Annotated in this window: 243 protein-coding genes, 9 pseudogenes, 1 riboswitch and 2 other annotated features (1 of these 255 cut by a window edge); of the genes and pseudogenes, 192 read left to right on the top strand and 60 right to left on the bottom strand. The window is 34.5% G+C overall.

From position 1 onward, the window contains the following. Positions 1-28 precede the first annotated feature (28 nt). Both AC0L0O_RS13355 and AC0L0O_RS13350 read right to left on the bottom strand, forming a co-directional pair. Positions 29-661, bottom strand: a complete 633-nt coding sequence (locus AC0L0O_RS13355; protein WP_000572327.1) for a LysE family translocator — start codon at positions 659-661, stop codon at positions 29-31. A 183-nt stretch (positions 662-844) separates the two neighbouring features. Next, positions 845-1900 carry an enoyl-CoA hydratase/isomerase family protein gene (locus AC0L0O_RS13350; protein ID WP_428888759.1) on the bottom strand — a complete coding sequence of 352 codons (1056 nt, stop codon included), beginning with the start codon at positions 1898-1900 and terminating at the stop codon, positions 845-847. A gap of 316 nt (positions 1901-2216) precedes the next feature. Here AC0L0O_RS13350 and AC0L0O_RS13345 point away from each other — a divergent pair, with 316 nt between their 5' ends. The 4 genes from AC0L0O_RS13345 to AC0L0O_RS13330 all read left to right on the top strand — a co-directional run bounded on the left by AC0L0O_RS13345 (position 2217) and on the right by AC0L0O_RS13330 (position 7156). Further along, a complete protein-coding gene (locus tag AC0L0O_RS13345) occupies positions 2217-2474 on the top strand; it encodes a hypothetical protein (RefSeq protein WP_001119408.1) in 258 nt (85 codons plus the stop codon). A gap of 183 nt (positions 2475-2657) precedes the next feature. Next, positions 2658-2897 (top strand): DUF2584 domain-containing protein, encoded by a 240-nt coding sequence (locus AC0L0O_RS13340; RefSeq protein ID WP_000667348.1) that lies wholly within the window; start codon positions 2658-2660, stop codon positions 2895-2897. Between the two features lie 15 nt (positions 2898-2912). Further along, positions 2913-4070 (top strand): exonuclease SbcCD subunit D, encoded by a 1158-nt coding sequence (locus tag AC0L0O_RS13335; RefSeq protein ID WP_000765133.1) that lies wholly within the window; start codon positions 2913-2915, stop codon positions 4068-4070. Further along, positions 4067-7156, top strand: coding sequence for an AAA family ATPase (locus AC0L0O_RS13330; protein WP_001247442.1), 3090 nt, complete (start codon positions 4067-4069; stop codon positions 7154-7156). The genes AC0L0O_RS13335 and AC0L0O_RS13330 overlap by 4 nt, the downstream gene beginning before the upstream one ends. Positions 7157-7471: 315 nt before the next feature. Here AC0L0O_RS13330 and AC0L0O_RS13325 read toward each other — a convergent pair whose 3' ends face one another. Beyond that, positions 7472-7729 (bottom strand): hypothetical protein, encoded by a 258-nt coding sequence (locus AC0L0O_RS13325; protein ID WP_000537740.1) that lies wholly within the window; start codon positions 7727-7729, stop codon positions 7472-7474. Positions 7730-8631: 902 nt separating this feature from the next. Between AC0L0O_RS13325 and AC0L0O_RS13320 the strand changes: the two genes are divergently transcribed. Further along, a complete protein-coding gene (locus AC0L0O_RS13320) occupies positions 8632-8931 on the top strand; it encodes an ArsR/SmtB family transcription factor (RefSeq protein ID WP_000214797.1) in 300 nt (99 codons plus the stop codon). A gap of 210 nt (positions 8932-9141) precedes the next feature. Here AC0L0O_RS13320 and AC0L0O_RS13315 read toward each other — a convergent pair whose 3' ends face one another. After that, entirely contained in the window at positions 9142-9327 is a 186-nt protein-coding gene (locus AC0L0O_RS13315) for a YkvS family protein (protein ID WP_000646786.1), read from the bottom strand. Between the two features lie 566 nt (positions 9328-9893). Here AC0L0O_RS13315 and AC0L0O_RS13310 point away from each other — a divergent pair. The 10 genes from AC0L0O_RS13310 to AC0L0O_RS13265 all read left to right on the top strand — a co-directional run bounded on the left by AC0L0O_RS13310 (position 9894) and on the right by AC0L0O_RS13265 (position 26436). Continuing rightward, complete coding sequence (locus AC0L0O_RS13310; RefSeq protein ID WP_000747885.1) at positions 9894-11096, top strand: L-lactate MFS transporter; 1203 nt, start codon at positions 9894-9896, stop codon at positions 11094-11096. Positions 11097-11679: 583 nt separating this feature from the next. Then, positions 11680-12456 carry a 2,3-dihydro-2,3-dihydroxybenzoate dehydrogenase gene (dhbA, locus tag AC0L0O_RS13305; RefSeq protein ID WP_001100501.1) on the top strand — a complete coding sequence of 259 codons (777 nt, stop codon included), beginning with the start codon at positions 11680-11682 and terminating at the stop codon, positions 12454-12456. A gap of 26 nt (positions 12457-12482) precedes the next feature. Beyond that, complete coding sequence (gene dhbC / locus AC0L0O_RS13300; RefSeq protein WP_001001955.1) at positions 12483-13682, top strand: isochorismate synthase DhbC; 1200 nt, start codon at positions 12483-12485, stop codon at positions 13680-13682. Positions 13683-13694: 12 nt separating this feature from the next. Beyond that, positions 13695-15311 carry a (2,3-dihydroxybenzoyl)adenylate synthase gene (locus AC0L0O_RS13295; protein WP_000955346.1) on the top strand — a complete coding sequence of 539 codons (1617 nt, stop codon included), beginning with the start codon at positions 13695-13697 and terminating at the stop codon, positions 15309-15311. A gap of 24 nt (positions 15312-15335) precedes the next feature. After that, the gene (gene dhbB / locus AC0L0O_RS13290) at positions 15336-16223 is read left to right on the top strand and encodes an isochorismatase (protein ID WP_001007275.1); all 888 of its coding nucleotides are present in this window, start codon (positions 15336-15338) and stop codon (positions 16221-16223) included. Between the two features lie 31 nt (positions 16224-16254). Beyond that, positions 16255-23412, top strand: coding sequence for a non-ribosomal peptide synthetase DhbF (dhbF, locus tag AC0L0O_RS13285; RefSeq protein ID WP_473785812.1), 7158 nt, complete (start codon positions 16255-16257; stop codon positions 23410-23412). Then, positions 23409-23633, top strand: a complete 225-nt coding sequence (locus AC0L0O_RS13280) for an MbtH family protein (protein ID WP_000184067.1) — start codon at positions 23409-23411, stop codon at positions 23631-23633. The genes dhbF and AC0L0O_RS13280 overlap by 4 nt, the downstream gene beginning before the upstream one ends. After that, entirely contained in the window at positions 23633-25075 is a 1443-nt protein-coding gene (locus tag AC0L0O_RS13275) for an MDR family MFS transporter (protein ID WP_000644775.1), read from the top strand. Before AC0L0O_RS13280 ends, AC0L0O_RS13275 begins: the two co-directional genes overlap by 1 nt. Before the next feature lie 33 nt (positions 25076-25108). Next, the gene (gene sfp, locus AC0L0O_RS13270; protein WP_000573024.1) at positions 25109-25858 is read left to right on the top strand and encodes a 4'-phosphopantetheinyl transferase Sfp; all 750 of its coding nucleotides are present in this window, start codon (positions 25109-25111) and stop codon (positions 25856-25858) included. Positions 25859-25893: 35 nt separating this feature from the next. Beyond that, positions 25894-26436, top strand: coding sequence for a hypothetical protein (locus AC0L0O_RS13265; RefSeq protein WP_000959134.1), 543 nt, complete (start codon positions 25894-25896; stop codon positions 26434-26436). A gap of 37 nt (positions 26437-26473) precedes the next feature. On the opposite strand, the gene AC0L0O_RS13260 is transcribed toward AC0L0O_RS13265, so the two are convergent. Further along, a complete protein-coding gene (locus AC0L0O_RS13260) occupies positions 26474-26746 on the bottom strand; it encodes an HU family DNA-binding protein (RefSeq protein WP_001043907.1) in 273 nt (90 codons plus the stop codon). Between the two features lie 204 nt (positions 26747-26950). Here AC0L0O_RS13260 and AC0L0O_RS13255 point away from each other — a divergent pair, with 204 nt between their 5' ends. Together AC0L0O_RS13255 and AC0L0O_RS13250 are read left to right on the top strand one after the other, a co-directional pair. Further along, entirely contained in the window at positions 26951-27718 is a 768-nt protein-coding gene (locus AC0L0O_RS13255; RefSeq protein WP_000577271.1) for a DUF3891 family protein, read from the top strand. Positions 27719-27732: 14 nt separating this feature from the next. Further along, positions 27733-28257 (top strand): DinB family protein, encoded by a 525-nt coding sequence (locus tag AC0L0O_RS13250; RefSeq protein ID WP_000666434.1) that lies wholly within the window; start codon positions 27733-27735, stop codon positions 28255-28257. Positions 28258-28345: 88 nt separating this feature from the next. Here the strand turns inward: AC0L0O_RS13250 and AC0L0O_RS13245 are convergent, their stop codons facing one another. The 3 genes from AC0L0O_RS13245 to AC0L0O_RS13235 form a co-directional block, all read right to left on the bottom strand. Beyond that, a complete protein-coding gene (locus AC0L0O_RS13245) occupies positions 28346-29539 on the bottom strand; it encodes a S8 family peptidase (RefSeq protein WP_000790944.1) in 1194 nt (397 codons plus the stop codon). A 226-nt stretch (positions 29540-29765) separates the two neighbouring features. Further along, complete coding sequence (locus AC0L0O_RS13240) at positions 29766-31133, bottom strand: alanine/glycine:cation symporter family protein (protein WP_000451021.1); 1368 nt, start codon at positions 31131-31133, stop codon at positions 29766-29768. Positions 31134-31240: 107 nt separating this feature from the next. Further along, positions 31241-31360: riboswitch (glycine riboswitch) on the bottom strand. 217 nt (positions 31361-31577) lie between these two features. Further along, a complete protein-coding gene (locus AC0L0O_RS13235; protein ID WP_001170882.1) occupies positions 31578-32153 on the bottom strand; it encodes a hypothetical protein in 576 nt (191 codons plus the stop codon). A 132-nt stretch (positions 32154-32285) separates the two neighbouring features. Between AC0L0O_RS13235 and AC0L0O_RS13230 the strand changes: the two genes are divergently transcribed. The 9 genes and pseudogenes from AC0L0O_RS13230 to AC0L0O_RS13190 all read left to right on the top strand — a co-directional run. Beyond that, positions 32286-32648: a hypothetical protein gene (locus tag AC0L0O_RS13230; protein ID WP_473785811.1), complete on the top strand. Its 363-nt coding sequence runs from the start codon at positions 32286-32288 to the stop codon at positions 32646-32648. A 205-nt stretch (positions 32649-32853) separates the two neighbouring features. Then, on the top strand, positions 32854-33474 hold the full coding sequence (locus tag AC0L0O_RS13225) for a YdbC family protein (protein ID WP_075395650.1): 621 nt from the start codon (positions 32854-32856) through the stop codon (positions 33472-33474). Positions 33475-33659: 185 nt separating this feature from the next. Continuing rightward, on the top strand, positions 33660-34367 hold the full coding sequence (rluF, locus tag AC0L0O_RS13220; protein WP_473785810.1) for a 23S rRNA pseudouridine(2604) synthase RluF: 708 nt from the start codon (positions 33660-33662) through the stop codon (positions 34365-34367). Positions 34368-34492: 125 nt separating this feature from the next. Beyond that, positions 34493-34716 (top strand) — a binding site (T-box leader). A 35-nt stretch (positions 34717-34751) separates the two neighbouring features. Further along, positions 34752-34974: a binding site (T-box leader), on the top strand. Positions 34975-35018: 44 nt separating this feature from the next. Then, positions 35019-36938, top strand: coding sequence for a threonine--tRNA ligase (gene thrS / locus AC0L0O_RS13215; RefSeq protein ID WP_149283028.1), 1920 nt, complete (start codon positions 35019-35021; stop codon positions 36936-36938). A gap of 253 nt (positions 36939-37191) precedes the next feature. Then, positions 37192-37959 (top strand): ABC transporter ATP-binding protein, encoded by a 768-nt coding sequence (locus AC0L0O_RS13210; RefSeq protein WP_000106417.1) that lies wholly within the window; start codon positions 37192-37194, stop codon positions 37957-37959. 11 nt (positions 37960-37970) lie between these two features. Then, positions 37971-39851, top strand: a complete 1881-nt coding sequence (locus AC0L0O_RS13205) for an FtsX-like permease family protein (protein WP_375361092.1) — start codon at positions 37971-37973, stop codon at positions 39849-39851. 266 nt (positions 39852-40117) lie between these two features. Then, the gene (locus AC0L0O_RS13200; RefSeq protein WP_473785809.1) at positions 40118-41149 is read left to right on the top strand and encodes an alpha/beta hydrolase; all 1032 of its coding nucleotides are present in this window, start codon (positions 40118-40120) and stop codon (positions 41147-41149) included. A 75-nt stretch (positions 41150-41224) separates the two neighbouring features. Continuing rightward, a pseudogene (locus AC0L0O_RS13195) lies at positions 41225-41662 on the top strand (IS200/IS605 family accessory protein TnpB-related protein); the annotation flags it as partial. Positions 41663-41940: 278 nt separating this feature from the next. Next, positions 41941-42540, top strand: a pseudogene (locus tag AC0L0O_RS13190) (ABC transporter permease subunit); the annotation flags it as partial. A 50-nt stretch (positions 42541-42590) separates the two neighbouring features. Here the strand turns inward: AC0L0O_RS13190 and AC0L0O_RS13185 are convergent. Further along, entirely contained in the window at positions 42591-43328 is a 738-nt protein-coding gene (locus AC0L0O_RS13185) for a ZIP family metal transporter (protein WP_000440600.1), read from the bottom strand. Positions 43329-43463: 135 nt separating this feature from the next. On the opposite strand from AC0L0O_RS13185, the gene AC0L0O_RS13180 reads away from it, so the two are divergent. Both AC0L0O_RS13180 and AC0L0O_RS13175 read left to right on the top strand, forming a co-directional pair. Beyond that, complete coding sequence (locus tag AC0L0O_RS13180) at positions 43464-44249, top strand: class I SAM-dependent methyltransferase (RefSeq protein WP_075395643.1); 786 nt, start codon at positions 43464-43466, stop codon at positions 44247-44249. A gap of 104 nt (positions 44250-44353) precedes the next feature. Beyond that, positions 44354-45220 (top strand): MBL fold metallo-hydrolase, encoded by an 867-nt coding sequence (locus AC0L0O_RS13175; protein WP_473785808.1) that lies wholly within the window; start codon positions 44354-44356, stop codon positions 45218-45220. Between the two features lie 159 nt (positions 45221-45379). On the opposite strand, the gene AC0L0O_RS13170 is transcribed toward AC0L0O_RS13175, so the two are convergent. Together AC0L0O_RS13170 and AC0L0O_RS13165 are read right to left on the bottom strand one after the other, a co-directional pair. After that, the gene (locus tag AC0L0O_RS13170; RefSeq protein WP_473785807.1) at positions 45380-46321 is read right to left on the bottom strand and encodes a nucleoside hydrolase; all 942 of its coding nucleotides are present in this window, start codon (positions 46319-46321) and stop codon (positions 45380-45382) included. A gap of 33 nt (positions 46322-46354) precedes the next feature. Continuing rightward, positions 46355-46957 carry a DUF2441 domain-containing protein gene (locus tag AC0L0O_RS13165; protein ID WP_473785806.1) on the bottom strand — a complete coding sequence of 201 codons (603 nt, stop codon included), beginning with the start codon at positions 46955-46957 and terminating at the stop codon, positions 46355-46357. A gap of 210 nt (positions 46958-47167) precedes the next feature. Here AC0L0O_RS13165 and AC0L0O_RS13160 point away from each other — a divergent pair, with 210 nt between their 5' ends. From AC0L0O_RS13160 to AC0L0O_RS13135, 6 genes are all read left to right on the top strand, one after another. Further along, the gene (locus tag AC0L0O_RS13160) at positions 47168-47653 is read left to right on the top strand and encodes a DUF2798 domain-containing protein (RefSeq protein ID WP_001143414.1); all 486 of its coding nucleotides are present in this window, start codon (positions 47168-47170) and stop codon (positions 47651-47653) included. Positions 47654-47827: 174 nt separating this feature from the next. Continuing rightward, complete coding sequence (locus tag AC0L0O_RS13155; protein WP_000676025.1) at positions 47828-48253, top strand: DMT family transporter; 426 nt, start codon at positions 47828-47830, stop codon at positions 48251-48253. A 19-nt stretch (positions 48254-48272) separates the two neighbouring features. Next, positions 48273-48968 carry a Crp/Fnr family transcriptional regulator gene (locus AC0L0O_RS13150; protein ID WP_000431595.1) on the top strand — a complete coding sequence of 232 codons (696 nt, stop codon included), beginning with the start codon at positions 48273-48275 and terminating at the stop codon, positions 48966-48968. Positions 48969-48984: 16 nt separating this feature from the next. After that, the gene (locus tag AC0L0O_RS13145; protein ID WP_000012795.1) at positions 48985-49455 is read left to right on the top strand and encodes a DMT family transporter; all 471 of its coding nucleotides are present in this window, start codon (positions 48985-48987) and stop codon (positions 49453-49455) included. A 613-nt stretch (positions 49456-50068) separates the two neighbouring features. Then, positions 50069-50476, top strand: coding sequence for a GNAT family N-acetyltransferase (locus AC0L0O_RS13140; RefSeq protein ID WP_000431730.1), 408 nt, complete (start codon positions 50069-50071; stop codon positions 50474-50476). 66 nt (positions 50477-50542) lie between these two features. After that, positions 50543-51196, top strand: a complete 654-nt coding sequence (locus AC0L0O_RS13135; protein WP_000401494.1) for an MBL fold metallo-hydrolase — start codon at positions 50543-50545, stop codon at positions 51194-51196. 97 nt (positions 51197-51293) lie between these two features. On the opposite strand, the gene AC0L0O_RS13130 is transcribed toward AC0L0O_RS13135, so the two are convergent. Further along, entirely contained in the window at positions 51294-51917 is a 624-nt protein-coding gene (locus AC0L0O_RS13130) for a TetR/AcrR family transcriptional regulator (RefSeq protein ID WP_000436021.1), read from the bottom strand. 121 nt (positions 51918-52038) lie between these two features. Here AC0L0O_RS13130 and AC0L0O_RS13125 point away from each other — a divergent pair, with 121 nt between their 5' ends. Continuing rightward, the gene (locus AC0L0O_RS13125; protein ID WP_000716552.1) at positions 52039-54270 is read left to right on the top strand and encodes an MMPL family transporter; all 2232 of its coding nucleotides are present in this window, start codon (positions 52039-52041) and stop codon (positions 54268-54270) included. A gap of 47 nt (positions 54271-54317) precedes the next feature. Here AC0L0O_RS13125 and AC0L0O_RS13120 read toward each other — a convergent pair whose 3' ends face one another. Continuing rightward, positions 54318-54500, bottom strand: a complete 183-nt coding sequence (locus AC0L0O_RS13120; RefSeq protein WP_001060702.1) for a DUF4021 domain-containing protein — start codon at positions 54498-54500, stop codon at positions 54318-54320. Positions 54501-54700: 200 nt separating this feature from the next. Here AC0L0O_RS13120 and catA point away from each other — a divergent pair, with 200 nt between their 5' ends. The 4 genes from catA (at position 54701) to AC0L0O_RS13100 (ending at position 57726) form a co-directional block, all read left to right on the top strand. Continuing rightward, positions 54701-55351 carry a type A chloramphenicol O-acetyltransferase gene (gene catA / locus AC0L0O_RS13115; RefSeq protein WP_000668555.1) on the top strand — a complete coding sequence of 217 codons (651 nt, stop codon included), beginning with the start codon at positions 54701-54703 and terminating at the stop codon, positions 55349-55351. 207 nt (positions 55352-55558) lie between these two features. After that, on the top strand, positions 55559-56083 hold the full coding sequence (locus tag AC0L0O_RS13110) for a GNAT family N-acetyltransferase (protein WP_000673971.1): 525 nt from the start codon (positions 55559-55561) through the stop codon (positions 56081-56083). A gap of 55 nt (positions 56084-56138) precedes the next feature. Further along, complete coding sequence (locus tag AC0L0O_RS13105) at positions 56139-57065, top strand: GNAT family N-acetyltransferase (protein WP_000152632.1); 927 nt, start codon at positions 56139-56141, stop codon at positions 57063-57065. A 148-nt stretch (positions 57066-57213) separates the two neighbouring features. Beyond that, complete coding sequence (locus AC0L0O_RS13100; protein WP_000153568.1) at positions 57214-57726, top strand: GNAT family N-acetyltransferase; 513 nt, start codon at positions 57214-57216, stop codon at positions 57724-57726. Between the two features lie 35 nt (positions 57727-57761). Here the strand turns inward: AC0L0O_RS13100 and AC0L0O_RS13095 are convergent, their stop codons facing one another. After that, positions 57762-58646, bottom strand: coding sequence for a DMT family transporter (locus AC0L0O_RS13095; protein WP_473785805.1), 885 nt, complete (start codon positions 58644-58646; stop codon positions 57762-57764). Positions 58647-58816: 170 nt separating this feature from the next. Between AC0L0O_RS13095 and AC0L0O_RS13090 the strand changes: the two genes are divergently transcribed. The 5 genes from AC0L0O_RS13090 to AC0L0O_RS13070 all read left to right on the top strand — a co-directional run bounded on the left by AC0L0O_RS13090 (position 58817) and on the right by AC0L0O_RS13070 (position 62972). Next, the gene (locus AC0L0O_RS13090) at positions 58817-59377 is read left to right on the top strand and encodes a helix-turn-helix domain-containing protein (RefSeq protein WP_429656173.1); all 561 of its coding nucleotides are present in this window, start codon (positions 58817-58819) and stop codon (positions 59375-59377) included. A gap of 33 nt (positions 59378-59410) precedes the next feature. Beyond that, the gene (locus tag AC0L0O_RS13085) at positions 59411-60361 is read left to right on the top strand and encodes a hypothetical protein (RefSeq protein ID WP_000428935.1); all 951 of its coding nucleotides are present in this window, start codon (positions 59411-59413) and stop codon (positions 60359-60361) included. A gap of 157 nt (positions 60362-60518) precedes the next feature. Beyond that, positions 60519-60668 carry an aspartyl-phosphate phosphatase Spo0E family protein gene (locus AC0L0O_RS13080; protein WP_000424361.1) on the top strand — a complete coding sequence of 50 codons (150 nt, stop codon included), beginning with the start codon at positions 60519-60521 and terminating at the stop codon, positions 60666-60668. Positions 60669-60782: 114 nt separating this feature from the next. Beyond that, positions 60783-61511 (top strand): alpha/beta fold hydrolase, encoded by a 729-nt coding sequence (locus tag AC0L0O_RS13075; RefSeq protein WP_000600646.1) that lies wholly within the window; start codon positions 60783-60785, stop codon positions 61509-61511. A 60-nt stretch (positions 61512-61571) separates the two neighbouring features. After that, a complete protein-coding gene (locus AC0L0O_RS13070; protein ID WP_042631227.1) occupies positions 61572-62972 on the top strand; it encodes a protoporphyrinogen oxidase in 1401 nt (466 codons plus the stop codon). Between the two features lie 80 nt (positions 62973-63052). Here AC0L0O_RS13070 and AC0L0O_RS13065 read toward each other — a convergent pair whose 3' ends face one another. After that, positions 63053-63601 carry a hypothetical protein gene (locus AC0L0O_RS13065; protein WP_000275228.1) on the bottom strand — a complete coding sequence of 183 codons (549 nt, stop codon included), beginning with the start codon at positions 63599-63601 and terminating at the stop codon, positions 63053-63055. Positions 63602-63899: 298 nt separating this feature from the next. On the opposite strand from AC0L0O_RS13065, the gene AC0L0O_RS13060 reads away from it, so the two are divergent. Further along, complete coding sequence (locus tag AC0L0O_RS13060; RefSeq protein WP_000885377.1) at positions 63900-64451, top strand: GNAT family N-acetyltransferase; 552 nt, start codon at positions 63900-63902, stop codon at positions 64449-64451. A gap of 39 nt (positions 64452-64490) precedes the next feature. Here the strand turns inward: AC0L0O_RS13060 and AC0L0O_RS13055 are convergent, their stop codons facing one another. Together AC0L0O_RS13055 and cspD are read right to left on the bottom strand one after the other, a co-directional pair. Further along, entirely contained in the window at positions 64491-64676 is a 186-nt protein-coding gene (locus AC0L0O_RS13055) for a cold-shock protein (protein ID WP_000286198.1), read from the bottom strand. A gap of 86 nt (positions 64677-64762) precedes the next feature. Further along, positions 64763-64966 carry a cold-shock protein CspD gene (gene cspD, locus AC0L0O_RS13050; protein WP_000176368.1) on the bottom strand — a complete coding sequence of 68 codons (204 nt, stop codon included), beginning with the start codon at positions 64964-64966 and terminating at the stop codon, positions 64763-64765. 371 nt (positions 64967-65337) lie between these two features. Between cspD and AC0L0O_RS13045 the strand changes: the two genes are divergently transcribed. Together AC0L0O_RS13045 and AC0L0O_RS13040 are read left to right on the top strand one after the other, a co-directional pair. Next, positions 65338-66234: a CPBP family intramembrane glutamic endopeptidase gene (locus AC0L0O_RS13045; RefSeq protein WP_001192109.1), complete on the top strand. Its 897-nt coding sequence runs from the start codon at positions 65338-65340 to the stop codon at positions 66232-66234. Between the two features lie 17 nt (positions 66235-66251). After that, positions 66252-66893 (top strand): nucleoside/nucleotide kinase family protein, encoded by a 642-nt coding sequence (locus AC0L0O_RS13040; protein ID WP_033688495.1) that lies wholly within the window; start codon positions 66252-66254, stop codon positions 66891-66893. Between the two features lie 94 nt (positions 66894-66987). Here the strand turns inward: AC0L0O_RS13040 and AC0L0O_RS13035 are convergent, their stop codons facing one another. Continuing rightward, positions 66988-67770: an arginase family protein gene (locus AC0L0O_RS13035; protein ID WP_000054645.1), complete on the bottom strand. Its 783-nt coding sequence runs from the start codon at positions 67768-67770 to the stop codon at positions 66988-66990. Between the two features lie 317 nt (positions 67771-68087). Between AC0L0O_RS13035 and AC0L0O_RS13030 the strand changes: the two genes are divergently transcribed. Together AC0L0O_RS13030 and AC0L0O_RS13025 are read left to right on the top strand one after the other, a co-directional pair. Further along, positions 68088-68861, top strand: coding sequence for a Cof-type HAD-IIB family hydrolase (locus AC0L0O_RS13030; protein ID WP_000720256.1), 774 nt, complete (start codon positions 68088-68090; stop codon positions 68859-68861). 98 nt (positions 68862-68959) lie between these two features. Beyond that, positions 68960-69565: a PRK06770 family protein gene (locus AC0L0O_RS13025; RefSeq protein ID WP_000846585.1), complete on the top strand. Its 606-nt coding sequence runs from the start codon at positions 68960-68962 to the stop codon at positions 69563-69565. Here the strand turns inward: AC0L0O_RS13025 and AC0L0O_RS13020 are convergent. After that, positions 69562-69993 (bottom strand): annotated as a pseudogene (locus AC0L0O_RS13020) (glycosyltransferase family 2 protein); the annotation flags it as partial. The gene AC0L0O_RS13025 and the pseudogene AC0L0O_RS13020 overlap by 4 nt on opposite strands. Positions 69994-70227: 234 nt before the next feature. Here AC0L0O_RS13020 and AC0L0O_RS13015 point away from each other — a divergent pair. Continuing rightward, positions 70228-70395: a hypothetical protein gene (locus tag AC0L0O_RS13015; RefSeq protein ID WP_000337733.1), complete on the top strand. Its 168-nt coding sequence runs from the start codon at positions 70228-70230 to the stop codon at positions 70393-70395. Between the two features lie 79 nt (positions 70396-70474). Here AC0L0O_RS13015 and AC0L0O_RS13010 read toward each other — a convergent pair whose 3' ends face one another. Together AC0L0O_RS13010 and AC0L0O_RS13005 are read right to left on the bottom strand one after the other, a co-directional pair. Next, a complete protein-coding gene (locus AC0L0O_RS13010) occupies positions 70475-70942 on the bottom strand; it encodes a hypothetical protein (protein WP_000796382.1) in 468 nt (155 codons plus the stop codon). A 407-nt stretch (positions 70943-71349) separates the two neighbouring features. After that, positions 71350-71634, bottom strand: coding sequence for a DUF4183 domain-containing protein (locus AC0L0O_RS13005; RefSeq protein ID WP_001123247.1), 285 nt, complete (start codon positions 71632-71634; stop codon positions 71350-71352). A 144-nt stretch (positions 71635-71778) separates the two neighbouring features. Here AC0L0O_RS13005 and AC0L0O_RS13000 point away from each other — a divergent pair, with 144 nt between their 5' ends. Continuing rightward, complete coding sequence (locus AC0L0O_RS13000; RefSeq protein ID WP_000269749.1) at positions 71779-71994, top strand: hypothetical protein; 216 nt, start codon at positions 71779-71781, stop codon at positions 71992-71994. 108 nt (positions 71995-72102) lie between these two features. Here AC0L0O_RS13000 and AC0L0O_RS12995 read toward each other — a convergent pair whose 3' ends face one another. The 3 genes from AC0L0O_RS12995 to AC0L0O_RS12985 all read right to left on the bottom strand — a co-directional run bounded on the left by AC0L0O_RS12995 (position 72103) and on the right by AC0L0O_RS12985 (position 74441). Next, positions 72103-72240, bottom strand: a complete 138-nt coding sequence (locus AC0L0O_RS12995; protein ID WP_000376553.1) for a DUF3956 domain-containing protein — start codon at positions 72238-72240, stop codon at positions 72103-72105. Positions 72241-72834: 594 nt separating this feature from the next. Continuing rightward, positions 72835-73146, bottom strand: a complete 312-nt coding sequence (locus tag AC0L0O_RS12990) for a hypothetical protein (RefSeq protein ID WP_000560125.1) — start codon at positions 73144-73146, stop codon at positions 72835-72837. A gap of 422 nt (positions 73147-73568) precedes the next feature. Further along, the gene (locus tag AC0L0O_RS12985; RefSeq protein WP_000425924.1) at positions 73569-74441 is read right to left on the bottom strand and encodes a LysR family transcriptional regulator; all 873 of its coding nucleotides are present in this window, start codon (positions 74439-74441) and stop codon (positions 73569-73571) included. A 129-nt stretch (positions 74442-74570) separates the two neighbouring features. Here AC0L0O_RS12985 and AC0L0O_RS12980 point away from each other — a divergent pair, with 129 nt between their 5' ends. The 3 genes from AC0L0O_RS12980 to AC0L0O_RS12970 all read left to right on the top strand — a co-directional run bounded on the left by AC0L0O_RS12980 (position 74571) and on the right by AC0L0O_RS12970 (position 77221). Next, the gene (locus tag AC0L0O_RS12980) at positions 74571-75614 is read left to right on the top strand and encodes an aspartate-semialdehyde dehydrogenase (protein WP_001290620.1); all 1044 of its coding nucleotides are present in this window, start codon (positions 74571-74573) and stop codon (positions 75612-75614) included. A gap of 165 nt (positions 75615-75779) precedes the next feature. Beyond that, the gene (locus AC0L0O_RS12975; RefSeq protein ID WP_000285214.1) at positions 75780-76904 is read left to right on the top strand and encodes a C45 family autoproteolytic acyltransferase/hydolase; all 1125 of its coding nucleotides are present in this window, start codon (positions 75780-75782) and stop codon (positions 76902-76904) included. A gap of 53 nt (positions 76905-76957) precedes the next feature. Beyond that, positions 76958-77221 (top strand): hypothetical protein, encoded by a 264-nt coding sequence (locus AC0L0O_RS12970; protein WP_000932119.1) that lies wholly within the window; start codon positions 76958-76960, stop codon positions 77219-77221. A gap of 92 nt (positions 77222-77313) precedes the next feature. Here the strand turns inward: AC0L0O_RS12970 and AC0L0O_RS12965 are convergent, their stop codons facing one another. Further along, positions 77314-78216 carry a LysR family transcriptional regulator gene (locus AC0L0O_RS12965; RefSeq protein ID WP_000614453.1) on the bottom strand — a complete coding sequence of 301 codons (903 nt, stop codon included), beginning with the start codon at positions 78214-78216 and terminating at the stop codon, positions 77314-77316. A gap of 152 nt (positions 78217-78368) precedes the next feature. Here AC0L0O_RS12965 and AC0L0O_RS12960 point away from each other — a divergent pair, with 152 nt between their 5' ends. From AC0L0O_RS12960 to AC0L0O_RS12940, 5 genes are all read left to right on the top strand, one after another. Next, positions 78369-79055, top strand: a complete 687-nt coding sequence (locus AC0L0O_RS12960; protein ID WP_473785804.1) for an MOSC domain-containing protein — start codon at positions 78369-78371, stop codon at positions 79053-79055. Positions 79056-79316: 261 nt separating this feature from the next. Further along, positions 79317-80201, top strand: a complete 885-nt coding sequence (locus tag AC0L0O_RS12955) for a GNAT family N-acetyltransferase (protein WP_000528691.1) — start codon at positions 79317-79319, stop codon at positions 80199-80201. Between the two features lie 33 nt (positions 80202-80234). Beyond that, positions 80235-80831 (top strand): DUF1349 domain-containing protein, encoded by a 597-nt coding sequence (locus AC0L0O_RS12950; protein ID WP_000703156.1) that lies wholly within the window; start codon positions 80235-80237, stop codon positions 80829-80831. A gap of 221 nt (positions 80832-81052) precedes the next feature. Then, positions 81053-82807, top strand: coding sequence for an ABC transporter ATP-binding protein (locus AC0L0O_RS12945; RefSeq protein ID WP_000834766.1), 1755 nt, complete (start codon positions 81053-81055; stop codon positions 82805-82807). Beyond that, positions 82800-84596, top strand: coding sequence for an ABC transporter ATP-binding protein (locus tag AC0L0O_RS12940; protein WP_428888774.1), 1797 nt, complete (start codon positions 82800-82802; stop codon positions 84594-84596). The genes AC0L0O_RS12945 and AC0L0O_RS12940 overlap by 8 nt, the downstream gene beginning before the upstream one ends. 107 nt (positions 84597-84703) lie before the next feature. Here AC0L0O_RS12940 and AC0L0O_RS12935 read toward each other — a convergent pair whose 3' ends face one another. Further along, positions 84704-84964, bottom strand: coding sequence for a hypothetical protein (locus AC0L0O_RS12935; RefSeq protein ID WP_000774126.1), 261 nt, complete (start codon positions 84962-84964; stop codon positions 84704-84706). A 235-nt stretch (positions 84965-85199) separates the two neighbouring features. Between AC0L0O_RS12935 and AC0L0O_RS12930 the strand changes: the two genes are divergently transcribed. Next, a complete protein-coding gene (locus AC0L0O_RS12930) occupies positions 85200-85937 on the top strand; it encodes an N-acetylmuramoyl-L-alanine amidase (RefSeq protein ID WP_000135272.1) in 738 nt (245 codons plus the stop codon). Positions 85938-86034: 97 nt separating this feature from the next. Here AC0L0O_RS12930 and AC0L0O_RS12925 read toward each other — a convergent pair whose 3' ends face one another. Next, complete coding sequence (locus AC0L0O_RS12925; RefSeq protein ID WP_001121269.1) at positions 86035-86619, bottom strand: LysE family translocator; 585 nt, start codon at positions 86617-86619, stop codon at positions 86035-86037. A gap of 114 nt (positions 86620-86733) precedes the next feature. Between AC0L0O_RS12925 and AC0L0O_RS12920 the strand changes: the two genes are divergently transcribed. Beyond that, complete coding sequence (locus AC0L0O_RS12920) at positions 86734-87291, top strand: helix-turn-helix domain-containing protein (RefSeq protein ID WP_000391313.1); 558 nt, start codon at positions 86734-86736, stop codon at positions 87289-87291. Between the two features lie 404 nt (positions 87292-87695). Here AC0L0O_RS12920 and AC0L0O_RS12915 read toward each other — a convergent pair whose 3' ends face one another. Continuing rightward, entirely contained in the window at positions 87696-88364 is a 669-nt protein-coding gene (locus AC0L0O_RS12915) for a BclA C-terminal domain-containing protein (protein WP_473785803.1), read from the bottom strand. Positions 88365-88575: 211 nt separating this feature from the next. Here AC0L0O_RS12915 and AC0L0O_RS12910 point away from each other — a divergent pair, with 211 nt between their 5' ends. Beyond that, the gene (locus AC0L0O_RS12910) at positions 88576-89352 is read left to right on the top strand and encodes a DUF4183 domain-containing protein (RefSeq protein WP_473785802.1); all 777 of its coding nucleotides are present in this window, start codon (positions 88576-88578) and stop codon (positions 89350-89352) included. A 61-nt stretch (positions 89353-89413) separates the two neighbouring features. Here the strand turns inward: AC0L0O_RS12910 and AC0L0O_RS12905 are convergent, their stop codons facing one another. Then, a complete protein-coding gene (locus AC0L0O_RS12905; RefSeq protein ID WP_001121640.1) occupies positions 89414-89704 on the bottom strand; it encodes a DUF4183 domain-containing protein in 291 nt (96 codons plus the stop codon). A 446-nt stretch (positions 89705-90150) separates the two neighbouring features. Here AC0L0O_RS12905 and AC0L0O_RS12900 point away from each other — a divergent pair, with 446 nt between their 5' ends. Then, positions 90151-91455: an exosporium glycoprotein BclB-related protein gene (locus AC0L0O_RS12900; protein ID WP_000682183.1), complete on the top strand. Its 1305-nt coding sequence runs from the start codon at positions 90151-90153 to the stop codon at positions 91453-91455. 605 nt (positions 91456-92060) lie between these two features. Here the strand turns inward: AC0L0O_RS12900 and AC0L0O_RS12895 are convergent. Continuing rightward, complete coding sequence (locus tag AC0L0O_RS12895) at positions 92061-92693, bottom strand: cupin domain-containing protein (RefSeq protein ID WP_041185065.1); 633 nt, start codon at positions 92691-92693, stop codon at positions 92061-92063. Positions 92694-92872: 179 nt separating this feature from the next. Further along, a complete protein-coding gene (locus AC0L0O_RS12890) occupies positions 92873-94261 on the bottom strand; it encodes an HD domain-containing protein (protein ID WP_428888778.1) in 1389 nt (462 codons plus the stop codon). Between the two features lie 204 nt (positions 94262-94465). Between AC0L0O_RS12890 and AC0L0O_RS12885 the strand changes: the two genes are divergently transcribed. From AC0L0O_RS12885 to AC0L0O_RS12875, 3 genes are all read left to right on the top strand, one after another. After that, a complete protein-coding gene (locus AC0L0O_RS12885; protein ID WP_000010334.1) occupies positions 94466-94771 on the top strand; it encodes a luciferase domain-containing protein in 306 nt (101 codons plus the stop codon). A gap of 93 nt (positions 94772-94864) precedes the next feature. Further along, complete coding sequence (locus tag AC0L0O_RS12880; RefSeq protein ID WP_000712997.1) at positions 94865-96175, top strand: phytoene desaturase family protein; 1311 nt, start codon at positions 94865-94867, stop codon at positions 96173-96175. Further along, positions 96153-97022 (top strand): RNA polymerase sigma-70 factor, encoded by an 870-nt coding sequence (locus tag AC0L0O_RS12875; RefSeq protein WP_000447171.1) that lies wholly within the window; start codon positions 96153-96155, stop codon positions 97020-97022. The genes AC0L0O_RS12880 and AC0L0O_RS12875 overlap by 23 nt, the downstream gene beginning before the upstream one ends. Before the next feature lie 39 nt (positions 97023-97061). Here AC0L0O_RS12875 and AC0L0O_RS12870 read toward each other — a convergent pair whose 3' ends face one another. Then, positions 97062-97220 (bottom strand): hypothetical protein, encoded by a 159-nt coding sequence (locus AC0L0O_RS12870; protein ID WP_001100984.1) that lies wholly within the window; start codon positions 97218-97220, stop codon positions 97062-97064. A gap of 314 nt (positions 97221-97534) precedes the next feature. On the opposite strand from AC0L0O_RS12870, the gene AC0L0O_RS12865 reads away from it, so the two are divergent. The 4 genes from AC0L0O_RS12865 to AC0L0O_RS12850 all read left to right on the top strand — a co-directional run bounded on the left by AC0L0O_RS12865 (position 97535) and on the right by AC0L0O_RS12850 (position 101635). Next, on the top strand, positions 97535-98119 hold the full coding sequence (locus AC0L0O_RS12865; RefSeq protein WP_000380332.1) for an O-methyltransferase: 585 nt from the start codon (positions 97535-97537) through the stop codon (positions 98117-98119). 313 nt (positions 98120-98432) lie between these two features. Then, positions 98433-99545, top strand: a complete 1113-nt coding sequence (locus AC0L0O_RS12860; protein ID WP_000137402.1) for a toxic anion resistance protein — start codon at positions 98433-98435, stop codon at positions 99543-99545. A 24-nt stretch (positions 99546-99569) separates the two neighbouring features. Then, on the top strand, positions 99570-100403 hold the full coding sequence (locus AC0L0O_RS12855) for a DUF3974 domain-containing protein (RefSeq protein ID WP_000008368.1): 834 nt from the start codon (positions 99570-99572) through the stop codon (positions 100401-100403). A 278-nt stretch (positions 100404-100681) separates the two neighbouring features. Continuing rightward, entirely contained in the window at positions 100682-101635 is a 954-nt protein-coding gene (locus tag AC0L0O_RS12850; RefSeq protein ID WP_000380290.1) for a hypothetical protein, read from the top strand. Between the two features lie 67 nt (positions 101636-101702). Here AC0L0O_RS12850 and AC0L0O_RS12845 read toward each other — a convergent pair whose 3' ends face one another. Next, positions 101703-103262 carry a glycoside hydrolase family 10-like protein gene (locus tag AC0L0O_RS12845; protein ID WP_000635992.1) on the bottom strand — a complete coding sequence of 520 codons (1560 nt, stop codon included), beginning with the start codon at positions 103260-103262 and terminating at the stop codon, positions 101703-101705. Between the two features lie 227 nt (positions 103263-103489). Between AC0L0O_RS12845 and AC0L0O_RS12840 the strand changes: the two genes are divergently transcribed. The 8 genes from AC0L0O_RS12840 to tdcB all read left to right on the top strand — a co-directional run bounded on the left by AC0L0O_RS12840 (position 103490) and on the right by tdcB (position 110950). Further along, the gene (locus tag AC0L0O_RS12840) at positions 103490-103795 is read left to right on the top strand and encodes a PTS sugar transporter subunit IIB (RefSeq protein WP_000865898.1); all 306 of its coding nucleotides are present in this window, start codon (positions 103490-103492) and stop codon (positions 103793-103795) included. Between the two features lie 11 nt (positions 103796-103806). Further along, positions 103807-105090 carry a PTS sugar transporter subunit IIC gene (locus tag AC0L0O_RS12835; RefSeq protein WP_001032291.1) on the top strand — a complete coding sequence of 428 codons (1284 nt, stop codon included), beginning with the start codon at positions 103807-103809 and terminating at the stop codon, positions 105088-105090. 79 nt (positions 105091-105169) lie between these two features. After that, complete coding sequence (locus AC0L0O_RS12830; protein ID WP_001021956.1) at positions 105170-105436, top strand: hypothetical protein; 267 nt, start codon at positions 105170-105172, stop codon at positions 105434-105436. A 22-nt stretch (positions 105437-105458) separates the two neighbouring features. Then, positions 105459-106607 carry an anhydro-N-acetylmuramic acid kinase AnmK gene (anmK, locus tag AC0L0O_RS12825; RefSeq protein WP_000274998.1) on the top strand — a complete coding sequence of 383 codons (1149 nt, stop codon included), beginning with the start codon at positions 105459-105461 and terminating at the stop codon, positions 106605-106607. 20 nt (positions 106608-106627) lie between these two features. Continuing rightward, positions 106628-107527: a BadF/BadG/BcrA/BcrD ATPase family protein gene (locus AC0L0O_RS12820; protein ID WP_000876599.1), complete on the top strand. Its 900-nt coding sequence runs from the start codon at positions 106628-106630 to the stop codon at positions 107525-107527. Between the two features lie 132 nt (positions 107528-107659). Further along, positions 107660-108208 carry a glycerol-3-phosphate 1-O-acyltransferase PlsY gene (gene plsY / locus AC0L0O_RS12815; RefSeq protein WP_000610856.1) on the top strand — a complete coding sequence of 183 codons (549 nt, stop codon included), beginning with the start codon at positions 107660-107662 and terminating at the stop codon, positions 108206-108208. A gap of 70 nt (positions 108209-108278) precedes the next feature. Next, positions 108279-109862 (top strand): aminotransferase class V-fold PLP-dependent enzyme, encoded by a 1584-nt coding sequence (locus AC0L0O_RS12810; protein WP_428888781.1) that lies wholly within the window; start codon positions 108279-108281, stop codon positions 109860-109862. 86 nt (positions 109863-109948) lie between these two features. Then, entirely contained in the window at positions 109949-110950 is a 1002-nt protein-coding gene (gene tdcB, locus AC0L0O_RS12805) for a bifunctional threonine ammonia-lyase/L-serine ammonia-lyase TdcB (protein WP_000628920.1), read from the top strand. Between the two features lie 46 nt (positions 110951-110996). Here the strand turns inward: tdcB and AC0L0O_RS12800 are convergent, their stop codons facing one another. Continuing rightward, a complete protein-coding gene (locus AC0L0O_RS12800) occupies positions 110997-111326 on the bottom strand; it encodes a YkvA family protein (RefSeq protein WP_000415077.1) in 330 nt (109 codons plus the stop codon). 185 nt (positions 111327-111511) lie between these two features. Here AC0L0O_RS12800 and AC0L0O_RS12795 point away from each other — a divergent pair. Further along, a pseudogene (locus AC0L0O_RS12795) lies at positions 111512-111860 on the top strand (N-acetylmuramoyl-L-alanine amidase C-terminal domain-containing protein); the annotation flags it as partial. 46 nt (positions 111861-111906) lie between these two features. On the opposite strand, the gene AC0L0O_RS12790 reads toward AC0L0O_RS12795, so the two are convergent. Together AC0L0O_RS12790 and AC0L0O_RS12785 are read right to left on the bottom strand one after the other, a co-directional pair. Beyond that, entirely contained in the window at positions 111907-112335 is a 429-nt protein-coding gene (locus AC0L0O_RS12790) for an SMI1/KNR4 family protein (protein ID WP_001022913.1), read from the bottom strand. A gap of 207 nt (positions 112336-112542) precedes the next feature. After that, positions 112543-112948: pseudogene (locus AC0L0O_RS12785) on the bottom strand (WXG100 family type VII secretion target); the annotation flags it as partial. Positions 112949-113114: 166 nt separating this feature from the next. Here AC0L0O_RS12785 and AC0L0O_RS12780 point away from each other — a divergent pair. Continuing rightward, positions 113115-113375 (top strand): hypothetical protein, encoded by a 261-nt coding sequence (locus AC0L0O_RS12780; RefSeq protein WP_000513518.1) that lies wholly within the window; start codon positions 113115-113117, stop codon positions 113373-113375. A 129-nt stretch (positions 113376-113504) separates the two neighbouring features. Next, positions 113505-114191 (top strand): MBL fold metallo-hydrolase, encoded by a 687-nt coding sequence (locus AC0L0O_RS12775; RefSeq protein ID WP_428888784.1) that lies wholly within the window; start codon positions 113505-113507, stop codon positions 114189-114191. A gap of 43 nt (positions 114192-114234) precedes the next feature. Here the strand turns inward: AC0L0O_RS12775 and AC0L0O_RS12770 are convergent, their stop codons facing one another. Continuing rightward, positions 114235-115026: a hypothetical protein gene (locus AC0L0O_RS12770; RefSeq protein WP_078438556.1), complete on the bottom strand. Its 792-nt coding sequence runs from the start codon at positions 115024-115026 to the stop codon at positions 114235-114237. Between the two features lie 29 nt (positions 115027-115055). Between AC0L0O_RS12770 and AC0L0O_RS12765 the strand changes: the two genes are divergently transcribed. The 3 genes from AC0L0O_RS12765 (at position 115056) to AC0L0O_RS12755 (ending at position 117193) form a co-directional block, all read left to right on the top strand. Continuing rightward, positions 115056-115325: a hypothetical protein gene (locus AC0L0O_RS12765; RefSeq protein ID WP_000054536.1), complete on the top strand. Its 270-nt coding sequence runs from the start codon at positions 115056-115058 to the stop codon at positions 115323-115325. Positions 115326-115398: 73 nt separating this feature from the next. Then, the gene (locus AC0L0O_RS12760; RefSeq protein WP_015945606.1) at positions 115399-116751 is read left to right on the top strand and encodes a DEAD/DEAH box helicase; all 1353 of its coding nucleotides are present in this window, start codon (positions 115399-115401) and stop codon (positions 116749-116751) included. 181 nt (positions 116752-116932) lie between these two features. Beyond that, positions 116933-117193 (top strand): hypothetical protein, encoded by a 261-nt coding sequence (locus tag AC0L0O_RS12755; protein ID WP_001177687.1) that lies wholly within the window; start codon positions 116933-116935, stop codon positions 117191-117193. 883 nt (positions 117194-118076) lie between these two features. Here AC0L0O_RS12755 and exsF read toward each other — a convergent pair. Then, the gene (gene exsF / locus AC0L0O_RS12750) at positions 118077-118580 is read right to left on the bottom strand and encodes an exosporium protein ExsF (RefSeq protein ID WP_001257911.1); all 504 of its coding nucleotides are present in this window, start codon (positions 118578-118580) and stop codon (positions 118077-118079) included. Positions 118581-119349: 769 nt separating this feature from the next. On the opposite strand from exsF, the gene AC0L0O_RS12745 reads away from it, so the two are divergent. The 7 genes and pseudogenes from AC0L0O_RS12745 to AC0L0O_RS12715 form a co-directional block, all read left to right on the top strand. Then, a complete protein-coding gene (locus AC0L0O_RS12745; protein ID WP_473785801.1) occupies positions 119350-119985 on the top strand; it encodes a TetR/AcrR family transcriptional regulator in 636 nt (211 codons plus the stop codon). Positions 119986-120047: 62 nt separating this feature from the next. Then, complete coding sequence (locus AC0L0O_RS12740; protein ID WP_473785800.1) at positions 120048-121295, top strand: MFS transporter; 1248 nt, start codon at positions 120048-120050, stop codon at positions 121293-121295. Positions 121296-121301: 6 nt separating this feature from the next. Further along, the gene (locus AC0L0O_RS12735) at positions 121302-123641 is read left to right on the top strand and encodes an ABC transporter permease (RefSeq protein ID WP_473785799.1); all 2340 of its coding nucleotides are present in this window, start codon (positions 121302-121304) and stop codon (positions 123639-123641) included. Between the two features lie 11 nt (positions 123642-123652). Continuing rightward, positions 123653-124414, top strand: coding sequence for an ABC transporter ATP-binding protein (locus AC0L0O_RS12730; RefSeq protein ID WP_000721686.1), 762 nt, complete (start codon positions 123653-123655; stop codon positions 124412-124414). A 98-nt stretch (positions 124415-124512) separates the two neighbouring features. Beyond that, the gene (locus AC0L0O_RS12725; RefSeq protein ID WP_000787484.1) at positions 124513-125223 is read left to right on the top strand and encodes a class I SAM-dependent methyltransferase; all 711 of its coding nucleotides are present in this window, start codon (positions 124513-124515) and stop codon (positions 125221-125223) included. A 119-nt stretch (positions 125224-125342) separates the two neighbouring features. Next, positions 125343-125750 (top strand): VOC family protein, encoded by a 408-nt coding sequence (locus AC0L0O_RS12720; RefSeq protein WP_000072488.1) that lies wholly within the window; start codon positions 125343-125345, stop codon positions 125748-125750. A 294-nt stretch (positions 125751-126044) separates the two neighbouring features. Beyond that, positions 126045-126308: pseudogene (locus AC0L0O_RS12715) on the top strand (SAM-dependent methyltransferase); the annotation flags it as partial. Positions 126309-126429: 121 nt separating this feature from the next. On the opposite strand, the gene AC0L0O_RS12710 reads toward AC0L0O_RS12715, so the two are convergent. Further along, a complete protein-coding gene (locus AC0L0O_RS12710) occupies positions 126430-128115 on the bottom strand; it encodes an alpha-keto acid decarboxylase family protein (protein WP_098638961.1) in 1686 nt (561 codons plus the stop codon). A 106-nt stretch (positions 128116-128221) separates the two neighbouring features. Here AC0L0O_RS12710 and AC0L0O_RS12705 point away from each other — a divergent pair, with 106 nt between their 5' ends. The 5 genes from AC0L0O_RS12705 (at position 128222) to spoIISB (AC0L0O_RS12685) (ending at position 131025) form a co-directional block, all read left to right on the top strand. After that, positions 128222-128704 (top strand): MarR family winged helix-turn-helix transcriptional regulator, encoded by a 483-nt coding sequence (locus AC0L0O_RS12705; RefSeq protein ID WP_473785798.1) that lies wholly within the window; start codon positions 128222-128224, stop codon positions 128702-128704. A 167-nt stretch (positions 128705-128871) separates the two neighbouring features. Next, positions 128872-129609 carry a 2,3-diphosphoglycerate-dependent phosphoglycerate mutase gene (gene gpmA, locus AC0L0O_RS12700; protein WP_000594139.1) on the top strand — a complete coding sequence of 246 codons (738 nt, stop codon included), beginning with the start codon at positions 128872-128874 and terminating at the stop codon, positions 129607-129609. Between the two features lie 188 nt (positions 129610-129797). Next, positions 129798-130535: a type II toxin-antitoxin system SpoIISA family toxin gene (locus AC0L0O_RS12695; protein WP_002036394.1), complete on the top strand. Its 738-nt coding sequence runs from the start codon at positions 129798-129800 to the stop codon at positions 130533-130535. Between the two features lie 112 nt (positions 130536-130647). Beyond that, on the top strand, positions 130648-130773 hold the full coding sequence (locus AC0L0O_RS12690) for a hypothetical protein (RefSeq protein WP_000588712.1): 126 nt from the start codon (positions 130648-130650) through the stop codon (positions 130771-130773). Between the two features lie 75 nt (positions 130774-130848). Then, complete coding sequence (gene spoIISB / locus AC0L0O_RS12685; RefSeq protein ID WP_042511279.1) at positions 130849-131025, top strand: stage II sporulation protein SB; 177 nt, start codon at positions 130849-130851, stop codon at positions 131023-131025. 36 nt (positions 131026-131061) lie between these two features. On the opposite strand, the gene AC0L0O_RS12680 is transcribed toward spoIISB (AC0L0O_RS12685), so the two are convergent. Beyond that, complete coding sequence (locus tag AC0L0O_RS12680) at positions 131062-131343, bottom strand: hypothetical protein (protein WP_001041555.1); 282 nt, start codon at positions 131341-131343, stop codon at positions 131062-131064. A 276-nt stretch (positions 131344-131619) separates the two neighbouring features. Further along, positions 131620-131856: a hypothetical protein gene (locus tag AC0L0O_RS12675; RefSeq protein ID WP_001021688.1), complete on the bottom strand. Its 237-nt coding sequence runs from the start codon at positions 131854-131856 to the stop codon at positions 131620-131622. Positions 131857-131992: 136 nt separating this feature from the next. Here AC0L0O_RS12675 and AC0L0O_RS12670 point away from each other — a divergent pair, with 136 nt between their 5' ends. From AC0L0O_RS12670 to pepD, 3 genes are all read left to right on the top strand, one after another. Next, on the top strand, positions 131993-132118 hold the full coding sequence (locus AC0L0O_RS12670) for a hypothetical protein (RefSeq protein WP_000694311.1): 126 nt from the start codon (positions 131993-131995) through the stop codon (positions 132116-132118). A 76-nt stretch (positions 132119-132194) separates the two neighbouring features. Beyond that, positions 132195-132371 carry a stage II sporulation protein SB gene (gene spoIISB, locus AC0L0O_RS12665; RefSeq protein WP_000808045.1) on the top strand — a complete coding sequence of 59 codons (177 nt, stop codon included), beginning with the start codon at positions 132195-132197 and terminating at the stop codon, positions 132369-132371. A gap of 143 nt (positions 132372-132514) precedes the next feature. Beyond that, the gene (pepD, locus tag AC0L0O_RS12660; RefSeq protein WP_000287514.1) at positions 132515-133984 is read left to right on the top strand and encodes a beta-Ala-His dipeptidase; all 1470 of its coding nucleotides are present in this window, start codon (positions 132515-132517) and stop codon (positions 133982-133984) included. Between the two features lie 234 nt (positions 133985-134218). Here pepD and AC0L0O_RS12655 read toward each other — a convergent pair whose 3' ends face one another. Further along, positions 134219-134689 (bottom strand): DUF5065 family protein, encoded by a 471-nt coding sequence (locus AC0L0O_RS12655; protein WP_000670597.1) that lies wholly within the window; start codon positions 134687-134689, stop codon positions 134219-134221. 203 nt (positions 134690-134892) lie between these two features. Here AC0L0O_RS12655 and AC0L0O_RS12650 point away from each other — a divergent pair, with 203 nt between their 5' ends. The 3 genes from AC0L0O_RS12650 (at position 134893) to AC0L0O_RS12640 (ending at position 137058) form a co-directional block, all read left to right on the top strand. Continuing rightward, positions 134893-135486, top strand: a complete 594-nt coding sequence (locus tag AC0L0O_RS12650; RefSeq protein WP_000265894.1) for an SGNH/GDSL hydrolase family protein — start codon at positions 134893-134895, stop codon at positions 135484-135486. 221 nt (positions 135487-135707) lie between these two features. Beyond that, complete coding sequence (locus AC0L0O_RS12645; protein WP_000438338.1) at positions 135708-136241, top strand: RNA polymerase sigma factor; 534 nt, start codon at positions 135708-135710, stop codon at positions 136239-136241. Continuing rightward, on the top strand, positions 136231-137058 hold the full coding sequence (locus tag AC0L0O_RS12640; RefSeq protein WP_001060391.1) for a hypothetical protein: 828 nt from the start codon (positions 136231-136233) through the stop codon (positions 137056-137058). Before AC0L0O_RS12645 ends, AC0L0O_RS12640 begins: the two co-directional genes overlap by 11 nt. 11 nt (positions 137059-137069) lie before the next feature. Here AC0L0O_RS12640 and AC0L0O_RS12635 read toward each other — a convergent pair whose 3' ends face one another. Further along, positions 137070-138836: a peptidoglycan D,D-transpeptidase FtsI family protein gene (locus AC0L0O_RS12635; protein WP_473785797.1), complete on the bottom strand. Its 1767-nt coding sequence runs from the start codon at positions 138834-138836 to the stop codon at positions 137070-137072. Between the two features lie 364 nt (positions 138837-139200). On the opposite strand from AC0L0O_RS12635, the pseudogene AC0L0O_RS12630 reads away from it, so the two are divergent. Beyond that, positions 139201-140697, top strand: a pseudogene (locus AC0L0O_RS12630) (penicillin-binding transpeptidase domain-containing protein); the annotation flags it as partial. A 113-nt stretch (positions 140698-140810) separates the two neighbouring features. On the opposite strand, the gene AC0L0O_RS12625 reads toward AC0L0O_RS12630, so the two are convergent. Further along, the gene (locus AC0L0O_RS12625; protein ID WP_437403172.1) at positions 140811-141155 is read right to left on the bottom strand and encodes a helix-turn-helix domain-containing protein; all 345 of its coding nucleotides are present in this window, start codon (positions 141153-141155) and stop codon (positions 140811-140813) included. A 435-nt stretch (positions 141156-141590) separates the two neighbouring features. Between AC0L0O_RS12625 and AC0L0O_RS12620 the strand changes: the two genes are divergently transcribed. From AC0L0O_RS12620 to AC0L0O_RS12610, 3 genes are all read left to right on the top strand, one after another. Further along, a complete protein-coding gene (locus tag AC0L0O_RS12620) occupies positions 141591-142688 on the top strand; it encodes an AimR family lysis-lysogeny pheromone receptor (RefSeq protein ID WP_113760346.1) in 1098 nt (365 codons plus the stop codon). 13 nt (positions 142689-142701) lie between these two features. Then, a complete protein-coding gene (locus AC0L0O_RS12615) occupies positions 142702-142836 on the top strand; it encodes a hypothetical protein (protein ID WP_072193007.1) in 135 nt (44 codons plus the stop codon). Positions 142837-142959: 123 nt separating this feature from the next. Beyond that, the gene (locus tag AC0L0O_RS12610) at positions 142960-143133 is read left to right on the top strand and encodes a hypothetical protein (protein WP_437403171.1); all 174 of its coding nucleotides are present in this window, start codon (positions 142960-142962) and stop codon (positions 143131-143133) included. A gap of 18 nt (positions 143134-143151) precedes the next feature. On the opposite strand, the gene AC0L0O_RS12605 is transcribed toward AC0L0O_RS12610, so the two are convergent. Next, a complete protein-coding gene (locus AC0L0O_RS12605) occupies positions 143152-143493 on the bottom strand; it encodes a helix-turn-helix domain-containing protein (RefSeq protein WP_437403170.1) in 342 nt (113 codons plus the stop codon). 249 nt (positions 143494-143742) lie between these two features. On the opposite strand from AC0L0O_RS12605, the gene AC0L0O_RS12600 reads away from it, so the two are divergent. From AC0L0O_RS12600 to AC0L0O_RS12485, 24 genes are all read left to right on the top strand, one after another. Then, positions 143743-144048, top strand: coding sequence for a helix-turn-helix transcriptional regulator (locus tag AC0L0O_RS12600; RefSeq protein WP_473785796.1), 306 nt, complete (start codon positions 143743-143745; stop codon positions 144046-144048). 28 nt (positions 144049-144076) lie between these two features. Continuing rightward, a complete protein-coding gene (locus AC0L0O_RS12595) occupies positions 144077-144223 on the top strand; it encodes a hypothetical protein (protein WP_437403169.1) in 147 nt (48 codons plus the stop codon). A gap of 23 nt (positions 144224-144246) precedes the next feature. Then, entirely contained in the window at positions 144247-144405 is a 159-nt protein-coding gene (locus AC0L0O_RS12590) for a hypothetical protein (RefSeq protein WP_437403168.1), read from the top strand. Continuing rightward, positions 144392-145945 (top strand): AAA family ATPase, encoded by a 1554-nt coding sequence (locus AC0L0O_RS12585; RefSeq protein WP_473785795.1) that lies wholly within the window; start codon positions 144392-144394, stop codon positions 145943-145945. Before AC0L0O_RS12590 ends, AC0L0O_RS12585 begins: the two co-directional genes overlap by 14 nt. A 13-nt stretch (positions 145946-145958) precedes the next feature. Continuing rightward, complete coding sequence (locus AC0L0O_RS12580) at positions 145959-146261, top strand: hypothetical protein (protein WP_000567345.1); 303 nt, start codon at positions 145959-145961, stop codon at positions 146259-146261. Beyond that, on the top strand, positions 146261-146494 hold the full coding sequence (locus AC0L0O_RS12575; protein ID WP_042512777.1) for a hypothetical protein: 234 nt from the start codon (positions 146261-146263) through the stop codon (positions 146492-146494). The genes AC0L0O_RS12580 and AC0L0O_RS12575 overlap by 1 nt, the downstream gene beginning before the upstream one ends. A 13-nt stretch (positions 146495-146507) precedes the next feature. After that, positions 146508-147143 carry a chromosome partitioning protein ParA gene (locus AC0L0O_RS12570; RefSeq protein ID WP_042512776.1) on the top strand — a complete coding sequence of 212 codons (636 nt, stop codon included), beginning with the start codon at positions 146508-146510 and terminating at the stop codon, positions 147141-147143. A 16-nt stretch (positions 147144-147159) separates the two neighbouring features. Next, positions 147160-147537, top strand: a complete 378-nt coding sequence (locus AC0L0O_RS12565) for a hypothetical protein (protein WP_473785794.1) — start codon at positions 147160-147162, stop codon at positions 147535-147537. Further along, positions 147537-148595, top strand: a complete 1059-nt coding sequence (locus AC0L0O_RS12560) for a metallophosphoesterase family protein (RefSeq protein ID WP_473785793.1) — start codon at positions 147537-147539, stop codon at positions 148593-148595. The genes AC0L0O_RS12565 and AC0L0O_RS12560 overlap by 1 nt, the downstream gene beginning before the upstream one ends. Next, on the top strand, positions 148592-148882 hold the full coding sequence (locus tag AC0L0O_RS12555; RefSeq protein WP_473785792.1) for a hypothetical protein: 291 nt from the start codon (positions 148592-148594) through the stop codon (positions 148880-148882). The genes AC0L0O_RS12560 and AC0L0O_RS12555 overlap by 4 nt, the downstream gene beginning before the upstream one ends. Continuing rightward, positions 148875-149426, top strand: a complete 552-nt coding sequence (locus AC0L0O_RS12550) for a hypothetical protein (protein ID WP_473785791.1) — start codon at positions 148875-148877, stop codon at positions 149424-149426. The genes AC0L0O_RS12555 and AC0L0O_RS12550 overlap by 8 nt, the downstream gene beginning before the upstream one ends. A 9-nt stretch (positions 149427-149435) precedes the next feature. Next, a complete protein-coding gene (locus tag AC0L0O_RS12545; RefSeq protein ID WP_473785790.1) occupies positions 149436-149954 on the top strand; it encodes a hypothetical protein in 519 nt (172 codons plus the stop codon). An 83-nt stretch (positions 149955-150037) separates the two neighbouring features. Further along, entirely contained in the window at positions 150038-151630 is a 1593-nt protein-coding gene (locus tag AC0L0O_RS12540) for a DEAD/DEAH box helicase (protein WP_473785924.1), read from the top strand. An 89-nt stretch (positions 151631-151719) separates the two neighbouring features. Then, entirely contained in the window at positions 151720-151998 is a 279-nt protein-coding gene (locus AC0L0O_RS12535; RefSeq protein ID WP_473785789.1) for a hypothetical protein, read from the top strand. Further along, a complete protein-coding gene (locus tag AC0L0O_RS12530; protein ID WP_113760335.1) occupies positions 151998-152741 on the top strand; it encodes a hypothetical protein in 744 nt (247 codons plus the stop codon). The genes AC0L0O_RS12535 and AC0L0O_RS12530 overlap by 1 nt, the downstream gene beginning before the upstream one ends. Positions 152742-152760: 19 nt before the next feature. Then, positions 152761-155847 (top strand): DNA primase small subunit domain-containing protein, encoded by a 3087-nt coding sequence (locus AC0L0O_RS12525; RefSeq protein WP_473785788.1) that lies wholly within the window; start codon positions 152761-152763, stop codon positions 155845-155847. Positions 155848-155858: 11 nt separating this feature from the next. Further along, positions 155859-156530, top strand: a complete 672-nt coding sequence (locus tag AC0L0O_RS12520) for a hypothetical protein (RefSeq protein WP_473785787.1) — start codon at positions 155859-155861, stop codon at positions 156528-156530. Between the two features lie 25 nt (positions 156531-156555). Then, positions 156556-158982 (top strand): bifunctional 3'-5' exonuclease/DNA polymerase, encoded by a 2427-nt coding sequence (locus AC0L0O_RS12515; protein ID WP_473785786.1) that lies wholly within the window; start codon positions 156556-156558, stop codon positions 158980-158982. Positions 158983-158985: 3 nt separating this feature from the next. After that, the gene (locus AC0L0O_RS12510) at positions 158986-159258 is read left to right on the top strand and encodes a hypothetical protein (RefSeq protein WP_029438252.1); all 273 of its coding nucleotides are present in this window, start codon (positions 158986-158988) and stop codon (positions 159256-159258) included. Next, positions 159221-159478, top strand: a complete 258-nt coding sequence (locus AC0L0O_RS12505; RefSeq protein WP_080334518.1) for a hypothetical protein — start codon at positions 159221-159223, stop codon at positions 159476-159478. Before AC0L0O_RS12510 ends, AC0L0O_RS12505 begins: the two co-directional genes overlap by 38 nt. Before the next feature lie 25 nt (positions 159479-159503). After that, positions 159504-159869: a hypothetical protein gene (locus AC0L0O_RS12500; protein WP_113760329.1), complete on the top strand. Its 366-nt coding sequence runs from the start codon at positions 159504-159506 to the stop codon at positions 159867-159869. 16 nt (positions 159870-159885) lie between these two features. Beyond that, positions 159886-160188, top strand: a complete 303-nt coding sequence (locus AC0L0O_RS12495; RefSeq protein ID WP_113760328.1) for a hypothetical protein — start codon at positions 159886-159888, stop codon at positions 160186-160188. Continuing rightward, positions 160185-160724 (top strand): dUTP diphosphatase, encoded by a 540-nt coding sequence (locus AC0L0O_RS12490; protein ID WP_473785785.1) that lies wholly within the window; start codon positions 160185-160187, stop codon positions 160722-160724. Before AC0L0O_RS12495 ends, AC0L0O_RS12490 begins: the two co-directional genes overlap by 4 nt. A gap of 12 nt (positions 160725-160736) precedes the next feature. Beyond that, positions 160737-161522: a helix-turn-helix domain-containing protein gene (locus AC0L0O_RS12485; protein ID WP_113760326.1), complete on the top strand. Its 786-nt coding sequence runs from the start codon at positions 160737-160739 to the stop codon at positions 161520-161522. Positions 161523-161821: 299 nt separating this feature from the next. Here the strand turns inward: AC0L0O_RS12485 and AC0L0O_RS12480 are convergent, their stop codons facing one another. Beyond that, positions 161822-162607 (bottom strand): sulfotransferase family 2 domain-containing protein, encoded by a 786-nt coding sequence (locus tag AC0L0O_RS12480; protein ID WP_113760325.1) that lies wholly within the window; start codon positions 162605-162607, stop codon positions 161822-161824. A 430-nt stretch (positions 162608-163037) separates the two neighbouring features. On the opposite strand from AC0L0O_RS12480, the gene AC0L0O_RS12475 reads away from it, so the two are divergent. Further along, positions 163038-163337: a DUF8088 domain-containing protein gene (locus AC0L0O_RS12475; protein WP_473785784.1), complete on the top strand. Its 300-nt coding sequence runs from the start codon at positions 163038-163040 to the stop codon at positions 163335-163337. Between the two features lie 69 nt (positions 163338-163406). On the opposite strand, the gene AC0L0O_RS12470 is transcribed toward AC0L0O_RS12475, so the two are convergent. Next, positions 163407-163601: a hypothetical protein gene (locus AC0L0O_RS12470; protein ID WP_437403156.1), complete on the bottom strand. Its 195-nt coding sequence runs from the start codon at positions 163599-163601 to the stop codon at positions 163407-163409. A gap of 2864 nt (positions 163602-166465) precedes the next feature. Between AC0L0O_RS12470 and AC0L0O_RS12465 the strand changes: the two genes are divergently transcribed. The 31 genes and pseudogenes from AC0L0O_RS12465 (at position 166466) to AC0L0O_RS12315 (ending at position 193047) form a co-directional block, all read left to right on the top strand. Beyond that, positions 166466-166876 (top strand): hypothetical protein, encoded by a 411-nt coding sequence (locus AC0L0O_RS12465; RefSeq protein ID WP_473785783.1) that lies wholly within the window; start codon positions 166466-166468, stop codon positions 166874-166876. Further along, positions 166873-167382 (top strand): hypothetical protein, encoded by a 510-nt coding sequence (locus tag AC0L0O_RS12460; protein WP_473785782.1) that lies wholly within the window; start codon positions 166873-166875, stop codon positions 167380-167382. Before AC0L0O_RS12465 ends, AC0L0O_RS12460 begins: the two co-directional genes overlap by 4 nt. Before the next feature lie 71 nt (positions 167383-167453). Then, a complete protein-coding gene (locus tag AC0L0O_RS12455) occupies positions 167454-167948 on the top strand; it encodes a hypothetical protein (protein WP_042512757.1) in 495 nt (164 codons plus the stop codon). Beyond that, positions 167923-168240: a transglycosylase gene (locus AC0L0O_RS12450; RefSeq protein WP_473785781.1), complete on the top strand. Its 318-nt coding sequence runs from the start codon at positions 167923-167925 to the stop codon at positions 168238-168240. Before AC0L0O_RS12455 ends, AC0L0O_RS12450 begins: the two co-directional genes overlap by 26 nt. Before the next feature lie 16 nt (positions 168241-168256). Further along, complete coding sequence (locus AC0L0O_RS12445; RefSeq protein ID WP_473785927.1) at positions 168257-168421, top strand: hypothetical protein; 165 nt, start codon at positions 168257-168259, stop codon at positions 168419-168421. A gap of 158 nt (positions 168422-168579) precedes the next feature. After that, a protein-coding gene (locus AC0L0O_RS12440; protein WP_473785780.1) for an IS3 family transposase occupies positions 168580-169934 on the top strand; the annotation gives its coding sequence in 2 pieces (ribosomal slippage) (positions 168580-169033 and positions 169033-169934; 1356 coding nt in all). Between the two features lie 623 nt (positions 169935-170557). Then, a complete protein-coding gene (locus AC0L0O_RS12435; protein ID WP_473785779.1) occupies positions 170558-171868 on the top strand; it encodes an exosporium glycoprotein BclB-related protein in 1311 nt (436 codons plus the stop codon). A 90-nt stretch (positions 171869-171958) separates the two neighbouring features. Then, positions 171959-172255, top strand: a complete 297-nt coding sequence (locus tag AC0L0O_RS12430) for a hypothetical protein (protein WP_473785923.1) — start codon at positions 171959-171961, stop codon at positions 172253-172255. 258 nt (positions 172256-172513) lie between these two features. Continuing rightward, positions 172514-172894: a hypothetical protein gene (locus AC0L0O_RS12425; protein ID WP_473785778.1), complete on the top strand. Its 381-nt coding sequence runs from the start codon at positions 172514-172516 to the stop codon at positions 172892-172894. Between the two features lie 406 nt (positions 172895-173300). Further along, complete coding sequence (locus AC0L0O_RS12420; protein WP_025118128.1) at positions 173301-173864, top strand: recombinase family protein; 564 nt, start codon at positions 173301-173303, stop codon at positions 173862-173864. A 195-nt stretch (positions 173865-174059) separates the two neighbouring features. Continuing rightward, positions 174060-174488 carry a phBC6A51 family helix-turn-helix protein gene (locus AC0L0O_RS12415; protein ID WP_001086031.1) on the top strand — a complete coding sequence of 143 codons (429 nt, stop codon included), beginning with the start codon at positions 174060-174062 and terminating at the stop codon, positions 174486-174488. A gap of 16 nt (positions 174489-174504) precedes the next feature. Then, complete coding sequence (terL, locus tag AC0L0O_RS12410) at positions 174505-176220, top strand: phage terminase large subunit (protein ID WP_473785777.1); 1716 nt, start codon at positions 174505-174507, stop codon at positions 176218-176220. 16 nt (positions 176221-176236) lie between these two features. Beyond that, on the top strand, positions 176237-177754 hold the full coding sequence (locus tag AC0L0O_RS12405) for a phage portal protein (RefSeq protein ID WP_473785776.1): 1518 nt from the start codon (positions 176237-176239) through the stop codon (positions 177752-177754). A 73-nt stretch (positions 177755-177827) separates the two neighbouring features. Next, positions 177828-178595 carry a phage scaffolding protein gene (locus AC0L0O_RS12400; RefSeq protein WP_473785775.1) on the top strand — a complete coding sequence of 256 codons (768 nt, stop codon included), beginning with the start codon at positions 177828-177830 and terminating at the stop codon, positions 178593-178595. A 62-nt stretch (positions 178596-178657) separates the two neighbouring features. Then, positions 178658-179782, top strand: coding sequence for an SU10 major capsid protein (locus AC0L0O_RS12395; protein ID WP_473785774.1), 1125 nt, complete (start codon positions 178658-178660; stop codon positions 179780-179782). A 49-nt stretch (positions 179783-179831) separates the two neighbouring features. Further along, complete coding sequence (locus AC0L0O_RS12390) at positions 179832-180056, top strand: head fiber protein (RefSeq protein WP_473785773.1); 225 nt, start codon at positions 179832-179834, stop codon at positions 180054-180056. 29 nt (positions 180057-180085) lie between these two features. Beyond that, positions 180086-180427 (top strand): hypothetical protein, encoded by a 342-nt coding sequence (locus AC0L0O_RS12385; protein ID WP_473785772.1) that lies wholly within the window; start codon positions 180086-180088, stop codon positions 180425-180427. A gap of 4 nt (positions 180428-180431) precedes the next feature. Further along, positions 180432-181238, top strand: a complete 807-nt coding sequence (locus AC0L0O_RS12380) for a hypothetical protein (RefSeq protein WP_473785771.1) — start codon at positions 180432-180434, stop codon at positions 181236-181238. Positions 181239-181241: 3 nt separating this feature from the next. Next, on the top strand, positions 181242-181616 hold the full coding sequence (locus AC0L0O_RS12375; RefSeq protein WP_101166949.1) for a hypothetical protein: 375 nt from the start codon (positions 181242-181244) through the stop codon (positions 181614-181616). Beyond that, the gene (locus AC0L0O_RS12370; protein WP_473785770.1) at positions 181616-181975 is read left to right on the top strand and encodes a hypothetical protein; all 360 of its coding nucleotides are present in this window, start codon (positions 181616-181618) and stop codon (positions 181973-181975) included. Before AC0L0O_RS12375 ends, AC0L0O_RS12370 begins: the two co-directional genes overlap by 1 nt. Before the next feature lie 2 nt (positions 181976-181977). Next, entirely contained in the window at positions 181978-182385 is a 408-nt protein-coding gene (locus tag AC0L0O_RS12365; protein WP_327976187.1) for a hypothetical protein, read from the top strand. A 13-nt stretch (positions 182386-182398) separates the two neighbouring features. Beyond that, entirely contained in the window at positions 182399-182914 is a 516-nt protein-coding gene (locus AC0L0O_RS12360; RefSeq protein WP_113760299.1) for a phage major tail protein, TP901-1 family, read from the top strand. A 51-nt stretch (positions 182915-182965) separates the two neighbouring features. Next, complete coding sequence (locus tag AC0L0O_RS12355; protein WP_042512732.1) at positions 182966-183343, top strand: tail assembly chaperone; 378 nt, start codon at positions 182966-182968, stop codon at positions 183341-183343. Positions 183344-183432: 89 nt separating this feature from the next. Continuing rightward, on the top strand, positions 183433-183687 hold the full coding sequence (locus AC0L0O_RS12350; protein ID WP_029438288.1) for a hypothetical protein: 255 nt from the start codon (positions 183433-183435) through the stop codon (positions 183685-183687). A 36-nt stretch (positions 183688-183723) separates the two neighbouring features. Then, positions 183724-187512 carry a phage tail tape measure protein gene (locus tag AC0L0O_RS12345; protein WP_473785922.1) on the top strand — a complete coding sequence of 1263 codons (3789 nt, stop codon included), beginning with the start codon at positions 183724-183726 and terminating at the stop codon, positions 187510-187512. A gap of 12 nt (positions 187513-187524) precedes the next feature. Beyond that, positions 187525-189036, top strand: coding sequence for a distal tail protein Dit (locus tag AC0L0O_RS12340; protein ID WP_473785769.1), 1512 nt, complete (start codon positions 187525-187527; stop codon positions 189034-189036). Further along, positions 189033-190532, top strand: a pseudogene (locus AC0L0O_RS12335) (phage tail spike protein); the annotation flags it as partial. The gene AC0L0O_RS12340 and the pseudogene AC0L0O_RS12335, both read left to right, overlap by 4 nt. 897 nt (positions 190533-191429) lie before the next feature. Next, positions 191430-191705, top strand: coding sequence for an AbrB/MazE/SpoVT family DNA-binding domain-containing protein (locus AC0L0O_RS12330; protein ID WP_473785768.1), 276 nt, complete (start codon positions 191430-191432; stop codon positions 191703-191705). Positions 191706-191799: 94 nt separating this feature from the next. Continuing rightward, positions 191800-192084 carry a hypothetical protein gene (locus AC0L0O_RS12325; RefSeq protein WP_042512728.1) on the top strand — a complete coding sequence of 95 codons (285 nt, stop codon included), beginning with the start codon at positions 191800-191802 and terminating at the stop codon, positions 192082-192084. A 14-nt stretch (positions 192085-192098) separates the two neighbouring features. After that, entirely contained in the window at positions 192099-192329 is a 231-nt protein-coding gene (locus tag AC0L0O_RS12320; RefSeq protein ID WP_042515175.1) for a phage holin, read from the top strand. A gap of 16 nt (positions 192330-192345) precedes the next feature. Then, positions 192346-193047, top strand: coding sequence for an N-acetylmuramoyl-L-alanine amidase C-terminal domain-containing protein (locus AC0L0O_RS12315; RefSeq protein WP_437403132.1), 702 nt, complete (start codon positions 192346-192348; stop codon positions 193045-193047). A gap of 388 nt (positions 193048-193435) precedes the next feature. Here AC0L0O_RS12315 and AC0L0O_RS12310 read toward each other — a convergent pair whose 3' ends face one another. After that, positions 193436-193654, bottom strand: coding sequence for a hypothetical protein (locus AC0L0O_RS12310; protein ID WP_437403131.1), 219 nt, complete (start codon positions 193652-193654; stop codon positions 193436-193438). An 87-nt stretch (positions 193655-193741) separates the two neighbouring features. Continuing rightward, complete coding sequence (locus AC0L0O_RS12305; RefSeq protein WP_437403130.1) at positions 193742-194041, bottom strand: hypothetical protein; 300 nt, start codon at positions 194039-194041, stop codon at positions 193742-193744. 445 nt (positions 194042-194486) lie between these two features. Here AC0L0O_RS12305 and AC0L0O_RS12300 point away from each other — a divergent pair, with 445 nt between their 5' ends. The 3 genes from AC0L0O_RS12300 (at position 194487) to AC0L0O_RS12290 (ending at position 196451) form a co-directional block, all read left to right on the top strand. Then, positions 194487-195179 (top strand): CsxC family protein, encoded by a 693-nt coding sequence (locus tag AC0L0O_RS12300; RefSeq protein ID WP_113760292.1) that lies wholly within the window; start codon positions 194487-194489, stop codon positions 195177-195179. Positions 195180-195304: 125 nt separating this feature from the next. Further along, a complete protein-coding gene (locus AC0L0O_RS12295) occupies positions 195305-196141 on the top strand; it encodes a BC_2427 family protein (RefSeq protein ID WP_473785767.1) in 837 nt (278 codons plus the stop codon). Positions 196142-196256: 115 nt separating this feature from the next. Beyond that, positions 196257-196451, top strand: a complete 195-nt coding sequence (locus tag AC0L0O_RS12290) for a hypothetical protein (protein ID WP_473785766.1) — start codon at positions 196257-196259, stop codon at positions 196449-196451. 137 nt (positions 196452-196588) lie between these two features. Here the strand turns inward: AC0L0O_RS12290 and AC0L0O_RS12285 are convergent, their stop codons facing one another. From AC0L0O_RS12285 to AC0L0O_RS12275, 3 genes are all read right to left on the bottom strand, one after another. Continuing rightward, positions 196589-196732, bottom strand: coding sequence for a hypothetical protein (locus AC0L0O_RS12285; RefSeq protein WP_181465686.1), 144 nt, complete (start codon positions 196730-196732; stop codon positions 196589-196591). 26 nt (positions 196733-196758) lie between these two features. Beyond that, positions 196759-197382 (bottom strand): hypothetical protein, encoded by a 624-nt coding sequence (locus AC0L0O_RS12280; RefSeq protein WP_437403128.1) that lies wholly within the window; start codon positions 197380-197382, stop codon positions 196759-196761. 98 nt (positions 197383-197480) lie between these two features. Further along, positions 197481-197717, bottom strand: a complete 237-nt coding sequence (locus AC0L0O_RS12275; protein WP_113760289.1) for a helix-turn-helix domain-containing protein — start codon at positions 197715-197717, stop codon at positions 197481-197483. A gap of 156 nt (positions 197718-197873) precedes the next feature. Between AC0L0O_RS12275 and AC0L0O_RS12270 the strand changes: the two genes are divergently transcribed. Further along, on the top strand, positions 197874-197996 hold the full coding sequence (locus AC0L0O_RS12270; protein ID WP_437403126.1) for a DUF3961 domain-containing protein: 123 nt from the start codon (positions 197874-197876) through the stop codon (positions 197994-197996). Between the two features lie 662 nt (positions 197997-198658). Here the strand turns inward: AC0L0O_RS12270 and AC0L0O_RS12265 are convergent. Next, positions 198659-198850, bottom strand: coding sequence for a helix-turn-helix transcriptional regulator (locus AC0L0O_RS12265; RefSeq protein WP_113760287.1), 192 nt, complete (start codon positions 198848-198850; stop codon positions 198659-198661). 163 nt (positions 198851-199013) lie between these two features. Between AC0L0O_RS12265 and AC0L0O_RS12260 the strand changes: the two genes are divergently transcribed. From AC0L0O_RS12260 to bla, 10 genes and pseudogenes are all read left to right on the top strand, one after another. Then, complete coding sequence (locus AC0L0O_RS12260; protein ID WP_473785765.1) at positions 199014-199280, top strand: hypothetical protein; 267 nt, start codon at positions 199014-199016, stop codon at positions 199278-199280. Next, a complete protein-coding gene (locus tag AC0L0O_RS12255) occupies positions 199280-199582 on the top strand; it encodes a hypothetical protein (protein ID WP_042515166.1) in 303 nt (100 codons plus the stop codon). Before AC0L0O_RS12260 ends, AC0L0O_RS12255 begins: the two co-directional genes overlap by 1 nt. Further along, positions 199579-199761 (top strand): hypothetical protein, encoded by a 183-nt coding sequence (locus tag AC0L0O_RS12250; protein ID WP_029438305.1) that lies wholly within the window; start codon positions 199579-199581, stop codon positions 199759-199761. The genes AC0L0O_RS12255 and AC0L0O_RS12250 overlap by 4 nt, the downstream gene beginning before the upstream one ends. 115 nt (positions 199762-199876) lie before the next feature. Further along, a complete protein-coding gene (locus AC0L0O_RS12245; protein WP_473785764.1) occupies positions 199877-201067 on the top strand; it encodes an FtsK/SpoIIIE domain-containing protein in 1191 nt (396 codons plus the stop codon). Beyond that, entirely contained in the window at positions 201009-201632 is a 624-nt protein-coding gene (locus AC0L0O_RS12240; protein ID WP_072191315.1) for a replication-relaxation family protein, read from the top strand. The genes AC0L0O_RS12245 and AC0L0O_RS12240 overlap by 59 nt, the downstream gene beginning before the upstream one ends. After that, the gene (locus AC0L0O_RS12235) at positions 201632-201865 is read left to right on the top strand and encodes a hypothetical protein (RefSeq protein ID WP_113760282.1); all 234 of its coding nucleotides are present in this window, start codon (positions 201632-201634) and stop codon (positions 201863-201865) included. Before AC0L0O_RS12240 ends, AC0L0O_RS12235 begins: the two co-directional genes overlap by 1 nt. A 6-nt stretch (positions 201866-201871) precedes the next feature. Further along, a complete protein-coding gene (locus AC0L0O_RS12230) occupies positions 201872-202090 on the top strand; it encodes a hypothetical protein (RefSeq protein WP_113760281.1) in 219 nt (72 codons plus the stop codon). A gap of 329 nt (positions 202091-202419) precedes the next feature. After that, positions 202420-203883: a recombinase family protein gene (locus AC0L0O_RS12225; RefSeq protein WP_473785763.1), complete on the top strand. Its 1464-nt coding sequence runs from the start codon at positions 202420-202422 to the stop codon at positions 203881-203883. A 24-nt stretch (positions 203884-203907) separates the two neighbouring features. After that, positions 203908-204558, top strand: a pseudogene (locus AC0L0O_RS12220) (penicillin-binding transpeptidase domain-containing protein); the annotation flags it as partial. Between the two features lie 227 nt (positions 204559-204785). Then, positions 204786-205715, top strand: coding sequence for a class A beta-lactamase Bla1 (gene bla / locus AC0L0O_RS12215; RefSeq protein ID WP_473785921.1), 930 nt, complete (start codon positions 204786-204788; stop codon positions 205713-205715). 59 nt (positions 205716-205774) lie between these two features. Here the strand turns inward: bla and AC0L0O_RS12210 are convergent, their stop codons facing one another. Then, positions 205775-206320, bottom strand: coding sequence for an undecaprenyl-diphosphatase (locus AC0L0O_RS12210; RefSeq protein WP_001107037.1), 546 nt, complete (start codon positions 206318-206320; stop codon positions 205775-205777). Positions 206321-206528: 208 nt separating this feature from the next. Here AC0L0O_RS12210 and AC0L0O_RS12205 point away from each other — a divergent pair, with 208 nt between their 5' ends. Continuing rightward, positions 206529-207530, top strand: a complete 1002-nt coding sequence (locus tag AC0L0O_RS12205; protein WP_000805139.1) for a LacI family DNA-binding transcriptional regulator — start codon at positions 206529-206531, stop codon at positions 207528-207530. Positions 207531-207618: 88 nt separating this feature from the next. Here the strand turns inward: AC0L0O_RS12205 and AC0L0O_RS12200 are convergent, their stop codons facing one another. Then, the gene (locus tag AC0L0O_RS12200) at positions 207619-208899 is read right to left on the bottom strand and encodes an MFS transporter (protein WP_000991764.1); all 1281 of its coding nucleotides are present in this window, start codon (positions 208897-208899) and stop codon (positions 207619-207621) included. A gap of 495 nt (positions 208900-209394) precedes the next feature. Here AC0L0O_RS12200 and iolG point away from each other — a divergent pair, with 495 nt between their 5' ends. The 7 genes from iolG (at position 209395) to AC0L0O_RS12165 (ending at position 218038) form a co-directional block, all read left to right on the top strand. Then, positions 209395-210420, top strand: a complete 1026-nt coding sequence (iolG, locus tag AC0L0O_RS12195; protein ID WP_001101685.1) for an inositol 2-dehydrogenase — start codon at positions 209395-209397, stop codon at positions 210418-210420. 99 nt (positions 210421-210519) lie between these two features. After that, positions 210520-211518 (top strand): 5-dehydro-2-deoxygluconokinase, encoded by a 999-nt coding sequence (gene iolC, locus AC0L0O_RS12190; protein ID WP_001068618.1) that lies wholly within the window; start codon positions 210520-210522, stop codon positions 211516-211518. A 77-nt stretch (positions 211519-211595) separates the two neighbouring features. After that, positions 211596-213059: a CoA-acylating methylmalonate-semialdehyde dehydrogenase gene (locus tag AC0L0O_RS12185; RefSeq protein WP_000218124.1), complete on the top strand. Its 1464-nt coding sequence runs from the start codon at positions 211596-211598 to the stop codon at positions 213057-213059. A 154-nt stretch (positions 213060-213213) separates the two neighbouring features. Beyond that, complete coding sequence (iolD, locus tag AC0L0O_RS12180) at positions 213214-215148, top strand: 3D-(3,5/4)-trihydroxycyclohexane-1,2-dione acylhydrolase (decyclizing) (RefSeq protein ID WP_001195353.1); 1935 nt, start codon at positions 213214-213216, stop codon at positions 215146-215148. A 122-nt stretch (positions 215149-215270) separates the two neighbouring features. Then, the gene (gene iolE, locus AC0L0O_RS12175; RefSeq protein ID WP_000471986.1) at positions 215271-216167 is read left to right on the top strand and encodes a myo-inosose-2 dehydratase; all 897 of its coding nucleotides are present in this window, start codon (positions 215271-215273) and stop codon (positions 216165-216167) included. A 128-nt stretch (positions 216168-216295) separates the two neighbouring features. Next, entirely contained in the window at positions 216296-217141 is an 846-nt protein-coding gene (locus tag AC0L0O_RS12170) for a class II fructose-bisphosphate aldolase (RefSeq protein ID WP_001131820.1), read from the top strand. Between the two features lie 105 nt (positions 217142-217246). Continuing rightward, entirely contained in the window at positions 217247-218038 is a 792-nt protein-coding gene (locus tag AC0L0O_RS12165; protein WP_000900830.1) for a 5-deoxy-glucuronate isomerase, read from the top strand. 192 nt (positions 218039-218230) lie between these two features. Here AC0L0O_RS12165 and AC0L0O_RS12160 read toward each other — a convergent pair whose 3' ends face one another. Continuing rightward, positions 218231-218437 carry a hypothetical protein gene (locus tag AC0L0O_RS12160; protein WP_428888794.1) on the bottom strand — a complete coding sequence of 69 codons (207 nt, stop codon included), beginning with the start codon at positions 218435-218437 and terminating at the stop codon, positions 218231-218233. A 291-nt stretch (positions 218438-218728) separates the two neighbouring features. On the opposite strand from AC0L0O_RS12160, the gene AC0L0O_RS12155 reads away from it, so the two are divergent. Further along, positions 218729-219244, top strand: a complete 516-nt coding sequence (locus AC0L0O_RS12155; RefSeq protein WP_001094918.1) for a DinB family protein — start codon at positions 218729-218731, stop codon at positions 219242-219244. A 306-nt stretch (positions 219245-219550) separates the two neighbouring features. Beyond that, a complete protein-coding gene (locus AC0L0O_RS12150; RefSeq protein WP_001171059.1) occupies positions 219551-221503 on the top strand; it encodes a bifunctional metallophosphatase/5'-nucleotidase in 1953 nt (650 codons plus the stop codon). A 274-nt stretch (positions 221504-221777) separates the two neighbouring features. On the opposite strand, the gene AC0L0O_RS12145 is transcribed toward AC0L0O_RS12150, so the two are convergent. Together AC0L0O_RS12145 and AC0L0O_RS12140 are read right to left on the bottom strand one after the other, a co-directional pair. Next, on the bottom strand, positions 221778-221936 hold the full coding sequence (locus tag AC0L0O_RS12145; RefSeq protein WP_000721369.1) for a Phr family secreted Rap phosphatase inhibitor: 159 nt from the start codon (positions 221934-221936) through the stop codon (positions 221778-221780). After that, positions 221936-223036, bottom strand: coding sequence for a response regulator aspartate phosphatase (locus AC0L0O_RS12140; protein ID WP_000217988.1), 1101 nt, complete (start codon positions 223034-223036; stop codon positions 221936-221938). Before AC0L0O_RS12140 ends, AC0L0O_RS12145 begins: the two co-directional genes overlap by 1 nt. A 539-nt stretch (positions 223037-223575) precedes the next feature. Here AC0L0O_RS12140 and AC0L0O_RS12135 point away from each other — a divergent pair. Beyond that, positions 223576-223776: a helix-turn-helix transcriptional regulator gene (locus tag AC0L0O_RS12135; RefSeq protein ID WP_000903071.1), complete on the top strand. Its 201-nt coding sequence runs from the start codon at positions 223576-223578 to the stop codon at positions 223774-223776. 5 nt (positions 223777-223781) lie between these two features. After that, entirely contained in the window at positions 223782-224033 is a 252-nt protein-coding gene (locus tag AC0L0O_RS12130; protein WP_000964482.1) for a hypothetical protein, read from the top strand. A 552-nt stretch (positions 224034-224585) separates the two neighbouring features. Here the strand turns inward: AC0L0O_RS12130 and AC0L0O_RS12125 are convergent. Then, positions 224586-224840, bottom strand: coding sequence for a SunI/YnzG family protein (locus tag AC0L0O_RS12125; protein ID WP_000900586.1), 255 nt, complete (start codon positions 224838-224840; stop codon positions 224586-224588). A 258-nt stretch (positions 224841-225098) separates the two neighbouring features. Here AC0L0O_RS12125 and AC0L0O_RS12120 point away from each other — a divergent pair, with 258 nt between their 5' ends. Continuing rightward, entirely contained in the window at positions 225099-225830 is a 732-nt protein-coding gene (locus AC0L0O_RS12120; RefSeq protein WP_001220643.1) for a M15 family metallopeptidase, read from the top strand. A 236-nt stretch (positions 225831-226066) separates the two neighbouring features. On the opposite strand, the gene AC0L0O_RS12115 is transcribed toward AC0L0O_RS12120, so the two are convergent. Continuing rightward, a complete protein-coding gene (locus AC0L0O_RS12115) occupies positions 226067-226471 on the bottom strand; it encodes a DUF3221 domain-containing protein (RefSeq protein WP_428888795.1) in 405 nt (134 codons plus the stop codon). Positions 226472-227373: 902 nt separating this feature from the next. On the opposite strand from AC0L0O_RS12115, the gene AC0L0O_RS12110 reads away from it, so the two are divergent. The 3 genes from AC0L0O_RS12110 to hlyIIR form a co-directional block, all read left to right on the top strand. Then, positions 227374-228606, top strand: coding sequence for an N-acetylmuramoyl-L-alanine amidase (locus tag AC0L0O_RS12110; protein ID WP_000791604.1), 1233 nt, complete (start codon positions 227374-227376; stop codon positions 228604-228606). 304 nt (positions 228607-228910) lie between these two features. Next, positions 228911-230149 (top strand): hemolysin II HlyII, encoded by a 1239-nt coding sequence (gene hlyII / locus AC0L0O_RS12105; protein WP_000709376.1) that lies wholly within the window; start codon positions 228911-228913, stop codon positions 230147-230149. A gap of 407 nt (positions 230150-230556) precedes the next feature. Continuing rightward, positions 230557-230686 carry the start of a hemolysin II regulator HlyIIR gene (gene hlyIIR, locus AC0L0O_RS12100; RefSeq protein WP_042511262.1) on the top strand. Its footprint extends 476 nt past the window's final position, so the window shows 130 of its 606 coding nt (coding positions 1-130); it begins with the start codon at positions 230557-230559; the stop codon falls past the right edge of the window.

Genomic DNA, 230686 nt, shown 5'->3' with positions numbered 1-230686 from the left:
ACTATTCATAGTGGTGGTTTTCTTCTTGTTAATTGCTTTTTTCAAAAGCTAGTTTAATTCCAAAACCAATTAAGACAATTCCTGTTAACCCTTGAATATAACGTTGTGTCTTCGGTTTTTTCATAAAAGCACTAATTTTATCAATTAAAAATATATAAAAAGCGAACCATATAACTGTTAAAATGAGGTAAGTAAGGCCCATTACGAGAAGTTGGATAAACGTATTATGATTTGGATTTAAAAATTGCGGTAAAAATGTTAAAAAGAAGACTGCAACTTTAGGGTTTAATAAATTCGTAAGAAACCCTTGACGAAAGCAAGAAGTGTGTTCGTCTTCATTATGCAAAGAAATATCGTTCGTATCGACGCCTTCTTTATTTCTTACTGCTAAAAGGGCTTTAATACCAATATAAATTAAATATAGAGCTCCAACGTACTTGAAAATAGAAAATAAAAGAGCTGACTTTACAATAAGTGCAGAAAGACCGATTACTGCTGCTAAAGTATGGATCAATAGTGCAATACATGTACCGAACACTGTTTTCACTCCGCCCACTTTACCAGCAACTAATGTGTTTTTCGTAGCCATTGCAGTATCAGGGCCGGGTAAAATAATAAGACAAATAGACATAATGATGAAAAGAAAATAATTTTCAATCACAGTCGCTCCTCCTTTTTTATTTTTAGAATATTTAATTAAAAATAGTGTAGCACACATTTCTATTTAATAAAATTAAATTTTATTAAAAATTATTAAATGACAAAGAGGCTATAGAGCCGTGTAATTATACGACTCTATAGCCTTGATTTTTCCTGTATGAACCCCACTTATTAACGTTTCACTTTATGCGTTAAGTAAGTTAAAGAACCGATTTACATCTTCTTCTGAAACATCACTTAACTGCTTATATTTATAATTCGGATTTTGATCTTTATCAACGACAACGGATCGTACTCCTTCAAAGAAATCTTCATGTCTCATGAAATTTTTAGCAAGTACAAGGTCAGTAGCGAAACATTCTTCAACGGACTTATCATGTCCATCAATAAACTGTTTTAATGTTACTTTTAATGAAATAGGGGATTTTGATAATAGTGTTTCTTTCGTTTTTAAAGCAAAGGAACTTTGATCTTTCTCTAATGAATGAATAATTCTTTCAATTGTATCGAAAGCAAAATGTGCATTGATTTCTTCTAATAATGGAGCAAGCTCGCTTTCTAAATTTGAAGTAGTTGCAAATGTACGGATGACTTCTTTTAAATGAGTATGTACATCGTCTTCTTTATGCCAATTTACACTTTCCAGTTCAGTAAGGAACTTGGGTAATGAATCAGATGTCATAAAGTAATCAGCAGCGTTTATAAATAATACGTCAGAAGCTTTTAAAATAGATGCTGTTAATGCAACATATCTGCCAGCGAACCCTGGAGCCTTATTTAAGAAATAAGCAGCACCGACGTCTGGGAAGAAGCCGATATTCATTTCTGGCATTGCCCATTTTGTACGCTCGGTTACAATTCGGTATTTCGCACCATTTGTAAGACCGACACCACCACCCATTACAATTCCATCTAAACAAGCGATAATTGGTTTTTTATATTGATAAATATATGTATCAATTTCATACTCTTCTTCAAAAAAACGTTCCGCATGCTGTAATGCAATTTCATTTGAACGTGCTTCATAAAGAGTTTTAATGTCACCGCCGGCACAAAAACCTTTTGTGCCAGCTCCTTTTAATACGATTAGCGCAATTTGCTCATCATTTTCCCACTCTTTTAGTTTTTGCCCAATTGGTTGCAACATGTCATAAGATAAAGAATTAAGTGCTTTTGGGCGGTTTAAAGTAATTGATGCAACGCCGTTTTCACTAACAGAAAATAAAACGTGTTCAGTCATAATTCATCCTCCCTTATATATCTTCTTATTCTTAATTCTTGATACGTACTGAAATGTCCTTTATAAATTTTGTCTAAAGTTGGCGGTACGTGTTAATTTGGTCATTGCATATTTTGACGAGTTATATTTGCAGGATTTTAGAGGTTTAAAATGAATATTACAACATTACTGTAATTGTAATTATTTGAAGTTATCATGAGAAACACGCTATTATATATGTGTAAATTGTACATAATCCCTTCGAAAAGAGTATTCCAAGTGATTATAATGAAAGGAAAATTGCTTTTCATTAGAAATAGAGAAAGGAGAAATCGGAATGCCAGGACCTTTACTATTGTCGGTGATTATTTTGTCTTCTTTAATGATAGGGATAACGCAGTATTTTCATCATACAGATACGACAGAGGAAGTGAAGGATAAAGTACGACTTGTATTTCCGATTTTTATCATATCTATTTCTTTTTGCATTCTATTAAATAAGGATGGCTACATTGTCGCAGTATTTTCATTTTTTGTAGCGATTGTTTTTATTACAGTTTTATATTATGTAATGAAAGACTTTCTCCAAAAATAAAGATGTCACATGAGACATTTTTATTTTTGGAATAAATAAAATTTCACATACCGTATTGTAGATAAAAATAAAAAACATATAGCAATAGAAAAGTATGTACTTTACTGTGTATTTACTTGTCAATCTTGCATAGCCAATATACTATTAATAATGTAGAGATTAGAAAAAGGGGTTGTATCTATCATGAAATTTGAGATGCACACAAAAATTATTTCAAATGAAAAAGAAGTAAGATTACATATAGAAGAAAACATATTTCAATTAAAATTGGATGGTTATCACTTATTTACAGTTCAAGAAATATTACCTTTATATAAATCAAATGAAGAAAGAATCGGTAGTGCAATGATACAAAAGTTAGAATGGGAGAACGGAAAAACTACAATAAACTATCAACTTGTATCACTAAATTCAGTAAATTAAAAGGAGCAGGAAACCATGAAGTTATTTCATACAGCGGATTGGCATTTAGGAAAGCTTGTTCATGGCGTGTATATGACTGAAGATCAAAAGATTGTATTAGATCAGTTTGTACAAGCAGTTGAAGAAGAAAAACCAGATGCCGTAATTATTGCAGGGGATTTATATGACCGAGCAATTCCACCTACAGAAGCAGTAGATTTATTAAATGATGTGCTGCAAAAAATAGTAATTGATTTACAAACACCAGTTATTGCAGTTGCTGGTAACCATGATAGTCCAGATCGTATTCATTTTGGAAGTAGTTTAATGAAGAAACAAGGATTATTTATTGTGGGGCAATTTCAATTTCCCTATGAACCAATTATATTAAATGATGAACATGGCGAGGTTCACTTCCATCTCGTTCCATATGCGGATCCAAGTATAGTTAGACATGTATTGAAAAACGAAGACGTACGTTCTCATGATGATGCGATGCGTATTTTTATGAATGAGCTTTCTGAAACGATGGATAAAGAAGCTAGACATGTATTTGTTGGTCATGCATTTGTAACTTCTGCTGGAGAAGCGGAAGAGAATACAAGTGATGCTGAACGACCGCTTTCAATTGGTGGTGCTGAATACGTAAATAGTCATTATTTTGATAAGTTTCATTACACAGCGCTTGGACATTTACATCAAGCGCATTTCGTACGTAATGAGACAATTCGATATTCAGGTTCGCCACTTGCCTATTCTATTTCTGAAGAAAAACATAAAAAAGGATATTATATTGTGGAACTGAACGAGCAAGGTGAAGCAACAATTGAAAAAAGGTTACTTACACCACGTCGTAAAATGCGAACAGTAGAAGCGAAAATAGATGAATTATTACAACATCCAGTAAGTGAAGATTACGTGTTTGTAAAATTATTAGATGAAAATCCTGTCTTGCAGCCAATGGAAAAAATACGCTCTGTATATCCAAATGCAATGCATGTTGAAAGATCCATTCAAAGACGGGAGTTTACAGAGTCAAATGAAGCAACGGTTTCAAGACATAAAACGGATGATTTATCACTATTAAAAGCTTTTTATAAAGAAATGAAAGGCTTAGATTTATCAGAAGAGAAAGAACGTTTATTTGTAGAAGTATTACAAACAGTGCAAGAACGGGAAGGTGAACGAGGATGAGACCGATCCAGCTTATTATGACGGCATTTGGCCCATATAAACAGAAAGAAGTAATTGATTTTGACGATCTGGGAGAGCATCGTATTTTCGCCATTTCTGGGAACACGGGCGCTGGAAAGACAACGATTTTTGATGCGATTTGTTATGTGTTATATGGTGAGGCAAGCGGAGAAGAACGAAGTGATACGAGCATGCTCCGCAGTCAATTTGCTGATGATAATGTGTATACAAGCGTAGAACTAACTTTTCAGTTAAAAGGGAAACGTTATGAAATAAAACGACAACTTGGGCATAAAAAACAAGGGAATAAGACGATTACGGGACATGCGGTAGAATTATATGAAGTAATTGATGAAGAGAAGGTTCCGGCTGTTGATCGTTTTCATGTAACGGATGTAAATAAAAAAGTAGAAGATTTAATTGGTTTAAGTAAACATCAATTTAGCCAAATTGTTATGTTACCCCAAGGGGAATTCCGAAAACTATTAACATCTGAGACAGAAAATAAAGAAGAGATTTTACGTCGTATTTTTAAAACAGATCGTTATAAGTTAATGCGTGAGTTACTTGATCAAAAACGAAAACAATGGAAAGACGTCTTACAAGAAAAGCAGAAAGAGCGAGAGTTATACTTCCGTAATGTTTTTAAATTACCAATCCGTGATGGAGCAATATTAGAGACTTTAGTGGAACAAGAGCATGTAAATACGCATCAAGTAGTAGAAGCATTAGAACAAGAAACAGCTGTGTATAAGGCAGAGGTTGAGCAATTACAAGTAGAACAAGATGTTCAAACGAAGCAATTAAAGGATGCTGAAACACGTTTTCACGCGGCGAAGTCTGTAAATGAGAAATTTATAGATTTACAACAAAAGAATGAGAAATATAATACTTTACAAGAAAATCGTACAGTTATTGAAATGAAAGAAACATCTTTTAAGCGTGCGGAACAAGCAAAGCGCTTATTACCATTTGAACAATGGCACGAAGAAGCGATGCAAAATGAGCAGAAAGCTGAAAGTTTGTTAAAACAAATTATCGCCAAAAAAGAAAATATAATGACTAATTTTGAACTTGCTCAGGAGAAATATGAAGTAGTAAAGAATAAAGAATCTGAGAGAGAAAATGTCAAAAAACTTGTTCAAAGATTAGAAGAATTACAACCGATTATTGCATCATTAGCTGAGAAACAGCTGAATTTACAAAATGCAGAAATTCAAATCGGAAAATTAAAAGAAAGTATGCAAAACTTAGATCGACAATTAGAAGAGCATACAAATCAAAAACAGCTAATGACTGGTGAATTACAGCAATTAGAGCGAGCGCTTGAACAATATGTAGATAAAGTAGAAGAACTAACGAATATGCGAGAAGATGCAAAAGTTTTAAAGCAAGCATATGATGTATGGCAAGAAAAACAAAAATTCGAGAAAGAAAAAGAAGCAGCATATAGTAAGATGCAATTGGCAGTTAACGCATATGAAAATATGGAACGCCGCTGGTTAAGTGAACAAGCTGGTATATTGGCTCTTCATCTACATGATGGTGAATCTTGTCCAGTATGTGGTAGTACGACCCATCCGAAAAAAGCTACAGAGCAAAGTGGTGCGATCGATGAAAACGAGTTAAATGGTTTAAGAGATAAGAAGAATATTGCTGAAAAATTACATGTTCAGTTAGAGGAGAAATGGAATTTCTATCATCATCAATATGAACAAGTAATAGAAGAGGTTAAGAAGCGAGGCTACCAATCGGAAGAATTAGTTGAAACATATAGTGCGCTTGTTCAAAAAGGAAAACAATTAGCAACTGAAGTGAATACGTTAAAAGCTAGTGAAGAAACGCGTAAGCAAATAGCTGTGAAAATAAAAAGCGTAGAAGAAAAAGTAGATGCACTTCAGAAACAAAAACGTGAAGTAGAAACAGAGCAGCACCGTATCGAAATGGATTGTATGCAGCTGCGTACGTCATATGAACATGATAAGAAAAACATTCCTGAAAACTTACAAACAGTACAAGCTTGGAAAGTTCAATTTGACCAAGCTATGCATGAACTCAAATTAATGGAGGACGAATGGAAGAAAGTGCAGGAAGCATATCAACATTTGCAAAACGAAAATATACGTATTCAAGCAGAACAGGAAGGTGCTACTAATCAATTTGAAAGTGCAAAATTGAAGAAAGAAGAGACTTTCACGCGCTTTATGAAAGAACTTGAGCAGAGCGGATTTACAGATCAATCTACGTATAAAGAAGCTAAATTAAGTGATGCTGAGATGGAATTAATACAAAAAGAAATTCAAAGCTATTATTCATCTCTCGAAGTACTTGCGAAACAAATTGAAGAGTTACATGTTGAATTAAAAGATAAAGAGTATATGGATATTACAGCGTTAGGTGAACACATTAAAGAACTAGAAATTAACCTTGATATCATAAAAGAAAAACGTCAACGTGCGCAAAATGCGGTAACATATATTTCCGATCTCCATGAAAATATTAGACGTATTGATGAGCAAATTCATGAGGAAGAAAAAGCGTTCCAAGAACTTGTTGACTTATATGAAGTAATGAAAGGTGATAACGAAAGCCGTATATCATTTGAACGTTACATCTTAATTGAGTATTTAGAACAAATTGTTCAAATTGCAAACGAACGATTACGTAAATTATCAAATGGACAATTTTATTTAAAACGAAGTGAACGAGTTGAAAAAAGAAATCGTCAAAGTGGATTAGGTCTAGATGTATACGACGCATACACAGGCCAAACACGCGATGTAAAAACATTATCTGGCGGCGAGAAATTTAATGCATCGCTTTGCTTAGCGCTCGGAATGGCAGACGTCATTCAAGCATATGAAGGTGGTATATCCATCGAAACGATGTTTATCGATGAAGGATTTGGTTCATTAGATGAGGAGTCATTAACAAAAGCAGTAGACGCCTTAATTGACTTACAAAAATCAGGCCGATTTATCGGTGTCATTTCACACGTTCAAGAGCTGAAAAACGCAATGCCAGCTGTTTTAGAAGTAACGAAACAGAAGGATGGATGTAGTCAGACGAGGTTTGTGGTAAAGTAACACCTTTAATCTTTCTAATTTATCCAGCGTTTTTAACAATATTTTAGGCCTGAGTCACACTGGCGGTCACATTTTTCGAATACTTCGCCGAGTTTTTCAATTACAGAATGTTGCATATAGGGTGCTACGAGAATCGAACGTGGAAGGAAGGGATAGGTTGAAGTCGGTGTACTATCAGTAGCGTTTTCTTTTTCGTATTCTATAAACTTACGATGAGACTTTAGTTCTTCAACCAAAATTGGCGGAAAGTAAATTGTGTGTATACTAGTAATAAAATAAAAACAAGCTCTCAATACCGAGAGCTTGTTTTTATTTTTACGATTGTGAAAATAAGAATTCAGGGAATTCAACTGAATCAGGTGAATTCCTTACATGTTTTTGGATAGCACCAACTGCTTTAAGAAAATAATAATTTGCCCCTTCACCTTTAGCTGGTTCTAATTCTACAGAGCTTTTTTCTAGTTTATTAAATTGAATTTTTCCTGCTGCTTCTTCATCTTCACAAGGGAAAAAACGATAAACGACTTTCTCTTTATTTTCATACTCTTTAAATAAGTCTACACAAACTCCCATATTATCAATCTCCTTATTGGTTAAAATTATAAGATAAAAAGAAAAAATGTAAATACAGAAATTTTAGATTAGTACAATGATATTTATGTAAAATAAAATCTACCTTATTGTAAATAAAGCCTATGTATACGCGAAAATTTTACTATTATTCCCATAGTACTTATGTGAACGATCGTAATAATAGTTTGACATATGAAGCGCGTACCTCCTTTTTAGTACATGCTAAGCGGAGAATGAAAGTTGTGTTTGGGCAGTAAAGTGTGGATGTGTAGATAGGGGAAAAGAATCATGCTCAAAGTATTGTTTATGATTTTCTAGTATAGAACTTATTATAATAAAATAAATGCCTCCTCTGTATAGAGGAGGCATTTATTTGTTATTCACAATTAGATAAATCCCTTATGAGTTATCTGTAGAAGGCAACGTATTTTCCAAACAATCAACAGCATTAAAAGCCGAAATTGCTAATATAACACCACTTACTAAAAATAAGGCTGATCCACTGATTAATATGATACGACTGACATACGTTTTGCAAGCTTCTTCAACTTCTTCTTGTAACATTGTAGGCGTTTGAATTCGTCCTAAACAACATTTATTTTGTAGATAGTATATACAAACACCTAAAATATGTTAAAATCACTGATAGTGTTATGAAGAGGTATATAGTTAGATGTGAATTGTTTGAAAAATCTTCATTGCAAATTTATGCTAACTTCACATAGAGCACATATTAACATTGTATTATGTATATGTACCAAATAAATAAAGTGAATTGAATTTTGTTCTGTTTTTAAAAATTTAAAATTCTATTATTTCTATATGAAGGTTTCACATCGGAGTTTTAAATATTTTGGAAATAGATCTAAATAAAAGGAATTCATATAAAAGGGGAATGTCTTATGACAACATATACGAGTGAAATGAGAAAAAGTTTAGTTTCAGAAGAAGATGTAGATATTTTAAAAATTATGGCGCACCCAATTCGATTACAAATCGTAAATGAATTAAGCACGAGAAAAACTTGTAACGTAACACAACTAACAGAATTACTAAATATTCCACAATCTACTGTTTCACAACATTTATCAAAAATGAAGGGTAAAGTGTTACGAGCAGAGAGAAGAGGTTTAGAAATTTATTATCATATTAACAATTTAAAAGCGAGTAAGATTGTTAATGTTTTAGGATATATAAACTAATGAAGTATTTTCATATAAAATAGCCGCTGCTGGTAAGCAGGGGCTATTTTGTGTTGTTTTATCCCGCGTTAACGGACAGTAAAACTCTCACCTCAAAATTCAGTTGGAGCAAAGAAGTTAGGTGGGAGTCGGGCTGTCCGTAAACGTCCGATTGGTTCAACTAATAATCAGTGGGGGATGAACAAAACCCCCACTGATTAAAGTTTCACTTTATGTATTCGTATGTAATATTTTATAGTTTTTATGATTTACAATTGTTCGATCAAATTCAAAAGTACCACCGCTTACATCTGTAATTTCAACTAAGACCGATTCAGTATAAAGTTTTAGTACAGATCCCGTAATCTTTAAATTGTTTCGTTGAAAAAGTATAGTATCCCCTACGTTTGCTTTCATAGTACCTCCTCATTAAAGACAGAAATATTTTTTATTATATATATTAAACCACGTATAGGTATATTAGTGAATATTTAGTTTTATTTATCAAAAAAATATTTGTAGTCTATGTGTGCAGAATTAAAAGAAGTTTTAACAAGACGTATTAAAAATGCTTTCATCATGATGGAATTTGTAGAACCAATTGTTACATTTGAAGAAACAATTATAAACGTATAAAGAAAGTTAGACTTATAAATTCACCTAATAAAACCGTCTCTTTCATAAATATGAAAGAGACGGTTTTATTGTTTCACTGTTTAAAAAAGGGGTCAAAAACAAATGTAAATCGAACTTATATAAAACAATATAAATAACTGTTACGTATTTAATAAGTAGTTTTTTGTATTTCGTCCTTCGTTTTCTGTAACTGATTCCATGTTTTTGACGCTCTGTCTTGTAAGTGCTTACATAGTCGAAAACATCTTATACAATGAAGGTGTTAAATCAAAAGAGGTGACCAAAATGAACATAAAAAAACAAGACTTAGCGAAACGCATTGAAATAGAAAGAGGAGGCGGAAAGGTATGAAAAAATCAGCTGTTAATCCATGGCTTGTTGTCCTTGGTACAGTCATAGTACAAATGGGTCTTGGGACGATATATACATGGAGTTTATTCAATCAGCCTTTAGTTAGTAAATACGGTTGGAGTCTTAACGCAGTTGCGATAACTTTCTCAATTACTAGTCTTTCTTTAGCATTTTCAACTTTATTTGCGAGTAAATTGCAAGAAAAATGGGGACTTCGTAAACTTATTATGATAGCTGGACTAGCATTAGGACTTGGATTAATACTTAGTTCACAAGCTTCCTCATTAATATTGCTTTATGTACTAGCGGGAGTTGTTGTAGGATATGCAGATGGTACAGCATATATCACTTCATTATCAAATTTAATAAAATGGTTTCCAGAGCGGAAAGGTTTAATTGCTGGGATTTCCGTCTCTGCATATGGTTCTGGTAGCTTAATCTTTAAATACGTTAACGCACAGTTAATTGAATCAGTTGGTGTATCACAAGCATTTATATATTGGGGTTTAATTGTTACAGCTATGATTGTCCTTGGAGCTTGTTTAATCCATCAAGCTGCTGATCAAAGTGCAGTTCAGGAAACAAAAACTCATGAATACACAACGAAAGAAATGTTAGGTACAAAACAAGTATACTTATTATTTATTATGTTATTTACATCATGTATGAGTGGCTTATACTTAATTGGTATGGTAAAAGACATTGGTGTTCAACTTGTAGGGCTTAGCGCAGCGACAGCAGCTAATGCGGTAGCTATGGTTGCAATATTCAACACGTTAGGTCGTATTATTCTAGGACCGTTATCAGATAAAATTGGCCGTTTAAAAATCGTTACTGGTACTTTTGTTGTTATGGCAAGTTCAGTATTAGTTCTAAGTTTCGTAGATTTAAATTATGGTATTTACTTCGTATGTGTAGCAAGTGTAGCATTTTGCTTTGGTGGAAATATTACTATTTTCCCAGCTATTGTTGGTGATTTCTTCGGTATGAAAAACCATAGTAAGAATTACGGAATTGTGTATCAAGGATTTGGATTTGGAGCGCTTGCCGGTTCCTTTATCGGTGCACTGCTAGGTGGATTCAAACCAACCTTCATGGTGATCGGCCTATTATGTGTCGTGTCATTTATTATCGCAATGTTAATTCAAGCACCTAATCAGAAAAAAGAACAAGAAGAAGAGTACCGTAGCGTAGCATAAGTATATAAAGCTTCTATCACACTAAATTACGAAAAAGCATCCTGTTAAACAGGGTGCTTTTTCGTAATTATTTTAATGAGGTTATATAATATTTGGATTATATTGGAATATTAAAAAGTGATATATTATATCCGAAATACATATTAAATCTTAAATTAAAAATAAGACATACATTGATAATTGCAAGATATATTTTCAGAAAAATGTTGAGAAAATATATAATCGATTTTTTGTTAAGGGTTTGTAAATGAAGGTCTCTCCAGTTTATTTTCTTCAATTTTTACAAAGAGGAGTATGAATTGAATTTTTTATAAGTACTTATTAATGCTTTTAGATGTAATTGTATTGAGAAGCACTAAAATGTTTTATCTGAAAAATAAAAATAGGTTGACAAGTTTATTGAGAAAGATTATCATTTCGGTGTAAGAATATTAAATGAAAAAGATTATCACTGAATAATATTTTAATGAAAAGTACACTTGACCAATTAGTTTAGTAAGTGTATTATTTTTTACATCGATAATGATAATCATTATCAATATTTGTTTAATTAGATTAATTTTCAAATGAAAGGATAGAGGAAATGAACGTAGGGGAATTTGATGGGAAAACTGTTTTAGTAACAGGTGCAGCTCAAGGAATAGGTAGTGTTGTTGCCAAAATGTTTTTAGAAAGAGGAGCTACAGTAATTGCGGTTGATCAAAATGGAGAGGGATTAAACGTACTCTTAAATCAAAATGAAACACGTATGAAAATATTTCATTTAGATGTGAGTGATAGTAATGCTGTTGAGGATACAGTAAAACGTATTGAAAATGATATAGCACCAATAGATATATTAGTAAATGTTGCAGGGGTTTTACGTATGGGAGCGATTCACTCGTTAAGTGATGAAGATTGGAATAAAACATTTTCTGTAAATTCTACAGGAGTTTTCTATATGTCTCGAGCAGTAAGTAAACATATGATGCAAAGAAAGTCAGGGGCAATTGTTACAGTTGGTTCAAATGCAGCAAATACGCCGAGAGTGGAGATGGCTGCATATGCTGCATCAAAAGCTGCAACGACGATGTTTATGAAGTGTTTAGGATTAGAACTTGCAGCGTACAACATTCGCTGTAACTTAGTTTCTCCTGGTTCTACTGAAACTGAAATGCAAAGGTTACTATGGGCTGATGAGAATGGAGCAAAAAATATAATTGCTGGTTCTCAAAATACATATAGACTCGGTATACCGTTACAAAAAATTGCACAGCCTTCAGAAATTGCTGAAGCGGTATTGTTTTTAGCTTCAGATAAAGCGAGTCATATTACAATGCACAATTTATGTGTCGATGGCGGAGCTACATTAGGAGTTTAATAAAAAATTTAGGGGGCTACTATACTATGAATGAATTTACGGCTGTAAAGGAACTGTCAGAAAAATTACTAGAAGATTATAAGACTGAATCTTCATTCTTTTTTGCTTCACCAACCCGAACGATATTAGCAGAAGGAGAATTTACTACAGTAAAGCATCATGAAATTGAAAGCTTCCCAGAGCTTGTGCAAGCAGTATTACGTAATGCAAAACAAGCCGGAAATCCGAATCCTATCGTTGTGGGGGCTTTGCCATTTGATCGTAGAAAAGAAGTCCAACTTATCGTACCAGAATATAGCAGGATTTCTGAGCGTTTACAATTGGATACAACAAATCATCTTGAAATAAATAGGAACTTAACATTCGAAATGACGCCTGTGCCAGATCATGAAGTGTATATGAATGGTGTGAAGCAAGGGATCAAAAAAATACAGGACGGGGATTTAAAGAAAATCGTTCTATCTAGATCGTTAGATGTTAAATCTTCTGAAAAGATTGATAAGAAAAAACTTCTTCGAGAATTAGCAGAGCATAATAAGCACGGTTATACATTTGCGGTGAATTTACCGAAAGATGAAAACGAGAATAGTAAGACGTTAATTGGAGCTAGTCCTGAATTACTCGTTTCACGTCATGGTATGCAAGTGATTTCTAATCCGTTAGCTGGTTCAAGACCACGTAGTGATGATCCAGTAGAAGATAAAAGAAGAGCGGAGGAATTACTTTCTTCTCCAAAAGATTTGCATGAACATGCGGTAGTAGTGGAAGCAGTTGCTGCTGCGCTTCGCCCATACTGTCATACATTACATGTTCCGGAAAAACCATCTGTTATTCATAGTGAAGCGATGTGGCATTTGTCTACTGAAGTGAAAGGTGAACTAAAGAATCCAAATACTAGTTCTTTAGAATTAGCAATTGCTCTTCATCCTACGCCAGCAGTTTGCGGAACGCCGATGGAAGAAGCGAGAGAAGCTATTCAACAAATTGAGCCATTTGACCGTGAGTTCTTTACAGGAATGTTAGGGTGGAGCGATTTAAATGGAGACGGTGAATGGATTGTTACAATTCGTTGTGCTGAAGTACAAGAAAATACACTCCGTTTATATGCAGGTGCTGGAGTTGTTGCTGAGTCAAAACCAGAAGATGAATTAGCAGAAACATCAGCTAAGTTTCAAACAATGTTGAAAGCTTTAGGGTTAAATGATAGTTCACTTAATGAAAAGTAGGGGGCAGAAAGAATGTTAACAGGTTATACAAAATGGCCAAAAGAATTTGCCGATCGCTATCGAGAGGAAGGGTGTTGGCTTGGGGAAACATTTGGCGGAGTGTTAAGAGAGCGTGCTGAAAAATATGGAGATCAAATTGCGGTTGTAAGTGGTGATACGTATATAACATATAGTGAGCTTGATAAAAAAGTAGATCGCTTAGCGTCAGGTTTACTGAATTTAGGAATAAAGCCAGAAGATCGAGTTGTAATCCAACTACCTAACGTTATCGAGTTTTTTGAAATGTGTTTTGCGCTATTTCGAATTGGAGCACTTCCTGTTTTTGCATTACCTTCACATCGCAGTAGTGAAATTAGTTATTTTTGTGAGTTTGGTGAGGCGAGTGCGTACGTTATTTCAGATAAGGCTCTTGGTTTTGATTATCGAAAACTAGCAAGAGAAGTGAAAGAGAAAGTACCAACTTTACAACATGTAATTGTAGTGGGAGAAGAAGAAGAGTTTGTGAACATAAGTGATTTATATATAGATCCCGTTCTATTGCCAGAAGTTCAGCCAAGTGATGTTGCCTTTCTCCAATTATCAGGAGGGACAACAGGACTTTCTAAATTAATTCCTAGAACGCATGATGACTATATTTATAGTTTACGTGTTAGCGCTGAAATTTGTAATTTAAGTGCAGAGAGCGTCTATATGGCAGTTCTTCCAGTAGCACATAATTACCCAATGAGTTCTCCTGGAACATTTGGAACCTTTTATGCGGGTGGAAAAGTTGTGCTGGCAACTGGGGGTAGTCCGGATGAGACATTTGCACTTATCGAAAAAGAAAAAGTTACGATTACTGCTCTCGTACCGCCATTAGCAATGATATGGCTTGACGCTGCATCTTTACGTAATAACGATTTATCAAGCTTAGAAGTGATTCAAGTAGGTGGTGCGAAATTTAGTGCTGAAGTTGCAAAACGTATACGTCCTACATTTGGATGTACATTACAGCAAGTGTTCGGTATGGCAGAAGGATTAGTGAACTATACAAGATTAGATGATCCGGAAGAAATTATAATTCATACACAAGGTAGACCAATGTCTGCACTTGATGAAGTACGAGTTGTTGACGAATATGATAACGATGTAAAACCTGGTGAAGTAGGTAGTTTATTAACACGGGGTCCATATACAATTCGTGGATACTATAAAGCAGAAGAGCATAATGCACGATCATTTACAAATGATGGATTTTATCGCACAGGAGATCTTGTAAAAGTAAACGAACAAGGTTACATCATTGTAGAAGGAAGAGATAAAGATCAAATTAATCGTGGTGGTGAGAAAGTCGCTGCGGAAGAAGTTGAAAATCATCTATTAGCACATGATGCAGTACATGATGTAGCGATTGTATCTATGCCTGACGATTATTTAGGAGAACGTACTTGTGCATTTGTAATAGCTCGCGGACAAGCTCCGGCAGTAAGTGAATTAAAAAGGTTCTTAAGAGAACGCGGTATAGCAGCTTATAAGATTCCAGATCGAATTGAATTTATTGAATCATTCCCGCAAACAGGAGTCGGAAAAGTCAGTAAAAAAGAGCTACGTAAAGTCATTGCTGAAAAACTTATTACAGTAAAACAATAATAAAAACCGGAAGGAAGTGATTAGATGGCTATTCCATCTATTTCAGTATACAAAATGCCAATTGAATCAGAACTACCAAAAAATAAAGTGAATTGGACACCAGATCCGAAACGTGCAGTTCTTTTAATTCATGACATGCAAGAATATTTCCTTGATGCATATAGCGATAAAGAATCACCAAAAGTAGAACTTATTTCAAATATTAAAATGATAAGAGAAAAATGTAATAATCTTGGTATACCAGTTGTTTATACAGCACAGCCAGGTGGACAAACGTTAGAACAACGAGGGTTATTACAAGACTTCTGGGGTGACGGTATTCCTGCTGGACCAGATAAAAAGAAGATTGTCGATGAACTTACTCCTAATGAGGATGATATATTCTTAACAAAATGGAGATATAGTGCATTTAAAAAGACAAATCTATTAGAAATTTTAAATGAACAGGGAAGAGATCAACTCATTATTTGCGGTATTTATGCGCATATTGGCTGCCTTTTAACAGCTTGTGAAGCATTTATGGATGGAATTCAGCCGTTCTTTGTAGCAGATGCAGTTGCTGATTTTTCACTAGAACATCATAAACAAGCGTTGGAGTATGCGTCAAATAGATGTGCAGTAACGACATCAACTAACAGTTTGTTAACAGAGTTACAAGGTTTAAAAGATGATGATGAAATCACTTTACAAAAAGTACATGAACTAGTTGCACAATTACTTCGTGAACCAGTAGAGAGTGTTGGGACTGATGAAGATTTATTAAATAGAGGACTTGATTCGGTCAGAATTATGAGTTTAGTAGAGAAGTGGCGTCGCGAAGGGAAAGAAATCACTTTTGCGGATTTAGCAGAGAACCCAACGGTTGTTGATTGGTATCGCTTATTATCTCTGCAAACAGAACATGTACTTTAATATAGACTACATAATAAAGGGGTAGTAAAGAATGCCTAATAGTCAAAAGGTTCGTCATTCGTTATCATCTGCGCAGTCTGGTATGTGGTTTGCGCAACAATTAGATCCGCTTAATCCGATTTATAATACTGGGGAATATGTAGAAATAAACGGAAATATTAATCAAGAAATTTTTGAATTAGCAGTACGTAAAGTTGTAATGGAAGCAGAGGCACTTCATGTTCGTTTCGAAGAAGATGAAATTGGTCCATGGCAAGTTATTGAGGAATTACAGTTTCATATGCATTTTATTGATGTTCGTAAAGAAGAAAATCCTGAAGAGGCTGCTAAAGTATGGATGAAAAATGATTTATCTATGCCAGTTGATTTGAAAAAAGATACATTATTTACTGAAGTACTTATTCAAGTTGAAAATAATCGTTTCTTTTGGTATCAGCGCATCCATCACATTGTGATGGATGGCTATGGATTTTCACTTCTTAGCCAAAAGGTAGCGAAAGAGTATACATCATTAATAGAAGAAACAAATAAGAATGAAAAGCCATTTGGCTCTCTTGCAAAAATTGTACAAGAAGATATGGAGTATCGTGAGTCTAAACAATTCCAGGAAGATCGTGCTTTTTGGTTAGAAAAGTATGGAGATGAACCAGAAGTTGTAAGTTTGGCAGAACGAGCACCGAGAACATCAAATGGATTTTTACGTGAAACAGCGTATTTATCTAGTTCTAGTACGAAAACTTTACTAGAAGATATCAATGTTTCGTTAGCAAGTTGGCCGGAATTTATTATAGCTGTAACCAGTATTTATATGCATAAGTTAACAGGAGCAAATGATATTGTTTTAGGTTTACCGATGATGGGGCGTCTAGGTTCTGCATCTATTCATACACCGAGTATGGTAATGAATTTAGTACCACTTCGTCTCACTGTTACTCCAAATATAACACTTGCGGAATTATTACAGCAGGTTTCTAAAGAAATCCAAGACGTACGCCGTCATCATAAATACCGCCATGAGGAATTAAGAAGAGACTTAAAGTTATTAGGTGAAAATCAAAGGTTATTTGGACCGTTAGTGAATGTTATGCCTTTTGATTACGGGCTTAACTTTGCTGGAAATCGTGGTATTACACATAATTTATCAGCAGGACCTGTTGATGATTTATCAATAAATGTATACAAACGTTTTGATCAAAATGAGTTAATGATTCATTTTGATGCGAACCCAGAAGTATATAATGGCGCGGAGCTAGCATTGCATAAAGAAAGATTTATGAATGTATTAGAATTAGTGATAAATGATTATGAAAAAGATGCGTCGATTGGAAGCATAAACATTACTCTTCCTGAAGAAAATCAAAAAGTTTTATTCGAATGGAATGAAACTAAAGAAGCTGAAGAGTTAATTTCTCTACCTATATTATTTGAAAAACAAGTACAAAAAAATCCAAATAAAATAGCAGTTACTTGTAACGGAATAAAACTTACGTATAAAGAGTTAAATGAACGAGCGAATGAACTAGCACACTATTTAGTAGAAGAAGGAATAGGGCCAAATCAGTTTGTAGCTTTAGTATTTCCAAGATCAACGGAAATGGTAGTTAGTATGCTAGCAGTTTTAAAGGCTGGTGCAGCGTATTTACCGATAGATCCTGAATATCCAGCTGAGCGAATCAATTATATTGTAAATGATGCAAAACCAGTGTGTATCATCACACATTCATCTGTATCATCTATTTTAGTCATAGAAGATGATATAAAAGAAATCGAATTAGATAGTGAAGAAATGACAATAGCGTTAAACACATATTCTTATATGAATATACCATTAAAAAATGATGAATCACTTTTAAACCCAGCTTATACAATTTACACTTCAGGCTCAACCGGCAATCCAAAAGGTGTAATTGTTCCTATGAAAGCTTTAAGTAATTTTTTATTGGCTATGGACGATATATTTTCACTAAATGAAAACGATCATTTATTAGCAGTTACTACATTTGCGTTTGATATTTCAGCTCTCGAAATTTATTTACCTCTTATTAGTGGGGCAAGTTTAACAATCGCACAAAAAGAAGTAATTCAAGAACCTTCTGCGTTAACGGCATTGTTACAAGAAGAAAGAGTGACAATTATGCAAGCTACACCGACGCTTTGGCAGGCGTTAGTAACGGAATATCCAGAGAAGCTACAAGGACTAAATGTACTCGTAGGTGGTGAAGCACTTCCAGCCCATTTAGCAAAAACATTAAAAGAATTAGGTTGTACTATTACAAACTTATATGGACCAACTGAAACGACGATTTGGTCTACTGTCATGAACATCGATGAAAGAGAAAGTGGTATGCCTCCTATCGGGAAACCGATTTGGAGTACAGCTGTATATGTATTAGACGCAGGATTACAACCAGTACCACCTGGAGTAATTGGTGAATTGTATATTGCGGGGGGAGGGCTTGCGAACGGATATTTAGGAAAACCAGAGTTAACGGCTGAACGGTTTGTTGCAAATCCTTATGGAAAACCAGGGCAACGCATGTACCGTACAGGCGATCTAGTAAAATGGCGCAAAGATGGCGTTCTAGAGTACATGAGCCGCGCAGATCATCAAATTAAAATTCGTGGTTTCCGAATTGAACTAGCTGAAATTGAAATGGTAGTACAACGACATGAAAATATTAAGCAAGCAGTGGTTATGGTACGAGAAGACCGTCCAAATGATAAACGAATCATTGCGTATATCGTTGCCGAAGAGAAGGAAACGATTCATCTTGCAGAAATTCGTTCTTATGTTTCAGAAAGTTTAGCGAATTATATGGTGCCAGCAGCATTTGTATTGCTAGAAGAATTACCATTAACGCCAAATGGAAAGGTTGATAGAAAGAAATTACCTGCTCCAGATTATAATGGAATGAACAATGAGAGAGTTGCTAGAAATCCGAAAGAAGAAATATTATGTGATTTATTTGCAGAAGTACTTGGTGTTTCTCGCATTAGCATTGATGATAATTTCTTCGAAATGGGAGGACATTCGCTTCTTGCATCTCGTTTAATGGCAAGAATTCGTGAAACGTTAAGTGTCGAACTAGGAATTGGGAAACTATTTGAATCGCCAACTGTTGCTGAATTAGCGAAACAATTGGATCAAGCAAAAAATGCACGACCAGCAATTAAGAAAGTAAGTAGACCAAATGAAGTTCCACTTTCATTTGCGCAGCGTAGATTATGGTTCTTAAATTGTTTAGAAGGGCCAAGTCCTACTTATAATATTCCGTTAGTTATTCGTTTGTCTGGAAAGTTGAACGAGGAAGCATTACAAGGTGCCATTCATGATGTAGTTGAGAAACATGAAACACTTAGAACAATTTTCCCTAACGTATTAGGTAGTTCTTATCAGAAAATTTTAGATATGGAAAATTTAAATCTAGAAATAATTAAAACAAAAACATGTAAAGATGAATTAGAAAATGTGCTTACAGAGGCGGTAAGATATAGCTTTAACCTCGATGTTGAACCAGCAGTTCGTGTGCAACTTTTTACAATGAGTGAAAACGAACATGTAATACTCATTTTATTACACCATATTGTAGGGGATGGCTGGTCATTACAACCGTTAACGAGAGATCTTACAGCGGCGTATAAAGCACGATGTCAAGGGAACAGAGTAAAGCTGGAGACACTTCCGGTTCAATACGCAGATTATGCACTTTGGCAACAACAATTGTTAGGAGATGAAACTACACAAGAGAGTCTCATTTCAACACAATTAGATTTTTGGAAGAAAGAATTACAAGATTTACCAGATCAATTGGAGTTACCTACAGATTATCAGCGTCCAATGGAAACGAGTTACCAGGGAGAAACAATTCATTTTCATATAGATGCAAGTATGCATAGTAGGTTAGTAGAGCTTGCACGGAAAAATGGAGTTAGTTTGTTTATGGTATTGCAAGCAGGACTTAGTGCGCTATTTACAAGATTAGGTGCGGGTACGGATATACCAATCGGTAGTCCGATTGCTGGAAGAAACGATGATGCTCTCTCTGACATAGTCGGTTTATTTGTAAATACATTAGTGTTACGTACAAATACATCAGGAGATCCAAGCTTTAAAGAATTATTAAATAGAGTGAAGCAATCAAATCTTACAGCTTACGAAAATCAAGATGTACCATTTGAACGACTCGTTGAAGTGTTAAATCCAGTACGTACTCGAAATAGTCATCCGCTGTTTCAAGTTATGTTTGCTTTCCAAAATACGCCAGAAGCAACCTTTGATGCTCCGGGTATAGAAGCGAGCCTTGAAATTCAAAGCGTTGGCTCTGCGAAATTTGATTTAACATTTGAAATTAGCGAGAGTAACGGAGTTGATGGTACTCCAAACGGCTTACACGGATTGTTAGAGTTTAGTACTGATTTATATAAACGTGAAACGGTGCAAAAATTAATAGAACGATACATTTTATTATTAGATGATGCAGCGGAGAATCCTGATCAATTAATTGGTAGATTAGAAATATTAACGTTAGCAGAGAAAAATACAGTGTTAGAAAAGTGGAATGGTGGTTTTCAAATCGCACCAGAAATGACATTATCACAATTATTTGAAAAACAAGCTCATATAAAACCAAATGCTATTGCTGTCGTCTTTGAAGATGAAAAGTTAACTTATGAAAAATTGAATAAAAAATCGAATAAATTAGCTCGTTTGCTAATAGCGAAAGGAATTGGTCCTAATCAACTTGTTGCTTTAGCAATGCCGAGATCTTTAAATATGGTTGTGAGCTTACTAGCTGTTCTGAAATCTGGTGCCGGATATTTGCCATTAGATCCAGATTACCCGTCAGATCGTATTTCATTTATGCTCCACGATGCGAAACCATCATGTGTTTTAACAAATTCGGATGTGGAAATTGAATGTGGTGAGCAATTGAAAATTTTAGTTGATGATGTGAAGGTAATAGAAGAAATTGAGAAATATAGTGAAGACAATATAGATGAAATGGAGCGTATGAAGCCGTTAACTCCTTCACATATTGCTTACGTTATTTATACGTCAGGTTCAACAGGTAGACCGAAAGGCGTTATGATACCTCATCAAAACGTAGTAAGACTTTTAGGAGCAACTGATCATTGGTTCCAATTTGACGCAGACGATGTGTGGACGATGTTCCATTCATACGCTTTTGATTTCTCGGTTTGGGAAATTTGGGGACCTTTATTATATGGAGGGCGTCTAATCGTAGTACCACATAGTGTAAGTCGTTCGCCGAAAGAATTTTTACAGCTTCTTGTTAAAGAGAAGGTAACCGTTTTAAACCAAACTCCATCAGCTTTCTATCAATTGATGCAAGCAGATCGTGAAAATGAAGAGATTGGTCAACAATTATCTTTACGATATGTCGTTTTTGGAGGAGAAGCACTTGAGCTAAGTCGATTAGAAGGTTGGTATAGCCGACATCCTCATAATGCACCGAAGCTTATTAATATGTACGGTATTACTGAGACGACAGTACATGTTAGTTATATTGAGCTAGATGAGAGTATCGTTTCTTTACGAGCAAATAGTTTAATTGGGTGCAGTATACCTGACCTTAAAGTATACGTATTAGATAACTATTTACAACCAGTGCCACCTGGAGTAGTTGGAGAAATGTATGTTGCAGGTGCAGGGCTTGCTCGTGGATATTTAGGAAGAGCAGGCTTAACTGCTGAACGATTTATCGCAGATCCATTTGGCAAGCCAGGTACAAGAATGTATCGCACAGGAGACTTAGCTCATTGGCGTCATGATGGGACGTTAGATTATATAGGACGTGCAGATCACCAAATAAAAATTCGCGGATTCCGAATTGAATTAGGGGAAATAGAAGCGGTCATAATGAAACACCCTAAAATTGAGCAAGTAGCCGTTATTGTACGGGAAGATCAACCAGGGGATAAACGGTTAGTTTCTTATATCATCGCATCAAATAATGAAATGATTGATACGAATGAAATGCGCCAATTTGCTGGTGGTAGTTTACCAGATTACATGGTTCCATACGCTTTTGTAGTAGTAAATGAGTTGCCTTTAACTCCAAACGGTAAATTAGATAGAAAGGCATTGCCAGCTCCAGAATTTATCGCATCAGCCTCTAGTCGTGGACCAAGAACACCGCAAGAAGAAATGTTATGTGACTTGTTTACAGAAGTTTTAAGTGTGCCGCAAATTGGAATTGATGATGGATTCTTTGATTTAGGTGGCCATTCACTTCTTGCAGTGCAGCTTATGAGCCGCATGAAAGAAGCGCTTGGGGTGGAACTAAATATCGGAACTTTATTTGCAGCACCTACTGTTGCTGGATTAGCTGAAAGACTTGAAATGGGGAATGGTCAAAGTGCACTTGATGTATTGCTTCCATTACGATCAGGTGGAGACCAATTACCACTATTTTGTGTACACCCAGCAGGTGGATTAAGTTGGTGCTATGCAGGACTTATGAAATCTTTAGGAACAGATTATCCAATCTACGGTGTGCAAGCACGTGGTATCGCTAAAAATGAAGAACTTCCAAAAAGTTTAGAGGAGATGGCGGCGGATTATTTAAAACACATTCGTGAAGTACAGCCTCACGGACCATATCGTTTACTCGGTTGGTCGCTCGGAGGAAATGTTGTTCATGCAATGGCAGCGCAACTACAAAATGAAGGGGAAGAAGTGGAATTACTCGTTATGTTAGATTCTTATCCTGGTCACTTCCTACCGAATACGGAAGCGCCTACGGAAGAAGAAGCGTTAATCGCATTATTGGCTCTAGGTGGATATGATCCAGATAACATGGATGGTAAACCACTTACGATGGAAAGTGCGGTTGAAATACTTCGTAAAGATGGAAGTGCATTAGCAAGTCTTGAAGAAGAGACGATTTTGAATTTGAAAGAAACATATGTAAACTCAGTAGGATTGTTAGGGAAATATATACCGAAAGTTTATAACGGAGATATTTTATTCTTTAGATCTACTGTTATACCAGACTGGTTTGATCCTATCTCTCCAAATACGTGGTTAAATTATTTAGACGGGCAAATTGTGCAATACGATATTGATTGTAGACATAAAGATTTATGTCAACCAGGGCCACTTACAGAAATTGGACAAGTATTAGCGAAATATTTGCAGAATAAGAAAGGGGTAAGTACAGTATGACGAATCCGTTTGAAAATGATAATTACACATATAAAGTATTAAAAAATGAGGAGGGCCAGTATTCTCTCTGGCCTGCCTTTCTTGATGTACCTATTGGTTGGAACGTCGTACATAAAGAGGCTAGTAGGAATGATTGTTTACAATATGTTGAAAATAACTGGGAAGATTTGAATCCAAAAAGTAATCAAGTTGGCAAAAAAATATTAGTAGGAAAACGATAATGAAGGCAAAAATAAATCCAAAAGTAGTTGTGAGCATTGTATATATAACAGCGATGTTTATGGCTGCTATGGATGCAACAATTGTAAATGTAGCACTACAAACGATAAGTAAAGAACTACAAGTTCCACCATCTGCGATGGGGACAGTTAATGTTGGGTATTTAGTTAGCTTAGCTGTCTTCCTTCCGATTTCTGGTTGGCTAGGAGATCGATTCGGTACGAAAAGGATATTTCTAACTGCTCTTTTCGTTTTTACAACCGCATCTGCGTTATGTGGGATAGCAAACGATATTACTTCATTGAATATTTTTCGTATTATTCAAGGTGCTGGTGGGGGGCTTTTAACACCAGTTGGGATGGCGATGTTATTCCGAACATTTTCACCAGAGGAAAGGCCGAAAATTTCTCGGTTTATTGTGTTGCCAATTGCTGTCGCACCGGCAGTAGGACCAATTATTGGGGGCTTTTTTGTAGATCAAATGTCTTGGCGCTGGGCATTTTATATTAATTTACCATTTGGAATTATGGCGTTACTATTCGGTCTGCTATTTTTAAAAGAGCATATTGAAAAATCAGCTGGTCGCTTTGATTCTCTCGGTTTTATTCTATCAGCACCAGGATTTGCGATGATAATCTATGCGCTTAGTCAAGGACCATCAAGAGGCTGGATTTCTACAGAGATTATAAGTACTGGAATAGCTGGGACTGTATTTATTACATTGTTTATTCTTGTAGAACTTAAAGTAAAGCAACCGATGTTAGATTTACGCTTATTAAAAGAACCAGTCTTTAGAAAAATGAGTCTTATTTCATTATTTTCATCAGCTGGTTTACTAGGAATGTTATTTGTTTTTCCTCTTATGTATCAAAATGTAATAGGAGTTTCCGCGTTAGAATCAGGTCTAACGACATTTCCGGAGGCGATTGGTTTAATGATTTCTTCACAAATCGTACCATGGTCATATAAGAAATTAGGAGCTCGTAAGGTAATTTCTATTGGATTAATTTGTACGGTGATTATCTTTGTTTTATTAAGTTTTGTAAATCACGATACAAACCCTTGGCAAATACGGGCATTATTGTTTGGCATAGGTATTTTCTTAGGCCAGTCAGTTGGAGCAGTTCAATTTTCTGCATTTAACAATATAACGCCGCCTTCTATGGGGAGAGCAACCACTATATTTAATGTGCAAAATCGATTAGGTTCAGCGATAGGAGTTGCTGTTTTAGCTAGTATACTAGCCGGTTTTGGAAATAACAGTGTACAACATAATGCGCATTCAGATTTCTTTCCATATCAAGCGGCATTAATTGGATCAGCAATATTTTTACTCGTAGCATTACTATTTTCTTTACGTCTTTCTGATAAAGAGGTAATGTCAAAGAAGAAAGAAAAAATGTTATCCGTATCAAAAAAACAGAAAGCACTTGTCAATGAATAACAATTGATATTCGTTATATAAAGGAGAGTTTACATGATAGAAAGTAAAGTTGTAGATTCTATACCAACTTTGAATGAGAATGATTGTCAAATATGGTGGGGAAGAATTTCAGATTTACAATCATGGCATTATAATTTACTAAATGATGTTGAACGAGAGAAAGCAAATTCATATCATCATTCGGCAGATCGTGCCCGTTTTATAATCGGTTGCGTAATTAGTAGATTAGTTCTTGGAAAGATACTTTCTATGTCGCCAGTTCAAGTTCCGATTGATCGAATGTGCCCAGTATGTAAGTTACAACATGGTAGACCACAATTACCAGAAGGCATGCCGCAGTTATCCGTTTCACATTCGGGTGAGTGGGTTGTTGTTGCATTTACAAAGTTTGCACCTGTAGGCGTTGATGTTGAACAAATGAATCCGAATGTGGATGTTATGAAAATGGCAGAAGGCGTATTAACAGACATTGAAAAAGCGCAAGTTATGAAATTACCTAATGAACAGAAAATAGAAGGTTTTTTAACATATTGGACTAGAAAAGAAGCAGTGCTAAAAGCGACTGGTGAAGGACTAATGATTTCACCAGTGGATATTACTATATCAGCTCCAAATGATTCTCCAAACTTATTGGTTTTTAAGGATAGACAAGAGTTAGTAGAAAATACAGTGATGAGAGATTTAAGGCCAAGTGTAGATTATATGGCTTCCATTGCAATAAGTAGTAAAGAAGTCACCGAAATTACACAGTTGGACGCAGTAGCGCTTTTAACTTATAAATAAGTTAAATAAAATATTTTATAGAAGAGGTGTTCCTCATGTTAGTAGCGGAAAATAGAACAAATGAATTCACATATAATGTACAAGCAATTAAAAATATTTTATTTTCTGGAGATACATCATCTATTCATGCTTTAGAAAAGCTTTTGAATGATACAGTTCAATTTGATGTTCTAGAACAAGAGGTGCTTGATAGACAGTACATCCCGAAAGAAGCGAAGAACTTCTTTGATAAAAACGGAACATTTCTTTATCGTGTATCTCATGTTAGCTATAAAGGAAAAGTGTTATCTGAAAATCTAATTTTTGCAGACACTTCGTTTTTACCAAATACAATTAAGAGTGAATTAGAGAGTGGAAACATTCCAGTTGAAAAACTTATAGAGAAAATGGAAGTAAGAAGAAATGTATTATACGAAGGGTATCAGCCCTCTGGAAATATTATTGAATTATTTGATGGATGCTCTGTTTCGGCGAATGTGTATCCAACTAGAAAATATCAAATTGTAAGTAACTGCAAATGTATATTTTATATTTGCGAGGTGTATCATGCTGAGAATATAAAAGAATTACTTAAATAAAACAAGAAACCAGCCTATAAAATGGCTGGTTTCTTGTTTATTTCACAGCTTCTTTTAACTCTTTACCTGCTTTAAATGCAGGAACTTTACCAGCAGCGATTTGAATTTCTTCGCCAGTTTGTGGATTACGTCCTGTACGAGCAGATCTTTCACGCACTTCAAAAGTTCCAAAGCCGATTAATTGAACTTTATCGCCAGATTGTAATGCAGTAGCAATTGTGTCAAATACAGATTGTACAGCTGCAGAAGCATCCTTTTGAGAAATATCAGCTGATTGTGCGACATTTTTAATCAATTCTGTTTTGTTCATGTTTTCACCTCATAAAAAATTTTTTGGAATGAAAGATTTAGTATAATGGATAGTAAAGATAAAGCTATTTATATTGTTAGAAAGAATGCTATATAGTTATGTTAATTTCGTTGCAAGAAACTGAATCCCTGCTAATATTTAGGGATTAATTAAGAATTGATGCATAGAAAACGCTATAATATGAGGATGAGGGGGAGTATACAGATGATTTTTCGTGAAAAGGATGAGAAAGAAAGTATATTAATTCGTCAACATGATCATGGTTTTTTAGCTGGAGAGATTGCGAAGCATATAAAAGAAGGTTTTTTTGAAGATGAAACATATTTAAAAGAGACAATTGATGCAATATATGAGCATGATAGAGGATGGATAGAACTTGATAAAGTACCAATTTTAAATGATGCTAAAAATATTCCATATACTTTTATGGATTGTCCAAGTTCATTACGTTTTGTCTTTTATACGATTGGTTTGAATGAAATTGAAGATGCCAATCCATACGGAGCATTACTTTGTAGTAAGCATTTTTTATCATTTCCATTAAATGAGGAAGATGAAGAAATGATGTCATTTTATACAGGGGAATTGGAACGACAAAAAAGAATATTGACAACGCTAACAAAAGAACAATTTGCGATGTTCGATAAACATTATAGATTATTAAAGTTTTGCGATGAACTTTCTTTATATGTCTGTATGAATAAACCGGGTGTAGAAAAGGAAGATGAAATTGATTTGTTTAAAGATGGTTTTGAAGGAACAGAAATGTTTAATAGTAAGGAGGAGAAACCTATTCAAGCGGAATGGATAGATGAGGAAACAATTCGTATTACCCCGTTTCCATTTCAAATGGAATTTCATACGCATGTAAAATATAAAACTATAGATAAACGTGAAATTGAAGAAAAAGGAATTGTAAAGGCTGATAGAGAATCAGAAATGAAGAGACAAACTATTCATTTTATACAATAAGGAGGTGATTTCGATTGAAAGAGTACATGTTAAAACAGGTGGATTACCATGCTTGGGCTAATATACGATTATTCGATCGAATAAAAGAATTACCAAACTATGAGGCGATTTTTACTGAACAGATACAGAGCGTATTCCCATCAATCAAGGATACTTTTGCGCATATTTATATTACAGATCAAGTGTGGTTACACATATTGCATGGTAAAAGTATGAATGAAGCAATACAAGACCGAGAAAATTTACGAAAACAAATCGAAACTAAATCGTTATATGAATTAGAAAAATTATTTGGAAACATGGCAAATCAATATAAAGACTTTTTAAGTACGATACAAGACGTGAATGCTGTATTTGTTATTGAGAACCCATATGCAGGGGCATTAGAAACTTCAATTTTAGAGTTAGTACAACATGTCGTAAATCATGGTACATATCATAGAGGAAATATAACAGCAATGATTCGTCAACTTGGTCATTCGTCGACAATGATGGATTTTGTACTGTATTTACATATGGTTAAAAAGCAGGGAGAGTAATATAGTTTGTAAGAAGGAGAGACTTTCATTGTAAAAGTCTCTCCTTCTATTTTATCCTGCATGAATGGTAGATCGACAGATTAAAGTTTTAAGACGCTTTATTTTCTTGTAATTGCTTAGCGTATTGTACCGCTTTATATGCATTGACTCTACCGTTTTTCCAGTACGTACCTGTACCACTAATTTTATCAGAAGTTGACTCAATAATTTGGCGGATTTGTGTATTGCTATATCCTTGATTTGCTAAAAGAGCAGCGACTCCTGCAACGTGGGGTGTTGCCATAGATGTACCACTTAATGATTGATACGTGCTTCCTTTATATGTGGAATATATATTTGAACCTGGTGCTGCAACATCTACCCAGCTACCATAAGTAGAAAATGAAGATTTTCTATCTGATTGATCTGTAGAAGCAACTGCAATTACTTCGCTGTAATAAGCAGGGTAATTAGCTTTTGTATTTCCAGCATTTCCAGCAGCCGCAACAATAACAGAGCCTTTATTCCATGCATATTGAACAGCTTGTTGTAATGCAGTCCCACCATTTGGAGCTCCTAAACTTAAACTAATTACTTTTGCACCTGAATCAGCAGCTTCTCGAATACCTTGCGCTACAGCATCAAGAGTCCCACTTCCTTGATTATCTAATACGCGGACAGCATAAATTGAAGTGTGTGGGGCAACACCAGCAATTCCGACGCTGTTATTCGTAAGTGCTCCAGTAATTCCAGCACAATGTGTACCATGACCATTACCGTCATCAGAAACATTGTCGTTATCAACATAATCATGCCCGTAAATTACTTTCGAAGATAAATCAGGGTGTGAACCTTGTACTCCTGTATCAATAATAGCTACTTTTACACTAGAGTCACTTCGTTGACTATCCCAAGCTAGTGGAGCTTGAATTTTTTGTAATCCATATTGATTTTTATAATATGGATCGTTCGGAGTCCAAAAGGAGTGAACGTAGTAATTCGGCTCTGCATATTCCACATCTGGATTGTTTTTATAGCTTTTTATCTTTTCTTTTACAGTACCTTTCGAAAATTGAACGACTTCAAAACCTAACTTATCATCTTTAGATAAAACAGTAGCACCAACAGACTTATGAAAAGATTGCACATTACTTAAAGATGCATTTTGTTTGAACTTAACGATCAATTGGTTAGGAACGTAATCAGTAGATGATGTTTCAGCACTTGAAGTATTTGTGTTAAAGAAGAAACCACCAATAATAAATGATAAAACAGATAGGAAAACAATGATTTTGTTTTTCAAAAGATTTTTCCTCCCTTTTCTTGGATAAGTTTTTCAGCGACGCTTTAATGTCGCATTCCTTTTCAACTATATAGTTAGACCATACGATTTATGTCATTTATGTGAAAAACTTTTAGTGGAATAAAAAAGGGAAAGATTGATATAAATATATTTTTGATGGTATTTACTGAGTAAGAAAACGAAAAAAAGGAATGCTCATTATGTATGAGTCATTCCTTTTTTTAGATTAACTTGCCTGTTTTTTATTATTTTCTTTCAATTTCTCTGCTTGTAAAAAGCGATTCGTTTCAGCAACAACAATACCACTTAACCCAATAAGACCAATTAAGTTTGGAATCGCCATAAGTCCATTTGCAATATCCGCAAATGTCCATACGATACCTAGTTTTAAATTCGCACCAATAGCAATCATTACTATAAAGATTGCTTTATAATAACGAACAGCACCTTCTCCAAATAAATAAGCTACACACTTTTCTCCATAATACGACCACCCTAAAATAGTAGAGTAGGCGAATAAAATAATTGCGATACCGAGAATCATACTACCTGCAGTACCGAATACAGATTGGAACGCAAGTGTTGTAGCTTCAACGCCAGTTTTACCAGATTTCCATGCGCCTGTAGTAATTAATACAAGTCCTGTAATTGTACATACAATAAAAGTATCTAGAAAAGTACCAGTCATTGAAACTAAAGCTTGCTTTGCAGGTGAATCAGTTTTTGCAGCCGCCGCGGCAATAGGTGCACTCCCTAAACCAGCTTCGTTCGCAAATACGCCGCGCGCCATTCCGATTTGAATAGCAGATGCAACTGTTGAACCGATAAAACCACCAGCCGCTGCAGTACCGTTAAATGCACCAGAAAAAATAAGTGAAAATGCTTCTGGAATTTGATCGTAGTGATAGAAAATAATAATAAGACCAGCAATGATATAAAAGAAAGCTTTAATAGGAACGACATACCCTGTCACTTTCCCGATTTTTTTTACACCGCCTAAAATAACGATAGCGATTAAAAATGACATTACTATACCAGTTAAAGCAGGGGGGAAAGAGAAATTAATTCGCATTGCCTCTGCAACTGAATTAGACTGCACCATATTACCGATACCGAAAGAAGCAGTTGTACCGAATATAGCGAATAAAACTGCAAGCCATTTCTTACCTAAACCACGTTCTAAATAGTACATTGGTCCACCTGAATATTCACCATTTTCATTACTGACACGGTATTTCACTGCAAGAATTGCTTCGGCATATTTTGTTGCCATACCAAACAAAGCAGTAATCCACATCCAAAAGATTGCACCAGGTCCACCGATCGTCACAGCAGTTGCAACACCAGCTATATTTCCCATACCAATCGTTGCCGCCATAGCTGTCATAAGCGCTTGGAAGTGGCTAATATCTCCAGAGGAAGATGTATCTTCTGATTTTTTAAAAGCTAGTTTGTGAGCGTATAATAGTTTACTAAACTGTAAACCTTTTAAACGCACTGTGAGAATAATACCAGTACCAACGAGTAACAATAACGTTGGTAATCCCCACACATAGTGATTGATTTGTTCTAATACTTTACTTACTGTCTCCATCTTTATTCTCCTTTTTTAGAAAAAATAAAAACCACTTCAAGTAAATGAAATGGTCTCTGGAGAAACAAGGGATAGAAAAATAAACCGATACAAATCGGCATTTTCTTTCGCTTGTCTCTGTCCTTTTACCTGAGAGATTATCCGCTATAGTAGCGGATTTGCTCCTTCGGTGCTCGTTTTCCTCTACGCTATTTAAAGCGAGAGGGAGTCTCTCCAGAGATTCGTCCCCATGCAGTTCTACTTGTAAACAAGACCTGAGAGTTTCAAAGTCGGTTAACAACTTTTTGCCCCGTCGGTAGATCAATAGACCTTCTCCTGAATGGTTCATCCGAATTATAAAATTAATAACCTATACGAATTGAATGTGTATAGAATCAATAAAAACATTATAGATATACAATTAGTGAAATGCAATCATTTTTTATTTTAAAATAGTAAAGAATTCTATTTTTTCGAAAGTCCTAATTTCTCTTCAACTTCAGTTAAAGTAGATAAAGCGATGACAATATGTTGATCTGCAAGCCCTAAAGCATGTTTAGTATTTTCAATTGTTGCACTGTTTAGAGTAGAGTTAGTGGCCCCGTCTATAATTAAATCTGCTGCGTTTTTCATAAATTTAGAAGCAGCCTTAAATTCAGTTGTGAAATAAACTAGTTGCTCTTGTATTTGTACGTCCGATATATTTTCTTTAATTTTCAATGTGTCTATTTCATTCATAATGTTTTCATATTGTTTGGAAACAGCATTCATTGTAACTAATAGTTTATCTCTGGCTACTGAATCACCGTTCGTGTTAATTTCTTCCCAAGCAGGCAACCAATCTTTTTCGATGATGTCATTATAATTAGTAGTCAATTCATTAATTTTAGGTTGCAATTTAGATTTGAAAGTTGTTGTATCCGCTGTTTCTACAGTTGCTTTTTCGCTGTTATTTTTACCATTAGTAACGTAGAAAATTGTACCGAAAATGATGAAAATAGAAATAACAACTGTCCATTTAGTAAAAAGTAATTTCTGCAATATGTAACGCCTCCAAAATTTAAAAACTTATAATTATAATATATAACAATAATGTTGTTTCATGTAGAGAAAATAGGTTAGAAATGATTTAAATTATATCTTTTCTATACACGAATAATTAAAGTTAGTAAAATGATAAAAGAAATATGTGAGAAAAGAGGAATTTTAGTGAAAATAAATAGAAGAAAACTAGTTTTAAATAGTTCAATGGCTATGCTGTTAATTAGCTTAATTGCACTCATATATTTAGACAAAGAATCTAAAATTGCAGATTTTCCAGTACCAATGTCAGCAATCCATATTAACGATGATAAGGAAGAGGATTATAAATATATAAGTGTAATGCCTATTACAAAGGTAAGTGGATGGGAGAACTTAGGGGAAAACGGGCATACTGTTAGTTTTAAAAAAGGGGAGCGGAAGGTAACTGTATTACATTATCCGGGAGAAATTACGTATTATTTATTTGAGAAAAAGATGAATAATGAAGATTAGCTAAAGGTGTAATTCATTAAGAGGTACATCTTTTTTTGCATTCTGAATTATTTGAAATTAAATTCGATAGATGTTTTGATAGATGTAGTGATAAATATGATTAGTTCTATATGTCTATAAAGAGTAATAGGGTGATTATAAAAATATTATGTGAACTAATTATTGTGAGAAGAAGATAAATTATATGCTAAAGGGGAAATTAAAAATGTTACTAAAAACAATCTATTGTAAAGTAGAAGAAGAGAAAAAAGAGTTATTTTCAATGGCACAAGAAAAATGGCGTGATATACAGCATCTAGATGGATTTCATGGACAATTTGGTGGATGGCATAAAGGTGAGGCATGTGTATTTACTTTATGGGAAGATCGAAGTGCATATCAATCATTTATGAATGGTGCTCACGATACAATTTATTTAAATAGTAATCAAGAGGATACGTTTCTTTCATGTGAAATTGAATTATTTCAAACTTTGTATGATATAACTGATACACTTCTGAAAGACGTTGTTACAGAAGGATCATTCGTAAGAGTTACTATATGTGATGTTAAAGTGGAAAAAGAAAAATATTTTTTACATAAACAAGAAACAATTTGGAATAAAGGAATGGAAAATATAAAAGGGATGCTAGGTGGAGTAGTTGGGAAGTCTTTAAAAAATGAAAACCGTTACATCGTGTTAACTTATTGGAAAGATGAAAAAGCGCATCAACATTATGTAGAAGAAATTTTCCCTGAGTTGTATAAACTAGCTAATATTCATGAAGATATAGAGGATATAAGAGGAAAACAAGCTGTATGTAAGGAAGAATGGCTTGTATATTAAGCGCGGAAAAAGTGCATAAATGAATGTATAATAAAGATATTTTCTTATAAATAAGTAATTAATAGAAGACGTTATATGCCCTTTCATGTTAATATATTTAAGTTATAATAGGAGGCTTACCCTTTTGTATTGTACGGTAGAAGCAGTGTGAGCTTGAAATTTTTTTAGAAAAGGATGTGCCTAATTTGCGTATCAATAAATTTATTAGTGAAGCTGGAAAAGCGTCTCGACGTGGAGCAGATAAACTAATTAATGAGAGAAGAGTAATTATTAACGGCAAGGTTGCAAAAATTGGTGACCAAGTGAATCCAGGTGATGATGTACGCGTAAATGGAGAGCAACTTCGCATTGCTCGAGATCACGTATATATCGCTTTAAATAAACCAGTAGGTATTACATGTACAAGTGAAAAATCGGTAAAAGGTAATATTATCGATCTAGTGAATCATCCATTACGAATTAGTCACATTGGACGTCTTGATAAAGACTCAGACGGTTTAATTTTGTTAACGAATGATGGTGATATCGTTAATGAAATTTTACGTGCTGAAAACAAACATGAGAAAGAATATATCGTTTCAGTAGATAAGCCAATTACACCTGATTTCTTAGAAAAAATGGCAGCTGGTGTGAAAATTTTAGGAACGAAAACACTTCCATGTGAGATCACACAGTTATCAAAATATGAGTTTAAAATTATTTTAACACAAGGATTGAATCGTCAAATTCGCCGTATGTGTGAAGCTTTAGGGTATCAAGTATATACGTTAAAACGTACGAGAATTATGAATATTGAATTGAGTAATTTACCAGTTGGACAGTGGAGAGATTTAACGAAGAAAGAGAAAAGACGTCTATTTTCAGACTTAAATTACGAACCACAAGATTGGTAAAATTGAGAAGAAGAAACCAAAAATCTATTTTTGGTTTCTTTTTTTATTAAATAAAAAATATTTTTTTAACACTTGCAAAAATAAAATGAATAAGATATAGTAAATAACAATTAATGGATGTACTTTTAAAAGCAAAGAAAAGGACACGAGTTATTTTACCCGGTTATACAGAGAAGGAAGGAAAGCTGAGAACTTCCTAACGCAGAAAAATAACTTACCACCTTAGAGCTGCACTAGGGAAACGAAGTATCTAGTGCCGTGTAAGCGACGTTATCGCAAAAGAAGCCATTATGTTTTTTGTGATGGGAATCTGGGTGGAACCACGGATATAAGCATATTCGTCCCTATTTTAGGGATGAATATGCTTTTTTGCATTCAATTTCATAATAAGCGAAGAAAAGGACACGAGTTATTTTACCCGGTTATACAGAGAAGGAAGGAAAGCTGAGAACTTCCTAACGCAGAAAAATAACTTACCACCTTAGAGCTGCACTGGGGAAATGAAGTAACTAGTGCCGTGTAAACGACGTTACCGTAAAAGAAGCCATTGCATGTTTGTGATGGGAATCTGGGTGGAACCACGGGTATAAGCACGCTCGTCCCTATTGTAGGGATGAGTGTGCTTTTTATTATGAAATGGAGAGATGAAAAATGAAAGAACAGATGATTGAAATTAAATTTCCAGATGGTAGCGTGAAAGAATTTGTAAAAGGAATTACTTTAGAAGAAATTGCTGGATCCATTAGCAGTAGCTTAAAAAAGAAAGCAGTTGCTGGGAACGTAAATGATGAGTTATATGATTTACGCCGTAATATTGAAGAAAATGCGGAAGTAGAAATCATTACTATAGATTCAAATGAAGGAGTAGAAATTGCAAGACACTCCGCGGCACATATTTTAGCGCAAGCTGTAAAAAGATTGTATGGTGATATAAATCTTGGAGTAGGGCCTGTTATTGAAAATGGATTTTATTATGATATGGATCTTCCGAGTAGTGTAAACGTAGAAGATTTACGAAAAATCGAAAAAGAAATGAAAAAGATTATAAATGAAAATATAAAGGTAGAACGAGTTGAGGTTTCTCGAGAAGAAGCAGCTAAACTGTTTCAAGAAATGAACGATCGATTGAAATTAGAACTTTTAGAAGCAATTCCTAGTGGGGAAAGTGTAACACTATATAAACAAGGTGAATTTGTAGATTTATGTAGAGGTCCACATTTACCGTCAACAGGTTATTTGAAAGCATTTCAATTAACTCACGTTTCCGGTGCATATTGGCGAGGAGATAGTAATAATCAAGTGCTTCAGCGTATATATGGTGTTGCATTCTCTTCTCAGAAAGAATTAGAAGAGTATTTACATTTCGTTGAAGAAGCAGCCAAAAGAAACCATCGTAAGTTAGGCAATGAACTGGAGCTATTTATGTTTTCTGAAGAGGCTCCGGGAATGCCGTTTTATTTACCGAAAGGCCAAATTATTCGTAATGAATTAGAAGCTTTTTTAAGAGAAATTCAAAAAGAATATAATTATCAAGAAGTACGCACTCCATTCATGATGAACCAAGAAGTATGGGAAAGATCAGGGCACTGGGGACATTATAAAGATAATATGTATTTCTCAGAAGTGGATAATAAAAGTTTTGCATTAAAACCGATGAATTGCCCAGGGCATATGCTAATGTTCAAAAATAAATTGCATTCTTATCGCGAATTACCGATTCGTATGTGTGAGTTTGGTCAAGTACATCGCCATGAATTTAGTGGGGCGTTAAACGGATTATTAAGAGTACGTACTTTCTGCCAAGATGATGCACATTTATTTGTAACTCCAGAACAAATTGAAGATGAAATCAAATCTGTAATGGCGCAAATCGATTATGTATATAAAACTTTTGGATTCAAATATGAAGTAGAACTTTCTACTCGTCCAGAAGATTCAATGGGGGATGATAAGTTATGGGAGCAAGCAGAAGCGTCATTAGAAAATGTATTACAATCGCTAAATTATAAATATAGACTAAATGAAGGTGATGGTGCATTTTACGGACCGAAAATTGACTTCCATATTAAAGATGCTTTAAATAGAAGTCATCAGTGTGGGACAATTCAGCTAGATTTCCAAATGCCAGAGAAGTTTGATTTAAATTATATAGATGAGAAGAATGAAAAGAAAAGACCGGTTGTCATTCACAGGGCAGTATTAGGATCTTTAGATCGTTTCTTAGCAATATTAATTGAGCACTTTGGAGGTGCATTCCCAGCATGGGTGGCACCAGTTCAAGTGAAAGTCATTCCAGTTTCGAATGCAGTCCATGTACAATACGCAGATGAGGTTGCAGATAAATTAGCACAAGCTGGTGTTCGTGTCGAACGAGATATGCGAGATGAAAAATTAGGATATAAAATAAGAGAAGCACAAATGCAAAAAGTTCCTTATGTTCTTGTTATTGGTGATAAGGAAATGGAAAACGGAGCTGTAAATGTGCGTAAATATGGGGAAGAAAAATCAGGTGTAATTGAACTAGATATGTTTGTGGAAAGTATGAAAGAGGAAATAAATAATCGAAAATAGATTTAAAAAAGAAAACACACCAATTCAAAAATGGTGTGTTTTCTTTTTTACCTTACAAAAATGTAAGATAAATGTAAGCGAAATCGAAGGAACGAGTTGTAGAAAAATGAGAATATGAAGTAGGAAGTAGCTTTATGTAGCCTGTGTAACCTTAATAGGATGAATAATTAAAAAATGCTTAAGAATTTACATGAGAAAAAGATAAGAAATATGTGAGAAATTAAATTTATATAAAAGGAATGGAGTGAAAGAGATGTCAACAAATGTAGTTACTGTAGAAAGTGTAGAAAAAACGTATGGGAAAAGAAATGAGAATCAGTCAAAAGCATTAAGGGGCGTATCATTAAATATTAAGGAAGGGGAATTCGTCGGGATTATGGGTCCTTCTGGGTCTGGAAAAACTACTTTACTTAATGTGATTAGTACATTGGATCAAGCGACAGGTGGTAGTGTGACAATAGCTGGTACAAATATTACTTCTATGAAGGGCAATGCGTTATCTGATTTTCGTTCTCAAAAATTAGGTTTCATTTTTCAAGATTTTAACTTACTTGAAAACTTATCAATTTATGAAAATATCGCTTTACCACTTTCTTTGCAAGGTGTACCTTCAAGTGAGATTACTGGAAAGGTAAATGAGGTGGCGAAGAAATTAGGAATTACTGAAATTTTAACAAAATATCCAACTGCTGTTTCTGGTGGACAAAAGCAAAGAACAGCGGCAGCACGAGCTTTAGTACATAATCCAGCAATTGTATTAGCAGATGAACCGACTGGTGCGCTTGATAGTAAAAATGCAAAAAGCTTATTAGAAGCGATGCAAGATTTACATGAAAATCATAATGTAAGTATTTTGATGGTGACACACGATGCATTTAGTGCGAGTTACTGTGAGCGAATATTATTTATCCAAGACGGTCTTTTATATAAAGAATTAAAGCGTCAAGGAAAGCGAGAAAATTTCTATCAAGACATTTTAGGTGTGCTCGCTCATATGGGCTCAGCTGCTGAGTCTAAGTAGGGGGCGAGATTATGTTATTTAAATTATCACGTCATAGTATGAAAAAGATGTTAAAAGATTATATGGTTTTACTTATTGGTCTCGTTATTAGCATTAGTATTTTTTACATGTTCCAAACGATGGCGATGAATAGTGAATTTACGAAGGATAATAGTCTTATTAGTAGTATTAGACTCGTATTCTGGGTAGGTGCAATACTATTATCTTTCATAACTGTATTTTATATTATATATGCCAATTCTTTCTTACTCACATTAAGAAGAAAAGAACTCGGTATGTACATGATGCTCGGAGCGAAAAAGAAAAAAGTAGCACAGTTATTATTTATTGAAACATTCGGTATGGGTATTGTTAGTATTATTATCGGGATTTTAGTAGGGATGTTACTTGCAAGTGTAGCAGGGAACTTTTTAATGAATGGTATGGAAATTTCAGCAAAAGGTAGTTATTCATCTGTATATACACCAGCAATCTTAGTTACAGCTATATTCTTCTTAATATTATTTTTTATTACTGGTTTAATGAATAGCATCCGTTTATTACGTAAAACAGAATTAGAGTTAATACGTGAAGATGAAACACTAGATGAAGTGAAGAAAAGTAAAACTCGCATTATTATAATGACCGTACTTGGTGTATTACTAGTAAGTATCGGATACTATTTTATGATCAATGTAAAAGTATATGCTGAATTAGGTTTTATAATAGCGACAATCGTTACAACACTTGGAACATATTTTATCTTTAGTTCATTACTCCCATTTTTTGTGATGAAAATTAAAGGGAATAAAAAACGTAATGAAACGGGCTTAAATAGTTTTACATATGCACAGCTACGCTTTCGAGTAAATAGTTTATCGAGAGTATTAGGTACTGTAGCGATGTTAATTGCATTAGGCGCAGGTGCGATGACAGCAGGTATGGCGTTCCAAAAAAATGTAGGTATTATGACAGACTTCTCACGTGTGTATGATGTCGTAATTCATGATCCAAATGAACAAGATGCAGCTGCATTAAAAGAAATGGAAATTGTTGAAGAAAGCCAGTACAAGTATAAAGTAGATGGAGAAGCGGTTTATTACTTACGTAATGATTTAACTGCGAAACCGCCACTTGTTTCAGACCACTTTGATACAAAAACTTTAAAAGAGCCTGCGCGTAAACGGGTGACCGAACCTTTAACTGAACCTATATATTCTGCTTTGGAAGCTCCTGAATTAGCAAAATCCCCTCGTATGCCGAAAGATTGGGAAGATGCAATTGTAAGAGAAATACAAATTACACATAATCAATTTAACGGAAAACCTGTAAGAATTGCAGATGAAGCGCATTATAAAGGAATTCAAGGAACAGAACACACTGTAACATTAGCAAAAGTAGATGATATGAAAAAATATAAACCGTTGTTGATCGAAATAGATAAGAGACAAAAAGAACAAATTGAAAAAACAACAGGTACAAAAGTAGACTTATTTACGAAAATGACAATTTATCAATTTATGAACAGTTTCATGAGCGGAACAATGTTTATGGGATTTTTCCTCGGAATTGCCTTTTTAGCGATGATGGCAAGTTCACTAATGTTCAAAATATTAACAGGTGCTTCTCGTGATGTACGCCGTTATGAAATGTTACGAAAAATCGGTGTGAGACGTAGTATGTTAACAAAAAGTATATATAAAGAAATTTCATATTTATTTATCTTCCCAGCGATTATTGGAATTTCCCACGTATTAGTAGGGCTAAACTTATTTAGCTTCATATTAGTTGACCCGTTTGTAAAAGTGTGGGTGCCAATTGGGATATTCTTAGTCATTTATTTTATCTATTACTGGATAACTGTTCAATTGTATAAAGGTATGGTAATGCCGAAAGAAGAGGTAGCAAAATAGATTAATAAAAAAGTCCTTGTTTTGAAAACAAGGACTTTTTTATTTGTAATACATTGTAATCAAGTTTTTCCATAGTTAATGTATTGAAAATTAAGAAAATATTAAGGGGTTATATAGCAGAAAGTTAAGAATTGTATGAGATATTAAGAATGTACAAAAGATCAAGTTGAAATTAGAAAGTGCAGTTGATGTACCTTCCTATTTTTTAAGGTAGTTTTACAGAACTAAATTGATGTTTTTATAAATTTAAAAGAAAGGAACGACTTATGAAGAAGATAGCAAAATTAATAAAATTTATTGGTGCCATCACTATACTATTATTAATTGTAGCATTAATAGTTCCTACATGGACCTCACAAATAAAAGGACAAAACAGTATAAGTACATTAGAGAAAGTAGAGATAAATGGAAGTGATCATGAAATTATGATACGCGGCAAAGATAAGAACAATCCAGTTATTATTTTTGTACATGGTGGACCTGGTTCTTCAGAAATACCATATGCTCAAAAGTATCAAAAATTATTGGAAGAGAAATTCACAGTTGTTCATTATGATCAAAGAGGAAGCGGGAAATCGTATCATTTCTTTGAGGACTATTCAAATCTTACATCAGATCTTCTTGTAGAGGATGTATTAGCTATGACAGATTATATTTCAAAACGTCTTGGTAAAGAAAAGACAATATTGATTGGCCATTCTTACGGTACATATATCGGAATGCAAGCTGCTAATAAAGCTCCTGAAAAATATGAAGCGTATGTTGGTATAGGGCAGATGAGTGATACAGTAGAAGGTGAGATGGATAGTTTAAAGTTTGTCATAGACCAAGCGGAAAATGCAGGCAATGAAGAGGAAGTTTCCTATTTAAATGGATTGACTGAAAAAATTAAAAATGGCGATACATACACTCCGCGAAATTATGTTGCAAAATATGGTGGAACATCAAGACTCATTGAAAATCCAGATGGTGATAACATCGGGAAGTTACTCAGTAATGAATATAACTTGTTTGACGTAATTCGTTATAACGTTGGATTATCACACTCTCAGACTGTCTTATTAGAAAAAGATTTAAAGAATCCATTACCTACTAAGGTGAAGAAACTGAAGTTACCGTTTTATTTCCTTATGGGGAAATATGACTATAATACTTCATTTCATGCGGAAAAAACATATTTTGATACGATTGAAGCAGAGCAAAAAGAATTTATTACTTTTGAAAAATCCGCGCATTATCCACAATTTGAAGAGAAGGAAAAGTTTTATGAGTGGATGTGCGATACATTTCTAAAATAAATAAAATGGATCCGAACTTTAGAGAATTAACATAGTTAGCGAGACGTATCAAGATTTTTGATGCATAGTATTAACTGTAGCGTAGATGCGGTTGTAGTAGGATATAACTTTGGTTGGAAACAAAAATCTGATATGGGGAAAAAGAATAATCAAAAGTTTGTTCAAATTCCCTTTCATAAATTGATTGCGGCAATTGAGAATAAATGTATAAAAGAAGGTATCCGATTTTTAAAACAAGAAGAAAGCTATACTTCAAAAGCTAGTTTTCTTGATAAAGATAAGGTTCCAGTTTGGACTAAGGATGATAAGACGTATTATCACTTTAGTGGCAAACGAATGACTCGTGGTCTGTACCAAAGTAAAGCAGGAAGATGTATTCATGCGGATATTAACGGTGCATTGAATACCTTGAAAAAATCAAAAGTTATAGAATTGGAAGAAAATCTTGAAGTGAAAACGCCGATTCTATTAGAAGTGCAAAAACGTAAGGCTGTTGCCTCGCGCATAGCTTAGTGGGTGCGTCAACCATCCATGTGTACTCGATTTGTCGGGGCTTGTAGCACACGCCGGATTCATCTGGGTGGTGGCTTCTTCCACACGAAAGAACTGCTCTTTTTGAAAGGGTGGTGCAAGTGGGAAAGCAATCGTTCGTTGTTAGTACCAACCAAAAACTTACTTGGGGTGTTACTGTAAGATGACATGAATTCTAGAGCGTCAAACTGTCTGAAAAGACCTAGATTTCTAACTCAAGCCCCCCACTGAAACGTTTCAATTCAATGGGGGAGTTGACGTTAAATGAAGTTTTAACGTTTGACAGTGGAGCAGAAGTTGTGCCGTTGTATTTGCGGGTGGCATTTCAAATTATAGTCCTTGTATGTCTTGCTGTACCAACAGTGATGTTGTATGTAGCGCAAGAGGTAAAACGTATTAAGAAAGAAGAATTTATGTTGGCAGCTACTGTGCTCGGCGGGAGTAAGTGGCAGAGGTTGAAGCGCCATATATGGCCGCATATGTTACCATCATTTCTTTTATTAGTAGCTCAACAATTTGTAAGTGTACTATTACTTCTTTTACATCTTGGATTACTTAAGTTGTTTTTTGGTGGAACGATATTATTTGGATTAGATGCAGATAGTGTAACAAAGGAATGGACAGGTCTAATTGGTCAAAATTTCCGTCACTTAACTACACATACATGGATAGTACTTATACCAATCGCTTTCTATAGTATGACGATCTTGTCAGGGAATCTAATTAGTAATAGCATGCAAGATGCGATTAAACTAGGGAATATAAGAACACCTAAGAACAAGGATAAAGAAATGAAGGAAGAGATAAAAGTACAACATACTGTGAATGATTTTTCTTTCTATAGAGAGGTACAAAAATAAAAAAAGATAGCTGAAGACAAATTGTTTTCAGCTATCTTTTTTTGTTTAATTTAGTGATGTCCAGCTAGTAGAGTAAACACTATTATTAAGAAAAATCCACTAGATGCCCACATTAAAAATGTAAGGAAAGAGAGCTGTTTCTTTGCCTTCCAAAGCATTTCATGAATTGTGACATAGCCAAGTGAACCGATAGCACTTCCCATAATGAGTCCTTGCAGGTGAAGAGCTTTTCCTTCCATCAAAATACCAAAAACCGTACCAGTACCGAGAATAAGGGAAAGTAATAAAGTTGTTAATAAAAATGAAATATATTTATGCTTTGTAAAGAGAAAGGGGATAATTAAAGCTAATCCTTCTGGAATATGGTGAATGACGATTGCCATTAAAAAGGGAATGGCAGAGTCTGCATGATTAATAAAAGCTGTACCTAAAGCAAAGCCACTCGGTAAATTATGAATAAATATAGCGAAAGAGAGGAAAAGGAAAGTTTGCCAAGCTTGTTGATCTTTTTTATGTATCATTGGATGATGACAATAGTTATCTAATAAGCTCATAACTAAAATGCCGATAGCTATACCAAGTATAGGACCAATTATTTCATAGCTTGAAAATGTTTCAGGAATAATTTCAAGGGATAAAAGCCCAAGCAAAATCCCTCCACATAATGCGTATAAACGGTGCATCTTTTCTTCAATTAGCTGGCGCGTAGCAATGCCAACAGCACCGCCTAATAGTAATCCGCCAAATGAAAAAAACGTAACAATCATTGGAATCCATAATCTTTCCATAGTATCACACTCCGATTCTTCCACTTATTTTTAGCTTACGAATAGGAAAGTTAGAATAGTCCAAGTAATTGTGTTTGATTATAGAGAAAAAACTAATAATTCGTTATAATTTATATATTAAATTTAAGTGGAAATATGGAATGGGGAATAAGTTTGCAAACAAAGTGGAGTCTATCTGAATATGAAAATCCAAAACGATATGATATAGAAAATAAAAGTTTATCAGATTTTCCGTTTTTACTATCATGGGCACAAAAGCTACATATACAAAATGAATGGATTCTAGATATTGCCTGCGGTACAGGAAGGGTTACAATTCCATTTATAGAAAATGGATATCAAATGATTGGTGTAGATATACATGAAGGAATGCTTGCTGAAGCAAAGAAAAAAACTACGGATTGTAAGAAGGTAAAATGGTTACAACAAGACTGTTTACAATTAAGCATGAATGAAGCGATTCCGTTTGCATTTATGGTGGGGCACGGATTCCAGCATTTCCTTACGAATACAGATCAAAATAAATTATTAACATCTATTCATCATGTGTTAGCAGAGAATGGTATATTTATATTCGATACACGTTTTCCTTCAAAAGAAGAATTAATACAGCCATCTACAGAAGAATATTGGACAACAATTAGTGATGAAAAGGGGAGGGAATGTGATCTATATACTGAAATGACATATGATTCAATTCAGCAAATACAGCACTACATAACAATAAGAAAGTTTTATGATGATGATGCATTAGTAGAGGAACTGAAAACAACGATTGATCTTCGCTATACGTATCCTCAGGAGTTAGAAAGATTATTAGTAGCGAATGGTTTTGAATTATTACATATATATAATGATTGGGAAGGAAATGAGTTAGGGGAAGATTGCTATTCAATGGTAGTTGTTTGCCGGAAGAAATAATAGAATGGTTTAAAAGTATGAGTGTAAAGTATTTAGTATGTTAGATGAAAAAATTTTTAAAAGATAATAATTGAAGAGAGTGTTTTTAAATGGAGGGATTTGTTATGCAGCAAATTAAAAAAATAGGAAAATCATTTTGGTATATGACACCAGTTTCTGAAACAGATAGACCTATATTGGGAATGGTTGTTGGAAAAGAAAAAACGTTAATGATTGATGCAGGAAATTCAGAGGAACATGCACAATTGTTTTTAGAAATGTTAAAGGAACAAAATGTATCACATCCTGATTTCGTAGCATTAACGCATTGGCATTGGGATCATATTTTTGGATTGTCTGTACTACAAGATGCATTGTCCATTGCACATTCTGAAACGAAAAAAGAGATGAGTACACTTGTTTCTTATGAATGGACAGATGAAGCGTTGGATGCACGTGTAAAAAAAGGTATTGAAATTGAGTTTTGTGCGGATTGTATCAAAAAAGAGTTTAATGAAAAAGCGAGAAATATTAAAATTATCCCTCCAACTTTAACATTCGAGAATCAACTTGAATTGGACCTTGGTGAAGTGACCTGCGTGTTAAAACATGTGGGCGGGGATCATGCACATGATTCAGTTATTATGTATATAAAAGAAGAAAAGATATTGTTTTTAGGAGACTGTCTATATGCAGATATTTTTTCTTCTAAGTGGAACTATACGACGAAAAGAACGTTTAAATTAATAGAAGAATTGGAGAAATTCGATGCTGAAACTTATATTCTTTCTCATGGGGAAGCGATAGATCGAGCTGAATTTTTACAAGAAATTCATTTACTAAAAACAGTAGGAACTTATACAGAAGCTCATAAAGGCGATGAAGAGAAGATAGAGGCAGCATATAAACAAGAGCTAGATAGAGAATTAAATGAAGATGAATTAGAAACAATAACGTATTTTGTCAATGGTTATGAAATGGTGAATCTATAAAATACAACTTTAATCAAATAATTTTAGACTACATAAAAAGAGTATTGAAAGTTAATTCAATACTCTTTTTAATATTAAGTTCCAACCAATTTCCAATTATTTTTTACTACGTACAATTTGAAGCTACACCATTTTTTTGTTGTTTATATACAGAAGCTTTTAAGTAGAGACTTTCTTTGCTAACCGAGTTATATAGTCGAAAAATCGATCGTGGTTTACATCATAAACAACATGTACCGGCCGCCCATCATCAGTTTCCACTGTACGTCCTTGGCTTGGTCCGTATGTATGGACGATACTATTGATCGTTTGTACTTTTGCTAGGTCAGCTTTCCCAACAAAGGCAGCAGTTAATACATCCCACAAATAGTAGGTAGAGTTCTTTGCAAAGTGAACGAGAGGGGGAACAATTGCATAACATTGACCAAGGAAATCAATACCGATATACTTTCGCTCTTTTGCCCATTGTTCACGTATGTCTATAGTTAGGGGAACTTGGTTTGTACTCTCTAGAGTTACTAAATCGATTTCTATATTTGCTTCCCATACGCGAGCTACTGCTTCAGGGTCCCAAAATGAATTCCACTCGGCTGTTCCATCATGTTCAGGTTCATGTACATTGCCTGCAGTACGAAATGTACCGCCCATCCAAACTAAACGTTTAATTTTATTTTCGATTATAGGTGCTTCATATAGTGCACGGGCTAAATCGGTAAGAGGACCTGTAAATAATAAAGTTGTTTTCTCTTCAGTTTGTAGAAGAGTCTCAATTAAATGATGATGCGCAGGCTTTGCTGCTACGTGCGTTGCAATTTTTCCAGACTCATTTAAAATGGGTAAAGCATCTACATAAAATGCATGCATCCGCCAATCTTTTGGAAACGGATTTTTTCCACGAGAATTAGAAGCTGCTACCTCAATAGTATTTTTGCCGAAGCGATCAATAATTTTTCGGTTTGCAGACATTGCTGGTTCTAAATAGCAATCTGCTGGGATAACTGAAACACCTGTAAGTTCTACATTATCCATTTGGAGTAATAAAAATAGTGAAACTAAATCATCTACACCACCATCATGATTGAAGTACACTTTTTTCATCATTGTAATCTCCATTCTCTAATATTTAACTAGAAATTAAATTTTCATTTTGGAAAAATCATTGATTATTTCTACTACCTCAATTTTTCCATTAATCAATAGCTCAGGTAATTCGTTTTTGCTATTTCCTTTCCAATACTCTCTAGCTTGTTCTATTTTTTGAGAGAAAGGAATCCCATCTTCTTTCGGTAAAAGGTTACCGTCACCTTCAAAATAATTTCCAATTACTCGTAGTTTAACAATTTGTAAAGCTTCCCGATTGTAAGAATCAAATAATACTTTCCATTTTAAAGCATCTTCATAGCTTTTAGCAGCATATAAACAAGACAATTTTGACGGATAATTAGGATATTCTTGTAGTCTAACCATTTCCACAATCGTTTCTCTAATGGCTCTAATTGTTTGATCCATGTAATTCATAACGAATGGAGCATTTTCATTATTTATATGTAATTCTTCATTTTTATAGTGATTATTTATAATTTTCATGCCATCTTCACCACTAGCATTTAATTGTTCCTTTTCAAAAAAGAAGTGATATAGAGTATTATGTTGATTTTTGTTAAAATGAATGATTTGTCCGATATTCATTTTTCTCCTTGTTACGATGTGATATGCGTAAAATGCTGCTTCATTCATGGGTATCCTCCTAGTAATAATGTAATGCAATGTTAAATTTAGTAATTCAACATCGCGATATATAACCTTTATAAGTAAAAGTGAGAATTTGAGTAGAAAATAAAGAAAATATATGGAAACGCTTTAAAATTGTTCACAAAATGTTCACTTACGAAGGGGTTTTCAATATCGATATAATGACAAAGACTCAAAGAGAAAGGATGATGAATTTTGCCAACAACAAGAAAGGAAAACCTCCAATTTGGTATGATGATGTGCCTTGGGATGGTTATCGTAATGACGTTTTACAATTTACTAATGAATGGATCAGGAGGGCCAATTCATATTAAGGAGATTGCATTAGAACTATTAATTGGATTTATTATTGCGCTATTAATTGAAATAAGTATTGTTGGACCTTGTGCGAAAAAAATTGTATTCATGCTACCGTTTGATAAATCAAAGAAAATAAATATTATTATTGCCATGGCGACAGCAATGGTAATCGGAATGGTGTTCTTTATGTCATTTTTCGGAATGATTATGATGCATTTACATGGTGGGCTACAAGGGGACTCATTTGTTTCAATATATTTTTCAATTTTTATTAAAAATTTTATTATGGCTTATCCGTTGCAATTAATTATTATGGGACCGCTTGTGCGTTTCTTATTTGCAAAGTTTGTTATGAAAAAGAAATCTGTTAATGTAGCGTAATTTTTATTTATAAAACATTATATATAAATAAAATAAAAACACATCTCACATTTTTGAGGTGTGTTTTTATTGTTCATCCCTAGTTATTTCAAACTGATGTGACATTTGTCCTTTTGCCTTTATAGGATTATAGCTTTTAATTAAGTTAGAAATAGAAGATTAGGAGATGATTTTTTGAAAGGTATTATATTTGCTGTTTTAGCTGGCATATTTATTACACTTCAAGGTACATTTAATGCAAAACTTAGTTCGCATATAGGTATATGGTCAACGAGTATTGTAACGCATTTAATTGGATTTATTATTGCAACAACTGTATTTTTGTTAAAGAAGGAAGAGAAAGTAACGGAATTAAAGAGTGTGAAAAAAGTATATTTAGTAGCGGGTGCATTTGGTGGATTCATTATTTGTGCAGAAACAATGGCGATATATTCATTGGGAGTTACATTGACAGCTGGAACACTTATGGTTGCTCAATTGTTAACAGCAACTGTTATTGAAATGAAAGGGCTGTTTCGTATAAAAAAGATACAAATGGAGAGATATCACATTGTGGGAACAATAGTAATGATTATAGGTATTGCTGTATTTAATATGTAAATGAAAGGAGGAAATGAAAGTGGAGAATAGATCAGAATTAATTATGCATTATTTGAAAACTTATAAATTGCTTGAGTTTTTTTCGGAAATAGATATAGATTATTTGCAAGTAAATCACTTTAAAAAAGGTACACTTATTTGTGATAAAGATGAGGAAATTCATCGTTTATATTTCGTTGTTAAAGGTAAAGTAAAAGTTTACACGATTACACCAGAAGGAAAGAAACTCATCCTTCGTTTTATTAATCCATTGGCAGTTGTTGGCGATATTGAATTAATACAAAAAAGTAAGACGCATAATGTCGTTGAAGCTTGTTCAGATGTTATAACTATCTCCATTTCTAATGCTGTAATTAGAAACAAGTTAATACAGGATCCTATATTTATGAACTTCCTACTTGAAAACATTGCGAACACATTAAAGATATCGACTCGTTTTACAGCTCTTAATTTACTTTATCCAGTAGAAGTACGTGTAGCTAGTTATTTACTTTCTATTTCTACTGATAGTAACGGGAATATGTATAAAGAGGATTTGGATGCAACTTCGGTATCAAGTATCGCGGATTTTATAGGAGTAAGCTATAGACACGTAATTCGTGTGTTACAAAAATTTTATAATGAAAAATTAATTGAAAAGAGTAATGGAGTTATTATAATTAAAGAAATTTCTAGAATGAAGGAAGTCGCGAAAGATAATATATATGAGCAATAAAAGGGAGAGAAGGATGATGAGTGGATTTAGTTTAGCTATATTAGCTGGAGTATTAATTAGCTTACAATCTGTTTTTAATACAAAAGTGAATGAAAATGTAGGGCAGTGGTTAACAACTGCATGTGTTCTTGGAATAGGTCTCATAAGTTCTATTGTATTTTATATCATTACAGAAAACAGTATTAGCATTAAAGTGTATACTACAAATTATTTGTTTTATGTAAGTGGATTGTTTGGCATCGGGTTAATAATTTGTATAATGATTGCAATAAAGAATTTAGGTCCAGCGTATACGGTGCTAATTAGTCTTATTACTCAATTGGTCGTGGCGTTATCCATTGATACATTTGGATTGTTCGGAATGGAGAGCGTCCCATTACAAATAAATAAGTTAGTTGGTATAGGCTTATTAATTTTTGGAGTAGGAATTTTTAAAAATATCTTTTCGAATAAGAGAGCTATTAGAATAACCGAGGATGAGATTTAAAGATTATAAGGATGTTAATAATTAGATTATAGATGTTTATGTAGTGGGGAACGCATTTCATATATGTCTCTGTTAGTGAAGGGTTTAGATATATTCGATAAAAAAACGTGAATTAGCTATTAGTGTAGTTGAAAAGAAGATGTCAATAAGTTGAGGTCTTCTTATGTTTTGTTCTGAGGTTATCAAAACTTAAGTATAAGGGGGATGAGAAGTGGTTTAAGTTAAGAAGAATACGACCGAAAATAAAATATTACTAAACATATATAACTAATGAACCCAATGTCTTTTTCAGTTATTATGTAATAAAAAAATTTGTGATAAAATCTTTTACATAATTAGATAAAGGGGTAATATTCGATGGGTTATTTCTCAAATGGTTTATTAGTTGTGTTTGTGCTTATCGTATGTAGTTGTATAATTTTTGGTTAATAATATAATGAGAGTCTTATATAAAAGAAGTTATCTCAAGTGAGATAACTTCTTTTTATTTTATGTTGAGAAGGAATTCTATTTTTCTTATTGAAGTTTATTCTAGTTATTTTCACGTCAATTGCAATTTTTATAAGGGGAATTTTATGGAGCATTAACAAACTATAGAATAAGGAGTATTTACATGGAAAATAGTATACGCTACACAAGTGAACATCCTACAGATTTTAATGGATTATTAGCTTTATACGAATCTTTAGGATGGAATTCTCTTAAATTAACGGTTAATGAATTGGAACAAATGTGTAAACAAAGTTGGTATGCAATTTATGCATTTGATGATAAGAAGTTAGTAGGAATGGGGCGTATTATATCAGATGGTGTAATAACGGGCGTTATTTGCGGTGTATGTGTAATGCCAGAGTATCAGTCCATTGGTATTGGAAAAGAAATAGTAGGACGGTTAATCCAGCGATGTGAACAAAGCAAAGTTATTCCACAACTTATGTGTGTACAAAAATTGCAATCTTACTATGAATCTATAGGTTTTGAAGCATTCTCTATTGGGATGACAAAACATATTATGAGATAGCGGTGCTTTATATTTTCAGTTTACTCGTACATATTTTCAAACTTCATTATAAAGGAGAATTGCTGTATGGAGATTGCAAAAGGGGTAGAAATGTTACAACTTGAATTTCAAGAATTTATAATTCACCCAATTCTTTTATGGAATGATGAAATGGCAGTTTTAATAGATACTGGTTTTCCTGGACAATTTGAAGATATACAAGTAGAGATGAAGAGAGTTGGGGTATCTGTTGATAAGCTAAAAGTTGTGATTTTGACACACCAGGATATAGATCATATAGGTAGCCTTCCTGATTTATTGGAGAATGGTGTAAGCGATATTAAAGTTTATGCGCACGAGTTAGATAAACGATATATTGAGGGGGATTTACCTTTATTGAAAGATGTACATGTAGAGAATCCACCAAAAGGAAAAGTGAGTGACACAGTGATTGACGGGCAAGAACTTCCGTATTGCGGTGGAATACTAATTCTCCATACTCCAGGGCATACTCCTGGTCATATTAGTTTATATTTGAAACAAAGTAAAACTCTTATTGCAGGAGACTCGATGTATAGTGTGAATGGAAAGTTAGGAGGAATTCACGCCCCAACAACTTTAAATATTATGGAAGCACAGCAGTCTTTGAAGAAGTATTTAAATCTAGATATTGAGTCTGTAGTTTGTTACCATGGGGGATTAAGTAAGGGGAATATAAAGATTCAACTTCAAAATTTGTAAAAGTCGAAGATAATAATTTTTTGATAATGGATGCTAAATTATAAAAAAACATGTTTGAAAAAAATTCAAACATGCTTTTTTATTAAAGGAAATCTGTTTAATATGAATGACCTAATCCGTTCCAATAAAAAGAAACGATTTCTTGTGCTAATTCATCTATACTTATAATAATAGGATTGTCATTTTCATCTTTAAAATTCCCAATTGATAATAAAGATACGAATGCATAAGCGGCAAATTTAGGGTTTCCTTTTTGGATTTCTCCAAGTTGCATCGCTTTATCGAGTGCTTTTTCTAACACTTCATACATGCTATCTTCAGCTTTTTTTAATTCCTTTAATTGTTCTTCAGATAAAGATAGTTTTGCATCTTTCATAAAATTTTTCATATCGATATCCATTGTGGCATGTAAGTAAACTTTAGCAAAGTTTAATAATCTCTCTTCTAAAGTATTGTTTGTAGAGAGTATTTGCGACATATTCTCACGTATACGTATCATCATTTGAATCATAGTAGCGGTAAATAAATCGGCTTTTGTTGAAAAGTAATAGTAGACGGTTGCTTTCGTAACACCACAAACTTTTGCTACTTCATCCATGGAAACGACTTGATAATTTTGAGTAAGAAATAATCGTGTTGCAACTTCTAAAATAGTTTCTTTTGTAGATTTTGTATTTTTATTTTGGCGAGGCCTTCCGAGAGGACGTTGTTTTTGTTCCAAATCCATTCGCTCCTGACATGTATTCTTGAAATAATTATAACATAATTTTTAATCATTCTTGATTAATTAACCGACCAGTATATATAATTAATACTGGAGGGAAAAAGAAAGGTGGGTTTTTATGAAAAAGCATCCGTTACATATGTTAGGGAGGCTTGTAGCAGGTAAAAATACGCAATGGATCACTTTATCGGTTTGGATTCTTATTACATTATTACTTTCATTTACGTTACCACAAGTAAATAGTACGAAAGAACCAAATCCGAAAAATTTACCTGAAACAGCTATGTCGCAGCAAGCGGAAGCGCTTATGAAAAAAGAGTTTCCGAATAATGCGGGGAATCCTTTGTTAGTAGTGTGGTATAGAGATGGTGGATTACAGTCACAAGATTATAAACTCATACAAGACGTTTATAAAGAGTTAAAAGCTAGTCCTTTAAAGGAACAATCAACGTTACCACCATTTGATACTATCCCGGAACAAGTATTATCAAAAAGTGCATCAAAAGATGGTACATCATTTGTTACACCGGTATTCTTTAACAAGTCAGCTGGAACAGATATATTAAAAGGAAATCTTGATGATTTAAGAAAGATAGTGAATAGTAAGGTGGATGTAGATCCATTTAAACAAAAAATAAGTGATTCTGGATTACATGTTCGATTATCTGGACCAGTAGGCATTCAAACAGATGCAGTTAGTTTGTTTAGTCAAGCAGATGTGAAATTATTAATTGCAACTGTATTACTCGTATTAGTCCTATTAATTTTACTGTACCGCTCGCCAATTTTAGCAATTTTACCTTTACTTGTTGTTGGCTTTGCATACGGTATTATTAGTCCGACGCTTGGTTTTTTAGCTGATTACGGATGGATTAAAGTCGATGCACAGGCGATATCAATTATGACTGTACTATTGTTTGGTGCTGGAACGGATTATTGTCTATTTTTAATTTCGAGATATCGGGAATACTTGCTAGAAGAAGAAAGTAAATATAAGGCGTTGCAACTTGCAATTAAAGCTTCTGGCGGAGCAATTATAATGAGTGCATTAACTGTTGTACTTGGATTAGGGACATTATTACTTGCTCATTATGGTGCCTTTCATCGATTTGCAGTGCCATTTAGTGCAGCTGTATTCATAATGGGAATTGCTGCTTTAACGATTTTACCAGCATTTTTATTAATTTTCGGTAGAACTGCATTCTTCCCATTTATACCGAGAACAACTTCGATGAATGAAGAATTAGCAAGAAGGAAAAAGAAAGTAGTAAAAGTTAAAAAATCAAAAGGCGCCTTTAGTAAAAAACTTGGAGATGTTGTAGTACGAAGACCGTGGACAATCATTATGCTCACTGTATTTGTATTAGGTGGATTGGCATCATTTGTACCACGTATTCAATACACATACGACTTATTAGAATCGTTTCCTAAAGATATGCCTTCACGCGAAGGGTTTACGTTAATTAGTGATCATTTCTCAGCTGGTGAACTAGCGCCAGTAAAAGTTATTGTTGATACGAAAGGAAAAGAGCTTCCTATAAAAGAAGAACTAGAGAAATTTTCTTTTGTAAATACAGTTAAAGACCCAAAAGAGGGTAAAGAAAATAAGCAAATACAAATGTATGAGGTTTCCTTAGCTGAAAATCCATACTCAATTGAAGCGTTAGATCAAATACCTAAATTGAAAAACAGTGTAGAAAAAGTATTCAAAGATGCTGGGATTAGTAATGCAGAAGATCAACTATGGATTGGCGGAGAAACAGCTTCATTATATGATACTAAGCAAATTACGGAACGTGATGAAGCAATTATTATTCCAGTAATGATTAGTATTATAGCTTTATTATTACTGGTTTACTTACGATCAATTGTTGCGATGATTTATTTAATTGTAACTGTTGTATTATCGTTCTTCTCGGCACTAGGAGCAGGGTGGCTACTACTTCATTATGGTATGGGAGCGCCGGCCATTCAAGGTGCGATACCGTTATACGCATTCGTATTTTTAGTTGCTTTAGGGGAAGATTATAATATCTTTATGGTTTCAGAAATATGGAAAAATAGAAAAACACAAAATCATTTGGATGCAGTAAAAAATGGTGTTATACAAACAGGTAGTGTCATTACATCTGCAGGTTTAATTTTAGCAGGAACTTTTGCAGTGTTAGGTACACTTCCAATTCAAGTGCTCGTTCAATTTGGTATTGTAACAGCAATTGGCGTATTACTAGATACGTTTATTGTAAGACCATTACTTGTACCGGCAATCACAGTTGTGTTAGGCCGCTTTGCTTTTTGGCCAGGGAAACTTTCAAGAAAGAGTGAAGAAGTACAAAAGGTGGATGCATAGTTAAGAAAGCCAAGGATATTTTCCTTGGCTTTCTTCTATGTAGTTTATTAATTTTTTGAAGTCAAATCTTCGGTTTCAGCGTGATCAGCATCTTCAATAGCAGTTTCTGGCATTCCATATAAGCCGTTCATTGCTTGTTCTTCGATATTAAGATTTGCAGTATTATCATTTTGAATAGGTGTAGCGTTTTCGGTAACATTTTCTTTTTTATTTACATTTTTGTTATTCATGTGTGAATCCTCCAAATTTCATTTGATTTATCTATAGTATGTGGATTGATTTCCAGAAATATGTGAATTGATTCTTGCAGATGTTATATAATTAAATAAATAATTAGGGTGAAATATAAACTGTTAGGAGTGAACAATTATGGTGAAAGCAAGGAAATTAGCCTTCTAAAATAAAAAGAAAATTTTAGGAGGCTATTAAAATGAAGTTTCACGTAATTGATAGGGAAAATTGGAATAGAGAGCAGTATTTCGAACACTATTTAGAATTAAAATGTACGTTTAGTATGACAGTAAATGTTGATATTACGCTTTTGATAAAGAAAGTACATCAAAAGGGAATTAAATTTTATCCGACTTTTATTTATATAATTTCGAGAATAATAAATAAACATAAAGAATTCCGAACATGTTTTAACGATGAAGGAGTTTTAGGCTATTGGGAGGAAATGATCCCGAGTTATACAATCTTTCATAAAGATGATAAGTCTTTTTCAAGTATATGGACGGATTATTCAAGTGATTTCCGCATTTTCTATAAAAATTATGAAGAAGATATGAGATGCTATGCTAGTGTTCATGGTCTTTTCACGAAAGAAAATATTCCGCCTAATGTATTTCCGATTTCAAGCATACCTTGGACTAGTTTTACTGGATTTAATCTTAATCTTAATAATGATGCAGATTTTCTATTACCGATTATAACTTGTGGGAAATATTTTAATGAAGAAAATAAGATTATGCTACCAGTTTCATTGCAAGTTCATCATTCGGTTTGTGATGGATATCATGTAAGTCGATTTATAGAGGATTTACAGGAGTTAAGTAATAGTTGCAACGAGTGGCTTAAGTAATATCTAATTTTTAATTATATGCAATTGAAAATGAATAAAAGAAGAGACCATGTTTTTATTACATGGTCTCTTTTTTATTCATTAATACTGAGTTATGGTGGAAAATATAGGTTGATTTGTAGTTTAATAGTAAAGAGAAGTGTTATTTTTAATTATTTTAATTTTCAATTAAATAAAATTTTACATGATTTAATAGGGGGGAGGAAAGTGAAGTTCGTAAGTATTGAAAAAGAAGAGATCCTAATTGAGAATATGGCAAAAGTGTATTGTAAGGCATTTGAAAAAACAAATTTCAATGAGATGATTGAGCGAATGAAAAGACATGTAGAATATGCAGATTTTAAAGGTATAGTAGCAATAAATGATGAAAATGAAGTGGTTGGTTTTACTTATGGTTATCGTTCATTAGAAGGACAGTACTATAATCAATTAATGAGAGAAGCGTTAAATCTAGAGCAAGTAGAAGAGTGGTTACAAGATTGTTTTGAATTTGTAGAGTTAGCAGTTCATCCACAACATCAAAATGAAGGTCTTGGAACGAAATTACATAATGAACTACTAAAAGGGATTTTAAATAGAACGAGTGTTTTAACAACACAAATAAACAATGAAAAAGCGCGTTCGTTATATGAAAGATTAGAGTGGGTAAATATATTGGAGCCATTTCACCCAGGTACAAATGATGTTCCATATATAATAATGGGAAAAACTTTAAAAACAAAAGTGAATTGATAATTATTTCGTTCGCAAAGGTTATTAGCTTGTAACAATAAAGGGGAAAACAAAAATGACAATAATATCTATAGAAAAAGCTACTATTGTAGATGCTGAAAAATTAACAGAAATAATGACAAGAACATTTGATGAAGAAGCAGAACGATGGTTATGTGGTCAAGGTGATGTTATTGACTATAACATCCAACCACCAGGGTATTCTTCAGTAGAAATGATGAGATATTCAATCGAAGAATTGGATTCTTATAAAGTAATAATGGATGAAAAAATAATCGGGGGAATTATAGTTACGATCTCAGGTAAGTCATATGGCCGGATTGATCGTATTTTTGTAGAGCCTGTTTATCAAGGGAAAGGAATTGGATCAAAGGTTATTAAATTAATAGAAGCGGAATATCCAAGCATAAGGATTTGGGATCTCGAAACATCGAGTAGACAAATTAATAATCACCATTTTTATAAAAAGATGGGTTACCAAACAATTTTTGAATCAGAAGATGAGTATTGTTACGTGAAAAGAATAGGGACGAGCTCAAACAAAGAAAGTGTATTTAAAAATGAAGACATGAAAAATAGCCAATACGAAAACTGCAACTTGGAAAATACAGAGTATTATCAAGTAAATTTAAAAAATAGTTCATTTGTTGGCAGCAATATAAGGAATATGAATATGAGCAATTGTAATGTAAGTCAATCCAAGTTTAGAAATATTAATTTTAGAAGTTCTTCATATGCAGATTTAAATCTTTCTGGCAGTAAATTTAGTTTGGTGATTTTAGGTGGAGTTCAATTTAAAGATACAAGTCTTGGAGAAAATAAATATCCTATTTCATTTAATAGATGTGATTTAGAAGGGAGTACGATAAGTAGTAGTAATCTAAAAAATATGGAAATAGAAAATTGTGATATAGCCGGTATGAAAGTAAATAGTATTCCAATGGAAAAGCTGCTTGCGTTATATAATAAAGTAAAAAGTTAACCAGGGTAATAAGATAAGTTGTTCATAAATCTAATATTATATCGAAATAATTATATAAAAATAACATAAAGAAACAAAGGAGAGAAGGGGTTTTATGCAGGAGGCTAGAATGAATTATGTATTGTTAAGAATATGGAGGGAAGAAAATATGACGATCAAAGTAAGAGCAGTAGAAATACAAGATGCCAGAGCGATTCACCGTATATGCATACAAGATGACGTTTTACCTTATATGGTTTTCTTACCTAGCATGCGTGTAGATGCGATGGAAAATAGAATTCGAAATTTAGCGTCAAATCAATTTGAATTTGTTGCAGAGTATGATGGGGAAGTTGTTGGATTTGTTGGGTTAACCCAAAGTCCAGGACGTAGATCTCATTCGGGTGATTTGTTTATCGGGGTAGATAGTGAATATCATAATAAAGGCATTGGAAAAGCTCTTCTTACAAAAATGCTTGATTTGGCTGATAATTGGTTAATGTTAGAGCGAGTAGAACTCGGTGTTTTAGAAACGAATCCGAAAGCGAAAACTCTATATGAAAAATTCGGATTTGTAGAAGAGGGAGTAAAAGTAGGAAATTTGAAAGCTCACGGAAAGTTTATAAATGAAATTATGATGAGTCGTTTTAGACCTGATGGTTTAATTGTACATAATGGATAGTGAGCATGACATTATACTGTCATGCTTTTTATTTGTTAGTTGTTAGGCAGTTTGGGTTGCCTTAAAAATAATGCTAAACCAATAAAAATAACTGTAATGCCTAGTCCTTGTTGTAAAGAAATAGTCTCATTTAATATAAAGTACGCTAGTATACAAGTTCCAATCGTTTCTCCTAAAATGCTCATAGAGATAACAGTAGCGCTCATCCACTTTAATAACCAATTGAATATTGTTTGACCTAAAATCGTTGCAATAAACGCTAAGCCAAAAAAGTAGAGCCAAGTTTGTGTAGAGTAATGGATAAAAGATTCATGTTTCATGTAAGAAAATATACCAAGAAAACAGGCGCTACTTCCATAACTAATGAACGAATACGGTATAAGTGATAAATCTTTACGAACATATTGGCTAATGAAAAAGTATGCGCTAATAATTCCGGCCGCAATAAACGCTAAAATATCTCCGTATAAAGCTTCTCCACTAATTTGGAAGTCTTGCCATCCGATAACGATACTTCCTGAAATAGCGATGAGACAACCGATAACCGCGCCTCTCGTAAACCTTTCCTTGAATAAAAAATAACCACCAATCATTGAGAATAAAGGTTGTAACGTTACGATAACTGTAGAACTTGCTACAGAAGTATATTGTAACGATTCAAACCATAGTACATAATGTGCAGCTAAAAATAGACCAGAAATGAATCCGAATCCCCATTGTCTTCTTGTTATTGTTTTTAGTTCGCTTCGATTGTTTTGATTAAAAAGTAATAATGGTAACAGAATTAATACAGCGAAAAATAATCGATAAAAAGCAATGATAGCCGCAGGTGCATCGGCTAATTTTACAAAAATCGCTGAAGTTGATAAGGCGAATACACCGAAAAATAAGATGCAATATGAAAGAATAGGTGATTTCAAAGTTTGTCCCCCCGATAGATTGTCTATTATAATAAACTAAATATGATAAAATGTACAAAAGTAAGTATATAAGTCTCGGAGACGATAGAAAAGGATTATTTGCTTTTGTTTAGTAAGTCAGCACAAAAGCGATAAAATATATATTATGATGGACGAAGGAAGGATTTACTATGATACATGATAGGCTTGGACAAACTGTATTAAGTTATCGTAAGAAAAATAAGATGACAATTCGCGAATTTGCGGATTATGCAGGAATTAGTACTTCATTAATTAGTCAAATTGAAAGAGGACATGCGAATCCCTCGTTAAGTGTATTGGAATTAATAGCGAAAGCGTTAAATGTACCGCTATTTACACTGTTTATTAATGAGATTGATACAGATTCACTCATTTCTAAGAAGAAAGATAGAAAGAAAGTATATCGAGAAAATAGCGATCATATCGTATACGATGTATTAACACCTGATTTTATGAAAGCGCGTATTGAAATGTTAATGATGGACCTAAATAAACAAGCAAATACAACGGAAAATCACTATTCACATGAAGGTAAAGAAGAAATTGCTGTTGTTATGAAAGGGGAAGTTTATGTCGAATTAGAAGGCAAAGAGTATTTCTTAGAAGAAGGAGATGTTGTACGTATCCCACCAAATGTGAAACATCGTTTTTTGAATAAAAGTGATGAATCCAATCATATTTTATTTGTATTGACGCCATCTTTAGGATGAGTATAAAGTGATTTTTTTACGGGGGATAGAAAGATGGAAAATAAAACTCTTTTAAAAGGTGGCCTGTCAATTATTTCTCAATGTAAAAAAGAAACAAATGATATTTGGCATGCACATTTCGGAGCAGCTGCAATTGCTAGTTATTTTTTTATGAAAGATAACAATATGGAAGAAGAGATAACACAAAGTATGTTTTCTCAAACAAAAATGATGCTAAGTAAGCAAAACTTAGGTGAAATCATCGATAAAAAAGAAGAAATTGATTTTCACAGTGCTGAAAAAATGATTATAAAATCATTAGAACATACAATTGATGAACTTCATTGGGTCGGACATAATGTCATTTATGCTGCATTAAGTTTATTAGCCATGAAAGAATTACAAAAATGGGGTGATAATCAAGATATTAAAGGAATTACTAACCTTATATTATCGTTTCGAAAAACAATTCCAGGCAGATCGTGGATTGGTTTTACGACGAAGGAAGTAAAACAATTAAATATAAAAGATGAGATAGAAAATGAATTGAGAAATCCGAAACAACTTTCAAAGTTTATTTTAAAAGAGCTCTCGCAATTTCATATTATTTATAGAGCGGAAGCACATCATGATTTAATTGGTCATTTACTTACATTTTCTCATGCAATTAATATTATGTATGACTTAGGGCATATAGATATATTCCATCGAGCGATACGTCCATTATTAAAACTAGTATACGTATTACGTGCTAGTCAAAATCTTACATCGAATAGCGAAATAACATTACACTCACCGATAGATTGTTTACCTTTAATCGAATCTAAACGTGCTCATGTATTACCAACAGAAAAACGATTTTGGCTAAAAGACTATAGTACATTTGATTGGGATTTTGGACATGTCTTTAAATTCTCATATAGTTACTTTGATCATATTAAGAGGGCTCCAAAATATAAAGATATAACTTTAGAGAAATTCCGATTTGTTATGAATATGAGATGAAATCATTGTTCTGTATAAAGGGCATAAATTTATTTGGTGATATTATATTATTTTCATATTTGTAAGATTTTACATGCATATTTTACTTTTACTAATTATGTAAATAGGCTATACTAAAATACATACATTTTAGTATTGGAGAGAGAAGTAAAACGACATGGAATTAGTGAAATTGGAAAAAGTAATTGAAATAAAGAAAGAAGAACTTTTATATTTAGTATCGGATTACGGAATTCAACATGAAAAAGTATTGGCATTAAGTCAAGAAATAGATAAACTGATTAATTACTTTATGTTTTTAAAATAGAAAGAACTATGACATGATGTGAAAATGTTATAGTTCTTTTTTATTTGGAAATTCAAATGTATATTCTATATACTAATAATAGATGGAATATTCTGTTTTAGAGGAGGGGGATACATGATATTACATACGTACATTTCAGGAGAAGGGGAACCAATCGTACTTTTACATTCTGGTGGTATGACAGGTTTAGTAGAATATGAAGAGCAGGCAGCATTTTTTCGAGAACAAAATTATCAAGTTATTCGTCCTGATTTAAGAGGTCATGGAAGATCAGGAGGGACATTGGAGAATTATTTTCTACGTTCTGTTAAGGATTTATATGATACGTTCGTGCATTTACAAATTGATAGATGTCATATAGCGGGTGTTTCACTAGGGGGATTAATCGCTTTATTATTTACAAAAAAGTATCCAGAGAAAGTGAGAACATTAACTTTTTCAGGGATCTTTCCGGTTAAGAGGGATAATTGGGAAGAGTCTCTGGAGTATGAAGCGAAGTGTCACGAGCAATTGATGGAAAATGAAGAAGTTGTAACTTATATGAATCAAATTCATGAAAAAAGTGATTGGAAAGCATTGCTTGAATCGTGGCAAGTTAAAGATTGGTACCCTTTCGATGAAACTGGTGATGTAGCTAATCTTCAAGTACCTACACTTTGTATTGCTGGGGGAGATTCAGAAGATGAAGTTGTAGCTGCTACAACGTTCAAACAATTAAATGCCAATATACATATCGCCGTTATTCCGTTTGCTGGTCATTTAGTGCATAATGATCAACCGGAAATTTATTCGAATATATTGTCTAATTTCTTACAGAATGCGCAAGTTGCTAGTCGAATATAAGGACTTTTGGGTATAATAAGAAAGGAATTATTAATTGTATCGGTTAGGAGCGCAGCACATATGAAAACGGTTGTTGTTATCGGTGGAGGTATAACGGGACTTTCTACTATGTTTTATTTAGAAAAATTCAAAAAGGATAATAATATCGATTTAAATTTAATCCTTGTAGAAAAAGAAGAGTACTTAGGTGGTAAAATCCATAGTGTAGAAGAAAAGGATTTTATTATGGAATCAGGAGCGGATTCTATTGTTGCACGTAATGAACATGTTATGCCACTTGTAAAAGATTTAAATTTAGAAGGAGAAATGGTATATAACGAGACGGGTATTTCTTACATATATTCTGATAATACTTTACATCCAATTCCGTCTGACACTATATTTGGGATACCGATGAGTGTCGAGTCGTTGTTTAGCAGTACGCTAGTATCAACGAAGGGGAAAATTGTTGCTTTAAAAGATTTTATAACGAAAAATAAAGAGTTTACAAAAGATACATCCCTTTCCCTATTTTTAGAAAGCTTTTTAGGGAAAGAATTAGTAGAAAGACAAATTGCGCCAGTGCTTTCAGGTGTATATTCTGGTAAATTGAACGAGCTTACAATGGCATCTACATTACCATATTTACTGGACTATAAAAATAAATATGGAAGTATTATTAAAGGTTTTGAAGAGAATAAAAAACAGTTTCAATCAGCAGGAAACAAAAAGTTCGTATCATTTAAAGGTGGATTATCTACGATTATTGATCGTTTAGAAGAAATGCTGACTGAGACGGTTGTTAAGAAAGGTGCTGTAACGACAGCTGTAAGCAAACAAGGTGATCGCTATGAAATCTCTTTTGCAAATCACGATTCAATCCACGCTGATTATGTTGTTTTAGCAGCTCCGCATGATATCGCAGAAACTTTATTACAGTCTAATGAGTTAAACGAACAGTTTCATACATTTAAAAACTCATCTCTTATAAGTATTTACTTAGGATTTGACATACTAGATGAACAATTACCGGCGGACGGCACAGGATTTATCGTAACGAAAAACAGTGATTTACATTGTGATGCTTGTACATGGACAAGCCGGAAGTGGAAACATACATCTGGAAAACAAAAACTATTAGTGAGAATGTTTTATAAGAGTACTAATCCAGTATATGAAACGATTAAAAATTATAGTGAAGAAGAATTAGTACGGGTTGCTTTATATGATATTGAAAAGAGTCTCGGAATTAAAGGTGAACCAGAAGTAGTTGAAGTGACAAATTGGAAAGATTTAATGCCGAAATATCATTTAGAACATAATCAAGCGGTCCAAACATTACAAGAAAAAATGATGAATCTTTACCCGAATATATACTTAGCTGGCGCTTCCTATTATGGTGTTGGTATTGGTGCGTGTATTGGAAATGGAAAAAACATTGCAAATGAAATCATTGCAACATTAAATGAACCATCAAATTAATATAGAATAAATAAATAAATAAATAAATAAATAAATAAATAAATAAAATGTCCCTCCGTTATAATGGAGGGACATTTTATTTATTTTACTTGAATTGAGACTTTTTTGTTAGTTGTATTATTCTCGGTAATTATTAATGTTATGTTCCCGGATTCTTTAAATGAATATGATGAGAGTTGATAAAGCTCTTTTATACCATGTTTTTCTTTTAATTTATTGGTAGGAAGTAATGTTATATTCGGTTTCCATGTTTCCTGTTTACCTGAAGGATAATTTACTATTATTTCTGGATTATTTAATTGCATTGGTTTCCAAGAGGCAAAATGTAGCTTAACTTCTTTATCTTTTTTTAGTAATTCTTCTGAGAAATATCCAAGTTCTCCAATGTTACCGAAAACAGTAAAGTTTTGATTTTGTAATGTTATATCTAAATGTTTAGGTTGATATGTTGCTGCATGATATATTCCATATGAAAGAGAAAGAGTAGCGATGACTAAAATGCTGATTGAAAATGTCTTAAAACTATTGCCTTTAAAACTAGTCATCATGAATGAGTTTGGGGCGAACTTTTTTGCAAATAAAAATATGAGTAATATGAGTAAGAGGGATAAGCCGATGAATATATACATAGGAAATTTACACCTCCACAATAAAATAATATAACAACTATATTTTACCATAAATGTATGGGGTAGGTTGCTGCTTTAGAAGGGAAAAGTGAGTATGGAATAAAGAGATGATCAGTGTACTGTGATCATCTCTTTATTTTTCTCATCATGTAAATGAAAGAAGGGTTACTCTTAGTTCATATTGAATTAAGAGGGGAGGCTTCTCTTGAAATATTTGATTAATGGGACATTGAGGACTTTCCTAATTATAAATATTTTTTCTGCTATAATGAATAAGTAGAAAGAAAGGAGTGATCCTATGGCATTTCCTATATTAGAAACAGAACGTTTACGTTTAGTTGAAATAGAACAATCTTATTGTCAAAAAATATATGAAATTTTTTCATTGGATGAGGTAACATGTTATTACGGCATGAATTCTTTTACGGAGTTTGGACAAGCTTCACGTATGATTGAATCTTTTTCAAAGAATTACTTTGAGAAAAAGGCGATACGATGGGGGATTGTATTAAAAGAAACGAATACTTTAATAGGTACAATTGGGCTAAATAATTTACAACTTTGGAGTAAACGATCTGAAATTGGATATGACTTACATCCTCGTTATTGGGGAAATGGTTATGCATCAGAAGCAGCCAGGGAAATTATTCATTACGGATTTCAAGATTTAGGCTTATTTAGAATTGGTGCTATTACATACCCTGAAAATGTTACTTCTTGTAAAATGTTATGTAAAATAGGCTTTCATAAGGAAGGATTATTACGTGGATATATTCATCAAGGAAATAAGCAACATGATGCATTATTGTATTCTATAGTTCGAACGGATATTGAAGATATAAATTTATAATAAAAAACCCCTCTTAAATAAGAGGGGTTAAGAAAAAAATTAACCTAATTTAGGTAATAAACGTTCTCCGCTTTTCATGCTACTTTTACATAAAGGGCATTTAGGCTCTTCTTCAAATGAAAAGTTCTTTCTCATCCATCCTAAACAATCCTCTGCTTCACATTCCCAAACAGGGGTTTGTTCTGGTGGTACTTCTGCTACATCGTTCTTTCGATTGCGATACATGTAACCACTCCTTTTATGTAAAAAATTTTAGTTATATATTAAAAAGGTTGTTAACCGTGCTGGTAACAACCTTTTTATTGTTTGAATTATAGCTTTACAACGTTTTTAGCTTGAGGTCCACGGTTACCGTCTTCAACTTCGAAGCTAACTTCTTGACCTTCGTCAAGAGATTTGAAACCGTCGCCAGTGATAGCTGAGAAGTGAACGAATACGTCGTTACCGCCTTCAACTTCGATGAAACCGAAACCTTTTTCGCTGTTAAACCATTTTACTTTACCTGTTAATGTCATGGTAATGCCTCCTAAAAATTAAAAAGATTACAATATGATCGGCCTTATTTGAATGAAAAATAAAAGTTCACATATTATCAAAAACCCATAAGGAGTATAAAATGTTCCTGATTGATACTTGATAATATGCAAAGAAAATATATTGTTAAATTGACCTTAAGTACTATCTTACAACAAATGGTGGGAAATAGCAAGTGCTGGTAATACCAGTGTGAAATGGGATGGTAAAAGACACAAAGACATCTCTTTTATTTATATATTATTCCTAATTTTGGTTTATGCTAAACTGAGAACATTTTTATTGGGGATTTGTATTAAGGAAACGATATAGAGTACAAGAATATTGTTGATTTATTAAGGAGGCGAGAATATTGCAGTCTACTCAATTTAAAATAGTGGAAGCAGCCAAAGAAGGAAGAAGAAAAGTTCATCCAGTATTCGCTGTTATACTTGCAATTGTATTTTTAACTTTAGGTGAATTGTTTATGTTATTTATGTTGTTTTTACCGAAAGCAGAGACAATTTTAATGAAGGCGATTTATAGTAATATTGAGATGATATTAACGTTTGGCGGGGCCATATTTTTTGTTTTTTTATGGATTAGATTTGTAGAGAAAAGATCATTTTCATCCATTGGGTTTTGGGGAGATCAGTGGATAAGAAAATATTTGAGAGGTGCGTTAATAGGTTTTGTTTTTATTTCAATACCAGTCATGCTACTTTTATTAACTGGAAATGTACAACTACAAATGCAACAAATTACACCAACCGCTATACTTGGAATTGTGGGTTCTTTAGTTGCTTTTTTAATACAAGGTGCAACAGAAGAAATTGTTGTTCGAGGTTGGTTATTTCCGGTTCTTTCTGTTAGAAGCCGTATATGGGTCGGTATTGTTGTAACTTCTTTTTTATTTGGTTTTCTTCATTTACTAAATCCAGGTATTACAATCCTTTCAATATCGAATATAATATTAGTTGGTGTGTTTGCAGCTTTTTACGTTTTGAAAGACAGTAGTCTTTGGGGTATATGTGCGTGGCATTCCATTTGGAATTGGGCACAATATAACGTATTCGGTTTTGCGGTTAGTGGAATGGAGATGTATTCTACACCAATTTTTAGACCTGTAGCAAACGGATCGGAGCTCTTTCATGGAGGCTCATTCGGAATTGAGGGGAGTATCATTACAACAATAATGCTTTCTATCGCTTCAATTGTTTTATGGAGACAGTTATGGGGGAGAAAAGTGAAACAACGAAATCTAAGTTAATGAAAGTGGGAGAAACTATGGGGATTATAGCGTTCGAGGGAGCAAGTGCTGTTGGTAAGAGCAGCACTTGTCGTGAGTTAGAAAAGAATTATGGTGCTTATATTATACCAGAAGTGAATTTTTTATTTGAAAGACCAAAAAATGAACATAGAACATGGTATTTTGAAAAACAAGTAGAGCGCTGGAAAATAGCAGTGCAGAAGTCAGAGCAATATGAAATAGTAATACTTGATGGCGACATTTATCAACCGCTTAGTTATAATTGGTGTTTCCATTTTGAAATATTTGATCAGCCATTATCTTTAATAGAAAACTTTTATAAAGAAAAGCTGATACATAGGGAAATTGGTTTTCCTGATCAATATTTTTATTTATATACGAATGATGAAGAACTTAGAAAACGGAAAGAATCTGACGAGACAAAAAGAAGAAGAAACTTTGAAAAACATTTACATATATCAAAATCGTTTCAACGTTATTATGAAAATTTAAATACCATTACAGACGGGTACTGTAAATTAATTGAGGCAAAAAGTGTAAAGTCGAATGAATTAGAAATTGTGAAAAGTTTAAACAGTTTACATGTGTGTGAAGACAGACGTTTTGATGTTTCGAGATTAGAAACGATTACGAAGTGGTTAAAAGAAAATCGCGCATAAAAAGAACGAGTACCTGTAAGGTACTCGTTCTTTTTATGCGTCAGGCTGTGGAGAAAGTCTTCTTCACAGCCTGTTTTTGTGTCTGAACCTCTTTTTATGCGTATTGAATATGTAAGTTCGTTTTATAAATTGTTTTTAAAATTTGTAAGTTTGCTTGTTCATTTTTCTGAATAGCATTTTTATATTTAGGTAAGAAGAGTTGAGAAGGATAAACTGGGAGTTCACCGCAAATATCAATACCATAGATAGATTTATTCGTAATAAGAGAATGAATAAATTGTAAAAGTATAGATAGCTTCATATGCCCTTGATCCCAATTTGTAATAGTGACTTTTGGATCTAAAACATCCTTATCAATGCTTACATATATTGTTTCTGTATGAATATGTGAAAGTATTGTATGTATCGATACTTCATGTGAGATATCAATTGGAAAAACTTCTACGTATGAACAATCATTAGAATGAATGGTTAGAGAAGAAGGTCCGATAATAATTACTTTCTTTAAATTACCATTATTTCGAAGAGAAAATGATACCCAAGATCCGCAGGAAATAAGAGTCTGTTCATTTGCTTCCTTTAAGTTCATATCAGTATGATGATCAAATAGTATAAGGGTAAAAGGTTTGTCTATTTCTTCTAGTAATAAATAAGATACATAATGATAATTTCCAGAACCTATAAAAGTAACTCCCTTTTTCTTTCTACGATTTAATGCCCTTTTTATATGCATTAAAGAGGAATTTTCGCAATATAGATTGGAGTGTTCTAAATGAGTAAAATCAATATCTTCATATGAATAAGAATGTAGTTTATTTTGTAATAAATACGTATCATCAAAGTTTAAAAATGTTAAACCGTTATGCAATAAACTCATATTTATTCATCTCCTTTAAATATAAGGCTATCATTTATTTTTATAAAATTAAAATGAAATGCTTTGAGTGGAATTAGTATTTAGAAAAGATAGTGTTTTTGACAGAATAATCTTTCAATTCTTAAAGAAAAGAAATACAATATAAGGAAATATGTATGTGCTTCAGGAAATAAAAAATATGCAACAAATGGAAATGATATTTGGAATTAAATTGAGACAAAAAGAAAGTTGAGATTAACTATCCGCAGCAGCGCTGGTGATCCAAAAAATAACCAATATTTCGAATTATTATTTGTGAAAGGAGAATAAAGATAAGTATGAAAAAGATTATTATTTCAGACCTTGATGGGACTTTATTAAGAAGTGATAAAACAATTTCAGAGAAATCTATTAATATTCTAAGGGAATGTAAAAATAATGGAGACGAATTGATTTTTGCTACAGCAAGGCCGCCAAGAGCTATAAAACAATATATTCCCAACGTGTTAAAGAGCGAGATTATTATTTGTTATAACGGAGCTCTAGTTCTTAAAGGTAATAATATTTTATACGAAATGAAGATTTCTAAAAATGACATTTTAGAAATCATAGAAATAGCAAACAAGTATAATCTTCATGAGATTTGTCTTGAAATAGGTGATAAGTTGTATTCAAATTTTGATGTTACTGATTATTTTGGTAATATACCATGTGAAATTATAGATGTAAGAGATTTAGACTTTGAAAAAGCTTCTAAAGCAATTATTTGTACTAATGGCCCAATAAAACAGAAATTTATTAAAGAATTGCCTGATGAATGCAGGGGAGTCATTACAGATGATGGCACATTGTGTCAAATTATGCATGCAGAAGTTTCAAAATGGAATAGTATTCAATATGTTCTACAGCACTTAAATCGAGACGTATCTGAAGTTATTGCCTTTGGAGATGACTACAATGATATGGAAATGATAGAGAAGTGTGGGATTGGTGTAGCAATGAGCAACGCTGTTGAGGAATTAAAGGCAGTCGCTAAATTTATTGCTAAAAGTAACGATGAGGATGGAGTTGCTACATTTCTAGAAAGTAAAAGTTATGTTTATGTTGACTAGTATGAAAAAAATTGTAGTAAGCAGCGAAAAAAGAGATGCTGCATCTGTTTTTGATAAATAGATATTATGAATGAGATATGCGGGAGGAAACAAGCAAAATGAAAACATTCTTTAAAATAATTGGAATTATAGCTGGTATGGCGGTAATCGGAGTAGGTGTAACATATGGCATGCTGTATTATTTGAATAATAGTAAACCAGCTGCTAAAAAGGCATCACCAGCTGCTCCGGCAGCAGAAGTACTAGCTGATAGTAATGTAAAAGCTGAAGATGCAAAGCTTTTAGAAAATGGCAATCATTCACTACCAAATAGCGGTTTTAATAAAAATTTCAAGTGGACAGATGAGAACATACAGACAGCGTTGCATGAAATGGCACATCAAAAAACGAAGGCTGATCAAAAGTGGGGTTATATTTTTATCACGCAAGAACGAATTGAAAGTTTACTTGATATTGTAAAGAGTAATGAGCTAGTACAAGGAAAAACATATGCAGATATTTTAGAAAGATGGAAACAAGGGAAATATGAAAAAATGGACGCGGATCACAACAAGATTTGGAAATTACAAAGTGGAAATTTAGGCGAAGGAAAAGGGGTAATGTCAGAACTGGAACAAAAAGAGTTAATTAATCAAGTGTTTATGCAAAAAGGTACATATTCGGGTAGTCAATTAATTGCAGGTGGGGGACAGACTAATAAATAAGAGATATTGTGGAGGAATCTATCACCGTAGTAAGGGGCGGGTGGATTAGGATGGATTATTATCCCATGATAACGCTGTTTGACTAGCGGAATACCGTATCTCGGATTAGTATAACCGTGAGAAGGTTCATCCACCATCAGAATAGTCCTAATGGAATACATGTTTTTTCCTAAAGCAGCAAGAGAAGAGAAAAAAGCTTCCTTATCAAAACAGCAAAGAAATTCAGTGGTGTTTAAAACCATTTTCCATCCCGAAATTTCTTTTTCTATTTCCATTACTTCTTGATCAACTAATAAGGCATCAAACTCTAATACTTTTGAATCTCGGATTTCCCAATGAGGTGCAAACGATCTATATATTTCTACTTAACAATTAATAGATCCTCGATTAATAAGGATACCGTGATTAAATAGTTTTGTGTGGTGCATTAACGACCAAGGGAGTAGATACTCTTCATTATAAAAATGCGGAATTACAGTTGTATTAATAAAAACACCTTCTTATAAAAGTAGATAAAATATTTTGTTCTATTTATAATATGAGCATTAAAACCCAAAAAGGAAATGTATAATGCATGTCTATATAAATATATGTTTAGTTCATACAAGTGTGTAAAAACACATTTAAATAAAAAATTCATTTTGTAGAAAAGGGGAAAGGATATGTGTACTTATTGGGAAAACGCAGTTAAAGAGTTCTTTAATTTAAGAGGAAAGAACTGGAACGAAATAAAAGAGCAGCTAGCAAAAGCTAACTGCTCCGTAAATAAGAAGAACACAATGGTCATTTGTATTCAACCTTGGTGTATCTATAGTATTAACATGTTTTAGAATTTTTAACAAAAAAACGGGGGAATGAGGGGAGTGAAAGGAAAATACTTTATATAAAGGGTCCTTTTGGCGATTTAATCTATTGATTGCACTCGTGGTAATATTCATCACATGCATCGTTATTATCGTTACAGCAGATACAAAATGTTTTTTGAATAAATAAACTAACTACACTAGTAGGACCTTCCTGCTTTGTAAGAGTAAGACTTTGAAAATCTTCAACTTGAAATATTTTTGTTTGAACGGGTTGTAATGTAGTAGTAATTGGTATGCTAGATCTTCTTGTTAGAATAGTTACTTGAACGGGTGCACTCATACCGACAACGAATAACTGAATTAATGTTTTATTGTGATTGTTGGTGAAATCTTCAAATACTGTTTGTGGAGTGGTATTTAGAAGGTCAATAGATGTAGGTATATTTCCATTTAAATTTTCTCCTGAACCACCAATTGTATGAGTCTCAACAAAACAGTTATTTTTTTGACGGTCCGAATGCGATTGATTTTTATAATACTTTTTACCATCTTTATAAAAGTAATCAGCCATATGAATTTAAAACTCCTTTCTTTTAGATGTCTATATAGTCTATTTAATAGAGCGAAGTAGTGCTTGTACAACATAATAAAATCCGCTCTCGTAATTACTTGAAAATGTTATTTGAAAATTAAAGAGCGCCTTTGGAGGAAGGCGCTTTATGACCAAGACTTATTTAGAAAAAAGGGTTCATATCATATTGTATGTATGGTTTTTAGAGAGGTACAGTTTTATACAAAGATTTGTATTTCGTAACAAGAGGAAAGAGCACCATATAAGTGCTCTTTTTGAGAGTGAGTATAAATACCAATTATTCTATACTAGTATATGCACTGTATTATGTAGTTGCTACTAAAATTAATTTCAGTTTTTAAAATTAGAGGTTTCTTTTAATGAAACCTCTAAAAAGATAACTAAATTTACGTTATTGTAAATTCGATTGCGATAGGAGTTCCTCCATCTAGGACAGCTCCTCCTACAATAGTAGCAGCTGTAGTAGTCACACCAGTAATAGTATCACCTGTTTGAATAACGCCATTAATATAAAGCGTTAAAAAAGCATAAGAAGCAGGGAATGTTGTTACAGCACCAGTGTCATCAGTGAAGTCTGTGTTAGCAAAAGTTAAATCTGCTCCAGCAGCAGTCCCTGTAGCAGCTGTACTTACAAATCGTCTTCCAGCTATAAAAGGCTTAACGATAGGCATTTATGTTCACCTCTTTTTGAGAATAAACTCAGACAAGTTTTTTTGAAAGTCTTGTCCTGTAGTTTATTCTATGTTGTGCTTCTTTTAAAAGATACGGCTTGTATACTAGTAAAAAAGTATAATTCTTATGTGTTTGATTTCTTAATGTGGTCATCACTAGTATTAGACAACGTAATTAAAATAACATGTGTTTGTGTGGGGATAGCAATTATCTACGCTACTTTAAAACCGAGAAAAACCGAAACAAAGACAACTAATTATAGTGCGACTGTTAATGATCCTAATTTAAGTAAAGAAGAAACAGAACAACTCGCTAAAAATGTAGTAGATAATATGAAGAAGGGATTAAATAAATATTAATTAATGTAGGCGCTGCCATCAACTTGGTTAGCGTTTTTTGTTGTTAAGGAAAGATATCGGGAAAATAAAAAAGAGAGCTAATGCTCTCTTTTTTTAGTGGCACGGTAATTAATCACAGATTGGTATTCCAAGCACTCTTAAAGCTAATGCTACTTGAAGAGAAATCTCTAATCTAGCAATTTCGATACCAGCTATTGAAAGAACTAAAAAAGGTTGTCCGTTTACAAACACAACGCAACTATCCATGGTTACGCCTCCTTTCTAACAATCTACTATAATATATGAAGGAAACGTTAATATGTAATAGTTGAACTGATGGATTTAATATAATTAATAGATTAACCTAACCCATTTAAACCGAACAAAAGAACTCAACGAATGGAAAAAGCAAGAATCAAATGATTCCTGCTAGATGGAGATATAAGGTGGATAATCTGATAGTGCTAATAAACTCTGGTGAAATGTAAAAATCTGATTTAAATCCGTTTGGTGTCTTGATTTTTAGTTTCATGATTTCTCTCCTTTAAATTTAGTTTTTACATTGCTATATACGTCTGTTTGATTAAGTGCAGAAACTTGGATGAAATCAGTGTCAGCATTACGGAATAAAGGGCCAGATGTATACGCTTGGTAGCGAGGTTCACAATGACAATCACAGTCGTATTTTTTCCGTCTTCCGTACCTTCTAGATATCGTTTTACTGCTTGTATTTTATCTTTTGAAGAAAATTTAACCATAAAAAATGCACCTCCAATTGTTAATTATGTGTCTAACAATTGGGGTGCACTTCATTTAGAGACAGTCTTTTTAATTACTATAATCTGGTGTTTTTTTCAGTCCCTAAGACATATTCTTTGCCTTTAAGCTGGCATTGAAAAACTTAACAATGTTTCTTTTTACAATGACAACAAATAAAGAAACATTTACAACGACACTTATTTCGCTTAAACTTCCAATCATTATCACAATGGTGTTTATCTTTAGATTTCCACCAATCGTCATCACAATGATGCTTATCTTTAGATTTCCACCAATCGTCATCACAATTGTGCTTATCTTTAGATTTCCACCAATCGTCATCACAATGATGCTTATCTTTAGATTTCCACCAATCATCGCAACAATGATTTTTCTTAGAACTCCAGCAATCATTATTCCAGGACATTCTTTTATACCTCCCTTCCATTAGGGTTCATATTATTCTATGTTTTAGTAAAAAGAATGCTTGTTTATTAACCTATTATTATATTTTTATATAATAGAGAGCTTTCTACTAGATATAGAATTCATACAAACTATGCTAATTTTCAAGAGGTATATGATGTTTTTGTGAGAGCGTATGTATTGGAGGGAATCCTAAAAAAGTGCTAACAAGTTTGCAAACGAACTTGCTAACACCTATTCGAAATAGACATAAATTATCGCTGATATGTCGACTTTGAAAATAGTTTTAATTAATGAAATCACACTTATACGAAAAACTCATAAAAACAGCCTTTATATAAGTAGTATGAAAGAAAACGTGGGTTGATATTCTTCAAAGGATTTCAACTCATGTTTTCTTTCATATTATTTTATACTTTCATTACCTTTAATTGTGAAAGAAACGACTGTACTACAGGGGAGATCCATCTAGATTTATGATAGATTACATGACTTTGAATAACAGAAGGAGTTTCGATAGGGTGAAATCGTATTTGTTCCTTTTGACAATTTTCTTGTACAACGATGTAAGGAAGAATTGAAATTCCTAACTCACACATAACAGATTGTTTAATAACTTCAACGTTGGAAGTTTCAAATGTTTTAGCTGGAATATTCCCGCTTTGACGTAAAAAACGATCTACCATTGGTCTATAACCGCAGCTTTGTTCAGTAAAAATAAACTGAGTTTCCTTTAATAAACAAAACGGATTAGACTGTGTAGAATAATGGGGTGGTAAAATCCATCCAAATGTTTCATTACTAAAAGTACATGTAATAAAATCATTATGTTCTATACTTTCTCCAATTATGAAGACAACGTCTGTTTCTCCTTCATGTAATTTTTGTAATGCTTGTTCATTTGTGTTTGTTTCAAGTACGATATTTACTTTCGGATTTTTCTGTTTGTAAGTACGTAATAGTTGTGGTAAACGATATACTGCTAATGATTCGTTTGATGTAATACTCAATGTACCTTCTAATTGATCGGTATTTTGAGGGATTTCTTGCGCCTTTTCATAAATTGCAAGTAATTCTAAAGCATAAGGATGAAATTGATGACCTGCTTTTGTAAGAAGTACTTTTTTTCCTAACCGATCGAAAAGAGGAATATGTAAATTGTTCTCTAATGCTTTCATATGCGCTGTAACTGTAGATTGCGCATAACCTAATGCATGAGCAGCTTTAGAAAAACTACCATACTTAACAATCGCACAAAATGTTTTAACATGTCTCATTTCCATAAGCAATCCCTCTTTTATTATCATGATTTGTGAATGATTATATCACGTATTTCAATTTTCCAAATGATTAAATTCCTTATAAAATGAAATTGTAGAAATATTTATTCATTTAATATTGGAGGAGAAAAGATGAGTGAAAAGGGCTATCATGTAGCTGTTGTTGGGGCTACGGGTGCAGTAGGTCAGAAAATTATTGAACTGTTAGAAAAAGAAACAAAGTTTAATATAGCTGAAGTTACGTTACTTTCGTCAAAAAGATCGGCTGGTAAGACAGTACAATTTAAAGGGCGAGAGATCATTATACAAGAAGCAAAAATAAATAGCTTTGAAGGGGTAGATATTGCCTTTTTTAGTGCTGGAGGAGAAGTTTCTAGGGAATTTGTAAATCAAGCTGTCTCTAGTGGTGCAATCGTAATTGACAATACTAGTGAATACCGAATGGCACATGATGTACCGCTTGTTGTTCCGGAAGTGAATGCGCACACTTTAAAGGAACATAAAGGGATAATAGCAGTTCCGAATTGTTCAGCATTACAGATGGTAACAGCTCTTCAGCCAATACGAAAAGTATTCGGATTAGAACGAATTATCGTTTCCACTTATCAGGCTGTATCGGGTTCTGGTATTCATGCGATTCAAGAATTAAAAGAACAGGCTAAGTCAATACTTGCAGGTGAAGAAGTGGAGAGTACTATATTACCAGCGAAAAAAGATAAAAAACATTATCCAATTGCATTTAATGTACTCCCTCAAGTAGATATATTCACGGATAATGATTTCACCTTTGAAGAAGTAAAAATGATACAAGAAACGAAGAAAATTTTAGAAGACCCAAACTTGAAAATGGCAGCTACTTGTGTGCGTGTTCCGGTCATATCAGGTCACTCAGAATCGGTTTATATAGAGCTTGAAAAAGAAGCAACTGTTGCAGAAATTAAAGAAGTATTGTTTGATGCACCAGGTGTTATTTTGCAGGATAACCCTAGTGAACAGCTGTATCCAATGCCATTATACGCAGAAGGGAAAATAGATACATTTGTCGGTAGAATTAGAAAAGATCCTGATACACCAAACGGATTCCATCTTTGGATCGTTTCCGATAATTTATTAAAAGGTGCGGCGTGGAACTCGGTGCAAATTGCAGAAACGATGGTGGAAGAGGGAATCATTTAGTATTAAGGAAACTAGGGAACTGTTAAAGATTACAGTTTCCTAGTTTTTATTTTATAACTGTTCGCTTTATTCCAGCCGTATTTAATTTGAGAGACAGTAAAAAACATCAAGAATGAATACAGTTTATTTGGTACGATATGGATAAGTTCAATAAGGGGGAATTAGATGTATCAAGTAAAGGGGTACTTTTCATCGCTAAAAGGAAGTCATTATGAAATCGGTAAGCAACAAGGAGAATTTGTAAAACAACATCCTTACCTTATTCCGCAATTTATACAGAAAGAAAATTTAATATCGCATCAGCATTGGACAGAATCTAGGAACATATTACATAATTATTGTCCAGGAATTAATGAAGAGATTGAAGGGTTTTGTGAAGTATTAAAAATTCCATCTGAAAATATGATGTATTATTATCAAACACTATTAAAAGCAGGTTGTAGCCATTGTGCTGTTTTACCTAAAAAAACAGATTTAAAGCATACTTATGTATTAAGAAACTATGATTTGTCACCAGTAATAGATGATATGCGTTTTTGTTCGACTCATGTTGAAAGTGCATATGCACATAGTGGCTTTTCTACTCAATATTTTGGCCGAACGGAAGGAGTTAACGAGCATGGATTATCTGTTACATTTTCAGCATGTGGTCAACCGGTTGGAAATATGACGGGTTTAAGAAAGCCAGCGGTAAGTGGTTTACAATGTTTTGCGGTCATTAGAGTATTATTGGAGAAATGCAAAAATGTGCAGGAGGCTAAGTCACTAATAGAAGAAATACCAATTGCTAGTAATATGAATCTAATAGTAGCCGACCCTGTAGATGCAGTATGTATTGAAATATTTGATGGATATAAATCAATAATCACAATTGTTGAGGAAAGCCAAGATTTTATCGTATCAACAAACCATGCAATTAGTTTACCTATTCAAAAACTGAATAGTAGAAGATTAGAACAATCTACAAACCGATATCACACATTGTATGAACATTTAAATCGAAATGAACAAGTGAGTATAGAGTCTTTAAAAGGATTAGTACAAAAAGAATATCCTGCCGGGCTGACGGTGCATAATTATGAAGAATGGTTTGGAACTTTACATTCCGTATTATTTGATTTGCATGAATGCACAATGAATATTTGTTTCGGGTCTCCACTTTTAAATGACTGGTACTCGTTGGAGGTTGGAGGGAGTCTTCCTTTTTTTGAGATGAATGTGAACTTTGAAAATAAAACTTATACTGATTTTTGGAGAGAAGAGAATAATAAATTGATTCCAAAAGGGTAAATGGGGTAATATGGTAGCACCGAAGGAGGTTATTTATACTGGAGGGATTACCGATGCTAAATATTTTATTAATGATTGTTTTTATCATTTTTTTAGCCGTTTCCATGTATATTGCGTATCAAAAAAGAAAAAAAGCAGAAATAAAAGGATTGAAGAGTGCATTAACTTCTATTTGTTTCTTTTCACTTGCAATTTTTAATTTGTTCGCATATTGGTTTCAGTTCGGCGGTATGTTGACAGTGCTATTTTCAATCGTATTATTGTTAGTTGGGGCTTATTTTACAAAATATATTCCAATTTCCAAAAAGGTACACTAAAATTTATAGTTAATACTTTATTTCATTATGAAAAGAGATTATTCTACTAGGTCGTTATGAAATGACTTCATAGGATAATCTCTTTTGTTCGTTTAATTTTGTAAAGAATGTACGGTTAGTTTCAATTGTTTAATAAATTCTCGAGTTGCAGCACACATATATTTATCTTTTCTATAAATAAGCCCTATTTCTATTGTTGGAGTAGGATTTTCTATTTTAATAGCTTGAATGTTTTTATTTTGTAGAAAGTCTATATACGGTTTTGGTAAAACTGTAATTCCCATTCCTTTTGAAACCATTTGGATTAAAGATTCCATTGTACTAATTTCTAAAATTGGTTTTGGTTTAAAGTTGAATTTTTGACAATGGGATGTAATTAATTCGGTTAAAAAGAAATTTTTAGGTAAAAGAATTAAAGGGTAATTCTGCAATTCAGCAATAGATACATGATTATGTTCAGCTAATTGATGACCAGTTGGTACGACTATTATAAGTTCACTTTCGTAGAGAGGGGTAGAAATAATTTCTTTATCTTGCACCGGTAGAAATGTAATGCCAATATCTAATTCGTTTTGTAATAATTTTTCACGAATATCTCCTGTGCGAAGTCCTAATACAGAAAGTTCTATATTGGGATATAAGTTATTAAAATTTAAAATAGCTGGTGGTAGTAAGTAATTTACGACGGTTAATAATGATCCAATTGTTAAGGAACCTTGTTGTAATCCGTTTAAATCTTGAATAGCAGAACGGGCTTGTTCAATTTCATGAAAAATTGTTTTACTATGTAATAATAAAATCCTCCCAGCTTCGGTTAAAGATATTTTTTTACCAATTCGATCGAAAAGGGGCATTCCAACTTCATGTTCTAATGAACGTATTTGCTGACTAAGTGAAGGCTGTGAAATATTTAATTTCTCAGCTGCTTTTGTGAAATGCAATTCTTTTGAAACAGCTAAAAAATATTCAAGTTGTCGTAATTCGATTTGGATCACCTCAAGTATAATGATAGGTTTTACCTATTATTATTATATAAATAATTGGATTGAACAATGATTTTTTAGGTTTTATAATCATCTAAAAGAGATAGTAGTGAAAATAAATCGAGTGAGAAAATACATGGAACAATCTTAAAGGAGGAAATAGAATGGCTAATGAATACCAATTATTATCTTTAAATATAGGGTTACCGAAAGAGGTTACATACGGAGGAAAGGTAATTCATACAGGAATAAATAAGAAACAAGTAAAAGAACCGGTGTTTTTATCCTTTGTAAAATTTAATGGAGATGGTCAAGCGGATTTAGTTCATCATGGTGGAGTAGATAAAGCGGTTTGTGTGTATTCGGGAGAACATTATGGATATTGGGAAAAAGAGTTGAATCAAGTACTTGTATATGGAGCATTCGGAGAAAATATAACAATTAGTGGTATGTGTGAAGAGGATGTTTGTATTGGTGATACATTTCAAATTGGAGAAGCAATTGTACAAGTAACGCAGCCAAGGCAACCTTGTTTTAAATTAGCTAAGAAATACAATATCCCGAAGTTACCACTATATTTTCAAGAAACAGCATATACGGGGTTTTATTTTCGCGTATTAAAAGAAGGATGGGTATCACCTGCTGATACATTAAAATTACTGAAGTCGGATCTAAAAGGTGTGACAGTAGCTTTTGCTAATCGTATTATGCATAAGGAAAAACAAAATTTGGAAGGGGTAAAGAGGATCTTAGAAGTACATGCACTTTCTACAAGTTGGAGAAATACATTTGAAAAGCGAATGAGAGGAGAAGAAATGAATACGAAGGAAAGACTAGAAGGGAAAAAATAATAAAAAATATTTTTTTATAAATGGTGCATTTCTATTAGTAAAAACGAATTAGAAAGCGCTATTTTTATATTATAAACTTATTAATATTCAAAAATCTTAATATCTTTTTATTCGACTTATTTTCGAATAGTCGAAACATAAAATTAATTAGACTTTTTTTTTATATTTTATGATAGTATATTGATTGGTAAGACCTATTACTTTAAGAGCAGGTTCTACAACTATATCTAATTTGATGGAATTAACATATGGAGGGACAACATGGGGAATGTTGAAAGTTTTGAAAAACTTCTTTTAGAAGAACCGAAAAGAGAGCAGTTATTTCCTTTATTTGAAGAAGTGTTTGGGATTCCAAGTCAAACATTGCATGATTTTTCAGAGAGAGGCTATTGGGATGATACATATAAAGCGTTATCATTTTTACAAGAAGATAAAGCGATTGCAAACGTTGCGGTATTCTCGTTACCATTGCTAGTGAATGGCGAAAGAATAAATGCAGCAGGCATTCAATCGGTGATGACACACCCTAATTTTCGAAGACAAGGACTCATGAAACAATTAATGAGTAAAATGATAGAAGAAATCGATAAGAAATGTGAATGCACATTATTGTTTACGGAAAAACCTGAACTATATACATCATATGGTTTTAAAGTTGTGCAGGAGTATTTGATGACTATTCCATATGATAAAAAGGATAATAATGATTCCTTACTTAGAGAGCTAGATTATTATATGGAAGAGGATAGAAAGTTAATACATGAAACTATAGATAGTAGCCAAAGACTTTCAAATAATTTTTCAACATTAAACTTCCATCCTTCGTTTTATTTGAATATGTATAATTCGGAATGGAATGAGAAATTGTATTATTCAGAGAAACTAGATGCTCTAATTGTATATGAAGTAGATAATGAAAAGTTGAAATTATATGGGGTGTTTGCACCAGTAATTCCAGTTTTAGATGAAATATGCGGGGAAATCGCTGAAAGATTTACAGAAATCGAATTTTACTTCTCTCCAGATCAATTAGGGGTTGAGGGTGTACAGTTTACAGAATTACAGTCTAGTAAGTATTTAATGGTTCGAAGTAGTAGAGAATTGGATTTGAAAGGTTATAAATTCCCAGTATTAGTAGAATTTTAAATGTGCATACAGATGCTTTATTATGGAGGAACTATGAAAATATCACATATACCAGAACATATTGAGCAACTTACTATAATGAATGTACCTGAATATTATAAGCTTAATAACAATCATGCGTTGATTGTCCGCTCGAAAGCCGAAACAGATTTTTGGCTTAAAACACATTATGGTTTTCAAGTAATGAATGGTCATGTATTTTATACTGAGACGATGACAGACTTTCAAGCTGAAGTTCAATTGCGTATGAATCCAAATTCAAAATTCGATCAAGCCGGTCTCTTTGTTATGATTTCGGAAAAGTGTTGGCTGAAAACTTCATTAGAATATATTCCAGATGGTCCATCTCATTTAGGAGCTGTCGTAACGAATAATGGATATTCCGATTGGTCTACACAAGACTTTCCAACAGAATTAGCTAACGAGCAACTGCGTTTTCGAATTGTTCGTAAACGTGGTGATTATACAATATATGTGAAGAAGATCCACCAATGGGAACAAATAAGAATCGCTCATTTGATGGAGGATATAGGAAATAAGCCTATTAAAATAGGTTTTTACACGTGTAGTCCGTCTAAAAATAATGGATTTGAGACTGAGTTTTTAGAGTTTACAACTGAAAACATATAGATGAAAAACCGTATTCTTTTCATTAAGAATGCGGTTTTTATATGTATATAATAAAAAACACATTTATTGACCGTAAAGTCATTAATGCTTATCATTTAATAATGTTAAATATTAATTTACATAATATAATAGGGATAAGAAAGAAATTACAAACTACAGCACTTAAATAAGGAGGGATATGGGTTATTCGGTGGTAATTTCATGGGAAAAGGAGATTATGTATGAAATCATTTCGTAAATTATTACAGTATTTAAAACCATACATGTTCTTCGCTATTATTGGACCACTATTTATGGTACTTGAGGTTGCGATGGACTTAATTCAACCGACTATTATGCAACATATTATTGATGTTGGGATAGCAAATCGGGATTTGAATTATGTAATAAAAATGGGGCTTCTTATGATAGGAGCTGCAGCACTCGGTTTAGTTGGAGGGCTTGGGTGTATGATGTATTCTACAAAAGCAGCTGTTAATTTCGCTACTGACATACGAAAAGATGTGTTTGCGAAAATAGAAACATTTTCTAGTGAAAATCGTGATTCGTTTGGAACTGGAAAGTTATTAACGATTGTGACAAATGATATTACGTCTATTCAATCGGCAATGACGATGACATTACGTGTTCTTGTTCGTGGTCCTTTGTTATTTATCGGAAGTATAATAATTGTTTTTGTAACAGCGCGCGAGTTATTTCCTATATTACTCGTAGTTGTTCCGATTTTATTGCTTGCGATTATATACATTGCAAGTAGAGCAAGCGGGACATTCAAAAAAGTGCAAGAAGCATTAGATAAAGTGAATACAAAGTTACAAGAAAATTTATCTGGAGTACGTGTTATTAAAGCGTATGTAAGACAAAAATATGAAATCAATCAGTTTGGAAAAGTGAATACAAACTTAACAAAAATAAATATTCGAGCGGTGCAGCTTATTTCCTTAATGATGCCAATCATAATGTTAGTTGTGAACGGTGGGATTGTAGCAACATTGTGGGTTGGCGGAGAAAAAGTATTTAATGGAACTCTTCAAGTAGGGGCTATATTAGCGTTTATAAATTATTTGAATATCATTTTAATGTCACTTATGTCTATCAGTATGGTATTTATGCAAATCGCGCGAGCATTTCCGTCTGCGGATCGAGTACAGCAAGTTTTAAATACTGACGTTGATATTACGACCCCAAAAAATGCGCTTGCACCTAAGCGAATTGAGGGACAAATTGACTTTAAAAATGTTAGTTATAGTTATACGAAAAATAATGAATATGTTTTAAAAGATATTTCATTTCGCATAGGTAAAGGTGAAAAAGTAGGGGTTATCGGTTCTACAGGAAGTGGTAAATCTACTTTAGCAAAATTGTTACCACGCTTATACGATGTTGATCAAGGTGAAATATGTATTGATGGAATAAATGTTAAGGCATACGATTTACAAAAACTTCGTGGTTCAATCGGGTTTGTACCTCAAAAGGCATTGTTGTTTTCAGGTAGTATAGAAGAGAACTTACGTTATGGAAAAGAAGATGCAACGAAGGAAGAGCTGGAAGTGGCGGCTTCATCAGCTTGTGCGACTGAGTTTATTAACAAGCTAGAAGATTCTTATCAATATCATTTAACACAAGGTGCGACGAATTTATCAGGTGGACAAAAACAACGTGTATCCATTGCGAGGGCGCTTGTGAGAAAGCCATCTATTCTTGTATTAGATGATTCTACATCAGCAGTTGATGCTAAATCAGAATCTAACATTCAATCAGCATTAAGGAGAGAATATAAAGGAACAACAACATTATTAATTGCCTCTAAAATCTCATCAATAATAGATGCTGATAAAATTCTCGTTTTAGATAACGGTGAATTAGTTGGTGATGGTACACATGAAGAACTGTTAGAACAATGTGAGGTTTATCAAGAAATCTATCTTTCCCAAGGTGGCAATTTACATAAAGAAGGTGGGAAAGAACATGCGTAATTTTCAAGGACAATTTGCTAATAAAGGTGGGCGTAATGCGCCAAAGATAGATAAGGCTAAAAATACGAAAGGTACTGTAATGAGAGTATGGAACTATATGGGCTATCAAAAGGCTGCTCTTACGTTCGTTATATTTTTAGTACTTGTTACGACGTTACTTGGGTTATTAGGGCCGTATTTAATGGGAGTAATTATCGATCAATATATTGTACCAAAGGATGTAAGTGGTACAGCGAGAATGTGTTTGTTACTTATCGCGATTTATGGTGTAACAGTATTATTAACTTGGTTACAAACATTTGTAATGGTCAATGTTGCATTAAAAACGATACAAAAAATAAGACAAGATATTTTTAAGAAAATCCAAACGCTTTCTTTACGGTTCTTTGATGTACGTTCTCAAGGAGATTTAATGAGTCGTGTGACAAATGATATAGATAATTTGAATCAAGCGTTGACACAAAGTGTTGTACAGATTATTTCATCAGCGCTAACTTTTATTGGTGTGACAATTGCGATGTTCGCATTAGATTGGATTTTAGCAATTGTTACTTTAATTACGGTACCTATTATGTTTTTCGTTACAAAAAAACTAGTGGCTTATAGTGGTAAAAACTTTGCAAAGCGTCAAAAAGATTTAGGAGAATTAAATGGATTTATTGAGGAAGCTATAACAGGAGCGGATGTTACAACGTTATATGGGAAAGAAAAAGAAACCGTACAGAAATTCAATAAAATTAATGAACAACTAAGAGTTTCAGCAACGAAGGCGGATACATTTTCAGCTTTTATTTTTCCGAGTATGAACTTTATTAACAACTTAGGTATGGGACTTGTAATTGGGACTGGATCAGTAATGGTTTTAAATGGAATGACAACAGTAGGTGTCATTGCGGCTTTTATTAATTATTCTCGTCAGTTCTCAAGACCACTCAGTCAATTCGCAACTTTAATGAATACGATTCAAGCGGCAGTTGCTGGTGGGGAACGTGTCTTTGAAATTATGGATGAAGTACCGGAAATCAAAAATAAAAAAGATGCATTCGTAATACAAAATTTACATGGACATGTTGCACTCGAGAATGTTTCATTTGGATATGAGGAAAATAAAACGATTTTAAAAGAAGTGAGTCTTAAAGCGCGGCCAGGGGAGACAATTGCTTTAGTAGGTCCAACTGGATCGGGCAAAACAACAATCATTAATTTGCTAACGCGCTTTTACGATGTACAGCAAGGGCAAATTTATATTGATGAAAAAAATATTAAAGAATATGATTTGAACTCGTTGCGAAGTAAAATAGGAGTAGTCTTACAAGATACGTATTTATTTGCTGGGTCAATTATGGATAATATACGTTATGGTCGATTAGATGCGAGTGATGAAGAAGTAATCAATGCAGCTAAGGCAGCATCTGCACATTCTTTTATAAAACATTTACCGAATCAATATGAAACAAAAATAGCCACAGAAGGATCAAATTTAAGTCAAGGACAGAAACAACTTCTTGCAATTGCAAGGGCAATTTTAGCAGATACAGATATATTAATTCTCGACGAAGCAACATCTAATATCGATACGAGAACAGAATTACAAATACAAGAAGGACTAAACAATTTAATGAGAGGTCGAACAAGTTTCGTAATCGCTCATCGACTGAAGACGATTGAAAAAGCAAATCAAATCCTTGTTATAAAAGATGGAAGCATTTTAGAAAAAGGGAATCATGAATCTCTCATGGAAGATAGAGGATTTTACTTTGACCTGTATACGAGTCAGTTTAAAATTTAATAAGAACTTTGATATAGTGCGGTTTCTCTAGAAAGGAGAAACCGCATTTTTATATTTGTAAAGATAATTAGAGCTATAGAGTTAAAAATTTTTAGATGTTCGAATTATTAGAAGAAACTAGCGAATTCAGTGACAGATAGAAGGATTAATTTACGTGGTATTGTAATAATCTCAAGAGCCATCTGTGCTGAATAGAGAAGTACTGGAGTTAACTCTAAAGCGTGGGTTAATAATAAAATAAAGCATGTTAGGATTGCGAAGCTCCCCAAAAAGAAACTTTTTGAAGTGTTGCGGAAATCTTTTATTAAGGAAAAGAATGAAAAAAATACCGTAATAACGAGAATCAAAAATTTATATTTATCAGCCATTGAAACCCTCCTAAAGAACAATAACTTATATTATAGCGTATTTTTCTGTATTATTATAAAAAGATTTTAACATGAATAATAAAAAGTGGATGCCGCAATTTAAAGTATTATTTTTGATTTTTTCATTTAAAAAATAGATTAGCGCCCTATTTATTATTTGCAAGTGTTGTACTGGATATTTGACCGGACAATAAGACGAGCTTTGAATATGTTAATAAAAAGGGGGTGTTGAAAAATGGCTAGATATAGTTTACATGCAGGTCATAACAGCATTGTACAAGGCGCGAATTATGGGAATCGGAAAGAACACATTATGGATCGCCAAGTTAAGGATGCAGTTGTTGCTAAATTAAGAGCATTAGGGCATACAGTTTATGATGATACTGATGAAGTAGGGACAACGCAGGCACAAAATTTAAATAACATCGTATCAAAAACAAACTCACATGATGTAGACTTAGTAGTTTCATTTCACTTAAACTCATATGATACGAGAGCAAATGGTGTTGAAGTACTTTACTATGATCAACAAGCTTTATCAGCAAAGATAGCAGCACAACTTTCAAAAGATATTGGCTGGTCAAATCGTGGTGCAAAGGAACGAAAAGACCTTTATGTGTTATCGAATACGAAAGCACCTGCAATCTTAATTGAACTTGGATTTATCGATAATGAAGCAGATATGGCAAAATGGAATCCAGATAAGATTGCAAATTCAATTGTTTATGCATTAACTGGGCAATCTGGTGGGACAACTCCGCCATCTAAACAAAATATTATCCAATCAGGCGCTTTTTCACCTTATGAAACACCTGATGTAATGGGAGCATTAACGTCCCTAAAAATGACAGCTAACTTCATCTTACAATCTGATGGTCTAACATATTTTATCTCTGAACCAACTTCAGATGCGCAACTTAAGGGAATGACGGATTACCTTGATCGTAGAGGCTGGTGGTATGAAGTTAAGTAAAGGTTTTAGTTTAGTGAAACAGAATATTTAAAAATCATTCCGCCCAAAAAAAGAGGATACTTTTAATGAGTAATCCTCTTTTTGAAATTAAAGAAATTTAAGTGATTACAATTGAAATTGCACTACAAACTAATAAAACGGCCATAATGATGTTAAATGATTTAGTATGTTTTAATAATAGTTTTTGAAAAATGGAACCAAATAAGCTCCAACTACATGTACTCATTAATCCAACTACACCGAGAAATAATGAAAAAAGTAGATAACTTGAATATGAATTGTAATAAGGGAGAATAAAAGTTGATACTACGGTTAGTCCGAATAGTATCCCTTTAGGGTTAATAAACTGAAGGAGAATCCCTACTGTAAATAAATTTTTATTATATTTTTCATCGGGATCTGTGCTAGTTTTACTTGTAAGTATTTTAAAAGCTAAATAGAGCATATAAGCTACACCTAAAATTTTTAATGGAAATTCAATTATGGGTAGAACTTTAATTAGGAAAATATTAAAGAAGCTACATAAGGAAGTGAGGATGAAAAACCCGAAAGCTACTCCAAAGCAAAATTGCATACTCTTTTTTAAACCATGTTGATTAGCGTATGTCATCGCTAAAAAATTGTTAGGTCCGGGTGTGAAGCTACTTATAAAAACAAATAACAAAAAAGAAAATATAGGCATTTCAAAACCCCCTAATTATTTTGTATGTTATAATGACCGAAAAGAACAATATAACGTGTGCTTTTTATTATACATAACGGTCGTTATATTGTATATAGTGTAGGGGTGTTTCTTATGGAAGAAATTCAACTTATTTTGGCGAAAAATTTAAAGACAATACGAGAGAAGGAAAAGTTAAGTTTAGAAAAGGTTTCCCAATTAACAGGTGTGAGTAAAACGATGATTGGACAAATTGAACGAGGAGAGTCAAGTCCAACATTAACAACGATATGGAAAATTGCGAATGGTTTAAAAGTGTCTTTTACTTCTTTAATCAATAATCCGCAACCGGATACGAAAGTTATTTTACGAAATGATATTCAAGTATTATCAGAAGACAGTGGGAGATATAAAGTGTATCCTTCTTTTCCTTTCCAAGATGATAGGAACTTTGAAATCTATACGGTTGAAATTGAAGCAGAAGGAAAATTAAGTTCGGAAGGACATAAAGAAGGGACCGAAGAATTTATAACAGTGTTTGAAGGAGAATTGACAATTGAAATAAATGATTGTCAATATAAATTAAATAGTGGGGATGCCATTCGCTTTAAGGCGGATAGACCACATACGTATCATAATTTTGGAAGAACGCTAACGCGGTTAAGTATGACCATTTATTATTCAGCTTCATAAATTTACAGCTGACTTAAAAAACATAGAAAGGGGTAATGGTAAAACCATCTATAAGAGATGGTTTTATTTTTTATAATTCACAAAAAAAGACACTCATTTGAGTGTCAACATAGTATTGCTCTCGCGTATAGGATTGAAGTTTGTTTCTCAAATACGTATTGAGATGGTTCGTATTTGAGAAACTACCTTCATATTTAAGGTAACATTGGCAGAGAGCAATGTAAATTGATAATGTATATACGGAAAATTTAGTATAGATACTTTGTACTATGAATATAGTACAAAGTGTTTTTTATTGCAAAATCACTGTCCTGAAGTTATTAATATATAACCTTAAGGAATGATGTAATAGTTACTATTTTAGCATTTAAGAATGATGATTATAAAAAAGAACGAATCATTTTTTAATCAATTCGTATAATTGTTAAAGAGGCACCTGTTGAACCACCTCCAACTAAATTAACTATGGATAATACGCCAAATAGTTGAAGTGAAATTGTATTACCAGCAATTAAATTGATTATTAAATTATTATTATAATTTGAAGTTGATATTGCGGGGGAAAAAATAGATCCGGAAAGTGGAGTCGAAGAGTTTAATAGTAGCCTTGTACCAGCAAGTAGTGCAGTTGTCGTATTAACTTGATAAGTTAAATAATATCTCCCAGTAACAGGAATTGTAAATATATCATTTGAAGCGTTCACTGTAAAATTTCCGAGACTTTGGTTATTAGAAAGTGGAATATTAGTTCCACCTAATATGACTGAAATGGGACCACCTAATGTATTATTTGCAAACATAGAGTTTGTTGTAATGTTGGGACCAGTAAAGCCTGTGGGACCAGTAAAGCCTGTGGGACCAGTGATGCCTGTAGGACCAGTGATGCCTGTAGGACCAGTAAAGCCTGTGGGACCAGTGATGCCTGTAGGACCAGTGATGCCTGTGGGACCGGTGATGCCTGTAGGACCAGTGATGCCTGTAGGACCTGTAAGTCTGTAGGGAAGAATAATTTCAAGAGCCAGTGATAATAGATTTTTTTTTGTTTTTTCATTCTTATCTTGAATATAAATCACCTCATCTTTTAATTAGAACGTAACCAATTTAGTATTTTGAAATAGAGCTATCATTTTATAATATGAATACTACTAGTTATAGAAACGGCAAAAAGTTTAATATATGTAAAAATCATTTGGATATGAAAAAAGTAGCCATAGATTTTTTCGAAATGATAAATGTTTTATTTTGTTAATTAGGAAACAAAAATGTGGAATGAGGGGGATTTAATTGAAACAGAATGACAAATTATGGTTGGATAAAGGCATAATAGGCCCAGAAAATATTGGACCTACCTTCCCGGTTCTTCCCCCAATTCATATTCCAACAGGAATAACGGGAGCAACCGGTGCAACAGGAATAACGGGAGCAACAGGTCCGACGGGAACAACAGGAGCGACCGGTGCGACAGGAATAACGGGAGTGACCGGTGCAACAGGAATAACGGGAGTGACCGGTGCAACAGGAATAACGGGAGTGACCGGTGCAACAGGAATAACGGGAGTGACAGGTCCGACGGGAATAACGGGAGCAACAGGTCCGACGGGAATAACGGGAGCAACAGGTCCGACGGGAATAACGGGAGCAACAGGTCCGACGGGAATAACGGGAGCAACAGGTCCGACGGGAATAACGGGAGCAACAGGTCCGACGGGAACAACAGGAGCAACAGGTCCGACGGGAATAACGGGAGCAACAGGTCCGACGGGAACAACAGGAGTAACCGGTCCAACTGGCGTTATTGGCCCCATTACAACAACTAATTTATTATTTTACACTTTTGCAGATGGAGAAAAACTGATATATACAGATTCAGATGGGTTAGCTCAATATGGTACAACTCACATATTATCTCCTGATGAGGTTTCGTACATTAATTTGTTTATTAATGGAATACTTCAACCACAACCATTATATCAAGTTAGTACTGGTCAGCTCACTTTATTAGATAATCAACCACCATCACAAGGTTCTTCAATTATTTTACAATTTATCATTATTAATTAAAAAAGACAGATTCTTAAATAAAAAGGATCTGTCTTTTTGCTCTACATTAAAGTAGTTAAAACTAAGTGACGATAAATTCAATTGTAATTGGAATTCCACCGTCTAATGCATCTCCGCCAGGAATTGTAATAGCGCCAGTAGGTCCAGTAGTAACACTGGAATTCACACTAGGTTGAAGAATGCCGTTTACATATAAGTTGTAATACGTAAAGGTCGGAAAAGCAGTTGCAGTAGTACCAGCATCGTTTAAGCAAGCTGTAGCAGCAATTGCAAAAGCTGCACCAGTCCCGGTTCCGGCTCCTATTGTAGATGTGAATCTTCTGGATGCCATAAATGGTTGAATAATTGGCAATTATTTTTCACTCCCTAAATTATTTTTGAACAAAGTATGGGATAACTTGTCCAATATATTGTATGAAAGTTTTTGATAATAAAAACGGCTTCATGATAGTAGAGGGAACACAATTTTAGTAAAGGTATTGTTGTTACTTGGTGGTTATATGCTAATGCTTAGTTTTTATACTCAAGTTAAAATGTGCTTTTGGACCTAAGAGATAAACGTGGAAAAATAAAATAAACTCTTAAGTTTAGGTGTTTAATCTAAGCAGTCAATTATTAAAAACATATAATTAATATGTGAGTCATGAACATAATTAAATAATGTTTTCAAGTTTAATTATCGTTCATGTTTCCTATTTTAAGCGGAACAAATAACTCAATTACTTTTTTCGATTGGATCTTTTTTAACTCTTATAATAGGAAAACACTCAACTATAAAAATAAGTAAGGAGGAAATAAATGAAACATAACGATTGCTTTGGTCATAACAACTGCAATAATCCAATTGTTTTCACTCCAGATTGTTGTAATAATCCACAAACGGTTCCAATTACTAGTGAACAATTAGGAAGATTGATTACTTTACTAAATTCTTTAATTGCGGCTATTGCAGCATTTTTTGCGAATCCAAGTGACGCAAACAGATTGGCTTTACTCAATTTGTTTACTCAACTATTGAACTTACTAAATGAATTAGCACCTTCTCCAGAAGGGAATTTCTTAAAACAATTAATTCAAAGTATTATTAATTTACTACAATCTCCTAACCCAGATTTAGGTCAATTGCTTTCTTTATTACAACAATTCTATAGTGCTCTTGCACCATTCTTCTTCTCTTTAATTATTGACCCTGCAAGTTTACAACTTTTATTAAACTTATTAACTCAATTAATTGGTGCTACTCCAGGAGGAGGAGCAACAGGCCCAACAGGTCCAACAGGTCCAGGAGGAGGAGCAACAGGCCCAACAGGTCCAACAGGTCCAGGAGGAGGAGCAACAGGTCCAACAGGTCCAACAGGTCCAACGGGAGACACAGGTCTAGCAGGAGCAACGGGAGCAACAGGTCCAACAGGAGATACTGGAGTAGCAGGTCCAGCAGGTCCAACAGGTCCAACGGGAGACACAGGTCTAGCAGGAGCAACGGGCCCAACAGGTCCAACGGGAGACACAGGTCTAGCAGGAGCAACAGGCCCGACAGGAGCAACAGGTCTAGCAGGAGCAACAGGTCCAACAGGAGCAACAGGTCTAACGGGAGCAACTGGAGCAGCTGGTGGCGGAGCTATTATTCCATTCGCTTCAGGTACAACACCAGCAGCGTTAGTTAACGCGTTAATAGCTAATACAGGAACTCTACTTGGATTTGGATTTAGTCAGCCTGGTATAGGATTAGCTGGTGGAACAAGTATCACATTAGCATTAGGTGTAGGTGATTATGCATTTGTAGCACCACGTGACGGGGTTATTACGTCATTAGCAGGTTTCTTTAGTGCAACAGCTGCATTATCCCCATTATCACCTGTTCAAGTGCAGATACAAATATTAACTGCACCAGCAGCAAGTAATACGTTTACAGTACAAGGCGCGCCTCTATTATTAACACCAGCATTTGCTGCGATCGCGATTGGTTCTACAGCATCAGGAATTATCCCTGAAGCTATTCCAGTAGTAGCTGGGGATAAAATATTATTATATGTTTCCTTAACAGCAGCAAGTCCAATAGCTGCAGTAGCTGGATTTGTAAGTGCAGGTATTAATATCGTCTAACTGGTTACAATGTCTGTTTGAAATTTGAACTGGCATTTGTATATAGCCTTTCCTAATTTATTAGGAAGGGCTATATTTTATGGGAAGATAGGTGATACTCAATTGAGAAATTACTCTTTGGTGAATTGGTATAAAAATAAAAATGTATGATTTACACTCTATTGTATATGAAAAAATATTTATAAATAAAAAAGATGAATTCTATTAAAAACAGAATTCATCTTTTAAATAAAAGGGAAGTAATTTATTTATCGTGAGCTTTAAAATGTTATTGTTCAAATTAGTAATAAACTATTTGTTTTTATTACAGTTACATCCTTTTTTCTTTACATAGCCTTGCTCGGCTAAGTCTCTTTGTGATTGGGAATTGGAAGATTGAGAATTCGAAAACTGAGAGGATGTTGATGAACTACTATTTTTATTATGAGAGTAGTTTTTTCGATAGTTATAATTACTCATAGTACTATCACCTCCAATTAAATATATAAATATTATATGTATGTACTCTATTAATTGTTACGATAATAAATAGGAATGGGTATACAATAAAAAAATCTCCTACGTATTTCCCGAGGAGATAAATAATCGTCCCTTCACAATATAAATTAATATCCCCAGTAAAGAGGGAAATAATATGAATCTGGATAATATAAATTTTGTTGTGGATTAGGAGGCTGAGTTGCTGGGTTTATCGTTCCGCGTTTCTGATTACAATTTGCTGGAGGACCGATTACTGTAGTGGATTGAATAGGGGATACTGCTTGTTTCCATTGTTGTTCATCGAGACAGTAAGTATGGGCCATTATATTAGTGGGAGTTAATCTTAACATGTCAGAACCAAAAATAACTTCTGGTGTTGGTGCGTCGAAAATTGCTAATAAATGAGTGTTATCTGCTGTAGCAATTTCATAATGCCACCACGCTTGTGGAATATTTGCAACTTGCCCCGGTTTTATTGGTAAGTTTAATATTTGATTTGTAAAAGGATTAAGTAATGAAACAACCGCAGATCCTGAAATACAGTACACGAGTTCAGCTGCATTTTGATGTATATGCGGCTCTACAACATTTCCTGTACTTAAATAGATATCTAATAAAGAAGTATTTTCTAACGTATTTAATTGTTTCATGCCAAGTACATTTATATAATTTTGGCCATCTTTCTGAAAAAAATTACTTTTATTTAAATCATAAGTGAAATTAGTTGAGGGGGAGGTGTAGTCGATATTGGAAGTCAATTGTATTACCTGCCTTTCTATTAGTAAGTAAGGTTACAAAATTAGGATATGTGTCTAGTGTTTGTTATGTGCTGTTGTTGGTATCATAATAAATTTTCCTATTCCATAAAGAATAGGGGGTGTATTTCGTATCCTAAATAACAGACCAATACTTTTTATAAGAGGTATTAGTCTGTTATTTAAGATAGTTTTTGCTGAATAATTAATTGTGCTTTAGCGGTATTGGCATAATTGAGCCACTCTAATACCAAGTTTTGTTTTAAACCAAAATAGATTTCTATGACGTCAAAATGAGATACCTTTGTTTTAAGTGGAACAGGTATACCATTTACTTTTGCATTTTTCATGTTATGTGCAATTTTTGGAAATGAAGAGAAAGTAAAATCAATAATTGTAGCACCATCTGGTAAATAAATAGGTTGTAAATCTGAAGTATAAGCCGTTATGGTATTTTCAAATAGTTCATATGATACTAGATTATGGAAAGCGATTGGATCTGTAGTTAATAAATTGTTATTCACAATTGTATCATTCATTATTTTAAAAGATATTGCTTGAACATTTGCAGTTCTATTATTCAATAAAGAAAAAATGCCGTTATCTTTTAATGTTTTTGCTAATTGTGTTTGAATGATAATTGTTTGTACAGTATTATTCATCTTGATTTTAGTTTTTAAATTGCTATTAAAAGGGCTGTTTTCAAGTGCTATGTTGTCTTCGAAATAGTTGATAGTTGGTTTGTATAATTGATGTATTATTCCAAGAATTTTATAGCAATCTAGTACACTTGTAGTTGTAATACAGATTTGTGAAATACCTGATACGTTTTGTACTTCTTGTAGTTGTGAGTAAGCAGTATAAATTGGAGGAAACTCATAGCTTATTTTAAATGAAAGGTTAGTATCATAAAAAGAATGAATTCCTCTTCTCAAATCAGTTATATTTTTTTGGAGATGTGGCACATATCCAGTTAAAAATTCAAGTACCTTGTTATATCTTTCTTTATGTAAATATTGAAAAGCAAGATTTTCTAATTCATACTGGATTGTATATAATCCTAGTCGCTTTGCAAGTGGCGCAAAAAGTGTTAAAGTTTCATTCGCATATGCTACTTGTTTCGCCGGTTTTTTAACATTCAATGTTTTTATATTGTGAAGGCGATCTATAACTTTAATAATGCCAACACGTATATCATGTTGAGAGGATAATAGTAGTTTTTTAAAATTAATTGCTTCGTATATTATTTTGTTTTGATTTTGTTGTTTTTTTCTTTTTGTTAATCCATTTACAATATATCTAATAGTTGTACCAAAATGCGATTCAATTTCTTCTATAGAATGTTCAGTATCTTCTACAACATCGTGTAATAATGCAGCAATCAATGTAGTGATGTCAGCTTTATAATTTATCAGTATTTCAGCAATTGCGAAAGGGTGAATAATATATGGTTCTCCGGTTTGGCGGTATTGTCCATCATGTGCTCGCTCTGCAAATTGTATAGCTTTTTTCAAAAGTTTTAATTCATTAGATTGTAAATAATTTTCCTTTTGTAATAATACCTCGCGCATATAAATCCATCCCCTAAAATTATTTTTAATAATAATTCTGTATAATAGAATAAATACCCTTTGGAATTATTTTAATTATGAAATAAATGAAGGTGTTGAGATTAAACTATATTCGTATTCCCGTTCATACTTTGGATTGATGGAAAAAAGTAATGAAAATGTTAATTTAAAATTACATCAATCATTAATAAGGAGTGAATGTCCATGTCATTTAGTGAAATGATTAGAAGTGAAGTGCTCAGCTGGGCAGGTGTTTCTGAAAAACCGCATCGATTTGGTGGTATTGAAATAAATTATGGTAAGAAAGAACTGGGTCATTTGCATGGAGATAAGTTAGTTGATTTACCATTTCCAAAGTTAAAGCGAGATGAATTAGTAAACAAAGGATTAGTGAAAGCACATCACGTATTACCTGAATCAGGATGGATCAGTTATTATATAAAGAGTGCAGAGGATATACCATTTGCAATTGAGTTATTTCGTATGCAATATGACAGAATTAAAAAATAATGAAATAAAATAGATGAGTAAAAATATATTTTTATGTCACATCCCTCTTTAATCGTTCGTCTTGTATGTAGAACGATAAGGAGGGATTTTATTATGAAGAAATTTGATGTAGCAATTGTTGGTGGTGGCCTTGCTGGATTAACAGCATCTATATATTTAGCGAAAGCTGGAAGGAAAGTGATTGTGTTAGAAAAGTCCAGTCGATTTGGTGGTCGAGGGATGACTATAAATAAAAATGGGATCTGTATGAACCTTGGTGCGCACGCCTTATATAGAGGAGGAGCAGCATTTTTAACTTTTAATGAGCTCGGTATGAATCTACCGGGTGGAATTCCATCTACAAAAGCACATGGAATATGGAAAGGGGATATATTCACTATCCCAACAGATTTTCGCTCAATTTTATCAACACCACTACTTTCGTGGTCTGCAAAAGTACAATTCTTACGTCTAATAATTCGTTTAGGGCATTTAAATATAGGAGAAGTTCCAAAAATGAGTCTAACTACATGGACAGAAAATGAAATAAAAGATCCAATGGTTCGAAATATATTTTATGCATTATGCCGAACAACAACATATACGTTTGCTCCTACAATACAATTGGCATCATCTGTACTAAAGCAAATACAGCTTTCAATAAAAGAAGGGGTATTTTATGTAGATGGTGGCTGGGAGACGATAATAACAAAATTAAGAGACATAGCGAATCATGTCGGGGTGCAATTTTTGGCTAAAAAGCATGTTTTGGAAATAGAGCATTACGAAGATAAACAAAGAATATATTGTTTTGACGATGAGGTATTTGAAGTAGGTACAGTCATTGTGACGACTCCACCGAAAGAAGCTTGTAACATAATAAAAGGTGCGGAAGGAACAAGCTTGCATAGATGGAGTGAACAATCGGTACCGGTTACTGTTGCTGCATTAGATATTGGTTTGAGACGATTACCTAATCCGACACATCAATTTGCATTAGGATTAGATCAACCTATATTTTTCACGAATCAATCAAGAGCAGCTAAATTAAGTGATGATGGATCAATTGCTGTGAGTTTAATTAAGTACCAGAATCCTGCACTAGAGATGAAACATACTCATGAAGATAAAGGACAGTTAGAAAGTACGATGGATTTGTTACATCCAAATTGGAAAAGAGAAGTTGTTGCACAGCAATATTTACCGACAATAAAGGTAGTATATGATTTTCCTCATATTAACCGAGTTGAAACCCCAGGTCCTAATATCCCTGAAATGCCAGGTGTTTACGTTGCAGGTGATTGGGCTGGGCATGATGAAATATTAGCTGATGCTGCAGTAGCAAGCGGGAAACGTGCAGCGTTACACATTTTAAAGCAATTAGAAAGTGAGGCAGTTCATCATGGAAACGGAGCAATTATATGAAGTGTATCAACCATTACTATTTTCGTTAGCATATAGAATCCTTGGGAGTGTTATGGATGCTGAGGATATCGTTCAGGATGTATTTATCTCATTAAATAATATAGAAGATTTTCAGTCTATAGAAAATATGAAAGCGTATTTGTGTAAGATGGCGACAAATCGTTCAATTGATAAATTACGTTCGGCAGCGTATAAACGTAACGTGTACGTAGGGATGTGGTTGCCAGAGCCACTAGTAGAAGAAAGTGATGAGCCATCAGAGTCATTTGCAATGAAAGAATCTCTTTCCACCGCATATTTATTACTTTTACAACAATTGTCTGAGGTAGAAAGAATTGTTTTCATATTAAGAGAGGTTTTCAGTTATGAATACGAAGAAATAGCTTCGATTGTTGATAAGAGTAGTGTGAACTGTAGAAAGATTTTTCAACGGGCACGAAAAAGTATATTGGATAAGCCGAAGCAATCGACATTAAGTACGAAGAAAATGGCTGCTTACGTTGAAAAGTTTGTATCATCATTACAGTGTGGGGATGCGCAAGGTATGTTAGAAGTATTAAAAACAGATGCTATACTCAAAGCTGATGGTGGTGGTAAAGTTACGACTGCAATTCATCCGATTTATTCTGCGGATCGAATTATACGTTTGTTCTTTGGGGTTGCGCAACGATTGACAGAAGCGTACACTGTTGATTTCAAAATGGTAAATGGTATGCCAGGAGTTATAGTTACAATAAATAATAAAATAACATATGTTCTTTCGTTCGCATTTGAGGATGAGAAGATTTCAAACATTTATATGGTAGTTAATCCTGAAAAACTTATGCATTTAAATGTAAAAATATAAAAAACGCATTTCTTCAGAAATGCGTTTTTTGTTTTTTTATTATTTTTCTAACATTTCAAGAGGGACATCTTTTTCGCCAGCTACCTCAAATTTAATTTCCCCGTCTTCTTCATAAATACGTGTAATAATCGGTATAGTAATCATTAATTTTTTATGCTGCTTTCGTTTTCGAGCAGCATCTAAGCTAATCACGTTCATTTGTAAGCATCCTTTCTTCTAGAAATATATAAACAAAGAAAATGCGTCCGGAAAGGGCGCTTAATTGAATTTGAAATACCGATTCATTTAAATGGGGTTTATATAATTTAATAACTGCAATTTTAATATGAAATAATATGAATGGAATAATTGCACGTAGAAATTAACTTTACCAAAAAACGAAACAATATGCTATAAAAAATTATAAATCTTTGTCATATAACGGGAAAAAGGATTTCGTTTCGCATATAATAAAAAGTAGACGGGCAACAAGAGCTTTTTCATCATATTGCTTTAGAAAGGCGATGAAAAGAATGGATACATTAAATTCATTATTATTTCAACTTGAACAATATGGAGAAGAGCATGATCGAAATAAAAAAACACGGGAAGAAAAATTACGGAATATTTCTCGTGAGATGGGGCAATTTTTATCAATTTTAGTAAAAGGGTGTAGTGCAAAAAACATTTTAGAAATTGGAACTTCTAATGGTTATTCTACATTGTGGTTAGCTGATGCGGTAGAAGAAACAAATGGAAATGTAACAACTGTAGAGCTTTCCTCAGAACGAGTTGGAGAGGCACTTGCCAATTTTGAAAACGCAAACCTTTTACAAAGGATTGATGTTCACAATCAAGAAGCAGGGGCATTTTTAGATTCACAACTAGATCATTCATTTGATTTTATTTTCCTAGATTCAGAGCGTACGCAATACATGTGGTGGCTTGAGCATATAAAACGCATTTTACAACCAAAAGGTCTTCTTGTTGTCGATAATGCTACTTCTCATGCGAATGAATTAGCTGAGTTTATAAAAATGATTGAAGAAGATAAAATGTTTGAAACAGTGTTATTGGCATTTCAAAATGGTGCATTTGTAGCGCGTAAGAAGCAATAGGATTGAACGCAATATAATTATCACATTGAAAAAGGGTGTATGTCAAAAGATTGAGTACAGTAGAATGGGAAGGACGTAATTTATATATGTAACACACGAAGAATCCGCCTTCAGCATGTCGGTCTCTAGGTCTTAAGTCTGAGGAAAATTATGTTGTTTACAGGTATACTTATAGTAAGAAACAGGGAATGACTGCATAAGCAGGTATTTCTTGAAAATTGATTTCATATAGGCTGTTTGCACATGAAATACAATATATTAGATGAAATATAGTGCACATAAATTCGCACATATAAATAAAGGAGCGATTTTGTTGACTGAACTCGAGAAAAAAGAACCCGTATCAATTGTGAAAGATAATAATGTAGAAGTAGTAGTTGATACAGTTATAAAAGATGAAGAACTTGATGAATTAAATAAAGAAGCCGATCTTTATGTACAAAAATTAAATAGCGAGCAAAATACAGATTTATCGAAAGTATTGTCTCAGCTAGGAGATTTAGGGGATAAAGAACAACAAGCAGCAGGACAAACGTTATCAGCATTAAAACGTCCTGTCACAGCGATGATGAACGGGAAAAATGAAGAAATCCCAAATACATTGTTAGAATTACGAAAAGTAGTATCAGAGCTTGATCCAAATTCATTAAAAGCAAGTGGTATGAAGAAAATTATGTTTAAAGTATTCAAGAAAAATCCACTTGAAACATACGTGCATAAATACCAATCTATAGATAAGCAAATTGAGGAGATTATAAGATCGCTTCTAATTGGCCGTGACAACTTACAAGAAGATACTGTTGGCCTAGAGATGCTTAAGGAGCAATCGCACGATAAAATTCATGCGCTCGATAAGCAAGTATACTTAGGGAAAAAACTGGCGGGCATGCTTGAAGCGGAGAAACAAAATCCAGAGCGTCAAAGAGACATTCCATTAATTAACGATGCATTAGAAAAGATTCTAGTGCGTACACGTAATATGCAGCAAGCAAAAAGCGTGTTATTACAATCTATCGCATCTGTAGACATCATTAAGAAAAATAACGAAAAGTTAACAGAGGCAATACGTAATGCAATTACAATGACGCAAAACGTTGTAACAGTTTCCGCTGCTATTCAGCTAGCATTAACGAATCAACGGAAAACAATTGATGCAGTGAATGCGACAAATGAAGCAATTGAATCAATGGTATTAAGTAACTCACAAGCATTAAAACAAAACACAGAAGAAACAACAAAACTGCTTGAAAATCCGGCAATTAGTATGGATAAATTACGCGAATCATTCCAAAATGTATTTGCTGCGATTGAAGCTTCTGAGAAATCATCAGAACGTATTATAGAGTCAAGTAAGAAGTTTGTTATTGAACTAGACACATTTAATGATGAAATGAAACAAAAGCTCATTCAGCGTCCAAGAAAATAGCAGACTTTTAGAGGAGGTGAAAAAATGAGTTTCATTCAAACCGTACTATTATTACTCGGTACATTGCTTTTAATCGCATTTACGGTCGTTGTTTTAGTCGTATATTTCGGACGAAAACTGTATTTTTCATGGACGAAGCCATATAAAAGAGCACACGATTCTTTAGAAAAGTTATCGAATAAATCATTACCGTTTCTACAAGAATTTACACAACATCCACTCTTTTATCGCTGGATTCGCACGGAAGGAAAAAAAGAGCAACATACATTAAACACTCTTTTCTGTGCATCGAGCCAACGTACGAGAGAGCAAGTATTCTCAATGTTACCGAAAGAAAAACAGAAAAAAGTACATGTAATGGCAAAAACAACGAGAAAACTTACAAATGAAGATATTGATGTAGCTGCGATAAAAGTGAAAGATTTTTTAAGACAAGAAACGCAGCAAACAGTAAAACCGACAGATTTATCGTTTTATAAATTGTATTTTTATGATCGCTATCCAGATGCATTAAATACAATTCAAGCGTATAAGCGTTCAATAAATCCTTCATTACAAAAAACAGTTGATGATATTACAATTTCAGTATTAAATGCACTGCCGTACTATCAAGAGCAACGTATGTTTGAACAACAACATAAACTTGAAACGTTCTTAATGAAAGATTTAATAGCGATGTTATCTTTAGTGGTGCAACTACCACCATCACAACGTCCCGAAAAAGAAGAAGAATTGAAAATCTACTTACAAAATTTCCAAAAAGAAATGGAAGTAGTAGAGCGGGATATTCGTGACTCGATTGATCACGATTTGAATGTGAAGATGAGAGCAGCGACTGAGAAGTTTAAAAATAAGTAGGAGAGATTTCCTCAAAAAAGCTGATAAATGTAGCTTTTTTGAGGGATCTCTTTTTATTTTGATAAAAATTATAGTTTAATCAGAAATTGCGGAATTAGTTGAAGTATTAATAAGTAAGTAAAAGACTTTTATTATGACATTATTATTGCTATACTGACAAATGTTGAAAATGTAAGATTCCAAAAGAAAGTGTTTTTATTATAGAAATATCCAAAATCATGTATAGATAACTAGTTTGGGTCTTATGAAATACATAAGTAGAGGAGTACATTTAAAGAGTGGATACTTTGTTAATGTTTATTGGGATGGTTGGTTTAATTGGAGCGATAGTATTTTTTATTGCTATGATAGGGACGATAGTTATAAAGAAATATCGTTCGCGCTTGAAAAAATTTGCTATTATTTTTGGTTCATGTTTATCTGTGTTTATCGTTTCTTTAACATTAAGTCATATTTTTTATCCAATAACTGCAGAACAACAGGCTGAAATGGATAAAAAAGCTGAAGAAAAGAAACGGTTAGCAGCTAAAAAAGAAGAGCAACAGAAAGCTGAAAAAGCAAAAATAGAAGAAGAAAAAAATGTTGAAAAGGCGAAAAAAGAAAAAGAGAAGCAATTAGCAGCTGAAGCGAAGGAAAAAGAAAAGCTAGAAAAAGAAGCGGCTGAAAAAGCAGAAGCAGATAGACTGAAAGCGGAAGAAGAGCAACGTAAGAAGGAAGAGGAAGAAAAGAAGAAAATAGAAGAAGAGCAACGTAAAAAAGAAGAGGAAGAAAAGAAGAAAATAGAAGAAGAGCAACGTAAAAAAGAAGAAGAAAAAAAGAAAGCAGAAGCAGAGGCGCGTAAGGCAGAAACACAACAAAAAGTGTTGGAATCAAATTATAGATCTGCATATGCTACTCATAGTAAAAAACTAACAGATTCTTTAAATCAGACAGGTAATCTTTTGGTAAATAATAAAATTGGGGATGAAGAATGGACGCTTAAATTAGCCGCGAGTCTAATTATGTTACAAGATGTAACTCAAAACCCACCAAACGCTCAAGTGCCTGACAAATTCAAAGAAGTTAATAGTTTATATTTGCAGGCTTTAGAGAAGTTTAATCAATCTGCGAAGTTAACTCCAGAAGCTTTAGATGAAGGAAATACAAAAAAAATGCAAAGAGCTACAAATTTAATGAATGATGGTGGAGAAATTCTTAAAAGTGCGAACTCTTTATTAAAAGAAATGATGTAGTTTAATTTATAAATGATAATATGAAAACTACCTATTCATAAAAGAATAGGTAGTTTTTTGTTGTATACTATTTTGCATTTACAGTGGTCTTATTAGATGCAACGCTTTCATTATGCAATCGATCAACTGCAGTTACTACATACGTATACGTTTCTCCAGAGATAGCTGTTTTATCTACATAAATTTCTCCAAGTTTTGTTTTCCTTACAGTAGTAAGTAAATTTTTTGGGTTTTGTATATCCACTTCATTTTTTCCATTCGCGCGGTAAATGGTGTAATAAGCAGAATCATTCTCTCTATCGTCAATAATGCCTATAGCAATACCTTCATCTCTTGGAATAGCACCTTTTAAAGTCGGTTGTTTTGGTGGATCATGATCAAGCCAAGGCATAGAGGGGATTAATGCAGGATATTTATATATGTCTTTTGAGAGTCTATCTTTTATTCCTAGTGGATTGTTATTAATATCTTTTAAGCTAAAATGCATACTACCTTTTATTTCAGGATATAACCGATTTAATTCAATTTGTCTTGGGTATTCTTCTGGATTAGACCAAGCTGGGACAGAATTATTATTAATTTTATAGGCCGCCTGACCGATGTATAGGTGAATCGGTTTATTATTTGTTTCTTTTACCCACCAATCTACTAAGATGTCATATGCAGCTGGTGTGAAACCAATATTCCAATAGATTTGCGGTGTAATGTAGTCAATATATCCTTTTTGTATCCACTCACGTGTATCAGCGTAAAGGTCATCATAGTTCCTTTGACCTGCAGTTGTGTTAGAGCCAGTTGGATCGTCAGCTATATTTCGCCATACGCCGAACGGACTTATGCCAAACTTTACGTATGATTTTTCTTGTTTTATAGCAGTATTTAAATCTTTTACAAGTTCATTTACATTGTTACGTCGCCAATCCTCTATATTTGTAAATCTACCGTTATTATACGTTTCGTACGTTTTTTGATCGGGGAATTGTTCACCTGCTACTTTATATGGATAAAAATAATCATCCATATGCAGCGCATCAATGTCATAATTTTGCACAATTTCTAAAGCACCTTCAGTTATAAATTTTTTCACTTCTGGAATACCGGGATTGTAATATAGCTTCCCGCCATAAGGTACAATCCAATCGGGATGTTGTTTTGCAGGGTGATTATTTGATAATCGATTTATATCAGTGTGATTCATCGTTATTCGGTATGGGTTAATCCATGCGTGGAATTCTATATTTCTTTTATGTGCTTCATCGACCATAAATGCGAGTGGGTCATAACCAGGATCTTTTCCTTGTGTGCCCGTAATGTATTCAGACCAAGGACCGTAATTTGAAGGATAGAAAGCATCAGCGGTTGGCTTGATTTGCACAACGACTGCATTCATACCGGTGTTTTTTACATCGTCTAATAATCTAATAAACTCTTGTTTTTGATTTTCGATGGGTAAGCCGGTTTTTGAGGGCCAATCAATATTAAGAACAGATGCGATCCATACAGCACGTAATTCATGTTTTTTATACGTAGTATTAGCTTCAGCATAAGTAGAGTGAGGGGAAATGAAAGTGAAAGGAATAAAAAAGATGACGATACAACATATCATTAATAAACGTTTAACAATCATTTATACGCCTCCCTATTATGTGGTTAACTATTATGATATCCGAGATGAGGTTGTTCTTACAATTGAGAAAAATAAATATTGAAACATTAATTTAATAGGAAAAATATTTTTACTGAAATTTACTTTCATTATAACTAAATTCTTTCACTACTTCATATGCTTGTTAGTAAAGTGAAACTTCCTTTCATTTGAAGGGTAGTAAATTATAAGTATAGGAGGATTCATAAATGAAGGTTTTGTTCGTTTGTTCTGGAGGAATGTCCAGCGCAATTGTTGTAAACGCTTTAAAAAAAGAGGCGGAGAAAAAGGGTGTAAACATGGAGGTACATGCGATTGGAACAAGTGAGGTGGAAGAAGAAGTGAAAAATGGTTGGGATGTTGTAATGGTTGCGCCACAAGTTAGACACCGATTTGACTCTGTAAAAAAATTTGCAGAAGAGGAGTCTATTCCGTGTGGTATCATTCCGCCGCAAGCATATACGCCACTTGGCGGACCGACTTTATTAAAGACTGTAAATGATTTAATTCGTTAGGGGGAACCGTTATGAATAAGTTTGTCACGTTTCTTGATAAAAACTTATCTGGACCGATGGCAAGACTTTCTGAACAGAGACATTTACAAGCAATCCGTGATGGAGTTATTTCAGCATTACCATTTATCATCGTAGGAAGTTTCTTTTTAATCGTAGCATTTCCACCATTACCGAAAGATAGTTTCATATCCGTTTGGGCATTAAAGAATCAAACAAGTATATTAATACCATATCGCCTAACGATGTTTATTATGTCTTTATATATAGCATTTGGAATAGGATATAATTTAGCGAAGAGTTATAAGTTAGATGCTTTATCGGGAGCTCAGCTTGCAGTATGTTCACTGCTATTAACATTAACTCCTGAATTAATTGATAAAAAAGGATTTATGCTTCCGATGACAAATCTCGGAGGGCATGGATTATTCGTGACTATGATTGTTTCTATTTTATCAGTTGAGATTTTAAGATTTTGTAAGAAGAACAACGTAACAATCAAAATGCCAGAACAAGTACCACCTTCAGTATCGCGTTCGTTTGAAGCACTTATACCTGCTGCATTCGTTATTATTATTATGAGCCTTATTACAGTTGTTTTTAAAGTTGATGTACATTACGTAGTGGATAAATTAGCCGCACCGTTAGTCAAAGCTGGAGATAGTTACTTTGGCGTCATAATACCTGTATTTTTAATTACATTTTTCTGGTCCTTCGGAATACATGGTGTATCGGTTGTAGGTACTGTAGCAAGACCGCTTTGGGATGTATATTTAGGAAAAAATGGTGAAGCTGTAGCAAGTGGTGCGAGTCAATTTCCATTCATTGCACCAGAACCGTTTTATCAATGGTTTATTTGGATTGGTGGTTCGGGTGCAACGTTAGGGCTTGTGTTAGCAATGATCGTATTTGGTCGATCAAAATATTCGAAGGCATTATCGAGAACTTGTATTGTGCCTGGGATTTTTAATATTAATGAACCAGTTATATTCGGCTTGCCGATTGTATTGAATCCAATTTTAATTATTCCTTTCGTCATTACGCCGCTAGTAACAGCGACTATCGCTTATGCTGCAACTGCAATGGGATTTGTAACGCCAACTCATATTATGCCGCCATGGACATTACCAGCCCCAATTGGTGCATATTTAGCTACAGGAGGAGATTGGCGTGCAATTGTATTAGTCTTAATAAATATAGCAATATCATTCCTTATTTATTTACCATTCTTTAAAATGTACGACAAAAATATGCTTGAAATTGAGAAGAATGGTGAAGGAGAATCTGTTAATCCATAATCTTTATGCTTTATTTTGTGAGTGATAGGCATTTTGTCTATCACTTCTTTCACATTAAGTTGAGAGAGGGTGAAATGGAATGAATATAAAATTTAGTTATAAAGGTGTATTTTTATTATTATTTGGAGTGATATGTGCGAATTTACTTTTTGTGCCTATATTAAGAATGCTACATCTATCACAAATGCATAGTATATGGCTCGTTACAAGCATTGCGGCAAGTGTTTTGCTTACAGTAGTTGTTTCTTTCATTGATGGATCGTTTGCATCGAAAGCTCAGTTGTTTTTTAGATTTATATTGTTTTCGATCGGTTGTACATTTGTAACTTACATGATTGTTTTTTAGTAAATAGGAGGTCATGCATGGTATGTATATTGCAGGGGTAATGTCCGGTACTTCATTAGATGGAATAGATGTAGCGCTCGTTCGTATAGAAGGGAGTGGTGTAGAGTCTAAGGTCGAACTCATTCATTTTACTACAGTTCCATTTTGTAATGATATAAAAAGTGAAATACAACAAGCGTTATCAATAGAAAATTCAAATGTCCAACTCATATGTAGTTTGAATTTTAAGCTCGGTTTATGTTTTGCCAATGCTGTAAAGGAAGTTTGTAAAGAGGCCAATTTTTCTTTGGAACAATTAGATTTGATAGGTTCTCACGGACAAACGATTTATCATCAGCCGAAGCAAGATGGTAATAGGATACCTTCCACATTGCAAATTGGGGAACCTGCAGTAATAGCATACGAAACGAACACGACGGTTATCTCAAATTTCCGAACGATGGACATGGCAGCAGGAGGACAAGGTGCACCACTTGTGCCATATTCAGAGGTCATTTTGTATCGTGATCCAAGTAAAAATAGACTACTACAAAATATTGGTGGGATTAGTAATGTTACAGTAATACCAAGTCAACAAAGTGATCAGAACGTTATAGCTTTTGATACTGGTCCAGGGAATATGATAATTGATGAAGTATGTCAAAGGTTATTTCAGTTGCCATATGATCAAAATGGTGAAATTGCAAAACAGGGTAGAGTTGTAGATGAAATTTTGACATATTGTATGAGTCATCCATTTTTGAAAATGAATCCACCGAAATCAACAGGTAGAGAACAGTTTGGAGAAAAATTTGTAAGTGAATTATTGAAGCGGTTTGAAAAGCATAGTAAAGAAAATATATTGACGACGGTCACGATGTTTACTGTAAATTCAATTGTTCATCATTATAAGAAGTTTATCTTGCCGTATTATGAAATCGATGAGGTGATATTAGGCGGTGGTGGCAGCTATAATAGCACACTTGTTGAAATGTTGCGAAATGGATTGAAGGATGAAAACTGCGCAATATTCATTCAAGAAGATATAGGCTATTCTTCAGAGGCGAAAGAAGCTATCGCCTTTGCAATTTTAGCAAACGAAACGCATCATCGTAATCCGAGTAATGTGCCAAGCGCAACAGGTGCAAAACAATCTGTAGTTTTAGGGAATATAACCTTCCCTCCGTTATGAAGAAAATGAGGTGAACATATATGAAGTATATGATTGGAGTAGATGGTGGGGGAACGAAGACAGAAGCAATTGCCTTTGATCAAGACGGAAAGGAAATTATAAGTGGTAAGAGTGGTTTTGGAAATATATTAATAGATTTTGAAGAAGCTCTTGTGCATATTATGGAAGCGATTGATCAATGCCAGAAAAATGTAGTGAAAGGACATTGCGTTTGTATTTGTTTAGGATTAGCAGGTATAAGTGGCGCAAATACAAATGAATTAACATTACGTCTAAAACAGAAGTACGGAATACAAATTGAAGTTTTTAATGACGCAATGATAGCACATGCCGCTGCTTTAAAAGGGAAGGATGGAATATTAACGATTGGTGGTACAGGTGCAATTTGTATTGGAAAGAAAGGAAAAGTTTACGAGTATAGTGGGGGATGGGGACATATTTTAGGTGATGAAGGAAGTGGATATTGGATTGCATTACAAGGTTTAAAGAGAATGGCAAATCAATTTGATCAAGGCGTTACACTTTGTCCATTAAGCTTAAGGATTCAAGATGAGTTTCAATTATTAACATCGTCTCATATAAAAAGACTAGTTTATAGTTCTTCAAAAGATAAAGTTGCAGCAATCGCACCATTAGTTATTCGGGAAGCTAGAAATGGGAATGATGCTGCACAAAAAATTATAATGCAAGCGGCTAAGGAATTAACGAGAATTACGGTTAATATTTACAATAAAATGCAGTTTGATGAATCAACTTCAATTGCAGTAAGTGGCAGCATATTGCGTTTCGTTCCTGAAATATATGCTGAATTTAAGAAATGCTGTGAGAAAAGTATAGGAGAAGTTACATTTGTACCACAATCAGAACCAGCAGCAAAAGGAGCATATTATTTAATGAAGGATATATATTTTAAAAAATAGAAGCATGAGAATTTTTGTATGATTTGTAAAAATATGATGTTAAAATATATAAAGGGATGTAGATAAAAAAGTACAATATACATAGTCATTGAATATTGTATAAGTACTCCTATGCAGAAAGTGAATGATTATATGATTAATAGTATGCAGTTTTTATATTTAGTGGCTTCTTATTTATTTGGAAACATATTGACTGCTTATATAGTAACGAAATGGAGACATAATGTTGACATTCGGGATGAAGGAAGTGGTAATCCTGGCGCAAGAAACATGGGGCGCGTATATGGAAAGGGGTATTTCGTTGCTACATTTTTAGGTGATGCGATCAAAGGGGCAATCGTAGTTTCTATTGCAAAATACCTTTTTGAAGATTCTACATTCCTAATGCTAACATTATTGGCTGTAATAATGGGACATATTTATCCAATTTTATTTAAAGGTAAGGGCGGTAAAGGTATTTCAACATTTATCGGAGGACTAATCGCATTTGATTATTTGATAGCGCTTACCCTAGTTACAGTTTTCATTATATTTTATTTAATCTTTAAAGGATTTACGAAGCCAGGACTAATTACAATTGCTTGTTTACCACTTTGCATGATTTTGTATTCTTACTCAATTGTTACAACTATTTTAAGTGTACTCATCATTGTACTTATTTTATATGTAAATCGCGAATGAAATAAACATTTAATAAGTGGGGTTAATCTCCACTTATCATTTTTTATTAAATAGATAAAGGAGATAGGGCATGGGGTTAATTTATAAAGTTGCTGATCAAGTTTGGGAATTTGAAAGTATACATAAATTGAATTATAAAACATTTGTAGAAGAAATTCCGCAACATGAAGAAACAAAAGATCGTGTTCGTATAGATCGTTTTCATGAAGAAAATACATATTTAATTTGTTTAGATGACGATAAGTTAGTAGGTATGGTTGCGTTGCGAGGAAAACGACCATTCTCGTTAGATTATAAAATTTCAAATCTAGATTTTTATTTGCAAGAACATGGAGAAAACGTATATGAAATTCGTTTACTTTCAGTAGAACGTGAATATCGAAATGGAAGAGCGTTATTAGGTTTAATTCGCTTTTTACATCGTTATTTGCTTCTAAATGGATATGAATTGGCACTCATTTCTGCTACAACACGTGAACTACCTTTATATGAGCAAATGGGATTTAAAGCTTTCCATACGTTAGTTGGTACAGAAGAAGCAGCATTCCAGCCAATGTATGTTACCCCTGCTATGTTTGAAGCGTCGAGTGTTGGGGGAATTATGACGAAAGAGTATACGTTTTTACCCGGCCCAGTAGATATTGAAGAAAATGTTCGAAAGGCATTTTCTACTAAGCCTATTTCACACCGTTCTAAGTCATTTCAAGTGACGATGGATAATGTAAAGAAACGATTACTTCAAATGACAAAAGCAAAACGTGTGCAAATCATGTTAGGAACAGGGACATTAGCGAATGATGCCATTGCTTTACAGTTACGTTCTTTAAAAGGAAAGGGGCTCGTATTAACAAATGGGGAATTTGGTAATAGATTAGTCGGGCATGCAACACGCGCGCAATTACATTTTGATACGTATAAAAAAGAAATGGGGGAACCATTTCTTTATACAGAATTAGAAAAAGTAATGGAAAGTGGAAATTATGAATGGCTTTGGTTTGTTCACCATGAAACATCAACTGGAATGTTAAATGATTTAAAAGAGTTAAATGTTCTTACTAAGAAGTATCAAATTAAACTATGTGTAGATTGTATCAGTTCCATTGGAGCAATACCGATAGATTTAAAGGATATATATTTTGCAAGCGGTGTTAGTGGAAAAGCGATTAAATCATATACAGGATTATCTTTTGTTTTTCATAACCATATTGTAAAAATAAATGAAGCAGTACCGGCCTATATGGACATTGGCATGTACGAAGAAAATGAAAGTATTCCATATTCTCATTCATGGAATTTAATTTATGCTTTGCAAGAAGCATTGAAGAGATTTGAAGATGAAACAGCATTAAAAAAAATAAAAGAGACGTATGCATATATTGAACAAGCTATTACTACTATGGGTTTAAAACTTGTTTCACCGAAAGAACATGCCGCGCCAATTATACTTACGATTCAATTAAGCGAAGGCCAGTCCTCTAAAACGATAGGTGATGAGTTAGCATTACAAGGATATATTGTCCATTATGAATCAGCGTATTTACAAAAGAATAACTGGATCCAAATTGCATGCCTAAATCATTACAAAGAACGTGATATGAAAAGGATGTTGAATTGTTTACAAATGTGTGTATTACAGAGTGAGGTACATATATAAAGACTTTTTCTTAATATAGATGGTTTCGTATAAAGAAGTTGCTACATACGAAAACTTAGGAAGAGAACATTGGAAGAGGTGTTAGTATGATAACTAAAAAACTACCATTACATTTAGACGATATTAAAAAAGCTCAAAGCATTCTGGATAGAAATGCTCGTAAAACTCCATTAGTAAAATCATTTTATTTGACTAGTAAAACGGGTGGAGAAATTCACTTGAAATTAGAAAACATGCAATTAACAGGTTCGTTTAAATTCCGTGGTGCGTTTAATAAAATGTCACAGCTGACAGATCAAGAAAAAGAGAGAGGAGTAATTGCTTGTTCTGCTGGTAATCATGCGCAAGGAATTGCTTTATCTGCTCATTTACTCGGTATTAAAAGTAAAATTGTAATGCCGATTTCTGCACCTCAGGCGAAAGTTGATGCAACGAAAGGATATGGATCTGAAGTGGTTTTACATGGTGAAACCTTTGATGATGCGAAGGCAAAATGTGAGGAGATTATTAGAGAAACAGGTGAAACATACTTACATCCATATGACGATGTAGAAGTAATGGCTGGTCAAGGTACAATAGGATTAGATATTCTTGATGATATGTGGGATGTTGATACGGTCATTGTACCAATTGGTGGAGGAGGAATTATTTCTGGAATTGCTGTCGCATTAAAATCTTTTAATCCGTCGATTCATATAATTGGTGTGCAAGCAGAAAATGTTCATGGGATGAAGGCATCTTATGACAAAGGTAAAATTATAGAACATTATGAGGCACCTACGATAGCAGATGGTTGCGCGGTAAAAATACCAGGCAATTTAACTTTTGAAGTTGTAAAAGAATTAGTAGATGATATTGTAACAGTATCAGAAAAAGAGCTGGAAGTAGCGATGAAAGACTTATTACAACGCGGGAAAGCTGTTGTAGAAGGTGCAGGCGCATTAGCTACTGCTGCTCTACTTGCAGGGAAAGTGGATACATATATTAAAGAGAAAAAAGTAGTAGCAGTTATATCTGGTGGGAACGTAGACTTACAGCGCATATCGAGTGTTTGTGAACAATTTTTTGTGGCGAATGAAGTGAAATAGTTTTATGAAAAAGGAGCTAAGTGAAATTATATTAGCTCCTTTTTCATTATGTTTGTGCGGGAGTAAATAATGACTCCATTTTTACTTTGCTCTTTTCTCGAATTTCAGCGTCTGCATGGCGCATCACATATTTATGAGCTACAGCGATCGCCAAAACATCATCTAATAAGCCAATCCCAATAATAGCAGCTATATCTGGAATGAAGTCAATTGTTAATACGTAATAGGATAAAGCGGCTAATATGATGAATTTCGCTTTAGTAGGTAACCCTTTTTTTCTCATTGTGTAATATAAAATAATACTTTCATATACGCTAGATTTACCGAGGTTTGCTGAGCTTTTCTTGAATTTTTTCCAAAGTGTCTGTTTCTCCACATAAACACTCCTTTTACAAAAACATAGATTTTTTAAAAGGATAGACAAAGAAGTGAGGAAATAATCAATTTTATTGTTTTTCTTATTGTATATTTCCATGAAAATAGGGAATTACCTGTTCAAAATAATAGAATGTTGGGTATGTAACGATTCTCATTGTTTTGTTACGTAGTATGTGTTCGTGATACGGCGGTAATAAATCAGCATACTCTTGTGATATTTGGCAATACACAGAAACAGGAAATGTACCTGGTATCGGGAAATATGACCTTAATTTACTTATAGGGAAATAAGTCACTGTCTTGCTTGACTAGAGCAGCACAAGAGCAAATAGAAGTAGCTAAACAAAATATAATCCAATTAGGAGTTTTTTTAAGTGAGTACATTGAAGATATTAGGGGAGCATAACATCGTTAAAAATGGCAGCTGATTTCATTTTACAACTTGATGGATTAGCATATTTTACTTCTGATCCAACTTCAGATGCTCAATTTAAATACGATGGAGGAGCATCTTGATTGTAGAGATTGGTAGTATGAGTATTAACTCAATATCAATACGTCGACTGTTATTCTTTTAACTATGACAACAATTCCTCGACTCCGACGCAATCTATTAACAGCACTTTTAATGAAGGGGCTATTTTAATGGTCTCTTCAATATCTAAATTTCCAAAACCCACTGTATATAATCCGAATCCTTCTTTACCATCTATATATAGTAATGCCATTCCACCTTCATCATCACCAATTGCTAGTGAATTTGGTATATATTTTTGAATATCATGTGCTTCATTCATCTCTATGCAATCAATAGGGCCCCAAATACGTATGTAAATTTCATTTTTTACATTAATCTCTGCATTTGTACATTGTTGAATTACTTCTAAATAATCTAATGGCACATCTATTGATGAGAACTTTTGTAATTTTTGAATAGCCTCTTTACTCGTTGGTGATTCATAAGCTTCTAATGTGAAGGCCTTATTTAATTTTTCTAGAATATTCATTAATAATCAATCCTTTCTTACTTTACTTTTAGTTTATCAAGCATTTTATATTGTTGTTCTAAAGTTTATGAAATGTTTTCTTTAGAAAATCCTGCGTGTTCAAAAGCAGATACAAGATTTTTTAATTCATCTTGTAAAGTAGAACTCCATTTTCGATTACCTAAGCTTAAACGCCCATCGCGTATAATTCTGTGCATTAGAAATTATGGTGTGAGATAATCCTTTTCCTGACTCGATAGTCACTGTTGGTGCGAGTTTCCCGACGGATGTAAGACCAGCTACTGCCATTCTAGCCGCTATATTTCTGGCTGATTTTTTATTATCAAATTCTGTTTCCTCTGAACACACATTGCATCTTCTATCATTGTAACATTTTGATCATCTGTATTACGGAATTTTTCGGCAATTAGTTTCGAATCCGCTTCTACTTGTATAATTGAATTGATAGATGTAAAAGCATTTGGTCTTGCGTCATTAAACCTTTCAATGAACAGTTGATAAGATGCTCCAATCCATTGAAAACACAAATGCTCTATTTCATTATGGATTCTGTATTATTTGGGCGATTAGCCACTTTTTCTAGCATTTCAGGTGTTACTTTGTTTTGAATTATTTTTCCTCTCTTTTCTCCCATCTTCTTGAAAGTAGTCACTTCGGTGATGGCTTTTTTATTTTCTCAGATGAAGCCGATGAGTTTGAGTTTTAGAATTTTATCGTGGTATTATTTATGTAACAAGGGGATGTTGTAAGAAAAAATACAAGTTGAGGGGAAGATGAGAATGGGAATTTATAACTATGAAGCGAAAGAGGATTTGCAAGTAGGAGAAGTTTGTTTAGAACGAGATATTTATGAAATTATAAACTTTTACAAGAAAGGGTCAATAGTTTTATGTGATTCAGTATCTCGTTTCAGTGCGAATTCAGACAGAATGTTTAAAGTGATAAATAGGATAGAAACATATATGCATAAAAATAAAGACTATACATATCAGGTTTCGGATAGGCCCAAGTTGATTTATGTAGTTGAACAGGTAAGATAAGGAAAGCATTCATAACGGATGCTTTTTTCTTTGTTATATAGAATGTACACATTAAACGTGAATTTGTAAGAAATGTATGTAGATGATTTAATTTATTAAACATTTATTAAGCGGTATGGGGGAAGAAAAATGAAGATAATAGAACTACCAATTGAATTCGAATTTAACGGGAAAAAACAATGTATTTTTCCAAGTTTAATTATATTACATAATGAATTAACATTAGTCGATACAGGATATACAAATTTTTTACCTTTAATTGAAAATGCAATTTTAAAACATGAATATGAGATGAAAAACTTAAAAAATATAATTATTACTCATTATGATGATGATCATATAGGATCTTTATATGATTTCAAAGTGAAATATCCTCAAGTTAATATTATTTCGAGTGAAATTGAATCCAGCTACATTAATGGTGATAGAAAATCAGAGAGATTAGTTCAAGCAGAAGAAATGTTAGAACGTATGCCAAATGAAGAAAAAGAATTTGGTAAATGGTTTATCCAAGAGTTAAAAAATATAAGACATATTTCCGTCGATGAAAAAGTACATGATGGTCAAATGATTTTGAATAATGAATGTCAAGTAGTGGAAACGCCAGGACATACTTCGGGGCATATTTCATTATATTTTCCGAAATTAAATTGTGTAATTACAGGGGATGCGGCCGTTCAAGATAATTGTGAATTAGAAATAGCTAATCCGGATTTTTGTTTAGATATAGAAAGGGCGGAACAGTCTTTAAAGAGGATGAAAAACCTTAAAGCTGTAACGTATTATTGTTATCATGGAGGAAAGCTTACTGTATAAAATATTAAAAAACCGATCTTTTCCATATAGAAAGATCGATTTTTTAATTCATAGATTCTGCAATTTGAATTAAATCCTTTACGCTATATTTTCCTTTTATATAGCGTTTGTTACCAATTGCAATTGTATATTGAAAACCATTCTTCTGAAAGATAAGTTCATATGCTGAATCAAAATGAGGATTATATAATGCTTTTATATTATTTTTTAAACTGTAGAACTTAGCGCCATTATGTACATAGAAGCCTAATTTGTTTTGAACGGGTGCAACAGTGATTTTTAAAATCCCATTAATATCTTCATTGAAGTATTGAAGGTTTAAGTAATCGTTATAGATGTACCCTTGAAATTCGTGAATTTCGAATGGGAATTTTGTAGGGGTAAGTATATGTTCCTTACACTTCATTTTATATTCTTTTACAATAGTTGCTTCTTTCATAAGGGGATTGGTTCCATCATAAATTTGAATAATTCGAGATATTTTATTGTTTTTTGTTACTATTTCTAAAATGTAACCGATAGTAAATTCATCATCAGTGTTTTTGGAATAAGAAATAAGAATTGTGGTATCTTCTTTTGGAGATGGTACTATTTGAATTGCATAAATTTGTTTATTTGTTTGGAAATTAGGTAGTTCAACCCCTTCTGTTACATATGACCTCATTAATTTTTTATCATTTATGAGTAAAGCTTGTTTAAATTCACTTATCACATCTGTTTGAGGTTTTTCCATAATAATGGAGGTCGATTGAAAAGATAGTAAGAAAAACATGCAAAAAATCTTTATGAATGTAGTGGTCAATTTTATCACCCTGTAACTATATTTCCGTAACATTTAAATATATATGTACAGGAGGGGAGAAGATGAGTTTATTATTTGATGTAATAGCAGATATCATTTTATTTTATCCTCGAAATGATATGAAATTAAAATATCATATCGCAAAATTAAGTGAATTAGAGTGGTTTCGAAATCTACATGAAGATCCGAAGTATACAAGTTTAATTTGGAGTAATAAAAAAATTAAGAAGTACATTTTGAATTCTGCAAATATGAAAGCATTAATAAATTCCGAGACAAAACAAAAGGAATTTGTCCAGCTAGTACACGACGAATATAAAAAAAGAAGATAAGAATTTTTTTATTTTTCATATTTGGCGAAACAAATGGTACAATGAAAGCTAATGTGAAAAATAAGGAAAAGAAGTGGTCTATTTGAAAAACTTTTTAGAATTAGGAATTAGTGAAACGTTTAATCATACATTACGTGAAAATGGAATTACAGAAGCAACACCGATTCAAGAGAAAGCAATTCCTGTTATTCTGTCAGGTAAAGATATTATTGGGCAAGCGAAAACAGGAACGGGTAAAACGTTAGCATTCGTGTTACCGATTTTAGAAAAAATCGATCCAGAGTCTAGTGATGTTCAGGCTTTAATTGTTGCACCAACAAGGGAACTAGCACTACAAATTACAACTGAAATTAAAAAAATGCTTGTTCAAAGAGAAGATATTAATGTACTAGCGATTTATGGCGGGCAAGATGTAGCACAACAATTGAGAAAATTAAAAGGTAATACACATATTGTTGTTGCAACACCAGGACGATTATTAGATCATATACGACGTGAGACAATTGATTTAAGTAATCTGTCAACGATTGTACTAGATGAAGCGGATCAAATGCTTTATTTCGGTTTCTTATATGATATTGAAGATATTTTAGATGAGACACCTGGTAGTAAACAAACGATGTTATTCTCAGCAACGATGCCAAAAGATATTAAAAAATTGGCGAAACGTTATATGGATGAGCCGCAAATGATTCAAGTACAAAGTGAAGAAGTAACGGTAAATACAATTGAGCAGCGTGTCATTGAGACGACAGATCGTGCAAAGCCAGATGCACTTCGTTTTGTTATGGATCGTGATCAGCCATTTTTAGCAGTTATTTTCTGTCGTACAAAGGTTAGAGCGAGTAAGCTTTATGATAATTTAAAAGGACTAGGTTATAATTGTGCTGAACTTCATGGTGATATACCTCAAGCGAAACGTGAAAGAGTTATGAAGAGTTTCCGCGAAGCGAAAATTCAGTACTTAATCGCAACAGATGTAGCAGCTCGTGGACTTGATGTAGATGGTGTAACGCACGTATTTAACTATGATATCCCTGAAGATGTAGAGAGTTATATTCACCGCATTGGCCGAACAGGACGTGCAGGTGGATCAGGTCTTGCAATTACGTTCGTTGCAGCGAAAGATGAAAAACATTTAGAAGAAATTGAAAAAACGCTTGGCGCACCAATACAAAGAGAAATAATCGAACAACCGAAGATAAAACGTGTAGATGAAAATGGAAAACCGCTACCAAAGCCGGCTCCGAAGAAATCAGGCGAATATCGTCAAAGAGATAGCCGTGAAGGTTCAAGAAGTGGTTCTAAAGGTCGCACAAGAAACGATTCAAGAAATAGTTCAAGAAATGAAAACAACCGATCATTTAATAAGCCAAGTAATAAAAAAGGTAGTACAAAGCAAGGCCAGCAAAGACGTGGCCGTTAAATAGTTATAATTGTAAAGAGTCGCAAAATATTGTGGCTCTTTTTTTGTTTGTATACAACAAGGATGATGGCAAGAAAAAAACAAAAATTTCATTCACCGTATTTAAAACTTATAAGGGAAATTTTATAGTCCAAAACCAGTAGAACAAGGGTACTACAACCATGTCGTAATTCAAGAACAGGTGCAACTTACGTATGGCCAATATTTAATCGAAAAAAATCGAGAGCAAGCAATTCGTACTAGCCCCTCTGATGATGATACGAATTATGAAAAAATCAATTGGTATAACGATATGAAAACATCTTTTGCAAACAAAGAATTGGCCGATTTGGTGAAAGGAATTTGTAACTTTGTTAGTTTTGTTCGATGGGAACTCGAGATGCACAACTGCCATCCTTATTGGGAAATTGCTTACTACGACGATGAAGATAATGTAGTGTGAAGTTAACAAAAGGGATAGGATAGTATGCGAAATAAGAAAAAAGGACTAGCAGTCGTACCTGCCGTCCTTTAATAGGAGAAAAAGTAATCTTATTTAGAACTACGCATAAACAGAAAATCTGCTTGTAATTAGTTTTGCCATAAATATACGTGTCTATACAAAAAAAGGGATAAGTAAAAAATACTTATCCCCGGAAGGGAAATCCCAAGCACCAAAATGGCTCGTATTGGTCTGCAGGTTCAAAAGTAGTATATGTAAAACAAAAAATCTCATACAAAAAGCAGACAACGATTTTGGTTGTCTGCCAGTGAGTTCAATGAGTTAGCTAATTGTGATAAATTGCATCCCCATTACGAGAAGAGTGAAGCTGCTAGTTCAAACAGCTTGTTGGTATTATTTTCGATTTCTTAAAAAATATACAGAGAAAGCAGATAAGTGAAGAACCTACCTGCTTCTGCTGTAACAAAAGAAAGAAGTATTAGCCGTGGACACGGCGGCTTGAAAATAGTATGTATTTTTATTTGAAAAATATTCAAGGGGTGAAGAAACATGTTTAATAAATGGTGTTGTGAAATTAATCAGCTAATTAGTAAAACAAAGAGAAAAACAATGAGCAAATATAACAATAAAAAGGTAAATGTTTAAAAGAGTGATGAGTATAAAGTGATACAAAATAGTTATATTAAAGCTTGATTTTCATAAAAAATAAAGCACACATATAAGTGTGCTTTTATGAACGCTTTAGATTTGTGTGACTACATAGTCACCATACAATACAATATGCTTGTTTAATATAAATGTGTGTTAAATCTATAACATATATTTTGGACTGTATAAGGAATATTAAATGTTGAATGTTAATTAGTTAAGCATATTGTTTTTTTTAACGAATTTGTGCAACTGTTAAAGCGGCAGAACGAATATCTACTGTACCAATTACTTCAACGGGTACAATTTGAATTAAATCACCAGGGTTTAAGTTTATTAGAATGACACCGCTGGATACATCTACTTCACCAGTGCCAATAATATTAGAACGGACTGCGGTTCCAGATCCTGCAATAATATTAGTTGATGAGTTTAGTGTTAAGAAAAAGCGCGCTGCTTCTGGGGCTAATGGAACATTATCGAGGCTGATTGTTAATGTATAACTGATTTGATAAATACCAGCTACTTGAATTCTAATACCAGTTCCTGTACTAATTGTATCATTGATTACAGGGACAGTAATGTTTGGATTTGGGCCTGTACTAGGTAGTAGTAGTGGCGTAAATAGTGTTGCAAATTGAGGTGAAGTAGCATTAAAAGCAAAACCGAGAGCTGGTAGTGTACTGGGGGCTTGTGCTCTACAATTAAAGTTTGTGAGCTTACGACTAGATGATCGCATATTTTCACTCCTTTCTTTCATTTAGATCGCGTGAGTAATAACCACATGTTTTGGACAAGCACAATATAATATATGAAAATTTATAGTGAATAGTGCAGAGGTGTACTGTTATGGATAAAACTAACTGCCTATAGTACAAAAGAAACAATACGCTTACAGAAATAGTTTGTAACCTAAAGTTGAAAAAATAGTATGAATAGAGTTGAAAATGTTATTTGGAAATGAAAGAAAACCAAATAAAAAGAGCACGCATATAAGCATACTCTTTGACAAGAAAAGTAGATTTTTATGAGTGGATTCCTCCATAGAATAATATATGCTTGTCCAATTAAAAGGTGAAAAGGCTTAATCAAATCATTATTTTAAAATTAAAGAGTACCTAAGGGAATGCTCTTCGATCACAACAATATTAAAAAATATTTGATAATATATGTAATCTTTTAAGCTTTGTGATTAATTAAAAGTTTTTCGAATTGCTTTTGGATGATAGTACATGCTGTTCTATTTTTTCGTAAAGATATAAGTAGTTGTTTGATCAATGTAATTTGTGGTGTTAACCAATACGAAAACCTTCTTTTTCTTAAAATGAAAGGTGATGATAAGAAACGTGAGATACGTTTTAAACAAATTGAACGGACGTTAAAAAATAAAAATTTATAAAGGAAATTGGAAGTAGGACGTTGTATATGTATAAAATAAGAAACTTTTTACTAACTAAACATATAATTAAAATAGACCGACAGTCGGTCTGGTTGGAAGGAGAACGTGAATGCGAATAATTAAGGAGTATGAGGAACGTAGAAAAGAAATTTTAGAAACGGCTGAACGATTATTTCTTACGAAAGGTTATACGAAAACAACAGTAAATGACATTTTAAAAGAGATAGGGATAGCAAAGGGGACGTTTTATCATTATTTTAAATCGAAAGAAGAAGTAATGGATGAGATTATTATGAGGATTATTAAAGAAGATGTTGCTAAAGCGAAAGTAATCGTCTCTAATCCAAATATACCAGCATTAGAAAAGTTATTTCGAGTTTTAATGGAGCAATCTCCAAAATCAGGTGATATAAAAGATAAAATGATTGATGCATTTCATCAACCAAATAATGCAGAAATGCATCAAAAAAGTTTAGTGCAATCTATTATTCATTTATCTCCTGTATTAACAGAAATTTTAGAACAAGGAATTGAAGAAGGGATATTTTCGACTTCATATCCACAAGAAACGATTGAACTATTACTATCTTCAGCGCAAGTCATATTTGATGAGGGGTTATTCCAATGGAAGCCGGAAGAAATGATGAGGAGAGTGAAAGCTTATATTAAAATGATGGAAGTATCTGTTGGAGCGAAAGAAGGATCTTTTAATTATATGCTGGAGGTTTTAATGAAACAGAGGTGATATTTTTTCTGTTTGTGTATTATAGACCGACAGTCGGTCTAAATTAAAGGAAGGGTGTGATTATGATATCTATTAGTATAAAACCTTCGATGCAAGATTTTTATTTAATGGTTAGTGGGCAAATTATTACTATTTTGGGTTCAACACTTTTACGTTTTGCTCTGTCATTATATGTGCTAGATTTAACAGGGCGTGCTGATATATTCGCAGGATTATATGCGATAACGAGTATTCCGTTTTTGCTAGCTCCTCTTGGCGGAGCGATAGCAGATCGTTTCAATCGCCGTAATTTAATGGTTATTTTTGATTTCATAAATACTGGGATTGTATTAAGCTTTATAGTTTTGTTATTTACTGGATCTGTATCTATTCTATTGATTGGAACAATTATGTTTTTACTAGCAATCGTTAATGCAATGTACGCACCAGTTGTAATGGCAAGTATTCCGCAATTAGTTCCAGAGAAAAAGTTAGAACAAGCGAACGGTATCGTAAATGGTGTGCAAGCATTATCTAATATAGTTGCCCCTGTATTAGGAGGAATATTGTACGGCATAATTGGTTTGAAAATGCTCGTGATAATAAGTTGTCTTGCTTTCTTTTTATCTGCGATTTTAGAAATGTTTATTACAATACCTTTTATAAAGAGAGTACAAGAAAGCCATATCATACCGACAATTGTAAGGGATATGAAAAGGGGATTTATATATGTTTTAAAACAATCATTTATTTTGAAATCTATGCTTTTAGCCGCATTACTAAATTTAATACTAACGCCGCTATTTGTTGTTGGTGCTCCAATTATTATACGAGTAACAATGGAAAGTAGCCACACGTTATATGGAATTGGAATGGGATTGATCGATTTTGCTACTATTATAGGTGCATTATCAATAGGTTTTTTTGCGAAAAAGCTACAGATGCAAACATTGTATTATTGGATGATTTTAATAGCTTTATTAGTAATACCGATGGCACTATCAGTTACACCAGTTATTCTTAATTTAGGATACTATCCACCATTTATCCTCTTTATACTTTCTTCTATTTTAATTGCAATGATTATGACAGTTGTATCCATCTATGTGATTACTGTAGTCCAAAAGAAAACACCAAATGAAAACTTAGGAAAAGTAATGGCAATTATAACAGCAGTATCCCAATGTATGGCACCGATTGGGCAAGTCGTATATGGTTTTATGTTTGAAAAATTCAGCATGAAAATTTATTTACCGATATTAGCTATTAGTTTCATAATGATATTATTAGCGGTTGTGACGAAGAAAATATTATCGAATGAAGGGAACTAGCTTTATATGATTAGGAGAATGATAAAAAGAGATTTCTCTCAAAATAAAATGATAATTACCATCTTGTTTATGTTTATCATGTTATCAAGTCTTTTAATGGCTAGTGCTTCAAGTAACGTTATTACTCTATTGAACTCAATGGATCAATTGGTTAAAGTATCAAACGCACCGCACTTCGTACAAATGCATGCCGGAGAGGTAAATCAAAAGTCAATTGATTCCTTTGTAGAAAAAAATCCGTTTGTAAAAAAACAGCAAACGGCTGAGATGGTTCAAATAAATGGATCTAACATTTTTATTAAAAAGAAAAATCAAGCAGAACATAATAGTGTAATGGACATTAGTTTCGTGAAACAAAATAGTAAGTTTGATTTTTTATTAAATTTAAATAATGAAGTGGTCGATGTTAGGAAAGGGGAAATAGGTGTACCCATTTATTATATGCAAAAATATAATTTGCGTATGGGAGATAAAATATGGGTTATTAAAGATAATAATGAACTAGAATTTACGATTTCAGCATTTGTTCGTGATGTTCAAATGAACCCATCAATCGTTAGTTCAAAACGATTTGTAATAAGCAATAAGGATTTTGAAAGAATAAAAAGAAATTTTGGAGAAAGCGAATATCTTATTGAATTCCAGCTAACAGACGAAAATAAAATAAATGAATTTGAAAATCTATATAAGTCATCGAACTTACCACAAAAAGGTCCCTCTATTACGTATTCACTATTTAAAACACTCAATTCATTAACAGATGGAATAATAGCTGCAGTACTTATCATAATAAGTGGATTATTAATGTTAATTGCAATGTTATGTATTAGATTTACGATCATTACTTCGATGGAAGAAGATTATCGAGAAATTGGTGTTATGAAAGCAATTGGGATTTATAACAAAGATATTCAAAAATTATATATAACAAAATATATTGTGATTTCAGCTGGTGGATGTATATGTGGATATATACTCTCACTATTTGTTACAAAAATCTTCACTTCAAATATCACCCTTTATATGGGGGCGGCAAATAAAAGCATTTTACACAATATTGTGCCATTCATAATTACAATATTGTTATTTTTAGTCGTTATCCTGTTCTGTCGTATTATTTTGCGGAATTTTAGGGGAATTACAGCAATAGACGCTTTACAATCAAGAGATAAACTAGGAAAAAGAAAGATTAGAAAATCCTTTTCACTCAAACAAACTAAATTTACAAATGTAAATATATTTATTGGTATAGAAGATGTTATAAAAAGATTCAAGTTATTTCGTGTATTAAGTATCGTATTAATAATAGCTGTGTTCATGATTGTTGTACCTGTTAACTTTTTGTATACGATTCAGTCACCGGATTTTGTAAATTATATGGGAACAGGAAAAAGCGATATTCGAATAGATTTACAGCAAACTGAAAATATAGAGAAACGTTTTAAGGGTGTTATTTCATATGTAAAAAATGATAAAGAAGTAGAAAAATATGCAACATTTGTTACGAGTACATTTAAAATGGTAAACGCTGATGGTACACATGAAAACTTAAATGTAGAAATGGGAGACTTCACTACATTTCCATTAGACTATATCCAAGGTAGGGCACCAAAAAATGAAAATGAAATTGCTCTTTCTTATATGAACGCAAATGAATTAAAAAAGAGTGTAGGGGATTATATCTTTTTATTTGTAGATGGGAAAGAGAAAGGACTAGCGATTAGTGGTATATATCAAGATGTAACGAATGGTGGCAAAACAGCTAAAGCTAGTTTTTCTAATAATAATGAAAATATATTATGGTATGTAGTAAATGTAGATATGAAGCCTAAAGTGGACTTGCAAGAAAAAGTGAAGGAGTATAAACAAAATTTTAGTTCTGCAAAAATAACAGATACAAATGATTATGTAACGCAAACTTTAGGAGAAACAATTAAACAATTAAGACTTGTGACGCAAGTGGCTATTTTGATTGCGATATTGATATCAGTTTTAATTACTGCGATGTTTTTTAAAATGTTATTAGCAAAAGATTCTTCGCAAATTTTAATTATGAAAAATATCGGTTTTTCTAGTAAAGATATTCGTATACAGTATATAACACGTTCTATCGTCATTGTATTATTAGGCATTTTGATAGGGACATGTATAGCTGCTACATTTGGTGAAATGTTAGTAAGTTGGTTAGGGTCATTTATGGGAGCAGCTCATATAAAGTTTGTCGTAAATCCTATCGTTTCTTATATAATATGTCCAGCTATTTTATTTATATCTGTGACTGCAACAACACTTTTCAGTAGTTTTACTATGAAGCAAACAAACGATGTAAAGCCAAATGGGGAGTAGGGGTGTATCACTTGAAAAAAATTTTAGAAGTAAAGCAAGTAAACAAAACATATTCAATGGATGGAAATGCAAATTATCACGTGCTAAAAAATATAGATTTAGAGGTTTATGAGGGAGAATTTGTATCGGTTATGGGGCCTTCTGGTTCTGGGAAATCGACGTTACTATATAATATTAGTGGAATGGATCAAATGTCATCAGGAAGTGTAAAAATTGATAGTAAAGAATTATCATGTATGAAAGAAGAAGAGTTAGCAAAATTACGCCTTACTGAAATAGGATTTATTTTTCAGCAGAGCAACCTTCTTAGAAACTTGAACCTATTTGATAATATCATCTTGTCAGCATATTTAGCGAAATGTGAGAGTAAGAAAACAGTAAATAAACGTGCTCTAGAGCTAATGGAGAATATGGGGATAAGTGATATAGCGTCTCATTATATAACCGAAGCATCTGGGGGGCAATTACAAAGAGTCTCTATTTGTAGAGCGCTCATTAATAATCCAAATATTATTTTTGCAGATGAGCCGACTGGTGCTTTAAATTTAAAATCAACAGAAGAAGTAATGCAAATATTATTAAATATTAATCATGATGGAACGACCATTATGTTAGTCACTCATGATGTGAAAGTAGCAGCAAAAACAGAAAGAATTCTTTTTATGGCGGACGGAGAAATTGTTAGTGAAATACAGTTAGGTAAGCTTAGGAACGATGATTTAAAAGCGCGAGAAGAGAAGTTGTTAAACTGGTTAGCTGTACTTGGATTTTAAAGAGAAAAACTCCTATTGAATGTAGGAGTTTTTTCTTTGTCTTAAAGTTCTAAAAGATATATAATAATTTTCTGAATATTAAAATTGGAGGGGTGCAAATGAAAAATGAAACGTTGCATACGCAAGAAGATATTATTAAAATGCTGGATTCATTATTAAGATCAGCAGAACCATTTTGGAATGAATTTTATGCGAATAGAGAAAAAGATGTTCCGTTTTTTGAAAATGTTCCAGATGAGAATCTAGTTTCGTATATACAAAAAAAGCGGGTTTCAAAAGGAAAAGTACTGGAACTTGGATGTGGTCCGGGTAGAAACGCAATTTATCTAGCAAATGAAGGGTTTGATGTAACAGCAGTAGATTTATCTATAGAAGGCATTAACTGGGCGAAAGAGAGGGCGTTAGCAAAAGGAGTAGAAATTGAATTTATTTGTGATTCAATTTTCAATTTAGAGGTTCAAAATGAATTTGATTTTGTATACGATTCGGGCTGTTTGCATCATATTCCACCACATAGAAGAGTAAATTATGTGGATTTAATTAAAAACGCATTGAAATCAGGTGGTTATTTCGGATTAACGTGTTTCGCGGCAGGTGATTTAGATGAGCGAAATGGATCAGAAATAACAGATTGGGACGTATATAGAGGATGGAGTTTACAAGGAGGTCTTGCTTATTCGGAAGAAAAACTAAGAGAGATATTTAAAGGATTTGAAGTGATTGAAATTAGAAAGATGGAACAGATTGAACAACCAAATACTATGTTTGGAGAATCATTTCTTTGGACAGCATTATTTAAGAAGAAATAAGAAAGTAGATAATTGACAAACTCATCGTTTTTATAGACAATATAATAACGAGAATGTATGTTCGTTTTTGTTAACCGATGTATATTTTGCATAAATACATAACAAGGGGTTGTCTCTAAATGAGTAACACAAATCAAAAAATTACTACGTTTTTAATGTTTGAAGGCAAAGCTGAGGAAGCGATGAACTTTTACACGTCGCTATTCGATCAATCAGAAATTGTAAGTATCTCTCGTTACGATGAAAACGGACCTGGTAAAGAGGGTACTGTCATTCATGCAACGTTTACATTACACGGGCAAGAGTTCATGTGCATAGATAGTTATGTAAATCATAATTTTACATTTACGCCAGCTATGTCTCTTTATGTAACTTGTAATACGGAAGAAGAAATTGAAACAGCTTTTAATAAACTAGCGGAGGATGGAGCAGTACTTATGCCTTTAGGTACCTATCCGTTTAGTAAAAAATTTGGTTGGTTAAATGATAAGTATGGTGTGTCTTGGCAGTTAACGCTCGCTGAATAAAAAAGAAAAATTGTAGCTTATTTGTTTAATGGGTTCAGTTAAGAGCTTGAGAAATTAAATAACATTAAAAAAGGCATTCCAACTGTCAACAGGTCTGGAATGCCTTTTTATGTGTAAGTGAGTGGTTTGAAACTACCAATTCTACGGTTGTTTTAAGTAAATGGATATATATATATTTTGAATTTTTAGTAATTACTATCGTTTATCTGTTAATATAAATATAGACAACTATGTAATAACTATCAGGCAGGTTAATAGAAAAAGGAAAGCATAAATAATTAATAAGCTTACATTGAACAAAAAGGTATTCTTGATGTAAAACATTCAATCCCTTCATCGACATTGGATTATTTACCAGAGGATGAAGTTCAAGATTACATCGATTCAAATCAAACAATAGAATATGCGCATACACTAGAAGATCAAATCCAAGGCCAAATTGAAGCGGGTTTTATTATAACAGGTTTTTATGAGGATGATTTTGGTGGAACAAGGATATTAGATAAGCATATTAAAACATTTATTGCTACAAAAGCTATAAAGTTAAAGGTTGATTAAGAATTTTGACTTGTCACACGAGACGTTAGTCGAAGAAGGTTCTTAAAATAGTATATATAAAAGGAAAAGGGTGGCACCTTCCATCCTTTTCCTTTTATATAATTAGGTTATGCTTTTTATATTAAGAATTTTGCTGGCCGAATCTCTTCCCAAGCTTAGCTAACAATTCAGGCTGATCCCCTTGGCTCATTACAATTTCAACAAAGGTAAGTTGATTCTTATCAATACTTATTTTAGTTAAGACTTCTTGTAACTCTGTTTCATTTTGTACTTTAAATGTTTGGCTTTTTTCTTCTGTTCCGAATACTTTCGCTAGTTTTGTGTACTCCCACATTTGTATGTCATTATACGGTTCGTTTTGACCATGAATTGCACGTTCAACAGTATAACCATTGTTGTTAATTAAAAATATAATTGGTTTTAAATTTTGACGTAGTATAGTTGATAATTCTTGGACAGTTAATTGGAAAGAACCATCACCAATAAGTAAAATGTTGCGCCGCGATAAATTAGCGAGCTGTGTACCAAGTAGAGCAGGTAATGTATAGCCGATCGATCCCCATAATGGTTGCGCTACATATGTAGTGTTGTTTGGTAAAGGGATAGCGGCACTACCAAAGAAAGGTGTTCCTTGCTCTGCAAGTAAGACGTCGTTTTCTTGTAAGAAATGGTATATTTGTTGCCAAAAACGTTTTTGTGTAACCATGTGTGCTTTTGGATTGAACTCTTCTGTCATAGATAGCGATTCTGAAATAAATGGCTTAATATCAAGCGTTTCTTCATTTCGATGCTTAATTACATCACTTAACTGTTGTAAAACATCTTTCATTACAACTGGCCCGTATTTTTTATCTGTAATTTTCACAGTGTAGGGATGAATTTCAATAACTTGTTCTTTCGTAAAACCTTGTGTGAAGCCACCTGTAATAGTATCAGTTAACTTCACGCCAATACTAATAATACAGTCAGATTCATCAATTCTTTTACGCAAGTATGGAGGACTTACATCACCAACATAAACCCCTATAAATTGAGGGTGTTTTTCTGGAAATATTCCTTTTCCCATACTTAACGTTGCAATAGGAAACCCCGTTTTTTCTACAAATTGATATAAATATTCTTTTGCATGAAAACGATCTACTTCAAAATCAGCTAAAATAATAGGTTTCTTTGCGCTATTTATTTTTGAAATGGCATGTAGAAGCATTTTATCCAGTGTTTCTTTATTACTTAAAATCGGTTTATGTAAAATTGGTTCTGCAGGTCTATTAATTGGTTTATTATACACATCAATAGGTAAATTAATATGAACAGGACGTTTTTCATTCCAACATGCACGTAACACACGGTCAATTTCCTCGACTGCATGCTCTGGGGTTAAATTAGTTTGTGCAATAGTGATTTCTCGATACATTTTGGAAAAATGATTGAACTTTCCATCACCTAACGTATGATGAACTAGCTCTCCATTTTCCATTACTGTTGTTGGTGGTGTACCTGTAATTTTTATAACTGGTACGTTTTCTGCATATGAGCCAGCAATGCCATTTATGGCGCTTAATTCTCCAACGCCAAAGGTGGTAATAAGAGCTGCTATTCCTTTTATACGAGCATATCCATCTGCAGCATATGCCGCATTTAATTCATTACAATTGCCAATCCACTCTAAATTTTTATGTGCGAGTACATAATCTAAAAAAGCCAAATTATAATCACCAGGGACACCAAAAATATGCTCAATTCCTAATTCGCTTAGTCGGTCTAATAAATATGTACTTACAGTATATTGAGTTTTCAAGTGAATCATCTCCTAATCGTTTTGCTTTCTTGTAATAAACGAAAGCAGCTCTAGAGCATTGATTAAAATATTCATTACTAGAATGTGGTATAATTTACATACAGGGGGAAAGTAGATGACACAACATAAAGAAGAACAGATGAATGAAGCGTTAGCCTTATTTTACTTTGCATATAAAACATTTACTGAAAAGCCAGATGAAATTATAAAAGAGTATGGTATTCAAAGAGTACATCACCGAATTTTATTTTTTATCGCACGCTTTCCGGGAGTAAGTGTAAATGAGTTATTATCACTACTAGAAATAAGTAAACAAGCTCTTCACGGACCATTACGACAACTTGTGGAAAAGAGCTTAATTGAGAGTTATGAAGCTACACATGATCGCCGTGTGAAACAGTTATCTTTAACAGAAAAAGGTGCCGATTTAGAAAAGAAACTGAGTGATGTACAAAGACAACAAATGGGTGCTATTTTTTCAAAATTTGGTGAATCGTGTGAAGAAAATTGGCATCAAGTTATGAATGAAATGGCACATAGCCGATCAGGTTTTGATGCTTGGATATCGAAAAGGGAAGTTGCAATCGATCAAAAATAAAAATAAATATATCTGTTTTTATAGTTTGAAAAAGAACAAATTTTATCCGTACATTTGGCAACTATGGAGCTATCATAGAGTGAATGGATAAAAAGATACATTACTAGATACTTTATACGTGTACGCAATGGAACAATAAAATTCACATTTCCAAGAGGGGAATTATTATGATAAAACTTGTACTTATTCGTCACGGACAAAGTTTATGGAATCTTGAAAATCGTTTTACTGGTTGGACTGATGTAGATTTATCAGAGAATGGATTAAGTGAAGCGAGAGAAGCAGGAGCGATATTAAAGAAAAATGGATATACTTTTGATGTAGCTTATACATCTGTATTAAAACGAGCAATTCGGACGTTATGGATTGTACTTCATGAGATGGACCTTGCATGGGTGCCAGTACATAAATGTTGGAAGTTAAATGAAAGACATTACGGTGCATTGCAAGGGTTGAATAAAGATGAAACTGCGAAAAAATATGGTGAGGAGCAAGTTCATATTTGGAGAAGAAGTATTGATGTAAGACCACCTGCTCTTACTGAGGATGATCCTAGGTATGAAATGAATGATCTAAGATATAAAGCACTGAAAAAAGGTGAGTTTCCATTGACAGAATGTTTAGTGGATACGGAGAAAAGAGTACTTGATTATTGGCATTCAGAAATTGCGCCGAAATTAAAGAATGGTAACAAAGTAATCATTTCATCACATGGTAACACAATTCGCTCGCTAGTAAAATATTTAGATAATCTTTCAAGCGATGGTGTTGTTTCACTAAATATTCCAACGAGTATTCCGCTCGTGTATGAATTAGACGAAAATTTACGTCCGATTCGCCATTATTACTTAAGTATGGATGGAGAAGTACCTGAAGGAGAAATTCCGAAACATATTACTTTTTAACATGAAAATTTGAAACGCATGCTTGTCTACATATACAATGTAGATTCAGGATAAAAGACGTGGCACCTTCTAATGTATATGCAATGTAGCTAAATTTAGAAGCTTGTCCACGTCTTTTGTCATAAAGAGAGCTGCTTGTGCATGTAATGATATCGTGAGTAGTTTTTGAATGGAGGGTGATGTCATTGGTGATCTCTAACATTCGAATCGGCTTATTTATTTTAGCAATCGTTTTTCTAGTTCTTGTTTTCTTTTACTGGAGAAATGAAGAATTGTATGAGGAGAAGAAGCAACGAATTAGAAAGACTTGGTATGGGTTGTTTATAGTATCAGTCACCGTGTATTTCATGATAAAAGGAATCGATTTAACCCTCTGGAAAAATCTTTTAATGTTCACTGCAATGGTTATTTTCGTTGATATTGCATTTATTTTAACACCTAATATTTCAGAAATATGGGGAGCGAAATTTAGCGATATCGGCAAGACGGTTCAATCGATAAAACGGTCATTAATTGCTTCTAAAGCAAGAGGAGAAATATACACAACAATCATTCAAAATGTCAATCCAGCAGTGTTCGGTACGATGGAATGGCATACGGAGGAAGAATATACAAAAAGCTTAAACGCATTTTTAGATTCGTATGGGGAAAAGATTGGAGCAAAAATTGTTGTATTTGAAGCGGCAAAGGAATTAAATACAAACTTTCGTGGTATCCGTTCTCAATTTAGTACGATTATTCCGTTAGAGTACATTGAGCAATTGAATGAGCAGAGAGCAGTACAAGTAGAAAATGTCGGAATTATACCAGCAAAAATAGTGAGTGATGTTTTCATTGTTATTGATGGGAAGAAAAATAACCTGCAAGATCGAGATTTTGAAAATGTATATAATTTAACAATACATCATAGTTATTTTAGTAAATAAGGACAGAAATTTTTTCTGTCCTTTTCACTTATACATAAAGGTAAAGCGAATTTAGACAAACTTGTATAAAATCGGACAATCATTCCTACACTAGCACGTAGAGGTGATTGTAGTGATAAAAGATTATGACAATGATTTTTTTAAAGAAGATAATGAAGATACAACAGATTTCTCGTTAATAAAAGGAGATACATTACAGCAAGTAGAAGAATTAGAAGAAGAATTAAAAAGAAAATGATACGTGTACATGCTATTTACATTTACGATATAATATAAATAGAAGATTGTATCTTTTTGAAAAGGGGGAGAAGAGATGGCTGAATTAAATGTACAAAAGTCTTCATTTTTTAAAGAAAAAAAAGAAGAACCAAATACAGATTTCTCTCTTGTGAAAGGTGCATTGACTCAAAATGTAGATCGATTAGAAAAATTTGTAGAGGCAATTCCATATAAGTATATAAAAGAGGGTAATGTAAAAGAGAATGCGTAAAAACATTCTCTTTTACATTACCTCTTTATGATTTGTTTATGCGTTATTTCTTTTTTGTTTAAAAATGATTTTATACATATAATACCCAAGGGCTGCAAAAATGAATCCAATAGCAGCACCAACTATTTGTTTCATAAACAATAAGTATAACGAAGCAATAATTAGTGTAAATAAGATTAAAATTAATACATACTTTGAAATAAATTCTACCCCTTTGTACACTAGTAGAATGACACCTGAAAGAACAGTGATGATAGGTAATATCCTATTTTCGAAAAAGCCTTCCTTTTTTTTGCTAGAATGCTGTTGTTTATTCAATATAAATATACTCCCGTCTTAAAGGATTAATCTTTTATTAGTTTTGCTATTTCATTTTCGAAAAGATTTTTGGTTAAATAGGTTATTTCAAAGGAATCATTTATTATATTTCGAGTTAATAGCCATTGAGTGTTTGGTAATTCAATAACAAAGAATCCATTGTCAGAAGTAACCTCATTTTTTCTGTTGTATCTAGAAGCATAACAGTGTAAATAGACTGTGTTTTTTAATCTATTATAAAATTTTCAGCATATAAGGAATTAAATCCATTCTCTATTAACATTGTTTTCCTTCTTGAATAGACAAAAGGAAAAACTTTTCAATATTTTGTACGATATGGTTTGGAAGAGTTCCTACAATGTTACTTCCTTTTCCTCTTGCTGAAATACTAGCTGTAATTGATTCAAGATATGGGATATCTTGTCGAAGGTTAGTAAATTGTTCTTGCTCTTGAGTACTTTTAAACTTGTTAGTAGAAGCTTCTAATAATTCTGGAGTCACGATAATATTCAATATGGTTAACTTCCTTGTGTGAAAAATTATTTTAACCAAAAATATATTAGATTATAATCCCATTAAAATCTACTTTTTATAATACCAAATATTATTATTAAATAGTAGATTAATATTTTTAATTTTATGATAATTAATGAAAATAAAAAAGAGAGAATTCCAGGTAGGAGTTAAAGGTAAAGGTACATCAGATTTCTCGTTAATAAAAGGGGATACGATGCAGCAAGTAGAAGAATTAGAAGAAGAATTAAAAAGAAAATGATACGTGTACACCCTGTCTGCTTTTGCTATATAATATAAATAAAAGGTTGTATCTTTTTTGAAAAGGGGGAGAAGAGATGGCTGAAATTAGTGTGAAAAAGTCTTCATTTTTTAAAGAAAAAAAAGAAGAACCAAATACAGATTTCTCTCTTGTGAAAGGTGCATTAACGGAAAATATAAATCGGTTAGAGAAATTAATGAATAATGGTACTTCAAAATATATGAGAGCAAAAAAAGAGAAAGAAAATGCATAGTGCATTTTCTTTCTCTTTTTATATGCAATTTAAATGTTTAACAAGCAGATATTAAAGCATGAAATAGAAAGTGAAAATAATGAATCATGGTATAATGATAAAAGACTTACATATTATTTTGTCATTTTGAGAGGAGCTTAAAAATGTATTCTACTTTAGAACAATTAACAGAGCACCCTGTATTTTATCATTTTGCAGAAATTTCAAAGATTCCTAGAGGATCAGGTAATGAAAAAGAAATTAGTGATTTTTTAGTTGGCTTTGCGAAAGAGCGTAATTTAGAAGTGATTCAAGATGAAGCATTAAATGTCATTATTAAAAAAGAAGCAACTGCTGGTTATGAAAATGTACCAGCTATTATTATTCAAGGTCATATGGATATGGTTTGCGAAAAAAATCAAGCAACCGTACATGATTTTGATAAAGATCCAATTGAATTACGAATTATTGGGGACATGTTATATGCAAATCAAACGACTTTAGGGGCTGATAATGGTATTGCAGTTGCATATGCATTAGCTTTATTAGATTCAAAAGACATTCCGCATCCAGCACTAGAAGTAGTTATTACTACTGAAGAAGAAACGACAATGGGCGGAGCTTTCGCTGTTGATTCAAATCATTTTGAAGGAAAGATTTTTATTAATATTGATTCTGAAGAAGATCATAAATTACTTGTAAGTAGCGCAGGTGGTGCAAAAGCTGTTGAAACGATTCCAGTAATTTGGGATGAAGCACCAGCGAATATGGATGCATACCGTTTATATGTTGGCGGTCTAAAAGGCGGACATTCTGGTATGGAAATTGATAAACAACGTGGTAATGCGAACAAAGTATTAGGACGAGTATTACATGATTTATCAGTAAATATTCAATTTGATATAAGTGAAGTTCACGGTGGATTAAAAACGAATGCAATTCCGCGTGAAAGTGTAGCTACAATTTTATTATGTCAAGAAGATGTAGAGAAGGTAGAAGAAAAGTTAGAATCATGGACACGAGTATTACAAGAAGAAATGCGTGCTGTTGATCCAGATGTTCATGTTACACTTACAAAATTAGATGAGAAAGTAGAAAAAGTATTTGCTAAAGAAACACAAAAGCAACTTATTTCATCATTATTCTTAATTCCGAACGGCATTCAAAGTATGAGCATGGATATTAAAGGTCTAGTAGAAAGCTCAACAAATTTAGGTGTTATTGAAACGTTGCAAGATGAAATTAAATTACGTAACGAAGTGAGAAGCTCTGTAAGTAGTTTAAAACAACATATTGCAGATGAGATTAAATGTATTGCGGAATTAGTTGGCGCAACATTTGAAATCGAGTCAGAGTATCCAGAATGGCCATACAATCCGAATTCACAAATTCGTAATTTATTTGAAAAAGTGCATCAAGAAAAATACAATAAAGATGTTGAAATCTTCGCTGTACACGCTGGGATTGAATGTAGTGTATTCGTTCAAAAGATGCCTGAATTAGATGCAATTTCATTCGGTCCAGATATATTCAATGTCCATACTCCAGATGAACATATTAGTATTTCTTCTGTTGTGAATAACTGGGGATTCTTCGTTGATGTAATGAAAGGTACGAAAGAATTAGCTAAATAATATTCATAAAATGAAGAGTAGCCTATAAAATTTTATAGGCTACTTTTTTGTATAGAGTTTTTTTAGAAATTCGTTTTTACGTAAGTATTTCATTTTTGCTTTAATTTCTAGAGGAGATTGTACCAAAAATTGCTCCGGATATTGCCCCTATTAAAGTCGTAAAAATTGCACTCCATGCTGCAAATGACATTATTACACCTCCAAATATTTAGTTGCTGGTGAGATAAACGTAAATTATTTTGAGATTTTAAAGCTGCCCCCATAATAATAATTTTCTCCAAGTTTCATAACAGCTACATATGTTCCAGGATTATAGGCCTTAGTAATAGGTGTTACAAATCTACCATAATTATGTTTTAAACCAGAGTCATAAATGGTTTTATATCTATGCAAGTTTATTTCATCATTTTCATTTCCACTCAATTGATATATTTTTACAATACCAGTATCCTTACCACCAGTATATATAGTAACATCGAATGTATCTCCATGCTTTAAGTCACCAACTGCTAACTCTTCAATAAAATCTGCATTATGATGTAATAAAAAATAGTTTTGCCATCGCCAAGTATCTAAAAATCGTGATTCTTTTTGTGTAGGTTGCGATTCAGCAGAGGCAGGTGGGAGCGTACCAATTGTATTTGAAAATAAAAATCCTCCAACAGTCAATGCGCCAATAATTGTTGATTGCCTTAAAAATTTCATCTTTTAGACCTCCTAATTAATAAAGAATTTAGAAATCGTTTTTGTAAAAAACTAGCTGTGAAATCTAAAGGATGATAATATCTTCTATAATCATATTAACATTTATTGATTTATCAGACAAATCGAAAACCATTTAGAAATAACAATTACGTTGCGAGCTATTGTATAGTAGAGATATGGTTCATAATAAAGGGGGAATACATATGTGGAAGCGATTTGTAGCGATTGGTGATAGTTTTACAGAGGGGATAGGGGATGAAGTTGAGGGTATAGCATTAAAAAGCTGGGTAGATCATTTTGTCCAACTGTGTGTAAACGATATAGAATATGCTAATTTTGCAAAGCGTGGGTTAGTAACGAAAGAAATTCGCTCGCAACAATTGGAAAAGGCGTTAACTTTTAATCCAGATTTGGTTAGCCTCATTGCAGGTGCAAACGACGTATTAAAAGGACGTTGGAATCATTATGCATATAAGGAAGATATGAAATGTATGATAGATACATTAAGTAAAACAGGTGCCGATATTATGATAGCAAACCTTCCAGATTTTACAGTAAGGCTTCCTCTTGCTTCTGAAAAAAAACAAGTAATAAAAGAACAATTATTAGAGGCAAATGAAGTTATCTTTTCATTGAGCAGAGAGTATAAGCTTCATCATATTGACTTTTGGAATCATCATGTAGTTAATGACAATACGCTTTGGTCTAAGGATTTCATTCATCCAAACTCAAAAGGATATGTAAAAGTTGCTGAACTGATCTTTAGTAGTTTGCCTGTACATGATGCTTCTAAATAAGCTTTTGAATGAACTAATCCCTTGCGCAGGGGGTTTTTCATATTTTCTGTTGCAGAACCCTTAGTATAAGGGTTCTTTTTGGTATCAAAAATCTAAAAAAGATACAATTGGAGAACTCGAACTAAATGGAACAAATGAAACTTGTATCTTGTCTATATATTGAAACCATAATAAAAGTGAGGGTAGTTTTATGTTTATTCAAATAAGTTTGAGGTGTGGAAATGGAACAGACATTTATTGAAAAGTGTAATCATGAAGAGCTGGACGATGTTATAAAAGACTATTGGCAAGATGTATGGAATTATTCATTTATTATTACGAAAGATCCACACTTATCAGATGATATTACGCAAGATGTATTTATAAAGGTATTTAAAAATTGGAATTCATTTCGAAAGGAGTCATCTATTAAAACGTGGATATTAAAAATCACAAGAAATACGGCAATAAACTATTTGAAATCATCTTATTTTAAAAGAATATCTTTAGTAGGATTTTTTAGTGACGACAAGCAAACTGTGTCGGCAGAACAAGAGTTTTTTAAGCAAGAAGAAATGAATGATGTTTGGAAAGTTGTATTAAAACTACCTAAAAAGCACCGTGAAATAATAATATTGGACGCAAAATATGAATTATCTTATGAAGAAATGGCTGAAACACTAGGAGTATCCATTGGAACTGTAAAATCTAGATTAAGTAGAGCAAGAAGTAAGGTTTCAAAACTAATAGGGGAGGGTGGTAGTGATGAACAATAAAAAAAATCCTGACTGGTATAGAAAATTAAAAAAAGGCCCAATGGAACACCGTAAAGACGAAGAAGAATATATTTATAAAATAAAGCAATCTATATATCAAAGTAACGAGGTAGGTTCTCGGGAACATACAAGACCATTTCGTAAAAAAGCATTGCCAATTGTAGTGGTTTTAGCTTGTACATTTTTATTTTTTATTGTTCAACAACCTTGGCTTGATGATAATAAATCACCGGTGCAAAGTAGCACACAAATTAAGCCTAAAACAAAAGATGAGTCTGCTCAAGATCCAACATTAAAACAATTTATGAATGATTTATATCAAAGTACAAATGCAAAAAATGAAACTGACTTGTATAAAGCGTTAAACGATGAAGTTCAATTTAAAGGGAAGAGCTATATGAAGGATGAATTGAAGTTTGATGAAGATATTTTTCATGAGTTGCAAGTCGCTCTTACGATGGGGGGAGAATTCGCAAATGATACAAAACAAGTATACAAAGTACCAAGTGGATTGACAGAAAGTAACCAACAAAAGCAAGCACACTTTATATATGCAACTGTTACTGGAAATAAAACGAAAATTTTAGCTGAACCAAAGCGAGAATCAAAAGTTTTATATGAAGTATCTAATGAAATGGTAAAAGCTTGGATTCCAGAAAAAGTGCAGAAGAATGAATATATAAAAGTATCGACAATTAATGGTAATACTGGATATGTACAAAAAGAGTATGTTTTAACTGACATTAAATACTCATTTATGTTTGAAAAGAATAATGAAGGTATATGGAAAATAATAAATATAGATTCTATTTGGTAAAAAAGGAAGGTTCACTTTAATGAACCTTCCTTTTTGTTTTTATTCTCTTTTTGAATAGTATTCCAGGACTCTAAAATTTCTGATGTAACGAGAGCAGCAATGTTTTTTTCTGAATTACTACCAGGAATAACGACAGAAACGGCAATCTGTGGATCTTCGGTAGGAGCATATGCAATGAATAGAGAATGATTGATCATTCTTGCTTGCTCATTCGGAAAACCTGTAATACCTGTTTTACCAGCGACGTCAAAGGGCAACTTTTTAATCTCCTCTATATTTTGACTCATTCCACCTTGTACGACACTCCAAAAGTTCATTGGGTAACGATTTGAACTTTCTAAAATTGGTTTAAACTTTTTTGTTTCTTTACCATCTTGACCAATAATAGCACTTGCCATTTGTGGTTTATATTTATCACCTTTACTTGCTAAAGTTGCTGCATATTGAGCGAGTTGAAGAGGAGTATGCACTTCATTTCCGCCCCACGAGGCATTTAATAAAGCGGAGATTCCATTTTCAAACTTATTAGAAGGATGGAATTCATATTGTCCGTCTTCTTCAAAGGGTAAATCAATCCCGGTTTTAGAACGTAGGCCGAATTGCATTAAATAATCTGTCCATATATGTGCTACTTTTTCTACATTGCCATTATGTTGGTTAAATAATGGAAGAGCTACTTTTGCTGTCATAAATGTGTTAGATGAATTAATGATAGCCTGCCTCGGTGTAATCTCACCTGTTGGTGTTCCGGGTGCATTTGTAATGTTATTTTGATTATCATACTCAAAAGTACCGTTATCTAAATACGTATCTTCAGGTTGAAAAAGCTTTTCGTTTAATCCAATTAAAATAGTAAGTGGCTTTATAGTAGAAGCCATATTTACATAAGATTCACCATATTTTAATTTTTGAATTGCTTTATTTTGCGAAAGTGATTTTATGTTATTTATTTTAGTTGTTACATGTGTATGTAATATATTTGGATCAAAAACTGTTGAGTTGGCCATAGTTAAAATCGCGCCAGTTTTTGCATCACTCACTACAGCATAACCAGCTTTAGCATCAGGTAATTTCTTAATTTGTGATCGTAATGCTTCCTCTGATTTTTGTTGCAATTTAGAATCTAAAGCTAGCCTGATATCCTTACCTTTTTGTACTTTTTGAATGTTCCATAAGAACTCTTTGTTATTCATTTTAAAAATAAGAGTTTTACCCGGTTTTCCTTTTAAATCATCTTCATATTGCAGCTCAATCCCACTTTTTCCAACCGGCATATGCTTTGAATTAAGGTTATTTTCTACATACCCAATTACCTGTGAACCAATTTCATGTTTAGGATAATATCGAATCCAGTCATCTTTAATTATTACATTATTCGGTTTGTTTTTGTTTATGAATGCAAGTTCATTCTCAGCTATATCAGAGTATAACGGTATATCATGCATAGTCTGTTTTTTACAAGATTGTTGTAATTGAGATTTTATGCTCTCTGAAGAAATATCATGTTGAAACTTACTTGAAAAGTTATCGAAAAAAGCTAATGTGTTTGATGTATCTTGTTTCGATAACTTTTCATCATTAGAAGTACAATATAGAGACTTAACTTTCTTATTTGTAGCTAGTATTACACCATTTTGATCAAAGATTTTTCCTCTTTCGGCTGAAGAAGTTGCGATAGTAATTGAAATGAAGTTGATTTTAAATAAAATTAGTAAAATCAAACCTACAATAGAAAGAACCGCAAAAAATCCCCATTTTTTTATTTTTGTATGTAACATAAAATCCTCCCTTTTGTAGCCTACTTCATCTTATAGTTAATTATTTTTTTTGTAAATGTGGAACAACTTTATTATTTAGATTGTCTATTAAGTACTACAGCATGAAGAAAGGGATAATCAGTATGAAAAGTTACTAGTCAGCCTATGTGTAAATATATTATGAGTCACATTGCAAGCGACAAAAAACAAGTGAGAAAAAAGGAAGGGAGATGTATTAATTACGCGGCTATACAAAAAGGAATTAATACTTACAAAGATTTAGAAAAAAAGATAAGACACTATTTATAACCGAATAATGGTTTGTAATATATAGGGAACGTTTAAGTATTAGTGAGAAGTTCCAGAAGAATTATATGGAGGATTTATGAAAGAACAAAAAGGAAAGAAGCAGAAGACATATATATCTATTCGATTAAATATAATGTTCCTTTGTATATTTTTACTATTCTCAGCTATTATTATGCAGCTAGGAAAAGTACAAATCGTTGAGGGAGAGGCTTATAAGAATCAAGTGGAAAACAGTCAAAATGCAACAACTAGCATACCAGTTCCGCGTGGACAAATTTTAGATCGAGAAGGGAAAACGGTCGTTAATAATAAGTCTCTTCGTACAATTACGTATACAAGGGTGAAGGGGATTACGAGTGACGATATTTTAAAAACAGCAAAAGACTTGGCGAAAGTACTTGAAATGCCTGAACAAGATATTAATAAATTAACTGATATCGATAAAAAAGATTTTTGGATGCAGTTGAATACGAAACGTGCGGATACAAAGATTACTAAAAAAGATATAGAAAAGTTTAAAGAAAAGGGAATAGAGGGAAAAGAGTTAGATAAAAAAATAGAAGATTTAAGACGAAGTCGCGTTACAGAAGTAGAATTGGGTGAATTAACAGAACAAGATTTAAAGGTGTTAGCTATTAAAAGTAAAATGAGTTCAGGTTATCAACTAACACCACAAATTATTAAAAAAGATGTAACAGATGAGGAGTATGCACGGATAAGTGAAAATCTTGCGAATTTTCCAGGAGTAGATGCAACGGTTGATTGGGAACGTAATTATGTAAATGGTAATTTGTTTCGTTCCGTATTAGGTAATATTACGAGTAGTGAAGAAGGTCTGCCGAAAGAAAACTTAGATTCTTATTTGGTACGCGGATATAACCGTAATGACCGTGTCGGAAAAAGTTATATTGAACAACGATATGAAGATGTATTACATGGCACAAAAGAAGAAGTGAAAAACATTACTGATAAATCAGGAAACATTATAAATACAGAAGTAATCGCTAAAGGAAAAAGTGGTAAAAGTTTAACATTAACGATTGATATGGAATTACAAAAGAAAGTGGAAGAAAGTATAGAGAAAAACTTGAGAGCTTTTAAGAGTTCAGAGCCGCTACTCGATCGAGCTTTTGTCGTCATGACGAATCCAAATAACGGACAGATTTTATCTATGGCAGGCAAAAAGATTGTAGAAAAAGAAGGAGTACTAGAGATTGAGGATTTGGCATTAGGCAATATGACAACTTCGTATGAGCTAGGCTCTGCTGTAAAAGGTGCTACTTTATTAACTGGATATGAGACAGGAGCAATACATCCAGGAGATCAATTTTATGATGCACCGATGAAATTTAAAGGTACACAAGCTAAGAAATCGTGGAATGTATCTGGATTTGGTAATATTAATGATTTACGAGCTTTACAAGTATCTTCGAATGTATACATGTTCCAGACAGCTTTAAAAATTGCGGGAGTTAATTACGTACCAAATGGCTCATTGGATATTAAACAAGGAGCATTTGATACGATGCGCTATTATTTCAAGCAATTTGGTTTAGGAGTCCCAACAGGTATGCGTTAATATAACCAAAGATGTACAAAAATAAAGAGGGCTGTAGCCCTCTTTATAATTTACTGTAATAGAAATCTTTACCATTGCAGATGGAAATGTTTTCTACTACAATCGACTCATAACAACTCTTTTTTCTCATTTAGAAATTGCGTGTAGAAAAGAAGTTGTTTACAGAATTGTTCTCGTTGAGATTCATCCAGGCCTGCGAAAACCGTTTGGATCTCCTCGAGAATAATTTTTAATTGTTCTTCAGACTCCGGAATATTTCTTCCTAAAAGTGCATCAACAGATACATTGAAGAAATTGGCGATACGATCTAACGAGTCTAAGTCAGGTTCATTAAATTGGTTTTCTAGGTTACTGATTTGACTACGACTCAATTGAATGTTATCACCGAGTTCTGCCTGTGTTAAAGAACGATTTGATCTAAATTTTTTTAAATTTTCTCCAAAAGTGTTCATGCCTTTAGTATAAATAAAGGTTTATTTTTTAACTATAGTTGACAGTTAATTTGCTTTAAAAATAGAATATGACAGGATTTATATCAAAAATACGAAAATAAACTAGAACGATAGTTCGGTTGGTGGTAGAATATTCTTGCGGGGATATTGGGATATTTCGGAAAAACTTTCTCAATATGATTTGCGAAAGAGTAAAATGAATGTTCTAAATTTTATGATAAGATAATGTTAATAAAATAAAAGAACAAAAAGACCCACGGCGTTACAGTAGTGCAGCCACACCGCTGTAACGTTTCACCCTAGTGCACGTAGGGAAAACTTTCCATGAGTCAGCATTAAGTATAACATACTTCTCAGGCATACATAATTGTTGTGATTGTTTTCCTATTGAGAAAAAGGGAGGAGTCTTGTGTTCTAGTCCTGAGGAGGGGGAACATGCAAAATTGTATAAACTTAGGTGCTATTGTGGTAGAGAAAGATATAACGTCTACTAAACTTTCTAAAATAACTAGTTTATCTCAGGCAAACATGTGGAAAACAATGAATGGGCAAGTACCTATGAATTTTTCGAAGTTGATGAAGATCCTTATGAATACGGAAAATGAGAATGAAAATATGAAAGTAGTTCGAGAGTTTTTACAATATACGGAAAAAGAAGCGGACATTAGGACGGCTATGTACTATGTGTACTTAGCTGGTTATACAGATATATTGAAAGGATTGCTTGAAAGAGAGTGCAAACATGTTGTAACAAAAAATTATAAGGATATTTTAAAAGTCGGATTGGAACGTCAATCTGGTAATTTGCGATCCAAAGAATTTTTTAAGAGCCTTGATAAGCTACGAGCAAAAGTTAATTTGAATAAGGTCAATGTAAATGTTTTAGTAAATTTATTAAGTGTCTATGGGTATTTTGATATGGGGGCTTACAACGTGTTTACTACAATGCACGATATGATTAAAGATAAACTTAGTGAAATGCCGCACGGATTAGAAAGAACGTTAATTAGTGCAGAATTAAAAGCGATATGTGCATATGCATATTTAATGCAAGATGAAGTAGATACAGCAAGAGGCTTGCTATTTGAGGTATTAGACGTAAAAGAGGCGCCGCGTCTGTTAAAAGCTACTGCCTACAGTGTGTTAGGAGAAAGTTATATTTTTGAAGATGCTGAAATGTCTATTCGTTATTTTGAAAAATCACTGCAGGAACTGTGTAAAATAAAAAACAGTAAATCGTTATTGAAAAGAAGGTTAGTCGAAAATACATTATCGTTTTGTTGTATAATTCATAATTTTCCTGTAAAATTAGAGTGTATTCACGATAAGGCTGAACAAGCATTGCGAAAGATTTCCTTAAATGAATACGATGAAGCTGCTGAAATCTTGTATAAGATTGAGAAACGCACCGCTTTTCAGGATTTATACTTATCCATTGCTACGAGAAATCCTGATTTGCGTCAAAAAGCACATCATCGTTTTTTGAAGGAAGGTAACTTATTCTACATAAAGATTTTTGATATTTTAAAGTAAGGAGATAGTTAAAATGAAAAAATTTATAGCTGGTTTAGTTATTGTTTGTACCCTTGCGCTAACGTTATCGCCGGTATCAAGCGAAATTAGCAAAGGGAAGGTTAAAGAACCTGTAAAAATGATGATGGATCCGGGGACAATCGGATGACTATCAAAAGAAAAATGCCACTACATCTTCAAGTGTAGTGGCATTTCGTACGTTATAGGGGTTATTCATTTTCTTGATTTTAACATTTTTGAATAAATAGTTGGATGAGGGAGAGAAATTAAGATGAAAAAAGAGACTGCAAAGCAAGAAACAAAGCGTTTAATAGGGGAATTATTTGATGCTGAGAATGTAAGTTGTGATATGGATTATCTGATGGAAGTGTTATATAAACGAGGGCAGATTACACATGAACAGTACAATCAAATTACAGCTGTATTGCAACAAAAAAAGGAATAGCATCTGGCTAATCCTTTTTTATTTATTGCTGCTTTTTTGTAGCACTTGTCTTAACAAAACATTAACAAGCTCAGCTTGACCGTCTGTAATTTCAACACCGTTAGAATGTAACTTCCCTTTGTCCAGAAAATCTGTAACGTCAAAGTTTAAACTATTTGGATTTTCTGTTCTCCCTAATATAAAGTCTGTAGTAGTGTCCATGACATCAGCTATTTCAACAAGAACTTCGTATTTCGGTCTACGATAGTTTGTCTCGTAACCTCCGTATGTGGAAGGAGACATGTTTAAGCGTTTTGCAGTTTCTTCTATGATCCAACCTCTTCGGTTACGTAAGAATTTTAAACGAGCTCCGATATCCATTGTATATCCCCCAAGTTCTTTTTATATATTTTAATGGTTTTGTTTTAAGTGAAATTCAAAGAAAATATAAAACTTTTTATTATTTTTTACGTTTGTGTTACTTATAAGATACCATTAACTATAGTAAATACGCAATGCGCGGATAAAAAAAGTATAAAAAAAGTATAAAAAAAATTATCAGAAAGTTATTTACTTTTCCGCGAAATGCGGATATAATTGGAATCAATTACTAGATTGTGGGGGTGCAACATGAAAAGGTACTGGCTTGTGAAAATACGAGAAGATCTTGGTTTGATACAGGATAAAGCCGCTAAATTAGCTAACATAAGCCGAACTCATTATGCTGACATTGAGACTGGTAGACGGACACCTAGCCCACGTTTAGCACTGCGTATTGCGATGGTATTAAACTTTCCTTTTGAGTGGTTTTTTATGCCTTCATATCTGCATAACGCGGAAAAAGAAGTGATAGAAGCTGCATTACAATTAGATTTTCCTGAAAAAGATATTTTTTTAACTAAATTTCCGCATTTCGCGGAAAAAGTAAAAGAGTAGGTTTTTCGTTCTAAAGGGGTGTGAAATATTGGGGGAAAAGTTAAGTTTACGGCTTGGTAATGAGTTTTATGGGACAGAGAAAAAAGAAGTTCTGTTTCAAGAAGTATACGAAAAATATCTAGGTGTCAAAGTAACTGTTACACGAAAAAAGAAAGCGAAAGTAAAGGCAAGTTAAATCATTGAAAGGAGGTGATATACATGCAACGGTACGTGACTTACGCGACTCGATTAGTAAAAGCAAAAGACGTAAAAGCTGTATGTTGCGAAAGTAAAGGTTACTTCAAGAATGGATCAGAAGAACAGGCAGTAAACATCATGTTAAAGCTAACAGAAAGGAGTGAACGTGTTGGCCATTAATGAGATTTTTGTTGAAGGTTTCCAGTCACATACAAATAGCCATTTTAATTTAGGAAATGGGTTGAATGTTATTACTGGGCCATCTGATAGCGGGAAAACTGCCATCATAAGAGCGGTTCGCTGGGTAGCATTTAACGAACCTCAAGGTGAGGCTTTCGTAAATGAATCTGTAGGGCATGCAGCGGTGGCGATTCACTTAGATAACGGTATTATTATTTCAAAGCACCGCAGAAAAGGGAAAACATCATACAGAATTCAAACGGATCCTGGTGATGCAGGGAGTGTATTTGAAAAATCTGAGGTACCTGAGGAAGTAAAACAACTACTCGGTATTACAAAGCAAACCTTTGGTGATTTTGTTACAGCTTTAAATTTTGCCTTTCAGCTCGAGGCACCGTTTTTAATAAGCGAAACACCATCATCGGGTGCGAAGGTACTAGGGAAGTTAGCAGGGACAGAAGCTGTGGATCTCGCGGTAAAAAGTGTATCAAAAGATACATACGCAGCAAGGCAAGAGAGATTACTAGCGGAAAAAGAAATTGAGAGATTAGCAGGTAATTTACTCGAGTACTTGGATGTGGATGATAAAGTACAGCAATTAAAAACAGCTGAAAGTTTGATGGAACATGTAGAGGAATTGCATAAAAAGAAAGAGGTATTAAAAGAAATATCTCACATGTACACAAGTCGTAAACAAAAGTACATAGCAGCTTGGGAAATCGAGAAGCGACTTAAGGATGTACCAGTACTTATTCAACTACTAGAACAAACAGAAAAAGACCAGCAGCGTCTACAAACACTACTGGACTTACAAAAAAGATACGAGTCACTGTCCACCGCCAAGAAGACATTGACTCAAACATTAAAACAATTTGATGGATTAGTAGAAGTAAGTAACTTGTTACAAGATTCTACTAAATTTGAAGAAAGATATTCTTTGCTTTCTATCTTATCACAAAACTATAAAAAGTATAGTCAAGCATTACAAGATATTCAATTACAGCTAGGGAAGTTAATTGTAGTTGAAAACATTGATGTAGTTGTGATTGAAGAGGAAGTAAAGAAAAAGGACGAATTAAATAAACTCTTTGTACAGCATAGCGTGGTTAAACAACGCTATGAAAAAACAAGCATGGATGTAAACAGATTATCTGTACCTAGTGGCACGTCAGATCAACTACAAGAATGTGAAACAAGTATTACACGTCTAAATCAAATGAGTATGTTGCTTCAAAAGTATGAAGTTACGCATGCGCACTATATGAATTATGTGAGTCGTGTGGATCGTTTAAGTGTCCCAGGTGAAGCGGAAATAAAGGTAACAGAAGCTGAGAAAAACGTAGCTCGTTTAGTGGGGTTAAATGAATTATTACGGAACTACATGATCTGGAATCAAAAGGTTCGTCATAGTACGAGCACGTTGGAGCTGTACGAAAAGCACATTGAAAATTACACAAAGGAATTGGAAGAGACATGGAACGAGGCTGGTGGAGTTTGTCCGCTGTGCGAATCGCCGATGTCTTTTGAACATTCTCATTAAGGAGTGATTCGTGATGATTGATACGGATAAAGTGAGTGAGTTTTTACAAACGGCTGAAAGGCTGAACGCTTCATTAATGGAAATCAATGAATCTATTGATGCTTTAAAGAACACAGATAATGTTCTACAGCTTTCTATTTTCCATAAAAAATTTAATGGGGATTTGCCTTTAAGTAAATTAGAAAGTGTAGACGAAAAGAATATTGACTTTAATATTCGACCTACGGTGTTGGCTTATTTAAAAGATCAAAAAAAGTTTCTTGAATCGGAGTTGCAAAACTTACTATCAAAACAAATTGAAGGGGGAAATGAGTAATGGAATTAAAGCAACGTATTGAAATCGCGAAAGCAAATTTAAAGAAAGCGGAAACGGCAAAGATTCAAGCAGAGGCTGAGAAAACGTCAGCAGAAAAGCAGTTAACGGAAATCGCTGAACAAATGGCGCAGCATGGTGTAACACCTGAAACAATCCAGGATGAAATCAGTAAGCTTGATTTATCAGTAAAAGAAAACCTGGAGCATGTAGAACGACTTATCCCGCAGGTATAAGGAGGCTGTTCTAATGTATGAGCTTCTAAAAGCAAGAGCGGATATCCGTCAGGCAAGCGATAAATTAAAAATGAAAATTGGTCAACGCGACTTATTAGTAAGACAACAAAAAGGTGCAGAGGCTAGAAAAGCAAAAGCTGTAGCGCAACTCGGTGAATTTGATTTAGTACAGATCCTTCTTCAAAAAACAAGTGATTATGCAAGGCAGCAAGCAAAACGTCGTATTGAAGAAATTGTTACCTCAGCTCTTACAGTTGTATTCGATAAAGATTACAGATTCGAAATTGAAATAACCGTAAAAAGTAATCAACCAGTAGCGGAGTACTGGTTACAGTCTGAAGATGTACGAACGCAATTGAAGCCACCTGATTATGATCGTGGTGGTGGTGTAGCAGACGTAGTAAGTTTAGCGCTCAGATTGGCTGTAGGAGAGATTAGTGGTGTAAGAGGTCCATTATTCTTAGATGAGGTCGGGAAGCACGTGAGTCAAGAATACGCGCCGAATGTAGCGTACTTCTTGAAGGAATACAGCATTAAATTTAATCGTCAAATTGTTCTTATTACGCACAGTACTCATTTAGCTGAGATAGGTGACGTAGCAATTGGTGTGACTCAAAAACAAGGGAAAAGCATAGTAACTGCTTTATAGAAAGGGAGACCTAGATATGTGTATGAAATGTGAAATTAAAAATGCGTTAAAAGGCGCACTAGCAAATGCTGCAGGTTTAAAAATTACTGAGGAAATTGTTGGGAAAGTGACAGAAGCTCAGTTAAAGGAAATGCAAGCCGTAGATGAAGCAGAAAAATCTATTAAAAAACAACTTCAAGCTGAATATAAAGCTGAAATTGCGCCTATTCGTGAGAAGTATATAAAACGAACTGAGGAGCTATTAAGACCAATTTTTAAGCGTCACGATGAAGTTTGCGTAGAAATCCAAAAAGACTTAGGAATTACAGATGACGATGATGTATCGATTGATATTAGGACAGGTGAAATCACGAAAGAGATCATCAAGAAAAAAGAATCAAGTAATCTTCACTAATGCGACAGCTTGTTGAAGGTGGTATTACCTTAGATACAACGTTACGAAAAACACGAAAAAGCAGAGGTGAAAGTATGAAGTTTCTATATTTCGGAGATCCGCATATACGAGGCACAAACCCTCGTAACCGTAAAGATAACTATAAAGAGGCATTAATTGCAAAGTTCCGTGAAATTTTTGCGCTAGCTAAATACAAAGGTGTGACAGCAATTATTGAACCTGGGGATACGTTTGATAGACCTGAGGTGACAACAAGCGTATTACTAGAGTTTGCAAAGGTATTGAAAGAAAGCCCTGTTCCAATTTATACAACTGCTGGAAATCATGATATTTATGGATACAATCTTGCAACGTATGAACGGACAAGCCTAAGAGTGCTGGAGTTAATCGTACCGCAGCTTACAGTTATAAATGATCCTGGACAAGCGCATATGTTTCATCAAGATGGTAACCACGTACAGCTAACGTTTACACCTTACAGTGATCAAATTGATAAAGCTGGGTATGGTTATTCACCAGAAGTTATTGAAGATTATGAGTCAACCAAAATACACGTAGCACACGGAATGCTACTTGATCATGATCCACCTTTTGACAGGTATACAAAAGTACAAGATGTAAAGACAGAGGCGGATTTGGTTTTATGTGGCCATGATCATACAGGATTTGGTGTTTATAATCGTTCGGACGGAAAAGTATTTGCGAATATCGGTAGTATCACACGTTTATCGGCTTCAGAAGCTGAAATTAGCAGACCAATACAGGTACTTCTTATCGATGTGAAATCTCCAGGTGTTTTTGATTTAGAACGGATTCCACTTCAAAGTGCAAAACCTGGTGAAGAAGTACTTGATCGTAGCCGGATTGAAGCAGAGAAGAAACGGGCGTATGCAATGGAGGAGTTTGCCTCCTTGATTCAAACAGAAACAGGTGAAGATGTGTTAGTTGATATTAATACGATTGTCGAGAGTATTGCCAAGAAAGATTGTATTAATCCTGACGTGGTAGAAATAGCGTTAACGAAAATAGCGGAAGCAAAGGAGGGATTACGGGCATGATTGTAACTAAACCGCAATTTGATGAAAACGAGTTAGGTGAAGGTACACCAGTACAGTTATGTATTTCTAGTAAAAAAGAGAAAGACTGTAAAACTAATTGGAACGGCATTGTGGTTGGTTTTACGCCTTTAAAGTTAAAGGTTGCAGGATACACACCGAAATGGGCTTTAGATATAGAGATTGTTGAAATTAGTATCGAGCAAGTTTTAAAAGAAAAAGTATCGATAGAAAAATTAGTTCGACCGATACGTTGTACAAACCCTGAGGAGGTCTCTATAAATGAGTGAATTAAATAAGCAAATTCGTAGTTTACAAGAAGTGCATGGAACGGAAAAGTTACTTGCAGCGGCAACAGAAATTTTAGGAAAGAAAGTACCTACTGATTATGTACGTGTATTAGATCCACTTGAGTTACAAGCATCTTTACAACAAATCGATGCTGCAGTACAGGATGTTCTTGAAAAAGGTAAGGCGCGTGAAGAAGCTTACGGGCGAAAAGCGGAGCTAGTTAAACAAAAAGTAAAGCTAAAAACAGCTGTAGAACTAAAAGAAGCCGAAGCGTTTATGCAAATCCAAGGTGAAGGGCGTAATCAATTTGCTTATGTAAATGATCAAAAGGTTGCTCTTACTAACGATACATTACGTGATGCGTACCGACAACACTACAGTAAAGAAGAACGTCAACAACTTAATGAGGTAGAGCAAGAATTAGCTTCTATTGATATCAAAATTTATCAAACAAAAGATGCATGGGAAACAGCAAAAGAATCAGCTGATCTTGTAAAGGCAAAAGCATATGTGCAAGCAAATCTACTGAGATTTTTAGCGTAGGAGGTTGCTATGGATCCAAAACAAACAGCAATGAGAAATAAACAACGTGAACGTCAGCAACGTGGGGATGATTTCCAAGCTGAAATCCGAAGAAGTTGGAGAGAAATTCCGAATGTATGGCGTATGAGAATTGCAGATGGCGCAGGTGCAACTCGTCCAGGTGATGAGATTGTGTTAACACCTACAGTAAATATATTAGCGGAAATGAAACGCACTGAGAGTCGTAGATTTTCACTAGATTATATGAGACCGAATCAGATTCTCGGATTACGAGATTTTGATCAAATTATTGATAGAAATTTAGGTTTAGTATTTATTAGTTTTCTAAATGATAGCAAGGGGCATGACGAGGCTTATGCATTCAGACTTATTACAGCTCTTATTCATATGAAAAAACGGAATGTGAACCATATAAAACTTGAAGAATTTCAAAATCAGACGGTTCCTTGTGTACCACTTCCAAGACTTACATATCATGAACCTTTTTACGATTTATCGGGGGTGCTTACTTGCTACAAATCTTTGTAAAACACAACATTCGAATAAGAGGTGCTAGTACACCTCTTAAGGCGGCAATTACTAAGGCACTAACTTTTGATAATCCAGCGTATGTGAAAGCGAAAAAACAACGTAGACCTACGTGGGGCATACAAGCAAAACTTGAATTGTTTGTATATGACAGAGGTGATATTGTCACACCTCGAGGTTTTCTCAAAAAGCTAGAAGATGTATTGAAAAACTTAGGATACGATCCAAGTAAAGTTATTACCTCACAGATTTCATATGGTCGAGATGTTAGTTTCGGAGAATGGAATGCTGGATTTGTTTTAAAAGAAGACCAAACACCGATGGTACAAGCACTTATGCAAGAAAACGGAATAGGTGTTGCACCAGCTGGCTCTGGTAAAACAGTAATGGGGATGCGTTATATCTATGAAAAAGGTAAAGCGGCCCTATGGCTCACGCACACAAAAGATTTAATGTATCAATCCGCAAAGAGAGCTAAGGCTACAATGCCTGATATCGGTCGTATTGGCTTTTTCGGTGACGGTGTACATGATTGGGGAGACGGCAAGTTAATCGTTGCTACAGTGCAAACCTTGCAACGAAACCCGCAAATAATCGACGCGCTAAATGATTTTATAGGGACAGTAGTAGTAGATGAAGCCCATCATTTTCCCGCGGTACAGTTCATCGAAACGGCTGGGAAATTAAATGCTGAAAATATGATTGGTCTCACGGCAACACCTTCTCGAAAAGATGGATTAGAAATCTATATGTACAACGGTGTAGGACCAAAAGTGTATGAGATTAGTAGGGACGGAATGTATGAAGCTGGGAGACTAATAAAACCGGATGTGAAATTCGTATACACCGATTTTAATTACGAAACAGCAAGTAATCGAAACGAGATTGATAGTGTAGATGCCGGAGGAGAAGATCTTGATTATACAGATTTAATTAGGCATCTCATTTCGGATAAGAAGCGTGCAAAATTAGTTGCTGAAAGTATTGTGGAGCATTATCCATTGGGACCTGCGATAGTTATTACGGAATCTGTCCGGTACTGTTTTGTCTTACAACAACTCGTACAAAAATTATTGAAAGAACGATACGGCGATACGTATTACGGGAAACCGATTAATACAGCTGTAGTGCATGGCGGAATAAGTCGTTACACCTGGAGAAAAGCAAAAAATGAAAAACATGCACAGCAGCTCATTGATAATGGTCATGCAGTCGATAAAAAACAAGGAAAATACGGTTGGCAGGTAAAGGTTGCGCAGTATACAGAAAAGGAAATCCGTGAATGGCAAGTAACAAAGCAGCAACGTAAAGCCATTTTAGAAGCGTGCGATCGAAAAGAAGTAAATATTTTATTCGCGACCCAGTTAGCGCGTGAAGGACTGGACATGCAGCATTTAGCAGTTGGCCACATGGTAATGCCGAAACGTGGTGATTCTCGTGAAAGTAATAGTGGTTCATCGGTAGAGCAAGAAATTGGGCGTATTATGCGACCTGACCGGAATAATCCGGATAAAGAAGCGTACTGGTTCGATTACGTTGACTACAATGTTGGAGTGTTTAAGGACCAATACCATAGCCGTAGAAAAGTATACAGCAGAATCGGTTTAACAGTACCGAGAAAACCGAAAACAGAGCGTGATACAGTAGCTAATTTCTTAAATGATATGCCTTGGTGAAAGGGGTGATAATGATGGAAAAGTACGAGTATGTAGGTGCACTTTATGAAATTACAGAACTAATTGCTTCAGCGAAAGAGGTGAAGTAAATGGATCCAGTAGATAAAGAGCAAGCGGAGAAAGCATTTCAGACAATTGTAGGTACGTTTAGTAAAGTTTGGAATGCTGTGAAGACTGTAGTTCAAGGTATTGGTGAGGGGTTAATAGCAACAGTAAAGGAAGCGCAACCGTTTTTGGAAGAAGTTCAACGACTTGAAACGAAACGTGCGAAGCGTAGAAGACAAGTGACTTATCGAAAAAAGAAAAGCCAAGCGAAACGAAAAGCATGGAAAAAATATGGCCTACAGGGGCGCAGGGGGAAACGTTAATGACACAAGAAACAAACCAAAATGAAGTAGTGGTACAAAATAATGCAGTGGCGAAAACAAACACTGGAAGTAATTATATTACAGCGATTTTAGAAGAAACGAAGCAGGGTTTCGTTGAAGCGAATAACGGACTTGATATGGATTTCGTCCGAATGGGTGAATGGTTAACAGTTAACAAGAAAGGCAATTTCGTAGAAAAAGATGATGAAAATGTAACGTACGGTGACAGTATCGATGTAGTAATCGGATATGGTGAGCAACGCTGGTCTGTATGGGGAAAACAAGATTCTCCTGAAGACGGTCAATTAATCGTGGCGGAAAAAACAAAGGAAGATGCGGAAGTTGTATTCAATCAGTGGTTAGCTGAGAATCCACAAGCTGAAGAACGTTACGAGTTAGACGATATTCAGCTTCGCTATATGGCATCAGTTGTTCCAGTATCAACATTAAGTCCTGACGACTTCCCACGTATCTACCTTATGAGCTTCAGTCCAACAGACACTATCATTTTCGGTCGTTTTGCGATGAATGTGTATACAGGGAAATATAAAGCATTAGGTGTTCCGTCTAAACTAGGTGTCAATAAAATTGTTACGCGTTTAGTAACAACAGAGCGTAAGAGTCGTACAAATGCGAGTCAGCAATGGATCGGTATTGACTTCCAGCCTGTAGGTGTATTCAAACCAGAAGACTACGGAATTAATGTAGAAGAAACAGAACAAGCGGAAAAAGCTTCAGAATAATTAAGGAGGGCGTCTACAAATGGCAAAAAAGAAAGATAAAACAAGTGAATATCAATATGTAGACGCATGGTACAGCAATCAGAACGGTAGAAGCATTCCGTGGAAACGAATCCCTTCTTCTGAAGTGAAGCAATTCCAAACGGGAGAGGCATTCAATTTCAATTGCTTTGCTACAGTTCAACGATTTGCGAACGATACAAAAGTAAAGGGGGAAGCATTTATTGCTCCCCTATATTTTGACCTTGACCATGCGGAAGACCCATCAGTCAGCCAAAAGGATGCAGTAAAACTGGTGGAATTTTTTACGAAAGAAATGGACATTCGTGAATCGGATATGTGGATTTACTTTTCTGGATCAAAAGGATTCCACATCTTAATAAGCTCCGATGCACTCGGTATTGAACCGAGAAACGACCTTCATAAAATCTTCAAACATATGGCTGGATACTTAGTCCATCGATTAGGACTCACGTCACTAGACCTGGTGGTGTATACAGAAAAACGAATGATTCGTTTACCAAACAGTATGCATCAAAAAACAAACCTATTTAAAACAGAAATTAGTGTAGATGAATTAAATAAGTTAACACTTGAAGAAATAAAAGATTTAGCTAAGTCACCAAGACATCCTGACGATTTACCTTATACACCAGAAGAACGTAAAAAAGCAATGAAATATAGACCACGCACAGGGTACTTATTAATTGATAAAACCAAAGAATATGAACAGGCTGCAGCTACAAACGCACGACGTTACGAAAAAGAAGAGTTTCAATTTAAGAAAGACAAACCACCTGCATGTGTAGTTGATATCTTAAACGGTGGGTGGAAAAAAGACGGTGATCGAAACCAAGCGACAGTACAGCTTGCTTGTTACTTCAAAGATGCAGGATACACCAAGGAAGAAACAATGAAAGACCTGGAAGAGTGGGTACTAAAATTCACTTCTGAAAGTAATGATTATGGAAAGCAACAGCGTGTGGCAAATACGCGAAGTGTAGTTGATGCAGTATACAGCGGGGACAATACATACAAATTTGGTTGTGCATTTATTCGTTCACTACATGGTGAAAAGAAGCCGGGGAGCAAAGAATACGAACGTGTAGCGTGTGCCGGTGATATGTGTCATTGCATTAAGAAAAATGCAGAGGAAGAAGAAAACGCAAAGCTCCTACATTTAGCAGAGACTGGTAACGCAGATCTTACTGGAAAGCTTGTAAAAACACGTGTCATGGTTGCAGGTAAAAAGCATACACCTTATATCATTCCGAAAAACATCGAGTACCATTGCTGGGGCAGAGAAAGTTGTAAAAAGGTTCATTGTCCTCTATATGACATCCATACGCATACAGGATACAAAGACCTGGGCGTCAGTGATCGAGAAGTCATACAAATGACAGGTGTGGGTGACGATAATATCAAAGGTATTTTACGAGAAATCTCAGGTATTCCAAATTGTCCGAAATACAATACAGATATTTTAGAGAATATGAACGTGGAAGAATTACTTGTAATCCCTATGGCTGAAGAAGATGACGAAAAACAAGAGCAGCATAAAGGGAATTATGTACTACGAAAAGTGTACGCCGTAAATGGATTAAACGTAAGTGAGAATAAGTACTACGAATTAACTGGTTATGTATACCCACATCCAAAGAACCAGGAGTCAACACTACTTATAAAGAGTGCGACACCGCTTCAGGATGTGGTTGAAAGTTTTGAGTTAAATGAACAAGTGAAAGAGGATTTAGCAACGTTTCAGCCTGCAGATTATACAGCAGAATCGATTGAACAGAAATTAGGAGCTATTTGTAACGATTTAACGTACAACGTAACCCACATTGTAGAACGTGACGAAACGTTACTCGCAGTACTTCTTACTTTCCATAGCGTGTTACGGTTCCGAGTACCTTGGGACTTAAACCCTATACGTGGATGGGCTGAATTGAAAATCGTTGGTGATACAGGTACTGGTAAGTCAGCGCTCATTGAAAAAGTAATGAAATATGCAGGGCTTGGTACTCGAGTAAATGCGGAAAGTACATCGCGTACAGGTCTAACATACAAGATGGAACAATCAGGTGCTCAAGGTGCATGGTACATCGTTTGGGGTGCGTGGCCATTAGCGGATAAAGAAATGATTTGGATCGATGAGGATACAGGTATTACAAAAGACGATTACGGTGAAATGACACTTGCGCGTTCTGATGGAAAACTAGAAGTAAAACGAGCTGTAACAGCTGAAACACCTTGTCGTGTACGTGCCATTATGTCAGGGAACGTACCGAAAGGAAAACGACTGGCTGATTACTCTCAAGGTGCAGAAAGCTTAAAAGATATTTTTAATAACGAGGATATTAGACGCTTTGACTTTGCAGTCTTTATGAGAGCAAGTGATGTGGATCCTGAATTATATAACCAAACACTTGCAACGTATCCATCGATTATTCAGAAAGATACTTTGAAAAACAACATTCTATTTGCATGGTCACGTAAGCCGGAGGACGTGTTATTTACAGACGGTACGATTGATAAAGTGCTGGAGGTTGCGACAGACCTTGCAAAAGTATATGGAAATGCAAATGACATACCACTTGTTTCTCCTTCTGATCAACGTAATAAAGTAGCCCGATTAGCAGTTGCGCTTGCAGCTCTTACACATTCAGTTGATGAATCAGGAGAAAGGATTCAAGTTTGGCCAGGACATGTTGAGTTTATCGGGGAGTATTTAAAAGCGTTATACAATGCTCCAGGTTGTGGCTTAAATTACTATGCTCGTTTGGCGATAAAAGAAGAGGAAATGACAGAAGAAAGATATCAGAAGTTTACGACAGACCTTAAGAAAATCGATACATTGCAAGGTGAAATGAAATTCTATGAGTTTATTAAACTATTCGCGCAGCAGAAGTACTTACGACTTGGTGATGTAGAGGCAATGCTTTCTATCGATAAAGAGGAAGCGAAAGCAATTGTAAATCAATTAGCGAAAATGAGGATGATCCTTTTAACAAGTGGCGGCTATCGAAAAACGCCGCGCTTTAATGCATACATTGCATATTGCATGAAGAAAGGTCTCTTTGATCATATACAGGATGAGTACTATTAGGAGGGAAAAGAATGGGTTTAACTGTGGAAGAAAGGCATGAAATTGTAATGAAACACGCAAAGAAAATGTGTAATATTGCTCGATTGGAAACACGTCCAATATTAAAAGGTGCACTTCATAAAGCGGACGGAACAATTGTAGCTACAGATAGTCACCGCTATATTATGGCAGAACAAGCGCACTCACTTAAAGAAGAAAAAGTAATAAGCACTATAGATGGTGAGATACTTGATGGAAGTTATCCGGATCTAACTCGACTTATACCTGAAGGTTATGAACATAAAGTCACGTTAGATGTGAAAAAGGCGATTGAAGCTCATAAAGTTATTCAGAGTGTTACAGCGTTACAAGATGGTGGTCGTGCAAAGAAAGCTGCTACTGCTTACCTAACAATTGAGAGTGTTAAAAATACATCAGTAAAAAGTGTAAATATTAGCGGTAAATCGACGGTATCAGAATTTGATTGGTTTGTTGGCTCGCCGATAGATACTAGTTTACAAGCGAACAGTGTACCTTTTAAGTTGGCATACAATGCGGAGTATATGATTCAAGCACTACAGCTATTTAAGGATCTCGGAGTAGATGAGGTAGAAATAGACATGTTAACAAATACACGTCCTTTTCTAGTTCATAGTTACGGAGCGAGAGTAGCGGTTGGTATCTTGCCTGTAAGAATCTATTAACAGTATATGGACAAGCATTATAAATATGACTGGAAGTGAAAATATGAAACTCGGAAGTTTGTTTGGGAAACCGAAAACATTAGCAAGTAGTAAAAAACAGGTGCCTGTTAAAGAATCGAAATTAGCGGTAGAAATGGAAAAAAAGAAGAAGTCAGGACAATTCGATATTGTTTGGCCAAAAGTAGAACCACAACAAGTGAAAGATTATAAAGCGATTCTTACAGTCTCGGAGTTAAAGAAATACTTAGAACGTTGTATCCAGACGGGTAAAGCAGGGTTTGACTGGGAGACTGCAGCAAGTGAAGAAATTAGAGAGCATTATAAAAAGGCGTTTGAAGGTATAGAAGAAGCATGTGCAACAGGTGTTATTGATGATAAGGAAGCAGAAAGCAGGAGAGAGAGCTTAGAAAAAGCGTATCTAAAAACACCGCTGGATCCGTGGAAAGGTGAAATTTGTACGGTGTCTTTATCAGCAGCGGCGCACGAGTCAAGAGTTGTTCCAATTTCGCATAAAGTTGGCCAGGTATTTGAGCCGAGTATGGATAGGGACGAAGCTAGGCAACTTGTACTAGATTTACTTGATGAGTACCTATTTAAAAACGAAAATGTTTTGAAGATTGCAGTTAATTTATCTTTTGAAACGAAATACGCTGCAAAATACGGTAAATACATTTTAGGGAAAGTAGCAGATCCATTGATTATGTGGGTACGTTGTTTACAAATTGCAGCACCTCAAAAGATTAACAATCCGAAAAAACCGACAAGTGGATGGGGATTAAAACCTGCTACAAAACACATTTTTGGTGTAACGATGAACGACTTCTCAGCACTTTTAAAGAAATATAAGGTTGATTTCTTTGATGAAATTGACGCGAGTAAGGGAGAAGGGTTACTTTACTCAGCTGAGGACTCCGATTATGCAGTACAACATTACGAATATTGGTCTCAAATTGCGTCTCGAATTCCGCGATATGAGGAATGGCTCCATAAAATCGAAATGCCTTTCACACGTGTTATTGGTCTTATGGAGTACTGGGGAATGGCTTGGGATTCAAATCTTGCAACGCAAAAGAAACAAGAAGCTGAAATTATGCAGGAACAAGCTGCTGAACGTATTAAACAAATCGCGAAAGAAACGTTCAATGTTGATATAAACACCGGTAAGTCAGGTAAGACGAATGAAGTGAAAAGTTTAATGTTTGATTACTTAAAAATACCGGTGGCCAAGTACGGAAAAACAGGTGCAAGTCTTGATCAAGAGGCACTTATCGATATGGCATTCATGCTTGAGAATAAGCTGAACGACATCGATGAGGAAAAGTACCTCAGCATCCCATTACCTGAAAATTGGGAAGATATTGATCCGGAGAAAGATCCTACATTAGATAAATTGGAGCGTGGGGCAATTCGTATCGCGAAACGTGAACCGCATCCTTATAGAGAACAAGCACTGGAAGTTATCGATCAGCTAAAGAAAATCCAAAAATACACGACGTTACTTTCTTCACACATCGTAGGGCGCGAAAAGTACTTGAATTTTATGAGTGGACGGATACATGCGGGATATAGCCCATTTACGGAAACAGGACGTTTGAACAGTTTTAATCCGAATGGTCAAAACGTTCCCAGACCGGATAATGATGAGTTTAAAATAAGAAACTTCTTTGTGCCAAGACCAGGGAAGATATTATTCTTCATTGACTTCTCAGGTTTCGAGCTGCGCTTAATGGCATGGAAATCGGGCGATGAGGTCATGATTGAATTGTTTAACACGGGCGGCGATATGCACCGTAGAACAGCGTCTGTAATGACTGGAAAACCCGAAGATGAAATTGTAAAGAAAGAACGTACGGATGCAAAGGCAGGGAATTTCGGTATCTCTTATGGAGGTACGGAGCACGCTTTACAGTTCACATTTAAAACAAAATACATGATTCGTAAAACATTAGATGAATGTGCACAGATTGTAAATGCTGTTAAAACAGCGTACAAACGTATACCTGAGTACCAGCGCAAGATTGTTTTAGAAGCACGGGAGCAAGGCTATGTACAAACGATTTATGGATATATGAGATTACTGCCTGGCATTAACAGCGCGAATAGGAGAGATCGTGGCTCAGCTGAGAGACAAGCAGCAAATACACCAGTACAAGGTAGCGCCGCTGACATTATGAAGAAAGTGCAAAATGAAATTTATGAATCTATCGGTAAACAAGAAGGTGTACTTGCTCATGGTAGTGCCGATATGATTGCGCAAATTCATGATGAAATTATTTTTGAAATAGATGATGACCCAGAAATTGTAGCTGCAGTAGAAAAACAAATTAAACAAGTTATGGAGCAACCTCCAGTACCAGGATTTCCAGTTCCGATTGAAGCAGAAGGAAGTGTGGGTTATCGATGGGGCGAGAAAATGAGTGTTGAATCCTGGCTTAAACAAAGGGAGGAATAGCATGTGGGTAGAGGAGAGGGACCACGTAAATCGATGTTTGCAAAGCGTCATGCAACAGCATTGCCACGTGTAAAGCCAGCGAGAATTGTAGGTGTTATTGCTGGAGAACCGTATAACATGGTTTGGGTAGTAAGTTCATTAAGAAAAGATAAAAAGACGGGTGTTTTAGATCCAGTACCACAGGATCCATACGCAGAATTATTATTCGAAAGTTGTTTTAAAAAATGGAGGGAAGAAGATGAGGGCCTTGAACCGGCAACAACGCAGGGCAAGTGAACGCGAGAGTAAAAAGACAAGGGAACGTCAAAGCTTCCATCGAGGTGAAGTGCAACAAGTATCTCTTTTATCGTATAAAGATGGACGGACATTAGCATTACGAGCGGTAAAAGAAGTGTTGGGACTAGGTCCGGTACGTTTAGAGCGTGTACAGAAGCGATTGGAAGAACTAGAAAACGAGAATTTCAATGAGCTATTTTTAGAACATTTAAGAAAATAAAAAGCTGTAGAAAGGAAGTGTAGTTGTGGGTGGGAGACAGCAAGGAAAGGGGTACGAAAATCGGAAAAGTGATCGGAAGATGGAGAGATTAAAACGTGAAATGGTTAAGCAAAAAAGAAAAGCAGCAAAAGGTGAGCCACGAAAGGCGGTAGTGTACTTGAACAATTTAGAGCAACAGTTAAAGGATGTAATGCAAGAAAATCGTGATTTGCAGTTGGAAGTGGATTTATACAAGTCTCAGGTGAAAGTGAAAGACAATTATGCAAAACGTGTAGTGTACGAAAATAAAGAATTACGAGAAAAGATTAAAAATTTACGTAAAAAGTTTTTAGCAGTAGTTGTTTCTTATATGGTGGTAGCGATCATTGTTAGCTTTGTGATTGCTAGATAAGAAGGGAGCGTTTGAAATGTCTGTAGTAAAAGATAACGAGTTCTGGAGAGAAGTGTATTACTACATGGAAGAGCATAATTCCTATAAGGATGAGGCTGTAAAGGCAGTAGAGGCTCAGTTCAATAACAAGGACGAAAAAAGATTGGAAATCATTGAAGCTGTAAAAGAAAAGTTGATGTGTGCAGGGATACCAGAAAAGGATTCTTTAAAATTCGCGGAAACCGCACCCTTTGTTAATTCTTTAACTGGTGCCAGTGTAGAAAGAATGGTTAGAAGTTTTATAAATTTGTTTAAAAAAGGGGAGCGTGCAAAACAATGAACATCATTCATTTATTCCAGCTTCAAAAAGAGCTTGATAACAAGATTGTAAAAAAACAAGGTTTGCAAAATGTGCCGCTATTTCAGGAGAAGAAGTTATCATTTCGTGATGAATTAAGCGAGTTACTTCATGTATGGCGCGGTCATAAGTACTGGAGCGAAAATAACAAACCGATTACGAAAGCTGTACGTAATGAGGGTCAAATGATGGAGGAGGATAAAGAGTACTACAATCCGTTGTTAGAGGAATTTGTTGACGCGCTCCACTTTGCATTATCGATTGGGTTAGAACGTGAATGGAACAAATATATCGATGCTTTTGTAGTACGTACAAACAAAGGTCATTTGAAAACAGAAATTATCGATGTATTTAACGATTTATATGAAAACAAATTGTGGAACGCAGCACATTACATGACGTTGATGAATGACTTGGCATATTTAGGAGCAGCACTTGGATTTTCTGCTATTGAGATATACAACGCGTATATAGAAAAAAATAAAATCAATCATGAACGTCAGGCATCCGGGTACTAAAAGGGAGGCGAAATGGTGGCAAGGTACAAGTTATGGACAAATAAAGAGGTAGCGTATTTGGAGCAGTATTGGGGGATTTACAGTATCAAGCATATGGCCAAAAAGTTCGGGCGTTCAGTTGATGCCGTTAAATTAAAAGCGCAACGTATTGGGTTAGGGGACGCTCGTTTACATTTTGAGGGCATTACTATTTTGCAACTTTCTGAGGTCATAGGTGTTGATTATAACTGTGTAAAAAGCTGGGGCAAGCGCTTCGGTTTTCCTATAAAGCTTAAGTTGTTTTCAACGGAGCAAAAAGTAAAAGTTGTATACTATCGTGATTTATGGAAGTGGTTAAAAACACATAAACACGTGGTGGACTTTTCTAGAATCGAACCAGGTATTTTCGGTCCTGAGCCTAATTGGATGAAAGAGAAACGTAACGCGGATTTAGTGGCCAAAAAGAAACGTGGAAAGCCATGGAGTGAAGACGATGATTTGTTGCTTAAAAGCTTAGTAAATGCATACCGCTATACTTATCCGGAAATCGCGTCACGTTTACAACGTACCGAGGGTTCTGTGAAACGAAGATTAATGGAACTAAAGATTAAAGCTAGACCTGTACGTATAGGTAACCACACAAAATATACGCAGCAAGAAGTAAAACAAATTGTGGACTTATATGAACGTGGCTACAGTATAGATGTGATTGCAGAAAGGTTAGGGAAAAGTGCGCTAGGTGTTCGAGGGAAGATGGAAAGAATGGGGTATCGGTTTAAAGGAAAGGTTCCTATACCACCTAAAGAGATTTTAGTTTGAAAACATAAAAAAAGGCTAGGATTTCTCCTAGCAAAGAGTTATGTCGTACGGAAAGGTAATTGTGTGCAAACCAGGTGTTTGCAAGTTCATTATATAACGTTTCTTGGGTAGATAGGTTGAATCATAGCAATCTTTACGTAAGTTTTACATGCGATTGAAGTTTTTGATAAAGACCAAATTTGAATTTTATTAAAAAAGACACTGCTTCACAGTGTCCAACTTACTACGAGAGTTTTATGAGGAAACTTAAATAGGTGATTTTAAGTTTCTCTATAATATATGAAATTGAGGTTAAAAAATCACTTATTTTTTAACGAGTTTAATGGATATTTATATGTGATGAAATCTTTGTTAAAAATCTCTTGTACTAATTGGATAGTTTCATGATCATAAAAACTATCGTAAGTTGGGAGGCGTGGGAATAAAGGATCGGTAATATCAGCTTCTGCAAAATTACCTTTAAAAATTGCCTTGTCCTTCTGGTGATGCCATGATTTGGTCAGTATGTGTAAAGGAGAAGTTTTCAATTGATATATTTGCTCCAGATGTACAATTTCGTTAGAGAAATTTTCGAGGTAGATATAATTTGTAACAAACTCCTCCTCATCTGGTACATATTGCTGCATTAAGTGTGGATCTACTTGTTCCAAATCTGTCATTTGTGTTTTTAAGTAATAGAGAAAGATTTTAAATGAAATAGGCTTATTACAATTATCATCACCATAATAAAAACGTCGAATGGGCTTCCATGCCGGGTTTTCTATGTAAGGGGGAGCGATTAGTGAGAAGAATGAACTTACAGTTCTTGTATATGGATTTCTGACTAGTTTATAGGTGTTTTTTCTTTCTGTATATAAAGCTGCAGCTAGTTCAATAAAATAGTCTGAGGAGTTTTTATATATTTCATTTTCGTAATGATGGATGAAAGAATTGTACTTTATAGCTTGTTTAAATAAATTAATTTGATAAAAAAACCAATGTGCAAGGGAAGTACAACCACTTTTTTGGCTCCAAAATAAAATCAAAGGGAAGTTAGAGTTGAAGTGGGGAACACGCCCATAATTAATAACATTTGAAATCGACATTTGAACCCTCCATTTTATTAATGTTAATTATTTTAGTGTATGAATAAAGAGCATGGCATATGAACAAGAGAATTAGAAGTGTATGTAAAAGAAGTTCTAGATTTAGTTTGAAAAAGTTATAACTAAAGCGTTATTTTGTCGAAAAGTAATACAGGGATAAATGAATAAGACCGCTCCATTTATTGGAACGGCCGTACAAGTAACCTGCGCTGGAGGTCTCTTCAAATGGCTTAAGATGTTTTCTATAAAAGTATGGACAAGAAGTTTTACGATTATACGTAAAAACGGCAGGCAACTAATTAAGTTACCCGCCTGTTCTCAAGTGGTACGGAGGAGAGAACTCCGTTTGGAAAGAGTACAGCCGTGGGAAGTCGGCTTATGGGTAGTATGTGTAATGTGAAAAAAGATTATCCGTAAAGGGGAATGAAAAATGAATACAATTACTATTAAATTTGGACAAGGGACAGCAGCTTGGGAAGACATGACAGAAATAGTTAAATTCTTAGGGAAACGCGGATATGCAATTGAACCTGAAGAAGAAATTGGAACTGTAAAACTAACTAAGAAAATTAATGACGAGTTAGTGGATAAGAAAAAACAATTCAATTGTGATCTTTGTTTTCAAAACAAGAATATTGAGGAGAAATCTATTTATCAATTCGATGAAGATGGTGACATTGTAGCGTGTGTAGAATGTGAGAAAAAAGCATTTAAACAGTCAAAAAACTAAACCGAAACGTAATTTGATATAAAATAACCCCCTGAAATCTAGGGGATTAAGGGAAATATCTATGAAAAATTATTTTATAAGTACAGGCATTCTTTTAGTTTCAAATCTTTCGAATTCTATAGGACAATATGCAAATGTTGCTATAGGTTCTGAAGTTTCGTTTGTTAAAAAAGTGTGGTTAATTACTTCACCAGAAGAAGAATAAAAAGTAATTTTGGTTTTTGATATAGGAGGAAGCGTTATTACCAGTGGTTTACTTGTCATACTAATCAGCTCCTAAACTATTTGGTTCTATATGAATTTAATATGTATTCAATAAATGTATATGAATTCATTTTATAAAGTTAGTACTTTGTGAATTGAGAAATTTAACAAAATAGTTATTTGACACAACAAAGTGGTCAGTTTAACTAGCTAACCACTTGTTGTACAAAAGAAATTAGGCCCTACAAGTACAGATACGTAACTTAAAGTTACAGCTATAGTATAAACGGAATTGGAAATGTTATGCGGGGAGAAGTAATCTGAATTTTATTTTGTAACAAAAGGAGATAAAAAGAGCACCGTATATAAGTGCTCTTTAACCAAGAATTTATGAAATGAAATGAAGTTTGAATACCTTTTCAATATTAAGGTATGACAGAAATGTTTCGTTGGTGAAAACAATATAAAAGAGAGCACTCGTTTACGGTGCTCCGAAGGTAGGAGGTAACTAATTCTGAGAACAAAATGAACTTACTAAAAATGTAAGTTGTATGTAAAAAAGGACACTGTTTAACAGTGTCAATTGGCACTAAGAGTTTGACGGGAGTACCCTAAGTACTTGGAACCATAGGGCTCTAAACAATTTATGAAATTAATTTTAAAAAAATGCTATTCCACATAAAAAGAGCACTTTCGTAAGTGCCTTTTAGGGGAGTGAACAACCTATAGAGTTTTAATGAGCGTTCATTAATAAATTTGGAATTTTTCCAACGGGTTATGAATAAGTAGGATCTCAAATTAAATATATGTGTGAACTAACAAAAAGTGTATGTACACAGAAAAGCAGCTAGCAAAAGCTAACTGCTTCCTTGTCCAACAAAAACATTACCACAATGTTTTGTAACTGAGAAGTTACAATTATAGTATGAACAAAATTAAAAATATTATGCGGGCAAAGCCTAATAAAAATTTTATTTTATAACGAATAAAGGAAAGAACTCTTTATGATAAAAGGGTTCTTTCCTCAAGGTCTGCAAGAAATTCAAGGTAACTGGACCAGAGAAACCTGTGAATTTCTTTGTAATAATACTTACTGCATGCAAAGGAATCAATAAGGTTAATGAATTTTAAACAAAATTCTTATTTGATCAGTATTAAAAAAGAGCACCTGACCAGGGTGCTCCGCCCAAAATTATGAACAACAATCCATAATAATATATGTGACTTTTGCCTAATGGTGATAATTTTATAAATTCATTAACAAAATCCTTATTTTAAAGCTTAAGAGTGCCTTATAGAGCACTCCTTAGGATGCTTATGTTCGATCTTAGATTGATTTCTTGCTTGGAGAAATAAAATACTCTTAAACAAAGTTTAAGTAGACAATCCAGCCCATAATTACAATATAAAGCACCGTACCAAAGAAGATTAAAATGTATTTTAATGTCTTGTTCATATTAATACCGTCCTAAAAGAGGATAATTTGGATTTTAATATGATACGTAAAAAAAGGTGCATTTATACGGGACAGGGTGACTAGCAAAAGTAAACAAAATCTTTATTTCAACAGAAAAAAAGAGCGCCCGGGAAAGCGCTCTTTGACCAAGATTTATATTGAAAAGTATCGGCAATTAAATCTTATGTATGTTTTTAGTTTATGTGCAAGTTTGAATCAAATTGTTATTTGAAAGTAAATAAAAAAGAGAGCACACAGATAAGTGTGCTTCTAGACTAAAAGGTTTGAACGTATGGACTGGAGTGCCCTATACAATAACATATGCTTGGCCATTTAAAAGGTGAAAAAGTTTTAATAAAATCGTTATGTAATCGTGAAATAAAAAAGAGCACTTACAGAAGTGCTCTTAGTAAAATGCCTATCCCTCTTGCTGGTAAAGGATACGTGGTATTATATGTGATGTTTTGATAAGTGTGAAATATTTTTATATAAAAATGCTATTTGGATGGAAGAAACCTTTTTGAAAAGGACCTGTTGTGAGGGTAGGCCCTTTTTCAGAAAGGCTAATAACAAAGTGTAAGTTGAGGCTACCTATATGATAAGAGATATTACTTATTTTTTCTATATGTTGAATGTTGAAAAAAATATGCGCTTAATAAAAAAGCTATTTTGCGTCTAAGAAAAAAGGAGTGACTTATTAGGACACTCCCAGTCGCTAATAAATACCCAGTCTCATTAAAGTATATGTGAATTTTAACTAATAATGATTATAAAACTTCATTTTATTATAAATAAAAGAGCGCCATGTAACAGCGCTCTTTGACCAAGGCTTATTGTAAATCTATGACTTGTGAGTGTTCTCGAAATTAATATATGATTCAACAATTATTTGGTGCAGGAGATATAAAAAAAGAGCACTTCGGAAAGTGCCCTTCTGTAACGACTATCCATTCTAAAAAGAAAAGATACAATAAATCATATGAGGTTATGTTTGCTTAATTGTCTGTCTTTTGTATAAAAATTTCATTTTGTCATAAATAAAAAAGCGGTTGTTTCCGCAACCACCTTTTAAAAAAACAGAGCACCTTTTTCAGGAATAACATATGAATGATTTCTGAAAAGGTAATAGGAATTTAGCCTATTTTTATAACGAAAGTGACGAGCTCAGGTTATAAGAAAGGACTGATATATTGTACGAAATATTGTTTTGAATGGTTACAAATAAAAGAGCAGCTAGCAAAAGCTAACTGCTCCATTATCAAAAAGGTTCCAGGCTGCAACCACTGTTAAGAAAGCAGCCTATGGATAGTATGCGCAAAGTTATGGCGGTTATTCAAATGAATAAAGGACAGCTAGCGAAAGCTAACTGTCCAGCCCTTAGAGAAAGGGAGGAATAAAAGGGTATATAAAAATTCCTCCATCTACAGTATTAACGGAATATTGAGTTTTATTCAGGGGAGAGAAGAAAATGATCCTAAAGAAAAAGATGGGTAACATCATTTGGCACATTGAAAATAATCGCGGAATTATAGGTGATACACAGGTACTTGATCAAGTGCTCGAAAGCTTGAAAAAGATAGAGAACGACGTACCTAAAGATATGAGAGAAGCTGGGAATTTCATTTCTACAGGTTTTATGAACGGGATTCACGCGCAAATGAGTGTTCCAGAAACTGTACACGAATCACTTAGACGTACAAGATATGGAACATATAACGGCCACAATCAATGGGATTTAGCAAAAGACTTTTTCAAAATGTCAAACGACGCATTCTTTAAAGTTTACGGTTTTAATTTCGTTCCAAGAGGCCGATTGTTTGATGATGCAAAAAGCTTTGTGGCGAACCAAGAAGGCGTATTTAGAGGGGGAGCAAGATGAACAAAACGGAAGCGAATAAACATTTTCCATTATGGAAAGTCGAATTAGGTGAGTATGTGTATGGAAGAGACTCAGGTGCTCCGTGGTCAGATCCGGAGAATGATATTCGAAAAAGTGGAGCCGTAAAGTATTATTCAAAAGCAGATGTTGATAGTGAATGGAAGCTGGAGTACTCAGAGGGATTGGGGAAATTTGATTATGCTTTACACAAAACAGCAATTACATTAGCCGAATTACAAATGCATTATGGAATGGAACCAAAAGAAAATACGTCGATGTTTGAGTATAACGATAAGATGTTTGTTTATGAGCATTGGTGCGCTGACCAGAAGTGTGTATGCGGTACGGCTATCGATGAGTATTACAACGATTACGAAGCAGATAATACTGTAAAAACAGATATCATTAAATCTACAGTGTTTTTCTATGATAAAGATTGTCTAGTTATGAAAAGCGGTAAGTTCTACCTTAACGGGAAAATGGTAGGTACGAAAGAAATTCTGTGAGTTATTTCCTGAAGCTACCTCGTATTACTCTTGGTCAGCCACGGGATATTTGAATAGGAAGGGGAAAATAAATGAGTAAATTAGTAGATTGGGCAAAAGAAGAATTAAATCGATTATCTCAAGATATAGCTAATGATGGTGATAATTCGATGCAAGAAGAAATGAATAAATGTGTACTTGAAATCGTAAAAGTATTTTCGGAGCAAGGACATAGCGGAATGTCAGCTGCATATGCTTTAGGTCTTATAAAGAGGCTATTATCCTGGAAACCTATTACTCCGTTAACAGGCGAGGAATCAGAATGGAATGATGTTGGTGGAGGGGATGGAGAAAGTATACAACAAAACAATAGATGTTCTGCGATTTTTAGAAAAAACAACGATAATAGTACAGCGTATTATATCGACGGTAAAGTTTTTTCGGATGATGGTGGTGTTACATGGTTTACAAATCGAGATAGTTGTATACCTATCACGTTTCCTTTTGCTGTACCAGATCAACCAGAATACGTGATTCTTTCTACACGAAAGGATGAAGATTATGAAACCCGTGAAAGCGAAATGTGAAGTGTGTGAGCACGTGTTTCGTGTCCAGATGCTCACAGCACGATTACCGAACCGTGTGGACAAGCATTACTTTATTTGTCCAGGCTGTAAAGCGGAATTTGTAAGTTATTATTCGAACCGTGAAATGAGACAGCTGCAGAAAGAAATTTCGAAATTATACAACGGTTTCCGTAAATGTTATACAAAGGAACAGGCAAAAGTAATCCAGGAGAAGATCGATAAAAAAGATTTAGAGTTTAAGTGGTTACGAGATAAATTGCGAACAGAGATTGAAAATAATTTACCAAACTAAAGGAGGACAACGTTATATGAGTATACCAAAACAATTGATGATTGGAAGTGTTCCGTACGATATAGAAGTGGTAAACGGATGGATTGATGAAAGAGAAAATGGCGAAGTACGAATTGCTGAAGTAACGTATCACGAACAACAAAAGGGGTCTTCGAAAAGTTTCTTTTCTCGGAGTAAATAATCAATGATATTATTTAAGGTTTTAAGAAATTTTATTGGAAATTGGTCAAAAAAGTATACAGATTTCATATAAAATTGTTGAAATAAAAAAGAGCACCATTAATTGAACTGCACCCCAATTGTTAGACACAGTCTAACAATTGGAGGTGCAGTTTTTCTATGGCTAAATTTACAGCTGATGAAAAAATACAAATCGTTCTACGTTATTTGAACAGAAATGAAAGTTATGGAGAAATGGGTAGATCGCTCGGTATAAGTGACACAATCATTTTGAATTGGGTAAACCAATATAAACAGAATGGTCTGGAAGCTTTTCTAAAACGATGTACAAATTACACACAACAATTTAAACTAGACGTACTAAACTTTATGATTGAAAACGGTATGTCCTTATTTGAGACGGCAGCTATCTTTAATATTCCTGCCCCTTCAACGATTTCTGTTTGGAAAAAACAGCTCGAAATACAAGGAATTGATGCCCTTCAATCTAAGAAAAAGGGGCGTCCATCCATGAAAAAAGATTCAAATAAACAATTAAAACAACCTTTAGCTGAAGGATCAGTCGAAGCACTTGAAGCACGCATTAAACAGCTTGAGATGGAAAATGAGTACTTAAAAAAGTTAAATGCCTTAGTTCAAAACAAGGAAAAATCACAAAACAAGACAAAGCGCAAGTAGTCTATGAATTAAGGCATAAATATTCGGTGAAGGCACTCGTGGAGCTAGCTACTATTCCTCGAAGCACGTATTATGATTTAGTAAAGAAAATGAATCGTCCAGATGTAGATGCCGATTTGAAAGCTGAGATTAAAGCGATTTATGAGGAAAATGAAGGTCGTTATGGTTACCGTCGCATTCGTGATGAATTAACGAATCGTGGCCAGAAAGTGAACCACAAGAAGGTTCAGCGCATTATGAAAGAGCTTGGGTTAAAGTGTGTTGTGCGTATGAAGAAATATAAATCCTATAAAGGAAAAGTCGGTAGAGTTGCACCTAATATTTTAGAGCGTAATTTTCATACAGATGCACCGAATCAAAAGTGGGTAACAGACATCACAGAGTTTAAATTGTTTGGAGAAAAACTGTATGTATCACCTGTATTAGATTTGTATAATGGTGAAATTATTACCTATACAATTGGTTCTAGACCGACGTATTCGCTTGTTTCAGACATGTTAGAGAAAGCATTGGAACGTTTACCTGAAACCCACCAGCTACTGATGCATTCGGATCAAAGATGGCATTATCAAATGAGACAGTACGTCCGGACACTTGAATCAAGAGCTATCGTCCAGAGTATGTCTCGAAAAGGCAACTGTTACGACAACGCAGTAATAGAAAATTTCTTTGGGATTATGAAGTCGGAGTTCCTCTACATAAAAGAATTTGAAAATGTAGAGCACTTTAAAATAGAATTAGAAAAATATATAGATTATTATAATACGAAACGGATTAAGGCAAAATTAAAAGTGAGCCCGGTACAATACCGGACTCACTTTTATCAAGCTGCCTAATGAAATAACCGTGTCTAACTTTTAGGGGTCACTTCATTATATGGTACTCTTCTATGAATCAATACACCATTCATATGTTGTTAATGTTTGTGAGTCATGAACAATTAAATGGTTCGTAAAGTAAGGATTCAAGATAATGTATGTAAGATGAGTATAAATTGTTACAAAGAAATAAAAATTAGTCAGCAAAAGCAAAATGATTAGCTCTCAATGGAAAATACAATGCATTATTAGAAACTCATGACACAAACAACTAGGTTGTGAGGATCAAACTTTTTCAAAAAACTTCATTTGATATTACTCTAGAATGGAATTATTGAACTTATAAATTAATATGTCTTTTTCTTTATTGATAAAATAAACACGTTGATAGGAGTGATAACGTATTCCTTTAAAAATATGCGTTTTTATTAGGAAATTAATCTAAGCACTAGATAAATAGATGCGTATACTTATATTATGTGAGTTGTGAATGTAATTAAACTGAATTTTTATAGTTTAATTATTAGTAGCTATTTTTATTCTAAGAAAAATGAATATTCAAAAATATTCAACACCATTACAATTGAGTGTTTCTTAGTATAAGAGTATTCTCTCAAAATTATTAAATAAGGAGGAAATAAATGAAACATAATGATTGTTTTGGTCATAATAACTGCAATCCGATTGTTTTTTCAGCAGATTGTTGTAAAAATCCACAGACAGTTCCTATTACTAGCGAACAATTAAGTCAATTAATTACTTTACTAAATTCATTAATATCAGCTATTGCAGCATTTTTTGCAGATCCAAGTGATGCAAACAGATTAGCGTTACTCGATTTATTTAATCAATTTTTAATTTTCTTAAATTCCTTAATACCTTCTCCAGAAGTTAATTTTTTGAAACAATTAACTCAAAGTATTATAGTATTATTACAATCTCCAGCACCTAATTTAGGACAATTGTCAACATTATTACAACAATTTTATAGCGCCCTTGCACAATTCTTCTTCGCTTTAAATCTTATCCCTGTATCCTGCGACTCAAATATCGATCCTGGAACTTTACAAGTTCTTTTTGGTTTATTAATTCAATTAATCAATGCTACTCCAGGAGCAACAGGCCCAACAGGCCCAACAGGTCCAACAGGTCCAACAGGTCCAACGGGAGACACAGGTCCAACGGGTCCAACGGGAGACACAGGTCCAACGGGTCCAACGGGAGACACAGGTCCAACGGGTCCAACGGGAGACACAGGTCCAACGGGTCCAACGGGTCCAACGGGAGACACAGGTCCAACGGGTCCAACGGGTCCAACGGGAGACACAGGTCCAACGGGTCCAACGGGAGACACAGGTCCAACGGGTCCAACGGGAGACACAGGTCCAACGGGTCCAACGGGAGACACAGGTCCGACAGGTCCAACGGGAGCAACAGGAGCTGGAGCGGTTATTCCGTTTGCATCAGGTGGGCCAGTAGCGTTAGCAACTGTTTTAGGTGGATTGGCAAACACAGGAGCACTTGTTGGATTTGGAAGTTCATTCTTCCCTGTAATTGTCCCACCTGGTGGCCCAATTACTATAGGTCCTGTACCTCCAGTATTTGATTTCGCATTTGTAGCTCCTCGTGCAGGTACAATTACTTCGTTAGCAGGATTCTTTAGTGTAACTGTAGCGGTTGCTTTATCATTAGGAAGCATACAAATTCAAATGCAGTTGTACAGCGCACCAGCAGCAAGTAATACTTTCACACCAGTAGGTACACCGTTACTATTAACACCAGCATTTAGTGGTCTTATTGCTATCGGTGATACTTCGAGTGGTATTAACGCACAAGCAATTGCGGTCGCTCCACAAGATAAGATATTACTTGTTGTTTCATCAACTACACCTGGTTTTGATATAGCTACTGCTATTACAGGATTCGCAAGTGCGGGTATAACATTCGTATAATCGCTTATAAGTTTCTTGTTTGAAATAAGAAAAGAGAATGTCAAAAAAGTATCCACAGATTAACTTTTGAAGACATTCTCTTTTCTTTAACTGTTCGATAGTGTGGACGTTCCGTTTTACGACGGGTATGTGACGGTACAAGAAGGACTTGTTACGGGTAAGTTCACCTGGAGTCTCCATGTTGTGGATTATGGAGCATACGAATTTGTGGCCACGAACCAGTTACGTGATGTGAATATCGAGACAGAGCAGGGTAATGTATATGCTGGAGAAGGGTTGATAACAGAAGTGACTGAAGAACGCTTTCTCCTAGCTGGAAAGTCGGTGCTACGTGGGCATGAGACAGCAGCGTGGCACGTGTTTCGAGATTCGGAGATTCACAGTTGATTACACGAAAATAAATATATAAAAGAAAAGTTTTTAGGAGGGGGTCTAATACACTACAGTGCTTAAAAAAGAAAAAGAAAATAAAAAAGAACCCCCCCTTAAAAAAATATACCTTATATATATAATATAAATATAAAACTAATAATTATATATTATATATATAGTATTATTTATTAATAGTTATATAGTATGTAATACTATTAATGATTTAAGGTGTTTGTTTTAGGGGTTTGATCTTCTGAGTCAGGAGGTTCGGAGATGACCAGAATTGATGGCTATGTTTCAAAGAAGACAATACGACTATGGCTGGAGAATTATGAATCACTGGCTGTAGGTGATCGGTTCCCTGATGCGCCGCCTAGCTTTACGGGACCTGCGACACAGGACGGGAAGAGCGACGGCCGACTGAATAAGATTGTGCTGGATCAGGCGATTAAACAATTACCGAAGAACATGAAATATATAGTGCTTGCTCGGTATGTGTACAAGATTCCTAGAAGGAATACATTACGGACTATGAATATCACTGCAAAATTGTATTACGCACGCTGTAGACAAGCCGTGGATTTATTGCACATGAATATTAACGGCGATATGGCTGGTATGAGAAGTTTAATAAAAAAGTTGTACGAGGCTTGACAAGGTGGGTTCATAGTAGGTACAATTTATGTTAGGATGGTGAAATTGTGTCCTACTCCAGTACTAAATAATACGCATAGCCATGAGGCCCGTCATTAGGGTATCATGGCTATTTTTATGCCCGTTGGATTTGGTTAACTGTAGGGTATATAGTAGGTAGAAATTAAGGTAACTACTGTAGTAGTTATCCAACTGTCGGCAACACGAAAGGTGAAACCGACGGGTGTTTTTATCAGCCGAGCTCGCTGAGAGAGAAGGGCCCTTGAAACTCAGGGGGTCAGAATCATTCGTATCAGTTCCATAACTTAAAGGTTTTGACACTTTGTTACGGGTGTGATAGTATCAAGGTATCAAATGGTGTCATAACTTAGTGTCATTAGTTAGGACCGAAATGGAGCTGATATGAATGAAGTACGGATATGCGAGGGTAAGTACGATTCACCAGGACTTAGAGGCACAGATTCAAACACTGGAGAAGGAAAGCTGTAGTATAATTTATTCAGAGAAGTTCACTGGAACAAAAGCTGATCGTCCTAAGTTTAAGGAACTACTTTCGATACTAGAGTCAGGAGACACACTGGTAGTTACAAAGCTGGATCGCTTTGCTCGTTCGACAGTTGATGCTATACAGACAGTAAGAGAGCTGTTTGAAAAAGGTGTGAAGGTACATGTATTGAACATGGGACTGATAGAGGATACGCCGACAGGTCGTTTAGTATTCAATGTCATGAGTGCGTTCGCAGAGTTTGAACGTGACATGATTGTTGAGCGGACACAAGAAGGTAAAGCAATTGCTAAGCAGCGTGAAGACTTTAGGGAAGGTAGACCAAATAAGTACAGTAAGAAACAAATTGAACATGCACTAGGCTTATTAGCTAATAAGCATTCATATAAGCAAGTAGAAGAAATGACCGGAATTAGTAAAAGTACGTTAATACGAGCAAAAAAGAAAAAAGAGTCGGAAAAATAATTTCGGCTTTTTCTTTTTGGAAGAAAAAAGCAATCCCCCCGGGGGAGGTCAAATCTGATAAGGCGCTGGCAGGCGCTCGTAACGTTCCGCTGGAATTTTTAAACTCGGGGGGCTATACAAAACATACGAATTTCAAGGCAATCGATACTAAATCGGTTGCCTTTTTCTATTTCACGAAGAAAGGGGAGCGAAAGAATGGCTAAGTTAGACGAATTAAAGCAGAAACTCACGGCTAAACAAATTCAAGCGGCATATTTACTTGTGGAAAACGAGCTGATGGAATCGAACAACGAGGAAAAAAGGACGCAAGATGAAATGGCGAACGAGTTAGGCATAAACCGTACCACGCTTTGGGAGTGGCGAACTAAGAATCAGGACTTTATTGCCTTCAAGAGCGAAGTAGCTGACAGTTTCCTTGCAGAGAAGCGCGAGCAGGTGTACAGCAAGTTAATGCAGTTAATTTTAGGGCCGCAGCCAAGTGTAAAAGCTATGCAGTTGTACATGCAGCGATTCGGTTTACTGACTGATAAGAAAGTAATCGAGGGTGATCTAGGAAATGCGACTCGTACAAATGCTGAAATCGAAGAACAGCTTGAAAAATTAAAAAAATTGACAGGCGAGTAAAAGGAGGACGGGCTACATGGCATATATAGACGGTAAATGGCTAGCCCGTCAAGAACGTCAGGAGCGTATCAATCTTGTAGCAGAAAGAGCAAAGAAATTACAAGAGTTGTACGAAACTGGCGAGGCTACAGAATATTACATGGATACACTACTTGCTGACATCGATGAGTTAGAAAAGTTAAAAAGGGTGCACCGTGGAGAACATGACATGCTGTATTTCATGTATGAGTATTTCTCCGAAGAAGGTAATCCAGGTAATCCGGATAACTTAATCCCTGTTGGAGTAACGATGGATGACGCGGCTGAATTTCACCAAACGCTATGCGGGCTTTTAGATGACATTACAACAGGTAGGGAAAAGAAGAAAAAAGTAGCTTGGAGTGTAGGGCGTGGTCACGCGAAAACCGCTTATCTGAGTAATGGTTATTTGTGTCATCAAGTCGTGTATCGATTAAAGCAGTACATTGTTTTGATTTCTGAAACATCTGATGTAGCCGGTGATTTTATATCTTGGGCACGTGATCAGTTAAAGTACAACGAGAAACTACGTGAAGATTTCGGTATCTTACTTCACGAGCAGAAAAGCCGAAATGAAGTAGATAACGATAAAGAATTCGTGACTTTAACAAACACGAAAGTCGAAGCGAAAGGTATCGGGACTCAGGTACGTGGATTACGCCACGGATCAAAAAGGGTTCAGCTCTACATTTTGGATGATTTGGAGAGTAAAGAAAATACCGCGACAGTTGATTTAATCGCAAAAAATAAGCGCTGGTTCAAGGAAGAATTGCTACCAGGTTTGAGCCGTCAAGAAGGTGCTTGTATTTATATGGGTACCATCGTTTGTTATGACAGTTTATTGCATCACGTGATTAAAAACCGTCGTGATTTCGTATCAAGATCGTTCCCAGCAATTCTAAAATGGTCAGAGCGCGAAGATTTATGGCAAGAATGGCGTGAAATTCGTCAAATAGATGATGCAGACTCGGCAGATCGTGCTCGTGAATTTTATGAGCAGAACAAAGAAGAAATGCTCCGAGGTACAAAAACGTTATGGCCATCACATTTCCCTTACATCGATTTGATGGAAATTAGGGAAGATGACGGAACAAAAGCGTTCAACCAAGAGTACCTATGTAATCCGACTGATGAAGAAAGACAGATATTTAAACCTAAATATTTCACGTACTGTACTGAAAATGATTTAAAAGATAAAAAACTTTTGTATTACGGTGCAGTTGATTTCGCAATGGGGAAAGAAAAAGGTGACTATAGCGTAGTAGTTACACTTGCAAAAAACGTGGAAACAGGTACTTGTTACGTTATTGATATTTTTATGGAGCGTGTGCATCCAAATACATTATTAGAAAAGGCTGTAGAATACACGCTGGAATATCAATATGAATCAATCGCAGTAGAGGCACAACAAGCGCAGGAGTGGTTTGCTGAGAAGGTTGCTGAAGCATTGCAAAAGAAAGGGTATCCTTCATCGACTCGCTTAAAACAAATTAAGCAACGTACACGAAAAGCACTCCGTATTGAGTCATTATTACCGGATATACAGAGCGGTAAATTACGTTTTATGAAACATTTACGTGCTTTATTGGAGCAATTTGAAATGTATCCGATGCATCCATATGATGACGGTCCGGATGCGGTTCAAATGGCTTTTTCTATTGCTTATAAACGTGCAAGACGTAAAGCGGGAACTACAGGGAATTCAAGATATTGAGAAGGGAGGGGCTTGAATGAGAGTACAAGGTGATCGTAATTTTATGAATCCGGTGGAAATTGTAATGCCAGTTCGTACCGCGCTCGGTGATTCTGAGTGGACACGGATTATGGACGAGGTTCGTTTGTATGAACGATATGAAGGAGATTTAAACGTATGGTCAGATTACAAAAAACCAGACAATCTCGACTATGATCCTACAAAAATACAACTTGATTATCCTCAAAAAATCGTAAATATGATTGCAGCTTGGCAATTTGAAAAAGAACCGAAAGTAACAGTTCCTCCAGATGTGATAGATGATCCAGCGCTTATGATTCAATCAGGGTACGAACCTAGTGAGGAGCAGCGGGCAGAAAATAGTAGAGCAAAAGCGAAAGAGCGGTTATTAACATGGGTTTGGGATGACAACCGAATGCATGAAAAATTATTGGCGGCAGCAAAGGATCGTGCCATTTCAAAAACTGGTGTTTATGCTCGTATTCATTATGATAAACGTCGCGGTGAATTTAAAATTATTTGGCATCCATCAACAGAAGTCATCGCAAAGTATAGCGACTGGGATATAGACCAGCTGGAAGAGATTCATTTTATTGCATGGATTGATGAAGAACAAACAAAAATGTGGAAGCTATCGTATTACTTAGTTTGGCATGAAGAAGCTGGTGAGTATGACTGCGAAATTGAAGAGGCAGTATACAACGGTGACTTAGAAAAGCAAGAGGATAGGGTTAAGCGCTCATCAATGGGCATCGATTTTATTCCCGTTGTACCGGTACCGACTGAAAAACTTAGCAAAAGAACCATCGGTTATAGTGAACTGGAAAAAACGATTAAGTTGTCTGATGAAATAGATAAAAAGATGTCTGATTACTCGGATGCGTTACGTTTTGAAATGTTCGCTATTACTTTGTTAACAAATGTAGATGAGGATCCAAAGAATCCACTTCAAGTTGCACCAGGTGCGAAGTGGGATTTAGGTGACGGTGAAGAAAACGGTGGTGAACCGAGTGCGAAAAAGTTGGAAAGCGGGTTCCGGTTTAAAGAAACCATCGAAGCGTATCTCGACCGATTGCAAAAACGTCTACATGAAAAAGCAGAGGTACCAATGGTGAATACTGCTGACATGAATACAGGTGGTATAAATGATATGGCCGTACAGCTTTTATTCAGTAACATCATTTCGAAAACACAACGCTCATGGGTTATATGGCAATCACGCTTACAAACCTTAAATGAGTATATTTTGCGTTATATGAAAGCAAGGCAGGATGATCCGAAATTCAAATACGATAAAGAGATGTTAGCAAAAGTAGATAACTATTATGCTAGCAAGATTATTTTCGGTTTACCGTTGCCACAAGATCAAAAAGCGCTCATTGAACAGCTAGGGGATGAAATTTCTAATGAAATCGAATCAATTAAAGGCGCGATTACGAGAAGTGGTAAAGAAAATGCAGAGCAAAAGTTCATGGAAATCATGCAAGAACGGATGTTGAAGCGACAATCTCAGGATCCTTATAACGAAAAGTAACACTTGCCTTACGAAATGGCGCTATAAACTTTCGGAAATTATAGCCGACAGGCTCAAAATGGAGGATTTGCAAATGGAATACGTAAAACAAACCGCATCATTAAAGTATTTTGTAGAAAAAGTACAAAAAACACCTAAGTTCCCACTACGATTAGACCTTCAGTTTTTTTCTGATGGTGGTTCTGGAGATGATCCAGACAAAAAGCCTGGGGATACCGATGATCCGTCAAAAACTTTTACGCAAGAAGAATTAGACGAAATTGTTAAGAAACGCTTAGATCGTGAACGTAGTAAATCAGCTGAAAAATATGGCGACTACGATGATGTGAAAGCAAAATTAGCAGAATACGAAAAAGCTGAAGAAGAGCGTAAAAAGCAAGAAATGACGGAAATTGAACGATTGCAGGCGGAAAAAGAAGAAGCTGATAAAAAGGCATTAGAAGCTTCCGAAACAGCACAAAAAGCACAGGAAAAAGCAAATACTCGAATTTTGAATACTGAAATTAAGAGTATTGCACGTGCTTTAGATGCGAATGATCCAGGGGATGTATTGGCGCTTTTAGATAAGTCGTCCATTAAACTTGATGAGGACGGGAATTATCAGGGAGTCGAAGAGGCTGTTAGTGCACTAAAAGAAAGTAAACCTTGGATGTTTAAGAAAGTTGTGGGAGCTGATGCAGCTGGTGGCGCGAATCCAGGAACAAATCCGAGAGCGAATGAAATTCTTGCTCTAGAAAAAGAGTTGGAAGAAGCGAAAGCAAAAGCATTAAAAGACTCAAAGTTTGCGGGAGAAGTAACACGTATTTATAACAAGTTACTAGAAGCAAAAGCAAAGAAATAGTAGGTCGTTGACCAAAAAGTCAGCGGTTTTTTTAATTTAAAAAATTTGAGGGGGCTACAAATATGCCAGTACCAACTACGTACGAATTTCAACAACAAGTAAGACAAATGCAAGCGAATGTAGATTTAATTTTAACGAAAGCACCTGTTCTTTTCGGATTAATTGGAGTAGGAGACGGGTTAACACAAACGAAATTTGAATGGCAAAATGATTACTTAAACTCAGATACGGGTATTGTGAAAACTGCAGCAGCTGTTGGTGCTACAGACCTGGTTTTAGAAAAAGGTGAAGCGCGTAAATTCACTGAAAATGCACTTGTACAAAACGGTTTAGAAGTGCTACGTGTAGTAAGCGTTGATGAAAACGCGGATAAAATTACTGTTCAACGTGGTTACGACGGTACAACAGCTGAAGCAATTACAGCTGGTGGCGAACTGAAAGTTATTGCAAGACCGCGTCCGGAAGGTGAAGATGCGTTCCGTAAGAATGAAATTAACGACCGTCTGGTGTCACATAACTTCTCACAAATCTTTTCTAGATACGCATCTGTATCACGTACACAACAGCAGGTGAATACGCATGGTGTTTCGAACGAATTAGATTATCAAGTAAACCTACGTTTACAAGAGCTGATTCGTGAAGCAAACACATCTTTAATTTATGGCCGTAGATATGCGGGCACTCCAACGCAACCACGTACTACAGGTGGTCTATTCGCATTTGCGGGTTCTGAAGGTTCTCATAAACAAGACTTTAAAGGGAACGAAATTGCTGCAAAACCTTTAAACGACGCTGTAGAACAAGTATTTACGCGAGGTGGTTCAGCAAATACAATCTTATGTGGACCAAATATCGCACGACAAATTACAAAGCTTGGTGGCGATACAATTCGTACTACACGCCAAGATACTGCGGCAGGTTACCAAATCTTATCGTTTGTATCTGATTTACCAGGTGGGGCGATTTCTAATGTGGTAGTGGATTTAAATATGCCTAAAGATCGTGCATTACTTCTTGATACAGAAAAAGTTAAGGCTCGTTACTTAACTCCGATTTATGATCAAGATGCTACACAACCAGGTGGAGACTATTTCTCCCGTGTCATTCGTGGGGAATTTGGTTATGAAATTAAAAACGCGAAAGAATCTATCGCTGTTCTTGAAAATATTTCTAAAACAATGGCTTAAAAGGTAGCATTTCAGCTACCTTTTTTTCATTTTGAAAGGAGTTTTTAATATGCCTATTTCTGAAAATCAGGCGCAACGGTTAAACAAATCAATGCCAATTGCGAATGAGATTAAATTAGGTACAGCTATTAAAGAGCTACAAGAAAAAACAGCTCAACTACCTAAAAAGGCTGATAAACAGGCGGACAGTACTGCAAGCGATGTGGCGGGTGTCGTAAAAGACCTAAATACACTGATTGCGAAGTTAAAAGCTGCAGGGATCATGAGCTCTTAATAAATTTACAGTGACGGAGGTGACGCCAAATGAAGGTGTCGGAAAGGCTGGAGAGTCGGTTAGCAAAAGTTCCAAAAGTAACTCCGGAAGACATCGGAAATTGGCTAGCTGAAGCCGAAGCTGAGTCAGAGTTAACCGAAGAAGTAAATGCAAATGCTATCTTTTATCTTGCACTATCATTTGCTTATGAATCGATCGCAGCAGACGCAGCACGTTATTTTTCTTATACAGATGGCGAGGAGTCGGTTGATAAATCGATGATCTTTGCAAACTATAAGAAATTATCAGCAGATGCACTTAAAAAGTACAGGAAATATAGACGAGGCAAAGGTACTCATCAAACATTTGCTAAGCGAGCAGACGGGAGATGATTACATGAGCGATTCTCAACAAGAAATGGATGCCACACTTGATGCCATTTCTGAAGAGTTTAAGGAAGAGCACGAAAAACAAGTTTCTGGTACTGTTAAGGCCATTGTCTTAATACGTTTGTTTTTGGTTGATTTACTGAATGATTATCAAAAGGACGGAATTGTGAAGCGTGGTAGGTTAAATGCGTTATTACGGGACCTGACTTTATACGAAAATGAATTTCGTAAACAAGCGGAGCAGTCATTCCATAGATTAATTGAAAACACGTCGAAATGGACCACATCAAAATTATCAGAAGCAGGTTTAGACGTGAAATCTATAACCGCAGTAAATAAGAAAATTATTCAAGAGGTTTTAAAAAGACCTGGAGAAGACGGTTTAATTCTTTCGGATCGTGTATGGAATTTATCTGGGGATATGAGGGATCGGTTGAGTAGCGTAATTCGTCCCGCCGTATTAAAAGGCGAAAGTATCAATATGATTTCTCAAAAGATTAAAGAAGTACATGACAATGAGAAATGGAAAATTGAGCGCGTAGCTATTTCCGAAAGTACTAATACGTACCGAGCAGCTACTATACAAAATGGATTAGAAAGTGAAATTGTGGCAGGCTATCAAATTATAGATAATGGCCATCGTCACCGATACCATTCAAAGCACATGTGTTACAAGCTGGCAAGACGTGATGCGTATGGTTTAGGTGCTGGAAAGTACCCGAAAAACATTCCGGAAACCCTTATGAATCAATTAGTAAGCCCACATCCACAATGTTCTTCTCGACTGACTTATTTAATAAGCGAGGAGGTGTAGCATTTGCTTACCGAAGATGATATTAAAGAGATTCGCGAAAATCGTGAAATGATTGAGCAAGGACGTAAGGAACCGGTGATTTTACACATTAAAGGGATTTCTGAAAAAGATCCAATTACAGGTGAAGAAATACAAGGTGAACCACGAAAAGAAACTGTTCAATTAGTTTGGAAGAAATTCACTTCAGTAGAAAAGACGAAGTTCGTTGGTCTTGATGTTAAAAAGGGAGAGGCGCTTGTTACATTTCCCCTTAATATAGACTTGGAGAATATTGAAAAAGTTGAACGGCGAGGGGTTTTTTACGTTATCGAACTTATCGATGAAAGAGGGCTTGGTGGCGTGAATCGTAGAGAGGTAATTGTAAAGAGGGTGATTTGATGAAGGTTAAAGTTGTGGTTAAAGGACAAGCTGCTGTGTTAAAAGCGCATAATCCCAATAGGTACAAAAAACCAATTGAACAAACCGTAGAAAAACACACACGTCTACAGGCTAATCAAGCATCTAATCGTGCTCCGATATTATGGGGACCTTTATCTGAAAGTATTCCTGCAAGTGTGAAAATGGTAGTAGGTGCGAAAATTATTGGAACATATGGATCTCCTCTTATTTACGCAGCGGTACAAGAATTTACACACAAAACTAAAAAAGGATTTATGCGTAAAACAGCTTTTGAAGGTGAGAAACCGTTTTTCGAGGATATAAACAAAACTGTTCAACGTGTAGCGAAGGGACATTAGTTATGTTAAACGATGTAATGTACTCACTTAAAAAAGCAATGGACGTGTTTGCACCTACTACATGGATTTATGATGGTGTTTCTGTATCGGGAAACACTAAACCTTTCATTACCATTGAGGACTTATCAGGAACAATTAACAGGTATTCAAAAGAGAATTTCTCACGTAATCATCTGATTCAAGTTGGTGTATATGCGGATAAAGTTTTTGATAGGAATGATTTGCAAGATCGAATAATTAACCGATTCGAAAAGGGTTCAATTGACTTGTATGACACAAGCAAAAAGAATCCGGAGCGAATCGGTTTTTTTAATGCAGAAGTAAAGAATTTTGAACCGCTATCTCAAAAAGACGTTGAGGTTTTAACAGCGAAACATTTGAGTTTTATAACTATAACAATCAGAAATTAGAGGGGGAGTAAGAATGGCAGATGTAGCAAAAAGTAATGCACCAGAGTTTAAAGGTGCGGAAACACTTTATTTAATTGATATCCCACAAGCTGACGGGAAAACTACAAAAACGGTTCGATTTTATAACCAAACATCGGGTTCCCGATCAATTGAAGCTGGAGAAATTGAGTTAAAAACAAAGGATAAAAGTGGATCTGATTACGGCGATGTAACACAGTCCGCAAGTATTGAAGGTATTTGTACAGAAGGTGACGAGGGTCTTGATTATGTAGAAGAGGCCATTATTAATAAAGTTTTGGTAAGAATTCATGAAGTTAACCTACGTAGTGCGACGGCTTCTTCATATAAAGTTAAATCAGGAACATACATGTTAAATAGCTTAGAGCTATCTCATGAAAATGAGGAGTACTCAAAGTATTCTATTGGTCTAAAATTAAATGGGAAAATTTCTAAAGGCACAATTAGTACGGTACCTAACGGTGCACCAACTGGTGATGTAGCTACACCTTCTACACCAGAAACAAAGTGAGCAATCTAGCTCGCTTTTTTATTTTGAATAAAAACCTGGAGGGATTTAATAATGGCTGAAAAATCATATACACGTTTTGTAGTTAATGGAGAAGAATTTGAACTGAAATTTTGTTTAGAAGCAATTAGATTGCTAGATGAAAATGGTGGACCGATGCAGTTTGTTTCTCAAACGATGCAAGGAGGAATTACAAACTTCGTTGATGTGATTTACTATGCGTTAATTCATACTGCAAAAGGTATTACGTATGATGCGGTACAAAAAGAGATTGAAAAATTATTTAATGATCAAAAGCTAGATCTTGATGAAATTCTAAAATACAACAAAGCGGTTGTGCTAAATAGTTTTTTCTTCCAGAAGACAGTGAAGAAACTTCTAGCGACGATGACAGCGGAACAGCAGAAGTCGTTCGAGAACCTGTACGCATAAATATCGATGAATTGCAAGGTGAGTGCTTTCGTTTTTTTAATATGACCACCTTGCAATCTTGGCGTATCAGTCTCAAAGAATATCACATTATGCTCAACGGATATAAAGAACAATTATTGGATAAGTACGAGTTTGCAAGCGTACAAGCTTTGTTTAATCGAAATGCACAAAGCGACAAAATCAAATCATTAGCAGATATATATACACGTCCAGAAAGTGCTCGTGATATTGAAAAACAAGCAAAAGAGCGACAAGAAGTGGTTGAAAAAATTCAAAGAAATGAATCGTTCTTTGATCAAATAGAGTCGATGATTAAGAGTCAAATAAAAGAAGAGGAAGGGTAGGTGAGGTGAATGAGTCAGAACAAGGTAGAAACTCAGGTGATTGCAGATATTTCAAACTTAATAAGTAACCTTGGACAAGCAACGCAGGCTTGGAACACATTTTTTAAGCATATTAGTAAACCACCTCCAACACCCCAAACACCACCGCCACCAGCACCTCCACCATTACCGCCAGCGCCACCAGCACCACCGCCACCAGATTACTCGGGATGGCGGGCTAGATTTCAAGAAGTAGGTAACCAAGCAATTGAAATGGGCCGACGTGTACAGCAAACAGGACAAACAATGCAAAATGCATTCGGTCCTGCGGCTGCAGCGTCGGCTTTTGCTTTAGGGAGTATGATTCAAAAATCACGTGAATTTGAATCGCAAACCCGTAAAGCAGCTGTTTTAACTGCAGGTGATTACGGTCAAGTAAAGAAAGCGATTCTTGATATGGCAAAAGACTCTGTGTATTCAACAGGTCAGGTAGCAGCAGCTTTTGCTGAAATGGGTGCGAAAGGTTTCGATTCGGCTCAAGCAACCGCTGCATTACCTGGTGTGTTGAGTGCGGCTGCAGCGTCAGGTGAGGACCTGGGAATGGTTGCCGATACGATTACGTCAGCTTTAAATTCTTTTGGTATGGAAGCAAGTCAAAGTACACATGTTGCTGACGTGTTAGCGACCGCCGCAAATGCAACCGCTGCTGGTGTAGGAGATATGCAATACGCATTTAAATATGCAGCAGGACCTGCAGCACAGTTAGGGATTTCAATGGAAGAGCTTGCGGCATCTGTAGGTATTATGTCTAACGCTGGTATCAAGGGAGAAACTGCTGGTACAGCGCTTCGTGCATCGATGCTACGTTTAGTTAAGCCACCAAAAGCAGCAGCAAATGAATTAAAACGACTCGGCGTATCTATTACGGATCAACAAGGGAATATGAAGCCACTTTCTCAAATTATTGGTGAGTTAAAAACAGGAATGGAAGGTATGACAAATGCACAAAAAGGTGCGGCGTTAGCGACGATATTTGGTACAGAGGCTGTATCAGGTATGATGGCACTTGTATCTGCAGGACCTGAAAAGATTGATGCGTTAACACAATCTTTAGTGAATTCAGATGGCGCGTCAAAAAAAGCTGCAGATTCAATGCTTGAAGGATGGGCTGGAGCATTAACGAAGATGGAAGCATCTTTAGATGTTGCGGCACGTGCATTTACCGATGCGTTAGCTCCTGCGTTAATGGTGGTAGCTGGAGTAGTAGAAAAACTGGCAAACGCATTTACAAAATTACCAGCTCCTGTACAGACTATGATCGCCACGACAGCAGCTTTAGGAGTAGCGTTCTTAGTAGCTGCTACGGTTGTCGGAATAATGATAAACGCGATAGGAGCAACCTTAATTGTGCTCGGTAAATTGATTATAGGAATCGGGAGTCTAATCTCATTTCTTGGTAGTTTGGCCGAAGGGATAAGTATTGCGGTGACTATTTTTACAGCACTTACAGGTCCTATTGGAGTGGTGATTGCGGTACTTGCATTGTTGGGTGTAGCGTTAGTCCAACTTTATAAGCATAACGAGACTTTCCGAAATGCCGTGAATAGTGCTTGGGAATCAATAAAAAGTGGGACAGTATCAGCTATTGAGTCTATGAAGTCTGCACTTGATTCTTTAGGAACCTACCTTGGAACGGTACCTGCAAAATTTTCAGCGATGGGTAGTGCTATAGGTACAGCTTTTGACGTAGCAATTGCTGTTATACAGTCAAAATTCATGTCAATTGGTCAAAGTATAAGTGGAGCTTTTTCTTCCGCGATTTCCGGCTTAAGCTCAGCCTTTTCTGGGATAGGTTCTGCTATTTCACCAGTGATTGAGTTTATAAAAATGTCATTTTCTTCTATCGGAAACACAATAGCAACCTTAACACCGTTGATTGTACGATTAGGGTTAACATTTTTAGGGGTTTCAGGACCTATCGGTTGGTTAATAGCGATTGTAGCATCATTGGGGGCTGCAATTTTTAAATTAATAAACACAAACGATCAAGTAAAATCAGCATTTATGTCAGCATGGCAATCGATACAGCAGATTTTTTCTACTGTGATTTCTGCTATTTTACCGGTTGTTCAGTCAATGGCTCAGGGGATTATACAAGCTTTTGCTCCTCTAGCACCAGAGTTTCAAAAAACAGGTCAAGTTATAGCGGAAAGCTTTGCTACATTAGGCCCCGCGTTTGCGGAGCTAGGTGCCGCCTTTGGTGAGCTTGGTGCTACAATTGCAAGTCTTTTTGGTGAAATTGTACAATCGGTTGTACCTTTAGCCGCTGAATTGTTTACTGGGTTTGGTCAGGTCATACAACAAGTTATGCCTATGGTTACTGAGCTTATCCGTATGTTTGCTGCTACAACTATAGAAATTATGCCGTTGATCAGTGAAGGGCTGCAATTTTTATCTCAAATGTTTACAGCTTTTGCGACTACAGTTTTACCGATATTCCTTCAGGCTTTTCAAACTGCATTCCCTATTATCTTACAGGTAATTCAGGCGGCGTTTAGCATAGCAGGAATGCTGATTCAAGGATTTGGCGAGGTTCTATCAATTATAGCGACAACAGTGATTCCGCTGATTCTTCAGGCAGTACAAGCGGTCTTCCCGGTAATAGCAGCGATTATTGCTGCCGCGATTTCCATTGCGATTCCGATAATTCAATTATTAGGCCAGGTAATCTCTGTCATAGCGACTACGGTTATTCCTTTAATTTTACAAATTGTCCAGGCAGTTTTCCCGGTAATAGTTTCGATAATTCAGGCGGCGATTCCCGTAGCTACTGCGATTCTTGAAGGGCTAGCCACAATAATAAAAGGCATAGTGATCCCGGCGATTCAATTTATTTTGTCGATTGTCCAAGCAGTTTTCCCGGCAATTATGGGCATAATCACCTCTGTGATTGGGATAATCACCAACATAATAAAGCTTTTCACTTCGGTTTTAAAAGGAGATTGGAGTGGAGCGTGGAACGCGGTGAAGGGCATTACATCGAGCGTGATGTCATTAATCGGAAGTATAATCCAGGGAGCAATAAGCTTAATTTCTGCGGTCGTGACTAGTGGACTAAATCTAGTAAAATCTATTTTCTCTAGTGTTCTATCAGCTGTAGGTTCTCTAGTAAGTTCAATTTTTTCAGGTATAAAATCCGTAATTTCGTCAGTGATGAATGCTGTAGGTAGCATTATTTCTTCGATTTGGAACGCGGCTAAATCTGCAACGTCTAACATTCTAAGTTCTATCTATAACACAGTGACGCAAATTTTCAATAATGTGAAGTCATTCTTAAGTGGCATTGATTTAGGAAGCATAGGACGAAATATGATGCAAGGGCTTTTAAATGGTATAAGCTCTATGGCTGGAGCGATTTGGAATAAAATTACGGACATCGGAAATGGAATCAAAGATAAAATTTCTGGTCTATTATCGATTCACTCACCGAGTCGTTGGTTCAGGGATTTCATTGGTGTCAATATGATGAAAGGCTGGATAAACGGTATTGATGCAATGAAGGGTGCGGTACAAAGAACTACAGAACAAATGACTGAGTGGATGAAGCCAGAGGCTATGCAAGTGGAGACGGTATATGGAATGCCAAGAGGGTTAGGGGCTTACCAGACAGCTAGACCACAAGTAAGTGTAGGAAATAATGATATTAGAACTACTACAAATTCGGCCAACAAAGAGAGACAACCGGCGTATATCAATATACAACTAGGGAAACAAGAATTTAATAGATTTGTAGAAGATGTATCAAATGAGCAAGAGGCGATTAAAAAACGAAAAAGCGCGTTTTAAGGAGGGCTGAACTTGATAATTTTTAATGGAATAAACGTAGAAAAATATTTTGAAAATAAATATGAAAAAGGGCTTTTTATGATAAATGACATACGTGGTCGGGGCGTTCTAAGTGATGAAATTTATGAATTATCAGTACCTCGACGCGCTGGATCATACTATTTAGGAAAACGGACTCCCAAGAGGGTGATTGAGATTGATTTCTCCCTCAAGGGGGTCTCTCTTTTGGACCTTAGAAAACGTATGGATGAACTAAATAAGCTGTTATATACAGATAATCCTGTAGAAATCAAATTTACTGATGAGCCTGAGTATACGTATTACGGTGTCAAAGAAAAAGCTGAAGAAAATCTAGAAAAATCTAATATTCACCAGGGTACTATTACAATTGTATGTCTATTTCCGTATAAAGTAGGAGATTTGAAAACTCATAGTTTCCAACAGGAATGGTCTACAGAAATCACTTCTCGGTTTGCTAATGCTGGAAGTGTAGAATCGCCAGCTTTAATTGAGATTGATATTAAAAAACAGTCAACATTTCTTGATGTGTGGTTTGGTGACTATCCGTTAGATCGTAATTATTTCCGGTTAGGATATCCGTTAGTTGCGGAAGAAAAGCCCGTACAAGAACGAGAGCGGGTACTATGGGACGAGCTGTCGAGCATAGTAGGTTGGACACCCGTTAAAGGGTTTGTAGAAGATTTGCAAGGAACTGGCGAACTAAAAGTGAAAGATGGTTCTGCTTTTTACTGTCCGGATTACGGGGAGGATCCTACAAACGGCTTTCATGGTGGAATTGTCAAGAAAAACATACCTGGCGGACCATTACAGGATTTTGAGATGGAAGCATGGATGCACTTGCAATCGAGTCATGCTAATCAAATGGGAAAGGTAGAAGTCCTCCTTCTTGATGAGAGAGGAGATATAGTAGCTCGTATTAATATGAATGATTTATACGGTGATGCGGAGATAACAAAGGCGTATATGAGAATTGGTAATACCGCAACTCCTGGAAGCATACGTAAGTTGGCTGATACGAGCGGCGCACATCCTAACATGTTTAATAAATTTTATGGACGCCTTAGAATCGCACGACGTGGTCGTCGATGGTCTGTGTTTATGTCGAAGTTTAAAGAGGGTACAGAAGTAGATGATGTCTTTTTTATGAATCATTGGACAGATGAAGGAACTGGGACGATGACGGATCGAAAAATAGCTCAGGTTATGTTAGCTATTTGCACACTCGGTAGACACTTCCCTGTAAATATAATGCAAATCGATGATTTGAAAATTTGGAAGGTGAACAGTGTAGGTGCAAATACACGTCCATATATTTTTGATCCTGGAGATAAGGTGGTAATTGATACAGAGAACGCACACGTTACAGTAAACGGGAAAGACGTTATACACTTGAAAGACGTTTTTAGTGATTTTCCTACGATTATACGCGGGAATAACAGAATTGACATTATGCCGCCTGATATCGGAAAAGCGACAGTTTCATTTAGGGAGATGTTTAGATGAGTAAGCTTAACGGTATTTTGCATGTTGTTGATTTTAAAACAGAACAAATTGTGACTGCCATTAGACCTGAAGATTACTGGGATGATAAAAGGCACTGGGAAATCAAAAACAATGTAGATACGTTGGACTTCACTGTTTTTGATGGAACAAAACATGTCACAGCATTAATGCAGCAAAATCTAGTGTTGAAGCAAGTAAGAGATGGCAGGATTGTACCTTACGTGATTACCGAAATTGCAAAAGATACAGAAAAGAATGCTGTCACGATATACGCTTCAGCTGAATGGATTTTATTAGCGAAAGCAGGATATATCAAACCACAACGGATTGAATCTAAAACAGCATACGAATTTGCTACGCTAGCTTTATCGGGAACTAAGTGGAAAATAGGTACCATTGAATATACTGGTTTTCACACGATGACAATCGATGAATTTATCAATCCTTTAAAATTATTAAAAGATACCGCATCATTATTTAATTTAGAAATTGAATACCGTGTAGAAATGATAGGCTCACGTATCGTTGGAAGATACGTAGATATGGTTACAAAACGTGGTAGAGAGTCGGGAAAAGAAGTAACCATTGGGAAAGATTTAAAAGGGATTGTTCGGAAAGAAAATTCACAAAACATATGCACCGCTTTACTACCTTTTGTAAAAGGTGAAGACGAAAAGTTAATTACAATTGAAAGTGTAAACAATAACTTACTTTACCTGGTAGATAACGACGCTTTCCAGCGTTGGAATGAGGATTCTCAACACAAATTTGGATTCTACACCCCGGAGACAGAAAATCAGAATATGTCACCTAAAAGGTTATTAACTTTAACACAAATAGAAATGAAAAAACGTGTAAATGCGTCAGTATCCTATGAGGTAGATGCTGCAGCAATTGGACGAGTTTTTGGATTGAACCACGAGTTGATTAACGAAGGTGACACGATTCGTATTAAAGATACGTCGTTTAAACCAAGGCTTTATCTCGAGGCTCGTGCGATTGTTGGTGATGAATCATTCACGAATCCCGAGCAAGATAAATACGTCTTTGGTGATTATTACGAGATTGTAGATCAAAGCGAAGAATTACGAAAGATGTATAACAGACTTATTAGTTCTTTAGGTAGTAAAGTAGGCAGAGATTTGCTTGAACAACTCGAGAAACAAGTGAATGAATCCATTAAAGAAAACGAAAAAAAGATTGAACAAATAAAAGAAGAGTCGGAGACGGCAAAGACACTTGCAGAAAAAGTAGAAGAAAACTTGAAGAATTATCAAACGGCCATTCTAGAGAGCGTAAATCCACCGACAACAGGGTTAATAGCGGGTCGAACAATGTGGCAGGATATAAGTAATGGAAAACCTGGAGTACTCAAACGGTGGACCGGTGAATTATGGGACATCGTTGTTCCTGATGTGGCCGCGCAAGTAAAAACTGTGTGGGAAAAAACAGAGAAAGCGTTAGAAGGACGAGTTACAAGCAAACAAGTAGAAGAATATGTATCTACTTTCAAAATACCGGAGCTTAAAAATAACGTAACACAGCAAAAAGAAGATTTATTAAGGGAGATCGCTGAAAGGGTTGCAGTAAAAGACTATAACTTAAAGGTTACAGATATAGAACGGAAAATTTTAGCTAACGAGCAAGGTATTGAACTTAGCGCAAAACGAGATGAGATATACCTTAAAGAAGAGATAGACGGAACGTTTGCGAAAGTTTCGTATATTAAACAGTTGGAGGCAAGCTTAAAGGTATTAGATGAAGGTATTCTAGCGGAAGTTAAAAATGGAAACATCATTTCTGTTATCAATCAAACAGCTGAAAGAATAAAAATTGAAGCAGAATTAATTGATTTGGTTGGTAAAATCGAGGCGTCTTGGCTAAAAGCTGGATTATTGCAGGGTATGACCATTAAAACAAGTAATGAAAAAGAACATATTCATATGCAAAATCAAGTATTAAAATTTGTGAATCAAGGCGTCGCTAAAATGATAATGGGCTTTGAAAATGAATATAACAGTAGCTCGTTTAATCCTTACATCATATTCGGTCAAGGGGATGGATCTGGCCGAAATGTTGGTACTATTTACAAAGATGGTAGCGGATTTTATTTTCGTTTTATAGATTTAAATGGTGCTGAAAGTAATATCCGTATAACAGCGCAAGGGCATGTAGGTATTACAGCTCAAGATGGTCTTTGGGTAAATTCAAAGCGGTCAAATTTCAATTCTGTAATTGAAGTCCCAGCCATTAGATTCATCTCGCCAGGTATTACTCCAGGTTCACAGCAGGGTAATTTGTGGATGGGTAATGGATATAAAGGATTTGGACTTTATTATTATGATAATTATTGGAAGTTCGTACAAGGCTCGTAACAAATGAGGGGGAATAACATGAGTAATTTTTTAGGTGTTTTAGCGGTAGTCGGGGAAGACGGAACAATAAAAGTACCTCTAGACAAGTTACAAACAGCAGGGATTAAGCCTAATTCAAAGGTGGAGATATTCTCTGATACTTCTAACTTGTTTATTCGTACCGCAGAAAGGTTTTGTGATATTTGTAACGTCAATACAAATACAACACGAATTGGTAACCAAGAAATTTGTAAAGATTGTTTAGATAAGATTGCACAAGCTTCACAAGAAAGGCAAAGCACGGATTCTAAATAAGTGGGTTAAGGTACCAGGGAACTTAATTGTTTTAAGTAAATGGAGCAGCTGCGGCTGGTCTTTTTTGTTTTTTATAAGTGAAGGGGTGGTGGCGGTGGAGCAAAAAGAGTACGAACGTATTGCGAAATTAGAAGTGCATCTTCAAACAATGAATGCTGCAGTTAAGCGAATAGAAGAAAAGTTAGACTATAATCAAAAAAATTATATGCAACGTACCGAAATAGACGAGATGTTTAAGTTTCGTGATCGGGAAATTCGTGATTTGAAACAAGCGCAAGAAAAGTTGGAAAGTAACAAAAAAGCAAATATATCGATGTGGATTTCAGGACTGTCATTGGCAGTCCTTTTATTATTTAACATTTTAAATTTTCTTAAATGAAAGGAGGTGGTTACATGAAAAATTTAGATAACGCGTCAATTACACGTTACATCATCTTGGTTATTGCTGTAATTAATAGTGTTTTAAATCTTGTGGGATACCAAACGATTGATGACAAAATCACAAACGATATAGTCGCTGTAATTACAGGAGCATTCACTTTGTATATGGCTTGGAAGAACAACTATTTGAGTAACAAAGGCTTACAACAAAAAGATGTATTAGAAAAAAATAACTTACACTAAAAGGAGATGTTGAATAATGGAAATCCAAAAAAAATTAGTTGATCCAAGTAAATATGGTACAAAGTGTCCGTATACAATGAAGCCTAAATATATCACTGTTCACAACACATATAATGATGCTCCAGCTGAAAACGAAGTGAATTATATGATTACTAACAATAATGAGGTGTCGTTTCATATTGCGGTAGATGACAAGAAAGCGATTCAAGGTATTCCATTAGAACGTAATGCGTGGGCTTGCGGAGACGGAAATGGTCCGGGGAATCGTGAGTCTATTTCAGTAGAAATCTGTTATTCAAAATCAGGTGGAGATAGATACTATAAAGCTGAGGATAATGCTGTTGATGTTGTACGACAACTTATGTCCATGTATAATATTCCGATTGAAAACGTCCGAACTCATCAATCCTGGTCAGGTAAATACTGTCCACATAGAATGCTAGCGGAGGGCAGATGGGGAGCGTTCATTCAGAAGGTTAAGAGTGGAAACGTAACAACCACTTCACCGACGAAACAAAATGTTATTCAATCAGGTGCATTCTCACCGTATGAAACGCCAGATGTAATGGGGGCGCTAACGTCCTTGAAAATGACAGCTAAATTCATCTTACAATCTGATGGATTAACCTATTTTGTTTCTGATCCAACATCGGATGCTCAATTTAATGCTATGAAAGAGTACCTTGATCGTAGAGGGTGGTGGTATGAAGTTAAATAAAAATTAAAACCCGTCTCCTATGTGGAGACGGGTTTTAATATATTATTCCTTATTAGAGGGGATCACCTGGTTGGATTAGATCAGTTGGCTGAAACTGCTCGTTCAACACGTATGTCCTTGCTGAATCACACCTGCAAAGTTAATGCCCCATGTGTTTATGAGAACCGGTGAATAAGGGTCTTGTGGAATAAACACCCTTACGCTAAAAAGCTGCCGGGGTGGAATTGTAAATGTTACTGGACCAACAAACGGAGTTACTCCTTCCGGTTCACAATAGATACATCCTCCGTTGCGCGTAGTAGCTTCCGAACCACCGTTACCATTTCCGCTATCATCATCGTTAATTAACTCCCCACAAAGATATCCATACGAAGGAAATACATCACCATCACAAGTATCTTGGTAATTCTGAACCGCTAATAGTTACAGTTTGTGGTTCACCTGTTTGATTCAGCGCAGAAACTTGAATGAAGTCTGTATCTGTATTACGGAATATGGGACCAGATGTTAACGTTTGGTATCGCGGTTCACAATGACAATCGCAGTCGCCCTTTTTACGCTTCTTACGAAAGCACTTATATGTACAGTCATAATAATAGTTTGACATATTAAGCACGTACCTCCTTTTTAGTACATGCTATGCAAAAAGTGGGAGGGAGGCTTGGACAATAGAGTATAGTTATTTAAGAAAGAATTAGAAAAAACCGTCCCATTTAGAGACGGTCTTTTTAATTACTATAAACCTAGTATTTATCAGTCCCAAAGACATGTTCTTTGCATTTAAGCTGGCACTGAAAAACTTAACAATGTTTCTTTTTACAATGACAACAAATAAAGAAACATTTACAACGACACTTATTTCGCTTGAACTTCCAATCGTCATCACAATGGTGCTTATCTTTAGATTTCCACCAATCGTCATCACAATGGTGTTTATCTTTAGATTTCCACCAATCATCACAACAATGATTTTTCTTAGAACTCCAGCAATCATTATTCCAGGACATTCTTTTATACCTCCCTTCAATTAGGGTTCATATTATTCTATGTTTTAGTATAAAAACTGCTTGTTTATTAACCTATTATTATACTTTTATATGATAGAGAGCTTTCTAATAGCTATAGAATTCATGAAAACCATGCTAATTTTCAAGGGAGAGTGGATAAAACTACTGATTATGATATTAATCAAAACACACTTATTGAAGAAAACAATCTAATTTTAAATAATTCTGCGAGGTACGTTGAAAATAGATCTTGTATTTCTCCAGGAGTATTTTGAATTTTCAGTAAAAATGGTTAAGTTATACTAATTTAATGATAATGATTAAAGAGACTACTATAGAACCCAAACATTAATAGAAGAAAGACATATACAAGTAGTATGAGTTTGAAAATTCCACAAACTCTAAAATCTTATAAAAAGGGGAGCATGAAATATGAGCGAACAATGTCCGATTAATGTACCATGTCCAGTTGAGGGGCAAACACAAACACCATTATCTGATGCAGCGGCAACACCTATTGTTACACCAAACGCATTAGTAAAAGTCCCGGTTGTTTTAGCAGAGAGAACGATTCAAATTGTTGTAGAATCAAACATTCCGTTAGACCCTCCAGCGGTCGAAATTAAACGTGTATTAAAAAATGTATTCTTAACACAATGTAAATTAGTCCCTGTGGCCTTTACTCCAGTACCAGGTACGAATTACCGTCGTGTCACAAGAGCAAAATTATTTGTTGAGGGGTATATTCGTAAAAATATTGAATACGCATCTGAAGAATGTAATGGAACTTTATATGATCGCATTGCTAATGTTAATTTTTCTGGATTTGCGGATTTAACAGCAGGAGATTTTTTCACACAACCTCTAATTGCAGCTTCTTCAGACACAACTTCTCATTTTATTAATCCTAAGAATGGTGATTTACCTCGTTTGGACAAGTACTTCTTTGAGAATGCAGTTTTTTACAATGAACAACCGTATTGCGAATTAATTAGTGCTAATTTTTATGAATTAGATTTTTCACCATGTCCTACAGAGCTAAATGCAGCATTTGATACTTTACGTGAAAAAATTGTACTAGACCTTACTTTGAAAGTGTTACAAGTGCAGCAAGTACAAGCGTAGAAATAAAAAAAGGCATTGTCTTTGTTGCAAAGAGAATGTCTTTTTTTTATTTTAAAACATATATAAAGAAGAAAATAGTCGTGAGTAATATACATATTTTATGAAATTCATCAAATAGGGAGCGGATGATGATGAATAAACCATGGATGGGTAAGGGGATGGGGCACAAAATTTATAAGGTGAAAGAGCGTAATATACATGATAATTTAAACCGAAAGCTAAAAAAAGAAGAGGAACTAATTTCTAAATCGGGAATAGGAAGTTCGGTACACTCCATGATAGTGAAAAGCCCATTTTCTATTATTTCTGAAGTATCTAATTTTAAGAGGAGTCCTAATGTAAATGAAAAAAGTCAAGAAAAATTTGAATTTCGTAATGAAGAAAATACAGGTTGTCGCGAGTTAGAAGCTAAATTATTAAGTACAGTACACCATTATTATGGGGAGGTTTATTGTAGTTTAGTGTCTTCAAATCTTCATGAAAAGAGAGTACTTTTAGAATATCCAATTCACCAAGCAAAAGGTACTATTGAAGATGATGAAATAGAGACAGCTTTGTGGGTTCCCATCCATAGTATGAAATTAGATATGGAACAAGAAGAAGAATTAAATAATTATATAACGGCGAAATTACCAGTAGAAATAGGAAAATATAAAACTGAAATTGGTATACGAGAAACCGTGGTATTTAAAGAAAAGATCATAGGTATTAAAGAAGTGTCACAGGAAATTGTTTTGACGAAGAATGAAATCTTATTGCCTCCAAAAATAAAGACAGGACAAAATTCAGTTATAGATGGAAAAGGGAGTTTACTTGTAGAAGGCTATATTTTTCAACGTATTGAATATATTATAGAAGAAAATACATTTTGCGAGAATGTGTATCAGTTAATGCAAAACATTGTATTAGAATTAGTTGTTCAAGTATTACAGGAGCAGGAAGTACGAGTGAAAATTACATAATTGATATTAGACTTTATACAGAAAATGAACATAAATAGTGAAAAGTTAAAATGTTAATGGGAGATAAAAATAAAGTTAAAGGATCTAGGTTAGGGCATTTGTTTGGAGGACGAAAATGAGTATAAACATTGGAGACAACAATAAAATAAAAAATTCTTCAATTGGACATCAACATAATACGCCAGGTGGAGACGTTAATAAAAAGTTCTGTGAGAGGCATCCTTGGATTTCTGGTATGATTGTGTCGCTTATTGTAGCAATTATTATGTTATTTCCTTTTTGGGATAATGTAAAAGAATGGTTAAAATAGAGATACATAGTAAAAAAGAATCGGTCCTTATATGCCGATTCTTTTTGTTATTACACTATCTCCTCTCTACTAAAGTACGTTTCTTACAACTTCCATAATCAATAAATTAGTTTTATGCAGAGTGAGTGGGTATACAGTTATTTTTGTGTTTTCTTTGGTTTACGAGTTACTATTACTTTTACACCCAAGTGTTTTTCGTATATTTCACTAAATAAATCTTCTTTTTTCTCTGTTCCATAATATTCATTCCGAACATATAAAACGGATTTTTTCTTTTTCAAAATAACTTCACCCTTTCATCATTAAGTTACTTGTTATATGCGGGGTGTTCCCAATAATCTTTTACGACGTTAGGGATATTATTGTGATCAAAGTTTTTAAAGTTAATTTTGTCTAAACTCTCACGATCTATGTTCATTTTCATTACAGGATCACTTTTTTTGTTTCCGTATGTATCTGTTAGCTCAGCATTCCATACAAAAATAACTTTTTGGATTTCTTTTTCTTTGGATAATTTTTTTAATATATTAGTAGTCCCGTTCCATGTAAGAACTTTATCATTAGCATTTTTTAAGTTAAGCACTATCACTTTATTGTTTGGATCGGGTAAATCGAAGTTTTTATTTACTTCAATTGACTCTACATCATCTATTCCGATGGTCTTTTTAACAACTTTTTCGATGCTGGCATTAAACTTTTTCTCTTTATTTTCTTTATTTATTTTTTCTTTTTCCTGAGATTTTTGTTCTTTTTCTTGTTGTTTTCTCTGTTTCTCAGCTTCTTTTTCCGCATGCTTTTTAGCTTTTTCCTCATCCTTTTGAATCACCGCTTGAGAGGTTGCTTCATTATTTTGTGGTGTACAACCAGCCGCGAATAATAAAGATGCTCCGATAAACACTACCCCTAATGTATTGAAATAATTTTTTCTCATTTTCTCCCTCCTATGATAATGTATTGCAAGATTATTGTACCAAATAACAACACAAATTTAAGTGTTCAACTAATATTTGTAAGCAAAAAAGACGCTGATTATGCGTCTTTTTCATGTTTGATAACATCTTTAATACCATAAACTTTTTCTATTCCTTGATCAGCAGCTAACTTATTTAATGTATCAAGTATTGCTTGTAATGTATCTATACGTATAGAACTAGCATTACCATTTACTAAATCACTAATTGTATTATGGCGGATTTTTGCTTCTACAGCTAATTTGTTTTTGGTTACACCTATCTCACGTAGTGTCTGCCCCAATGTAAATATCATATGTATTCTCCTCCGATACACAACCATCTTATCTCGTATTCTAACACAATTACACAAAAAATAGTAAACTTTTCTAGATTACCTATTGACGTTCAACTAATTGAGTTATATATTTAACTTAATTAGTTGAACTTATTGGGTTGAAGGGAGATGTAAATGAAAACTCTTAATGACTATTTCGGTTTAGATTCAAGGTCTGATTGTATTTGGTTTTATGGTTTCTACACTGTAGCTTCTGTTCTTTTACTTATCAATATGCTTATAGCCCATGTGCTATAAGTTCTTTCTTTAACTGAATATCGGACAAGCCCCAGCCTCGTGAATATCTTTATTCGAAAAAATAGATATACACGAGGTCTAGTTTCTTATTGTCTTTTTTAGGTAATTAAGGGGATGATCCACACGAGGAATGACCTAACACTCGTTAAACTTGAACAGGTTAGCTAAGCCAATGTCAGAAAGTTAAGCGTCCTAACGTATAACGTTTCCTTGTTTACGTTGTTAGGAGTCTAGGCGCGTACGGCCATTAACGGTACGGCGGTTGCTTGGCGTGTTACGGCACGGGTAGCAGCTGATAATGAAAGAGTGATAGGTTACGAGTAATGAAGGATACGCCAGTAGTGCATTTCCTTTCCTAGTTCTTTCTGCAGATAGGACAAGCTTTATCTGTAAAAAGTCAGCTGTGTAAGAAATTACAGCGTTTAAACAGGGTGTTACTATACGGATTCCTTAACCTGATAGACCATGATTGACAGAACGTCTACTTTACGACGCTTTTTATTTTTTGAAGCGTTGTAAGGTAGTCATTCTCTGCCCTAGCCATTGTCCTGTACCCTCATCCCATGATTGTCTGCCAACCGCCAAAGTCAAGTATAAAAAGCAAAATAAAGATAAAAAGAAAAATAAAGATAAAAAGATTATTAAGGATGGAGGGGGAGGAATTACTCCTCGATGGTCCAGATCTCTTCGATTGGTTTACCTAATACCTTCGCAATTCGAGCTGCTACAGGAAGTGTAGGTAATCCACCTTTTATGAGATTTGTCATAGCAGCATTACTTATACCCGCTTGCTTTGCAATAAAACCGTATTTGATACCTTTACTATCTAATATTTCCTTCAAATGGCTCCGCATAAGTACAACTCCTTATAAAAAATTCTACTTGTACTTTTTATATTTTTAATGTGGACTTGCAAAATCCTTCTTTCTAGGTCATATACCTATACCAATACCACATCAAGACCACGAGGAATACCAAGTGGTACTTAGGACATCAAGAGGGGAAAGGTGAGGACTAATGAGACCTGGATATAAGTATTTAAGTCGCATGCCACTGTATCCATCGCAAACTTTGTTTAATATGCACGCGGAGGCCGATGACCATGAGGAAGTGGGATGTATATACAATCACATTGCAAAGCACAATATGCTCCAACATTCAAATTACATCGATATCGTTGATTTATTAGGGGGAGAAGAGTCCTACGGGCCTTATAACGAGATAGGGATACAGAAACGGATTGACGCGTACTTAGTTGATTGTAAACAGTGGAGGGATGAGTAATGAGGTGGCAATATGATTATTTAAATGATACTCCGTATTTGTATCCCTCAAAAGAACTGAGAAGCATGTATAGGGAGTCTAGGGGGAAAGGTGAAGCGAATTCGATCGTAAAGCATATGGAAAGACATGAAGTGTTTGACAATAAAGAATACCGCGGTTACTACAGTTTATCTAATGAAATAATGGAGGATCTGTACGGGGATGAAGAAGAGCTCCTCGAGTGGGAGGAAGTTATCGATCAGTATCAACCAATTCTAAAAGCGAAAGGTTTACAGCTAAAAAGGAAGAGGGATTCGATATGACACTTGCAGGAGAAGCTATTGTAATTTGGACAGCAACTGGATTGTCTGTAGTGGCGATGAAGGCAGCCGAGAAAATGGGGATGAGTGTTCCACATTGGCTTCCACGTATGACGATGTATACAACTGTTACCGGCTCGTTTCTGTATCTTCTACGTTATGTGCTAATGGTGTTTCTTTGAAGGAATGGAACCTGGAATCATGGGGCATTTTGTTATATAAGAAAAATAACTCGTACGTAATTCTTCCAGTAAAGAGCAACTATATCCTATAAGGATATATAAGGAGTGAACCCCTATGCTTGAGTTGTTATTAATACCTGCAGTTTCGCTGGGATACGCTTTGGTAAATGATAGATTAAAAGGTAAAGAGGATGATAGAAAGAAGATACAAGTGTTTTTTGAAGTAAGTGGAATTGCAATTAGGAAGGATGAAAAGCTGCATTATCCAGTTTTTCTTGAGCGAAAAGAAGACGATCGTAGTACGACTTATGTATATAGACTGCCGTTAGGGATGCCATCGAAATTAATACAAAAAGTTGAGGACGTTGTTAGCGAAGGACTTAATAAACCTGTACGTATCAAATATGATAATTACAAATTAATGATTCGTGTTTTTCATAAGGATATACCCGAGAAGTGGGAATGGACAGAGGGATTAGTAGAAAAAGGTAGATGGCGTGTACCGATGGGGCAAAGCCTTGAAAGATTAATTTATCATGACTTCGATAAAACTCCTCATATGGTATTAGGTGGTCTTACACGGATGGGAAAAACCGTGTTTTTGAAAGTATTACTTACTACTTTGATTGAGGCGAATCCGGAGCATGTTCATGTGTATTTAATTGATTTAAAGGAAAAAGGACTAGAATTTAGTGAGTTTAGTAATTTGAAACAAGTGTTAGAAGTTGCTGATTCTGTAGAGAAAGCACACCATGTACTAAATAAAATTATGAAAAAAATTGAAGAGTGCGGAAAATTCATGAAGGGTAATGGATACAAAAATATAGTTGAAACAAAAGAAAGGGATCGGTACTTCATTATTGTTGATGAGGGTGCTGTACTTGCCCCAGCAAAAGGGTTACCTCGTGATGTTAACAAGATTCGGGAAGAGTGCCAGTACATGCTTAGTTATATAGCAACTGTATCAGGCGGCTTGGGTTTTCGTTTGATTCTGGCTACACAGTATCCTACGGTTACTTCAATACCATCAGTAGTAAAGCAAATGTCTGACGCTAAGTTAGGATTCAGATTACCGACATACAAGGCATCTGAGGTTGTCCTTGATGAGTCAGGATTAGAAACATTACCGTCGTTACCTGGTAGGGCTATTTATAAAACAGATCGATTAACAGAACTGCAGGTACCTTTTATTAGTGATGAGCGGATGTGGAAACATCTAAAACAATACGAGGTTGAGGTGAAGAAAGATGAACATCCAGACACATATCAAAATCAACCGTCAGATGACGATTCTGACCTCGATTAGAAAGCTGAAGTTCGCAACACGTAGGCATTTAATGGCGGTACACGATATGGGTGGTATACGTAACGCAAACCGCATTTTAAAAGATCTCAGTCCATATGTGAATAGCACAGTGTACCAAAAAGAGTACGTGTATTACTTAAATAAAAAGGGCCGTGAACTGTTCGACGATACAGAAAAGATTGTACCAAATAGTCGATTAGCTCACAGCCTTATGAGAAATGAAGCGTGGCTCTATCTGTTTTGTCCCGACGACTGGCAGATAGAAACACCTATACGTTATAAAGTAAATGATAAAAAGAAGACAATTATTCCTGATGTGAAGTTTCGGGATGAAGAAGGAACACTAAATGCTGTAGAAATAGATCGTACGCAAATGATGAATGTGAACGCTGAAAAAATGAGCAGGTACAGGGAATTTTCGTTATACTACAAAAATAAATACAATGGAAAAATACCACTCATTCATTTCTTTACCGTGACCGAATACAGACAAAAAAAGCTGGAGCAACTTGCAGCAAAACATGACATATATGCAAAAGTTTATGTAGTGCCGGGTATTTCGTAATGAAAAAGTACTGGACTCGTGTAAATATCTTAGGTTGTAATAACCGGTTATGGATTAACGGTGAAAGTGGTGCAGTTTATCAAAGTAAAATAGACAACAGAAGATGGATGTGGAGAAAGAATATTATCGATGCACCGGACCTAGATAGTGCTGAAAAGATTATACGGGTAATGAGTCTACAGCCTGAAAAGCATAGAAGGTTGTTTATGGGATTAAGTAAAAAGAAGAGGTGATTTAACATGAGCGAATCGACAAAAGAATTGAATAAAATTTTGCGTAAATATGAGGTGAGTGGTCCTCAACTTGCTTATTGGTTGTATCTAACACTTGAAAGAATGACAGAAGATGATCGTGATGATTATTTAGAAGAACTTGGTGAAGAGAAGATGATGCAGTTGGATGCCTTAACGGATGACTTGAACAATCTGATACACAATTATTGGCACTTAATTAAATGAAAACTTACAGCCTAAAAACATTAGAACCCTATAGTAATAATACTTATATATTACTACTAATAATATACTCTATATATAATATATATTTATTAGTTATATAATTTATATTATATATATAAGGTATATTTTTTATAGAGGGGGTTCTTTTTTCTTTTTGTTTTTATTAGAAGATGTTGTATGTTGTTTACCCCCTCCTAAATTTTCGAGATTTATATATTTTTCATTTTGACGACTGTAGCAAGTCGTCTTTTTGTATTGGTAATAGATTGCTCGTTTACTTGTGCAGATATATAATTTAGTCAAACTAATACGTTAAGGGATGTGTAAGAATGAGATACGCTGTGTATGTTAGGGTATCTACTGATCATGACGATCAGGTATCCTCAGTAGAGAACCAAATTGACATTTGTAGGTATTGGATAGAAAGAAATGGTTTTGAATGGGACGAGAATGCTGTGTATTTTGATGATGGTATATCTGGGACAGCTTGGTTAGAGAGGCACGCAATGCAATTAATTTTAGAACGTGCTCGTAAAAAGGAAATAGAAACCGTAATTTTTAAATCTATTCATAGACTTGCACGTGATTTGAAAGATGCCTTAGAAATCAAAGAGATATTACTTGGGCACGGTATTAGGTTGGTAACTATTGAAGAAGGGTATGATAGTTTGTATGAAGGGCGTAATGATATGAAGTTTGAAATGTATGCAATGTTTGCTTCACAATTACCAAAAACATTATCAGTTTCAATATCAGCAGCACTTACAGCAAAAGTGAGGAGAGGTGAGCATATAGGAGGGCGGGCTCCTTATGGTTACGATGTAATCGATAAAAAACTTGTAATAAATGAAAACGAGGCTTCTGTAGTTCGAAGAATATATGATTTATATGAAAATGGTTTTGGGTATGTAAAAATTGCTACAAAATTAAATGATGAAGGTAAAAAAACAAAAGCTGGAGGTTACTGGAGACATTCAGCGGTTCAAAAGATTATTCGAAGTGCCGTTTACAAAGGTGATTTTATAATGAATCAACATACGAAGGTAAAAGTGGCGGGGCGTAAAAAACACATTCGTAATCCAAAAGAAAAGTGGAATATCTTTAAGAATCATCACCCAGCTATTATCGATCCTGAACGTTGGGACATAATTAATGATCCGAATAGAGATAATAGCAAAAAAAGACGGGCTGCTCTGAAAAATGAATTAAGAGGACTTGTATATTGTGCTCACTGTGGATCTACAATGAGGGCGATGCGTTCCGGGAGGATAACTTTGAAGGATGGTACTAATACTGAATTTGTATACATGAAATGTTCGAGATATAAAGATTCTGGAACGCGTGAATGTGTAAAGCACGAACCGTTATCATATGATAATCTACGTGAATTTATCATTCAAAAGCTAAAACAGAAAGAATTTGATTTAGAAATGGAATCTGATTTACAAAATAAAAACCTTTATGAAGAAAAGTTAGGTAAATTAAAAAAAGAAATCCGGCAGATTACTTCTAAAAAGGAAAGACTGGTAGATTTATATATGGATGAATTAATAGATAAATCCACGTTTGTAGAACGAGAGCGTAAACTAGATGCTGTTATTAGAGAAAAAGAGACAGAATTATTAGAGCTAAGTGATATAGAGGAGCAAGAAAAGAAAAAAAAGGAAGTTAAAGCTACGTTTGGTTTAATAGCGCGCTCAAACGACTTGTATGAAGCATTCAAATTGTTGATTAGTAGGATTGAGGTAACAAAGGATGGGGTTGTAAATATTTTTTATAGATTTGAATATTAATATTATTTTTGGTTATATTGACAAATCCCAACAGGTATCGATTTACCGAATGAAATAATTGGACAAACTAGAAAAGTAGATAGTCAACCTGGATTTTTACTAGACTTTTCCATCGGTCAGTATGATACGTATACGCCGTTGCAATTAGCTCAATATATTTCAACGATTGCGAATGGTGGTTATAGAATGCAACCTCAAATTGTACAAGAAATACGAGAACAATCAATTAAAGAAGAGGTTGGTAAAGTTATTCGCTCTATAGAGCCTGTAGTATTAAATCGGATTGATATGAAGACAGAATATATTGATCGAATAAAAGAAGGGTTTAGATGGGTATTCCAAGAAGGGGATGGAACTGGCGTAAAGCATTTCAAAAATGCTCCATATAAACCAGCAGGAAAGACAGGGACAGCCCAAACTGTGTATGGTGGAGATGATCCAATTGGTAGAAATGCAAAAGGAGAACGTATGGAATGTTACAACTTAACGTTAGTTGGATATGCTCCATATGATAATCCAGAAGTAGCGTTTTCTGTAGTAGTCCCATGGCTTCATAATGATAAAAGTGGAATTAATTCTATAATCGGAAAGGAAGTTTTAGATGTATACTTTGATTTGAAAAAGCAGCGTATGCATGATGAAGCTGCTAGTACAGATACTTCGAATCAAAATTAGTAAAATTTGTGTACTTTTCTCAGGGAAGAACCCCTGTTTGTATAAAGGCATTTATAAGTAAAAAGATGAAATGTGAAATAAGAGATAGCAGCGGTCATAGTTGTTATCTCTTATTTTATTAATAACTGTGATACGAGCGATAAAAATTTTTAAGTTTATGGAACAAATTTGTTTCGGTGATTGTCTATTATGTGTACGTATAAAAAGGTATTAAGTATTTGAAAGGAATGATAGTTTTGAAAAACAAGAAAATGCTAAAAATAGGGATGTGTGTTGGTATATTAGGTTTAAGTATTACAAGCCTAGTAACTTTTACAGGAGGTGCATTGCAAGTTGAAGCGAAAGAAAAGACTGGACAAGTGAAACATAAAAATCAGGCGACGCATAAAGAGTTCTCTCAACTTGAGAAAAAATTTGATGCTCGATTAGGTGTATATGCGATTGATACTGGTACAAATCAAACAATCGCTTATCGACCTAACGAAAGGTTTGCCTTTGCATCAACTTACAAGGCTTTAGCGGCAGGGGTATTACTGCAACAGAACTCTACTAAGAAATTAGATGAAGTTATTACTTATACGAAAGAAGACTTAGTGGATTATTCACCTGTTACAGAGAAACATGTAGATACTGGAATGACACTAGGAGAAATTGCGGAGGCTGCTGTTCGTTACAGTGATAATACTGCAGGGAACATTTTATTTCATAAAATAGGCGGACCGAAAGGATATGAAAAAGCGCTTAGAAAGATGGGGGATCGGGTTACTATGTCTGATCGCTTTGAAACAGAGTTAAACGAAGCTATTCCAGGAGACATTCGTGACACCAGTACAGCGAAAGCAATTGCTACGAATCTTAAAGCTTTTACGGCCGGAAATGCGCTTCCAAATCATAAACATAACATTCTTACAGAGTGGATGAAAGGAAATGCTACAGGAGACAAACTTATTCGTGCAGGTGTGCCTACTAACTGGGTAGTTGCAGATAAATCAGGAGCTGGAAGTTACGGGACACGAAATGATATTGCTATCGTTTGGCCACCAAATAGAGCACCTATTATCATCGCAATTTTATCTAGTAAAGATGAAAAAGGGGCTACCTATGATAATCAACTCATTGCAGAGGCGGCTGAAGTTATAGTTAATGCTTTTAGGTGATAATCTTTCAATTCTTTATGTAATGTAATTGAAAATATGAACTTGGAAAGCGATTCTTTTTAATGTGAAAAGAATCGCTTTTTTTGTATTCCTAATACATTTATAATCCAGGTAACAAAAGAATTAAATATATATGTAGCATTGCCAATAGCTATACTGGTTAAGATTCCTATGATATCAAATGGATAATGATGGCCTAGCCAGATACGTGAAAAACCTGTCAAAATTGCTAAGAACCACATGATTGAGCCAAATAAACGTTCACGAAGTAAGACGGAGGACGCTAAGGCAAATGCTAAGACTGTATGTTTACTAGGAAATGAGGAATTATTCTTTAATGGGATAAGTAAACGCACACGATGTATAACAAATGGATGAGGTTTAAAATAAAAGAGCTGGATAAAGCAGTTTATAAATAATGCGAATCCTACTGATAACCCTGCAAATAAAATGATTTTTTTATAGGAATTGTTTCTAAACCACATTAAGGCTAATAAGAAAATGTACAGGAATCGAGTCTTTTGTGAAATAAATATCATAAATGTATCCAATGTTGAGTTACGACCAGCTAGACGATTGATAGCCCTAAACATCTTATAATTCATGCAGACTCTCTCTAAATGTCTAATAAGTAAATCAGTCAAATATTTTTCTACTGGTGTTTCATCAAGGCTGATTAATTTGTAAATATGAAGTACTACGCTCAAAGATAGAAATACTTACAAATTTTAAAAGAATTCCTTTTGTATACCAAGAAGCAAAATATTTTTATGATAAAATATAGAAAAAGATGATTAAGAAGGGATAATTAAAGTGAAACCAACAATTTATGATGTTGCGGAAAAAGCAGGTGTATCAATAGCGACTGTATCCAAGGTAATTAATCAAACTGGGCGTATTAGTGAAAAAACAATAAACAAAGTAAATCAGGTAATGGATGAATTAGATTACCAGCCAAGTAGTGTAGCGGCAGCGTTAACAGGTAAAAAAACATATGCGATTGGGGTACTTGTCCCTGATATCTCAAACCCTTTTTTTGCAGAAGTAGCAAGAGCTTTTGAAAATAGTGCACGAGAATCAGGGTATACACTCATTCTATGTAGTACAGACCATCAAACAAAACGTGAACACGAGTACATTGATCTATTATTTAAAAAGCAAGTAGATGGCATTATTATTGCAACGGAGCTAAATGATTATAAGCTTGTAAAAAAAATTGTAAATCGAGATTTGCCACTAGTATTATTCACTGTAGATCATTCTTCCATCACGACTCATGTTGTGACAACTGATGATATGAGGGGAGGCTACCTAGCTGGAAGTTATCTAACGCAAAAAGGCCATACATCTTTAACGATTATGATGGAGAAGGATAGAAAAAGTAGCTTAGGCAGATTGAATGGTTTCAAACAAGCGCTAACGGATTCAGGGATCCCGTTAGATGATGAGGCTATTATTAGTTGCTATTCGACAGTGGAAGATAGCAAACGTGCAAGTAAAGAGTTACTTAATTTACCTAACAGACCTACAGCGGTTTTTGCTTGTACAGATTTGATTGCTATTTGCCTTATGAATGAAGCAAGAAAACACGGGCTTTCAATTCCGGAAGATTTATCAATTATCGGATTTGATAATACAATCTATGCTGAGATTGCAGATCCAGGGTTAACAACAATTGAACAGCCAATTAAACAAATGGCAGCCTGTACGTTTGAACAACTGCTAAAAACGATGGAAATGAAGGAGCATGCTAAGCAAAAAATTACAATTATTCCTCAGTTAGTAGAGCGATCCTCAGTAAAGGATATTACATGATAGATTTTTTATAAGCCTATTTGAATGTAACAAAAGAAGGTCATCGTAACTGAATATAGTTAGGATGACCTTCTTTTATATTTAGGATTTATACTGAGAATTGTTCACCACTTTTCGTATTTAAATCCTGCTCCATCTCATTTTCCTTTGGAATAGTAAGGAAATGAGTTAAAAATGCACCAAAGAAGTACAAACCAGCAAAAATCCACATCACGCCACCAACACCTAATGGCCCGATGAAGGCAGTTACTACTAATGGCCCAACAAATGCTGATAATCCGGATCCTAAATTTAAGACAGACATTGCAGCTCCTTTATTTTCAGGAGATAAAGATGGGACTAATGCTGTAAGAGGTACATAACCGGCAAGTGTTGCTCCGTAGCAACAGGCAACAAATAATATTGCCCAATAATTATGTCCTACCATTTGTGGTACATAATAGAGTGCAAGAGTTACAATTCCGCAACCGACTCCTCCGAACCATTTAATCGTATTTATCCAACCAAACTTGTCTCCAACAATACCAAAAATAATATTAAACACCATATTTACAAAGAATAGAGTACCCCAAATTTGAAGCCATTCTGTCATCGTAAAATTATATTTCATCATATAGGTAGGTAGGAAAACAACAAATCCAAACTGAGCCGCCGAGTTTATAATTTTTACAATACCGCCTATACCAACTTTAGGATTTTCAAATGCGATAGTAATGCCTTTTAGTAATTCACTAGATTTGTTAGCGCTTACGGTTTGTGCTTTAAATTTGTCTTTATTTACAACGATTGAGAATAATCCCCCTACGACAACAAAAATTAAAGCGCTCCATAAAGTAGCGATTTCTCCGATTTTCGGAACCATATAGCTAGAATAAAAGGCTCCAATAACACTAAGCCCTAGCTGGAATACGAACCAGAACCAGCCAACAGCTCTTGAAAGCATTTGCTGAGGCGTACTGTAAGATACCCAAACTAGGAAAGAATAAGCAAATAGGGGATAACCAAACCCGCGTAGGGCATAGCAAATTAATATTACGGGATAATTCATATGTTGAATTCCTATACCGATGAATCCGATTGAACCTAAAATGAATGATACTAAACCAAACGTCATAACTTTTCTTGGTCCCCACATTTGTACAAATACCCCAGAAAACCAAGAAGAAGCAGATACAGTAATTCCGTAAATAGTAAACAGGAAAGCAGCGTGTTCTAGCGTTAATCCTTTTTCAACGAGATAAGGGGATAACCATCCCTGTTCTAACCCGTCCCCAATCATAAAAACGATAATCCCTATGTATCCCCAAGTTAAATTAGAAGGGATCCCAATCCTGTCCATAAATGTTTTGTTTGAACTAATAGCGTTCATTCTCCCACCACCGATAAGTTATTTTTTGGTTAAGCGCTTAATTCTTTTTGATAAAAAAAGTATACGCTTACATTATGAGGTCGTCAATTAAATTTTTTGACAATTTACAACTTTCTTTTATAGAGGCAGTCTATTTACTTATTGGAGAATAAAATAATGACGAGTATGAAAAGAAAGAAATGCCTTATAGAAGGGGGGACTACTATATAAAGGCTCGGTTTTCTTTGCTATATCAGTATTTTAAAAGAGTATATTTGTAGCTTTTTAGAGTGTTTATTTCTAATTATTAATTTTTATTTTTATGTAATACGTATATTGAGGGAATGCAAAATTCGGATGAAAAGAGGAGTATTCAAAAAAATAAAAATGTTTTCAATTTAGAATCAAGTGTGTATAATGAAGAAAAATAGGGAAAGCGCTTAACTTAATTTAATACGCTAAACCCTATAGACTTTCATTTTGTTTCTTAAATTTTAATATAGAGGGAGAAATCATATGAACGTTTTAAAGATTGGGATTATTGGTGCTGGACGAATTGGGAAACTACATGTTGATAATTTGCAGCTTATGCCACAAGTAAAAATTAAAGCGGTTTCAGATGTAGTAATTGGTCATCTAGAAAAGTGGGCTCAAGATAAAGGAATTTCCACTCTGACTACAAACTATCAGGATTTATTAGCAGATCCAGAAATTGATGCTGTCTTTATTTGTTCACCAACAAATACACATGCGCAAATTATTAAAGAAGCGGCTCTTGCGAAAAAACATATTTTCTGTGAAAAGCCTGTTAGTTTCTCAGTAGAAGAAACATTAGAAGCATTAGAAGTGGTGAAAGAACAGGGGGTATCTCTTCAAGTAGGTTTTAATCGTCGTTTTGATCCGAACTTCAGGAAAGTTTATGATCTTATTCAACAAGGAGAAGTGGGACAGCCGCATATTTTAAAAATTACGTCACGCGATCCACAACCGCCAAGTATAGAATATGTTCGCTCTTCAGGCGGATTGTTTATGGACATGATGATTCATGATTTTGATATGGCTCGTTATGTGATGAATAGTGAAGTCGTTGAAGTATTTGCATATGGAACAACATTAATTGATCCATCCATTCAGGAAGTACATGATGTTGATACTGCAATTGTCACATTAAAATTTGCGAATGGAGCTTTAGGTGTAATTGATAATAGCCGCCAAGCTGTTTATGGATATGACCAGCGTGTGGAAGTGTTTGGTGAAAAAGGCGCGGTTGCTGCGGATAATTGCTGCCCGACAACAGTTCAAGTGTCAAAAACAGAAGGTATTGTAAAAGATAAGCCGCTTTATTTCTTCTTAGAGCGTTACACGCAGGCTTACATTGAGGAAGTAACACAATTTACAAAGTCAATTATAGAAGGACAAGCTGTTATTTGCAGTGGTAATGATGGGTTACAAGCGGAGCGAATTGCGAAAGCTGCGAAGGAATCCTTACTAACAGGAAAACCCGTACAAATTGAACATAAACAGCCTGCATTAAATCAATAAAGAGAGCGCTTACTTATAGATAGATAAAGAGTAATGAATAGTATATTTATAAAAATATGAACCTTATCATTCATTCATAAAGCATGGGAGGTAGTAACAATGAATCCACTTATTTTTAAAGAAAATCGTCCATTTGACTTAATTGCAGTTGGACGTTTATGCGTTGATTTAAATGCCAATGAAACACAACGTCCTATGGAAGAAACAAGAACGTTTACTAAGTATGTGGGAGGTTCTCCTGCGAACATTGCGATTGGTGCGGCGCGTCTCGGCTTACAAACGGGATTTATCGGTAAAGTGTCCGATGATCAAATGGGCCGTTTTATTACAGGGTACTTAAAGGACAATAAGATTAATACAGACCAGATACGTATCGATTGTACAGGTGCAGTGACAGGTCTAGCATTTACAGAAATTAAAAGCCCTGAAGATTGTAGTATTTTAATGTACCGCGACAATGTCGCAGATTTAAACCTTGATCCAACAGAGGTATCTGAGGACTATATTAAACAATCAAAAGCACTCTTAATTTCAGGAACAGCTTTAGCGAAAAGTCCTTCTCGCGAGGCGGTATTTCTAGCATTAGAATATGCGCGTAAGCATGATGTAGTTGTATTTTTTGATGTGGATTACCGCCCTTATACATGGCAGTCAGAAGCTGAAACGGCTGTGTATTACAATCTAGCGGCTGAAAAATCTGATGTCATTATTGGAACGCGTGAAGAATTCGATATGATGGAAAAACTATTAAACTATGAAAAATCTAATGACCAAGTTACGGCTGAAAGATGGTTTTCTCATCATGCGAAAATCGTTGTAATTAAACATGGCGGGGATGGTTCAATCGCTTATACGAGAGACGGTCAATCTCACCGCGGCGGTATCTTTAAAACAAAGGTGTTAAAGACGTTTGGCGCTGGCGACTCGTATGCATCTGCGTTTATTTATGGCTTAATGCAAGGGCTTGAGATCCCTCAAGCGATGCGATTAGGAGGCGCTTCTGCTTCAATCGTTATTTCCAAACATAGCTGTTCAGATGCAATGCCAACAAGAGCAGAGATTTCTGCATTCATGGAAACGGCTGAGGAATTGGTATAGAAACGTTATTAATCAATAATCAAGTGAGGGCGTATCTTATCGACGCTTCTACATTACATAAAAGGGAGAGAATGAATATGACAGTACAAACAGCACAAATTGTAAAAAACTACATTGGCGGCGAATGGGTAGAATCCATTTCAACTAAGATGGAAGCTGTATATAATCCTGCAACAGGAGAAGTAATTGCTCAAGTACCACTTTCAACAAAAGTAGATGTTGAACAAGCTGTATTAGCAGCAAATGAAGCGTTCAAATCTTGGTCTAAAACTGCTGTACCAAAACGCGCTCGTATTCTATTTAAATATCAACAATTACTAGTAGATAACTGGGAAGAGTTAGCGAAACTAATTACGATTGAAAACGGAAAAAGCTATAACGAGGCTTACGGTGAAGTTCTTCGTGGTATTGAGTGCGTGGAGTTTGCAGCGGGTGCTCCGACATTAATGATGGGAAAACAGCTACCTGATATTGCAACAGGTATTGAGTCTGGTATGTATCGCTACCCAATTGGTGTTATAGGCGGCATTACACCTTTTAACTTCCCAATGATGGTTCCATGCTGGATGTTCCCACTTGCAATTGCTTGTGGTAATACATTTGTATTAAAACCTTCAGAGCGTACACCACTTCTAGCAGCAAGATTAGCAGAATTAGCTGAAGAAGCAGGCTTACCAAAAGGCGTATTAAATATCGTAAATGGCGCTCACGATGTAGTAAACGGTCTTCTGGAACATAAATTAGTGAAGGCAATTTCATTTGTAGGTTCTCAGCCTGTCGCAGAATATGTATACAAAAAAGGAACAGAAAACTTAAAACGCGTGCAAGCATTAGCAGGTGCGAAAAACCATTCCATTGTATTAAATGATGCGAATCTGGAACTAGCAACAAAGCAAATTATTAGCGCTGCATTCGGTTCAGCTGGTGAGCGTTGTATGGCTGCCTCTGTTGTAACAGTAGAAGAAGAAATTGCAGATCAATTAGTTGAAAGACTAGTAGCAGAAGCGAATAAAATTGTAATTGGCAATGGTCTTGATGAAGATGTATTTTTAGGACCAGTTATTCGTGATAACCATAAAGAGCGCACAATTGGTTACATCGATTCAGGTGTAGAACAGGGCGCTACGTTAGTTCGTGACGGACGTGAAGATACAGCTGTAAAAGGAGCTGGTTACTTCGTTGGACCAACAATTTTTGACCATGTTACAAAAGAAATGAAAATCTGGCAAGATGAGATTTTTGCCCCTGTTTTATCCATTGTTCGTGTGAAATCATTAGATGAAGCGATTGAAATTGCGAATGAATCTCGCTTTGCAAATGGGGCTTGCATTTATACAGATAGCGGGGCAAGTGTACGTCAATTCCGTGAAACAATTGAATCTGGCATGTTAGGTGTGAATGTTGGGGTTCCAGCACCAATGGCATTCTTCCCGTTCTCTGGCTGGAAAGACTCTTTCTATGGTGATCTTCATGCGAATGGTACGGACGGTGTTGAGTTTTATACTAGAAAGAAAATGCTTACATCTCGTTGGGAAAAGTAATCATGAAGAGAGAAGTAGAATCTCTCTAGGTGCTTGGAAGCAAAAGTAACGAAGGTAGTAAAACATAAGAAGGAAGTATTAGGAGTCTATCGAATTCCTGATACTCCTTTTTCATATGCAGAATGACTGTTAGAGATAGAAAGGAGCAAATCATATGCAAACTGTTAGAATGACAACGGCGCAAGCATTGGTAAAGTTTTTAAATCAGCAATATGTGGAGTTTGATGGAAAGCAACAAAAGTTTGTTAAGGGAATCTTTACGATTTTTGGTCATGGAAATGTAGTAGGCCTAGGTCAGGCTTTAGAAGAGGACGCTGGGGAATTAGAAGTATATCAAGGGAGAAATGAGCAAGGAATGGCAAATGCTGCGATGGCTTTTGCAAAACAAAAACATAGAAAACAAATTATGGCATGTACTTCTTCTGTTGGTCCTGGATCAGCAAATATGATTACCTCTGCAGCAACAGCTTCTGCAAATAATATTCCCGTTTTATTACTTCCAGGAGATGTATTTGCAACGAGACAACCTGATCCTGTTCTTCAACAAATTGAACAAACACATGACTTATCTATTTCTACAAATGATGCTTTTCGTGCAGTAAGTAAGTACTGGGACCGGATAAATCGTCCTGAACAATTGATGACCGCTATGATTCAAGCGATGCGTGTTTTAACGAATCCGGCAGATACAGGAGCTGTAACCATTTGTTTACCACAAGATGTCCAAGGAGAAGCATGGGATTTTCCAAGTTACTTCTTCCAAAAGCGTGTTCACCGTATTGAACGCCGTCTACCTACAAAAGCCAGCTTAGCGGATGCAGTGGAAATGATTAAGAGAAAGAAAAAGCCAGTTATGATTTGCGGTGGTGGTGTAAGATACGCAGAAGCGGCAGAAGAGTTAAAACAGTTTGCTGAAACATTCCACATTCCATTTGGAGAAACACAAGCTGGAAAAAGTGCGATTGAAAGTAGTCATCCATATAATCTAGGCGGCATTGGGGTAACGGGAAATGTAGCAGCTAATACAATTGCAAAGGAAGCGGATCTTGTTATTGGCATCGGGACGAGATTTACTGATTTTACAACGGCATCTAAACAATTATTTCAAAATGAAGAAGTTGAGTTTTTAAACATCAACATTTCAGAATTCCATGCGAATAAGCTGGATGCATTAAAGGTTATAGCGGACGCGAAAGAAGCACTTCTTGCTCTAATAGATGAACTGCAAGAAATTGATTATCAATCTAGTTATACAGTAGAAATTGCTGATGCAAAAGATGCTTGGGAAACAGAATTATCACGTCTACATAATATTCGCTTTACATGTCAAGATTTCACACCAGAAGTCGAAGGTCATTTCGATGAAAATTTAAATGAGTATGTAGACGCACTTGGTACACAATTAACACAGACTGCAGTCATTGGACAAATCAATACATTACTTGATGAAGATGCAATTATTGTTGGAGCAGCAGGAAGTCTTCCAGGTGATTTACAAAGAATGTGGGCATCGAGAAAACCTAATACATATCACATGGAGTATGGATACTCTTGCATGGGTTATGAGGTTGCGGGCGCACTTGGTGCAAAGCTAGCTGAACCATCGAAAGAAGTATATGCAATGGTAGGGGATGGTAGTTACCAGATGCTTCATTCTGAGCTTGTCACAAGTCTTCAAGAAAACAAAAAAATTAACGTCTTATTGTTTGATAACTCCGGATTTGGCTGCATTAATAACTTACAAATGGGCAATGGAATGGGGAGCTTTGGAACAGAGTTTCGCTACCGAAACCAGGAAACACGTAAATTAGACGGAGCAATTATGAAAATCGATTTTGCAGCTAGCGCAGCTGGATATGGTGTGAAAACATATCATGTTACATCACTAGAACAATTACAAGAAGCGCTTATAGATGCGAAAAAACAAACAGTTTCTACATTAATTGATATTAAAGTATTACCCAAAACAATGACAAATGGATACGAGTCATGGTGGCATGTAGGTGTTGCAGAAGTATCTAAAAATCAAAGTGTACAAGCTGCGTACGAGAGTAAAGTAAGTAACTTGCAACAGGCAAGATCTTATTAGATTAGGGCACAAAGAGAGCTTTTTATCTACATGCATATTGTTTAAGAAGCTCTCTTTTTAATGAACAGATAAGAGAATTTGGCGAAATTCTATCACATTTTGTAAAGAGGAGAGACAAGGGGATGTTTAAAGAAAATACAATTAAGCTTGGAATTGCACCAATTGCTTGGACAAATGATGATATGCCGGAGCTAGGGGCAGAAAATACGTTTGAACAATGTATTAGTGAGATGGCACTAGCTGGATTTAATGGAAGTGAAGTAGGGAATAAATATCCGAGAAATACGGTTGTATTAAAAAAATCTTTGGAATTACGAAACTTGGAGATTGCTAGTGCATGGTTTAGTACGTTTTTAACAACGAAGCCGATTGAAGAGACGGTAGAAGAATTCATTAAGCATAGGGACTTCTTGCATGGCATGGGTGCAAAAGTCATCGTTGTTTCAGAGCAAGGGCATAGTATTCAAGGGTTAATGGATGTACCACTATTTAAAAATAAGCCTGTTTTTACAGAAGAAGAGTGGGAGAAGCTTGCGGATGGATTACATCACCTCGGTAAATTAGCTCAGGAAAAGGGGCTACATATTGTATACCATCATCATATGGGTACGGGTGTTCAAACAACGACAGAAATTGAAAAGTTAATGGATATGACTGATCCAGCGCTTGTATCTCTGCTTTTTGATACAGGTCATCTTGTTTTTTCAGGAGAAGAGCCACTTTATATTTTGAAGAAATATTTACCTCGTATTAAACACGTACATTTAAAAGATATTCGTCAAGAAGTAGTAGATGTTGTAAAGGAAAAAGAATTGAGCTTCTTACAGGCAGTGAAGAATGGGGCATTTACAGTTCCTGGGGATGGCGTAATTGTATTTGATGAAGTGTTTACTATCCTTGCAAACTCTAATTATCAAGGGTGGTTTGTGGTAGAAGCAGAGCAAGACCCAGCTTTAGCGAATCCTTTTGAATACGCATTAAAAGCCCGAAAATTTATACAAGAAAAAGCCGGTCTGTAATTTAAGCATTTTAAGATTATTCCTAAGTAAATAGTATGGTAATCAACATGTCTTCTTACAAAAGGGGTAAAAAGACGTGAAGGTTGGTTTTACATGTAATAAATAATATTGAAATAGGGGAGTATGTAATGCCATTAGTTCAAATGAAAGATATTTTAATGAAAGCAAATCAAGAGAATTATGGGGTTGGGGCTTTCAGTGTCGCCAATATGGAAATGGTAATGGGAGCTATTAAAGCAGCTGAAGAGTTAAGCTCACCGCTTATTCTACAAATTGCGGAAGTTCGTTTGAATCATTCGCCAATTCATATGATTGGTCCTTTGATGGTAGCTGCAGCGAAACAAGCAACTGTTCCAGTAGCAGTGCACTTTGATCACGGTATGACATTTGAAAAGATTCAAGAGACGTTAGAGATTGGTTTTAGTTCGGTTATGTTTGATGGCTCGCACTATCCGTTAGAAGAAAATATACAAAAGACTAAAGAAATTGTAGAACTTGCGAAACAGTACGGTGCGACGGTAGAGGCTGAGATTGGCAGAGTTGGTGGTAGTGAGGACGGATCAGAAGATATTGAGATGTTGCTGACAAGCACTACAGAAGCAAAACGATTTGCAGAAGAAACAGACGTAGATGCTTTAGCTGTTGCAATTGGAAATGCGCATGGTATGTACAATGGAGATCCTAATTTACGATTAGACCGCCTACAAGAGATTAATGATGTAGTCCATATCCCACTCGTTTTACATGGCGGCTCTGGCATTAGTCCAGAGGATTTCAAGCAATGTATTCAACATGGTGTTCGTAAAATTAATGTAGCAACAGCCACATTTCAGAATGTAATTACTGCGGTTAACAATACCGTCCTAAATACTCCGTATTCAGATTATTTTACGTATCACCAGGATGTTATTAAGGCCGCATATGAAAACGTTAAAAGTCATATGCAAATATTCGGAAGTGAAAACAGAGCATAATCAGAAAAATTTTCTTCATTACTAGTTAGAAGAAATTCGGAATGTAGTTAGCTGACAAAAGTGGAGAATGCTAGTGAAGCCATTAATTAAAAGGAGGAGAAAGCTATGTTAGGAAAATTGGGTGAATTAAATGAGGGGTATAATGTATTAACAGAAATGAACGGTCAATGCAGTGATATGTTAATGGATATAGGCATATATAAGATGACTAATGGGAAAGAAGAGTTGCTATTTGATAATAAGAATGAAACAGCAGTTCTTTTACTGGAAGGCGCAATACGTTTAGAGTGGGAAGGCATGGAACAAGTTCTTCAAAGACAGTCTGTGTTTGAAGAAAACCCTTGGTGCTTACATGTATCTAAAAATGTGAAGGTTACCATTACTGCGCTTTCAGATAGTGAAGTGCTTGTTCAAAAAACGGATAATGATCAAGAATTTGCTTCTAAGTTATATACTCCAAATGAGTGTCAAAGTGTTGTAGCTGGAGATGGAGTATGGGAGGGAACGGCGCAGCGTGTTATTCGTACGATTTTTGACTATAACAATGCAGCATATTCTAATATGGTAGTAGGAGAAGTTATTTCTTATCCAGGGCGATGGTCCAGTTATCCACCTCATCACCATGATCAACCGGAGGTATATTATTATCGCTTTAACAAACCACAGGGATTTGGTTGTGCAATGGTTGGTGAGGATGCATATCGCGTTGTACATAATAGCTTTATTACAATTCCAGGTGAGCTAGACCATCCACAAGCAACCGCGCCAGGATATGCCATGTATTTTTGTTGGATGATTCGACACTTTGAGAATAATCCTTGGAATGATCGTATCATGGAGGAAGAACACAAGTGGTTATTAGAACCAAACGCGAAAATTTGGCCAGAAAAGGAATAGACGAAAATAAAAACGAGCAATCCTATTCATAGTGATAAGGTGCTCGTTTTGCTATTTGTAGGCAGAAAGAAAAATTCCTCATACTGTTATCGCCAGATTATTGTCCTGCGAACATTTAAAGTAAGAGAGTTCTTTTAGAGATTATGTAAAAAAATCTTTTATTTTGGCCTGTGTTTCTGACTTGTTAGTTATTTACTTTTTGTTTGTTGTTCTATCTACATTTGAAATGGGGAAGTCTGTGCCGTATAGGTTTTGGTTATTATCTTTATTGTTATTGTTTGGATTATGTTCCACTTGAGATGATGTTTCTAGCATTTGTTCTTGTTCCTTACTAGGGGTATTTAGGGCATCCGATGGGACGCGAACAATCTGTTCGCTTACTAGCTTTTCTTTATCCATATAATACAGCTCCTTTTTGAGATGAGATTAAAAACAATGGATTTATGAATAGACACTTCGATATTTTAAGCCTTTGAATGGAATTATATACAAACTTATATTGCAAAGATTGCTTTTATTCGTTTCTTGTTTTGGTTTAAATTTCGTTTCGGTACAAGTTTTGCTGTTAAATTGGCACAAGCAACAAAAGATATGATAACCAAAAGGTAGTGAAGGATAATATTTTTTCGTAGAGAATATTGCTAGAGTAGGAATTAATCTATTTTGTTTTTTGATGAAAGGGGAATTCTCATGAATACACTTGTAAATGACAAGTTTTATGAAACTCGAAATCATTTATTTGAGGAAATTACTTTGTTAAGCGATACTCAATTTAATAGGAAACCAGATAAGGATAAGTGGAGTATAGCACAAGTTTGTCATCACTTAGTTTTATTAGATGAGAGAGTAATAACAGTGATTTCGTCAGGATTAAAAAAGATGGATAGTACACAAAATGAGCGTAAAGAAATTCAATCTATATTATTAGATAGATCAATAAAATTTATGGCCCCAGAAATGATTGAACCAAGCATAGAACCATTTGAAGTGCAGCAAATGGTCGATTTGTTAAACGAATCGAGAAAACAACTAATGCGTTTCCTAAGTACAATAGAAGATGAATCTATATTAGCGAAAAAATCAGTGATGCATCCAGCTCTTGGAGAATTACTTCTTGATCAGTGGATAGAACTGATCTATTTACATGAACAGCGCCATATAAAACAAATTAAGGAGATAAAATTACTTTGTAAAGTTGGAAAGTAAAAATCATTGTCTATTTTGGGAGAAATGTATTCTGTTTAAATTATATAGAAAAGAATTCAAATAATTTATATACAACAAAGTAGTGTAAATTCACTACTTTGTTTATTGCCCTTAATTATTTAAACAAAGCGTTTTGTGACGTCTTTACACACAAAATATAAATCTGTAGACTTATATGCACTTTATTTTTATAAAAGAATCACCCGTGAAATTACTTTTTGTAGTTGAAGTTTTCCGAATAATAAGTTACATTTTTAAAGTTCAAGCATCTATACGACAGTACAAAAGGGGAGAAATATTGTTATTATGCAAAAAATGAAATGGAAGAACTATTTATGTTATTTTGTTATTTTTATACTTCTTGGAACAGCAGTAACAGTCAAACCATCTATCTCAAAAGCTGAGGAATCTGATGTTAACATTACACTGTTAGGTACTGCAGATATTCATGGTAGATTTATGCCTTGGGATTATGCGCTTGATGGTGCAAATACGAGTGGAAGTTTAACGCAACTTTATACGGTTATAAAGAAGGTGCGTCAGGAAAATCCCAATACAATATTAGTAGATGCTGGGGATACAATTCAAGGAAACTCAGTAGAGTTATTCAATGATCAGCCACAATCGCCAATGATGGTAGCGATGAATGCAATGGGATATGATGCTTGGGCATTTGGAAATCATGAATTTAACTTTGGATTAGATACATTGAAAAAAGTTAGTGAACAATATAAGGGAAATACATTAGCAGGAAATATTTATAAGGAAAATGGAGAGCGTTTTCTTCCTGCATATACGATTGTTGAAAAAGGTGGAATTAAAGTTGGGATTATTGGTATGAATACACCAATGATTAGTGATTTCGAAAAAGGGACAGATCATTTGGATGGATTGGTAGTGAAAAATCCAGTAGAAGAGACAAAAAAGGCAATTAAAGAATTAGAGGGTAAAGTAGATGTAATGGTAGGGGTTATGCATATGGGATTAGAAAATGAGAATGGAATCCCTGGTACTGGGGTTCAAGATATTGCGAATGCTTGTCCGGAATTAAGTGCTATTTTTGCAGCTCATATGCATAAGCTTGTAAAAAAAGAAGTTGTAAATGGTGTCATTATCACGGAACCAGATAAATATGGAACACATATCTCACGTATTGACCTTACTTTTACAAAGCAAGATGGGAAGTTGGTTTTAAAAAATAAAGCCGCTACCGCTATACCTGTAAAAAATACTGATGGAACAACAGTAGTATCTGATCCTACACTTGAAGACACACTGACACCTTTTCACGAGTATGCGAGGGGAGATGCAAATGTTGTAGTCGCTCAATTAAAGGGTAGAAACCTTGTTCCTGAAAATGAAATAAAGGGTATTCCAAGTGTGCAGATTCAAGAGACACCTTTATCAGATTTCTTTCATGAGGTCATGCTCTATTACAGCAAAGCAGATGTAGTAGCTCATCAAATTGATAACGATAATGCCCGTTTGGATGTAGGTCCTATTAAGAAAAAAGATATTGCATATAATTATCAATATGCTTTGGGTGAAATTACGGTATATAAGGTAACTGGGAAAGACTTAAAAGACTATATGGAATGGGCAGCAGGGTACTTTAATTCATCTCGTCCTGGAGATGTAACAGTTAGTTTTGATAAAACCCGTCGTGCGTCTAAATACAGTACGAATGATTTCTTTGGAGGCGTAAAATACGAAATTGACTTAACAAAACCATATGGAAGTAGAATTACAAATTTACGTTCTATTCGTACAAATAAACCAATCAAAACGAACGATGTTATGACGCTGGGAATGAATGCATATAGAATGGAGGCTCTTCAGGCAAAAGGTGGAGCTTTAGAGGGGCGTAAGTTTGAACAAATTTGGTCATCTAAACAAGAGAATGCATTCGGGGAAACTGGTGGAACCATTCGTAATCTTGCTATTACATATTTAAAAGAGGTGAAGAACGGTGTTTACACACCAAAAGTTATGCATAATTGGAAAATTACTGGCGTGAATACACATTCTTCAGAGCATAAGGCTGTAGTAGATCTTGTGAATAAAGGGATTTTAGAAATTCCAAAAACTGAAGATGGAAAATATACAAACATAGCATCTATAAATACTAAAGATTCAATTACAAAAGAGGAAATTGTCGCACTCTCACAAAAAGTAAATATTAATCCAAATCAGTTTAAGCATATAAAAACGAAAGGTGAATTTTACAAAAAACTTAGTAGAATTGTAAAAAAAATATAAGAAACATAACTCTAGTGCAAAAAAGTTATAACTAGAAGTTTAAATATATACGCAAAAAAGAGCACTCCTATACATGGCGATAGGATGCTCTTTTTTATGTTAAGAAAATCTTGTCTACTTTTAGTCTATCATCCTACGCACAATTATAGTAACGTGAATAGTCCGAAACAAACCTGTTTCGGACTGGGGGTTCAATATTTTATCTACTTTATTCAACTTTTTTGTATTTGTAGTATGAATTTTCTGATTTTTTAAGTAAGAAAACTGGATTACGTTAATTAATAGATACTCCACCAGAGATAATCAGTTTTGTTGGTGCTGGCGTATCTCCACCATTAAATGAAGAGTGTTGTGATACATTTAAACTAATCATGCTACATGCTAATGTACTTACTATTATCGTACTGAATAACAATTTTTTTATTTTTTTCATTACTTTAACGCTCCTTTTCTTAAATGTTTCTTATCAGCATTATTACTAATATAGAAATACTTACTCGCTTTAACATGATTATTTGTTTCGTAAAATTGCAGTGCTAAAATCTCTGCATATTCTTTTACACAATCCCACATTTCCTCTTTTTCAAAATAAGAAATGGCATCAGTAACTACTTTTTCTAGTTTAATTCTAGGCAGTTCTGTAATTAGTTCATTTAAAACTGCGAAACGGTGTTTATATTCCTCATTTCCTGATTCATTTGTATATTTCATTCCTTGCTCGATATATGCTCTTGCTGTTTCAATGCCTTCTAACTTATAATATGCTCTTGCTAAGACAAATAATGCTTTAAAATGGTTCGGTATGGTATTTATAATTTCAGAACTCTGTCTAATCGCCAATGGATATAAATCTTGAATATTATATAACCAGCCTAAATTGGATCGTACTCGTAATAATAATTGTTCTTCATCATACTTCTTAAAAATATCAATAACCATATTGAGACATTCTTCCGCTCTTTCAAATTCTCTTAGATCTATACAAGCCAGTCCATATACATTGTCGCATAAAGCAATATTAATTTTATAGCCTACATGATTCAAATATATTTCTTTGGCTTTTACTGCATGTTGAATCGCTTCAAATGGTTGATAAGATTGATAACAGTATGTTGAAAATCTATACTCAAACTCAGCTTTTTCTATTTCGTCAGGTATACCTTTTAAAAGTCCTTCCGCCTTTTCATAGTATGTTTTTGCCTCAGTATAATTTGCTATAATTGTAGAGTGGATTGCCTTAAAGAAATAATAATAGTAAGCTAAAAATGAAAATTCATCTTTAATATGAGGTAGTTTTTCTATTTGATTAAAAGAATCTTTTGTAATACTCATTCCATCTACCAAAACTTTATATCTAAAATTCAGCAGGGAATAATAGAATGATACATATTGGTCTGTTTCTATTCCTTTTAAACTTTCTTTTACTTTTAGATATGTTTGTTTTGCTTCTACTACATGATATAAACGAATTTCTTCATACCATTCATGTAATAATTCCATCAATTGTTTATTACTTTTTTCTTGAACAGTCATAATATCCCCCATTTCTCTGTAAAGGCTTATTCTGATAATAACAGGAATTCGATAAATTAAATTTAATCATGATTTTTTTCATAAAAATACAGAATATTCTGAATTAAATAGTTGTCCATGTTTTTAAATTTGAAAAGTATAGGTAAGGTAGTTCAAGTTTCGTTAATGTATTTTTTTACAGTTTTCTATTAAATACTTCTTATTAGGGGGAGCGTAGGTTTTGGATAAGTATCATAGGAAGCGTAACTTTTCATAAAATGTAGGTTTATACTTCCGCTAAGTAATTATCATAATGAGAGTATACAGATGTATCAAATGAAACTTCTACTTAATCAAATATGATTTAATACTTTCTTAGTTTTGGTTAGGGATATTTATATACTTTAAAGTAAAGAGCTTTATTTTATAAAGGGGGGAATTTTGGGGTTTATAACTCATAATCTTTTGATATAAATTTATTTTAAGTGTTGAAAGATTTGTAAAAAATACTTTATGAATTGTAAGAAATAAATTACATTTTTTTCTGAGAGGTGTTCCTATTGTTACATAATAGAATTGTAGTTTGTCGAGCAGAAAAAGGTTGGACTCAAGAAGAATTGGCAAAAAGGGTTGGTGTTAGTCGACAAACTATCGCTACTCTTGAAAAGAATAAATATAATCCTTCTCTAATTCTTGCCTTTAAAATCGCAAATGTATTTGAAAAGCCAATAACAGACGTGTTTGATTATCAGGAGGAGTGAGTCATATGTTGTGGTTAAAAATTTTATTTTTAGTTGTAATATTCATTAGTCAGATGTACGTAATACAATTTCAGTCCAGTGATGAAGCAAAAGACGAAAGAGGGAGAGAAATTCAATATAAAACAAATAATGTGTTGTACAATATCTTATCTGTAGGTATCATTGCCATTTTTATCAATAGACACAGCAAAAATTACCAATATAGTGTATTTGATTATGATGAAGGTAGAATGATAACGATGTACAAATTGTATTAGAATGGAGGTTTATATGGCAGAGGTAGAGTAAGGGGACTTTCAGAATTGAAAAGCATGAATATTGTGTGAAAGAAATGGAAATTGTTGAAAATATAAAAAATGTATAGTAAATTGAGGGTGTATGCTAGATTATAATGAACAAGAAGTCGGGTGGTTCTGATTCTTGTTGATTGATAGTTCGTAAGGTCATAAAAAGTCTTGGTTTGGTCGCCAAGGCTTTTTTCATGCTGTATTCAGGCATAAAAACCTTGTATATCTCGAATAATTTTCCAAGCTGCAGCACGGGATTTGTTTTTTCAATTGTAAAAAACATATTTGACTTACATGGTGGGAAGTATGGTGTAACTACTACCGAGAATGGAGTATTGTTCTACTTTGCTTAGAAAAATGGGGTATAAAGTAGTAAGATGTGATAGAAGTGATAAAGTATTGAAATGTTAAAGGGGATTTACATTCATATAGAGTATTTAAAAAAAGGTGTAAAGTCAATTCCATGGCTTCGCACCTTTTATTTAACTTGGACTTTGTTTAAGCCCGTTAATTTGTTCATTTTTAAGCGTTTATTGCATTTAAAATTGAAACTTTATTTGTTGTAAATAATACATAATTTTGTTTTACTGTTTTGATTAAAATACGATCCGTTGTTCCATATGCAGTGCCAATACGGATTGCACTAGTCACTTCAACACCCGCATAGGTAGCATCTTCAGTAACCTCAATTACATCACGTAATGGAATGGTAATCTCCGCCAATTGCCATGAAATTATTAACTCTTCTTTTGTTTTTTTTACATCAATACCTAGCATTATACCAAGACCTTTCTATAATAGAATGCTACACTTCTAATCTTATTATACAAATTTTTAGATTATTTTTCCATATGTAGGAATAGAATTGGTTTCTGCGTGTTAGTATCTTTAGCGTATCGAACGAAAAGGAGGATATACTGTCTTTCTGTTAAGAAATATGTTAAGAACAAAAGTTCACTTCAAATTAATATGAATTTGATATGGTTGTAGTATTATAAACGAGAAATATTAAGAGTGGCAGGAAGGAAATGAATAATGAGAATTAAATTAGTAGGGATTTTTACTTGTATGATTGTGATACTTGGTATCTTTATCGTTTATACCAATCAATCTATTGGTAAAGAACCAAGAAAAACAAACTATGAAACTCGTGAAAACTCCATAAATAAAGAGAAAAATAGTACTTCAAATAACATAGCAAGTTCTTTTGCTAGTGTACAAGCTGTAGTTAATAAAGAATATGGATTGCCTGAAGACTATAAACCGGAAGATTTAGTTGTACCAAATGTACCATTCTCATTCAGTGGAACGCTAGAAAAGAGTTACCTTCGTAAAGAGGCAGCAGAAGCACTAGAAAGGTTATTTGATTTAGCAAATAAAGAAGGAATCCAGTTGAATGCTGTTTCTGGCTTTCGCTCCTATGATTATCAAAAAAAACTGTATGCAAACAACGTGAAAAGAAAAGGACAAGAGCATACGGATCGCTTCTCGGCAAAGCCAGGACATAGTGAACATCAAACAGGATTAACGATGGATGTTTCTTCAAAAAGTGCAAATAATGAGCTAGAGTTAACCTTTGGGAATACGAAAGAAGGAAAATGGCTGAAAGAAAATGCGCATCGTGCAGGTTTTATCATTCGTTATCCAAAAGGCAAAGAGAGTATTACTGGATATGCATATGAACCGTGGCATATTCGCTATGTAGGGGATATTGCTGAAAGTATATATAAGAAAAAACTGACTTTAGAAGAATATATGAATCTGTAAAAATAGAATTGTAAACGATACTGCTATTTGAAAGATGAAAGAGGAGCGATTCATATATTTACAGTAATGTGAGATGTATGATCTTACGTGAGGTGCAGAATGATAAGTATTAGGTTAATATATGATGGGAATCATAGAGCAATGAAAAAGAATATAAATATTACGTATTCAGTTTTTTACTAAATAACAAGGCATCATTCTAATTAGAATGATGCCTTGTTATTTTTTAGCATAATCTATTGAATTACTTTTTCAATTTTAGGCATTACAGTAATTGGGGGTAAAGATTTGGTCCATGCAGCAGCATAAACATTTAACTGTTCACCTATAGTGTAATTTTTACCATTTGAAACTGGAACCCTTAAAATTTTATTTTGAGAAACTAACTCCCACCAATCATTTTGATAAGCGAGAGCTTCATCTTTTGTAGATGTAGCAGCAACCACTAAATAATTGTTTTCTACTGAAATGACATATCCAGTAAACGGCTCTTGTTCTTGTTTTTGAATAGAATGAATAGGTGTAGTGCTTACAGACGCCTTATTAGAATCTGCAAATGCCGGTGTTAATCCAAAAGTAAATCCACATCCTAATGTTAAAGCTGTTACGGTTGTTACTAATTTTTGTTTTTGTGTAAACATAATTATATATCCCCCTTATATTTTATCCCTACACTTGCCATTTTCTGGTTCTATACATATAAAGCCTTTTAATATTAAGATGTTTAACCGATTTGTAACAAATATTCCATAAATGTTAATGATATCTATTAATGGAAGTGGTTCTATGTTATAATTCACTAGGTGAACTATTATTATTAATACATTCATCCTTTGATGAATGTATACCCTTCCTTAATTGTAAATATGTTCGATTTTATTGGTGAAGAGGGAAGAAAACCCTCTTCTTTTTTTGTTCCTTCTATAGTTCGAAGATACCTTAAGGAAGTAAAAAGATGGATTGTGTTTATATATTAGTAAAAACATTTGTGGCCGCTTTTGGTGGTTACTAGAGATGTTGGGGCATAATATTTAAAGTTTAAGTAATCATGGGAGCCAATTGACTAGATTACAGGAGCGCTCACAATGGTATTTAACGGAGAATTGAAGTGTAAGTGGGCTTTATGATTATCGTCGAAAAGGTAGTTATTATAAGTTATTTCCCCTAACTAATAATCAATTTTGTTTAAAATATAAAACTACTATTTTACTTAATCAAGTAATTATTCACATTATTAAATAATTACTTTGTGTGTTATTCATCTTGTTATCTTACAAAAATGTAAGATTTTTTTAATTGACACTCGTATATATAAGTAACTATACTGGTTACACAATGTTGGTGAATATATTTAGTAGTCTCAATCTATAAGTGTATGTCGAAGGGTTCTTCTCGAAATAATAGTTCGATATAAGATTCTTGATCTGTAATATAGTGATGACACCAACTTAATCTATACTTTATTCGAAGTCATATGATTTAAAGATGAACTATAATTGATATAATTTACCAACTTGTAATAATTTCTTAGAGGTGCTAAATTTTGAAGAACAAATTAATTGCTACAGGAATTCTTGCTGGAAGTTTACTATCATATTCTACTAGTATTGTTGCAGATACTCACAGATTCCCAGATGTTCCTGCATGGGCTGACAAATCCGTTACTTATTTAGTTGATAAACAAGTATTGAGTGGTTATCCAGATGGGACTTTTGGTTCAAGTGATACACTAGATAGAGCTTCTGCAGCAACAATTATGACTAAGGCTCTTGGTATACACATTGATTTAAATGCAAAACCATCTTTTAAAGATTCACAAAACCACTGGGGAACCCCTTATATTGCCGCAGCTGAAAAGGCAGGAATCATTAAAGGTGAAGGAAATGGAATATTTAATCCTTCTGGAAAAGTTACTCGTGCTGCTATGGCTACTATGCTAGTGAATGCATATAAACTACAAAATAGAAACACTAGCAATGGACAAAGTAAATTTGAAGATTTAAAGGGCCATTGGGGTGAAAAGTTCGCAAATACTTTAATTGATTTGAAAATTTCAGTTGGTACAGATAATGGCTGGCAACCAAATAAATTCATAACACGCGCTGAAGCTGCACAACTAACTGCAAAAACAGATATGCTTCAATATAGTCATAGTAATCCTTTAGAAAATAAAACCATAATTATTGATCCCGGACATGGTGGCGAAGATCCTGGAAAAGACACAAAGGGATTACCTGAAAGTAAGATTGTACTAGACACTTCTTTACGTCTACAAAAATTGCTTGAAAAACATACACCATTTACAGTTTTACTAACTCGTAAATCTGATACTAGACCAGGACATGATCAAAAAAGCTCTTTACAGGAACGTGTGAAATTTGCTAAACAAAATCAGGGGGATATCTTTATAAGTGTTCATGCAAATGCTTTTAATGGTAATGCAAAAGGGACGGAAACATACTACTATAAATCTTCTAAATCTGAAAAAACAAATCCTCATGTGGAAGAGAGTCGTGTTTTAGCTGAAAAAATTCAAACTCGATTAGTAGACGCTCTTCAAACACGTGATAGAGGCGTTAAACATGGAGATCTTCATGTTATAAGAGAAAATGACATGCCAGCTGTGTTAACGGAACTTGCTTTTATAGATAATGGTATCGATTACAGTAAGTTATCTACAGAAAACGGAAGGCAGATTGCTGCAGAAGCCATTTATGAGGGGATTTTAGATTATTATGAATGGAAAGGAAATAATGTATCTGAATATAGGCTGTAATAAGCAAATGAAAATATAGTAATTCTCAAAATAAAGAATTCTATAATTTTTTTGTATTTTTTTAAACAAGAATTTTAAATATATATTTAAAATTCTTGTTTAAATCGTTATTCTGTGTTTTAATAATATTGATAATAGTTATCAGTAAAGAAGAGATGGAAATTAGCAAATCAAGTGTTGATAGTTATTGGCATAAAGATTAATAAATTTCTACATTGTAACGTTATAAATCTATCTCTAGTATTGAGAGCTAAAAATAATACGTTTATATCTTTTAAATGTTTAAGAAGGAGTGGCTGTCTGTATGAAAAAAGCAAAGGGAATAGCTAAAAGTGTTGCCGTAGCGTCCGTTATTATGTCTGGATCACTTGGTTTACAAGCAACATCTGCATTTGCAGATTCTAAAGGAACTGTAGAAAATCTTCAAAATGGTGGGAAAGTCTATAATAGTTTTAAAACTACTTATGACATGAAGCAGAATATCAAAAATTCAATAAAGGTTTCTTTTATTGAGGATCCTTACGCAGATAAAAAAATTGCAATTGTTACCACTGATGGTAGTAATATAGATGCGAAATATACAATTAATGGGGGATACTATAACGCAGGTTTAAAATGGCCATCGGCGTATCATACGGAAGCAGAAATAACTAGTGGCGATAGCGCTCAATTCCATAAAGCTGCCCCAGTTAATACAATGACTTCAGCAAAGGTTACTTCTGAGGTAGGGTATACACTTGGTGGGAGTGTTAAAGTTGGAGTAAACGATAAAGGGCCAAATGCCGATGCAAGTATTACAGGTAGCTTTGCTTGGAAAGAAAGTGTATCTTATGATCAGGTAGACTATAAAACGGTATTAGAGACTCACACAGATAAAAAATTAAATTGGAAAGTAGGATTCCAATCGTTTAATTTCCCAGAGTGGGGAATTTATAATCGTGATTCATTCAATACTTTCTATGGTAATCAACTATTTATGAAATCACGTAGTTATAATGAAGGAACGAATAATTTTGTTTCAAAAGACACAGTACCAGCTTTAACAGGATATGGTTTTTCTCCTAATGTAGTAGCGGTTATCACTGCTGATAAAACAGAATCTACATCAGATTTAAAAATAACAAATCGTAGAATTTCAGATCAGTACAATATTGAATGGGTAAGTTCAAAATGGTGGGGAACAAATAATAAGGATACATATAATGAGTTCTTTACAAACAACTATAAATTAGACTGGAAAAACCATCAAGTTACTCTTGATAACCAAAAAGCCCCTGAAGAACAAATGATTGGTATCAACAACGTGAATAACCAGCTTAACAAAGGAAAAGGAAAATTATCTTTTTCAATGAATGGAAATCAGCTTAAGGCTACATCTAGCAATGCTGGTTATGGTATCAGTTACGAAGATAAAAATTGGGGTATCTTTGTAAATGGTGAAAAGGTCTACACGTTTAATGAAAAAACAACTGTAGGTAATATCTCAAATGACATTAACAAATTAAACATCAAAGGACCTTATATTGAGATTAAAAAAATCTAATCAGTAAATAAGGTACAATTGATGGATAATTATTTCATCAAAATATGAGTATAAAGGTTTATTTTAAATCTGTATAACGTAATGAAAGGACCAGATAAACTCTGGTCCTTATTATTTTTTGTTCATTCTTTTACTCAAGTAGAAAAGAGCGTAAAATATTTGAAAGCTATTCATGTCACGCAGGGGGATATTTTTTTAAGCATGGCGTTTAATTAGGAAAGGAGAGATTGAAGAGCTGTCTCTTTTTGAGGCGTACGTTGTGTGGCGAATTGTTTAAAGTAATGAAGACCTCATCGGTTGTTAAGTTACTACTTTAAATATATAATTAAATTTCATTAAAAAGAAACTCTATTCAAATTCCTTATTGGATTTTTGAAGTGAAATATATATTATTTGAGGTGTGTGAAATGGGGAAGTCTCGTGAGCAGACGATGGAAAATATTTTGAAGGCTGCTAAGAAAAAATTTGGAGAGCGTGGTTACGAAGGTACGAGCATACAAGAAATTGCAAAAGAAGCGAAAGTAAATGTCGCTATGG

The sequence above is a fragment of the Bacillus sp. GS3m_15504 genome (assembly GCF_055825275.1).
Note: the sequence above shows the minus strand (reverse complement) of the source record. Positions and strands in the feature narration are given on the sequence as shown.

What these genes read in the sequence shown, in the direction of transcription:
- AC0L0O_RS13320 (WP_000214797.1), top strand. Translation starts at nt 8,632, where the DNA reads ATGACAACATATACGAGTGAAATGAGAAAAAGTTTAGTTTCAGAAGAA.
- thrS (WP_149283028.1), top strand. Translation starts at nt 35,019, where the DNA reads ATGAAAGAACAGATGATTGAAATTAAATTTCCAGATGGTAGCGTGAAA.
- AC0L0O_RS12275 (WP_113760289.1), bottom strand. Translation starts at nt 197,717, where the DNA reads ATGATATTTACATTGGGGCAGACACTACGTGAGATAGGTGTAACCAAA.
- AC0L0O_RS12165 (WP_000900830.1), top strand. Translation starts at nt 217,247, where the DNA reads ATGTTAGGAAAATTGGGTGAATTAAATGAGGGGTATAATGTATTAACA.
- AC0L0O_RS12855 (WP_000008368.1), top strand. Translation starts at nt 99,570, where the DNA reads ATGAGTTTCATTCAAACCGTACTATTATTACTCGGTACATTGCTTTTA.
- AC0L0O_RS12515 (WP_473785786.1), top strand. Translation starts at nt 156,556, where the DNA reads ATGACTGGAAGTGAAAATATGAAACTCGGAAGTTTGTTTGGGAAACCG.
- AC0L0O_RS12985 (WP_000425924.1), bottom strand. Translation starts at nt 74,441, where the DNA reads ATGGAAATGAGACATGTTAAAACATTTTGTGCGATTGTTAAGTATGGT.
- AC0L0O_RS13340 (WP_000667348.1), top strand. Translation starts at nt 2,658, where the DNA reads ATGAAATTTGAGATGCACACAAAAATTATTTCAAATGAAAAAGAAGTA.
- dhbB (WP_001007275.1), top strand. Translation starts at nt 15,336, where the DNA reads ATGGCTATTCCATCTATTTCAGTATACAAAATGCCAATTGAATCAGAA.
- AC0L0O_RS12865 (WP_000380332.1), top strand. Translation starts at nt 97,535, where the DNA reads ATGGATACATTAAATTCATTATTATTTCAACTTGAACAATATGGAGAA.
- AC0L0O_RS12160 (WP_428888794.1), bottom strand. Translation starts at nt 218,437, where the DNA reads ATGGATAAAGAAAAGCTAGTAAGCGAACAGATTGTTCGCGTCCCATCG.
- AC0L0O_RS12490 (WP_473785785.1), top strand. Translation starts at nt 160,185, where the DNA reads ATGAACATCATTCATTTATTCCAGCTTCAAAAAGAGCTTGATAACAAG.
- AC0L0O_RS13140 (WP_000431730.1), top strand. Translation starts at nt 50,069, where the DNA reads ATGGAAAATAGTATACGCTACACAAGTGAACATCCTACAGATTTTAAT.
- AC0L0O_RS13310 (WP_000747885.1), top strand. Translation starts at nt 9,894, where the DNA reads ATGAAAAAATCAGCTGTTAATCCATGGCTTGTTGTCCTTGGTACAGTC.
- AC0L0O_RS12650 (WP_000265894.1), top strand. Translation starts at nt 134,893, where the DNA reads ATGTGGAAGCGATTTGTAGCGATTGGTGATAGTTTTACAGAGGGGATA.
- AC0L0O_RS12605 (WP_437403170.1), bottom strand. Translation starts at nt 143,493, where the DNA reads ATGGATATCGGAGCTCGTTTAAAATTCTTACGTAACCGAAGAGGTTGG.
- AC0L0O_RS12445 (WP_473785927.1), top strand. Translation starts at nt 168,257, where the DNA reads ATGAGTATACCAAAACAATTGATGATTGGAAGTGTTCCGTACGATATA.
- AC0L0O_RS13315 (WP_000646786.1), bottom strand. Translation starts at nt 9,327, where the DNA reads ATGAAAGCAAACGTAGGGGATACTATACTTTTTCAACGAAACAATTTA.
- AC0L0O_RS12705 (WP_473785798.1), top strand. Translation starts at nt 128,222, where the DNA reads ATGACACAACATAAAGAAGAACAGATGAATGAAGCGTTAGCCTTATTT.
- AC0L0O_RS12245 (WP_473785764.1), top strand. Translation starts at nt 199,877, where the DNA reads ATGCTTGAGTTGTTATTAATACCTGCAGTTTCGCTGGGATACGCTTTG.
- cspD (WP_000176368.1), bottom strand. Translation starts at nt 64,966, where the DNA reads ATGACATTAACAGGTAAAGTAAAATGGTTTAACAGCGAAAAAGGTTTC.
- spoIISB (WP_042511279.1), top strand. Translation starts at nt 130,849, where the DNA reads ATGGCTGAATTAAATGTACAAAAGTCTTCATTTTTTAAAGAAAAAAAA.
- AC0L0O_RS13265 (WP_000959134.1), top strand. Translation starts at nt 25,894, where the DNA reads ATGTTAGTAGCGGAAAATAGAACAAATGAATTCACATATAATGTACAA.
- AC0L0O_RS12975 (WP_000285214.1), top strand. Translation starts at nt 75,780, where the DNA reads ATGTATCAAGTAAAGGGGTACTTTTCATCGCTAAAAGGAAGTCATTAT.
- AC0L0O_RS12555 (WP_473785792.1), top strand. Translation starts at nt 148,592, where the DNA reads ATGATTGTAACTAAACCGCAATTTGATGAAAACGAGTTAGGTGAAGGT.
- AC0L0O_RS12565 (WP_473785794.1), top strand. Translation starts at nt 147,160, where the DNA reads ATGTGTATGAAATGTGAAATTAAAAATGCGTTAAAAGGCGCACTAGCA.
- AC0L0O_RS12185 (WP_000218124.1), top strand. Translation starts at nt 211,596, where the DNA reads ATGACAGTACAAACAGCACAAATTGTAAAAAACTACATTGGCGGCGAA.
- AC0L0O_RS12955 (WP_000528691.1), top strand. Translation starts at nt 79,317, where the DNA reads ATGGGGAATGTTGAAAGTTTTGAAAAACTTCTTTTAGAAGAACCGAAA.
- AC0L0O_RS12995 (WP_000376553.1), bottom strand. Translation starts at nt 72,240, where the DNA reads ATGGATAGTTGCGTTGTGTTTGTAAACGGACAACCTTTTTTAGTTCTT.
- anmK (WP_000274998.1), top strand. Translation starts at nt 105,459, where the DNA reads ATGTATATTGCAGGGGTAATGTCCGGTACTTCATTAGATGGAATAGAT.
- sfp (WP_000573024.1), top strand. Translation starts at nt 25,109, where the DNA reads ATGATAGAAAGTAAAGTTGTAGATTCTATACCAACTTTGAATGAGAAT.
- AC0L0O_RS12810 (WP_428888781.1), top strand. Translation starts at nt 108,279, where the DNA reads ATGGGGTTAATTTATAAAGTTGCTGATCAAGTTTGGGAATTTGAAAGT.
- AC0L0O_RS12265 (WP_113760287.1), bottom strand. Translation starts at nt 198,850, where the DNA reads ATGCGGAGCCATTTGAAGGAAATATTAGATAGTAAAGGTATCAAATAC.
- AC0L0O_RS12405 (WP_473785776.1), top strand. Translation starts at nt 176,237, where the DNA reads ATGAGAGTACAAGGTGATCGTAATTTTATGAATCCGGTGGAAATTGTA.
- AC0L0O_RS12320 (WP_042515175.1), top strand. Translation starts at nt 192,099, where the DNA reads ATGAAAAATTTAGATAACGCGTCAATTACACGTTACATCATCTTGGTT.
- AC0L0O_RS12835 (WP_001032291.1), top strand. Translation starts at nt 103,807, where the DNA reads ATGAATAAGTTTGTCACGTTTCTTGATAAAAACTTATCTGGACCGATG.
- AC0L0O_RS12935 (WP_000774126.1), bottom strand. Translation starts at nt 84,964, where the DNA reads ATGGCTGATAAATATAAATTTTTGATTCTCGTTATTACGGTATTTTTT.
- bla (WP_473785921.1), top strand. Translation starts at nt 204,786, where the DNA reads ATGATAGTTTTGAAAAACAAGAAAATGCTAAAAATAGGGATGTGTGTT.
- AC0L0O_RS12625 (WP_437403172.1), bottom strand. Translation starts at nt 141,155, where the DNA reads ATGAACACTTTTGGAGAAAATTTAAAAAAATTTAGATCAAATCGTTCT.
- AC0L0O_RS12125 (WP_000900586.1), bottom strand. Translation starts at nt 224,840, where the DNA reads ATGCTAGGTATTGATGTAAAAAAAACAAAAGAAGAGTTAATAATTTCA.
- AC0L0O_RS13175 (WP_473785808.1), top strand. Translation starts at nt 44,354, where the DNA reads ATGCAGCAAATTAAAAAAATAGGAAAATCATTTTGGTATATGACACCA.
- AC0L0O_RS12330 (WP_473785768.1), top strand. Translation starts at nt 191,430, where the DNA reads ATGAGTAATTTTTTAGGTGTTTTAGCGGTAGTCGGGGAAGACGGAACA.
- AC0L0O_RS13005 (WP_001123247.1), bottom strand. Translation starts at nt 71,634, where the DNA reads ATGCCTATCGTTAAGCCTTTTATAGCTGGAAGACGATTTGTAAGTACA.
- AC0L0O_RS12465 (WP_473785783.1), top strand. Translation starts at nt 166,466, where the DNA reads ATGATCCTAAAGAAAAAGATGGGTAACATCATTTGGCACATTGAAAAT.
- terL (WP_473785777.1), top strand. Translation starts at nt 174,505, where the DNA reads ATGGCATATATAGACGGTAAATGGCTAGCCCGTCAAGAACGTCAGGAG.
- AC0L0O_RS12635 (WP_473785797.1), bottom strand. Translation starts at nt 138,836, where the DNA reads ATGTTACATACAAAAATAAAAAAATGGGGATTTTTTGCGGTTCTTTCT.
- AC0L0O_RS12400 (WP_473785775.1), top strand. Translation starts at nt 177,828, where the DNA reads ATGGAATACGTAAAACAAACCGCATCATTAAAGTATTTTGTAGAAAAA.
- AC0L0O_RS12840 (WP_000865898.1), top strand. Translation starts at nt 103,490, where the DNA reads ATGAAGGTTTTGTTCGTTTGTTCTGGAGGAATGTCCAGCGCAATTGTT.
- gpmA (WP_000594139.1), top strand. Translation starts at nt 128,872, where the DNA reads ATGATAAAACTTGTACTTATTCGTCACGGACAAAGTTTATGGAATCTT.
- AC0L0O_RS13025 (WP_000846585.1), top strand. Translation starts at nt 68,960, where the DNA reads ATGAAAACATTCTTTAAAATAATTGGAATTATAGCTGGTATGGCGGTA.
- AC0L0O_RS12820 (WP_000876599.1), top strand. Translation starts at nt 106,628, where the DNA reads ATGAAGTATATGATTGGAGTAGATGGTGGGGGAACGAAGACAGAAGCA.
- AC0L0O_RS13240 (WP_000451021.1), bottom strand. Translation starts at nt 31,133, where the DNA reads ATGGAGACAGTAAGTAAAGTATTAGAACAAATCAATCACTATGTGTGG.
- AC0L0O_RS13030 (WP_000720256.1), top strand. Translation starts at nt 68,088, where the DNA reads ATGAAAAAGATTATTATTTCAGACCTTGATGGGACTTTATTAAGAAGT.
- AC0L0O_RS13070 (WP_042631227.1), top strand. Translation starts at nt 61,572, where the DNA reads ATGAAAACGGTTGTTGTTATCGGTGGAGGTATAACGGGACTTTCTACT.
- AC0L0O_RS12210 (WP_001107037.1), bottom strand. Translation starts at nt 206,320, where the DNA reads ATGAATTATAAGATGTTTAGGGCTATCAATCGTCTAGCTGGTCGTAAC.
- AC0L0O_RS12550 (WP_473785791.1), top strand. Translation starts at nt 148,875, where the DNA reads ATGAGTGAATTAAATAAGCAAATTCGTAGTTTACAAGAAGTGCATGGA.
- AC0L0O_RS12495 (WP_113760328.1), top strand. Translation starts at nt 159,886, where the DNA reads ATGTCTGTAGTAAAAGATAACGAGTTCTGGAGAGAAGTGTATTACTAC.
- plsY (WP_000610856.1), top strand. Translation starts at nt 107,660, where the DNA reads ATGATTAATAGTATGCAGTTTTTATATTTAGTGGCTTCTTATTTATTT.
- AC0L0O_RS12740 (WP_473785800.1), top strand. Translation starts at nt 120,048, where the DNA reads ATGATATCTATTAGTATAAAACCTTCGATGCAAGATTTTTATTTAATG.
- AC0L0O_RS12560 (WP_473785793.1), top strand. Translation starts at nt 147,537, where the DNA reads ATGCGACAGCTTGTTGAAGGTGGTATTACCTTAGATACAACGTTACGA.
- AC0L0O_RS12380 (WP_473785771.1), top strand. Translation starts at nt 180,432, where the DNA reads ATGAGCGATTCTCAACAAGAAATGGATGCCACACTTGATGCCATTTCT.
- dhbA (WP_001100501.1), top strand. Translation starts at nt 11,680, where the DNA reads ATGAACGTAGGGGAATTTGATGGGAAAACTGTTTTAGTAACAGGTGCA.
- AC0L0O_RS12745 (WP_473785801.1), top strand. Translation starts at nt 119,350, where the DNA reads ATGCGAATAATTAAGGAGTATGAGGAACGTAGAAAAGAAATTTTAGAA.
- AC0L0O_RS13000 (WP_000269749.1), top strand. Translation starts at nt 71,779, where the DNA reads ATGTGGTCATCACTAGTATTAGACAACGTAATTAAAATAACATGTGTT.
- AC0L0O_RS12145 (WP_000721369.1), bottom strand. Translation starts at nt 221,936, where the DNA reads ATGAAAAAAATAAAAAAATTGTTATTCAGTACGATAATAGTAAGTACA.
- AC0L0O_RS12365 (WP_327976187.1), top strand. Translation starts at nt 181,978, where the DNA reads ATGTTAAACGATGTAATGTACTCACTTAAAAAAGCAATGGACGTGTTT.
- AC0L0O_RS13015 (WP_000337733.1), top strand. Translation starts at nt 70,228, where the DNA reads ATGTGTACTTATTGGGAAAACGCAGTTAAAGAGTTCTTTAATTTAAGA.
- AC0L0O_RS12435 (WP_473785779.1), top strand. Translation starts at nt 170,558, where the DNA reads ATGAAACATAATGATTGTTTTGGTCATAATAACTGCAATCCGATTGTT.
- AC0L0O_RS13260 (WP_001043907.1), bottom strand. Translation starts at nt 26,746, where the DNA reads ATGAACAAAACAGAATTGATTAAAAATGTCGCACAATCAGCTGATATT.
- AC0L0O_RS13170 (WP_473785807.1), bottom strand. Translation starts at nt 46,321, where the DNA reads ATGATGAAAAAAGTGTACTTCAATCATGATGGTGGTGTAGATGATTTA.
- AC0L0O_RS12830 (WP_001021956.1), top strand. Translation starts at nt 105,170, where the DNA reads ATGAATATAAAATTTAGTTATAAAGGTGTATTTTTATTATTATTTGGA.
- AC0L0O_RS13145 (WP_000012795.1), top strand. Translation starts at nt 48,985, where the DNA reads ATGAGTGGATTTAGTTTAGCTATATTAGCTGGAGTATTAATTAGCTTA.
- AC0L0O_RS13040 (WP_033688495.1), top strand. Translation starts at nt 66,252, where the DNA reads ATGGGGATTATAGCGTTCGAGGGAGCAAGTGCTGTTGGTAAGAGCAGC.
- AC0L0O_RS12960 (WP_473785804.1), top strand. Translation starts at nt 78,369, where the DNA reads ATGGCTAATGAATACCAATTATTATCTTTAAATATAGGGTTACCGAAA.
- AC0L0O_RS12925 (WP_001121269.1), bottom strand. Translation starts at nt 86,619, where the DNA reads ATGCCTATATTTTCTTTTTTGTTATTTGTTTTTATAAGTAGCTTCACA.
- AC0L0O_RS12930 (WP_000135272.1), top strand. Translation starts at nt 85,200, where the DNA reads ATGGCTAGATATAGTTTACATGCAGGTCATAACAGCATTGTACAAGGC.
- AC0L0O_RS12260 (WP_473785765.1), top strand. Translation starts at nt 199,014, where the DNA reads ATGAGACCTGGATATAAGTATTTAAGTCGCATGCCACTGTATCCATCG.
- AC0L0O_RS12765 (WP_000054536.1), top strand. Translation starts at nt 115,056, where the DNA reads ATGAGTTTATTATTTGATGTAATAGCAGATATCATTTTATTTTATCCT.
- AC0L0O_RS12290 (WP_473785766.1), top strand. Translation starts at nt 196,257, where the DNA reads ATGAGTATAAACATTGGAGACAACAATAAAATAAAAAATTCTTCAATT.
- AC0L0O_RS12240 (WP_072191315.1), top strand. Translation starts at nt 201,009, where the DNA reads ATGAACATCCAGACACATATCAAAATCAACCGTCAGATGACGATTCTG.
- AC0L0O_RS13345 (WP_001119408.1), top strand. Translation starts at nt 2,217, where the DNA reads ATGCCAGGACCTTTACTATTGTCGGTGATTATTTTGTCTTCTTTAATG.
- AC0L0O_RS12790 (WP_001022913.1), bottom strand. Translation starts at nt 112,335, where the DNA reads ATGAATATTCTAGAAAAATTAAATAAGGCCTTCACATTAGAAGCTTAT.
- iolD (WP_001195353.1), top strand. Translation starts at nt 213,214, where the DNA reads ATGCAAACTGTTAGAATGACAACGGCGCAAGCATTGGTAAAGTTTTTA.
- AC0L0O_RS12900 (WP_000682183.1), top strand. Translation starts at nt 90,151, where the DNA reads ATGAAACATAACGATTGCTTTGGTCATAACAACTGCAATAATCCAATT.
- AC0L0O_RS12355 (WP_042512732.1), top strand. Translation starts at nt 182,966, where the DNA reads ATGGCTGAAAAATCATATACACGTTTTGTAGTTAATGGAGAAGAATTT.
- spoIISB (WP_000808045.1), top strand. Translation starts at nt 132,195, where the DNA reads ATGGCTGAAATTAGTGTGAAAAAGTCTTCATTTTTTAAAGAAAAAAAA.
- AC0L0O_RS12390 (WP_473785773.1), top strand. Translation starts at nt 179,832, where the DNA reads ATGCCTATTTCTGAAAATCAGGCGCAACGGTTAAACAAATCAATGCCA.
- AC0L0O_RS13205 (WP_375361092.1), top strand. Translation starts at nt 37,971, where the DNA reads ATGTTATTTAAATTATCACGTCATAGTATGAAAAAGATGTTAAAAGAT.
- AC0L0O_RS12535 (WP_473785789.1), top strand. Translation starts at nt 151,720, where the DNA reads ATGGATCCAGTAGATAAAGAGCAAGCGGAGAAAGCATTTCAGACAATT.
- AC0L0O_RS13060 (WP_000885377.1), top strand. Translation starts at nt 63,900, where the DNA reads ATGGCATTTCCTATATTAGAAACAGAACGTTTACGTTTAGTTGAAATA.
- AC0L0O_RS12775 (WP_428888784.1), top strand. Translation starts at nt 113,505, where the DNA reads ATGAAGATAATAGAACTACCAATTGAATTCGAATTTAACGGGAAAAAA.
- AC0L0O_RS12300 (WP_113760292.1), top strand. Translation starts at nt 194,487, where the DNA reads ATGAGCGAACAATGTCCGATTAATGTACCATGTCCAGTTGAGGGGCAA.
- AC0L0O_RS13350 (WP_428888759.1), bottom strand. Translation starts at nt 1,900, where the DNA reads ATGACTGAACACGTTTTATTTTCTGTTAGTGAAAACGGCGTTGCATCA.
- AC0L0O_RS12950 (WP_000703156.1), top strand. Translation starts at nt 80,235, where the DNA reads ATGAAAATATCACATATACCAGAACATATTGAGCAACTTACTATAATG.
- AC0L0O_RS12155 (WP_001094918.1), top strand. Translation starts at nt 218,729, where the DNA reads ATGAATACACTTGTAAATGACAAGTTTTATGAAACTCGAAATCATTTA.
- iolC (WP_001068618.1), top strand. Translation starts at nt 210,520, where the DNA reads ATGAATCCACTTATTTTTAAAGAAAATCGTCCATTTGACTTAATTGCA.
- AC0L0O_RS12710 (WP_098638961.1), bottom strand. Translation starts at nt 128,115, where the DNA reads ATGATTCACTTGAAAACTCAATATACTGTAAGTACATATTTATTAGAC.
- AC0L0O_RS12505 (WP_080334518.1), top strand. Translation starts at nt 159,221, where the DNA reads ATGAGGGCCTTGAACCGGCAACAACGCAGGGCAAGTGAACGCGAGAGT.
- AC0L0O_RS13085 (WP_000428935.1), top strand. Translation starts at nt 59,411, where the DNA reads ATGGAAAATAAAACTCTTTTAAAAGGTGGCCTGTCAATTATTTCTCAA.
- AC0L0O_RS12485 (WP_113760326.1), top strand. Translation starts at nt 160,737, where the DNA reads ATGGTGGCAAGGTACAAGTTATGGACAAATAAAGAGGTAGCGTATTTG.
- AC0L0O_RS13335 (WP_000765133.1), top strand. Translation starts at nt 2,913, where the DNA reads ATGAAGTTATTTCATACAGCGGATTGGCATTTAGGAAAGCTTGTTCAT.
- AC0L0O_RS12570 (WP_042512776.1), top strand. Translation starts at nt 146,508, where the DNA reads ATGTATGAGCTTCTAAAAGCAAGAGCGGATATCCGTCAGGCAAGCGAT.
- AC0L0O_RS13090 (WP_429656173.1), top strand. Translation starts at nt 58,817, where the DNA reads ATGATACATGATAGGCTTGGACAAACTGTATTAAGTTATCGTAAGAAA.
- AC0L0O_RS12370 (WP_473785770.1), top strand. Translation starts at nt 181,616, where the DNA reads ATGAAGGTTAAAGTTGTGGTTAAAGGACAAGCTGCTGTGTTAAAAGCG.
- AC0L0O_RS12945 (WP_000834766.1), top strand. Translation starts at nt 81,053, where the DNA reads ATGAAATCATTTCGTAAATTATTACAGTATTTAAAACCATACATGTTC.
- AC0L0O_RS13255 (WP_000577271.1), top strand. Translation starts at nt 26,951, where the DNA reads ATGATTTTTCGTGAAAAGGATGAGAAAGAAAGTATATTAATTCGTCAA.
- AC0L0O_RS12720 (WP_000072488.1), top strand. Translation starts at nt 125,343, where the DNA reads ATGAGTAACACAAATCAAAAAATTACTACGTTTTTAATGTTTGAAGGC.
- AC0L0O_RS12780 (WP_000513518.1), top strand. Translation starts at nt 113,115, where the DNA reads ATGGGAATTTATAACTATGAAGCGAAAGAGGATTTGCAAGTAGGAGAA.
- AC0L0O_RS12990 (WP_000560125.1), bottom strand. Translation starts at nt 73,146, where the DNA reads ATGATTGCTGGAGTTCTAAGAAAAATCATTGTTGCGATGATTGGTGGA.
- AC0L0O_RS13275 (WP_000644775.1), top strand. Translation starts at nt 23,633, where the DNA reads ATGAAGGCAAAAATAAATCCAAAAGTAGTTGTGAGCATTGTATATATA.
- AC0L0O_RS12360 (WP_113760299.1), top strand. Translation starts at nt 182,399, where the DNA reads ATGGCAGATGTAGCAAAAAGTAATGCACCAGAGTTTAAAGGTGCGGAA.
- AC0L0O_RS13165 (WP_473785806.1), bottom strand. Translation starts at nt 46,957, where the DNA reads ATGAATGAAGCAGCATTTTACGCATATCACATCGTAACAAGGAGAAAA.
- AC0L0O_RS13065 (WP_000275228.1), bottom strand. Translation starts at nt 63,601, where the DNA reads ATGTATATATTCATCGGCTTATCCCTCTTACTCATATTACTCATATTT.
- AC0L0O_RS12310 (WP_437403131.1), bottom strand. Translation starts at nt 193,654, where the DNA reads ATGTCAAACTATTATTATGACTGTACATATAAGTGCTTTCGTAAGAAG.
- dhbF (WP_473785812.1), top strand. Translation starts at nt 16,255, where the DNA reads ATGCCTAATAGTCAAAAGGTTCGTCATTCGTTATCATCTGCGCAGTCT.
- AC0L0O_RS12475 (WP_473785784.1), top strand. Translation starts at nt 163,038, where the DNA reads ATGAATACAATTACTATTAAATTTGGACAAGGGACAGCAGCTTGGGAA.
- AC0L0O_RS12880 (WP_000712997.1), top strand. Translation starts at nt 94,865, where the DNA reads ATGAAGAAATTTGATGTAGCAATTGTTGGTGGTGGCCTTGCTGGATTA.
- AC0L0O_RS12885 (WP_000010334.1), top strand. Translation starts at nt 94,466, where the DNA reads ATGTCATTTAGTGAAATGATTAGAAGTGAAGTGCTCAGCTGGGCAGGT.
- AC0L0O_RS12305 (WP_437403130.1), bottom strand. Translation starts at nt 194,041, where the DNA reads ATGATTGCTGGAGTTCTAAGAAAAATCATTGTTGTGATGATTGGTGGA.
- AC0L0O_RS13105 (WP_000152632.1), top strand. Translation starts at nt 56,139, where the DNA reads ATGACAATAATATCTATAGAAAAAGCTACTATTGTAGATGCTGAAAAA.
- AC0L0O_RS13185 (WP_000440600.1), bottom strand. Translation starts at nt 43,328, where the DNA reads ATGGAAAGATTATGGATTCCAATGATTGTTACGTTTTTTTCATTTGGC.
- AC0L0O_RS12280 (WP_437403128.1), bottom strand. Translation starts at nt 197,382, where the DNA reads ATGAGAAAAAATTATTTCAATACATTAGGGGTAGTGTTTATCGGAGCA.
- AC0L0O_RS12460 (WP_473785782.1), top strand. Translation starts at nt 166,873, where the DNA reads ATGAACAAAACGGAAGCGAATAAACATTTTCCATTATGGAAAGTCGAA.
- AC0L0O_RS12230 (WP_113760281.1), top strand. Translation starts at nt 201,872, where the DNA reads ATGAGCGAATCGACAAAAGAATTGAATAAAATTTTGCGTAAATATGAG.
- AC0L0O_RS12140 (WP_000217988.1), bottom strand. Translation starts at nt 223,036, where the DNA reads ATGACTGTTCAAGAAAAAAGTAATAAACAATTGATGGAATTATTACAT.
- AC0L0O_RS12415 (WP_001086031.1), top strand. Translation starts at nt 174,060, where the DNA reads ATGGCTAAGTTAGACGAATTAAAGCAGAAACTCACGGCTAAACAAATT.
- AC0L0O_RS13075 (WP_000600646.1), top strand. Translation starts at nt 60,783, where the DNA reads ATGATATTACATACGTACATTTCAGGAGAAGGGGAACCAATCGTACTT.
- tdcB (WP_000628920.1), top strand. Translation starts at nt 109,949, where the DNA reads ATGATAACTAAAAAACTACCATTACATTTAGACGATATTAAAAAAGCT.
- AC0L0O_RS12970 (WP_000932119.1), top strand. Translation starts at nt 76,958, where the DNA reads ATGCTAAATATTTTATTAATGATTGTTTTTATCATTTTTTTAGCCGTT.
- AC0L0O_RS13135 (WP_000401494.1), top strand. Translation starts at nt 50,543, where the DNA reads ATGGAGATTGCAAAAGGGGTAGAAATGTTACAACTTGAATTTCAAGAA.
- AC0L0O_RS13280 (WP_000184067.1), top strand. Translation starts at nt 23,409, where the DNA reads ATGACGAATCCGTTTGAAAATGATAATTACACATATAAAGTATTAAAA.
- AC0L0O_RS12530 (WP_113760335.1), top strand. Translation starts at nt 151,998, where the DNA reads ATGACACAAGAAACAAACCAAAATGAAGTAGTGGTACAAAATAATGCA.
- AC0L0O_RS12845 (WP_000635992.1), bottom strand. Translation starts at nt 103,262, where the DNA reads ATGATTGTTAAACGTTTATTAATGATATGTTGTATCGTCATCTTTTTT.
- exsF (WP_001257911.1), bottom strand. Translation starts at nt 118,580, where the DNA reads ATGCGATCATCTAGTCGTAAGCTCACAAACTTTAATTGTAGAGCACAA.
- AC0L0O_RS12120 (WP_001220643.1), top strand. Translation starts at nt 225,099, where the DNA reads ATGAGAATTAAATTAGTAGGGATTTTTACTTGTATGATTGTGATACTT.
- AC0L0O_RS12115 (WP_428888795.1), bottom strand. Translation starts at nt 226,471, where the DNA reads ATGTTTACACAAAAACAAAAATTAGTAACAACCGTAACAGCTTTAACA.
- AC0L0O_RS13125 (WP_000716552.1), top strand. Translation starts at nt 52,039, where the DNA reads ATGAAAAAGCATCCGTTACATATGTTAGGGAGGCTTGTAGCAGGTAAA.
- AC0L0O_RS12575 (WP_042512777.1), top strand. Translation starts at nt 146,261, where the DNA reads ATGGAATTAAAGCAACGTATTGAAATCGCGAAAGCAAATTTAAAGAAA.
- AC0L0O_RS12645 (WP_000438338.1), top strand. Translation starts at nt 135,708, where the DNA reads ATGGAACAGACATTTATTGAAAAGTGTAATCATGAAGAGCTGGACGAT.
- AC0L0O_RS12425 (WP_473785778.1), top strand. Translation starts at nt 172,514, where the DNA reads ATGACCAGAATTGATGGCTATGTTTCAAAGAAGACAATACGACTATGG.
- AC0L0O_RS13325 (WP_000537740.1), bottom strand. Translation starts at nt 7,729, where the DNA reads ATGGGAGTTTGTGTAGACTTATTTAAAGAGTATGAAAATAAAGAGAAA.
- AC0L0O_RS12875 (WP_000447171.1), top strand. Translation starts at nt 96,153, where the DNA reads ATGGAAACGGAGCAATTATATGAAGTGTATCAACCATTACTATTTTCG.
- AC0L0O_RS13055 (WP_000286198.1), bottom strand. Translation starts at nt 64,676, where the DNA reads ATGTATCGCAATCGAAAGAACGATGTAGCAGAAGTACCACCAGAACAA.
- AC0L0O_RS13100 (WP_000153568.1), top strand. Translation starts at nt 57,214, where the DNA reads ATGACGATCAAAGTAAGAGCAGTAGAAATACAAGATGCCAGAGCGATT.
- AC0L0O_RS12610 (WP_437403171.1), top strand. Translation starts at nt 142,960, where the DNA reads ATGAAAAAAGAGACTGCAAAGCAAGAAACAAAGCGTTTAATAGGGGAA.
- AC0L0O_RS12225 (WP_473785763.1), top strand. Translation starts at nt 202,420, where the DNA reads ATGAGATACGCTGTGTATGTTAGGGTATCTACTGATCATGACGATCAG.
- AC0L0O_RS13295 (WP_000955346.1), top strand. Translation starts at nt 13,695, where the DNA reads ATGTTAACAGGTTATACAAAATGGCCAAAAGAATTTGCCGATCGCTAT.
- AC0L0O_RS13080 (WP_000424361.1), top strand. Translation starts at nt 60,519, where the DNA reads ATGGAATTAGTGAAATTGGAAAAAGTAATTGAAATAAAGAAAGAAGAA.
- AC0L0O_RS12170 (WP_001131820.1), top strand. Translation starts at nt 216,296, where the DNA reads ATGCCATTAGTTCAAATGAAAGATATTTTAATGAAAGCAAATCAAGAG.
- AC0L0O_RS13210 (WP_000106417.1), top strand. Translation starts at nt 37,192, where the DNA reads ATGTCAACAAATGTAGTTACTGTAGAAAGTGTAGAAAAAACGTATGGG.
- AC0L0O_RS12615 (WP_072193007.1), top strand. Translation starts at nt 142,702, where the DNA reads ATGAAAAAATTTATAGCTGGTTTAGTTATTGTTTGTACCCTTGCGCTA.
- AC0L0O_RS12870 (WP_001100984.1), bottom strand. Translation starts at nt 97,220, where the DNA reads ATGAACGTGATTAGCTTAGATGCTGCTCGAAAACGAAAGCAGCATAAA.
- AC0L0O_RS12150 (WP_001171059.1), top strand. Translation starts at nt 219,551, where the DNA reads ATGCAAAAAATGAAATGGAAGAACTATTTATGTTATTTTGTTATTTTT.
- AC0L0O_RS12770 (WP_078438556.1), bottom strand. Translation starts at nt 115,026, where the DNA reads ATGTTACGGAAATATAGTTACAGGGTGATAAAATTGACCACTACATTC.
- AC0L0O_RS12450 (WP_473785781.1), top strand. Translation starts at nt 167,923, where the DNA reads ATGAAACCCGTGAAAGCGAAATGTGAAGTGTGTGAGCACGTGTTTCGT.
- AC0L0O_RS12590 (WP_437403168.1), top strand. Translation starts at nt 144,247, where the DNA reads ATGCAACGGTACGTGACTTACGCGACTCGATTAGTAAAAGCAAAAGAC.
- AC0L0O_RS12640 (WP_001060391.1), top strand. Translation starts at nt 136,231, where the DNA reads ATGAACAATAAAAAAAATCCTGACTGGTATAGAAAATTAAAAAAAGGC.
- AC0L0O_RS12470 (WP_437403156.1), bottom strand. Translation starts at nt 163,601, where the DNA reads ATGACAAGTAAACCACTGGTAATAACGCTTCCTCCTATATCAAAAACC.
- AC0L0O_RS12620 (WP_113760346.1), top strand. Translation starts at nt 141,591, where the DNA reads ATGCAAAATTGTATAAACTTAGGTGCTATTGTGGTAGAGAAAGATATA.
- AC0L0O_RS12920 (WP_000391313.1), top strand. Translation starts at nt 86,734, where the DNA reads ATGGAAGAAATTCAACTTATTTTGGCGAAAAATTTAAAGACAATACGA.
- AC0L0O_RS12255 (WP_042515166.1), top strand. Translation starts at nt 199,280, where the DNA reads ATGAGGTGGCAATATGATTATTTAAATGATACTCCGTATTTGTATCCC.
- AC0L0O_RS12235 (WP_113760282.1), top strand. Translation starts at nt 201,632, where the DNA reads ATGAAAAAGTACTGGACTCGTGTAAATATCTTAGGTTGTAATAACCGG.
- AC0L0O_RS12980 (WP_001290620.1), top strand. Translation starts at nt 74,571, where the DNA reads ATGAGTGAAAAGGGCTATCATGTAGCTGTTGTTGGGGCTACGGGTGCA.
- AC0L0O_RS13035 (WP_000054645.1), bottom strand. Translation starts at nt 67,770, where the DNA reads ATGAGTTTATTGCATAACGGTTTAACATTTTTAAACTTTGATGATACG.
- AC0L0O_RS12600 (WP_473785796.1), top strand. Translation starts at nt 143,743, where the DNA reads ATGAAAAGGTACTGGCTTGTGAAAATACGAGAAGATCTTGGTTTGATA.
- AC0L0O_RS12735 (WP_473785799.1), top strand. Translation starts at nt 121,302, where the DNA reads ATGATTAGGAGAATGATAAAAAGAGATTTCTCTCAAAATAAAATGATA.
- AC0L0O_RS13225 (WP_075395650.1), top strand. Translation starts at nt 32,854, where the DNA reads ATGTTACTAAAAACAATCTATTGTAAAGTAGAAGAAGAGAAAAAAGAG.
- AC0L0O_RS12580 (WP_000567345.1), top strand. Translation starts at nt 145,959, where the DNA reads ATGATTGATACGGATAAAGTGAGTGAGTTTTTACAAACGGCTGAAAGG.
- AC0L0O_RS13180 (WP_075395643.1), top strand. Translation starts at nt 43,464, where the DNA reads ATGGAATGGGGAATAAGTTTGCAAACAAAGTGGAGTCTATCTGAATAT.
- AC0L0O_RS12670 (WP_000694311.1), top strand. Translation starts at nt 131,993, where the DNA reads ATGAAAATAAAAAAGAGAGAATTCCAGGTAGGAGTTAAAGGTAAAGGT.
- AC0L0O_RS13200 (WP_473785809.1), top strand. Translation starts at nt 40,118, where the DNA reads ATGAAGAAGATAGCAAAATTAATAAAATTTATTGGTGCCATCACTATA.
- AC0L0O_RS13010 (WP_000796382.1), bottom strand. Translation starts at nt 70,942, where the DNA reads ATGGCTGATTACTTTTATAAAGATGGTAAAAAGTATTATAAAAATCAA.
- AC0L0O_RS12250 (WP_029438305.1), top strand. Translation starts at nt 199,579, where the DNA reads ATGACACTTGCAGGAGAAGCTATTGTAATTTGGACAGCAACTGGATTG.
- AC0L0O_RS12200 (WP_000991764.1), bottom strand. Translation starts at nt 208,899, where the DNA reads ATGAACGCTATTAGTTCAAACAAAACATTTATGGACAGGATTGGGATC.
- pepD (WP_000287514.1), top strand. Translation starts at nt 132,515, where the DNA reads ATGTATTCTACTTTAGAACAATTAACAGAGCACCCTGTATTTTATCAT.
- AC0L0O_RS12545 (WP_473785790.1), top strand. Translation starts at nt 149,436, where the DNA reads ATGGATCCAAAACAAACAGCAATGAGAAATAAACAACGTGAACGTCAG.
- AC0L0O_RS12130 (WP_000964482.1), top strand. Translation starts at nt 223,782, where the DNA reads ATGTTGTGGTTAAAAATTTTATTTTTAGTTGTAATATTCATTAGTCAG.
- AC0L0O_RS12655 (WP_000670597.1), bottom strand. Translation starts at nt 134,689, where the DNA reads ATGAAATTTTTAAGGCAATCAACAATTATTGGCGCATTGACTGTTGGA.
- iolG (WP_001101685.1), top strand. Translation starts at nt 209,395, where the DNA reads ATGAACGTTTTAAAGATTGGGATTATTGGTGCTGGACGAATTGGGAAA.
- AC0L0O_RS12270 (WP_437403126.1), top strand. Translation starts at nt 197,874, where the DNA reads ATGAAAACTCTTAATGACTATTTCGGTTTAGATTCAAGGTCTGATTGT.
- AC0L0O_RS12890 (WP_428888778.1), bottom strand. Translation starts at nt 94,261, where the DNA reads ATGCGCGAGGTATTATTACAAAAGGAAAATTATTTACAATCTAATGAA.
- AC0L0O_RS12520 (WP_473785787.1), top strand. Translation starts at nt 155,859, where the DNA reads ATGGGTTTAACTGTGGAAGAAAGGCATGAAATTGTAATGAAACACGCA.
- hlyII (WP_000709376.1), top strand. Translation starts at nt 228,911, where the DNA reads ATGAAAAAAGCAAAGGGAATAGCTAAAAGTGTTGCCGTAGCGTCCGTT.
- dhbC (WP_001001955.1), top strand. Translation starts at nt 12,483, where the DNA reads ATGAATGAATTTACGGCTGTAAAGGAACTGTCAGAAAAATTACTAGAA.
- AC0L0O_RS12940 (WP_428888774.1), top strand. Translation starts at nt 82,800, where the DNA reads ATGCGTAATTTTCAAGGACAATTTGCTAATAAAGGTGGGCGTAATGCG.
- AC0L0O_RS13120 (WP_001060702.1), bottom strand. Translation starts at nt 54,500, where the DNA reads ATGAATAACAAAAATGTAAATAAAAAAGAAAATGTTACCGAAAACGCT.
- AC0L0O_RS12525 (WP_473785788.1), top strand. Translation starts at nt 152,761, where the DNA reads ATGGCAAAAAAGAAAGATAAAACAAGTGAATATCAATATGTAGACGCA.
- catA (WP_000668555.1), top strand. Translation starts at nt 54,701, where the DNA reads ATGAAGTTTCACGTAATTGATAGGGAAAATTGGAATAGAGAGCAGTAT.
- AC0L0O_RS13330 (WP_001247442.1), top strand. Translation starts at nt 4,067, where the DNA reads ATGAGACCGATCCAGCTTATTATGACGGCATTTGGCCCATATAAACAG.
- AC0L0O_RS12480 (WP_113760325.1), bottom strand. Translation starts at nt 162,607, where the DNA reads ATGTCGATTTCAAATGTTATTAATTATGGGCGTGTTCCCCACTTCAAC.
- AC0L0O_RS12455 (WP_042512757.1), top strand. Translation starts at nt 167,454, where the DNA reads ATGAGTAAATTAGTAGATTGGGCAAAAGAAGAATTAAATCGATTATCT.
- AC0L0O_RS12725 (WP_000787484.1), top strand. Translation starts at nt 124,513, where the DNA reads ATGAAAAATGAAACGTTGCATACGCAAGAAGATATTATTAAAATGCTG.
- AC0L0O_RS13230 (WP_473785811.1), top strand. Translation starts at nt 32,286, where the DNA reads ATGATAAAAGAAATATGTGAGAAAAGAGGAATTTTAGTGAAAATAAAT.
- AC0L0O_RS12395 (WP_473785774.1), top strand. Translation starts at nt 178,658, where the DNA reads ATGCCAGTACCAACTACGTACGAATTTCAACAACAAGTAAGACAAATG.
- AC0L0O_RS12315 (WP_437403132.1), top strand. Translation starts at nt 192,346, where the DNA reads ATGGAAATCCAAAAAAAATTAGTTGATCCAAGTAAATATGGTACAAAG.
- AC0L0O_RS12385 (WP_473785772.1), top strand. Translation starts at nt 180,086, where the DNA reads ATGAAGGTGTCGGAAAGGCTGGAGAGTCGGTTAGCAAAAGTTCCAAAA.
- AC0L0O_RS12420 (WP_025118128.1), top strand. Translation starts at nt 173,301, where the DNA reads ATGAAGTACGGATATGCGAGGGTAAGTACGATTCACCAGGACTTAGAG.
- AC0L0O_RS12350 (WP_029438288.1), top strand. Translation starts at nt 183,433, where the DNA reads ATGCTCAACGGATATAAAGAACAATTATTGGATAAGTACGAGTTTGCA.
- AC0L0O_RS12295 (WP_473785767.1), top strand. Translation starts at nt 195,305, where the DNA reads ATGATGATGAATAAACCATGGATGGGTAAGGGGATGGGGCACAAAATT.
- iolE (WP_000471986.1), top strand. Translation starts at nt 215,271, where the DNA reads ATGTTTAAAGAAAATACAATTAAGCTTGGAATTGCACCAATTGCTTGG.